Source organism: Pseudomonas sp. WC2401 (assembly GCF_041200115.1).
GTDB lineage: Bacteria > Pseudomonadota > Gammaproteobacteria > Pseudomonadales > Pseudomonadaceae > Aquipseudomonas > Aquipseudomonas fragi.
The window spans coordinates 4,655,747-4,881,134 of record NZ_CP165623.1 but is presented as its reverse complement, the minus strand read 5'-3'; the positions used below and the strand labels follow the sequence as shown (position 1 = coordinate 4,881,134).

Here is a 225,388-nt window from a genome sequence, read left to right as displayed (position 1 = left end):
TGGAAGATAAAAAACGTCAAGGTTATTTCTAAGGGGTTGTCATGTCGCACCAATCTGATTTGATCAGCGAGGACATCCTCGCCTACCTGGGCCAGCACGAACGCAAAGAAATGCTGCGCTTCCTGACCTGCGGCAACGTCGACGACGGCAAGAGCACCCTGATCGGGCGCCTGCTGCACGACTCCAAGATGATCTACGAAGACCATCTGGAAGCCATTACCCGCGACTCGAAAAAAAGCGGTACCACGGGCGACGATATCGACCTGGCGTTGCTGGTGGACGGTCTGCAAGCCGAGCGCGAGCAGGGCATCACCATCGACGTGGCGTATCGCTATTTTTCTACCGCCAAGCGCAAATTCATCATCGCCGATACCCCTGGCCATGAGCAGTACACCCGCAACATGGCCACCGGTGCGTCCACCTGTGACCTGGCGATCATTTTGGTGGATGCCCGTTACGGCGTGCAGACCCAGACCCGTCGCCACAGCTTTATTGCCTCGTTGCTGGGCATCAAGCATATCGTTGTGGCCATCAACAAGATGGACCTCAAGGGTTTCGACGAAGGTGTGTTCGAGTCGATCAAGGCCGACTACCTGAAGTTCGCCGAAGGCTTGAAAATGAAGCCTACCAGCCTGCATTTTGTGCCGATGTCCGCCCTTAAAGGCGACAACGTGGTGAACAAGTCCGAGCGCTCGCCGTGGTACACCGGCCAGTCGCTGATGGAAATCCTCGAAACCGTGGAAGTGGCGGCCGACCGCAACCTCACCGACTTGCGCTTCCCGGTGCAGTACGTGAACCGTCCGAACCTGAACTTCCGTGGTTTTGCCGGCACCCTGGCCAGCGGTATCGTGCACAAGGGCGATGAAATCGTCGTATTGCCGTCGGGCAAGAGCAGCCGGGTCAAATCCATCGTCACCTTTGAAGGTGAGCTGGAACACGCCGGCCCGGGCCAGGCGGTCACCCTGACCATGGAAGACGAGATCGACATCTCCCGTGGCGACCTGCTGGTGCATGCCGACAACGTGCCGCTGGTGACCGACAACTTCGAAGCCATGCTGGTGTGGATGGCGGAAGAGCCGATGCTGCCGGGCAAGAAGTACGACATCAAGCGCGCGACCAGCTATGTGCCGGGTTCGATTGCCAGCATCGTCAACAAGGTCGATGTGAACACCCTGGAAGAAGGCCCGGCCAGCGCCTTGCAACTGAACGAGATCGGCAAGGTCAAGATCAGCCTCGACGCACCGATCGCCCTGGACGGTTACGCCAGCAACCGCACCACCGGTTCGTTCATCATCATCGACCGCCTGACCAATGGCACCGTGGGTGCAGGCATGATCGTGGCCCAGCCGTTGAGTCATGGCAGTGCGACCCATCACGGCAAATTGGCCCATGTGACCGTCGAAGAGCGTGCCCAGCGCTTTGGCCAACAGCCGGCCACTGTGTTGTTCAGCGGCTTGTCTGGCGCCGGCAAGAGCACCCTGGCCTACGCGGTTGAGCGCAAGCTGTTCGATATGGGCCGTGCGGTATTCGTGCTGGATGGCCAGAACCTGCGCCATGACCTGAACAAGGGATTGCCGCAGGACCGTGCCGGGCGCACGGAAAACTGGCGCCGTGCTGCGCATGTGGCACGTCAGTTCAACGAAGCGGGCTTGCTGACATTGGCCGCGTTCGTGGCCCCGGATGCTGAAGGCCGTGAACAGGCCAAGGCACTGATTGGCAGCGATCGGCTGATCACCGTGTATGTGCAGGCATCCCCGGCCGTATGCGCCGAGCGTGATCCGCAAGGGCTTTACGCGGCGGGTGGCGACAACATCCCGGGTGAGTCTTTCCCGTATGACGTGCCGTTGGATGCCGACCTGGTGGTCGACACGCAAACGCTGTCACTGGAAGAAAGCGTCAAGCAAGTGCTGGACCTGTTGCGTCAACGCGGCGCAATTTAAGCCGCACTAAAAAGCCCGCCACCGAGTGATCGGTGGCGGGCTTTTTTGTGCATGACAAACGCCAAACATGCTCTTGTGGGAGCGGGCTTGCTCGCGATGCAGGCGCCCCGGTATGACGGTTTACCGAGTTGATATCATCGCGAGCAAGCCCGCTCCCACAGGATCAAGGGGAGCATCAAGTCTTGGGGTAGTCTCGATGCAATTGCTCCAGCAAGCGGTCCTTGTCTTCCCAGAGCTGGTTGATCCAGCTCTGGAACGCCAGGCGGTACTCTGGGTCCTGATCGTAGTTTTTACCCAGGAATTCCTCGGGTATCTGCAGTTCTTCAAACACCACGACCACGTCTTTCACATTGCCGCACAACAGGTCCCAGTAACCCGGACGCCCGCCGGGATAGTGGATGGTGACGTTGACAATCGACTTCAGCTGTTCGCCCATCGCGTCCAGCACAAAGGCGATACCACCGGCCTTGGGCTTGAGCAGGTAGCGAAACGGCGAGTTCTGTTGCGCATGCTTGGCCTCGGTAAAGCGCGTGCCTTCGACGAAGTTGAAGATGCCCACCGACTGGTTCTTGAACTTGGCGCAGGTCTTGCGCGTGGTTGCCAGGTCAGCGCCTTTTTTCTCCGGGTGTTTGGCCAGGTACGCCTTGGAGTAACGCTTCATGAACGGAAAGCCCAGCGCCCACCACGCCAGGCCGATCACTGGCACCCAGATCAGCTCTTGCTTGAGGAAGAATTTCAGCGGGCGGATGCGTTTGTTGAGCACATATTGCAGCACCATGATGTCAACCCAGCTCTGGTGGTTGCTGGTCACCAGGTAGGAGTGCTCATAGTCCAGGCCTTCAAGGCCCTTGATATGCCAGCGGGTCTTGCGCAGCAGATCCATCCAGCGATTGTTGTTGCCGACCCAGGCTTCGTGGATACGGCGCATCAATTCGTCGGTTACCCGCTGCGCCGCCGGGAAGGGCAGGCACAGTTTGAAAATCGCGACGATAAACAGCGGCGTGCAACACACGATGGTGTTGATCGCCAGTAGCAGTGAAGCGATGACGCCGCGTATCGGCGCAGGCAGGAAGTCCAGCATTTACACATCCATAGGTCGGTTGGCGGCTTGAATCGCCGTAAGGGCGATGGTGTAGACGATGTCGTCCACTTGCGCGCCGCGGGGCAGATCGTTTACCGGCTTGCGCAGGCCTTGCAGCATCGGCCCCAGGCTGACGCAATCGGCGCTGCGTTGCACGGCTTTGTGGGTGGTGTTGCCGGTGTTGAGGTCGGGGAAGACAAATACCGTGGCCCGTCCCGCCACCTGGCTATTGGGGGCCAGTTGCCTGGCTACGGCTTCGTTGGCAGCCGCGTCATATTGCAACGGGCCGTCGATCAGCAGCGCATGCTGCGCTTCATGGGCCAGCAGGGTGGCTTCGCGGACTTTTTCGACTTCTTCACCGCTGGCCGACTCGCCGCTGGAGTAGCTGATCATCGCCACCCGCGGGGTGATGCCGAACGCAGCGGCAGAGTCGGCGCTTTGCAGGGCGATTTCAGCCAGCTCGGTGGCGCTGGGGTGCGGGTTCATTACGCAGTCGCCGTACACCAGCACCTGCTCGGGGAACAGCATAAAGAACACCGACGACACCAGGGTGCAGCCCGGCGCGGTCTTGATCAGCTGCAGGGCAGGGCGGATGGTGTTGGCGGTGGAGTGGATCACTCCGGATACCAGACCGTCGACCTCGTCCAGTGCCAGCATCATGGTGCCGATCACCACCGGGTCTTCCAGTTGCTGCTCGGCCATCGGCGCGTTGAGGCTCTTGGTCTTGCGCAAGGCCACCATCGGCTCGACATAGCGACCGCGGATCAGGTCGGGGTCGAGGATTTCCAGGCCTTCGGGCAGTTCGAAGCCGTGGGCCTTGGCCACTGCCTGGACTTCTTCGGGCTTGGCCAGCAATACACAACGGGCGATACCGCGGGCCTGGCAAATGGCCGCAGCCTGTACGGTCAGGGGTTCGCTGCCTTCTGGCAGGACAATGCGCTTGTTGGCCTGCTGGGCGCGCTGGATTAGCTGATAGCGAAACACTGCAGGGGTGAGGCGCATTTCGCGGGGGGTACCGCAACGCTGGTGCAGCCAGTGGGCATCGAGGTGGCTGGCGACGAAATCAGTGATGATCTCTGCACGTTCGCGGTCATCGATGGGGATTTCCTTGTTCAGGCCATTGAGACGGTTGGCGGTGTCGTATGAACCAGTGCTCACCGACAGTACCGGCAACCCGGCTTGCAGGGCCCCCCGGCACAGTTCCATCAGGCGCGGGTCGGGCTGGGTGTCACTGGTCAGCAGCAGGCCCGCCAGCGGTACGCCGTTCATGGCCGCGAGGCTGACGGCGAGGATGATGTCGTCGCGATCCCCGGGGGTCACCACCAGCACGCCCGGCTTGAGCAACTGCAGGGTGTTGAGCACGGTGCGCGCACACAGGATGATTTTCGACATGCGCCGGGTTTCATAATCCCCGGCATTGAGCACCTGGGCCCCCAGCAATTCGGCCACGTCGCGGGTGCGTGGAGCGTTCAGTTCGGGCTGAAAGGGAATGCAGCCCAGCAACTTGAAATCACCACTGCGCAGCAACGGCGAATGCTCCTTGAGGCGTGCCGAGAACGCTTCCATGCTTTCGTCGGTGCGCACCTTGTTGAGGATCACGCCCAGCACTTTCGGGTCTTTTGGCCCGCCAAACAGCTGGGCCTGCAATTCGACCCGGCCCGACAGCTCGGTGAGCACTTCGTTTTCCGGGGCCGAGACCAGGATCACTTCGGCATCCAGGCTCTTGGCCAAGTGCAGGTTGACCCGTGCCGCGTAACTGGCGGTGCGGGTGGGCACCATGCCTTCGACAATCAGCACGTCCTTGCCGACGGCGGCCTGCTGGTAAAGGTTGATGATCTCTTCGAGCAATTCATCGAGCTGGCCGTCACCCAGCATGCGTTCGACATGGGCCAGGCCCAGCGGGGTGGGCGGCTTGAGGCCGTGGGTGCGGGCCACCAGTTCGGTGGAGCGCTCAGGGCCGAGGTCGCCGGGGTGCGGCTGGGCAATGGGCTTGAAAAAACCGACTTTCAACCCGGCGCGCTCCAGGGTGCGGACCAGGCCCAGGCTAATGGAGGTCAGCCCCACACCAAAATCGGTGGGTGCGATAAAGAAAGTTTGCATGCGAGCTTCCTGACGTGGCAGTGCAAGGGCACCCCCCTTCAAACGGGGCTTGTGCCTGAATCAATTGCCAAGATTAGCGCTATCCGCCTCTTGAGCACACCAGCCACAGGCAAAGGGCTGACCTATTTTTGCCTGGCGCTGATCGGGGTCAAGCACCCACGGCCTGGATTGCCATGGCGGTAGATGGCGCTGGTGCTGGGTGTGGCCGCAGGAGAGCACGGCAACCCAGTGCTGCTCCTCATCCTGACGCCAGGCAATGATCGTTGATGTTTTCAAATTTATCCGTTGGTCTTGGTTGTGTTCGCTTTCGAGCGATTGCTTGGTTAAACTTGCGCACTCATTATTTTTTGCAAAAGGTCTCGCCCCATGACGATCGCCGCCAACAAGGCTGTCTCCATCGACTATACCCTGACCAATGACGCTGGTGAGGTCATCGACAGCTCCGCCGGCGGCGCACCGCTGGTTTACCTGCAAGGCGCAGGTAACATCATCCCGGGTCTGGAAAAGGCTCTGGTTGGCAAGGCCGTTGGTGATGAGCTGGAAGTCTCCGTTGAGCCGGAAGACGCTTACGGCGAATACTCCGCCGAGCTGGTCAGCACTCTGAGCAGCAGCATGTTCGAAGGCGTTGACCAACTGGAAGTTGGCATGCAGTTCCACGCTTCGGCGCCGGACGGCCAAATGCAAATCGTGACCATCCGTGATCTGGACGGCGACGACGTGACTGTAGACGGTAACCACCCACTGGCTGGTCAGCGTCTGAACTTCAAGGTCAAGGTTGTTGCCATCCGTGACGCGAGCGAAGAAGAAATCGCTCACGGCCACGTACACGGCGAAGGCGGTCATCAGCACTGACAAGTGCTGCTACGCTCACAGGTGAGCTAGCCAGGAAAGGCGCCTTCGGGCGCCTTTTTGCATCCTGGGTTATGAGGGCAATCGCTGAACTGAACGATTGTTTGAATGTAGATACGGGAATTTTTGGAGTCCGTCATGAGTGCATTTCACGAACTTACCCTGGACGCGCTGGATGGCAAGCCGCTGCCGCTGGAGACCTTTAAAGGCAAAGTGGTACTGGTAGTGAACGTTGCCTCCAAGTGCGGTTTGACCCCTCAATACGCGGCACTGGAAAACCTGTACCAGCAGTTCAAGGGCAAGGGTTTCAGTGTTCTGGGCGTGCCATGCAATCAATTTGCCGGGCAAGAGCCGGGTAGCGAGCAGGACATTCAGGAGTTTTGCAGCCTCAATTACGGCGTTACTTTTCCTCTGAGCAGCAAGCTTGAGGTCAACGGGCCAGATCGTCATCAACTCTACCGGTTGCTGGCAGGCGAGGGCGCCGAATTTGAAGGGGACATCACCTGGAACTTCGAGAAGTTTCTGGTGGGCAAGGATGGTCGGGTATTGGCGCGTTTTTCACCGCGCACCGCGCCAGACGATGCCACGGTGATTCAGGCCATCGAGAAGTCCCTGGCTTAAGGCTTCTTTGCTGCGACCTGGACCGCAACCGGGGCTGCGCATGCGTGGCCCAGGCAAGCTCGCTGCAACAGGCTTTCGAACTGTTCGATAATGCCCGCCCAGCTTTGCCGGCTGGCATGGCGGCGGGCGTTGAGGCGCAAGGTGCGCAAGGTCTCGGGAGCCTCCAGCAGCCAGCAGGCGGCTTCAATCCAGGCGTATTCATCCCCCGGCATGGCCAGTACCCCGTTGTAGCCATGCCGAATGTGCAAACCGGCCGCGGCCTCGTCATAGGCCACCACCCCCAGACCCGAAGCCTGGGCTTCGAGTACCACATTGCCGAAGGTTTCGCTCAGGCTGGGAAACAAAAACACGTCACCGGATGCGTAATGGCATGCCAGGGCTTCGCCCGATTGCTCCCCGCAAAAAATCGCTTCCGGCAACGAGGCTTCCAGCGAGGCACGCTTTGAACCGTCGCCCACCACGATCAGCTTGAAGCGGCGCGCGGGATATCGCGCTTGCAGTTCATCGAAACAACGCTTGAGTGCATCCAGATTTTTTTCCGGTGCCAGCCGGCCAACATACAGCAGGGCAATATCCTGATCCCTTAGGCCCCAGCTCTGGCGCAATGCCTGCTGGCGCTTGGCGGGGCTGAACAATTGGCTGTCGACGCCGCGCGGGAGCAGCTCCAGGCGTTGGAAATGCCTGCGTTCAAGCTCTACACGCTGACTGGTGCTGGGCACCAGGGTCAGCGCCGAGCGGTTGTGGAACCCGCGCAGGTAGTGGGTCAGCGCACGGGCAAACAGGGTCAGGCCATGCTGGCGCAAGTACTGCTGGAAATTGGTATGAAAGCCGGTGACTGCGGTGATGCCCAGGCGACGGGCTACCCGTAATGCACACAAGCCCAGCGGGCCCTCTGTGGCGATATAGACCACATCCGGGGGTTGCTGGCGCCAGCGTCTGGTCAGGCGATGTGTGGAGGTCAGGCCCCATTGCAGGCCAGGGTAGCCGGGCAGCGGCCAGCCGCGGCAGAGCATCAGCTCGTCGCTGCTGCGCTGGTTGCCATCGGCGCTCTGGCGGGGGCGTATCAGTTGCACGCGGTGGTTGCGGGCGCGCAAACCATCGCACAGTTGGCCAAGGGTATTGGCCACTCCATTGATTTCAGGGGCGAAGGTTTCGGTAACAAGGGCGATATGAAGGGCTGTGGTCATGACCCCAGTGTGGGGTGGGGTCATGACGTCAATGTGTCACGGTGATGATGGATTTATGAAGTCAGCGGCTGCGATTGGCAGCGGCCAGCGCTTCATCGCCGCGCTCGCGCACCCAGAACAGGGTTGCGCCGGCAACGGCGGCGGGCATCATCAGGATATTGACCACCGGGATCAGCAGTACCAGGTAAACGATGCCGCCAAAGCTCATGCTCTGCCAGCGTTTCTCGCGCAGCCAGGCAAGCATCTCGTTCCAGCCCAGCTTGTGGTTGTCGGCCGGGTAGTCGATGTACTGGATGGCCATCATCCAGATCCCGAACAGCAGCCACAGCGGTGCCGCGATCAGGTTAAGCACCGGGATAAACGAGAGAATCAGCAGTGCAATGGCCCTTGGCAGAAAGTAGCCAAGCTTGCGCATTTCCCGGGCCAGGGTGCGCGGCACCATCGCCGCCAGTTCCCCCCAGCTGAAGGGTGGGGAGGTATCGACCCCGCGTGCCACGGCCTCGACCTTTTCCGAGAGAAAACCGTTAAAGGGCGCGGCAATGATATTGGCCAGCATGGTGAAGGTGAAAAACACCATCAATGCTACCAGCACCACGAACAGAGGCCACAGTACGTAGTTGAGGAAGCTCAGCCAGCCGGGCAGGGTCGGCATCAGCGTATCGACCCAGAGGCTGAACTGATGCCCGGCGAAATAAATCAATCCGACGAACAGCACCAGATTGATCAGCAAGGGCAGCAGCACAAACAGGCGCAAGCCAGGGCTTAAGACCAGCTTCAGGCCTTCGCGCAGGTACTGCGGGCCAGAGAGAACAGGGGCGGGCATAGCGTGCTCCGAACAGTGGAAAACCGGGCGACCTTAACGGCTTTGTCCGCAGGACGAAAGCCTTGTCGCAGTATCGACAATAACTGTAACAAAGCCGTCTAAAATCGACTTCGACTACATAGAGACCTGCTATGAGCTGGATTGTTAATGCGTATTTCCTTACTCTCTGCGGCCTCTATATGCTTCACCCATATTTTTCAGGATCTGCGCGTTGCAGGCATAGCCTGGGCAGGTTTACGGTTTCTTTTTTATTCCAGCCGGTAAAGCGGCGTTCCGACCCGGTTTCAATGCGGGCGGTCATAGGAGTGAGTCATGTCTGAAGTACGTCATTCGCGTGTGATTATTCTGGGTTCCGGCCCTGCCGGTTACAGCGCCGCTGTTTATGCGGCCCGCGCCAACCTCAAACCACTGCTGATCACGGGCATGCAGGCTGGCGGTCAACTGACCACCACCACCGAAGTCGACAACTGGCCCGGTGATGTTCACGGCCTGACCGGCCCGGCCTTGATGGAGCGCATGCGTGAGCATGCCGAGCGTTTCGAGACGGAAATCATTTTCGACCACATCAATGAAGTGGATCTGAAAAACCGTCCGTTCACCCTCAAGGGTGACAGCGGTACGTTCACCTGCGACGCCCTGATCATCGCGACCGGCGCCAGCGCCCGTTACCTGGGGCTGCCGTCGGAAGAAGCATTTATGGGCAAAGGCGTGTCTGCCTGCGCGACCTGTGACGGTTTCTTCTACCGCAACAAGCCTGTTGCCGTAGTGGGTGGTGGTAACACCGCGGTTGAAGAGGCGCTTTACCTGGCCAATATCGCCAGCAAAGTAACCCTGGTTCACCGTCGTGAAACCTTCCGCGCCGAGAAGATCCTGATCGACAAGCTGCACGCCCGTGTAGCGGAAGGCAAGATCGAGCTGAAGTTGAACGCGACCCTGGACGAAGTGCTGGGTGACAACATGGGCGTGACCGGTGCGCGCCTGAAAAACAACGACGGCAGCTTTGACGAGCTGAAAGTTGACGGCGTATTCATCGCCATCGGCCACACGCCGAACACCTCGTTGTTCGAAGGTCAGCTGGAGCTTAAAGACGGTTACATGGTTGTGCAGGGCGGCCGTGAAGGCAATGCCACTGCGACCAGCGTTGAAGGTGTGTTTGCTGCGGGCGACGTGGCGGACCACGTTTATCGTCAGGCCATCACCTCGGCTGGCGCCGGTTGCATGGCAGCGCTGGATACCGAGCGCTACCTGGACGGCCTGCAGAACGCCCAGTTCTGATAGCCCGCCCCAACAAAAAAACCGGCCTTGGCCGGTTTTTTTGTGTCTGCCCTGTGGGAGCGGGCTTGCCCGCGATGGGATCGCAGCGGTGTACCTGAATAAAAGCGGCGCCTGTATCGCGAGCAAGCCCGCTCCCACAATGAGTCGCAGTATTACGCCTTGCGGGTCAGCGGTTGCGCTTCGAATTTGACCCCGGCCAGGCCGTGGGCCATCAGTGCGCGAATGTTGCTGTGGTCTGTGCCTTCAGGCGTGGCCAGAACCGAGCGGTAGTGCTCGCCGAAAGCCAGCAGGGCCTCTTGATCGCTCAGGCCTTCCAGCAGCGCCAGGCCCAGGGTCTTGCACGAGCCTTCGTTCTGCCCGGCAGCGTTGGCCACGCCGCCATTGGTGAAGGCCTGGGGCTGGTAGTCATAATGCGCGGCAATAAACGCCAGGGTATCGGCAAAAACGTGCTCGCCGCTGTCGAGGCTGGCGCGCAGGGTGTTCAAGTCAGTCATGCTTTTTTCCTTGGGCGAACGCCGCAGTCTGCTCGGCGCTGGCTTCTTTCTGGTATTGGGCTTTCCACTCGGCATACGGCATGCCGTACACCACTTCGCGGGCGTCATCGAGGCTGATGTCGATCTGGCGCTCGTCCGCTGCGGCCTTGTACCACTTGGACAGGCAGTTGCGGCAAAAACCCGAGAGGTTCATCAGGTCAATATTTTGCACGTCCTTGCGGCTGTCCAGGTGCGCGACCAGGCGGCGAAAGGCGGCAGCTTCGAGTTCAAGTTGTTCTTGAGGTGTCATGGCGTTCACCGGAGGTTATGAGGTTGCAGTCTGGCGGCTTGCCGCCAGCGTGATCGATACCGATTCGGCAAAGCGCAGCGCGTGCGGCTTGTCGACTTCGACTTCGGCATACAGCACCGCGTCGTTGGCCATTACCAGGTCGAGCAGTTCCTGGGTCAGGCGCTCCAGCAGGGCGAAGCGGTTTTCTTCGACGTGCTGGATCACGGCCTTGGTGATGGTGCGGTAATTGAGCGCGTGGTCGATATCGTTATCGCGCACCGCCTCCTGCGCCGCGTAGAGGATGGTGAGGTTGATCAGCACATCCTGCTTGTTGAGGATTTCGTCCTCATTGATGCCGATAAACGTGCGCAGGCACAGGTCCTTGACGCGAATACGGGCCATTCCTGGCTGAAGTTGTGGCATTACGGCTTGCTCCGTCCAATCAGTTGCAAGAACTCCATGCGGGTGCTCGGTTCGCGAAATGCGCCGAGCATGACCGAGGTGTTCATGGTCGAATTCTGTTTTTCCACGCCGCGCATCATCATGCACATATGCTGGGCTTCGATCACCACGGCCACGCCGGCGGCCTGGGTGACACTCTCGATGGCGTCGGCGATTTCCCGGGTGAGGTTTTCCTGGATTTGCAGGCGCTGGGCGAACATGTCGACGATACGGGCGATCTTCGACAGCCCCAGTACCTTGCCCGTCGGGATATAGGCCACATGGGCCTTGCCGATAAAGGGCAGCAGGTGATGTTCGCACAACGAGTACAGCTCGATATTGGCCACGATCACCATTTCGTCGCTGTCCGAGGCAAACAGGGCACCGTTGACCAGGGTGTCCAGGCTCTGCTCATAGCCATGACACAGGTACTGCATGGCTTTGGCAGCACGCTTGGGGGTGTCTTGCAGGCCTTCGCGCTCAGGGTCTTCGCCTAAACCAATAAGAATCTCGCGGTAATGCTCAGGCAGTGATGCGCTCATCTAGGTACTTCCTCGCGGGGCGGCTTATTTTAAATGCCGGCCGCCGTTGACGGTCAGGGTAGTGCCGGTCACATAGGGGTTGTCCAGCAGGTAACGCAGGCCCTGGTAGATCACCTCGGCGCCGGGCTCGATGCCCAGCACGGATTTGGCCAGCGCTTTGGTGCGGTACGCCGCATCGTCGTCGGGGTTGAACATCAGCAAGGCCGGGGCGATGCCGTTGACTTTGATCTGTGGCGCCAGTTTAGCCGCGAATGACAGGGTCAGACTGTCGAGCCCGGCTTTGGTTGCGCAATAGGCAATGTGCTTGCTGCTGCCCTTGCGTGTCACATCATCGCTGATATGCACGATATCCGCCGGGCTCGAGCGTTCGAGCAGCTCGCTGCAGTGCAGGTTGATCAGGTAGGGCGCGAGCATGTGGACGCTGAACATGTGCATGAACGCGCTGGTTTCTGTCTGTGGGGTTTCTTCCAGCCAGGCCGAGGCGTTGTGCACGATTGCCCGCAGGCTGTGGGTGTGGGCCTTGAGGCGCTGGATAAAATCGAGGATGCCGGCCTCATTCGAGAAGTCGGCAAACAACGCCGTCGCGCCCAGGTCCAGCAGGGTCTGCACACCGGGTTTTTCGTTGCGATAGGTGAAGATCACCGCATAGCCCTCTGCCAGCAAGCGCTGCGCACAATGCAGGCCAACGCGCTGGCCTGCGCCAGTGATCAGAATCGGTGCAGAAGAAGTGGGCATGACGGGCTCGGTGCAAAAAAGCCGGAAACAGTCGCGGCGCAAGGGTAAAACTATACCAGCGTCCGCGACCTTGCGCCCAAGCCCGGCTTCAGTGCCGTTGTGGTGCGATGCTGCTGCGCAGGGGTTTGCCCGCCGAGCTGTGCAGCCAGCCCGCCAGCAGGTGCGTTGACAGCGGGATAAACAGATAAACCATCAGCGGCGTCAGGGCCAGGGTGCTGACCAGCACCCGCGGCACCAGGCTCAACTCACCGAGCAAGGGCGCGCAGGCAAAGTTGAACAGTAATGAGACGGGGAAAAAGGCCAGCCAGATGGCAACGGCTTGTTTCCAGCGCGGTGGTCGCTGGCCACTTGTGCCGAACCAGCCGTCGATGCCGCTGACCCTGTGCTCGGAAGGATGGGCGAACAAGTCACTGCCGCGCAGCAACCAGGCCTTGCGCGACACGGAGTGTTCCCAGGCGTGAAGGGTGGCTTCGTCGGCAAAGCGGAAGATGATTTGAAATTCGTCGTCGCCGGGTGGCGGGGCCAGAACGCCTGAGCCCAGGTAGCCGGCAAAGTCCGTGGCCAGTTGTTCGCCTTCGTGCAGCCAGGCGATCAGTTCCTGATAGCGGCCTTTGGCGACACGGCGAGCTACCATCAAGGTGACAGGGGAGGTAGACATTGTGTATCTCCATGAGGCTGATGCTGCCCGGGTAGGGCAGGCATAAAACACAGCGCCGGGGTGGTGGGCCGTGTTCGTAAAAACAAGCAAGGATTGTTCCTGAATGCCCGCAGCGCTGTTTGTGGCAGCGGGCTTGCCCGCGATGGCAGCACCGCGGTTCACCTGACAGACAGCGCGGCCTGTATCGCGGGCAAGCCCGCTCCCACAGGGGCTCGAATGGCAGGTAGAATCCAGTTATCCCTTTCTGATTGTTGCCCTCCCGATGCCTGTAATGACTGAACTTGAGCCCATTGCCCAGGCTGATGATTGCCAGGGCCTGTATCCGATCAGGGAAGTGGCCAGGCTCACGGGGATCAATCCGGTGACCCTGCGCGCCTGGGAGCGGCGCTATGGTTTGATTGAACCAAAACGCACCGAAAGTGGGCATCGCCTGTATTCCGTGAGCGATATTGGAACAATTCGTCAGGTCATGGACTGGCTTGAGCGTGGGGTTTCAGTCAGCAAGGTCGCGCAATTGCTTGCCAGCAGTCAGCCCGTGGATGACCCGCAACCGCTTGCCAGCGAATACAGCGACTGGCAAACCCGTATCGGTACAGCCCTGACGGCGTTCAACGAGCCTGAGCTGGAGCGCCTGTACGGCCAGATCTTTTCCAGTTACCCGGTTGAAGTTGTGTTCCAGGGGATTTTCCTGCCGCTGTGGCAACAACTGTTCAGAACCCGGGACGTGTTTGGTCGCACCAGCGAATGGTTGCTATTGGACGGGTTCCTGCGCGGGCGGGTGCAACATCGTTTGCAATTGCAGGCCCCGCAGGCCGGGCAGTGTGTGGTTGTGGTGGGCATGCCCGAGCTGTGCCTTGAACTTGAGCTGCTGGTCGCAGGCTTGCTGCTGAGCCGTAATGATCGGCTGGTCCGGGTGCTGGCTGTCGGCCAGCCATTGGAGGAGCTATCGCTGATTTGCCAGAAGCTTGAGCCGCAAGCCGTTGTGCTGTTTGCCAGCCACGCGCTGAGCACGGCGCAACAGCGCAGGCTGGTGCGGCTGGCGCAAACCTTGAACTGTTCGGTGTCGCTGGCCGGCGAGGCTGCGAATATGGCGCAAGAGGCGCTGACAGGGTCATCCATTGCTTGCCTGGGCAGCGAGGCGCGCTTGATCAATCAACGCCTTGATGCTGATCTCAAGGCCACCCTGGGCGGCTGAGCAATATCAGATGTGCAGCCCGGGGTGCGTCAGACGGTGTTGTTGCAGGATGTACTGGCGTAGCCGCTCGGCTTCACTCTTGTCGCGCTCGCTTAGCCGGTAGGCATAAAGGCCCGGCTCGGTCTTGCGCTCCAGCGTACCGCGCAGGGCAATGCGCTCATATCCGCCTGGGCGGAACCACTGGGCAAATTGGCGGGGCGGCTGGCTATCATGGCGCATTTCGACCAGAACCCCCTTGCACGACAGTTCGGTGATCCACAAGTGGCCGGCTTTGCCGCGGATGTTTTCCAGTGGCACCGGCTCGGCCAGCGTCAGGCGCCAGGGGCGCGCTTTGGGCCCGTCTTCGAAGATGCTCGGGGCACCCAGTTGCAGATGCTGGGCATGGAATTCGTCTTCAACCAGGCGCAGCGGAAAACTCATTTGCTGATTGGCGAATTGCGCCTGGATGGTCACCTGTTCATGAGCGGCAAGGCGTGTCAGCAAATCGCGGATTTGCGACATCCCGTTGACCATCAGGCTGGACGACGCATCCCGCACATTCAGCAGCGGGTTCTGGTGCATCGTTTGTATGAAATCCAGCTCGTCCTGAGTCAAAAGGGCATCGTGAGACATGGATGAGGCTCAAAAAATTGTCTGAAAAATCGTCATAGCGACTATCAGACCTCGATTTCTACGTTTTGTTTAATCCGCTCGTCGCCTTGAGCGCTTGCAGCTCGGCCTGTACCGCGGCCAGCTGGGCTTCGAGCTGGGCGACCCGCTGCTGCGCCTTGACCTGCTGGGTGACGTCTTTTTGCACGCCAATAAAGTACGTCAGCTTGTCGTTCTCATTGAATACCGGGGTGATCGACAGCTCATTCCAGAAGTGCGTGCCGTCCTTGCGGTAGTTGCGCAGCACCTGGCGGGTGGGCTGGCCGCTGGCAATCGCCTCGCGGATCAACTGCAGGCCCTGCTGGTCGCGGTCGCCGGCCTGCAGGAAGCGGCAATCCTGGTACAGGATATCGTCGCGGCTGTAGCCGGTGAGGGCTTCAAAGGCGGCGTTGGCATAGATCAGGATGTTGTCTTCACCCTCTTGTTCGGCAACCACAATGCCGTCCTGGGACGCGTCTACCATGCGTTGTAGCAAGCGGGCATTGATCATGGGGTTGCTCTCCTTGGGGTATGCGGATTGGCGCATGGTAAGGCATCGCTGCCAGACCTGTTAATATCCCGGGCTTTTAGTCAGTTACAGGATCAGATTGATGAAAGTCGCCATCCTTTCCGGCTCGGTGTACGGCACCGCTGAAGAAGTCGCCCGCAATGCGAAACAACTGCTGACCGATGCCGGTTTTGAGGTTTTGCTCAATACCCGCGCCACGTTGGCCGATGTCCAGGCGTTTGCTCCCCAGGCGCTGCTGGCCGTGACCTCGACCACGGGCATGGGCGAGCTGCCGGACAATCTGGTGCCGCTGTACAGCGCCATTCGTGACCAGTTGCCAGCTGCCTGGCGCGGGCTGCCCGGCGCAGTAATCGCCTTGGGTGACGAAAGCTACGGCGACACCTTCTGTGGCGGTGGCGAGCAAATGCGCGAGCTGTTTGCCGAGCTGGGCGTGCGCGAAGTGCTGCCGATGCTGCGCCTGGATTCCAGCGTCACGGTTACCCCTGAGGAAGACTCCGAGCCGTGGATCGCGGACTTGATCAAAGCACTGAAGCCGTAACCGGGCGCTCACGCAGCAGCTCAAGCCAGGCTTGGGCTGCCCGTGACAGGTACGCGCCATCGCGCCAGATAAACGCGATATCCCAGCGCAAGTCATCCGGTGCAGCCAGTTTGAGGCGTACCACCCCGGGGCGCACCAGGCCGCGGGCCACCACGCTGGGCAGCAATACCACGCCCTGGCCTGCGGCCACCAGCGCCACCAGAAAATCCGCCTGACCGCTGCGCCCGCCTTCCCTGGGGGTAAAGCCAGCCTGCTGGCAGGCCTTGAGCACCCGGTCGTTGAGCACAAAGCTGCGCTGGTAAAGCAAAAATGGCGTATCAGCCAATTGTTCAAGGCGCACGCCGGGCCCCTCGGCCAGCGGATGATCGGCCGGGAGCAAAACGTCCAGCGGCTCGTCACAAAACGGCTGATAAGCAAACGCGGGATTTTTCGGCGTCAGGCTGCCACCCAATTCCAGCTCGCCGCTCAGCACGGCCTGCTCAATATTCAAGCTGCCTTCTTCGAGCAACTGCACCTGAATATTCGGATAGCGTCGTCGGTATTCGGCAAACAACCCGGCAAACAGCGTGTTGCTGCCCAACAACGGCAGGCCTAGCCGCAGCTCCCCCCGGGTCATATGGCTCAGATCGTCCAGCTCGCTCAGCAATTCCCGGTGCAAGCGCAGCATGCCTTCGGCCCGTTGCAGCACTACATTCCCTGCCGCTGTGAGCCGCACCTGTGAGCCGGTACGGTCGAACAGCGGCGTGCCGAGGCTGTGTTCGAGCTGCGCCACTTGCTTGCTCACGGCCGACTGGCTGATGTGCAAACTGTGGGCGGCGGGGGTAAAGCCGCCCAGGCGGGCCACTTCGACAAAGGTACGCAGGTGTTTGAATTCCATTGGTGTAATTCCAGTTTGGAATGGCTGCAAGTCTGACAATTCGTTTTAGGGATGTTAGCAGGCTCTTTAAACTGAAGGCCTGTCTGGAATGGAAAAATCATGAAACGCTTCGATGTAAAACGCCTGGGTCGGTTGGTCAGTGAGCTGGCCGTGCTGTTGGCTTTGTACTTTTTGGGTTGCCAGCTGGCGGCCTGGTGGCACCTGCCGATCCCCGGCGGTGTAGTGGGCATGGTGCTGCTGTTGCTGGCGTTTGCCCTGGGCTGGGTCAAGCCTGCAACCCTGCAATTGGGCGCCGGTGTGTTGATGGCTGAAATGCTGCTGTTTTTTATCCCGGCGCTGATGAGCCTGCTCGATTACGGCGTGCTCGTGCGCGACGAGGGCTGGCGCATTCTGCTGGTAATCGGCGTCAGCACCCTGCTGGTGATGGTGGTTACGGCATTTACCGTGGAAGCCGTGTGCCGCTGGAGGCTGCGTCATGAAGTTTGAATTGATGCCCATGTTCTGGCTGCTGTTCACCCTGTTGACCTACGGCTTCAGCCGCTGGCTGTACCGGCGCACCGGGCGTTACCTGCTGTCGCCGCTGATTCTGGTACCGGCCTTGCTGCTTGCCGTGGCCGTGCCGCTGCACACCGCTTATGCCGAGTACTCAAGCAATACCCATTGGCTGATGCTGGTACTGGGGCCGGTGACCGTGGCCTTTGCCGTGCCGATCTGGCAGCAACGCAAGCTGCTGGCGCGACACTGGGTGGCGTTGCTGCTGGGGATGCTGGCGGGCAGCGCGGCGTCCATTGGCAGTTCGTTCTGGCTGGCCCGGGCGCTGGCGCTGGACACCTCATTGACCATGTCGCTGGTACCGCGCTCCATTACCACCCCGTTTGCCATGCCTCTGGCCCAGGACCTGGGCGGCGTGCCTGAACTGACAGCGGTGTTTGTGATGTTTACCGGCGTGTTTGGCGCGTTGCTCGGCGGGATTTTGCTCAAGTGGCTGCCGCTGCGCAGCAGCCTGGCGCGGGGCGCGCTGTTTGGTATTGGCGCTCACGGTGCCGGTGTAAGCCGCGCCCGCGAAGTGGGCAGTGAAGAAGGTTCGGTGGCGGGGCTGGTGATGGTACTCACTGGCATCCTCAACCTGTTCGCCGCGCCGTTGCTGGCGATGGTGTTCTAGTTACTCAGCACACCACAGACCCCGTGGGAGCGGGCTTGCTCGCGATTGACCCAATGCGGTCTTGCTGGAGAACCGTGTCGATGCCATCGCGGGCAAGCCCGCTCCCACAGTTTTTTACGCGCATAAAAAAGGCCGCTGTAAAACAGCGGCCAAGGAAGACGTTCATCAAGGAGCTACAAATCAACGTCAGGGTAAATCGGTGGGCAGAGTCGATGCGACTCGATGCGTTGGGCGTGTGCCCGTGCTGGAACGTTCGACAAGAATAAGGGCTGGTCGGCAGAGGAGTAAGCCCGCTTTGGGACAATCTGTTTTACATCTTCGGCAACAGTTGTGCGGCTAAAAAAGGCTTGTGGCTCAAGGACCTGGATACACGATAATTATGTATCGCAGGCCCCTGGCTCTGATCGTGTTGAATGGATTTTCACATGATTGCTCCCGGCAGCCTTTGTTGCAGCAAGACGCTGAACAGGCCGGGAGCACGGACAGGAGTTCATCATGAACACTCAGGATAACAACGCATTCATGACCGATAAATTCACCCTCAAACCCAGCCCGCAAGTGGTTGAGCGGGTGCGCGAATTTCTCAATGAGCAACTGCAGCACCAGGCACTGGACTGCGAAAATATTTATCTCAACACGGTCAACAATATTGTCGACATGACGGTTATCTACAGCCAGGACCTGCTGGGCCTGGGTATGGACACGCTGGAGTGGGGCACCGTGCAAGCACACAACGACTGGGAAACCGGGGTGTTCAGCAAGGGTGGCACGTTCCAGGATATCCATCGGCTCGACCACCTGCCCATCGAGCGCATCGAACAGATGATGAGCGAGCTGCTCGATCAGGCCAAATACAAGTGGATGGTGTGATGCCGTGGGCCATCAGCCCGGCTGATACCCCATCCGCCAACTGATGGCCTGGCTGGCGGCCAGCAAGCGTTTGGCCGCTGGCCCATTTTCATCGGCGTGAAACAGTGACGTTGGGCCGACCACGGTCAGTACAGCCGCCACCTGGCCGGTTGCATTGAATACCGGGGCCGACAAGGCATCGACACCAGGCATCAGCAAGCCATGCACGAAATGCAAACCGCGCTTGCGGATCTGGCTGCAAAGCGCCGTGTAGGCTTCAGGTGTTTGCAGCGGATGTACCTGATCGGTCTTGAACTCCAGTTCGCGCAAGTCGACGGTTTCGCGATCCGGCAAAAATGCGTTGAACACCAGCCCTGTCGATGAACTGAGAAGTGGCAAGACCGAACCCAGTTGGGTCACTACGGTGACTGCCCGCACGGCTGGCTCAATGTGCACCACAGTTGCCCCCTGATTACCCCACACCGCCAAAAAACAGGTTTCATTCAAGTCGTCGCGCAGCTCGGCCAAAGGCAGGCTGGCGACTTTCAGTACGTCCATGCTGTTGAGCGCGGCCAGCCCCACGCGCAATGCCTCGCGGCCTAAACCGTAATGGTTGGTGGCGACATTCTGTTCGGCGAAACCGCTGGCGATCAGTGCCTGCAGGTAGCGATGCACCTTGCTCGCGGGCATTTGTACGTGTTCGGCCAGGCGCGACAGCGATGTCGAGGGGGACAGCTCGGCCAACGCCTTGAGGATGTCCGTGCCGACTTCGGCCGAACGCACTTTCTGCTTGCCGGTGCTGTCGGTGCTGCTGCGGGGCTTTTCCATGGAAGTGCTTATATCTCGGGACGAATGGGCGTCTTTATAGCTTGACGCTGAATACCAATCAAATTACGTTATGCGTAATCGAATTACGATAAAAATAACGCAGCGACGCGCAAACGCTTCCAGCGCCGGGCGCAGTCCGCTGCCTTCTCCATGCTGGAGGCTCCATGAACGTCGATTCGCCTTCGTCAGGTCTTGGCTATCAGTCCGGGTTTGGCAACGAATTCAGCAGCGAAGCATTGCCCGGCGCCCTGCCGGTGGGTCAGAACTCCCCGCAAAAAGCCCCCTACGGTCTGTACGCCGAATTGTTCTCCGGTACGGCGTTCACCATGGTGCGCAGCGAGGCGCGGCGTACCTGGATGTACCGCATCCAGCCGTCCGCCAGGCACCCGGCGTTCGTCAAGCTCGAGCGGCAATTGGCGGGAGGCCCGCTGGGGCCGGTGACCCCCAATCGCTTGCGTTGGAACCCGTTGCCGATTCCAGATCAAGCAACAGATTTTATCGACGGCCTGGTGGGCATGGCGGCCAATAGCGGGTCGGAAAAACCTTCGGGCATCAGCATCTACCATTACCGCGCCAATACCTCGATGCAGCGGGTGTTTTTCAATGCTGATGGTGAGTTGCTGCTGGTGCCCGAACTGGGCCGCTTGCGCATTTGTACCGAGCTGGGGCGCCTGGATCTGGAACCACTGGAAATCGCGGTGATCCCCCGTGGCCTCAAGTTTCGCGTTGAGCTGCTCGATGCCCAGGCTCGCGGCTATGTTGCCGAGAACCACGGCGCGCCGCTGCGCCTGCCCGATCTGGGGCCGATTGGCAGCAATGGCCTGGCCAACCCCCGGGATTTCCTGACCCCGGTTGCCCATTACGAAGACACACGCCAGGGCACGCCCCTGGTGCAAAAATTCCTCGGTGAGCTGTGGGGCTGCGAGCTGGACCATTCGCCGCTTAACGTGGTGGCGTGGCATGGCAACAACGTGCCGTACAAATATGACCTGCGCCGCTTCAACACCATCGGCACGGTCAGCTTCGACCATCCCGACCCGTCGATCTTTACTGTCCTGACTTCGCCTACCAGCGTGCCGGGTCTGGCCAACCTCGACTTCGTGATCTTTCCTCCGCGCTGGATGGTGGCTGAAAATACCTTCAGGCCACCGTGGTTCCACCGCAACCTGATGAACGAATTCATGGGCCTGATCCAGGGCAGCTACGACGCCAAGGCCGAAGGCTTCCTGCCCGGCGGTGCGTCACTGCACAGCTGCATGAGCGCCCACGGCCCGGACGGCGAAACCTGTACCAAAGCGATTGCGGCCGAGCTGCAACCGAGCAAAATCGACAACACCATGGCCTTTATGTTCGAGACCAGCCAGGTGTTGCGCCCAAGCCGGTTCGCCCTTGAATGCCCGCAATTGCAATCGAACTACGACGCTTGCTGGGCCACGCTGCCCGTGACCTTCACCCCGAATCGGAGATAACCCATGACCCAGACCACTCTTGCCCGAAGCTGGATCAGCTCTGCCAACGGCCACCGCGATTTCCCGTTGCAGAACTTGCCGCTGGGCATTTTCAGCATTGGCGGGTCGGCACCGCGCAGCGGGGTTGCCATTGGCGATGCGATTTTCGATCTGGAGGCCGGGCTGGCGGCGGGCCTGTTTGAAGGCCCGGCCAAGGTGGCGGTTGAAGCCTCCCTGGGCGGCGCATTGAATGCCTTTTTCGCCCTGGGCCGCAGTGCCCGGGTCGCCCTGCGCGAGCGCTTGCTCGAACTGTTGAGCGAGGGCAGCACCCTGCGCGGCAAAATCGAAGCACTGGGCACGCGGCTGCTGCCACTGGCGGCGGATTGCCAATTGCATCTGCCGGCCAAGATCGGCGACTACACCGATTTTTATGTCGGCATCGAGCACGCCAAAAACGTCGGCAAGCTGTTTCGCCCCGACAATCCACTGCTGCCCAACTATAAATATGTGCCGATTGGCTACCACGGTCGCGCTTCGACCATTCGCCCCTCTGGTGTTGAAGTACGCCGCCCCAAAGGGCAAACCCTGCCTGCCGGGCAGACCGAGCCGACCTTTGGCCCGTGCTCACGGCTGGACTACGAGCTGGAATTGGGGATCTGGATTGGCCAGGGCAATGACATGGGCGACGCGATCCCGGTCAGCGAAGCAGGCGAGCATATTGCCGGTTTCTGCCTGCTCAACGACTGGTCGGCGCGGGATATCCAGGCCTGGGAATACCAGCCGCTGGGCCCGTTCCTGTCCAAGAGCTTTATTACCAGCATCTCGCCGTGGGTGGTGACCGCCGAAGCGCTGGAGCCGTTCCGCCGTGCGCAACCGACCCGCCCTGAAGGTGACCCGCAACCACTGGCTTACCTGCTCGATACCAGGGATCAGGCCAATGGTGCGCTGGATATCGAACTGGAAGTGCTGCTGCTGACCGAGGCGATGCGCGAACAGAACCTGCCAGCCCATCGCCTGGGCTTGAGCAACAGCCTGAACATGTATTGGACTGCGGCTCAACTGGTGGCTCATCACAGTGTCAACGGTTGCCAGTTGCAGTCCGGTGACCTGTTTGGCTCGGGGACCTTGTCGGGCCCCGACCGCTCGCAACTGGGCAGCCTGCTGGAAATCACCGAAGGCGGCAAACACCCGATCGAGCTGGCTTCGGGTGAAGTGCGCAAGTTCCTGGAAGATGGTGACGAAATCATCCTGCGTGCCCGCTGCACCCGTGAAGGTCATGCCTCCATCGGTTTTGGCGAGTGCCGGGGCAAGGTTGTTGCCGCGCGCTAAAGGAGCGGGCTATGGAACTCTTTACTTATTACCGCTCAACCTCGTCCTACCGGGTACGTATTGCGCTGGCACTCAAGGGGCTGGATTATCGGGCGCTACCGGTCAATCTGATCGCGCCGGCTGGCGGTGAGCACCGTCAGCCGGCGTACCTGGCGATCAACCCGCAAGGCCGCGTACCGGCCTTGCGCACGGACGAGGGCGATGTGCTGACCCAGTCACCGGCGATCATCGAATACCTCGAAGAGCGTTACCCGCAAGTGGCGCTGCTGTCTGCCGACCTGACAGTCCGTGCTCGGGAGCGGGCGGTGGCGGCGCTGGTGGCGTGTGATATTCACCCGTTGCACAACGTCAGCGTGCTTAACCGGCTGCGTCAATTGGGGCACGATGAAGCGCAGGTGGGGGAGTGGATCGTTCACTGGATCAGCCAGGGGCTGGGCGCCATTGAACAGTTGATCGATGACAGCGGTTATTGCTTCGGGCCACAGCCCGGACTGGCCGATGTATATTTGATCCCGCAGTTATATGCGGCGCAGCGGTTTAACGTGCCCCTGGCGGCGTACCCGCGCATTGCCCGGGTGGCGGCGCTGGCAGAACAACATCCGGCGTTTATCTCGGCGCACCCGGCCAATCAGCCCGACACCCCGGCCTGACCCCACTCTGTGTGTGGGAGCGGGCTTGCTCGCGATGGGAGCGACGCGGTCTATCTGTCAGACCACGGCGATCCCATCGCGGGCAAGCCCGCTCCCACAGGATGTGCTCCCTTGTGGATATGTCCGAAACCCTGAAAAGCGCACAGGCTTATGCCTGCGCACTTCAACGAGTTTTCTGGCGCCGCCTATACTGGCGAATACCCATAATCGTTCGAGGGCCTGATGATGTTTGCTCTCATGCAAAGCGCTCAGCTTGAGTCGCTGCACCTTAGTGTAGACCCCGTGACAGGCCTGAAAGCCGTAATTGCCATCCATAACACTCGCCTGGGGCCGGCATTGGGGGGTTGTCGCTATCTGGCTTACCCCAATGACGAAAGTGCGGTGGGTGATGCCGTCCGCCTGGCGCAGGACATGAGCTACAAGGCGGCGCTGGCCGGGCTGGCCGTGGGCGGGGGGCAAGCCGTGGTGGTGCGTGCGGCCCACGTCGATAGCCGCGCGGCGCTGTTCGAAGCCTTTGGTCGCTGTGTAGACCAACTGGACGGGCGCTATATCACGGCAATCGACAGCGGCACATCAACTGCAGACATGGACTGCATAGCGCAGCACACCCGGCATGTGACCAGCACCACTGCTGCCGGCGACCCTTCGCCCCATACGGCGATGGGGGTGTTTGCCGGAATCCGCAGCACTGCATCGTCGCGCCTGGGCAGTGACAACCTCGAAGGCTTGCGGGTGGCAGTGCAGGGCCTGGGCAAAGTGGGTTACGCCCTGGCCGAACAACTGCATGCTGCGGGTGCCGAATTGCTGGTGTGCGATACCGACCCCGGCAAAGTGCGCCTGGCCATGGAGCAACTGGGGGCGCACCCGATTGCCTGCGAAGCTTTGCTCAGCACCCCCTGCGATATCCTTGCACCGTGCGGTCTGGGCGGGGTGTTGAACTGGCACAGCGTGGCGCAACTGCGCTGCTCGGCGGTGGCCGGATGTGCGAATAACCAGCTGACCAATCTGCAAGTGGCCGATCAGTTGGAGCGGCGAGGCATTTTGTATGCGCCCGATTACGTCATCAATTCCGGTGGGCTGATCTATATGGCCCTGACCCATGAAAATGCAGCCCCCGAGGCCATCAACCAGCAGTTATTGCAGATCAGCCAGCGTTTGACCGGCATTTATGCCCATGCCCAGGCTGAAAAACGCTCACCGGCACGGGTTTCTGACGAGCTGGCACATCAATTGTTGTATCCCAAGGACTGAACACAGGCCAAGTCCAGCTCCGGGCCTCCCAGGGCAAAGCGAGCCTCAAACTCGACCAGCCCCGCATGCACCTGTTGCAACGCATCTATCTGACCCATTACGGCGTGTTTTTTCCGGGCGATGGCGTTGCTTACGACCTGCCACGGCAGCGTTTGGCCGCGATGCTGATCAAGAATGGCCTGCATTTCCTTGAGCTTGAAGCCCAACTGCTGCGCGCACTTGATAAACATCAGCAGTTCAACGCTTTGCTCGCTGTAGACGCGATAGGCGCCACGGCGTTGCGGCGCAGGTAGCAGACCGATGTCTTCGTAGTGGCGAATGCTTTTGACGGTGGTGCCGGACAACTGGGCGGCTTTGCCGATATACATGAAAAGTCCTTTTATCGCCGCCCGCTGGCTTAACGCGTGGCGAGCTGGTGTGCCGCCTGAAGCCAGGCCTCTCTTTGCCCGGGCGTGGCGTTCAGGATCGGGCCAAATGTCAGGGTAGCGGTGGGTTTTATGCCACAAAACGCCAGTGTGGTTTTGCGAACCTGATGCAGCCCCGGCATGCGGTACACCCATTGGTAGTACCACGGCGGGGTGTCCATCGTCACCAGCAGGTGTGCGCTGCGGCCTTTCAACAATTTTGCAGGGAAGGCCTTGCCCTCACGGTATTGAAAGGCAAAACCGGGCAGCAGAATGCGGTCGAAAAAACCCTTGAGCAATGCAGGGATCCCGCCCCACCAGATCGGGTAGACCAGCACCAGGTGTTCGGCCCAATGGATATTGGCCTGAGCCTGCAGCAGGTCAGGCTCCAGCGCCTGGACCTGCTGGTAGCCTTCGCGCAGCACCGGGTCGAAGCGCAGATCGCCCAGGCGCATGACGCGTACATCATGGCTGGCATCCTTGGCTGCAGCTATATAGCTGTCTGCCAGTGCGCTACAGAAACTGTGGGTGCCGGGGTGACCGAGAATGACCAGTACTCGCTTGCTCATCATGACGCCAACCTGAAAGGGGGCCTTTGAGGGTAGGGTCTGCCCCGTAGGGGAGAGTCAAGCGAGTACGCGGCAGTCTTACTCGCTGTCGACCAGCAACTCGGACAGGGCGTCCGGCTGGCTCTTGAAGGCCTTGGCAAACACATCGCGATTTTTCGCCATGTAGATACCGGCTTCTTCGACTTGTTGCTCGTTCAGGGACGGCACTGCTTTTTGCAGCACTTCGGCCAGCAACTCTGCCAGTTCCAGCATTTTGTCATGACGGTCAGCTTCGGCTTTATCCATGAACAAACGCTCCAGATCTCGGCTGCTGCGGTATACCACTTCGACGGCCATTTACCACCTCATATGCCTTCACGTAAATTATCTAGCGATTACTGTATTTATATACAGCGAAAAGGATAAGCCAATCGCCAGCATTTGAATAGCGGCTTTTTCAATGTAGCTGTAAATGGCATGCCCGATCGGGCCAGAGGTGCCTTATGGGCGGCGGTCACCATCTCAACAGCAGTGACTGGCCTTTTTTCTGCATGTAAAAAGCGTCATGTGCATCGCGGATGATCCGTTCGAGTCGATTCAAGGAGCTGCATCGTGAGAGTTAACAAAGCTGAGAAGCTACGTCGCCAGGTTCATGAACTGGCCGAGTCGATGGGCAATCTGTTCGTCGAAACCTTCCATTACCTGGCGCTGTTTGCCATTGGCGCGGTCACTGCCTGGGCGGCGGTGATGGAATTCCTTGGGATGGTGGAGAAGGGCAACATCACGATTGATGACATCCTGTTGCTGTTTATCTACCTCGAGCTGGGCGCGATGGTCGGGATTTATTTCAAGACCAATCATATGCCCGTGCGCTTTCTGATTTATGTGGCAATCACGGCGCTGACCCGTTTGCTGATTTCCAACGTGTCCCATCACAACCCGCCGGACATGGGCGTGGTGTACCTGACCGGGGCGATCCTGTTGCTGGCGTTTGCCATCCTGGTGGTGCGTTATGCGTCGTCGCAGTTCCCGTCGGTGAAGATCGAGAACCCCCATCGCAAGACCGGTGCCGGCTCCGGTGAGCACCCGGAAGTGGAGAAGGGCGAACTTTAACCGGTTTGCAGGCATGAAAAAGGCGGGCCCACCGAAGTGGGCCCGCCTTTTTTTGTGCGTCCAGGACGCCGAATCAGCTGATTTTATCGAGTTCTTTTTCTTTCTCTAAAAACTCTTCTTCGAGCAAGTCGTCAGCGGTCTGTTTTGGCTCTTTTGCCTCAAACCCTTCCGGGGCGAGGGTGGTTGTGCGTTTGCCACGCAGCTTGCCGAACAGGTGTTCCAGAGCGTGCTCCAGCTTCTGGGCGGCACCCTCCACAGCCTGGGTCAGCGAATCAGCATCGTGGGAAACAAGAATTGGCTGGTGTCCTTTAGGTCGAGCCTCCATTTTGCAGCGTTTGTCCTTGGGACCGGACTTGCCGCCATTTTCATCACTGAGATGGACCTCGACCCGGGTCAGATCTTCCAAATGGCGTTCGAGCGTGACTTCAACAGTTGCAGTAACCCAATCCTGGGTGCGTTTGTCACTGTCGATGTGTTTATCGGAAAAGACGTGAGTAAGCATAGTTCTTCCCTTATATAAGCGTGCTCGTGTGAGGTCTGACGGCCTTGAGTGTACAAAGGTTCATCGCCATCGCTCAGTTACAGTGTTTGGGCCGATGAGCAAATATTTCAAGCACTATTTTCAGGAAGTCTTGCAAGTCGTGACCGGTGTCAGTCTTTGCCTGTAGGAAAAGCCCGCGTGTGCGGGCTTTAGCCGATTTAAATCAAAATGCGACAGAAGTCTGCACATAGAGCGTGCGTGGCTCGCCCACGTATTTGCCCTTGTTGTTGTCGTCAAACGAGCGGGTGTAGTACTCGTGGTTGAGGATGTTTTTCACCCCGACCGCCACGTTCAGGTCGGACAGTTGATGGCCGAAGTCATACCCCACGCGGCTGTTGAACACCATGTAGCCCGGGATTAGACCGGTGCTGCCGTCGGCGCTTTCGGCGCGGGTGTTGGCGTTGTCGGCGAACTGGTTGCTCTGGAAAGTGCTGTCCAGGTTGGCTTTCCATGGCCCTTCGGTGTAGCCGACGCCGAGGCTGCCTTTGTTTTTTGAGGAGAACGGCACACGATTGCCCTTGTTCGGCCCATCTTCGCGGATGGTCGCGTCAACATAGGCGTAGGTCGCGTACACGTCGAACCCCGCCAGTACCGGGCTCAGGCCGTCGAGTGCGTAGTTGACGCTGGCCTCGATACCCTGATGACGGGTCTTGCCCCGTGCGATCACTGTATCGGTGGTCTGGTTGCTGTCGTACTGGTTGTTGAAATTGATCAAGAACGCGCCGATCTCCGCGCGCAGGTTGCCATTGTCGTAGCGTGTGCCGATTTCCCAGGTGCGCGCTTTCTCCGGTTTGACTTCACCGCCGGTCACGCGGTTGGGCATCTGGCTGTACTGCACGCTGCCGAAGGAACCTTCGGTGTTGGCGTACAGATTCCAGCTGTCGGTGACGTGGTACATCACGTTCAGCGCGGGCAGCGGGGTGTTGTAGTCGCCCTTGTATTTGACGTTGGTCAGCAGGTTGGTTTGCTGCTGTTCGATCATTTCGTAGCGAATGCCGGGGGTGAAGGTCCATTTGCCGATGTCGATCTTGTCATCGATAAAGAACGCATGGGCCTCGGTGGCGCCGCGGGTGTCGCGGTCATTGCGGCTGTTGGTGGTGGGCAGTTCGTTGGCGGCAATCGGTGTGCGGTAGCGCAGTTCATGGCCGGCTTCGTTGATATAGCGATAGCCCGCGCCTACTTCGTGGCTGCTGTTGCCCAGGTCAAAACCCTGGGCGATGCGGGTTTCGATACCGCGCACCCAGTATTCGCGGGGGGACAGCGAAAGGAAGCTGCCCTGGTCCAGATAACCGCTGCGCAGGGTCTTGGTAAAGAAGCTGTTGACCGTGAATTCACGGCGGTCTTGCTGGTAGCGATAGCCGAAGTTGACCAGGGTGCGACGGCCCCAGAACTTGTCGTTGGGGCGGGTCGACTGATAGGGGTCGGCCTTGTAGGCCGCGGTGCTCAGGCCGCCGGGCATATCGGCTTCGCCATCGTAGTACTGGGCCATTGCGTGCAGGCTGTTGGCTTCGTCGATCTGGTAGTTGCCCTTGAGGATCAAGTCGTCGATGCGCGTGTCGCTGTGCTGGCGCCAGTCGCCGCCGCGTACGCCGGAGTACAGCAGGGCGCCGCCCAGGCCGTTGTCGGCCGTGCCGCCGGCCAGCAGGTTGGCGGTTTTCTTGAAGCCGTCCTGGGTGGACGACGGGCTGGTTTCGGTTTGCAGGCCGACTTTTACCGTCGGCTCGTCAGGAATGGCACGGGTCACGAAGTTGACGATACCGCCGACGTTCTGCGGGCCATAACGCACGGCACCGCCGCCACGCACCACGTCTACCGCATCCATATTGCCCATGCTGATGGGGGCAAACGACAGCTGTGGTTGGCCGTAGGGGGCGAAGGGCACCGGAATGCCGTCCATCAACACGGTCGAACGGGTTGCCAGGCGCGGGTTGAGGCCGCGGATGCCGAAGTTCAGGGCCATGTCGTGGCTGCCGGTGCCGTTGTTTTCCGGAGCGTTGACGCCGGGGATACGATTGAGCACTTCACGCGCGCTGGTGGCACCCTGGCGTTCGAATTCCTCGCGGCGGATCACGTCACGGGCGCCGGGGTGCTCGAACACATCGGTCTGTGCTGCGTCACCGAGCCAGTCACCGACTACGCTGGAGGTGCCCAGCTCGATGCTGGCAGGGGCTGTGGCAGCCGTTGCCGGTTGCAGGCTGAATGCGCCCTGGCCTTCGGCGCGGGCTTGCAGGCCGGTGCCTTCGAGCAGGGCCTGCAGGCCTTGTTCAGGGTCATAGGTGCCTTCCAGGCCCTTGCTTTGAATGCCGCTGGCGGCGGCGGAGCTGAACGAGATCAGCACCCCGGCTTCGCGTCCAAACTGGTTGAGGGCATTTTCCAGCGTAGAAGGTGCGATGTGATAAGCCTTGGTGTCGGCAAACGCCATCGGCAAGACGCTGAAACTCAAACTGGCACCCAGTAGCAAACGGGCCAGGGACGTAAGGCGGAAGGGCTGAGCGGGCATGAAGGGATCCTGTGAGGATGAGAATCGAAGTGGCTTGCCTTCTCTGTCACGCCAGATCCGAAATCAGCTCACATTTTTTGAAATTAAACTCAGACCCTTTGTGGGAGCGGGCTTGCTCGCGATGGCAACCACGCGGTCTGTCTGGCACACCGCAGCGATCCCATCGCGAGCAAGCCCGCTCCCACAACAAGCCCGCTGCTACAACACGTCCGTTCACATAGAGCCGTTACACCCGCGCTTCCACCGTTACCCAATAGCGGGTAAAGCGCTTGATCCGCACCGGCAAGCTGACCGCCAGCAGGTCCAGCACGCGCTCGCTGTCGTCCACCGGGTAGGTGCCGGAGATCAGCAGGTCGGCAACCTTCGGATCGCAGTTGAGCTGGCCACGGCGATAGCGACCCAGTTCGGCGAGAAAGTCTGCCAGGCGCATATGCGCAGCAACCAGCATGCCGTCAGCCCACGCCCCGCTCCCGGCATCGAGCGGGCGTGGAGCATTCCAGGCCTGGCGGTTGAAGCTCAGTTGCTGGTGCGGTTCGACCCACAATGCACTGCCCGTATGCGCCGTTGGCATCAACGCAACCCGCCCCTCGAACACGGCGATTTCAGTACGGTCGCCAAATTGGCGCACATTCAGGCGCGCCGCCTGGGGTTGCAAGGTGCCGTGGGCGGTACGCACCAGCAGAGGGCGAGAATCCCGGGCGGCAGTCAGCAGCATTTCGCCTTCGAGCAGGCGGATCACCCGCTGCTGTTCATCAAACTGCACATCGACCGCGCTGGCGGTGTTGAGCCGGACCTGGCTGCCGTCTTGCAGTTGCACGTTGCGCCGCTGCCCCACCGGGCTGCTGAAGTCTGCCAGCAGCGGGGTCACGGGCAACTGCTCGCGCAGGCCCCAGGTCAGCGCCGAGCCAGCGCCTAAAAGCAGCAACAGCTTCAATGCCTGACGACGGCTGCTGCTTTTAGGCGCGTTCAGGGCTGCATGGGCCAGTGGCGATGATAAACCGCGCAAGCGCTGGTTGATGCGCTGGATATGCTCCCACGCCCGCTGATGTTCAGCATGGGCGTGCAGCCATTGCTCCCAGGCCTGCTGGCGCCTGGGGCTGAGTGCGCCGCCCTGCATTTCTACCAGCCAGCTGACTGCTTGTTCGGCCACCGCCGCGCCGATGTCGGGCGGTGCGTTGAATGCACCGTTCACAGGGCGAAGTAGCAGCGCAGGGCTGCCTTGCTCAAGTGACGTTTGACCGTGGCAATCGAGATGCCCAGTTGAGCGCCAATTTCGGCGTAGCTCAAACCATCGACCTGGGCCAGCAAAAAGGCCCGTTTGACCGGAGAGGGCAGGCCGTCGAGCAACTGGTCAAGCTCCATCAGGGTTTGCAGGATGATCGCGCGTTCTTCTTCACTGGGGGCGACCTGCTCGGGCATCCCGGCCAGGGCCTGCAGGTAAGCACGCTCCAGGTCCTGGCGACGGTAGTGGTTGAACAGTACGCGTTTGGCCACCACGGTCAAAAACGCCCGGGGTTCGTTCAGGGGTGGGGTTTCGCGCGCGGTCAGCAGGCGCATGAACGTGTCCTGGGCCAGGTCGGCGGCACTCTGCGGGCAACCGAGCTTGCGCCGCAACCAGCCCGTGAGCCAGCTGTGGTGGTCCTGATACAGAACCTCGACGGTGTTTGACTGCGACAACGACCACTCCGGCTGCGCTGAATAACGCTTTAGAGAACAAGAATTGTTCGCATTGTAGTGGTGGCTTATTACATTGAGCAATCACCACTTATCAATGGTCGTCACGCAGCCCGTCATCTGCTTTTGCATATGAGAATATTTATCATTAGTATCGCTTTCCTTTTGACCTACGCATCGATCTCCATGACCCCACCCGAACTCAAGGATGGCCCCCACAGTGAACCGCGCCAGGGACGAGCGCATTTTCTGCAGGTGTTTTTGACCCAGCGTGCGCAAATGGAAGCGCTGGTGAGCCGCCGCGTGGGTTGCCGGGCCACGGCTGCCGATCTGGTGCAGGATCTGTTTCTGCGTTTTTGGCGGCGGCCACTGGTGCAGGTTGAAGAGCTGAGCACCTATTTGCTGCGTTGTGCGGGCAACATTGCCATTGACCATTTGCGCAGCGAAGGCACGCGCGAGCGGGTCAGCCATCACTGGCAACCCGAACCCGACGCCAACAGCTGTGAGCCCCAGGCCGCCCTGGAAGCCGGTAATGACTTGCGCCAGGTCGAGGCGGCCCTGCGCAGCCTGCCCGAGCGCACGCGGCATATTTTTTTGCTCAACCGCATTCACGGTCGTACCTATGCCGAGATCGCCAAGGTCATGGGTGTGTCCCAAAGTGCCGTCGAAAAACATATGATGCGCGCCCTGGAGGCCTGCAAGGCCAGCCTGCGAGAGCCGTCATCAGGGACCGCGTTGTGATCAGTCGTTCAAGAGTTGCCGTTACTGCCGAGCAAGAGCGCGCCGCACTGGCATGGCTCAGTGTGCTGCATGATCAGCCGGACAGCGGCGATCAGGCCACTTTCAGTCGCTGGCTGCTGGCTGACCCGGCCCACGCCGAGGCCTATGCCCAGGCCCAGGTGGTGTGGGAGTTGAGCGAGGTGGCCGGTGCCACCCTGGCCGACGAAGAGTCGCTGGCCATGCAGCGTTACCTGTCGGCAATGGACAAGTCCCGGCGCGGCCGCCTGCGGCATTGGTCTGGCGGGTTGGCGGTTGCCGCGTGTTTGCTGCTGATGGTCGGTGTGTTTGCCGGCTGGCAGCCGGCGCGCTGGGTGGACGATCTGGGCGCGGACTATGTGAGTGTGCCGGGGCAAGTTCGCACTGTGGTGCTGGCCGATCAATCGCAGGTCACGCTGGATGCCGACAGCGCCATTGCGGTGAACTTCAGTGGCGGCGAGCGCCATGTGCAGTTGCGCCGCGGCGTGGCCTTTTTTCACGTCACCCACACCGGCGAGCCATTTGTGGTGGATGCCGACGGTGGTGAAGCCCGGGTACTGGGCACCGAGTTTGAAGTACGCCTGCAACCGGGAGGCGCGCAAGTCACGGTGTTGTCCGGGCGGGTAGGGGTCAAGGCCGGCAAGAATGCAGCGCAGCAGATCCTTACAGCCGATCAACAAATAGCCTACGACGCAGGTGTGACCGATACGGTGCATCACGTTGACAGCCAGGCCCGCCTGGGCTGGCGCTCGGGCTGGCTGAGCTATTACAAAACCCCGCTGGTTGATGTTGTCGCCGATCTCAAACGTTATTACCCCGGCCAGATTGTGCTGCTCAACCGTGAGTTGGGTGCAAGGAAGATCAGCGGCAGTTTTCCTAGCCAGGACCCGCAAGCGGTGCTCAATTCATTGCAGGGCGTGCTCGGCTTTGAACAACACAACGTGCTCGGGCTGATTGTGTTGCGTTGACGCGCCCTCCACATATCCCTGTGGGAGCGGGCTTGCTCGCGATTGAATCAACTCGGTCTAACTGGAAAACCGTATCGATGCTATCGCGAGCAAGCCCGCTCCCACCGTTTTCCCGCAGGCGGCCTGTGGTGGCATCCCGGATTTTTTTTCATTGCGTGGTGAGGTAAACCCCGGCCCCATCCGTGTAGTGCTTGAAAATGCGAAAAATTCGTATTCCGTATCAGGTCAACACACAGGTCATGAGCATGAAGTCCAGGGCAAGTTCGGTGAAACAGTGGTTGGGAGCTTCTGCATTCGTGATGGCCGGGCTGGCGCTCAACCCGCTTTACACGGCAATGGCTGCTGAGTCGCCGCAACAGCAGGTTGGTGCATTGTTTGATTTCAACCAACCAGCCAAACCGCTGCCCCAGGCGCTCAATGACTTTTCCCGGCTGACCGGCTTGAGCGTGGTCTACACCGACGAAGCCCCCTTTGGCCTGCAAGCGCCGGCGCTCAAGGGACGCATGAGCGCCGACCAGGCCTTGCAGCAGTTGCTCGCGCAGTCGGGCTTCAACGTGCGCCGCACCGACGCCAACACCTTTGCCCTGGAACCACAGCCCACGGCAGGCGCCCTGAACCTGGGGGCCACCAGTATTACCTCGCTGGCCTCAACCGACACCAGCTACCAGCCGCCCGCCACCACCTCGGTGATGCGCGGCACGGGCTCGTCCATGGAAGTGCCGCAAACCATCAACGTGGTCGCCGCCCAGGTGATCCGCGACCAGGCGCCGCGCAATCTGGATGATGCCCTGAACAATGTCAGCGGCATCACCCAGGGCAACACCCTGGGCAGCACCCAGGACTCGGTGATGAAGCGCGGCTTTGGCGACAACCGCGACGGCTCGATCATGCGCGACGGCATGCCGCTGGTGCAGGGCCGGGCCATGAACGCTGCTACTGAGCGGGTCGAGGTGCTCAAGGGCCCGGCCTCGTTGCTCTACGGCATTCAGGACCCGGGCGGTGTCGTCAACGTGGTCAGCAAAAAGCCGCAGCTGGAGCAGTACAACGCGGTGACGGTGCGCGGTTCAACCTACGGCGCCGGCAAAAACGGCGGCGGTGGCAGCCTCGACAGCACCGGGCCGCTGGGTGATTCGGGGCTGGCCTACCGGATGATCATCGACCATGAAGACGAAGATTACTGGCGTAATTTTGGTGTGCATCGCGAAACCCTGATCGCGCCGTCGCTGGCCTGGTATGGCGACAACACCCAGGTGCTGCTGGCGTACGAACATCGCGAATTCCTGACCCCGTTCGACCGTGGCACGGCCATCAACCCGGCGACCAACCATCCGCTGGACATTCCGGCCACCCGCCGCCTGGACGAGCCGTTCAACAATATGGAAGGGCGCTCGGACCTGTACCGCCTTGAAGTCGATCACGACCTCAACGACGACTGGAAAGCCCATTTCGGCTACAGCTGGAACCGCGAAACCTACGACGCCAGCCAGGTTCGCGTCACCAAGGTCAACTCCGACGGCACCCTGACGCGCAAAATGGACGGCACCAAAGGCGCGATCACCACCGACCGCTTCAGCACCTTCAGCTTGCAGGGCAAGGTTCAGGCCGCGGGCATGCAGCATGACCTGGTGTTTGGCGTGGACGACGAATACCGCAAGATCTACCGTGCCGAGCTGATCCGCCAGGACAGCCAGTCCACCTTCAACTACGAAAACCCGGTGTACGGCAATGAAGTCGCCGGTACCACCGTGAGCGCCAGCGACAGCAACCAGACCGATCTGCTGCGCAGCGACTCGCTGTTCGCCCAGGACTCGATCCACCTCACCGACCAATGGATTCTGGTGGCGGGTGCGCGCTTTCAGAAGTACGACCAACTGGCGGGCAAAAGCATTCCGTTCAAGGCCAGCACCGATACCAATGGGGTGAAATGGATCCCGCGGGCCGGGCTGGTGTACCGCTACACCGATGAACTGTCGTTCTACGGCAGCTATACCGAATCGTTCAAGCCCAACTCCTCGATCGCTCCGCTGACGGGCGGCGTGGTACTGGACTCCTCCATCGCGCCGGAGCAGTCGAAATCCTGGGAACTGGGGGCCAAGCTGGATATCCCGGGCCGCATCACCGGCACCCTGGCCTTGTACGACATCAAAAAGCGCAATGTGCTGGTGTCCTCCACGGTGGACGATGTCACTGCCTACTCGGCAGCGGGTGAAGTGCGTTCCCGGGGCCTGGAACTGGACGTCAGCGGTCAGTTGACCGACCAGTGGAGCCTGATCGGCAGCTACGCCTACACCGATGCCGAAGTGACCAAAGACACCACCTACCAGGGTATGCGCCTGCAGAACGTGGCCAAGAACAGCGGCTCGCTGTCGGCGGTGTACGACTTTGGCAACATCGTGGGCGGTGACAAGCTGCGCGTTGGCGCGGGCGCGCGCTATGTAGGCGAACGGGCGGGGGATGCCCTGAACGATTTCGACCTGCCGGGCTACACCGTGGCCGATGCCTTTGCCACCTACGACACAAAAATCGAAGGGCAAAAGGTCAAGTTCCAGGTCAACGTCAAAAACCTCTTCGACCGCACTTACTACACCTCGGCGGCCAGCCGCACGTTCGTCTCCATCGGCGATGCGCGGCAGTTCACGTTCTCCAGCACCCTGGAGTTCTAAGGCCGCTCCCACAATGAACCAGCACGCCGCAGTTAATGTGGCACAGCTATACCTGTGGGAGCTGGCTTGCCTGCGATGCAGGCGACGCGGTCTGTTCAGGTAAAGCGCGTCGATACCATCGCGAGCAAGCCCGCTCCCACAAAGAAGGTTGTGGGGTTACCTGAACACCGCCCGATATGCCCCCGGCGTGCCGCCCATGTTTTGTTTGAAGCGGTTAGCGAAGTGGCTGGCGCTGGCGAAGCCGCAGGCCAGTGCCACGTCACCCAGCGCCAGTGCGCTGTTGCGCAGCAGGTCGCGGGCGCGGGCCAGGCGGCGGGCCAGCAGGTATTGGTGGGGCGGTACGCCAAAGCTTTCGCGGAACATGCGCGCAAAGTGGTAAGGCGACAGCGCGCATTGCGCGGCCAGTTGGCCGATGTTCAGCGGTTCGGCCAGCCGGTGTTCGATGTATTCAACCAACTGGCGCCGCTGGTACGCCGCCAGCCCGCCCTTGAATTGCAGGCCGTCGCGCAGGCCGACCTGGGTCAGCACGGCATGGTCGAGCAGGGCGCTGGCCAGGCTACTGGTAAGCAGGCGTTCACCGGGTTCGTCCCAGTTGGTCTGGATCAGTTGATGAAAGCGGCGGGTTTGCTGTTCGTCATCCTGGAAGGTCAGTTCCCGCAGTTGCATCTCTCGCGGTTCGCGGTCGAGCAGGGCGATGCAGCCCAGAGCAAATTGCTCCTGGCTGACATACACATGGGCCAGGCGTATTTCGCCATTGATCACCCACGCCGATTGATGATCGGCGGGCAGCACGCAGAGCTTGCCCGGTGAGCCCTTGGCGCCCGGTTGTTCGCGCCTGAAAGTACCGGTGCCGCCGGAGATATAGCACGACAAGGTGTGGTGCGTCGGCGCTTCATATTCACGCGCATCGTGGTGGTTGGTCCACAAAGCAGCGGCCATGCCTTCACCCAGTTCGGCACTGTGCTCCAGACGGGCATTGGGCGAGCTGTTCATGGACTGGAAGACTTGCAGGGTATCGAATGCGGGCATGTTCGCATCCTACTCCGTCGCACTGCGGCTGCCAGCCCCGGGCCAACAAAAGCGCAAGAATCTGCAAGTGCGCGCACCGCCGCAGGCCCAGACTGAAAGCCATTGTCTGGAGTGCGCCATGAACCTGTTCTTGTATGTGATGACTGTCTTGATCTGGGGCACCACCTGGATTGCCCTGAAGCTGCAATTGGGAGTGGTGGCGATTCCTGTGTCCATCGTTTACCGCTTTGGCCTGGCGGCGCTGGTGCTGTTTGCCGTGCTGTTGCTCAGCCGCAAGCTGCAGGTGATGAATCGACGCGGGCACATGATTTGCCTGGCCCAGGGGCTGTGCCTGTTTTGCGTCAACTTTATGTGCTTTTTGACCGCCAGCCAGTGGGTCACCACGGGGCTGATCGCGGTGGTGTTTTCGACTGCCACGTTGTGGAACGCGCTGAATGCGCGGATTTTCTTCAAGCAGAAAATCGCCCGCAACGTGATTGCGGGTGGTGCCTTGGGGATGTTCGGGTTAGGCCTGTTGTTCTGGCCGGAATTGAGCGGGCATGCCGCCACGCCGCATATTGCCCTCGGGCTGGGGCTGGCGTTGATCGGCACCCTGTGTTTTTCGGCGGGCAACATGCTGTCGAGCCTGCAACAGAAAGCCGGGCTCAAGCCGCTGACCACCAACGCCTGGGGCATGCTTTATGGGGCTGGCATGCTGGCGGTGTACTGCGCACTAAGGGGTATCCCGTTCGATATGGAATGGAACACGCGCTATATCGGTTCGCTGCTGTACCTGGTGATACCGGGCTCGGTGATCGGTTTTACCGCGTACCTGACCCTGGTCGGGCGCATGGGGCCGGAACGCGCTGCCTATTGCACGGTGTTGTTCCCATTGGTGGCGCTGAATGTGTCGGCGTTTGCCGAAGGCTACCAGTGGACCCCCCCGGCGCTGGCCGGGTTGGTGCTGGTGATGCTGGGCAATGTGCTGGTGTTTCGCAAACCCAAGCCGGTGGCATTGAGCGCCAAGCTGGCATGAGTCTGTAACCCCCTGTGGGAGCGGGCTTGCTCGCGATGGCAGCGACGCGGTGTATCAGTCGCACCTCGGCGATCCAATCGCGAGCAAGCCCGCTCCCACAACAGACCTTGCGTCAGCCCTTGAACACCTGCGGGTTGACCAGGTCTTGCGGGCGTTCGCCGAGCAGGGCGCTGCGCAGGTTGGCCAGGGCGCGGTTGGCCATCGCTTCGCGGGTTTCGTGGGTGGCCGAGCCGATATGGGGCAGGGTCACGGCGTTTTTCAACGCGAAGAGTGGTGACTCGCTTAGCGGTTCTTTCTCGTAAACATCCAGGCCGGCGCCGCGAATGGTGCCGTTTTGCAGGGCTTCGATCAGTGCCGGTTCGTCGACCACCGGGCCACGGGAGATATTCACCAGAATGGCGCTCGGCTTCATCAGCTTGAGTTCGCGCTGGCTGATCAGATGCCGGGTTTTCTCGCTCAATGGCACCACCAGGCACACGAAATCAGCTTCGGCCAGCAACTGGTCGAGGCTGCGAAACTGTGCGCCCAATTCTTGCTCCAGTGCGGTCTTGCGGCTGTTGCCGCTGTACAGGATGGGCATGTTGAAACCCAGGCGACCACGACGGGCAACGGCTGCGCCGATATTACCCATGCCGACAATGCCCAGGGTCTTGCCGTACACATCGCTGCCAAACAGGGCCGGCGGCACGCTGGCTTGCCACTGGCCTGCCTTGGTCCAGGCGTCCAGCTCGGCGACCCGACGTGCGCTGCTCATGATCAGGGTAAAACCCAGGTCGGCGGTGCTTTCAGTCAGCACGTCCGGGGTATTGGTGAGCATGATGCCGCGTTCGTTGAAGTAGTCGACATCGTAGTTGTCGTAACCCACCGAGACGCTGGACACCACTTCCAGCTGACGGGCATTTTCCAGCTGCTTACGCCCCAGTTTGCGGCCGACGCCGATCAGACCGTGGGCGTGGGGCAGTGCCTCTTCGAACTGGGCGTTGATATCGCCCAGCTTGGGGTTGGGCGCGATGACGTTGAAATCCTGTTGCAGGCGCTCGATCATCTCGGGGGTGACGCGGCTGAAGGCAAGTACGGTTTTCTTGGTGCTGGAAAGGCTCATCTGAACAAGACTCATCGGCTGTCGGGAATGTAAGCACGCTAACATTCATTGCCGAATATTGCAGCGTTCGGCTGCCGCCTGGGCTCTTCTGTGCCGGTTTTTCATAACGTTAAGGTTACTGGGCTATAGCAACAAGGCGCTACCCGGCCGTGCAGGGGAGGTCGATACTCGTCGGCTTGCAAGGCATCCCGCCTCGCATCTTGGGAGTCATTTATGAGTACCAATAGCCTTCAGGGTAAAGTTGCGCTGGTTCAAGGCGGTTCGCGGGGGATCGGGGCAGCCATCGTCAAGCGGCTGGCCGCCGGGGGCGCGGCGGTTGCGTTCACCTACGTCAGTTCATCGGCCAAGGCCCAGGAGCTGCAGAACAGCCTGATTGCCAGCGGCAGCAAGGCCTTGGCCATACATGCGGACAGTGCCGATGCCCAGGCGATTCGTGCTGCGGTCGACAGCACCGTCAAAGCCTTCGGTCGCCTCGATATTCTGGTCAACAACGCGGGCGTGCTGGCGGTGGGGCCGCTGGAAGACTTCAGCCTGGAAGATTTCGACCGCACCCTGGCCATCAATGTGCGCAGTGTTTTTGTCGCAACCCAGGCGGCGGCCAGCTACATGACCGAAGGCGGGCGCATCATCAATATCGGCAGCACCAATGCCGAACGCATGCCGTTCGCGGGTGGTGGGCCATATGCCATGAGCAAATCCGCACTGGTGGGCCTGACCAAGGGGCTGGCGCGAGATCTTGGGCCACGGGGCATTACCATCAACACCGTACAGCCGGGGCCGGTGGACACCGACATGAATCCGGCCACGGGTGATTTTGCCGAAAGCCTGATCCCGTTGATGGCCATTGGTCGTTATGGCAAGGCGGATGAAATTGCCAGTTTTGTGGCCTATCTTGCAGGCCCGGAGAGTGGCTACATCACCGGTGCGAGCCTGACTGCGGATGGCGGGTTCAGCGCCTGAAATTTTGCCGGTTGTCGCCAATGACCCTGTACCCGGTTATTCAAAAAACGAGTTCATGGCCATTGGCGTAGCCCGGTAGCGGCCAGATAGCGCAATCAGCTATAGGTGGCCAGCTCGGTCTGATGCGCCGCCAGAATTTCCGGCAACGAGCTTTTCAGGTACTCGACCCAGGTCTTGATCTTGGCATCCAGGTACTGGCGCGACGGGTAGATGGCGTACAGGTTCAATTCCTGGGAGCGGTACTTGGGCAGCATGCGCACCAGCGTGCCGTTGCGCAGGCCTTCGATGGCGGCGTACACCGGCAGCACGCCGACGCCCATGCCGCTGGTGATCGCAGTTTTCATCGCGTCGGCCGAGTTGACCAGAAACGGCGAAGAATTGATCAGCACCATTTCCTGACCTTCCGGGCCTTCGAACACCCATTTGTCCAGGGCAATCACCGGGCTGACCAGGCGCAGGCAGGAATGGTTGAGCAGGTCACTGGGCTTGGTGGCGGTGCCGTTGGCTTTTACATAGGCAGGCGATGCACAGACGATGCTGTAGGTGATGCCCAGGCGCTGGGACACAAAACCCGAGTCCGGCAGTTCGCTGGCCAGCACGATGGACACGTCGTAGCCTTCGTTGAGCAGGTCCGGCACGCGGTTGGCCAGGGTCAGGTCGAAGGTCACATCCGGGTGGGCCTTGCGGTAGCGGGCAATGGCGTCGATCACGAAGTGCTGGCCGATGCCGGTCATGGTGTGCACTTTCAGTTGCCCGGCGGGGCGCGAGTGGGCGTCGCTGGCCTCGGCTTCGGCTTCTTCGACATAGGCCAGGATTTGCTCGCAGCGCAGCAAATAGCGTTTGCCGGCTTCGGTCAGGGCAATGCGGCGAGTGGTGCGGTTCAGCAGGCGTGTTTGCAGGTGGGCCTCAAGGTTGGAGACCGCGCGCGAGACGTTGGCCGTGGTGGTGTCCAGCATGGCGGCAGCAGCCGTGAAACTTCCGGCTTCGGCCACACAACTGAAGGCGCGCATGTTTTGCAAAGTGTCCATGAAGTGCTCTCAAGGGGCGATAGAGGGGACAGCAACCAATTACACAGCAACAAATTGTGACATGAAGTTTCAGGCTTTACAGGACGCTTTTCATTCGACCAACGGATTACGCCAAAAACGGTAATAAAGATTCACATTTATGCCCGCTTATCGTTGTGCCTGCCAAGTCATAGACTTCTCTATCTCAAGCCTCATCCTCCCTCCTTTCAGGAATTTGCAGCAGTGCAGCGTCGCATCAGCAGAGAGCTCAAAGCCCTCAGTGTTCTGGCTTTATCGTTAGCATTAAACGGCTGCATCGGTTTTGGTGGCATTGCGCCCAAGGGCAGCATGCTTCCCGCCAATGCCCTGGCCACCGACGAGGCGATTCAAAGCGCCGCGAAAGACGCAAACTGGCCCAAAGCCCAATGGTGGCACGCTTATGGCGACCCGCAACTGGATGAGTGGATCAGCCTTGCCGTACAGGGTAGCCCAACGATGGCAATGGCTGCAGCCCGTGTGCGTCAGGCCAGAGCCATGGCCGGGGTTGCCGAGTCGGCCGAGTCGCTGCAAATCAATGCTGATTCGACCCTCAAGCGCCATAAGTGGCCTTCGGACCAACTCTATGGCCCGGGGGCCCTGGACAGCGCTACCACTTTCGACAACGCCGCGGCCCTGGGCTTCAGCTTTAACCTCGACCTGTGGGGTCGCGAAAGCAATGCCAGCGAGCAGGCCGTGGACATGGCGCACATGAGTGCGGCCGAGGCCCGCCAGGCCCAGCTCGAACTGCAGAACAACGTAATTCGTGCCTACATCCAGCTGTCGTTGCATTACGCCCAGCTCGATATCGTCGAATCGACCCTGCACCAGCAAGAACAGATTCTCGATCTGGCGCAAAAGCGCCTGGACGGCGGTATCGGCACCCATTTTGAAGTCAGTCAGGCGCAAGCGCCGCTGCCCGAGATTCATCGACAGATCGATGCCCAGGAAGAAGAAATCGCCCTGACCCGCAACCAGTTGGCTGCGCTGGCCGGCAAAGGTCCGGGGGAGGGCGCACGCCTCAAGCGTCCGACCCTGGCGCTGGCCACTGCGTTGAAACTGCCGTCGAGCCTTCCTGCAGAACTGCTGGGACAGCGCCCTGACGTGGTCGCCAGTCGCTGGGAAGTGGCAGCGCAGGCCCGTGGTATCGATGTGGCACACGCCGGTTTCTACCCCAACGTCGACCTGACGGCCAGCCTGGGCTTTATCGCCACGGGTGGCGGCGCGCTGGAGTTTTTGACCTCCAAAAAGCTCACTTACAGCGTCGGCCCGGCGATTTCCCTGCCGATCTTCGATGGCGGTCGCCTGCGCTCGGAGCTGGGCGTGGCCTCCGGTGGCTATGACATGGCCGTGGCCAAGTACAACCAGACCCTGGTGACTGCGCTCAAGGGCATTTCTGATCAGTTGATCAAGCGCGAGTCGATGGAAAAACAGCAGGTCTTCGCCGCCGAATCGGTGCAGGCCGCGCAAAAAACCTATGACATCGCCGTGGTCGCCTTCCAGCGCGGCCTGACCGACTACCTCAATGTGCTCAATGCACAAACCCTGCTGTTCAAGCAGCAGCAGATCCAGCAACAGGTCCAGGCCGCCCGCCTGAGCGCCCACGCCGAGCTGGTAACGGCGCTGGGCGGTGGCCTGGGCGCTGGCAACGATGTGCCCAAAGACGATCGCTATGTGCCCGACAAACCGCCGGCCGTCATGGCGCTGTTCAACCACTAAACCCCCGATGGCTAATTTTGAGAGCCTGTAGATGAACCACTTGCCCGCCCCGGTACGCTGGCTGTATTCCCTGGAATGGCGCCGTGGCTTTTTTGACTGGGCACGCAGTGATGGCGTGACCTGGGTACATATTTTTAAGGTGCTGGTCGCCGCCTTTCTGACCCTGTGGCTGGCCATGCGTCTTGAGCTGCCGCAACCGCGCACGGCGATGATCACCGTGTTTATCGTGATGCAGCCGCAAAGCGGCCAGGTGTTCGCCAAAAGCTTTTACCGGTTTTTGGGCACCCTGACCGGCTCGGCGGTGATGGTGGCGCTGATCGCCCTGTTCGCGCAGAACACCGTGCTGTTTCTCGGTGCGATGGCGATCTGGGTGGGCATCTGCTCCGCCGGTGCAGCCCGCTGCCGCAACTTCCGTGCTTATGGTTTTGTGCTGGCCGGTTACACCGCTGCAATGGTCGGCCTGCCTGCCCTGGCCCACCCCGATGGTGCTTTTATGGCCGCGGTGTGGCGGGTGCTGGAGATCTCGCTGGGCATTCTCTGCTCCACCGTGGTCAGCGCTGCGATCCTGCCGAAAACCGCTGGCGCGGCGATGCATGACGCGCTGTACAAACGCTTTGGCGTATTTGCCGGTTTTGTTGCCGAAGGCCTGCGTGGCCAGTCCTCCCAGGAGGCCTATGAGGCCAGCAATGTGCGCTTTATCGGTGAAAGCGTAGGCCTGGAAGGCATGCGCAGCGTGACCGTGTTCGAAGACCCGCACATGCGTCGTCGCAGCGGCCGCCTGAGCCGCCTGAACAGCGAATTCATGGCCATCACCACGCGCTTCAATGCCTTGCACCAGTTGCTTGCCCGTTTGCGCAGCCGTGGTGTGGTTGATGTGGTGTCGGCCATCGAGCCGGAGCTGGAAATACTCGCGCAGTTGCTCGACACCTATGCCGGTCGCTCGTTGACCGATAAAGACGCGGCCTTGCTCGCCGAGCAACTGGATGCCTTCAAGGCCAGCCTGCCGGGCCATGTGCGTGCGTTGCGGGTCAAGTTTCTGGAAAGCGAGCCCAGCCCGTCGGACTTCCTCGACTTCAACACCGCCTACGAGCTGCTGTTCCGCTTTGTTGACGACCTGCACAACTACGCGCTGACCCACGCCTCGCTGGCCGATCACACCCACGAACGGGAGCGTTGGGATCAACCGTTTATTTCCCAGACCAACTGGTGGTCGGCGGCCGCTTCCGGGATTCGGGCAGCGTTTATTCTGGCCGTGCTCGGCACCTACTGGGTGATGACCGCCTGGCCCAGCGGCGCGATGATGACCCTGATCGCTGCAGCCACTGTCGGTTTGTCGGCGGCCACGCCCAACCCCAAGCGCATGGCGTTCCAGATGGCCTGCGGCACATTCCTCGGTGCGTTGATCGGCTTTGTCGAAATGTTCTTCGTGCTGCCCCATATCGACGGTTTCCCGCTGTTGTGTCTGGTGCTGGCGCCGGTGATCGTGCTCGGTTCGTTCCTGACCTCGCGGGCCAACTACGCCGGTGTCGGCCTGGGCTTGCTGATCTTTTTCAGCACCGGCTCGGTCCCCGACAACCTGACCATCTACAACCCGTACCAGTTCATCAACGACTACATCGCTATGGTCATGGGCATGCTGGTGTGTGCCGCTGCCGGTGCGATTATCCTGCCGCCCAACAGCCGCTGGTTGTGGAGCCGTTTGGAGCAGGATCTGCGTGAGCAAGTGGTGTATGCCATCAGCGGCAAATTGCGCGGCCTGAGCTCCAGCCTGGAAAGCCGCACCCGCGACCTGATGCACCAGGCTTATGGCCTGGCGGCAGGCAAGCCGCAGGTTCAACGCCAATTGCTGCGCTGGATGTTTGTGGTGCTGGAAGTCGGTCACGCCATTATCGAGCTGCGCAAGGAGCAGGCGATTTTGCCGGTGCACCCCGCGTACGCCGAAGCCCAGCCGTGGCGCCAGGCCATCCGGGTCATGGGCAGGGCGCTGGTGCGGTTGTTTATCGCTCCCAGCGAAAGCAACCTGGAGCGCGCGTTGATTGCCGTGGACCACGCCATCAGCCGCGTGCAGTCCACCGACGAACCCTTTGCCCGCAACTTCGACACCTCGGCGCTGGTCCGGGTGCAAAGCTACCTGCATTTTATCCGTACATCACTGCTTGACCCGCAATCGCCGCTGGCCGCTTATGCCCAGCCGCAAGGACTTGAACATGCCTCGTGAAATCGCCTTCCACGGCGTCTACATGCCCACCATGACCCTGATGTTCTTTATCGCGGCGGGGTTGGCATGGGGCTTTGACCGACTGTTTTCCGGCTACGACCTGTATCGCTTCTTCTGGCACCCGGCGCTGTTGCGCCTGAGCCTGTTTGCTTGTCTTTTTGGCGCCATGGCGCTCACTGTTTACCGTTGAGACCGATCCGATGAAAAAGTTCTTCAGCCTGCTTGCCACCTTGCTGGTTTTGGCCCTTGCGATATGGATCGGCCGAACCCTGTGGGAACATTACATGAACACCCCGTGGACCCGTGATGGACGGGTGCGGGCCGATATCATCAACGTGGCTGCCGACGTCAACGGCTATGTGGTCGGGGTGCCGGTCAAGGATAACCAGTTGGTGAAAAAGGGCGATGTGCTGCTGGAAATCGACCCTGAACACTACGAAATCATGGTCAAGCAAGCCCAGTCGCTGGTGGCTTCCCGCAAGGCGACCTGGGAAATGCGCAAGGTCAACGCCCATCGCCGGGCCGATATGGACAGCCTGGTGATCTCGCGCGAGAACCGTGACGACGCCAGCAACATTGCCGACTCGGCCCTGGCCGACTATCAGCACGCGCTGGCGCAACTGGACGCGGCGCAGCTTAATCTCAAACGCACCAAAGTCCTGGCCACGGTCGATGGCTACGTGACCAACCTCAATGTGCATCGCGGCGACTATGCGCGGGTGGGCGATCCGAAAATGGCCGTGATCGACCAGGATTCGTTCTGGGTCTATGGCTTCTTTGAGGAAACCAAACTGCCGCATATCCGCGTGGGCGACAAAGCCGACCTGCAAATGATGAGCGGTGAAGTACTGAAGGGCCATGTGGAAAGCATCTCGCGGGGTATCTACGACCGCGATAACCCCGAAAGCCGTGAGCTGGTGGCTGACGTTAACCCGACGTTCAACTGGGTGCGTCTGGCCCAGCGGGTGCCGGTGCGTATCCACATCGACGAAATCCCCGATGGCTTCCTGCTGGCAGCGGGTACGACCTGTACGGTGATCGTGGATCAGGGCAAGGCCGAGTAAAGTTAATGTGGGAGCGGGCTTGCTCGCGATTGACTCAGCTCGGTCTTGCTGGAAAACCGTGTCGATGCGATCGCGAGCAAGCCCGCTCCCACAAGAGCGAGGCTGGGGTTCACGCCACGCAAAACGTCTCATGCAAATGACGCCACAGCACCTTGCCGCTGGCGTCTTTTTCAAACACCACGGTAGCGCGCCGATCAGTGCGGTTGCCGTTATGCTCTTCCTGTAGCTCGCGGTAGCTGACCACGGCACCGCCTGCGTGCAGGGCAATGCCCTTGAACTCGCTGAGGGTGATGTTCAAGCCCGGGCGCGCACCGCGCAGTTGTTCAAACAGTGCTTCTACGCCATCGATATCCAGTACTGTGCCGCTGGGTGCAATCATCGAAAACTGCGGCGAAAAACGTCCCAGTAAAACGGGTAGTACGCCGGGTTCCAGGCCGGAAAACCAGCCTTCAATCTCGACGTGGGTTTCGTTTACCAGGTCGAAGTAGCTCTTGTAATCACTCATCACAATCTCCAGGTCAGGGTGCGAGCAAGGCCAGCACGCGGGATGTATCAAGGCGTAGAACGGGAACCAGCGGCACCAGCGTCAACGCACAACCGATGGCAAAGCATAGGGCAAAGGCGTGGGGCGTCGAGGTGATTGCGGTCAATGCGCCATATAGGGCCATCATCAGGGCCGGACCGAGCAGAAAACTCAACTGCCGGTTAATGTTCCATAGCGCGCTGGCATGGCCCATATGCTCGGGTGTGATATTGATAAAGGCGGTGTTTTGCGCAGTGCTGCTGCACAGGCTGCCACCAAAGCCCATCAGCCCATACAGGGCAATTGGCAGCCATGTGTCTGGAGCATCGATCCGGGTCAGTAAACCGATGCCAAGGGCTTGGGCTGTCATGCCCAGTACCAGCAGCGGCTTTGGCCCCAGACGGTTGAATTGGTAACGGCTCAAACTGATGCCCAGTGCTGATGCCAGCGCCCAGGGCAGCATCAGTGCGCCCGTTTGCGCAGGGCTCAAACCCAGTTGATGCAGATACAGAATGCTCACCAGTTGGGTGCCGATAAAAATTCCGGGAATAAACAGATAGGTCAGCATGGCGACGCGCAGCAGCGGGCTTTTGAGCAAACGCGCCATATTCAGGGCGCCCACCGCCACGCTTTGATAGCTCAGCGCAGGGCGCGAAGCAGGGCGGGGTTGCGAGGCAAGCCAGCAGGTGGCCAGCAACAGGGCAAGCAGGGCCAGCGGCAGATTGGCGTAAAACAGCCAGCGCCACGACCCTGCCTGGACCACCCAACCGCCTACGGCTGGCGACAATGCGGGCACCAGCAGCGCGACCAGCAAGATCACCGAAGTCAGGCGTGCCCGTTCCCGCACGGGAAAGTGTCGATACACCAGGGCTTGCCCCACCGGAATCAACAAACCACCCGCCAGCCCCTGCAGCAGACGCCAGCCAATCAGGGCTTCAATGGTCGCCGACTGCGCCACGCACCATGACGCCACGCTGAACATCAGCAGCGAGGCCAGGATCAGGCGTTTTGCGCCAAACACGTCCGCCAGCCATACGCTGGGTAAAATGATCAGGGTCAGGCCGAGCATATAGGCATTGCCGACCCAGGCCAGCTGCGTAACCGAAGCCTGTAGCTCCTGGCTGATAGCGGGGTAGGCAATGGCGGCGGCGAACATGTTCACCAGATCCAGGGCAAAGCCCAGCAAATACACCAGTGCGATCTTGTTGCGATAGGCCATGATTGGCTCCCAGTCAGGAGAGCGCACAGTAAGCAGCTTTTGCCTGTGGTGGAACCGTCCACCGGCTGCTAGATTGTCAAAAATATTTTGACAATCTACGGGTTTATTCATGGTCAGCCTCGATCGATTCGACACCTTCAAGGCCGTGGTCGAAGCCGGTTCCCTTACCGCAGCGGCTGATTTACTGGGGCAAACCCGTGCCGTGGTCAGCTTCAATATCAAGCGCCTCGAGGCTGAGCTGGGCGTGACCCTGCTCACGCGTAACACCCGGCGGCTGGCGCTGACTGAAGCGGGGGAGCGTTTTTACGTGCATTGCCTGGGCATGCTGGAAGCGGCTCGCCTGGCGATTGACGAAGCGCGCAGCGAGCACACCGAACTCAAGGGCACGTTACGCATCACCACTACGGTGGAATATGCGCTGGCCAAAGTGGTGCCGGCGCTGGAACTGTTCCGCGCCTTGCACCCTGACCTGAATGTCCAGCTGTCGACCTCTTCGACCCACGCTGATCTGATCTCCGAGCGTTTTGACGTAGCCTTGAGGCTCGGCCGGGTGCTCGACTCCAGCCATCGTGCCGTGCAGTTGAGTACCTTCGAGATTCTGCCGGTGGCCTCACCAGCGTTCGTTGCCCGTGTGGCGCCGATCAACAGCGTGCAAGCCCTTGAGCAAACACCGTGGCTGGAGCATGGGCGGGTGGGGGAATTGAGCATTACCGAGGTGTGTAGCGGTGTAAACAGGCCCTACCAGCCCAACCCTGCGCTGGCGCGGATCAAGGCGGACAACTCATCGGTCTTGCAGGCGTTTGCGCTGACGGGGCAGGGTGTGGCGATCTTGCCGGACTGGTTGATCGAGGATGACTTGCAGGCCGGGCGACTGGTGCGGCTGTTGCCCGAGTGGCAACTGACCCGCCAGGGGGTGTACGCGCTATACCCCGATACACGGCATTTGCCACTGAAGGTGCGGGTGTTTATCGATTTTATGAAAAGTCATGCCTGAGCAGACCTTGTGGGAGCGGGCTTGCTCGCGATGGCATCGACGCGGTTTAACTGGAACACCGCGCCGCCGGTATCGCGAGCAAGCCCGCTCCCACAGGTGATTGGAGGCCTCAGATTCGGGTATTGAGGCCAAACCGTTTCATCAGGATTTTTTCCAGCAGTGCGCCGGGCACCAGCGCAGCCAGCAGCGGCAGGGCGCGGCTGCCATTGCCGTAGCGCAGCAGCCTCGGTGGTTTGGGTTTGACCACGGCTTTGAGCACCGCATCTGCAAAGGCAGTTGCTGATGTGGGGTTGTCCTGCGAGGCCCTGGCCCTGGCGCGAATACCGTCGCGCATGGGCCACCATGCAGAGCCCTCGTCGATCAGTTGCTCGGCCTGGGCGCTGGCATTTTTCGCGAAGCTGGTATCTATGGCGCCTGGCTGCACCTCCAGCACGCCAATGGCAAAAGGCGCCAGCTCCATGCGCAGGGCATCGCTCAAGGCATGTACTGCAGCTTTGGAGGCACAGTAGGCACCGGCAAATGGGGTGACCAGCACGCCGGAAACACTGCCGATATTGACCACCAGCCCCTTGTTGCGACGCAGCGCCGGGAACAGCGCGCGGGTAACGCCGACGATGGAAAATACATTGGTTTCAAACTGCTGGTGCATACCCTCGACGCCGCCATCGAGCAACGGCCCCATCGCGCCGTAACCGGCGTTATTGATCAGCACGTCCAGCCCGCCGCCTGCGTGCTCCAGTTGCCCGGCCAGATGCGTCAATGCCTGCGGGTCGTTCACGTCCAGTTGTACGGCGTTGAACCCTGCCGTCGCCAATCGCGTCACATCCTCAGGTTTGCGGGCGCAGGCCCACACGTCATGCCCGGCCGCCTTGAAGGCATCGGCCAGGGCGCGGCCAATACCGCTGGAACAACCGCTGATCAAAACACGCATGGGAACATCCTTAATTGGAAAAACTGCCTTGCAGGCGTTCGGCGCGAAACTCGAGGGTTTGCGGGCGATAACCGGCGCGCAGCGGCGGCATTGGCAGGCAGTCCTGCCAGCTGGCCCCGGCTTGCAGTTCGCCGGGGCCGCGGTAGCGCGGGGCGGTGTAGAGGTTATCGGCCAGGTTGACCGTGTCGCCGGGTGCATAGGCGGCGACGCGCCAGCCAAGCTCGAGCAGAGGTACGTCATTGTGGTTTTGCAGGGTCAGTTGCAGCGGGCGGTCTGCCGGGCACTGCGCGGGGTCATAGACGATGCGCAGCTCCAGGCGTGCCAGCTGCGCCGCTTCTCGACTGTCCAGCCACGCCACTGACGCTGCCACGATTGCCAGCCCCAGCACGGCGGCCAGCGAAACCGGCAAGGCTTTGGCCGGGTAGCGCAGCAACAGAACAAGCCAGGTGATGACAAGCAGGACGCCGATAAACATGGCAGGACCTCGGGCCGATAAGACCTCAACCTTACCTGAACCCGTGCCATGCCGTTAGTCGCGACTGTCAATGTTGACAGTCGTGGCGCCTTTGCCTTGGGTATTAACTGACGATAAATACCTGTCAGAGAGTACCTGTGATGCCAGCTCATGATCGCCATACCCCCGCATTAAGTGCTGTGGACCCCCGTGGCCTGGCAGTCCGTCTGATCGCTTATTGCCGCACCGATGGCAGCGCCACTGCCCAAACCCGCATCCATCGAGTCGGGTTTGATGCCACGGGCAAAGCCTGCGCGCAGTGGGACCCACGGCTGTGGGCGCTGCGCTCGCAAGAGGCTGGCGTGCCGAGCAATCTTGAGAATGTATTTTCCCTTTCCGGAGTGCTGTTGCGTTCTCTGAGCGTCGATGCGGGACTGCGGGTCAATTTACTCGGTGAGCTTGGCCAGGTCCTGCACAGCTGGGACGGGCGAGGCAGCCAGCAACAGCTCGAGTACGACGGGCTGTTACGCCCGGTGGCTGTATTTGAGCAGGCGCTCAATGCCAGCCAGATCTGTATTGCGCGTTATCTTTATGGTGCTGCAGATCAAGCCTCGGCTGTTTATAACCGCTATGGGCAGTTGATTCGTCGCGATGACCCGGCAGGCACCTGCCACTTCAAGAACTTCAGCATCCAGGGCGAGCGGCTGGAACAGTGCCAGCATTTTGTGCAGGCGCTGGAGCCGCCGCACTGGCCGCAAGCGCTGAGCGAGCGCGATGGCTTGCTTGAGCCGCAAGCGGGAGCCACCACGCAGATGCGTTTCAATGCCCAGGGAGACGTTGTGGCCCTGATTGATGGCCAGGGCAACGAACGGCAGTTTGACTACACCGTGGACGGGCTGTTGGGTAGCGCTCGGTTGCGTCTCAATGGGGCTGGATATCAAGTGCTGGTGCACAGCATGGATTACGACGCCCAAGGCCAGATCGCGGAGGAAACCGCAGGCAACGGTGTGGTCAGCCGATTCGAATACAACCCCGCAGATGGCCGGTTGATGCGCCTGTACGCCAGCCTGACTGAGCCGCAAGCCTTGCAGGACTTGAATTATGTCTACGACCCCAGAGGCAATATCCTGAGTGTCGAGGACAAGGCGCTGCCGGTCCGCTTCTTTGCCAACCAGCGTATTGAACCGGTCAGCCATTATGTCTACGACAGCCTCTACCAACTGGTCAGTGCCACGGGATGGGAAGCCGGGAGTGCCAATCAGGGGCCGGGCCAGATTACAGATCCGCAAGCAGTGGCAACATACCATCAAACCTATGCCTACGATGCTGGAGGCAACCTGCTGCAACTGATTCACCATGGGCCGCAAAGTCATGGGCGCTTGCTGATAGCCGGGCAATACAGCAATCGGTGCCTGCCCGATCGTAATGGGCAGGTCCCGACACAAGCGGATATTGCCGCGGGTTTTGATGGGTGCGGCAACCTGCGCTTACTGGAAAATACCCGCGTAATGAATTGGAATTTGCGTAATCAGTTGAGCGAGGTTCGACCGGTGGTACGCGAGTCGGGCCTCGACGATAGCGAGTACTACATCTACGACAGTGACGGCCTGCGCCTGCGTAAAATCCGTTCAGTGCAAACTAATGTTCGTACAGTAACCAGCGAAACTCGCTACTTGCCGGGACTTGAAGTGCGTATGAACAAAGCCAGCGGCGAAACCTTGTATGTCATCAACACTGAGGCCGGGCGCAATGGTGTGCAGGTGTTGTGCTGGAAAGATTCGCCGCCCTCAGGGGTGGTCAATCGTCAGTATCGCTACACCCTTGGTGATCACTTGGGTTCCAGCACCCTGGAACTGGACAGCCAGGCCAAGGTTATCCGCCGTGAAACCTACCACCCGTTTGGCACCTTGGCGATCAGCGAGGCGGGGGATTCGAGCGAGAGCAGTTATCGCACGCTGTGGTATTCGGGCAAGGAACGGGATGCGACGGGGCTTTATTATTACGGGTTGCGTTATTACATGCCGTGGCTACAGCGATGGGTCAACCCTGATCCTGGCGGGTATGGGGACGGGCCTGACCTTTATGCGTTTGTTGGTAATAATCCAATCACCTTTGTGGATACCGACGGTGCCGTGCGCATTGATGTCAGCAATTTGACCAAAGAGCAAAGAAAAGCCATTGGCGTTGATGAACCTCAGTTACAACCAGCATCGAAGGTGTATGACGCCGGTCGGGGCGAGGTAAAGCCAAGCAGTAAAGTGCGGGAGTTGAACTCGGAAATGTACAAATCCTTCAAGCAGGCGCATGTGACGAATCTGGTCACTAAAACCTTGTTGATTGAAGGCTCACCCAATCAGTATGTTGATTTGTGGCGCTCAAGCAAGGAGCCCATGGATTTTATCCAGCAGCGTCGATATAACCAGGGTACTAGTGCTTATATTCAATGTCGTACCGGCAATTGCGGTGAGCATTCTGAAATAGCCTTCAGCCTGCTGGCCAGTACTAAAACGGAACAACCTGTGTTTCAGGTCGCTGCGAAGGGTATTGATCATAATTTTGTTGTGATTGGTGATCGCCGTCAAATGAGCGATGAAAAACTGGTGATTGTAGATCCTTGGGTCAACTTTCCGATGGTGCACACCGCTGATGTTGGGGCGTTTGAGATCGGGGGCACGCTACAACAAGCGGGCAGGGATGCCATGCCTCAATACCGGTTGGATGATGCTACGTTGAAAGTTAATAGCGAGATGGTCTTCCCGGTAATAGGCATTGTGGGCGGCGTGAGTGACAAGCGAAAAAGATCGATTAAAGCGTTCGATGTAATGCTAACGGCTCAGAGTCCAACCGGGAAATCGCCACTGTTTGAGCAACTGTTTTCAATGGAAGATAAATACCGCGGCATGCTGTATACGAAGCCGGGTAAAGAGAAAAAATTCAATGCCCTGCCCGCCACCTTTGTGCAGGGCCGCATGCAGAACTATTCCAATTACATGACGGTCCATTACGGTCTTCAGAGGCCCTGAAGGTACGGTGCAGCTCGTATTGATTGCACCGTGGGCTTGTTACGCCTGCTCTGTCATGGGGCTGTGTCACTGCGGGGCGTGGTCGCGCAAAAACACCAGCAAATCCGGTTTGGACTGTTCGGCGCTGAAGCGATAACCCTGCTCATCGAACTGTTTGAGGTGCTCCGGGTTGTTGATGCGCTCCTTGATCACAAACCGGCTCATCATGCCGCGGGCTTTTTTCGCATAGAAGCTGATGATCTTGTGCTGGCCGTTTTTCAGGTCCTTGAATTCGGTATTGATGATGCGCGCGTTCAGGGCCGTTTTTTTCACCGCCGAGAAGTATTCGTTGGACGCCAGGTTGAGCAAGACGTCATCGCCTTGCTCGGCCAGCGCCTGATTGAGCCATTCACTGATTTGCGTGCCCCAGAACGCATACAGGTCCTTGCCCCGGGCATTGGCCAGCTTGGTGCCCATCTCCAGGCGATAGGGCATCATCAGGTCCAACGGGCGCAGCAGGCCGTACAGGCCCGAGAGCATGCGCAGATGGTTTTGCGCGTAGTCGAAATCCGCTTCGTTGAAGTCCACGGCGTTGAGACCGGTGTACACATCGCCCTTGAAGGCCAACAGTGCCTGCTTGGCATTTTCAGGGGTGAACGCGGGCGTCCAGCTGCCGAAACGCGCTGCGTTAAGGCCCGACAGCTTGTCGGACAAATGCATCAGCTCGCCAATCTGTTGCGGGCTCAGTTCGCGCAATTGCTCGATCAGTTCCTGGGAATGGTCCAGGTACTGCGGCTGGGTGAAACGCGCAGTGGCCGGCGGCGTTTCGTAATCGAGGGTTTTGGCGGGTGAAATCACCATCAGCATGGGTCGTCTCCTTTTAGCGTCGGGGGATTCTAGGGGGTTGGGCGGTTTGACTCCACCTATGACGCCAATAGATGCGCGCACCACGACGTGTGGGAGCGGGGTTATAGTGCAGCCAGTTTTCACAGGGAGATGAATCTGTGCGTATTGCTGTTTTTTTTTCGGCCTGGCTGATGTGCCTGGGGGCAACTGCGGCGCCCAATGAAGCGGCGACGCTGGATCGCGGCACCTGGCCCGAGCAACTCACCAGCCCGGCCCTGTTCGATGTGGCCTCACGCGCCGAAATCCTGGCCTTTGCCCATGCCTTGCTGGCCAGCGAAGCTCTGGATGAAAGCGCACTCAAGCAGCGCCTGGGCCTGAAGACCATCAATCCGGATGCCATCGATACCGTGCGCAAGCGGATGTGGCAGCAGCTGTTGAGCAACTACAACGTTGCCCAGCAGAGCTGCGACCAGGACGCTTCGTTTTGCTATTACGTCGACAGCATGGACAGTTTGCGTGAACAGGCGGGCAAGTTCGCCATCGCCGACGATTCGTTTTATGTCGCCTGGGCCCAACCCAGCGGCGAATTTCATCAGCGCTATCTGGATGAGCAACTGCGCAAGGCCGCACTGTTCCCGCAAATCAGCAGCGAAGTCGAGCTGTTCGGCGAGCAGGAGCGTAACGGCGAGGGCATGCATGACCGGCTGTTTCTGTTGACCTTCGACAGCGGCCCCAGCCAGGTGCCGGGCACCACCGACTGGCTGACCGACTATTTGCGCAAACAGTCCATCAGCGGCCAGTTCTTTGTGCTGGGCAACAGTGTGCAGGTGCGTCTGGACAAGGGCGGCGAGCGGGCGCTGCAAGCGCTGTACAAGGGCCAGTGCGTGGGCGTGCAGGGCTGGGAATATCGCTCCCACAGCCACTGGCAAGCCTGGCAGGACTCGATCCTGCGCAGCGTGGCCTTGGTCAAACAGGTTTTGCCGCACAACTACCTGGCCCAGTTCCGCCCGCCCTATGGGCAACGTCGGGCAGATAGCGGCGTTTTTTTCCAGGGCCAGGGCATGCAGGTGTCGCTGTGGGATATCGATGCCCAGGACATGGCGGCCAACCTGAGTGCCGAACAGTCAGCCCAGCGGGTGCTGACCCTGATGCTGTTGTGGCGCCACGGGGTGATCAAGTTTCATGATACCCAGGACAAGGTGCGCGGCGCATTGCCCTGGTTGCTCAAGGCGACGGCGCAAAGTGGCCTGGGTTGGGAAGACTGCGAAGTTCTGTAGAAACATGGGGTTAATACCTGACTCTAGCTGTGCTTTGGTCATCCGCCAAGGCTATTCGTCACTCAAAAAAATAAAGTCGCCAAACGCCAAAAAAGCTTTTTTTTGTCACACGTTTAGGAGTATTACGAAGACAGACGGCCGAAACCTGCGACACAGGTGGCGTCTTCCAGGACCCCATCGGGCAGGGCATACGGCAGTCACTTCGAGGCGCAGCACTGTTGCGGTATTGCGTCGAATGGCTCCCACAAAGGTGACCGAGTATGGATGATCACGGACGCACTCCTTCTTCCAACCAGCCAATCCTTTATGTACTCGATACCAATGTTCTGATTCACGATCCAAACGCAATGCTTAACTTCGAGGAACACCACGTCGCGATCCCCATGACGGTGCTCGAAGAGCTCGACAAGCTCAAAACCGGCAAACTGCTGGTGGCAGCCGAGTGCCGCCAGGCCATTCGCCTGATTGACCAGTTGCTGGGGGTTGCCACCCCCGATGACGTCGAAAAGGGTGTGCCGATCCAGCGCGGTAAAGGTGCGCCAAAGGGCTACCTGTCGATCATGATGAGCAAGCGTCGCGAACCCAACGCGCTGCTGCCCGAAAACCTCAACGACAACATCATCATCAACCAGTTGATCGACTTGCACGCGCGTGAGCCGAAGTTGCGCGTGGTGCTGGTGACCAAAGACATCAACATGCGCCTCAAGGCCCGGGCCTGCGGGATCGAGTCCGAGGACTACAGCACCGACCAGCTGGTGGATGACGTGTCGATGCTGTCGCGTGGCTATCACACCATGACCGGTTCGTTCTGGGATCGCGTCAACAAGGTCGAGACCCGCCAGGGGCACGGGCGTACCTGGCACCAGGTGCAAATGAACGAAAACCTGCCGGCGGTGCATATCAATGAATTCATCATTGATGAGCAGGGCTTTGTCGGCTGGATCAAGGAGGTGCGCAAGGACCAGTTGCTGATCCTCGACATGCACCAGGAACCGCTCCTGCATCAGGAAGCCTGGGGGCTCAAACCCCGGGATATTTACCAGGGCCTGGCGCTGTTTGCCTTGCTCGACCCGGACATTCACCTGGTCAACCTGTCGGGTGCTGCGGGTTCGGGCAAAACCATCCTGGCGCTGGCGGCGGCAATCGAACAGACCATGGTCAGCAAGCGCTACCGGCGGATTATCTGTACCCGCAGCGTGCAGGGCCTGGACCAGGAAATCGGCTTTTTGCCGGGCACCGAAGCCGAGAAAATGGAGCCTTGGCTGGGGGCCATCACCGATAACCTTGAAGCCCTGCATATGGATGACGAAAACACCCACGGCAGCGTCGACTACATCCTGAGCAAGGTGCCGTTGCAGTTCAAATCCCTGAACTACATCCGCGGTCGCAGCTTCCAGCAGAGCCTGATCCTGATCGATGAGTGTCAAAACCTCACACCGCACCAGATGAAAACCATCATCACCCGTGCCGGTGCCGGTTCCAAAGTGGTATGCCTGGGCAACCTGGCACAGATCGATACCCCTTACCTGTCAGCCACCAGCTCGGGGTTGACCTACCTGACGGAGCGTTTCAAAGACTTCCCCAACGGCGTGCATATCGCGCTGCAAGGGGTGCCTCGCTCGATTCTGGCCGAATACGCCGAATCGCATTTGTAACCCATTGACTGTGGGAGCGGGCTTGCTCGCGATGAACGTGGCGCGGTGCCTCCGGGATACCGCGTCGGCTTCATCGCGAGCAAGCCCGCTCCCACGGCTGTTTTGGCTTCAGGTAAGCTGTCGGCGGTGGCGCGCCGGGCAATGCAGCGCTGCCCTGGAGTGGGTCAAGACAGGAGCGTCAGGTGTTACTGCGTAATATCGATTTGAATCTGCTGGTGGTGCTCGATGCGCTGCTGACGGAAAAACACGTAACCCGCACCGGTGTCCGCTTGCACTTGAGCCAGCCGGCCATCAGCCACTCACTGAACAAGCTCAGGTTGCTGCTGGACGATCCGTTGCTGATTCGCCACGGCAACGAGGTGGTGCTCAGCGCCCTGGCGCAAAATCTCCAGGCACCACTCAAAGCCATTCTGGGGCAGGTCGAAACGCTGTTCGGCCAGTCCATCGACTTTGTGCCGGCAAACTCACAGCGCACCTTTCGCCTGGCCATGTCCGATTACGGCGCGGCCATTGTGTTGCCAAAATTGTTGGTGCAACTGCGCAAACTGGCCCCGGACACCTCGCTGGTCGTCACCCAGGACAGCCGTTTGGGCATGCTGGAGCAGGTCGAGCAGGGCAAGATCGATCTGGCCGTGGGCGTTTTCCCCACGCTGCCTGCGGATATCTGCAGCGATGTGCTGTTTGAAGAAACCTTCACCTGCCTGCTCAATCGTCATTCGCTGCCGGACAATGGCGTGCTTGACCTGGACAGCTACCTGGCCCGTCCGCACCTGTTGGTGTCGACGGATGGCAACACCCAGGGCGAAGTGGACAACGTGTTGCGCGCTCAAGGGTTGCAGCGCCGGGTTGCGGTCAATGTCCCGCACTGGGGCACGGCTCCGGGGATGATTGCCGGTACTGACCTGATCCTCACCGTGGCTACCCGTACCCTGGACAACCTGTCATTCGGTGATTCGCTGATCGCGCTGGCGCCACCCATGAGCGTGGCGCCGTTCAACTATGTGCAGGTCTGGCATCCGCGGTTCAACGAAGATCCGGCCCATCGCTGGCTGCGTGATCGGGTGCGCCAGGTGAGTGCGCCATTAGCCCCGTGAGGCAATCACAAAACCCGCCAGCACCACGCTGACCCCCAGCAGTTTTTGCAGGCTGGGCGTGTTTTTTGGTAAGCCCAGCAAGCCGAAGTAGTCGATCAGCAGCGAGATAACCAACTGGCCCACCACCACCGCCATGATGAAATTCAGCGCGCCCAGGCGTGGCACGCTGATCAGCGCCACCGTGATGTAAAACACCCCGGCCAGCCCACCGAGCCAGATCCACCAGGGACCGCTGAGCAGGGCCGCAAGGTTGGGGCGGGGCACTTTGACGATCAGCATCACCAGCGCAATTGCCAGGCTGCTGATCAGCAGTGAGACCACGGTGGCCCAAAAGGGGTGGCCCAGCACGACACCGAGGCGGGCGTTGCTGCCCGCCTGCAGAGGCACTGCGGCGCCCGCCAGCAGGCTGAGGGCAATGGCAATAAAAAATGGCATAAGCACGTCTCCAGAGTTTCGACCTTTGTACGGCGATAGCCTGCAGGCGGCCAATTCCATATCCTGATGCCCGGTATTCGCGGGGTCGATGGCCTTGTGCCGAGCCTCGGGTTTACAATCGGTGCTCCTGTCTGGAGTACCTTCCTGTGCTGACACACTTAGATTCCCAAGGCCGCGCCAATATGGTCGATGTCACCGAAAAAGCGGTGACCTCCCGTGAAGCTGTGGCACAAGCTGTGGTGCGCATGCGCCCAGAAACCCTCGACATGATCATCAGTGGTGGCCATCCCAAGGGCGATGTGTTCGCCGTGGCGCGGATCGCCGGGATCCAGGCGGCGAAAAAAACCTCGGACCTGATCCCGCTGTGTCATCCGTTGATGCTCACCAGCGTCAAGGTTGAACTCGCCGCCCAGGGCAACGATGCCGTGCTGATCGTGGCGCGCTGCAAATTGTCCGGGCAGACCGGCGTCGAGATGGAAGCCCTGACTGCCGCCAGCGTGGCGGCCCTGACGATTTATGACATGTGCAAGGCGGTTGACCGCGGCATGACCATCGACAGCGTGCGCGTGCTGGAAAAACTCGGTGGCAAGAGTGGGCACTTTCAGGCGGATCCGGCATGAAGCTCAACGTAATGTTCTTTGCCCGCTATCGCGAGGCCCTGGGGCTGGATGGCGAAGCGGTGGAGGGCGAGTTTGCCTCCATTGAGCAGTTGCGCGCGTACCTGGCGCAACGCGGTGGTGCCTGGCAGGTGCTGGCCGAGCCCAACCTGATGTGTGCGCGCAATGAAGAGCTGTGCAAGCTCGACGAAGCGTTGGCAGACGGCGACGAAGTCGCGTTTTTCCCGCCCGTGACCGGAGGCTGATCATGGCCATTCGGGTGCAAACGGCGGCCTTTGACCCAGGCGCTGAAGTCAACGCATTGCACGCCGCGAATCTGGGCGTGGGGGCGGTGGTGAGCTTTGTCGGTTATGTGCGCGATTTCAATGATGGTCGTGACGTGGCGGGGATGTTTCTGGAGCATTATCCGGGCATGACCGAAAAGGCCCTGGGCAAGATCGTGGACGAAGCGGGGCAGCGTTGGCCATTGCTCGGGCTTGAAGTGCTGCACCGTGTGGGTGCACTGGAACCGGGTGAGCCGATCGTGTTTGTGGGAGTGGCCAGTGCCCATCGCCAGGCGGCGTTCGATGCCTGTGCGTTTGTGATGGACTACCTGAAAACCCGCGCGCCGTTCTGGAAGAAAGAACAGACCGCTGACGGCCCGCGCTGGGTGGAGGGGCGGGTGAGCGATGAAGTGGCAGCGCAGCGCTGGAAGTAGGGCTGCGAACGGCTGTGGGAGCGGGCTTGCTCGCGATGAATGCAGCGCGGTCTACCAGGCAAACGGGGAGCTGGCATCGCGAGCAAGCCCGCTCCCACAGGGGATCAGGCCGTTGCAGTCGGCTCCTGCGGCTTGCGCACAACCCGCACCACAGGGCGCAGCAACTCGGTCGGTGGCGTTTCGCAGCTGATCTTGCGGCCCAGCAGGGCTTCGATCGAGGGCAACTGATACGAGTCGTCCTCACCGGCAAAGCTGATCGACACACCGCTGGCCCCCGCACGGCCGGTACGGCCAATGCGGTGTACATAGTCATCCGGCACTTCAGGCAGGGTGAAGTTGATCACATGGCTGATACCGTCGATGTGAATCCCTCGACCGGCCACGTCCGTGGCCACCAGCACGCGAATCTTGCCTTCACGAAAACCTTCGAGCGTCTTGATGCGCTTGTGCTGTGGCACGTCACCCGACAACTGGGCGGCGTTGATGCCATCACGCACCAGGCGCTCTTCGATGCGGCGCACTTCGTCCTTGCGGTTGGCGAACACGATCACCCGTTCCCAACCGTTGTCATTGACCAGGTTGAACAGCAACTTGTACTTGTCGGCACCGGCAACGGCATAAACGTGCTGCTCGACCATGTCGCTGGCGACGTTGACCGATTCGATCTCGACGATGGCCGGGTCGGTGGTCCATTGCTTGGCCAGGTTCATCACATCCTCGGTAAAGGTCGCGGAGAACAACAGCGTTTGGCGTTCGGCCTTTGGCGGTGTTTGACGAATGATCTGACGTACTTGCGGGATAAAACCCATGTCCAGCATGCGGTCGGCTTCGTCGAGCACCATCACTTCGACCATGTCCAGATGCACTTCGCCGCGCTGGTTGAAGTCCAGCAAGCGGCCCGGTGTGGCCACCAGGATGTCGCAATGCCGGGCTTCCAGCTGCTTGAGCTGCTTGTCGAAGTCCATGCCGCCCACGAACGTCATGACGTTGAGGTCGGTGTACTTGGTCAGGTCGGCTGCGTCCTTGGCAATCTGCACCACCAGTTCACGGGTCGGGGCGATGATCAGCGCACGCGGTTCGCCCATGTAACGCTCTTTGGGCGGTGGGGTCTGGGTCAGCTGGCTGATGATCGATATCAGGAACGCAGCGGTTTTGCCCGTACCGGTCTGGGCGCGGCCAATGGCGTCACGACCGCCCAGGGTGTAGCCCAGCACACCCGCCTGGATCGGTGTGCAGTATGGGAACCCCAGGTCCTGGATGGCGTGCATCAGCTCGGGGGCGAGCTTGAAGTCATGAAAGCGGACCTTGCCTTCTTGCGGCTCGACGGCGAAGTCTTCGAGTTTCCAGGGAATAACGGGTGGCTTGGGGGCCGCCGCACGCCGAGGCTTGGCAATTTTTGGTTTTTCGACAGGCGGTTGTTCGGCAGCGGGCTGTGCGTCAGGGGTGTTCACCGGCGCAGGAGCGGGAGCTGGAACGTGAGCAGGACGGCCAGGCTGTTGCGCGTCGGTTCGCGCCCTGGCGTTGCTCGAAGGTGTAATGGATGCTGGCGCGAGCGGCTCAGCCTCGCTTTTACCGAATATTTTTTTGAGTGCTTTGAGCACGGTCATCTCATCAGTTGGTTAAGGAGTGTACGCCGGGCAGTGTAATGCAAGTCGCGTGCTCGGCGTGTAGTGAACGACAGGATGTTACGGTTTTAGCTCAGGCGTTTCGCCAGCCAGGTGCCGATATCGTGAATTTCTTCTGGTAACACTTCATGGCCCATTGGGTACTCCTGCCATGTAACCGAAACACCTGCAGCCTTTAAACGCTCATAAGCCGTACGGCCCATAGCGTTTTGTACTACATCGTCGTGCTGCCCGTGCAGGCACAAGGCAGGGATTCGTTGCTGGCTGGCCGACAAGGGCAGGGTGTCGCTGAACGTCGGTGCATAGGTGGATAGGGCTATAACGCCACCCAGCGGGCCCTGCCATTTCAGGTAAGCGGTATGGAACACCACGGCGCCGCCCTGGGAAAAACCGGCAAGGAAAATCCGGTTGGCGTCGATGCCGCTCTGGCGCTGGGCTTCGATCAAGCCAATGACCATGTCGGCCGACTCTTCGAGTTCTTCTTCGCTGATCGAGCGGGCCGGGCTCATGGCCTTGATGTCATACCAGCTGGGCATGGCATAACCGCCATTGATGGTCACGGCGCGGGTCGGCGCCTGGGGCAGGACAAAGCGGGTGGTCAGCAACGATTGTTGCAGGATCTCGGCGACCGGCATGAAGTCATAGCGGTCGGCACCCAGGCCGTGGAGCCAGATAACACAGCTGTCGGCGGTCTTTTGGGGGTGGATGATCAGTGGTTGGGTCATGGCTGCTCCATCATTGTGCGTGTGCGCAAACCGGGTGCGCTACAAGTGTGCTTGATCGGCTAAAAGTTACAGATTATGTCGCGTGCTTGAACGTTTTTTCCTGCATTTCCTACTGAACTTACTTAAGCCGCAGGAGTGGTACGCGCTTTGCTATGTGGACAGGGACGTGAATGCAATCCCCTTGGGCGGTAACACTAACAGGCTACTGCCGAAGGGGGGACTGCAAAAATCCCGAGGTTGAAGTTAGACAAGGAATTCAACAGCTCAAGTGAGCGCTTCAGTTTGACGGTTCGTGCGATGCACCCATCGCTCAAGGCTTATGCCGCTTGACCCAAAAAAAAGCCGACATGGGTCAACAGTGCCTCACAAGGGGGCGGCGGGCCTTGTTCAAACACAAAAAAAGCAGCACTGGAGGTTTGAATGAAGCAGTTGAAATCCACCCTGGCCCTGGCCACCGCAGCCATTGTGTTACTCAGTGCCAGTGGTTTTGCCCACGCCGGCGCAACCCTGGACAGCGTTAAAAAGAAAGGCTTTGTGCAATGTGGCGTGAGCGACGGCTTGCCGGGTTTTTCGGTACCTGACAAGGACGGCAAGATCATGGGCATCGATGCCGATGTGTGCCGTGCAGTGGCCGCGGCCGTATTTGGCGATGCCACCAAGGTCAAGTTCAGCCAGTTGAACGCCAAGGAGCGTTTCACCGCGCTGCAATCGGGCGAAGTGGACGTGCTGTCGCGCAACACCACCTGGACCAGTTCCCGTGATGCGGGCATGGGCATGGTGTTTGCGGGCGTGACCTACTACGACGGCATCGGCTTTCTGGTCAACAACAAGCTGGGCGTAAAAAGTGCCAAGGAGCTGGATGGTGCAACCATCTGCATCCAGGCCGGTACGACTACCGAGTTGAACGTATCGGACTACTTCCGCGGCAATAATCTCAAGTACACCCCGATCACCTTCGATACGTCCGACGAAAGCGCCAAGTCGCTGGAAAGCGGCCGTTGTGATGTGTTGACCTCCGACAAGTCGCAGCTTTACGCACAGCGCAGCAAGCTGGCTAACCCGAGCGAGTATGTCGTATTGCCCGAGACCATTTCCAAGGAGCCCCTGGGCCCGGTGGTGCGCAAGGGCGATGAAGACTGGTTCAGCATTGTGAAGTGGACCCTGTTCGCCATGCTCAACGCTGAAGAAGCCGGCATCACCTCGAAAAACGTCCTGGCTGAAGCCAAGTCGACCAAAAACCCGGACGTAGCCCGCTTGCTGGGTGCTGACGGCGAATACGGCAAAGACCTGAAACTGCCAAAAGACTGGGTGGTGCAGATCGTCAGCCAGGTGGGCAACTACGGCGAAGTCTTTGAGAAAAACCTCGGCAAAAGCACTCCTCTGGCCATCGACCGCGGGCTGAACGCTTTGTGGAATAACGGCGGCATTCAATACGCACCTCCAGTGCGCTGATAGCCCTTTCACCCGGCAGGCCAACTGCCGGGTGATGTAGTCTGATCCATTGTTAGGGGCACCTCATGCATATTAAAGTCGGCGCACCCAAGCCCAGGCTCAGCCTTGGCGATCCCCGCGTGCGTGCGTGGTTGTTTCAGATCGTCACCGTCGCGCTGGTGGTCTTCCTGGGCTGGTACCTGTTCAACAATACCCAGACCAACTTGCAGCATCGCGGCATTACTTCGGGTTTTGACTTTCTTGAGCGCAGTGCCGGGTTTGGCATTGCGCAACATCTGATTGATTACACCGAGTCTGACAGTTACGCCCGGGTCTTTTTGATCGGTTTGCTCAACACCTTGCTGGTGTCTGTGATCGGTATTGTCCTGGCCACGATCCTGGGTTTTATCATCGGTGTGGCGCGTTTGTCGTCGAACTGGATGATCAGCAAGCTGGCTACGGTGTATGTCGAGGTCTTTCGCAATATCCCGCCCTTGCTGCAAATCCTGTTCTGGTACTTCGCGGTCTTCCTGACCATGCCGGGGCCACGCAACAGCCACAACTTCGCGGACACCTTCTATATGAGCAGCCGGGGCCTGAACATGCCGGCAGCTGTAGGTACAGAGGCCTTCTGGCCGTTTGTGGCCAGTGTGGTGCTGGCGATCGTGGCCGTGGTGCTGATGGTCCGCCGGGCCAACAAGCGTTTCGAAGATACCGGCGAGCCGTTCCACAAGTTCTGGGTCGGGCTGTTCCTGCTGCTGGCGATCCCGGGCCTGTGCGTATTGCTGTTCGGCACCCCGGTGCATTGGGAAATGCCACAGCTCAAGGGTTTCAACTTTGTCGGTGGCTGGGTGCTGATCCCGGAACTGCTGGCGTTGACCATTGCGTTGACGGTCTACACCGCAGCCTTTATTGCTGAAATCGTGCGATCGGGGATCAAGTCGGTCAGCCACGGCCAGACCGAAGCCGCCCGTTCGCTGGGCCTGCGCCCGGGGCCGACGTTGCGCAAGGTGATCATCCCGCAGGCGTTGCGGGTAATCATTCCGCCGTTGACCAGCCAATACCTGAACCTGGTTAAAAACTCGTCCCTGGCGGCGGGTATCGGGTACCCAGAAATGGTTTCACTGTTTGCCGGTACGGTACTCAACCAGACCGGGCAAGCGATTGAAGTCATTGCCATCACCATGAGCGTGTACCTGGCCATCAGCATCAGCATTTCGCTGCTGATGAATTGGTACAACACGCGTATTGCGCTGATCGAGCGATGAGGACGGGACTATGACCACTCATGTTTTCAAACCCGACATGCCGCCGCCGGGCAACCGCATCGGCATTGTCGCCTGGGCACGGGCCAATCTGTTCTCCAGTTGGCTCAACACCCTGCTGACCCTGTTTGCCTTTTACCTGGTCTGGCTGATCGTGCCGCCGCTGCTGAGCTGGACGATTTTCGATGCCAACTGGGTGGGTAGCACCCAGGCTGATTGCACCAAAGAGGGCGCCTGCTGGGTGTTTATCCAGCAGCGTTTTGGCCAGTTCATGTATGGCTATTACCCGCCCGAACTGCGCTGGCGCGTTGACCTGACCGTGTGGCTGGCGGTGGTGGGCGCAGCGCCGTTGTTTATCTCGCGCTTCAAGCACAAGGCAATCTATGGCCTGGGCTTTCTGGTGCTGTACCCGATCCTGGCGTACACCTTGCTGCACGGCGGTTACTGGGGCCTGGCCAACGTAGCCACCAGCCAGTGGGGCGGCCTGATGCTGACCCTGGTCATTGCCACGGTGGGTATTGCCGGTGCCTTGCCATTGGGGATCTTGCTGGCGTTGGGCCGACGTTCGGACATGCCGGCCATTCGTGTGGTGTGCGTGACCTTTATCGAGTTCTGGCGCGGTGTGCCGCTGATTACCGTGCTGTTCATGTCCTCGGTGATGTTGCCGCTGTTTCTGCCCGAGGGCATGAACTTCGACAAACTGCTGCGGGCCTTGATCGGCGTGATCCTGTTTCAGTCGGCGTATGTGGCTGAAGTGGTGCGCGGTGGTCTGCAAGCCATCCCCAAGGGGCAGTACGAGGCGGCTGCGGCAATGGGCCTGGGCTACTGGCGCAGCATGGGCCTGGTGATTTTGCCGCAGGCCCTGAAGCTGGTGATCCCCGGCATCGTCAACACCTTTATTGCCCTGTTCAAGGACACCAGCCTGGTGATCATCATCGGCTTGTTCGACCTGCTCAACAGCGTCAAGCAGGCCGCCGCCGACCCGAAATGGTTGGGCATGGCCACTGAAGGCTATGTGTTTGCAGCATTGGTGTTCTGGATTTTCTGTTTTGGTATGTCCCGCTACTCCATGCATCTGGAGCACAAGCTGGACACTGGCCACAAGCGTTAGGAGTAGTGCGACATGAGTGAAGCAATCAAAAAACCTGCAAGCGCTGAAGGCATTATCCAGATGCAGGGCGTCAACAAGTGGTACGGCCAGTTCCATGTGCTCAAGGACATCAACCTTAACGTGCAGCCGGGCGAGCGCATTGTATTGTGCGGGCCTTCGGGGTCGGGCAAGTCGACCACCATCCGCTGCATCAACCGTCTGGAAGAACACCAGCAGGGCCGCATCGTGGTGGATGGCGTGGAGTTGACCAACGACATCAAGCAGATCGAGACGGTGCGCCGTGAAGTGGGCATGGTGTTCCAGCACTTCAACCTGTTCCCGCACCTGACCATCCTGCAGAACTGCACCCTGGCACCGATGTGGGTGCGCAAGATGCCCCGGCGCAAGGCTGAAGAAATTGCCATGCATTATCTGGAGCGTGTACGGATTCCGGAGCAGGCGCACAAGTTTCCGGGGCAGTTGTCAGGTGGCCAGCAGCAGCGTGTGGCGATTGCCCGGGCGTTGTGCATGAAGCCGAAAATCATGCTGTTCGATGAACCGACATCAGCACTTGACCCGGAGATGGTCAAGGAGGTGCTGGACACCATGATCGGCCTGGCTGAAGACGGCATGACCATGCTCTGCGTGACCCACGAAATGGGCTTTGCCCGCACCGTGGCCAACCGGGTGATCTTTATGGACAAGGGTGAAATCGTCGAGGAGGCCGCCCCTAATGACTTCTTCGATAACCCGCAAAATGACCGGACCAAACTGTTCCTCAATCAGATTTTGCATTGATCGGGGTTTGTAGCCGCTGAGGAGCGAAGCGAGGCTGCGATCGACTGCGCAGCAGTCGTAAAATCAGCCATTTAAACCCGGATCACAGGTTTACGGCCGCTGCCCGCCCGATCGCAGCTTCGCTGCGCTCGTCAGCGGCTACAAAGCAAAGGTGTCAGCTTTCGCGCTGCTGTTGTTTTTGCACCAGCAGCGCGTTGATGTCTGCGCACTCGTTGATGGCTTGCAGCTCCCGGACCAGTTCAGGATGACGGTCAAGCAGACGCATCAGCACAAACAAGGGCTTAGGGGGTTCTACCTCAGCCCGCTCATAACGGCTGAAGGCATTGTGGCCGCCCCCCGAGAGCAACTGCACGGCACTTTTTTGGGTGAAGTGCAGCTTGCGTCTAATCCGTTTCATCTCTTCTGCCATCACTCGCTTGGCATCTTCGATCAGTTCGTCACCTGCCTGGGCATAGCGTTCTGCGCTGGGGGCATCGAATTCGATCTCTGCACACGCGGAGCATTCGCGCCCGGCCAGGCTATGGACCATGCGGTTCAATTGCTTGAAGTTCACATTGAAACTGCGGCCCTTGAAGGCTTGCATCGCATTGGCGGCCCCGCAGCTGTAGCAGTCATGTTTGCTCATAAGTCTTTCTCCTTGAAGGCGATGACTGGTGGCCCTCCACTGGGGCGATAGGTCACCTTGATATAAATGGCCAGACCGCATGCGTGTGCGTGGTAGACGTCCTGCCAGACCTTGTGGTCGGCGTGGGTCGACATCGATTTATACAACGCCCTGCGCTCAAGGGAGGCAATGACCCGCTGCATTTGTGCGAGGGTCAGGCCCATTGTCCGTCCGCTATCCAGTGCGCTTTTGGTGAACGCTACCGCGCCCAGCCGCTGTACATCGGCTTGAATGCACTGGAGGTTGTAGTGAGGTGTTTTCTTTTCCATAAGAGGTCGCCTCGATATGCCTTAAATTACCCTTTAAGGGTTTTTCATTCAATGATTAATAAACGTTTTTTGGGGGTTCTAAATCTGTAGTTGATTGCCTGCTTAGAGGTGTCTGGATAACATGTAGGAAAATTCATCCTATGATTGGATGAAAAGGCGGATTCAATGACAGACGCTTCTCCCATCATCAAACGCTCGTTGGTCGACCAGGCCCTTGAGCAGTTGCGCGCGCGAATAAACAACGGCACCTGGGAGGTTGGGCAGCGTTTGCCGACCGAGCCCGAGCTGGCCACGCAACTGAACATCAGCCGCAACACTGTGCGTGAGGCCATGCGCGTACTGGCATTCGCCGGGCTGATCGAGATTCGCCAGGGCGATGGCAGTTACCTGCGTGGCCGCGTCGACCCGATGGACACCCTGCGTGCGTTGTCATCCTGTTCTCTGGAGCAGGGGCGGGAGATGCGTCACATCATCGAGGTCGAAGCCGTTGGCCTGGCGGCCTTGCGCCGCACCGACGAAGACCTGCGCCTGTTGCATCAGGCGCTCGATGCCAGTGGCCAGCACTATCACGGTGAGCTCGATGCCTATATTTGCTGCGACCTGGTGTTTCACCAGCGGCTGATCGATGCCGCCCACAATCCGGCCTTGAGCGAGCTGTATCGCTACACCGCAAGCGTTGTGACTAATCATTTGCGCAAGACGATGGATGTTCACCCGCGTCGCCAAAAGGTGTTCGACCTGCACGTCGAGCTGCTGCAAGCCGTAGAACAACAAAACCCGCAACGGGCCATGGCGCTGTGCCGGACGTTGATCAATGAACCTTGAGCCGGAGCACGCCATGAGCCACCCCTCGTCAATTGCCAATGCCAGCGTCGAGCCCGTTCGTCATCTTGATGAGCTGGAAGAGTTGCTGATCGACGCCGAAGCCGACGACGAGCAAGTGCAGCACACACCACCCGTGGTGTTGCGCCCGTGGCTGCTGCTGTTGGGGCTGGTGCTGGTGGCGCTGAACTTGCGCCCGGCATTGTCGAGCATGGCGCCGTTGCTGGGTGAGGTCTCGGACAAGCTGGGCCTGTCGGCGGCGCAGGCGGGGCTGCTGACCACTTTGCCGGTACTGTGCCTGGGGTTGTTCGCACCGCTGGCGCCAATCCTGGCGCGGCGTTTCGGTACAGAGCGGGTGGTGCTGGGGATTTTGCTGACGCTGGGCGGCGGCATTGTTCTGCGCAGTTGTCTGGGTGAGGTGGGGCTGTTCGCCGGGAGCATTCTGGCGGGGGCCAGTATTGGCGTTATCGGTGTGTTGTTGCCGGGTATCATCAAGCGTGACTTCGCCGGGCATGCGGGAACCATGACCGGGGTCTACACAATGGCCTTGTGCCTGGGAGCGGCGCTGGCAGCGGGGGCCACGGTGCCACTTAGCGAGTCGCTTGGGCAGAGCTGGGCAATGGGGTTGGGGTTCTGGGCCTTGCCCGCATTGCTGGCGATGATGTTCTGGCTGCCGCAAGTGGGCAAGCGCCAGGGCACACACAATGTGGCTTATCGCGTGCGCGGCTTGTTGCGCGATCCGCTGGCCTGGCAAGTGACGCTGTATATGGGTCTGCAATCCTCGTTGTCCTACATTGTGTTTGGCTGGTTGCCTTCAATTCTTATTGGTCGTGGCCTGACACCGACCCAGGCAGGGCTGGTGATGTCGGGTTCGGTGATCGTGCAATTGATCACGGCGTTGACGGCGCCCTGGCTGGCTACGCGGGGCAAGGATCAACGGCTGGCCATTGTGCTGGTCATGGGCATGACCCTGGCCGGGCTGTTTGGCTGCCTTTATGCACCCATCGACGGCTTGTGGGGCTGGGCGATCGTGCTGGGCCTGGGGCAGGGCGGCACGTTCAGCCTGGCCTTGACCTTGATCGTGCTGCGTTCGCGTGATGCCCATGTTGCGGCCAACCTGTCAGGCATGGCCCAGGGCATTGGTTATACCGTGGCGTCGATGGGCCCGCTGGCCGTAGGGGTGGTGCATGAAGTGACCGGTGGCTGGAGTGCATTGGGCTGGATTTTTGCCGTTATCGGCCTGGGCGCGATCATCGCCGGGCTGGGTGCCGGGCGCTCGTTGTATGTGAATGTGCAAAGCGAGAAAGTCTGAGGCCATAGTGTTTCTGCTCATGGCAGATTATCGTGCTCGCATTACTGACCCGCACGGAGCCTGCCATGAGCCAGGACCATCAAGCATTGATCACTCGTTTCTACCAGGCCTTCCAGCGGCTTGATGCCCAGGCAATGGCTGATTGCTACACCACCGACGTGGTGTTCAGCGACCCGGTGTTTGGCGAACTGCGTGGCCAAAACGCTGCCGATATGTGGCGCATGCTGACCTCGCGGGCCAAGGACTTCAGCCTCACCTTCGATCAGGTTCAGGCCGACAGCCAGCGCGGCAGCGCGCACTGGGTGGCCACCTATGTGTTTGGCCAGACCGGGGCCACGGTGGTCAATGATATCCAGGCGCGCTTTGTATTTCGTGATGGCAAGATTTGCGAGCATCACGATCACTTCGACCTGTGGCGCTGGTCGCGTCAGGCGCTGGGCCTCAAGGGTTTGCTGCTGGGGTGGACACCGCTGGTGCAGAACGCCATCCGGGCACAGGCCCAAAAAGGGCTCAAGGCCTTTCAGGGCAGCCGCTGAAAGTGAGCGGGAAACCTTGGTTTGTGTATCTTGTGCGGGCCGCCAATGGCTCTTTGTATTGCGGTATCAGCGATGACCCGGTGCGCCGTTTTGCCAAGCATCAAACCGGCAAGGGCGCGCGTTTTTTTGCTTCAAGCCCGGCAGTGGCGCTGGTGTATGTGGAGTCCTGGCCGGACAAGGGTGAAGCCCTGCGCCAGGAGCGCCTGATCAAGAAGCTCAGGAAGAGTGCCAAGGAGTGTCTGGTGCAGAGCCAGGCTGGAGATTTTTTGCCCTCACCCCAACCCTCTCCCTGAGGGAGAGGGAGCTGACTGCACGCGGCCTTGAGAACAGGGACAATCAGTTCCCTCTCCCTGAGGGAGAGGGAGCTGACTGCACGCGGCCTTGAGAACACCGAAAATCAGTTCCCTCTCCCTTTGGGAGAGGGCTAGGGTGAGGGGCTCTTGAGCTCTACTTCAACGCCGCCAATATCGCATCGGGCTTGAAATCGCGAATCAGCGTGCCGTTCACATCCAGTATCGGAATGCCACGCCCGCCCAACGCCTCGTAGGCCTGACGGGCGCTGGCGTCCTTGTCGATATCGAATTCCTTGAACGGAATGCCTTTTTCATCCAGAAACCGCCGCGTCGCCTTGCAGTAGCCACACCACTCGGTGGAGTACAGCACCACCCGGGCACTGGCCCGGGTTTGCTCGGACACGACCCCTGAAGGGTTGAGCACGCGCTCGATCTTGCCCCAGTTCTGGAAAATGACCACGACCACCAGAACAAACAGGACTTTCTTCAGGATCCCGTTGAACATTACTTGCTGCGCTTGAGCTGGTCGAGCAGTTGGGTCGGCAGGCCCTTGATCACCAGCGTGCCGGCTTCTTCGTCGAATTCCACCTTGGAGCCCAGCAGGTGGGCTTCAAAGCTGATAGACAGCCCCTCAGCACGCCCGGTGAAGCGACGGAACTGGTTGAGGGTGCGTTTGTCCGCCGGAATCTCCGGCGACAGGCCGTAGTCCTTGTTGCGGATATGGTCGTAGAAGGCCTTGGGGCGTTCTTCGTCGATCAGCTCGGACAACTCTTCGAGGCCCATCGGTTCGCCGATTTTTGCCTGGCTGCTGGCATAGTCGACCAGGGTCTTGGTTTTTTCCCGGGCGGACTCTTCCGGCAGGTCTTCGCTCTCTACGAAGTCGCTGAAGGCCTTGAGCAGGGTGCGGGTTTCGCCCGGGCCGTCGACGCCTTCCTGGCAGCCGATAAAGTCGCGGAAGTATTCCGAAACTTTTTTGCCGTTCTTGCCTTTGATAAACGAAATGTACTGCTTGGACTGCTTGTTGTTCTGCCACTCGGAGATATTGATCCGCGCAGCCAGGTGCAGCTGGCCAAGGTCCAGGTGGCGCGACGGGGTCACGTCCAGCTCCGAGGTCACCGCCACGCCTTCGCTGTGGTGCAGCAGGGCGATGGCCAGGTAGTCGGTCATGCCTTGCTGGTAATGAGCAAACAGCACATGACCGCCGGCCGAGAGGTTGGACTCTTCCATCAGCTTTTGCAGATGCTCGACGGCCACGCGGCTGAAGGCGGTGAAGTCTTTACCGCCATCGAGGTATTCCTTGAGCCAGCCGCTGAACGGGTGCGCACCGGACTCGGCATGGAAAAACCCCCAGGCTTTGCCTTGCTTGGCGTTATAGCTTTCGTTCAGGTCTGCGAGCATGTTCTCGATGGCTTGGGACTCGGCCAGTTCGGAGTCACGGGCATGGAGAACAGCGGGCGTACCGTCGGGTTTTTTGTCAATCAAATGGACGATGCAATGACGGATCGGCATGGGCTTCTCGGTGTGTAATGAGAGGGCAGGGCACTCACCCCGCAAAGGCGCCAAGTGTACCGCACCTGAGCCCCGGGTCGCAGTTTGGGGGGCTGGAGGGCGCCCTGGAGCGGTTTTTTACGGTTTTAAGGCGATAAAGCTGACCAAAAGCCCAGGTAGAGGCGGATATTTACCCGTCTCTGTGCTAGTTTTGCCCGGTCTTGCGCTCGGAAACGGCGCAAAGCGTGCATTCAGCATGTGTCAGGTCGAACCAAACCCCGTTTTAGCTATCTACATCCGCGATTCGTCGTGAAAGCTGGCGGGTGTGCCAGACCCTTGAGATCTGGCTCGATGGCTGACATTGCACTCTGCAAACCAAATGAATTTGATAGGGAAGGAACATCTCAATGGCTATTACTAAAGACCAACTGATCGCCGATATCGCTGAAGCTATCGACGCGCCGAAAACTACCGCGCGTAACGCTCTGGACCAACTGGCCCAGATCGTTGCTGATCAATTGGAAAATGGCGGCGAAATCACTCTGCCAGGTATTGGCAAACTGAAAGTGACTGAGCGTCCTGCCCGTACTGGCCGTAACCCTTCGACTGGCGCAGCCATCGAAATCGCAGCCAAAAAAGTTATCAAGCTCGTTGTGGCCAAAGGCCTGACTGACGCTGTTAACAAGTAAGACTGCTGTAAAAAAGCCGCGCTTGGGATCACTCCGAAGCGCGGCTTTTTTATGGGCGCTATTCCTGTAGCAGCTGCCGCAGGAACGAGGCTGCGTTCGGCGGCGAAGCCGTCGTAGATCCGGGCCCCCCGGTTTTCCTGAAAAACGGGGGCAGCTGAATCTACGACGGCTTCGCCGCCGAACGCAGCCTCGCGCAGCTCGACAGCTGCTACGAGGTTTTGCGTATTTACACGCTTACTTCCAGTTCTTCTCGCGCCACAGCTGTTGCTGCTCTTTGTCATGGAATGTCCAGGCGACAAAGCGGCTTTGCTTGTTGCCTTGTGACATGTCGACCACCTGGCTTTCGCGCACGCCGGCTTTTTTCAGTGCAGTCTGGATCGCCGGCAAGTTGGACGCCTTGGACACCAGCACGCTGAACCACAGCACCTGACGGCCCACTTGCACGCTTTCACGAATCAGTTGGGTCACAAAGCGCTGCTCGCCACCTTCGCACCACAATTCAGCAGCCTGACCGCCAAAGTTCAGTACCGGCAGTTTGCGCTTGGGATCAGCCTTGCCCAGTGCACGCCATTTACGCTCGCTGCCGCGCGTGGCTTCGTCGATAGACGCATGAAACGGCGGGTTGCACATGCTCAGGTCAAAACGCTCGGCGCTGTCCAGCACGTCCAGCAGGATCTTCTTCTGATCGGGTTGCAGGCGCAGGCTGATGGCTTTGTTCAGGCCGTTGGACTGCACGATCGCCTTGGCCGCTTTAACGGCAGTAGGGTCAACTTCGGTGCCCAGGAACTGCCAGCGGTATTCGCTGTGACCAATCAGCGGGTACACGCAGTTTGCACCCATGCCGATGTCCAGCACGCGCACGCTCGGGCCACGCGGGATGACGCCATCGTTCATGGTTGCCAGCAGGTCGGCCAGAAAGTGCACATAGTCAGCGCGACCGGGCACAGGCGGGCACAGGTAGTCAGCCGGAATGTCCCAGTGGGCGATACCGTAGAACGCCTTGAGCAACGCGCGGTTGAACACGCGCACGGCATCCGGGTTGGCGAAGTCGATGCTCTCTTTGCCATACGGGTTGATGATGACGAACTCGGCCAGCTCCGGGCACACCGAAATCAGCTGCGGGAAGTCATAGCGGCCCTGGTGGCGGTTGCGCGGGTGCAGGCTGGGCTTGACGCGCGGCTCGACCGGTTTGGCATCGCTGGCAGCCTTGGGCTTGTGGCGTGTGGCTTTGGAAGTGCGAGGGGTAGTCATGTTCAATTCATTCCACAAAAGCAATCGCGGGCAAGCCCGCTCCTGCAGAGTTAAAACCCTGCGGGAGCGGCCTTGCCCGCGATCAGGTGCGCAGCGTTTTTACAGGCTGGAAATCCGCGCGTGCTGGTCTGCCAGTTTGCTCAAGGCCTGTTCGGCTTCGGCCAACTTGGCACGTTCTTTCTCGATGACTTCGGCCGGAGCCTTGTCAACGAACGCGGCATTCGACAATTTGCCGCCTACTCGCGCCACTTCGCCGTTCAGGCGCTGGATTTCCTTGTCCAGACGCGCCAGCTCTGCATCTTTGTCGATCAGGCCGGCCATCGGCACCAGCACTTCCATCTCGCCAACCAGAGCGGTGGCAGACAGAGGGGCTTCGGCACCGTCTTGCAGCACGGTGATCGATTCGAGTTTAGCCAGCTTTTTGAGCAAAGCATCGTTCTCGGTCAAACGGCGCTGGTCTTCGCTGCTGACGTTTTTCAGGTACAGCTGCAACGGCTTGCCCGGGCCTATGTTCATTTCGCCACGGATGTTGCGCGTGCCGAGCATCAGGCCCTTGAGCCATTCGATATCGTCTTCGGCGGCCTGGTCGATGCGCGCTTCGTTCGGTACCGGCCACGGCTGCAGCATGATGGTCTTGCCTTCAACGCCGGCCAGCGGCGCGATGCGCTGCCAGATTTCTTCGGTGATGAACGGCATGAACGGATGCGCCAGGCGCAGGGCCACTTCCAGTACACGCACCAGCGTGCGGCGGGTGCCGCGCTGACGCTCTACCGGGGCGTTTTCGTCCCACAACACAGGCTTGGACAGCTCCAGGTACCAGTCGCAGTACTGGTTCCAGATGAACTCGTACAGCGCTTGTGCCGCCAGGTCAAAACGGAACTGGTCGAGGTGACGGGTCACTTCGGCTTCGGTGCGTTGCAACTGCGAGATGATCCAGCGGTCAGCCAGGGACAGTTCGTAGGCTTCGCCGTTCTGGCCGCAGTCTTCGCCCTTGTCCAGCACATAGCGTGCGGCGTTCCAGATCTTGTTGCAGAAGTTGCGATAGCCTTCGACGCGGCCCATGTCGAACTTGATGTCACGACCGGTGGACGCCAGCGAGCAGAACGTGAAGCGCAGGGCGTCGGTGCCGTAGCTGGCGATGCCGTCGGCGAATTCGTCGCGGGTCTGCTTCTCGATTTTCTTCAGCAGTTTTGGCTGCATCAGGCCGGTGGTGCGTTTGGCCACCAGGTCTTCGAGTTCGATACCGTCGATGATGTCCAGCGGGTCCAGGACGTTGCCCTTGGACTTGGACATCTTCTGGCCCTGACCGTCACGTACCAGACCGTGTACATACACGGTCTTGAACGGAACTTGCGGGGTGCCGTCTTCGTTTTTCACCAGATGCATGGTGAGCATGATCATCCGGGCAACCCAGAAGAAAATGATGTCGAAGCCGGTAACCAGCACGTCAGTGGAGTGGAAGGTTTTCAGTGCTTCGGTTTTTTCCGGCCAGCCCAGGGTGGAGAACGTCCACAGACCCGAACTGAACCAGGTGTCGAGCACGTCGTTGTCCTGTTGCAGCGCAACGTCCGGGCCCAGGTTGTGCTTGGCGCGGACTTCGGCTTCGTCGCGGCCTACATAGACCTTGCCCGATTCGTCGTACCAGGCCGGAATGCGGTGGCCCCACCACAGCTGACGGCTGATGCACCAGTCCTGGATGTCGCGCATCCACGAGAAGTACATGTTTTCGTACTGTTTAGGCACGAACGCGATGCGGCCGTCTTCAACCGCAGCAATGGCAGGTTCTGCCAGAGGCTTGGTCGATACATACCACTGGTCGGTCAGCCACGGCTCGATCACGGTGCCGGAACGGTCGCCTTTAGGTACTTTCAGGGCGTGATCGTCAACGCTGACCAGCAGGCCGGCTTCGTCGAAATCAGCAACGATTTGCTTGCGCGCCTCGAAGCGGTCCAGGCCTGCGTACTTGGCTGGCAGGGTGCCGTCGATGGACTCGTTCAACGTGCCGTCGAGGTTGAACACCTGGGCTGCAGGCAGCACCGCGGCGTTTTTGTCGAAGATGTTGAGCAGCGGCAGGTTGTGGCGCTTGCCGACTTCGTAGTCGTTGAAATCGTGGGCCGGGGTGATTTTCACGCAGCCGGTGCCGAATTCAGGGTCGCAGTAGTCGTCCGCGATGATCGGGATGCGGCGGCCCACCAGTGGCAGCTCGACGAATTTGCCGATCAGGGCCTTGTAGCGCTCGTCTTCCGGGTTAACGGCTACGGCGGCGTCACCGAGCATGGTTTCCGGACGAGTGGTGGCAACCACCAGGTAGTCCAGGCCTTCGGCGGTTTTGGCGCCGTCTGCCAGCGGGTAGCGCAGGTTCCACAGGAAACCTTTCTCGTCGTGGTTTTCCACTTCAAGGTCGGAAATTGCGGTGTGCAGCTTGGTGTCCCAGTTGACCAGGCGCTTGCCACGGTAGATCAGGCCGTCTTCGTGCAGGCGCACAAAAGCTTCTTTCACGGCTTCGGACAGGCCATCGTCCATGGTGAAGCGCTCGCGGCTCCAGTCTACGGACGAGCCAAGGCGACGGATCTGACGGCTGATATTGCCACCGGACTGGTCTTTCCACTCCCAGATCTTGTCGAGGAATTTTTCGCGACCCAGGTCGTGGCGGTTCAGACCCTGTGCTTCGATCTGACGCTCAACCAGCATCTGGGTGGCGATACCGGCGTGGTCGGTACCCGGCTGCCACAGGGTGTTGCGACCCTGCATGCGGCGGAAACGGATCAGGGCGTCCATGATCGCGTTGTTGAAACCGTGCCCCATGTGCAGGCTGCCGGTGACGTTCGGCGGCGGGATCATGATGGTGTACGGGTCGCCCGCGCCTTGCGGGGCAAAATAATTCTCTTCTTCCCAGGTTTTGTACCAGGAAGTTTCAATGGCGTGCGGCTGGTAGGTCTTATCCATGCGCGGCGGGACCCTATTGGCATTAATTCAGGAAAGCCGACAAGTATAGCGGGGTGGGACTGCGCGGGGAACCTATTGCTGTTGTGGGAGCGGGCTTGCTCGCGATACGGGCAACGCGGTGCATCTGGTTCATCAAGGCGCTGCAATCGCGAGCAAGCCCGCTCCCGCAGGGTCAGCTTTGATGCTGTGCGAGCAACCGCTCCATATGGGCATCGAGGCGGCGCTTGATCTCGGTTTCAATATGCGGGGCGAAGTCGTTGATCACGTCCTGCATGATGGCCTGGGCCGCGGTGCGCAGCTCTCTGTCCAGATGTACCAGCAGGGCGTCGGGAGCTTTTTCTGCCACGGGTGCAGGGGCGATGCCGACCAGCGGTATTTGCGCAGGCTCGGGTTCTTCGCTGATGACTTCGGACAACAGCGGTATCTGCGTGTCTTCGCCGCCCACCATCTCCGTCAGCAGCGGCGGTTGCAGGCCCTCATCGCCAAGCAGCTTGCGAATGGACTCAAGGTCATCAAGCAGGTGTGCAGCTTTTTGCGGCGAATTGGAAGTGTCCATCGTGGGCTCAGAGTCGTTGCAGCTTGTGGTCTTGCAGAGGATAGCCCTGTTCGCGGTAGAAGCGGAAACTCTCCCGCGCGGCCAGCCGCACGGCAGGGTCTTCGACCACGACTTCGGCCACACGGGCGAAGCGTTTGAAAAATTCGGGGACCTTGAGGTCCAGGTTGATCAGCAAGTCCTGATGGCTTGCGGGTGCATCGGTACAGCCCATGACGACGACGCCATCGGGTTGGTCTTCAGTGTTGCTGTGGGGCACGAAACTTTCGCCCTTGAAGCGCCACAGGCGTTCATCCAGGTCCTGGCGCTGGGCGTTGTCAGTGCAGTGCAGGTACACGCGATGGCCCAGGCGCCAGGCCTTTTCGGTGAGCTTGCAGGCAAAATCCAGCCGCGCAGACGGCTCGGCGCTGGGCAGGATATAAAAGTCGATCTTGGTGAGCTCTGTATCGGGTGCTGGGGTCATTGCGGTTCCTGAATCGGGACTGCGCCGCCGTCAGACGGCGCAGCCTTCGATTGTCAGTTTCAAGCGTTGGCGCGATCGAGCAGGTACTGGGTCAGCAGGGGCACAGGGCGGCCACTGGCGCCCTTGTCCTTGCCGCCGCTGACCCATGCGGTGCCGGCGATGTCCAGATGCGCCCAGTGGTAGGCCTTGGCGAAACGCGACAGGAAGCAGCCAGCAGTGATGGCGCCGCCTTTAGGCCCGCCAATGTTGGCCATGTCGGCGAACGGGCTGTCCAGTTGCTCCTGGTATTCGTCGAACAATGGCAGCTGCCAGGCGCGGTCGTCGGCTTGCTTGCCGGCTTCCAGCAACTGGTTGATCAACTCGTCGTTGTTACCCATCAGGCCCGAGGTGTGGGCACCCAGGGCAACCATGCAGGCACCGGTCAGGGTGGCGATGTCGATTACGGCCTGAGGCTTGAAGCGCTCGGCGTAGGTCAGGGCATCGCACAGCACCAGGCGACCTTCGGCGTCGGTGTTGAGGATTTCGACCGTCTGGCCGCTCATGGTGGTGACGATATCGCCCGGACGGGCCGCGCCGCCGCTTGGCATGTTTTCGGCGCAGGCCAGGATGCACACCAGGTTGATCGGCAGTTTCAGCTCGAGTACGGCGCGCAGGGTGCCGAACACGCTGGCCGCACCGCCCATGTCGTACTTCATTTCATCCATGCCGGCGCCCGGCTTGAGGCTGATGCCACCAGTGTCGAAGGTGATGCCCTTGCCGACCAGCACGAACGGTTTTTCGGATTTCTTGCCGCCGGCGTAGTTCATCACGATCAGGCGTGGCGGCTGGTCGCTGCCCTGGCCCACGGCGTAGAACGCGCCCATGCCCAGATCCTTGATTTTCTTCTCGTCAAGAATCTCGACCTTCAGGCCCTTGAATTCCTTGCCCAGGTCCTTGGCCTGCTCGGCCAGGAAGACCGGGTGGCAGATGTTCGGCGGCAGGTTGCCCAGGTCACGGGTGAATGCCATGCCCGCAGCGATGGCCTGGGCGTGGGTCACTGCGCGTTGAACTTCAGCCTGGGCGGCCTTGATGGTCAGCAGGGTGATTTTTTTCAGGGCGCGAGGTTCGGCTTTCTGGCTTTTGAAGCGGTCGAAGCTGTATTCGCCGTCGATCAGGGTTTCGGCCAGCAGGCGGGTCTTGCTGTAGCTGTCGCGACCCTTGACCACCAGTTCGTCCAGTGCCAGCACGGCATCGCTGCCGCCCAGGCCCTTGAGCACGCTCAGGGCGGCGCTGATGATTTTACGGAACGGGCGGTCACCCAGTTCTTCATCCTTGCCGGTGCCCAGCAGCAGCACGCGTTCGGCCTTGAGGTTGGGCAGGCTGTGCAGCAGCAGGCTCTGGCCGGTCTTGCCGGCAAGATCGCCGCGCTTGAGTACAGCGCTGATGGCGCCGCCCGTCAGCTCATCGATGGCTTTGGCGCTGGCGCCCAACTTGCGGCCTTCGCCGATGGCGACCACCAGGGTGGCGGTTTTCAACGTTTCCGGGCTAACGCTTTTTACAACCAGTTCCATGTCGGGGTCCCTGAATCAAATGGTCAACATGCGCACAAACAGTACTGTTCGTTTGCCAGATAGAAGAAGCGCTTCACCTGTGTTCAAGGCGGGCGTCAAGGCGGGCAGTTTGAACCCCGTCGCAGGAGCCTGACAACCCCGCTATAACTACAACTTGGCACTTTCGAGACTGCGCAGTGACAGGGGCGGCCATTCACAGGATAATGCGCCATCTTTTTAGACGGCCCGTCTCATCTATGATGAGGTATTGGCCGACTCGTTATGCTGCTTGTTTGGCCGCCTTAGCCTGACGACCCTGGAGTGTCTGGTTTGATCGTCTTCCGTTATCTGTCCCGCGAAGTCCTGCTTACATTGAGCGCTGTCAGCGCTGTGCTGCTGGTCATCATCATGAGCGGTCGTTTCATCAAATACCTGGCCCAGGCCGCCTCTGGCGCCCTGGATCCGGGCTCCTTGTTCCTGATCATGGGCTTTCGCCTGCCGGGCTTCATGCAGCTGATCCTGCCGCTGGGGCTGTTCCTGGGCATTCTGCTGTCCTATGGGCGGCTGTACCTTGAAAGCGAGATGACCGTGCTGTCGGCCACCGGCATGAGTCGCCAGCGCCTGCTGGCCATTACCATGGCACCGGCTGCGCTGGTGGCGCTTATCGTGGCGTGGCTCAGCCTGAGCCTGGCCCCGCAGGGCAACAATGAGTTTCAGCTGCTGCTCAACAAGCAGGATGCCCTGACCGAGTTCGATACCCTGGAAGCCGGGCGTTTCCAGTCGTTGAGTGACGGTACGCGGGTGACCTACACCGAGGAGCTGAGCAATGACCGCTCGCTCTTGTCCGGGGTGTTCATCACCCAGAAAAAACTCGGTGAGGAAGCCAAGGACCGCAGCATTTCCGTGCTGCTGGCCGAGAAGGGCCGCCAGGAGGTGCGTCCTGACGGCAGCCGCTGGCTGGTGCTGGACAATGGCTATCGTTATGACGGCAACCCGGGGCAGGCCGACTATCGGGCGATCAAGTACGAAACCTACGGTGTGTTGCTGCCCAAGCCCGAAGTCAGCAATGAAGTAACAGACCGCGATGCAATACCTACCGTGGACCTCCTCGGCAGCTCGGACCCTCGTGTGGTCGCCGAATTGCATTGGCGCATTGCCTTCCCTGTGCTGGTGTTTATCGTGACCTTGATCGCGGTGCCGTTGTCGCGAGTCAACCCGCGTCAGGGGCGTTTCCTCAAGTTGTTGCCGGCCATTCTGCTTTATATGAGCTACCTGAGCATGCTGACCTGGGGCAAGGGGCTTCTTCAGGATGGCAAGATCCCGCTGGGGCTGGGCCTGTGGTGGGTGCATGGGTTGTTCCTGGTCATTGGCCTGGGGCTGATGTACTGGGAGCCGCTGCGCTTGAAGCTGGCTAGTCGCCGTAGTGCCGAGGAGATGGCCCGTGGTTAAGCTCGATCGCTACATTGGTAGCAGTGTGTTGTTGGCGATTCTGGCTGTGCTGGGGATCATTCTCGGCCTGGCCCTGCTGTTTGCCGTGATCGATGAGATGCGCAGCCTCAGCAGCAGCTACACGGTTCTGGATGTGTTCAGTTTTGTCATGCTGACCGCGCCGCGGCGCATGTATGAAATGTTGCCGATGGCGGCGCTGATTGGTTGTCTTATCGGTTTGGGTGGTCTGGCCAGCAACAGCGAGCTGACCATCATGCGTGCCGCCGGTGTGTCCCTGGGGCGTATCGTCTGGGCCGTGATGAAGCCGATGCTGGTGCTGATGGTGGTGGGGGTGCTGATTGGCGAGTATGTGGTGCCTGCCACTGAAAGCATGGCCCAGGCCAACCGTGCGCTGGCGCAGGGCAGTGGTGATTCGCAGAGCTCCAAGCATGGCTTGTGGCATCGCCAGGGCGACGAGTTCATTCATATCAACGCGGTTCAGCCCGGCGGGCTGCTCTATGGCGTCACCCGTTATCGCTTCGACAAAGACCACCAGATGCAGTCGGCAAGCTTTGCCAAAAAGGCCCAGTACGACCAGGGCAACTGGCAGTTGAGCGATGTGAGCACCACCCTTTTTCACGGCGACAGCACCGAAGTGGTCAAGGCGCCTGAAGAAAAATGGGACGTGTCTTTGAGCCCGCAATTGCTCAATACCGTGGTCATGGCCCCCGAGTCGCTGTCGATTGCCGGGTTGTGGAGCTATATCCACTACCTCAAGGACCAGGGCCTGAATAACGGCCGTTACTGGCTGGCTTTTTGGGTCAAGGTGTTGCAGCCACTGGTCACCGCTGCGCTGGTGTTGATGGCCATATCTTTCATCTTCGGCCCGTTGCGCTCTGTTACCCTTGGTCAGCGGGTGTTTACCGGGGTTCTGGTGGGGTTTACCTTCAAGATCGCCCAGGACCTGCTGGGGCCATTGAGCCTGGTGTTCGGCTTCTCGCCGTTGTTTGCGGTGCTGCTGCCGGCTTCCATCTGTGCCGTGGCCGGCATCTGGTTGTTGCGCCGGGCGGGTTGAGTAGCGGTCATTGAGTCAATCAAGAGCCTCTATCTCGCGATAGGGGCTTTTTTGTGGGTGCCCATTGGCCTGTGAACGTGACGCTTGGCGCGATGTTCAGGTACAATTCCCGGCTATTTTTCGGCGGGCAGTCTGCCTGCGACTTTTTTGAGTGTTGACCCGTGAGTGATCTGAGTCATATCCGCAATTTCTCCATCATCGCCCACATTGACCATGGCAAGTCGACGCTGGCCGATCGTTTTATCCAGATGTGCGGTGGCCTGACTGCCCGCGAAATGGAAGCCCAGGTACTGGACTCCATGGACCTCGAGCGTGAGCGCGGGATCACCATCAAGGCCCACAGCGTCACCTTGTATTACACGGCCAAAGACGGCAAAACCTACCAGTTGAACTTCATTGACACCCCGGGCCACGTTGACTTCACCTACGAAGTCAGTCGCTCCCTGGCGGCCTGTGAAGGTGCCTTGCTGGTGGTCGATGCGGGGCAGGGCGTAGAAGCCCAGTCCGTAGCCAACTGCTACACCGCGATCGAGCAGGGCCTGGAAGTGATGCCGGTGCTGAACAAGATCGACCTGCCACAGGCCGATCCTGATCGTGTTAAAGAAGAGATCGAAAAAATCATTGGCATCGACGCCACTGATGCCGTGACCTGCAGCGCCAAGACCGGCCTGGGCGTGGACGAGGTGCTTGAGCGCCTGGTACATACCATTCCTGCGCCGACCGGCAATATCGAAGACCCGCTGCAAGCGTTGATCATCGACTCCTGGTTCGACAATTACCTGGGCGTTGTGTCCCTGGTTCGCGTGCGCCACGGCCGCGTGAAAAAGGGCGACAAGATTCTGGTCAAGTCCACCGGCAAGATCCACCTGGTGGACAGCGTCGGTGTATTCAACCCGAAACACACCGCCACTGCCGATCTGAAAGCCGGTGAAGTAGGTTTCATCATCGCCGGTATCAAGGACATTCACGGTGCGCCAGTGGGCGATACCCTGACCTTGAGCACGACGCCGGATGTTGATGTACTGCCCGGTTTCAAGCGTATTCAGCCTCAGGTGTATGCGGGTCTGTTCCCGGTCAGCTCCGATGACTTCGAAGACTTCCGTGACGCGCTGCAAAAGCTGACACTGAACGACTCTTCGCTGCAATACACGCCAGAAAGCTCTGACGCACTGGGCTTCGGCTTCCGTTGCGGCTTCCTCGGCATGTTGCACATGGAGATCATTCAGGAGCGCCTGGAGCGCGAGTACAACCTGGACCTGATCACCACCGCGCCAACCGTAATTTTTGAGTTGCTGCTCAAGACCGGTGAAACGATTTACGTCGACAACCCGTCCAAGCTGCCAGATCTTTCCATGATTGAAGACATGCGCGAGCCAATCGTGCGTGCCAACATTCTTGTGCCTCAGGAGCACCTGGGTAACGTCATTACCCTGTGCATTGAAAAACGTGGCGTGCAGCACGACATGTTGTTCCTGGGCAGCCAGGTGCAAGTGACCTACGATTTGCCGATGAACGAAGTGGTTCTGGACTTCTTCGACCGTCTCAAATCCACCAGTCGCGGCTATGCTTCGCTCGATTACCACTTCGATCGTTACCAGTCAGCTAATCTGGTCAAGCTCGATGTGTTGATCAACGGTGACAAGGTAGATGCGCTGGCCCTGATCGTGCACAAGGAAAACGCGCACTACAAAGGTCGCCAGTTGACCGAGAAGATGAAAGAACTGATTCCGCGCCAGATGTTCGACGTCGCGATCCAGGCCGCCATTGGCGGGCAGATCATTGCACGGACCTCCGTCAAGGCTCTCAGAAAGAACGTACTGGCCAAATGCTACGGTGGTGACGTTAGCCGTAAGCGCAAGCTGTTGGAAAAGCAGAAAGCCGGTAAAAAACGCATGAAGCAAGTGGGCAACGTGGAAATTCCACAAGAAGCCTTCCTTGCAGTGCTCCGTTTGGATAGCTAGGTCCTATGTCACTAAATTTCCCGCTGTTGCTGGTCATTGCTGTTGCCGTGTGCGGTTTGCTGGCGCTGCTCGATGTGGTCTTCCTGGCTCCGCGCCGGCGCAAGGCCATTGCCAACTATCAAGCCAGCGTTACGCCGGTTGATATGCAGGTCGTCGAAAAGCTCAACAAGGAACCGCTGCTGGTTGAATACGGCAAGTCGTTCTTTCCGGTGTTGTTTATCGTGCTGGTGTTGCGTTCGTTTCTGGTTGAGCCGTTCCAGATTCCGTCCGGCTCGATGAAACCGACCCTGGATGTGGGCGACTTCATTTTGGTGAACAAATTTTCGTACGGGATCCGCTTGCCGGTACTCGACACGAAAATCATCGAAGTGGGTGATCCGAAGCGGGGCGATGTGATGGTGTTTCGCTACCCAAGCGATCCGACAGTCAACTACATCAAGCGTGTAGTTGGCCTGCCGGGCGACAAGATCCGCTACACCAGCGACAAGCATCTGTATGTCAACGACCAACTGGTTGCCGAGCAACTGGTCAAGGCCGAGCCTGGAACCCTGGGCAGTGCCGAGTTGTACAAAGAGAAGCTGGGCGAAGTCGAGCACATGATCCGCAAGGAAATGAGCCGCTATCGTGCGCCGCCTGACAAGGAGTGGACGGTTCCGGCCGGGCATTACTTCATGATGGGCGACAACCGCGACAATTCGAACGACAGCCGTTACTGGGATGATCCGAACATTCCCAAAGACGAGCTGGGCATGGTTCCCGACAAGAACATTGTCGGCAAGGCCTTCGCTGTTTGGATGAGCTGGCCGGAACCCAAGGCGAGCAACCTGCCGAACTTCTCGCGGGTTGGTCTGATCAAGTAGCCAAAACGGCGCTGTTTATAACAGCGCCGATTGCTTTTCAGGTGTGCGAAACAAGTCGCGCGCCTGAGTATTCAGGATGTGGATTTGAACAAAGCGTTAAGTGTGACGGCGGCGAACAGCCTGTTCCCTGTCCATTTGCTATGCGATAAACGAGCATCACTGATCCCTAATATCGGTCCGGTGGTGACATTCGGCCACGAACTCAGCGTGGGTAAATCGTGAGTTTTTCTTTAGAACGTTTAGAGCGTCAGCTCGGCTACACCTTCAAAGACCAGGAACTGATGGTTCTGGCCCTGACACACCGCAGTTTCGCGGGGCGCAATAACGAGCGCCTTGAGTTCCTGGGTGATGCCATTCTCAATTTTGTTGCCGGCGAAGCCTTGTTTGACCGCTTCCCACTGGCGCGTGAAGGCCAGTTGTCACGCTTGCGTGCCCGCCTGGTCAAAGGCGAAACCCTGGCAGTACTGGCGCGAGGCTTTGAGCTGGGCGAGTACTTGCGTCTGGGTTCGGGCGAGCTGAAAAGCGGTGGTTTTCGCCGCGAATCGATCCTGGCAGACGCCCTTGAAGCGCTGATCGGCGCCATTTACCTGGACGCCGGCATGGAAGTCGCCCGCGACCGCGTACTGGCCTGGCTGGCCAGCGAGTTCGAGACGCTGACCCTGGTCGATACCAACAAAGATCCAAAGACCCGCCTGCAGGAGTTCCTGCAGTCGCGTGCCTGCGACCTGCCACGTTATGAAGTGGTGGATATCCAGGGCGAACCGCATTGCCGCACCTTCTTTGTCGAGTGCGAGATTGCCTTATTGAATGAAAAAAGCCGGGGACAGGGCGTGAGCCGTCGCATTGCCGAACAGGTAGCGGCCGCCGCAGCACTGATTGCCCTTGGCGTGGAGAATGGCCATGACTGATACAACCGCAACTCGCTGTGGCTACGTTGCCATTGTTGGTCGTCCAAACGTGGGTAAATCCACGCTGCTGAACCATATCCTGGGTCAAAAACTGGCGATCACCTCGCGCAAGCCCCAGACCACCCGCCACAACATGCTGGGCATCAAGACCGAAGGCAACGTGCAAGCGGTCTACGTCGATACCCCGGGCATGCACAAGGGCGGCGAAAAGGCCCTGAACCGCTACATGAACAAAACCGCTTCGGCGGCGTTGAAAGACGTCGACGTGGTGATCTTCGTTGTTGACCGCACCAAGTGGACCGACGAAGACCAGATGGTGCTGGAGCGCGTGCAGTACGTAACCGGCCCGCTGATCGTGGCGCTGAACAAGACCGATCGCATCGAAGACAAGGCCGAGCTGATGCCGCACCTGAGCTGGCTTCAGGAGCAACTGCCGAACGCCCAGATCATCCCGATCTCTGCCCAGCATGGTCATAACCTTGAAGCGCTGGAGCGCGTGATCGCCGATCACCTGCCGGAAAACGAGCACTTCTTCCCGGAAGACCAGATTACCGACCGCAGCAGCCGCTTCCTGGCCGCCGAACTGGTTCGCGAAAAGATCATGCGCCAGATGGGTGCGGAGCTGCCGTACCAGATCACCGTCGAGATCGAAGAGTTCAAGCAGCAGGGCAAGACCCTGCATATCCACGCTTTGATCCTGGTTGAACGTGACGGTCAGAAAAAAATCATCATTGGCGACAAGGGCGAGCGTATCAAGCGCATCGGCACCGAAGCGCGCAAGGATATGGAGCTGCTGTTCGACTCCAAGATCATGCTTAACCTGTGGGTTAAAGTGAAAGGCGGCTGGTCCGACGACGAGCGTGCCCTGCGTTCGCTGGGCTACGGCGACCTGTAAACATCGTAGTACCCCTGTGGGAGCGGGCTTGCTCGCGATAGCATCAACTCGGTCTGTCTGAAGTTCCGGGTTGCCTGCATCGCGAGCAAGCCCGCTCCCACATTAGCCTTTGGTACACCAGACTCATGTCCAGCAACCCACCCGTCGCGCAACTCGCCTACGTCCTGCACAGTCGCCCCTATCGTGAAACCAGCGCGCTGGTGGACTTCATCACGCCTCAAGGGCGCCTGCGGGCGGTGCTGCGCAGTGCGCGGGGCAAGGCGGGGACGTTGGCACGGCCTTTCGTACCCCTGGAAATCGAATTTCGCGGCCGTGGCGAGCTGAAAAACGTCGGGCGCATGGAAAGTGCCGGGATTGCCACCTGGCTCAATGGCGAAGCGCTGTTCAGCGGTCTCTATCTCAATGAATTACTGATTCGGCTACTGCCTGCTGAAGACCCCCATCCTGCAGTGTTTGACCACTATGCCGCGACACTGGTGGCGCTGGCTGAAGGGCGTCCACTGGAACCGCTGCTGCGCGCATTCGAGTGGCGCCTGCTTGACGATCTGGGTTATGGCTTTTCACTGACGCAGGATATTCATGGCGAGCCGGTAGCGGGTGATGGCATGTATCGCCTGCAGGTGGATGCCGGGCTTGAGCGCATTTACCTGGTACAGCCCGGACTGTTTCATGGCGCCGAGTTGCAGGCGATGGCCGAGGCTGACTGGACCGTTCCGGGCGCCTTGTCGGCAGCCAAGCGCCTGATGCGTCAGGCATTGGCCGTTCATTTGGCTGGCAAGCCGCTGGCCAGTCGTGAGTTGTTTCGCAAGCCCTGAATAGACCGGTATGCTGTGCGCCGAATCGTCAACTCTTCAGGAGAGCCCCCGTGACCCAAAGCAATCGCATTCTTCTCGGCGTGAACATCGACCACGTAGCCACACTGCGTCAGGCGCGCGGCACGCGCTACCCTGATCCGGTCAAGGCGGCGCTGGATGCAGAAGAGGCGGGCGCCGACGGCATTACCGTGCACCTGCGCGAAGACCGCCGGCATATCCAGGAGCGTGATGTGTTGCTGCTCAAGGACGTGCTGCAAACGCGCATGAACTTCGAAATGGGCGTTACCGAAGAGATGATGGTGTTTGCCGAGCGTATTCGCCCGGCGCATATCTGCCTGGTGCCTGAAACCCGTCAGGAACTGACCACAGAAGGCGGTCTGGATGTAGCCGGGCAAGAAGCGCGGATCAAGGCGGCGGTCGAGCGGCTGAGCAGGATTGGCTGTGAAGTGTCGCTGTTTATCGATGCCGATGAGCGTCAGATCGAAGCTTCAAAACGCGTTGGCGCGCCAGCGATCGAGCTGCACACGGGCCGTTATGCCGATGCACAGACTCCGACCGAAGTCGCCGAAGAATTGCAGCGTGTCGCCGATGGCGTAGCGTTTGGCCTGGCTCAAGGGCTGATCGTCAATGCCGGCCACGGTTTGCATTACCACAACGTGGAAGCGGTAGCGGCCATCAAGGGGATTAACGAGTTGAACATTGGCCATGCGCTGGTGGCGCATGCGTTGTTCGTGGGCTTCAAGTCGGCTGTTGCCGAGATGAAGGCGCTGATCGTGGCGGCCGCGAAAGACTAAAACCTGAGGGCCGGATCCTGGACCCCTGTGGGAGCGGGCTTGCTCGCGATGCGGGCGGCAGGTTTTACTTGTAAGACCATGCTGGGGCAATCGCGAGCAAGCCCGCTCCCACAACAGGCTCGCTCCCTCAGCTAAAGCTGCGGCTCTTCCTTGGGCTTGGTCTTGTCGATGCCGGGGATGTGCAGTTTGCTGTCCGCCGCCTGGTCGCCTTCAAGCTGCGGCTGCGTAGCCCAGGTCAGGATGTCGTAGTAACGACGGATGTTGGCCACAAAGTGCACCGGCTCGCCGCCGCGGGCGTAGCCATAGCGGGTTTTGCTGTACCACTGCTTCTGCGCAAGGCGAGGCAGCATTTTCTTTACGTCCAGCCACTTGTTCGGGTTCAGGCCTTCCTTCTTGGCCAGCTTGCGCGCGTCTTCAAGGTGACCGCCACCAACGTTGTAGGCCGCCAGTGCAAACCAGGTGCGATCCGGCTCTTGAATATCATCGTCCAGTTCGCTCTTGATCAGCGCCAGGTACTTGGCACCGCCCATGATGCTCTGCTTGGCATCCAGGCGGTTGGACACGCCCATCGCCTGTGCTGTGTTCTGGGTCAGCATCATCAGGCCGCGAACGCCGGTTTTTGACGTTACTGCAGGTTGCCACAGGGACTCCTGATAGCCCATTGCCGCCAGCAGGCGCCAGTCGATCTGCTCTTTCTTGGCCGCGTCCTTGAAGAACTTTTCGTACTTGGGCAAGCGTTGCTGCAGATGTTGGGCGAAGGTGTAGGCGCCGACGTAGCCAAGTACGTCGACATGCCCGTAATAACGGTCCTTGAGACGTTGCAGGGTGCCGTTCTTTTCAACCTTGTCCAGGTAGGCGTTGATCTCGTTAAGCAGGCTGTTGTCTTCACCTGCCGCCACCGCCCAGCGCTGGCTGCGCGCATCGCCCAGGTCAAAGGCCACGCGCACGTTGGGGAAGTACACCTGGTTCATCGCCACTTCGTTGGAGTCGACCAGCGTGAGGTCAATCTGGCCTTCATCGACCATGCGCAGCAAGTCGACCACTTCAACGGCGTCGGATTCGTCGTACTCGATCCCGGGATACTGCTTTTTCAGCTCGGCCAGTTGCTCGGCATGGGAGCTGCCCTTGAGCACGGTGATGCGCTTGCCCACCAGGTCAGCGGCAGAGGTCGGCCGCGACTGGCCATTGCGATAGATGATCTGCGGCGTGACTTCGAGGTAGGGGTGGGAAAATCGGGCTTGTTGCAGGCGCTTCTCGCTGCTGACCAGGCCGGCAGCAGCCAGAACCGGGCCGTCAGGCTGGCCCAGCTGGTTGAACATGTCGTCCAGGTTGTCGGCGGTTTCGATCTTGAGCTCGACCCCCAGATCATCGGCAAAGCGTTTCACCAACTCGTATTCGAAGCCGGTTTCACCGTTGCGATCCTCGAAGTAGGTCGCGGGGCTGTTACGGGTAATCACCCGCAGTACCCCATCCTCCTTTACGCGCTCCAGGGTGCTGGGTTTTTCAACGCAGGCACTGAGCATCAGGAAGAGTCCGGTTGCGAGCAGCCATTTGGCGCAGCGCGGGCGGATATCAGTTAGAGAAAACATCCGCGCAGTATACGCAAAGCAGCGCGGGTGCCATATCTCGACAATTTTCAGTCATTCTGATATTGACCGCGAAAATCGCTGAAACCCTTGTGGAATGGGGGGTGGATCGCTCTTTAAAGATCATAAACAACCATGCGCCAAGCGGCTGATAGCCATAAAGAATAAGGCTTTGGTCGATTAGTCGCGTTTGGTATGCGTCTGGTGTGCCGTTTCGGGTGCCGTTGGCGATGGTTTACGCTAGAATGCCGGGCCTCAAAGCATACCCCTCCCGAGGCTGTCCCGAAGATGTTGATCCTGCGCGGCGCTCCTGCCCTTTCTGCCTTTCGCCACAGCAAACTCCTTGCACAACTGAGCCTCAAGGTTCCGTCTGTCACGGGTTTGTATGCTGAATTCGCCCACTTTGCCGATACTACCGGCGAGCTGACCAGCGATGAACAGCAGGTACTGGCTCGTCTCCTGAAGTACGGCCCAAGCGTGCCGGTGCAAGAGCCGAGTGGCCGACTGTTCCTGGTGTTGCCGCGGTTTGGCACCATTTCTCCCTGGTCGAGCAAGGCCAGCGATATTGCCCGTAACTGTGGCCTGGCGAAAATCCAGCGCCTGGAACGCGGCATTGCATTCTATGTGGCTGGCCAGTTCAGCGACGCGGATGCCGAGCTGATCGCTGCTGCATTGCATGACCGCATGACGCAAATCGTGCTGGGTACCCTGGAGCAGGCTGCCGGTTTGTTCAGCCACGCCGAACCAAAGCCGCTGACAGCCATTGACGTACTGGGTGGCGGTCGCGCCGCGCTGGAAAAAGCCAACGTCGAGCTGGGCCTGGCCCTGGCCGAAGACGAAATCGACTATCTGGTCAATGCTTTCAACGGTCTGGGTCGCAACCCGCACGACATCGAACTGATGATGTTTGCCCAGGCCAACTCCGAGCATTGCCGCCACAAGATCTTCAACGCCAGTTGGGACATTGACGGCCAAAGCCAGGACAAGAGCCTGTTTGGCATGATCAAGAACACCTACGTGATGCACAGCGAAGGCGTTCTGTCTGCTTATAAGGACAATGCCTCGGTCATCGTCGGCAGTGTTGCCGGGCGTTTCTTCCCGGACCCTGAAACCCGCCAGTACGGTGCGGTGCAGGAGCCGGTGCACATCCTGATGAAGGTTGAAACCCATAACCACCCGACCGCCATTGCCCCGTTCCCGGGTGCGGCGACCGGTTCCGGTGGTGAGATCCGCGACGAAGGTGCAACCGGTCGTGGTGCCAAGCCAAAGGCCGGCCTGACCGGTTTCACCGTGTCCAACCTGCAGATTCCGGGCTTTGAACAGCCGTGGGAAGTGCCATACGGCAAGCCCGAGCGCATTGTGACCGCGCTGGATATCATGATCGAAGGCCCGTTGGGTGGTGCTGCATTCAACAACGAATTCGGTCGTCCGGCCCTGACCGGCTACTTCCGTACGTTCGAGCAGTCCATCACCACCCCCCGTGGCGAAGAAGTGCGTGGTTACCACAAGCCGATCATGTTGGCCGGCGGCATGGGCAACATCCGCGCCGAACACGTACAGAAAGCCGAAATCACCGTGGGCTCCAAGCTCATCGTGCTGGGCGGCCCGGCCATGCTGATCGGCCTGGGTGGCGGTGCAGCATCCTCGATGGCCACCGGCGCAAGCTCGGCTGACCTGGACTTCGCTTCGGTACAGCGCGAAAACCCGGAAATGGAACGCCGTTGCCAGGAAGTGATCGACCGTTGCTGGCAGCTGGGTGACAAGAACCCGATCAGCTTTATCCACGACGTGGGTGCCGGTGGCCTGTCCAACGCCTTCCCTGAGCTGGTGAACGACGGCGACCGTGGTGGCCGTTTCGAACTGCGCAACATTCCAAACGACGAGCCGGGCATGGCCCCGCACGAAATCTGGAGCAACGAATCCCAGGAACGTTATGTTCTGGCCGTGGGCGTCGAAGATTTCGAGCGCTTCCAGGCGATCTGCGAGCGTGAGCGCTGCCCGTTTGCCGTTGTCGGTGAAGCCACTGCCGAACCGCAACTGACCGTGACCGACAGCCATTTCGGCAACAGCCCGGTGGACATGCCACTGGAAGTGCTGCTGGGCAAGGCCCCGCGCATGCACCGTTCGGCCGTTCGCGAAGAAGAGCTGGGCGATGACTTCGACCCTGCTGCGCTGAGCATCGGCGAGTGCGTCGAGCGCGTCCTGCATCACCCGGCCGTGGCCAGCAAAAGCTTCCTGATCACCATCGGCGACCGCACCATCACCGGTCTGGTTGCCCGCGACCAGATGGTTGGCCCGTGGCAGGTGCCTGTGGCTGACGTGGCCGTCACCGCAACCAGCTTCGACGTCTACACCGGCGAAGCCATGGCCATGGGCGAGCGTACCCCGCTGGCACTGCTGGATGCTCCGGCATCGGGCCGTATGGCCATTGGTGAAACCTTGACCAACATCGCCGCTTCGCGCATTGGCAAGATCAGCGATATCAAGCTGTCCGCCAACTGGATGTCCGCTGCCGGCCACCCGGGTGAAGACGCTCGTCTGTACGACACGGTCAAAGCTGTCGGCATGGAACTGTGCCCGGAGCTGGGCATCACCATCCCGGTGGGCAAGGACTCGATGTCGATGCAAACCCGCTGGAGCGAAGAGGGTACGGACAAAACCGTGACCTCGCCGCTGTCGCTGGTAGTGACCGGTTTTGCCCCGGTGCTCGACATTCGCCAGACCCTGACCCCGGTACTGCGCATGGACAAGGGCCTGACCGATCTGATCCTGATCGACCTGGGCCGTGGCCAGAACCGCATGGGCGCCTCGATCCTGGCCCAGACCTACGGCAAGCTAGGCAAGCAGGCGCCTGACGTCGACGACGCAGAAGACCTCAAGGCCTTCTTCGCCGTGATCCAGGGCCTGAATGCTGATGGCCACCTGCTGGCTTACCACGACCGTTCCGACGGTGGTTTGCTCACCAGCGTGATGGAAATGGCGTTTGCCGGTCACTGCGGCCTGAACCTGACCCTCGACTGCCTCGCAGACAGCGCCAGCCAGCTTCCGGCCATCCTGTTCAACGAAGAACTGGGTGCCGTGATTCAGGTGCGTCAGGACGCGACCGCTGATGTGCTTGCACAGTTCAGCGCCGCAGGCCTGGGTGAGTGTGTCGACGTGATCGGCCAGCCGCTGAACAACAGCGAAGTCACCATCACCTTCAACGGTGAAAAAGTGTTTGCCGGTCAGCGTGGCGAGTTGCAGCGCCAGTGGGCTGAAACCAGCTTCCAGATCCAGCGCATGCGTGACAACGCGGACTGCGCGCAGCAAGAGTTCGATGTACTGCTCGAAGAAGACAACCCGGGCCTGACCGCCCAGTTGAGCTTTGACGTGAACGCCAATATCAGCGCGCCGTACATCAAGAAAGGCATTCGCCCGCAAGTGGCAGTTCTGCGTGAGCAGGGCGTCAACGGTCAGGTTGAAATGGCCGCGGCGTTTGACCGTGCCGGTTTCAATGCTATCGACGTACACATGAGCGACATTCTGGCCGGCCGTGTCGACCTGAACGAGTTCAAGGGTCTGGTTGCCTGCGGTGGTTTCTCCTACGGCGACGTGCTGGGTGCCGGTGAAGGCTGGGCCAAGTCGGCTCTGTTCAATACCCGTGCCCGCGATGCGTTCCAGAGCTTCTTCGAGCGCACTGACAGCTTCTCCCTGGGTGTGTGCAACGGTTGCCAGATGATGTCCAACCTGAGCGAACTGATCCCTGGCAGCGAGTTGTGGCCGCACTTTGTGCGTAACCGTTCCGAGCAGTTCGAAGCCCGCGTGGCAATGGTGCAGGTGCAGGAGTCGAACTCGATCTTCCTGCAGGGCATGGCCGGTTCGCGCATGCCGATCGCCATCGCTCACGGTGAAGGCCATGCCGAGTTCGCCAGCGAAGAAGCCATGTTGCAGGCGGACCTGTCCGGTGCAGTGGCACTGCGCTTCGTCGACAACCACGGCAAGGTCACGGAAAACTACCCGGCCAACCCGAACGGCTCGCCGCGCGGGATCACCGGCCTGACCAGCCGTGACGGCCGTGTGACCATCATGATGCCGCACCCGGAGCGGGTATTCCGCGCCGTGCAGAACTCGTGGCGCCCGGAAGAGTGGAGCGAAGACGCGCCGTGGTTGCGCATGTTCCGTAACGCTCGTGTGTGGGTCGATTAAGCGCATGTACAAGCTCAGCTTTTTCGTTCCCCCAAGCCATGTGGATGGGGTCAAGGATGCCGTATTCGCCGCCGGTGGCGGACGAATCGGCAGCTATGACCACTGCGCGTGGCAAACCATGGGTCAGGGCCAGTTTCGTGCGCTGGACGGCAGCCAGCCGTTTATCGGGCAAACCGGTCAGGTCGAGTATGTGGGGGAATGGAAGGTTGAACTGGTCGTTGCCGATGATCTGATTCAGGCCGTGGTGGCTGCGCTCAAGCTCAGCCACCCGTATGAAACGCCCGCGTACGAAGTGTGGCAACTGGCTGATATCTAGCCACAAGGCACATAAAAAACCCGCTGAACCGGTAACGGTCAGCGGGTTTTTTGTTGTTTGCGTGGTGGCTGGTTACGGGCGGATTTCAACCATGGTGCCGTCAGGAACCAGGTTCCAGACTTCGCGCATCTCGTGGTTTTTCATGGCGATGCAACCATCTGTCCAGTCCAGGGTATGGAACAGCTCTTCGGGGTTGTCTTCGCTGTCGGGCGTGCCGTGGATCATGATCATCGAGCCCGGGTTCAAGCCTTCACGTCGCGCCGTGGCCGCGTCGCTGATATTGGGGTAGTTGATATGCATGGCCAGGTTGAACTTGTCGCTTTTCTTGCGCCAGTCGACCCAGTAGATGCCCTCGGGGGTGCGCTTGTCGCCCTCGCGCATTTTCGGGCCCTTGGGCTGTTTGCCCAACGAAATGCGGTAGGTCTTGATGGGCTTGCCATTGCTGATCAGTTCCAGCTTGCGCGCCGACTTGATGACCAGCACCTTGTCGATGCTCTGCCCGGCACGAACCGGTTGTGACGACGGGGCTGGCTTGAGGACCTGATTTTTATCAACGGGCTTGCCGTTTACGGTAATGACAACAGAGGCCTGGCAGGTAACGGCAAATGACAGACAGAGGGCAGCGAGCAACCAACGCATTAGAGGGGTATTCCTGAGGTACTAGGCAATCAGCATTATTGTTGGGGTTTGTTGAGGCTGGCCAGGGGTGGTACAGCCTCGCTGCGCACGGGGTAGATGGCGCCCGGGCGGTCAGCGAAAAAGCATTCTAAGGTACGGCTGACCGTGCGGAAAGCCAGCTCTGACCAAGGGATGTCGGCTTCTTCAAACAGGCGCACTTCAAGGCTCTCTTCACCGGCTGCGAAGTCCGGGCCCAGCAGGTCGGCGCGGTAGAAAATATGCACCTGATTGATATGCGGCACATCGATCAAGGTGTAGATGGCCAGGTTCTCAACCACGGCACAGGCTTCTTCAAGGGTTTCGCGCCGGGCCGCGTTTTCGACGGTCTCGCCGTTCTCCATAAAGCCTGCGGGCAGGGTCCAGTAGCCTTTGCGCGGCTCGATGGCGCGGCGGCACAACAGCACCTGGGTACCCCACACGGGCACGCAACCAGCGACGATATTGGGGTTTTGATAATGAACGGTCTGGCAATGGTCGCAGACATACCGCAGGCGTGAATCGCCCAAGGGGACAAGCTGGCTGACGGTATGGCCGCACTGGCTGCAAAATTTCATGCTGGGGTCTCTGGCTCTGGTGCCTATCTTGGGGGGTGAAGCGGCCTGGCGGCAAGTGCGGCATGGCGGCCTGCGACACTGTAGGACTTGGGTGCCCGGTACGATTTGGTGCATGATGCCCGATAAGTGACGGATCGAGATGACCTATGCTGGACGAGCTGCTTGGCCGTGTGAGCCGCTATACCCCACGGACGTTGGAAACAGAACGGAATTTCCCGGAAGCTGCGGTGTTGTTGCCGGTGACCCGCAGTTCTGAGCCTGAACTGATTCTGACCCTGCGTGCCAGCGGGTTGTCGACCCACGGTGGTGAAGTGGCTTTTCCGGGCGGGCGCCGCGACCCGGAAGACCCCGATCTGGTGTTCACCGCCTTGCGTGAGGCCGAAGAAGAGATCGGCTTGCCGCCGGGGCTGGTCGAGGTGATCGGGCCGCTAAGCCCCTTGATCTCGTTGCACGGTATTCGCGTCACTCCTTATGTCGGTCTGGTCCCTGACTACGTTGAGTATCTGGCCAATGATGCCGAAATCGCCGCCGTGTTCAGCGTGCCGCTGGAGTTTTTCCGCCAGGACCCGCGCGAGCATACCCATCGCATCGACTACCAGGGCCGCAGCTGGTATGTGCCGAGCTACCGTTTTGGCGTTTACAAAATCTGGGGGCTGACGGCTATCATGATCGTGGAGCTGATGAATCTGCTCTATGACGACGTCAATATCAACCTGCACACCCCGCCTGAACGTTCCATTCCAATCTAGAGCCGTCTGCAGACGGCCACGCCTGCCTTGAGGACATCCCATGAAATACCGTCTGGGCGACTCGCTCGTCGAAACCCACCCCGAAAGCTGGACCGCACCCACAGCCACCCTGATTGGCAAGGTGCGACTGGAGGAGGGCGCCAGTGTCTGGTTCAACGCCGTGTTGCGCGGTGACAACGAGCTGATCCTGATCGGCAAGCACAGCAATGTGCAGGATGGCGCGGTAATGCATACCGACATGGGCTACCCGCTGACCCTCGGCACCGGCGTGACCATCGGCCATAACGCCATGCTGCATGGCTGTACGGTGGGCGACTACAGCCTGATCGGGATCAATGCGGTGATCCTCAATGGCGCCAAAATCGGCAAGCACTGCATCATTGGCGCCAACTCGCTGATTGGCGAGGGCAAGGAAATCCCGGACGGTTCGCTGGTCATGGGCTCGCCGGGCAAGGTGGTGCGCGACCTCACGGATGAACAGAAAAAACTGCTGGAGGCCAGCGCGGCCCATTACGTCAAGAACGGCCAGCGTTATGCCCGTGAGCTTGAGGTGCAGGAGCAATGACAGAAGCAGAGCGCCCGGTCGCCTCGCCCTGTGTGAACATTTGCGCGCTGGACGACGATGACGTGTGCAGCGGTTGCCAGCGCACCGTGGCAGAAATTACCCGCTGGAGCCGCATGACCAACCCGGAACGTCGCGAAGTGCTGGTGTTGTGCCATGAGCGGGCCAAGGCCAGTGGCGTGGTGTGGATGCTGGGTTCCGGTAGCTGACAACTCTTCTTTTTGGTGGGAGCGGGCTTGCCCGCGATGCAGGCGCCGCGGCCTGTCAGGCAAACTGCGCTGATGCCATCGCGAGCAAGCCCACTCCCACAGGGGAATGTCGCGGGTACAAAATCGACTGTGACTCAAGTACCCTGTGCGCCTTATTCAGAGGTGTCGCCCGCTGCCATGCTGTTTCTTCTCGCTTATATCGCCAGCGTCGTGCTGATTAACTTCGCGTTTTCCACGGCGCCGCACCTGGACATTATCTGGTCGGCCTGGGGTGGCCTGGTCTTTGTATTGCGCGACATGGTGCAAACCCGCTTCGGCCACGGCGCCCTGCTGGCCATGCTGGCGGCGCTGGTGCTGTCATACATCACCTCCGATCCTTCCATAGCCCTGGCCAGCGCGACGGCTTTCGCCGTTTCCGAGTGCATCGACTGGCTGGTGTTCAGCATCACCAAGCGACCACTGCATGACCGCCTGTGGATCAGCTCCGCGCTGAGCATCCCGATCGATACCTTTATCTTCTTCGGCATGATCGATGCGTTCACCCCTGGCGTCATCATTATCGCCATGGCGTCGAAATTCGCCGGTGTTACCTGTGTATGGCTGGCGATGGCCTGGCGTTTACGCAAAGCCGCGGTCTAGTCATGTAAAATGCCGGCCTTTGTATCCCCCTGCAGGCGCTGGCGTGGTCAGTGCCTTCGATGATTTGTTTCCTTGAGGACCTGAAATGACCCGTATCGGAACTCCACTGTCGCCCACTGCGACCCGCGTCATGTTGTGTGGCTGCGGTGAGCTGGGCAAAGAAGTTGTCATCGAATTGCAGCGCCTGGGGGTCGAAGTGATCGCTGTCGATCGCTATGCCAATGCACCCGCCATGCAGGTTGCCCACCGCAGCCATGTGATCAACATGCTCGATGGTGCCGCCCTGCGTGCCGTGATCGAAGCTGAAAAACCGCACTTTATCGTCCCGGAAATCGAAGCCATCGCCACCGCGACCCTGGTCGAGCTGGAAGCTGAAGGTTTTACCGTCATCCCGACTGCCCGCGCCACCTCGCTGACCATGAACCGCGAAGGCATTCGCCGTCTGGCCGCTGAAGAGCTGGACCTGCCGACTTCGCCGTACCACTTTGCCGACACCTTCGAAGATTACAGCGCTGCCGTGCTGGACCTGGGCTTCCCGTGTGTGGTCAAGCCGGTAATGAGTTCGTCGGGCAAGGGCCAGAGCCTGCTGCGCAGCGCCGATGATGTAAAAGCTGCGTGGGATTACGCGCAGGAAGGCGGCCGGGCGGGTAAAGGACGGGTCATCGTTGAAGGCTTTATCGACTTTGACTACGAAATTACTCTGCTGACCGTGCGCCATGTGGGCGGCACCACGTTCTGCGCACCGGTCGGTCACCGTCAGGAGAAGGGCGACTATCAGGAGTCCTGGCAGCCACAGGCCATGAGCCCGATTGCGCTGGCCGAGTCCGAGCGTGTGGCCAGGGCGGTTACCGAGGCGCTGGGTGGTCGCGGCCTGTTTGGTGTAGAGCTGTTTATCAAGGGCGATCAGGTGTGGTTCAGCGAAGTCTCGCCGCGCCCCCACGATACCGGCCTGGTGACCCTGATTTCCCAGGACTTGTCGCAGTTTGCACTGCATGCGCGGGCGATTCTGGGTTTGCCGATTCCGTTGATCCGCCAGTTCGGGCCATCGGCCTCGGCGGTAATTCTGGTGGAAGGGCAGTCGACCCAGACCGCGTTCGCCAACCTGGGTGCAGCCCTGAGCGAGCCGGATACGGCCTTGCGCCTGTTCGGCAAGCCAGAGGTGAACGGCCAGCGCCGCATGGGCGTGGCCCTGGCGCGTGACGAGTCGATCGAAGCCGCCCGCGCCAAAGCCGCCCGTGCGGCCAAAGCGGTAGTTGTAGAACTGTAAAAACCCTTGTGGGAGCGGGCTTGCCCGCGATTCAAGCGACTGGGTACATCTGATGTACCGAGGCGTTGCAATCGCGGGCAAGCCCGCTCCCACAGGTTGAGTGTTTCTTTACGCGACCTTGTTCAGGTCCGCCTCTCTGGTTTCCTTCAGGCACAGCACGGCTATCAGGCTGAGAATCGCTGCGCCCGACACATACCCGCCGACCCAGCTCAAACCGCCCATGCTCACCAGTTTCTGGGCAAAGAACGGTGCCGCCGAGGCGCCGACAATCCCGCCCAGGTTGTAAGCCGCCGACGCACCGGTGTAGCGCACGCGGGTCGGGAACAGTTCCGGCAACAGGGCGCCCATCGGGGCGAATGTCACCCCCATCAGAAACAGCTCAATGCACAGAAACAGCGCCACACCCCAGGTGGTGCCGTGGGTGAGCAGGGGTTCCATCAAAAAGCCGGACAAAATCGCCAGCACGCCGCCAACCACCAGCACCGGCTTGCGCCCATAATGGTCGCTGGCCCAGGCCGACAGCGGGGTGGCCGCCGCCATAAACAGCACGGCAAAACACAGCAGGCCGAGGAAGGTTTCGCGGGTATAGCCCAGCGTGGCAACGCCATAACTCAGGGAAAATACCGTCGAGATATAGAACAGCGCATAACACACCACCATCGATGCCGCGCCCAGCAGCATCGGCGCCCAGTACTGGCTGAACAACTCGACAATCGGCATTTTCACCCGTTCGTGTTGCGCCACGGCCTTGGCGAAGACCGGGGTCTCTTCCAGCTTCAAGCGTACATACAGGCCCACCATCACCAGTGCAGCGCTGAGCAGGAACGGAATGCGCCAGCCCCAGGAACGGAACTGCTCATCGCTCAGGCTCATGGCCAGAATCAGAAACAGCCCGTTGGCCGCCAGAAAGCCGATCGAAGGCCCCAGTTGCGGAAACATGCCATACCAGGCGCGCTTGCCCTTGGGGGCGTTCTCGGTGGCCAGCAATGCCGCGCCGCCCCATTCCCCGCCAAGGCCAAGGCCCTGGCCGAAGCGCAGCACGCACAGCAGGATCGGGGCCCAGGCGCCGATGGTGGCATAGCCCGGCAGCACGCCGATCAGCGTGGTACACACGCCCATCAATAGCAGGGAGGCCACCAGGGTGGATTTGCGCCCGATGCGGTCACCGAAGTGGCCGAACAGGAAGGAACCCAGGGGGCGGGCGAGAAAGGCGATACCGAAGGTCAGAAACGCCGACAGCATTTGTGCGGTGCCGGAGGTCTGCGGGAAAAATACCGGGCCGATGACCAGTGCTGCGGCGGTGGCATACACATAGAAGTCATAGAACTCGATGGCCGTGCCGATAAAGCTGGCCGTGGCTACGCGGGTCGCGGAGTTGACCGGTTTGTCGGGCGTAGCTTCGCTGTAGGTGGTGCTGGAGGTCATGCGTATATCCCTGACAGTTATGAGCTGTGGCCGATGCCTGCCCTTGCGGCGTGACATGGCGAGCAATTTTTATGGTCGTTGGCCCTGAGGGATAACAGGGTGCAAGCGCAGTTCAGGATGGGAACGTACGCAGGTACTGCGTAAAGCAACGCGCCGACAGCGCAGGGTGTGGGTAACACGCGGGTCGGCGAGGCTTGGGTAAGCGAGGAAGATTATAGGGAGGCCCGTTCAAATGTAACAAGACCTTGCGCGGCGATTAAACCGCGGGCTTGACGCTGTTGTGCCAGATCAGCACGCGGCTGACGCGGTTTTCTTCGGTCTGGAGGATCTCCAGGCGATAGCCGCCGATTTTCAGGCATACAGTGGTTTCGGGGATGGTTTCCAGCGCTTCGGTGACCAGGCCGTTGAGGGTTTTGGGGCCGTCGCAGGGCAGGTGCCAGCCGAGGGCCTTGTTCAACTCGCGAATGGAGGCGGCACCATCGACCACATAACGGCCGTCGGGCAGGGGGTCGATATGCGGGTTGTCGATGTTTTGCTCGTCTTCGAACTCGCCGACGATCTCTTCGAGGATGTCCTCAAGCGTCACGATGCCGAGTACTTCGCCGTATTCATCGACCACCACGCCCAGCCGGCGCTGCTGCTTGTGGAAGTTCAGCAGTTGCAATTGCAGCGGGGTGCTTTCGGGGATGAAGTAGGGTTCGTGACAAACGGCCAGCAATGCCTCTTTGGTCAGGCTGGCGTCGGGCAGCATGTGTTGGATGTGGCGGGTGTTGAGGATGGCTTCGACCTGGTTGATGTCGTTGTGAAACACCGGCAGGCGGGTACGCGTGGTCTGGCGCAGCTGTTCGATCAGCTCGTCGATCGGGTCGTCGAGGTTCAGGCCCTCGACTTCGCTACGCGGGATCAGGATGTCATTGACCGTGATGTTGTCCAGCGCATGGATGCCGGACAGCAATGGCGGGCGGCTGCTGGATTGCTCGTCCTGCTGCTGGGGCAGTTCTTCGCGTGGCTGCAGGGCTTGCGCGCGCCTTGCGGCCGCGCCGCGCTTGCCCAGTACATAGCCGACAAGGATGCCGGCTCCAGCAATCAACAGTGCCGAGGCCGCCAGAATCGGCCCGGGGGGCAAGCTATCCATAATTATCGCCCGTCAGATATGCAGTATGTATTCACGAACCAGCTTGCTGCCAAAGTAGGCCAGCATCAGCAGGCAAAAACCGGCAAACGTCCAGCGGATGGCTTTGTGGCCGCGCCAGCCGAGGTGGTGACGGCCCCACAGCAACACGCTGAATACGATCCATGCCAGGCAGGCCAGCAGGGTTTTGTGCACCAGGTGCTGGGCGAACAGATTGCCCAGGAACAGCCAGCCGGAAATCAGCGACAGCGAAAGCAGCGACCAGCCAGCCCAGAGGAAGCCGAACAGCAGGCTTTCCATGGTTTGCAGCGGCGGGAAGTTCTTGATCAGGCCCTTGGGGTGCTTGTGCTTGAGCTGATAGTTCTGCAGCGACAGCAGCAGCGCCTGGAACACCGCAATGGTGAACATGCCATAGGCCAGGATCGACAGCAGGATATGCGCGAGAATGCCCGGCTCTTCATTAATGACCTGAACCGTGCCGGGTGGAGCGAATTCGGACATTAATACCGTCAACATGCCCAGCGGATATAAAAGCAGCAGCAGGTTCTCGACCGGGATGCGTGCGCAAGCAACCAGGGTCACGCTGATAACGGCCACGGCAATCAGGCTGGCCGCACTGAAAAAGTCCAGTTCGAGGCCGGCAGGCGTCATCAGGTGGGTAAACAGGCTGGCGGCGTGGGCGAGCACGGCAAGAATGCCGAGCGTCACCAACAGGCGTTTGTTTGCCTTTGCGCCTTGGCGCAGACAAGAGCCCTGATAGAAGGTCGCAGCGGCATACAAGCAGGCGGCGGCGAGGCTGGGTAGCAAGCTGGGTGACAAGGGGAGCATAAATCCTGTTAGACAAGCCCGAAAGGACTGAGTTTGGCATACAACCGCCTGTACACGAAAGACCACATAAGCCGACGGCATGGTGTCGGAGGCGGCCAGTCTTCGCTATAATCCGCGACCTGCCCACGCCGCAGGCTCGCCGAGCATCAGTTTTACACGGGCTGGGCCGCAATAACCCCGGTCTACTTTGGGCCTGAAAGGATCGCGCATGTTTGAAAATTTAACCGATCGTCTCTCGCAGACGCTGCGCCATGTCACCGGCAAGGCCAAGCTGACCGAGGACAATATCAAAGACACCCTGCGTGAAGTACGCATGGCGTTGCTGGAAGCCGACGTGGCGTTGCCGGTCGTCAAGGACTTCGTCAACGCGGTCAAAGAGCGCGCTGTAGGCACTGAAGTGTCCCGCAGCCTGACGCCGGGCCAGGCGTTTGTGAAGATCGTCCAGGCCGAGCTGGAAAGCCTGATGGGCGCTGCCAACGAGGACCTGGTCCTTAATGTCACGCCGCCAGCCGTTGTATTGATGGCCGGTTTGCAGGGTGCGGGTAAAACCACCACCGCTGGCAAGCTGGCGCGCTTCCTTAAAGAGCGCAAAAAGAAAACCGTGATGGTGGTCTCGGCCGACGTTTATCGTCCGGCAGCGATCAAGCAGCTGGAAACCCTGGCCAATGAGGTCGGGGTTACCTTCTTCCCGTCCGACCTGAGCCAGAAGCCGGTAGACATCGCTCGCGCAGCCATTGCTGAAGCGAAGCTGAAGTTCATCGACGTGGTTATCCTCGATACCGCAGGTCGCCTGCATATCGATGCCGAGATGATGGCCGAGATCCAGGAACTGCATGCGGCCGTCAAGCCTGCAGAAACCCTGTTTGTCGTGGATGCCATGACCGGCCAGGATGCGGCCAACACCGCCAAGGCTTTCGGTGATGCCCTGCCGCTGACCGGCGTGATCCTGACCAAGGTCGATGGTGATGCCCGTGGCGGTGCCGCGTTGTCCGTGCGTGCCATTACCGGCAAGCCGATCAAGTTCATCGGTATGGGCGAGAAGAGCGATGCGCTCGAGCCGTTCCACCCGGACCGTATCGCCTCGCGCATCCTCGGCATGGGCGACGTGCTCAGCCTGATCGAGCAGGCCGAACAGACCCTCGATAAAGACAAAGCCGACAAACTGGCGAAAAAGCTTAAAAAAGGCAAAGGCTTCGACCTCGAAGACTTCCGCGACCAGCTGCAACAGATGAAGAACATGGGCGGCCTTGGCGGCCTCATGGACAAACTGCCGAACATGGGCGGGGTCAATCTGGCGCAAATGGGCAATGCCCAGGGCGCAGCTGAAAAGCAGTTCAAGCAGATGGAAGCCATCATCAATTCCATGACCCCGGCCGAGCGCCGCGACCCTGAGCTGATCAGCGGTTCGCGCAAACGCCGGATTGCCATGGGTTCCGGCACTCAGGTGCAGGACATCGGTCGCTTGATCAAGCAGCACAAGCAGATGCAAAAGATGATGAAAAAGTTCTCCACCAAGGGTGGGATGGCCAAAATGATGCGCGGCATGGGCTCGATGATGCCCGGCGGCGGCATGCCAAAAATGTAATTTACCCGCCCGCACGCTTGCGTGCGGGCAACTCGCAGCAATGCGAGACACCCGGCAAACCCGCACTGTGCGGGAGCTGACCTGTCACCATTCGTGGTGACCTAGTTGCAAGTCTGTACGGCATGCCGATAGGCGCCAGAAAAAGACATTTGCAAAAGTCCGGATATTCCTTAGAATATGCGGCCTTTCGGGCACCTATGCCCGCTGTGCCTTTAGATTTGCAGCACCGACTACAGGAACGATGTTCACATGCTAACAATCCGTCTTGCCCTTGGCGGCTCCAAAAAGCGCCCGTTTTACCACTTGACCGTTACCGACAGCCGTAACCCACGTGACGGTTCCCACAAGGAACAAATTGGTTTCTTCAACCCGGTTGCCCGTGGTCAGGAAATCCGTTTCTCCGTTAAAGAAGACCGCCTCGCCTACTGGCTGAGCGTTGGTGCTCAACTGTCTGAGCGTGTTGCTCAGCTGGTTAAAGAGAACGAAAAAGCTAAGGTTGCGGCCTGAGCAATATGAGCGTGACGCCTGAAACTGCTGATGATTTGATCGTTATCGGCAAAATCTACTCAATTCACGGCGTGCGCGGCGAAGTGAAGGTTTATTCCTTTACGGATCCAATTGATAACCTGTTGGACTACAAAAAACTGACGCTTCGGCGCGGTAATGATGTACGACAGGCAGAGCTGGTCAGTGGCCGTTCTCATAACGGCAAGTTTCTGGTTGTAAAGCTCAAGGGTCTCGATGACCGTGATGAAGCTGGTCTTCTTCGTGAATTCGAAATCTGCGTGCCGCGTAACCTGTTTCCTGAACTGACCGACGGCGAGTACTACTGGTACCAGCTGCAGGGACTGAAGGTGACCAACCTTGAAGGGCAATTGCTCGGCAAGATTGTTGACCTGATGGAAACTGGCTCGAACGATGTCATGGAAGTCAAACCTTGCCCAGGTAGCCTGGATGATCGCGATCGCTTGTTGCCCTATACAGAGCAATGCGTGCTGAGCGTCGACCTTGCCGCTGGCGAGATGAAGGTGGATTGGGATGCGGACTTCTAAGCGTGGCTAAATTGCGCGTAGAAGTGATCAGTTTGTTTCCCGAAATGTTTTCCGCCATCAGCGACTACGGCATCACTAGTCGTGCGGTGAAACAAGGGCTCTTGCAGCTGACTTGTTGGAACCCGCGAGACTACACAACGGATCGACATCACACTGTGGATGATCGCCCATTTGGCGGTGGTCCGGGCATGGTGATGAAGATCAAGCCTCTGGAAGATGCACTGGTTCAGGCCAGAGAAGCAGCCGGAGAGGCGGCGAAGGTGATTTACCTGTCGCCCCAAGGCCGTCAACTGAATCAGTCGGCGGTACGCGAGCTGGCGAATGAGGAAGCATTAATCCTTATTGCAGGTCGTTATGAAGGCATTGACGAGCGTTTTATAGACGCTTATGTCGATGAAGAGTGGTCGATTGGTGACTATGTTCTCTCTGGTGGCGAGCTGCCGGCGATGGTTCTGATTGATGCGGTTACACGACTGCTGCCTGGAGCTTTAGGGCATGCGGACTCCGCGGAGGAAGATTCCTTCACGGATGGTTTGCTGGATTGCCCGCACTACACCCGACCGGAGGTGTATGCGGATCAGCGTGTTCCCGACGTATTGCTTAGTGGCAATCATGCACACATCCGGCGTTGGCGTTTACAGCAGTCCCTTGGGCGGACCTTTGAACGACGCGCCGATCTTCTGGAAAGCCGCTCGCTTTCTGGAGAAGAGAAGAAGCTGCTCGAGGAATACATCCGCGAGCGGGACGATAGTTAACAACGTATCGATGGTAGATCAGTTGATCTACCTTAGGAGCACAGCATGACTAACAAAATCATCCTTGCACTCGAAGCAGAGCAGATGACTAAAGAGATCCCTCCTTTTGCCCCGGGCGACACCATTGTCGTTCAGGTGAAAGTGAAGGAAGGCGATCGTTCGCGTCTGCAAGCTTTCGAAGGTGTAGTGATTGCCAAGCGTAACCGTGGCGTGAACAGTGCTTTCACTGTTCGTAAAATCTCCAACGGTGTTGGCGTAGAGCGTACTTTCCAGACCTACAGCCCGCAAATCGACAGCATGGCTGTTAAGCGTCGCGGTGACGTGCGTAAAGCCAAGCTGTACTACCTGCGCGACCTGTCGGGTAAAGCAGCTCGCATCAAGGAAAAACTGGCTTAAGTCCAGCTTCCCGATGCAGAAAAAAGCAGCCTTCGGGCTGCTTTTTTGTTGCCTGAGATTTGTCAGACCTTTGTCCAGTTGTAGGTAGTTAGTAAGCATGAATTCGCGTGAGCAAGAGATTCAACGCCGTACAGATCTGTCCGTTACACGCATCACCAAAGCGGTATTTCCTTCGACCACCAATCACCACAACACCTTGTTTGGCGGTACTGCGCTGGCGTGGATGGACGAAGTGTCGTTTATTGCCGCAACGCGTTTTTGCCGTCTGCCGTTGGTGACGGTGTCCACGGACCGTATTGATTTCAACCACCCGATTGCCGCTGGCTGCATTGTTGAACTGGTGGGGCGTGTGGTTAAAGTTGGCAACACCAGCCTCAAGGTTGAAGTTGAGGTGTATGTCGAAAGCATGAGTTGCGACAGCCGTGAGCTGGCGATCCAGGGCGTGTTCAGCTTTGTCGCCATCGACGAAGACAAGCGCCCGGTGCCGGTGTTGCCGGGCTTTGCCCCGTAAAGCGGCATTGCGCAGTTTTGTGAGCAGCCCGTTACTTGTGGGAGCCGGCTTGCCTGCGATGCAAGCGCTGCGGTCTGGCTGGCACACCGCAGGGATGCCATCGCGAGCAAGCCCGCTCCCACGAGGAAGGTGAAACTTCAGCCCTGCTGCCTGATCAACGCCAGCAACGTCCACCCGCTGCCTGGTTTCAAATCGCTGTCAGGTGTCACCACATGCACCCAGCCATTGTTGTCGCGGGCGAACAGCAGGGTGAGGCGTTTACCGTGCAGGGCCAGGTAGTCTTCCCAGGTGAAGTTGTCGGTCAGGTTGGTGCTGTACAGCTCGGCTCCCTGGCTCAATTCACTGGCCAGTTGGCCGTAAGTCAGCGCCGGGTTGCCCAGTGCCTGCCCGCGGTATTCATGGCTGGCACGGTGCTTGTCGGTGCGGCGGATCTCCTGGCCATTGGTCAAGGCAAACAGGCGCTGTGGCCCGAACTCATGATGAAAGCGTGCCGCCGCCAGGGTGTTCAGCTCGCCAGAAGGTGACAGCGCGAGCAAGTACCCCAGGCCCACCAGATCAAGATGGCTTTCGGCGTGCTCCGAGGCCGGATTGCCAAAGTAAGTGGGCAGGTTTTCCATACGCGCTGCGCGAATATTCTCCCAGTTGGAGTCCGTCAGCAGCACACGGCTGCCGAGTTGTTGCAGGGCTTTGCCAATGAGCCGGGCAGGGCCATTGGCGCCGACGATCAAAAAGCCGCTGGGCGCGGGCTCTGCCACCTTGAGCAAGCGTGCCAGGGGGCGTGCCGTAGCGCTTTGCAATACCACGGTGCCAATGATCACCGCAAAGGTCAGGGGTACCAGCAGCAGGGCGCCCTGATGGCCCGCTTCATCCAGGCGGATCGCGAAAATTGCTGAAACGGCTGCCGCGACGATCCCGCGCGGGGCAATCCAGGCCAGCAAGGCCCGCTCGCGCCAGTTCAGTTTCGAGCCAAAGGTCGAGAGCACCACGTTCAGCGGCCGGGCAATGAACTGAATGACCAGCAGCAACACCAGCACCACGGGGCCTAGGCCGATCATCGCGTTCAGGTCCAGGCGCGCTGCGAGGAGGATAAACAGCCCCGAGATCAGGAAGATGCTCAGGTTTTCCTTGAAGTGCAGGATGTTGCGCACATCCACGCCTTTCATATTGGCCATCCACATGCCCATCAGCGTGACCGCCAGCAGGCCGGACTCATGCATCACCGTATTGGCGCCGATAAACACGGCCAGCACCGCCGCCAGCGTGGCCAGGCTGTGCAGGTACTCTGGCAGCCACTGGTGGCGTACGATCTGCCCCATGATCCAGCCGCCCACGATGCCAAACAGGCTGCCGCATACAATCACCCCGGCGAAGGTCAGCAGGCTGTGGCTCAGGCCCTCGCCGGTGGCGCTGGCGATAATAAAGCTGTAGACCACCACCGCGAGCAGCGCGCCAATCGGGTCGATCACGATGCCTTCCCAGCGCAGGATATTGGCAATCGACGCCTTGGGCCGCACCACGCGCAGCATCGGCACAATCACCGTAGGCCCGGTGACCAGGGTCAGGGTGCCGAACAGCAGCGCCAGCAGCCAGTCAAAACCCAGCAGCCAATGGGTGGCGAGGGTGATCACCGCCCAGGTCGAAAGAGCACCGATGGTCACCAGGCGATGCACCACAGTGCCGATTTCGCGCCACTCCGACAGGTGCAGGGTCAGGCTGCCTTCAAACAGAATCAATGCCACCGCCAGGGAAACCAGCGGCATCAGCAGGGGGCCGAACAGCTCCTGCGGGTCCAGCCAGCCCAGCACGGGGCCGACCAGGATCCCGCTCAACAGCAAAAACAGGATGGCCGGCAGCTTCAGGCGCCAGGCCAGCCATTGGGAACCCAGGGCTGCGATGCCGATGCCGCCGAAAGACAGCAGAATCTGTTGTTCGGTCATAAGGTCATCCTGTTAAAACTTGGGGTTTATGGCATCCGCCAGCCATGAAAGACTAGCGCTCACTTTTGCAGTTCACTTTTTATTTGTGCGCAGCCTTCGGCCTGTGCGTTTCGAGAGCCAATGCCCGCTATAGACGACCCACTTATCGACCGTTTCCTGGATGCCCTGTGGCTGGAAAAGGGCCTGTCGGACAACACCCGCAACGCGTATCGCAGTGACCTGGCCTTGTTCAATGGCTGGTTGCAGGAGCGCGATATCCCCCTGGCCAGTGCCGGGCGCGAGTTGATCCTCGATCATCTGGCCTGGCGTCTGGAGCAGGGCTACAAGCCACGCTCAACGGCGCGTTTTCTCTCCGGTGCGCGTGGCTTCTACCGCTATCTGCTGCGAGAAAAGCTGATTGCCATCGACCCTACCTTGCAGGTAGATATGCCGCAGTTGGGCAGGCCATTGCCTAAGTCCCTGTCGGAAGCGGACGTTGAGGCATTGCTCGCTGCACCCGACTTGAGTGAGGCCATCGGCCAGCGTGATCGGGCCATGCTCGAAGTGCTGTATGCCTGCGGCCTGCGGGTAACCGAGCTGATCAGCCTGACCCTGGAACAGGTCAACCTGCGCCAGGGCGTTTTGCGGGTGATGGGCAAGGGCAGCAAGGAGCGTCTGGTGCCGATGGGGGAGGAGGCCATCGTGCGGGTTGAACGCTACATGCGCGATGCCCGTCATGAGCTGCTCGGCGGTCGCCCCAGTGATGTGCTGTTCCCCAGCCTGCGCGGGGAGCAAATGACCCGCCAGACCTTCTGGCACCGCATCAAGCATCAGGCCAGGGTGGCCGGGATCGACAAGTCGCTGTCGCCACACACCCTGCGCCATGCCTTCGCCACCCATTTGCTCAATCACGGCGCCGATTTGCGTGTGGTGCAAATGCTGCTGGGGCACAGCGACCTGTCGACGACGCAGATTTACACCCACGTTGCCCGTGCCCGCCTGCAGGACCTGCATGCCCTCCATCACCCGCGTGGCTAGGTGTCTTGCGTCAGTCAGGGTCGGCCATGCAGGCCATCTGTGGTAGGCTTTGCCGGTTTAGAAAGCGCGCCGCCCAAACCCGCTGTTTCAGGACGGGTATCGGGGTTGGCCGCTTTGCCCGTCTTCAGGAGTTCCCATGCGTGTGATCCAGATTTTTGCCGCCGCAGCCATTGCGTTGGTCAGCACCTTCTCGTTCGCCGATACCGGCGCCGAACAAGCCATCCGCAAGAGCCTCGAAACCCTGCAGCTGGATGTGCCGGTCGAGAGCATCAGTGCCAGCCCGTTGGCCGGCCTGTATGAAGTCAAGCTCAAGGGCAGCCGCGTGCTGTACGCCAGTGCTGACGGTCAGTTCATCGTCCAGGGCTATATGTTCCAGCTCAAGGACGGCAAGCCGGTCAACCTGACCGAGCAGGCCGAGCGCGTTGGCGTGGCCAAGTTGATCAATGGTATCCCGGTGGCAGAAACCGTCGTTTACCCTGCCATCGGCGAAACTAAGTCGCATATCACGGTCTTTACCGATACAACGTGCCCGTATTGCCACAAGCTGCACGCCGAAGTCCCGCAACTGAACAAAATGGGCATTGAAGTGCGCTATGTAGCGTTCCCGCGTCAGGGCCTCGGTTCGCCGGGTGACCAGCAGTTGCAGGCGGTGTGGTGCTCCAAGGACAAAAAAGCGGCGATGGACAAGATGACTGATGGCAAAACGGTCGAGGCGCCAAAATGCGCCAACCCGGTTGCCAAGCAGTTCGCCATGGGCCAGTCCATCGGCGTCAATGGCACGCCAGCCATCGTTTTGGCTGACGGTCAGGTGATTCCGGGTTATCAGCCTGCTGCGCAGGTTGGCAAGCTGGCACTGAGTGTTAAATAATCCAGCGTCGTCACGCTAAGCCTGTGACGATCATGGCGGGGCGCTTCAGCTGCCCGGCCATTCATTAGAGAACCGTGGCAATCCACGGTTGTTTTCCACGGCCGACCTTGAGTCGGCCGTTTTATGGGGAGTTCAGCGTGAATCCGGTCAAAGTAGGTATCTGTGGGCTCGGGACCGTCGGTGGCGGCACCTTTAACGTACTAAAGCGTAACGCCGAGGAAATTGCCCGCCGTGCCGGGCGTGGTATCCAGGTTGCGCAAATTGCAATGCGTACGCAAAACCCTCAGTGCGACATTACCGGTACCCCCATTACCAACGATGTATTCGCTGTTGCGACCAACCCTGAAATCGACATCGTTATCGAGCTGATCGGCGGTTACACCATCGCCCGCGAACTGGTGCTCAAAGCCATCGAAAACGGCAAGCACGTCGTGACCGCGAACAAGGCACTGATTGCCGTTCACGGTAACGAAATCTTCGCCAAGGCCCAGGAAAAGGGCGTGATCGTTGCGTTCGAAGCGGCCGTTGCAGGCGGCATCCCGGTGATCAAGGCGATCCGTGAAGGCCTCTCGGCCAATCGCATCAACTGGGTGGCGGGCATTATCAACGGCACCGGTAACTTCATCCTCACCGAAATGCGCGAAAAAGGCCGCACGTTCGAAGACGTGCTGGCTGAAGCGCAAGCGCTGGGCTATGCCGAAGCCGACCCGACCTTCGACGTCGAAGGTATCGATGCCGCGCACAAACTGACCATTCTGGCGTCGATTGCCTTTGGTATCCCGCTGCAATTCGACAAGGCCTACACCGAAGGCATCACCAAGCTGACAACCGCTGACGTGAATTACGCAGAAGCGCTGGGCTATCGCATCAAGCATCTGGGTGTTGCACGCAGCACGGCCAACGGCATCGAGCTACGGGTCCACCCGACGCTGATCCCGGCTGACCGCCTGATTGCCAACGTCAATGGCGTGATGAACGCCGTGATGGTCAACGGCGATGCTGCCGGTTCGACCCTGTTCTACGGCGCCGGCGCCGGCATGGAGCCAACGGCTTCGTCAGTGGTTGCCGACCTGGTGGACGTGGTGCGTGCCATGACCAGCGACCCGGAAAACCGCGTACCGCACCTGGCTTTCCAGCCGGATCTGCTGTCCGATCACCCTATCCTGCCGATCGAAGCGTGCGAAAGTGCCTACTACCTGCGTATCCAGGCCAAGGACCACCCGGGTGTGCTGGCACAAGTGGCGAGCATCCTGTCCGAGCGCGGCATCAATATCGAATCGATCATGCAGAAAGAAGTCGAAGAGCATGACGGCCTGGTGCCGATGATCCTGCTGACCCACCGCGTGATCGAGCAGCACATCAACGATGCCATCGCCGCGCTTGAGGCGCTGCAAGGCGTTGTGGGCCCGGTTGTTCGCATCCGCGTTGAGCATCTTAATTAATCAAGAGCTGCAAGCTACAAGCTACAAGCGGCAAGCAAGAGCCAGATTGCATTTTTCTTGCCGCTGTAGCTAAACCGCTTGCCGCTCGAACCGAAGGTTTGAACCCATGCGCTATATCAGTACCCGTGGCCAGGCACCGGCCCTGAATTTTGAAGATGTGTTGCTGGCCGGTCTGGCCAGTGATGGCGGTTTGTATGTGCCGGAAAACCTGCCGCGCTTTACCCAGGAAGAAATCGCTTCCTGGGCCGGTTTGCCTTACCACGAGCTGGCCTTCCGGGTGATGCGTCCGTTCGTGACCGGCAGCATTCCGGATGCTGACTTCAAAAAGATTCTCGAAGAAACCTACGGCGCGTTTTCCCACGCCGCTGTAGCGCCGCTGCGTCAGCTCAACGGCAACGAGTGGGTGCTGGAGCTGTTCCACGGCCCGACCCTGGCGTTCAAGGACTTTGCCCTGCAACTGCTCGGCCGCTTGCTCGACTATGTACTGGCAAAACGCGGCGAGCGTGTAGTGATCGTCGGCGCCACCTCCGGGGATACTGGTTCGGCGGCGATCGAAGGTTGCAAGCACTGCGAAAACGTCGATATTTTCATCCTGCACCCCAACAACCGGGTGTCGGAAGTACAGCGTCGGCAGATGACCACGCTGTTCGGTGACAACATCCATAACATCGCCATCGAAGGCAACTTCGATGACTGCCAGGAAATGGTCAAGGCCAGCTTCGCTGACCAGGGTTTCCTCAAGGGCACCCGCCTGGTGGCCGTGAACTCGATCAACTGGGCGCGGATCATGGCCCAGATCGTTTACTACTTCCACGCCTCCCTGCAACTGGGCGGGCCGCACCGTTCCGTGTCGTTCTCGGTGCCTACCGGCAACTTCGGCGATATCTTCGCCGGTTACCTGGCGCGCAACATGGGCCTGCCGATCAATCAATTGATCGTGGCCACCAACCGCAATGACATCCTGCACCGCTTCATGAGCGGCAACCAGTATGCCAAGGACACCCTGCACGCGACCCTGTCGCCGTCGATGGACATCATGGTGTCGTCCAACTTTGAACGCCTGCTGTTCGACCTGCACGGTCGCAATGGCGCCGCTGTTGCGGGCCTGATGGATGCCTTCAAGCAAACCGGCAACTTCAGCGTTGAAGAAGACCGCTGGACCGAAGCACGCCGTCTGTTTGACTCGCTGGCAGTGGATGACGAACAAACCTGCGAAACCATCGCCCAGGTGTTTGCTGAAACCGGCGAAGTCCTCGATCCGCATACGGCCATCGGTGTGCATGCAGCGCGTGAATGCCGTCGCAGCCTGGATATTCCGATGGTGATCCTGGGCACGGCGCACCCGGTGAAGTTCCCGGATGCGGTTGAAAAAGCTGGCGTAGGTAAAGCGCTGGAGCTGCCGTCACACCTTTCTGACTTGTTTGAGCGAGAAGAGCGCTACACCGTGTTGGCCAATGACCTCAAGGCTGTACAAGCCTTTGTCAGCCAGCATGGCAACCGTGGCAAGCCGCTCTGAAGGCATTTGTCTTACGCGTTTTGAAGCCCGTCATCTGACGGGCTTTTTTATTGGTGCATGGCAAACTTGCCTGGTTTTCGCCCCTCGTATGCTGGCGAATACCCGGTCAAGGATGCTGTCATGTCATGTATTCACCAGGCATTTCAAACATGGATGCGCATAGTGCTGGCTATGGGCATGTTCAGTCTTGCCCAGCCGGTCATCGGCGAACCGGGCATACCCTTCAGGCTTTCGAGCAGCGCTGTCGAGCCCGTGCCAATGCAGCTGGACGCCGCCGACCGGCAATGGCTGGCCAGCCAGGGCACCTTGCGGATCGGTATCGCCACCGTTGATTACGAACCTGTCGACATCATCACCGACCGCAACAACTACCAAGGCCTCAGTGCCGATTACTTGAGCATCCTGCGCGACAAGCTGGGGGTGCCCGTTGAGGTCCTGGGCTACAGGACGCGGGAGCAGGCGGTTGCCCGGCTACTGGCCGGCGAAGTCGATATCCTGACCAGCGCCAGCGGATTCGAGCGTGGTATCGAAGGCGTTGTTCTGTCCCAGGAGTACATGGCCGACCGCCTGGTTGTGGTTTGCCGGACCGATGATGAAGGGCCGGTCGGCAACTGGGCCGGCAAAAAAATCGGCTTTATGGCCGGATACGTCGATTTTCATACAGCCCAGGCGTTTTACCCGAGCAGTGAGATCGTCATCATTTCCGATCTGCACAATGCAATGGACGCGCTGACCGAGGGCGATATCGATGCCTTTATCGGCAATGAACTGATCGTGCAGTCATTCAAAAGCTTTCGTCCGCACTCGGGGCTGCGCATTGTCGGTGACAGTGCCTTGCCCGCATTCGGCTTTGCTTTTGCCACGCGTCATTCCAGCTCCAGGCTGGCGTCACTGATCGATCGCGCACTTGAAAGCCTCGATGAGCGTGCAACGCGCATGGTGCTTTCGCGCTGGACCAGCGGGCTGGAAGGCAGCATTGCGCAGCAGCGCATCGATCTGCTGCCCACCGAACGGGAGTGGATCCAGCGCAATCCGGTTGTAACCCTGGCCACCCAGCAGTTTCCCCTTTACGGCTTCAGGACCGGCGACGGCCGCTGGGCGGGCCTGAGCATTGACATTCTGGCGCGCATTTCTCGCATGACCGGCCTGCAATTTGTTCATAAAGAGGCGTTTTCAACCGTGCAAATCCTCGACATGCTCAAAAGCGGCGAGGCGCAAATGAACTCAAGCCTCTCCAGAAGCCGTGAGCGCAAGGCCTTCCTGAACTTCACCCACTCATACGGCGGGGCACCCTGGGTGTTTGTAGTGCGCGTCAATGATTCCCGGCTGGGCTCGCTGAGCCAGCTTGCCGGCAAGGTCCTGGTGCTGCCGGCCAGGCATGCCCTTGAAGACTACATTCGGCGTGAATACCCCGCAGTCACCCTGCGTCTGGTTGAGACCTATGCCCAGGCCCGTCACGCGGTGGCCAATGGCGATGCGGATGCGACGATCCAGACCGAGACGCAGGCCTATCTGTATCCGCCGGGGCGGTTGAAAGTCGGGCGCAGTGTTGAAGGGCAATGGGCGGCCGCCACTTTTTCGGTACCAGCCCGCTACCCGGAGCTGTTCAGCATCATGAACAAGGCCCTGGAGGCCATCCCAGTGGCCGATATCCGCGCGCTGCGCACCACATGGCTGGGTGGGGCTGGCCAGCCGCTGATTATCGAGGGTGGCCTGTACCACTCACCGGGGCTGTGGTGGGCGATTGCGGGCTTGTGCTCGGTCGGGCTTATGTCACTTTTCTACAACGGTTTTTTGCGCAGGCAACTGGGGGCCGGGCGCGAGTACGAACTGAGCCTCATAGAACAATTGAAGCTCAGCCACCGCTTTCTGGATGGCATCCCCAGCCCGATTTTTGTGGTTGGCCTGGAGGGCCAGTTGATTACCTGTAATCAAAGCTATGAGGAACGCTTGTCGGTCCGCCTGGGGCAAATTTGCGGGTTGAAGGTGACTGAAGTGGATTTGTTTTCCCAGGAGCTGGCCGAAAAGTTTCAGCGCGAAATCCTGAACATGATTCAAAGCCGTAAACCGTGCTACCAGAAGCGTTGGGTGGAGTTTAAAACCGGCGGGATGGAAATCTATCAGTGGGCCGCGCCGTTCTACTCGGAAACCGGCCGTATGGAGGGGCTGGTAGGGGGCTGGTTTGACAAGTCAGAAGCCAGGAAATGGGAGTCACGGGGCATTTTAGGCGGTGAAAATCGCTTGTAGCGCATTCCCACGCCAATTGCGGAATTGTCCTATGTTATGCGGCTGTTGAGCCTACTAAGGTTTACCACCTCTGTAACATCAGGTTTATGCCCTGAAGGCCCATGATGCGACCGTTGAAAGTATTGATTCTTGAAGACAACCCATTTCAATTGATGGTGTTGCATCAAATGTTGAATGCATTCCGTATTTTTGACGTGTTGACCGCCGAAAGCGTGGATTCTGCCCGCCATTCGCTGCTCAATCGCGGGGCTATTGATGTGGCTATTTGCGATCTGTACATGGAGGGGCCTTCAGGGCTGCAGCTTATCCGCGAGCTGGCGCTCAAGCGTGATGCCACGGCGTTGATCATCTCGAGTGCGGCTGCGCCCCATGTGATCGAAATGGCGGCCCGCATGGCCCGTCGGCACGGGCTTGAGGTGCTGGGGTGCCTGCCCAAACCGGTGACCGTGGCCGGGTTGGGGCAGTTGCTGGATCTTTATCGGCAGTCACACCGGTGTACAGGGGAGAGCGGCACAAATTAATTGCCCGCACGGGGGAACTTCCGCCAGCCCAGGCATGTCAGATTTATTATCAACAGGGGCAAGTTTATTGCTCCGATGCTTGTAGCCTGTTGAGCAGGTCATCATGACCTTGTTAGACCCCGGGCAGCCTCCCCACTGTTCGGGGTTTTTTTATGGCTTTTTTTTGTCAATGCACATCCAGGCTGGACGGGGGCGCTGGCCCCAGTTTGAGCAAAATCGAATTGACGTGGCTGATCACCTCGCGGCCTTCAGGCGTGTCCGTGCATCCGACGTAAATGGGCTGAAACTCGGGCGCGCCCTGGATCGGGTAAAACATCAGCGCCTCGGGCGACAAGCCTTGCTGGCTGGCCTTGGCCTGGATTTCCGGCCAATAGCCCAGCAGTGCCGGCATGCGGCCGGCTTGTTGCATCTGCAACAGGCTGGCCAGCGGGTCGCTGCCGTAATGCATGACAATCTGGCTCGCCGGGCCCCGCGCCAGCTGGTTATCAATCCATACCCCGTAACTGCGTTTGGCAATGACCCCAAGCTTGAGGGTCTGTGCCTTGAGCAGGCCCGGCAGGTCGACCTTGTCATCATGAATAAAGGGCTGCAGCCGTTGCCGGTCCTCACGCAGAATCGCCATGCCATTGCTGTGCAGCTCGGTAACGGGGTCGGAATAGACAATCGACAGGGCGCGAGCCGGGTTCCAGACCAATGCCGGGTCGCAGGCCAGCGATTGCTCTTCAAGCATCTGCAGGGCCCGTGCGCGGTTTACCTGCATCACGATGTGCTGGTACTGCGGCATGTTGGCGATCAGGTCGGGCATCATTTTGTCGATCACCCCCTGACCCTTTTGCGGGCCATGAAACACGGTCAAGGGCGGCAGGTCGCGCAGCAGCCAGATCAGCGTTGGCGCCGCCTGGCTTGCAGGAGCCCAACCCAGCATCAGCGAGGCGATCAGGCCAGCCCAAAGGCTCCGCCGCATCGAGGGACAAGTCATCGTGCTGATCTCCTTCGCTTGCCAGCAAAAATGGCCAGCATGCCTAGATGGCGCCTGACTGCTTGAGGCTGGCAATTGCCGCGGCGTCGTAACCCAGGCCGCTCAATACCTCGTGATTGTGCTCGCCCAGCTGCGGGCCGACCCAATCCGCCGAGCCCGGGGTATCGGACAGCCTGGGCACGATACCCGGCATCTTGAAGTCCTTGCCGTCCGGCAGTTTGGCCTGCAGAAACATCTCTCGGGCCAGAAATTGCGGGTCGCTGAACATATCTTCTGCCGAAAAAATACGGCTGGCCGGCACCTGTGCCGCAGCCAGTTGTTCAAGCACCGTTGCCAGCGGCAGTGAACCGACCCAGCGGTCAATCACGCCATACAGCTCGTCGCGTCGCGCGTCGCGGCCATCGTTGCTCGCCAGCGCCGGGTCATTGGCCAGGTCGTCACGGCCGATAATCTGCATAAAGCGCTTGAAGATGGCGTCACCGTTGGCGCCGATCTGCACATGCTTGCCGTCCTGGCTGGTGTGGATCGAGGAGGGGGTAATACCCGGCATGATATTGCCGGTACGCTCACGGATAAAACCGAATACATCGAACTCTGGCACCATGCTTTCCATCATGGCAAAAATGGCCTCGTACAGCGCCACGTCTACCACCTGGCCCTGGCCGCCGTTGACCTCGCGATGACGCAAGGCCATCAGTGCGCCAATCACGCCCCACAGCGCGGCAATCGAGTCGCCGATCGAAATGCCCGTGCGCACCGGCGGGCGGTCCTCAAAACCGGTGATATAACGCAGCCCGCCCATGGATTCGCCGACCGCGCCAAACCCCGGCTGGTCTTTCATCGGCCCGGTCTGGCCAAAGCCGGACAGGCGCACCATCACCAGTTTGGGGTTCAGCGCATGCAGCACCTCCCAGCCCAGGCCGAGTTTTTCCAGTACGCCGGGGCGAAAGTTTTCGATGAGGATATCGGCGTCTGCCAGCAGCGCCTTGAGGATGCCCAGGCCATCCGGGTGCTTGAGGTTCAGGGTCAGGGATTTCTTGTTGCGTGCCTGGACAAACCACCACAGCGATGTGCCCTCATACAGCTTGCGCCATTTTCGCAGCGGGTCGCCGCCGTCCGGGGATTCGACCTTGATCACCTGGGCGCCGAATTCGGCGCAAATCCGCGATGCAAAAGGCCCGGCGATCAGGGTGCCCAATTCGACGACTTTAAGGCCCGAAAGGGGTTTGGTGGCGAGCGGCATGTGGAATCCTTGTCCAGGGGGCGAGCGAGTACAGCCTTTTAACATAGCTGGCGGCTGGCAAGAAGCTGGCCGATTCGTTCAATCACGGTGTATCGGTTAGACTTGCCGCCTTTCTCCGTATCAAGAAGCCCGTTCATGGCACAGCCGTCCACGACCTACAAGTTTGAACTCAACCTTACCGATCTCGATCGCGGGGTCTATGAAAGCGTCAAGCAGACCATCGCCCGTCACCCTTCGGAAACTGAAGAACGCATGACCGTGCGCCTTCTGGCCTACGCCTTTTGGTACAACGAGCAGCTGTCTTTTGGTCGTGGTCTGTCTGATGTAGACGAACCAGCCCTGTGGGAAAAAAGCCTGGACGACCGTGTCCTGCACTGGATCGAAGTTGGCCAGCCCGATGCCGACCGCCTGACCTGGTGCTCGCGCCGTACCGAACGCACCAGCCTGCTGGCCTATGGCAGCTTGCGCGTGTGGGAAGGCAAGGTCATTCCGGCGATCAAGAACCTGAAGAACGTCAACATTGCTGCCGTGCCACAAGAGATTCTTGAAGTCCTGGCCAAGGACATGCCCCGGGTTATCAAGTGGGACGTAATGATCAGCGAAGGCACGATTTTCGTGACTGACGACCGCGGCCAGCACGAAGTGCAACTGCAGTGGCTGCAAGGCGAACGCGGCTAAGTTACAACTTTTTTCTACGCTCAGAGACTCTCCACCTGCTTATGCGCATCGAACCTCGTCCATTGCCTGAAACCCTGCCTTTTCTGGGCGAAATGCCAACCCTGCTGACCCGCCTGTACGCCGCACGCGGTGTGCAGTCCCAAGCTGAACTGGACAAGAGCCTGGCGCGGCTGATTCCGTATCAGCAGCTCAAGGGCATCGATGCTGCAGTGGACTTGCTGGTGGTCGCGCTTGAGCAGCGCCAGCACATCCTGATCGTCGGCGACTTTGACGCCGACGGCGCTACGGCCAGCACCGTGGGCATGCTCGGTTTGCGTTTGCTGGGGGCGGCCCATGTCGATTACCTGGTGCCCAACCGGTTTGAATACGGCTATGGCCTGACCCCGGAAATCGTCGAAGTCGCGCTGACCCGCACGCCGCAGTTGCTGATTACGGTCGATAACGGGATTTCCAGTATTGAAGGCGTTGCTGCGGCGAAAAAGGCCGGTCTGAGCGTGCTGGTCACCGACCACCACTTGCCAGGCAGCGAGTTGCCGGCCGCGGATGCCATCGTCAACCCCAACCAGCCCGGCTGCGAGTTCCCGAGCAAGGCGCTGGCGGGGGTCGGGGTGATTTTCTATGTGCTGATCGCCTTGCGGGCGCGCTTGAACAGCCTGGGCTGGTACCAGAACAGCAAGGCGCCAAATATCGCCGAGCTGCTGGACCTGGTGGCCCTGGGCAGCGTGGCGGACGTGGTGCCGCTGGATGCCAACAACCGCATCCTCGTTCATCAAGGGCTTGAGCGCATTCGTGCCGGGCGTGCGCGGCCGGGGCTCAAGGCAATTCTGGAGGTGGCCAAGCGTGACCACTCGAAAATCACCTCCACCGACCTGGGTTTTATCCTCGGGCCGCGCCTGAACGCTGCCGGGCGCCTGGACGACATGAGCCTGGGCATCGAATGCCTGCTTACCGATGACGCCAACGCGGCGCGGGAAATGGCTGCGCAACTGGACGAGATGAACCAGGACCGCAAATCCATCGAGCAGGGCATGCAACGTGAAGCGCTGGCCCAGCTAAAGGACCTGACGATCGACAGCATGCCGTTTGGCCTGTGCCTGTTCGATCCCGAGTGGCACCAGGGGGTGATCGGGATTCTGGCTTCGCGACTCAAGGAGCGTTACTTCCGACCGACCTTCGCTTTTGCCGATGCCGGTGATGGCATGCTCAAGGGCTCCGGGCGCTCGGTGCCGGGCTTTCATATTCGTGATGCGTTGAGTGTGGTGGCAGCACAGCATCCGGACTTGATCAGCAAATACGGTGGCCATGCGATGGCGGCTGGCCTGACTTTGCCCGAGGCCAACTTTCCGCTGTTCTGTGAGGCTTTTGATGCCGAAGTGCGACGTCAATTGCGTGAAGAAGACCTGACCGGGCGCATGCTGTCGGATGGCAGCCTGGCGGTTGAAGAGTTTCATCTGGAGCTGGCGCGGGCCCTGCGCAATGCCGGGCCTTGGGGCCAGCACTTTCCCGAGCCGTTGTTTCACGGGGTGTTCCAGCTGGTGGAGCAGCGCATCGTGGGCGAGCGGCATTTGAAAGTGGTGCTCAAGACCGAATGTGGCAGCGTCAAACTCGATGGCATTGCTTTCGGGATCGACCGCGAAGTGTGGCCGAACCCGACCATTCGCTGGGTTGAACTGGCCTACAAACTCGACCTCAACGAGTTTCGCGGCAACGAAACCGTACAGTTGATGATTGCCCATATCGAACCGCGTTAACGTCAGCACGAGCTTAAGAAACGCCGTAGCAGCTGACGAGCGAAGCGAGGCTGCGTCCGGCGGCGCAGCCGTCGTAAACCCTGATAGCCAGCTTCTACTGGCACAGCGCAGAGTCTGATTCTACGACGGCTGCGCCGCCGGACGCAGCCTCGCTCCGCTCGTCAGCTGCTACGAGGGGGCACCTGAATCTGACTCACCTCACATTTGGCCCGCTTCAGCTCGCAGCATTTGAACCCTCCCTCATCCAGTGTTGTCGACTAGGCTCTTCAGAAGTACTTGGAGCCTGCCCACTGGAATTAGAGGTGACCCATGAGTCTGCTGCTCGAACCCTATACCCTGCGCCAACTGACCCTTCTTAACCGCATTGCGGTCTCGCCAATGTGCCAGTACTCCAGCGTCGACGGGCTGGCCAATGACTGGCACCTGGTCCATCTAGGCAGCCGTGCCGTTGGCGGTGCCGGGCTGATTTTTACCGAAGCTACTGCTGTCACCCCCGAAGGCCGGATTACTGCCCAGGATCTGGGCCTGTGGAACGACGAACAGATTGAACCCCTGCAACGCATCACCCGCTTTATCCGCGCCCAGGGCGCTGTGGCCGGCATCCAGCTGGCCCATGCTGGGCGCAAGGCCAGCACCCACCGCCCCTGGCTGGGCAAGCATGGCAGCGTCAAGGTGGAGGAGGGCGGCTGGGTGCCGGTCGGGCCGTCACCGATAGCCTTCGACCCGCAACACACACCGCCCGCGCAACTGGATGAAAGCCAGATCAAGGACGTTGTCCAGGCTTTCGTGGCGGCTGCCAGGCGGGCACTGGAAGCCGGGTTCTCGGTGGTCGAGGTTCACGCCGCTCACGGTTACTTGCTGCATCAATTTCTTTCGCCGTTGAGCAACCAGCGACGTGACCAATACGGTGGTTCGTTCGAGAATCGAATTCGTCTGGTCCTGGAGGTGACCGAGGCCGTGCGCGGGGTATGGCCGCAGGAGCTGCCGCTGTTTGTGCGGGTGTCGGCCACCGATTGGGTGGAAGACGGCTGGAACCCTGACGAAACCGTCGAGCTGGCGCGCCGTCTCAAGGCATTGGGGGTGGACCTGATCGACGTGTCTTCGGGCGGTACTGCAGCCAATGCCGAGATCCCGGTCGGGCCGGGTTACCAGACCCGCTTTGCCGAGCGCGTGCGCAAGGAGGCCTGCATCGCCACCGGTACAGTGGGCATGATCACCGAACCCGCACAGGCTGAGCATATCCTGCGCACCGGGCAGGCCAATTTGATCCTGCTGGCCCGCGAGCTGTTGCGTGACCCGTACTGGCCGCTGCACGCAGACGATGACCTGGGCGGCAAAAAGGCGACCTGGCCAGCCCAGTATCAGCGTGCAACCCATCGCGACCAACCGATTCATGAGTCCGACCTGCGAGACTGATCCCCTTGCTCTTTACGATAAGCCCGCCTGCTGGCGGGCTTTCTGGCTCCCCCTGACCCTGTTACGAGAGGATGCTTATGAGTTTGCTCGACCAACTGCTTAAATCCGGCCAACAGATGCTGGAGAAAAAAACCGGTACCCAAGGTGGCGCCTCCACTGGTGGCAAAGGTGGCCTGGGAGACCTGCTTGGCTCCGGGGGGCTGGGCGGCATGCTTTCCGGTGCGGGCGGCGGTGCCCTGGCAGCCAGTGCCCTGGGCCTGCTGCTGGGCAACAAAAGTGCCCGAAAATATGGTGGCCAGGCGCTGACCTATGGTGGCCTGGCGGCCTTGGGCGTGCTGGCCTATAAAGCCTACGGCAACTGGCAGGCCAATCAGGGCACGGCACCGCAGACCGAACCGCAGACCATTGACCGCGTCCCGGCACCGCAAGTGGAGCAACACAGCCAGGCAATCCTCAAGGCGCTGGTGGCTGCCGCCAAGGCTGATGGCCATGTGGATGAGCGCGAGCGCCAATTGATCGATGGCGAACTGAACAAGCTCAATGGTGACCCTGCGCTGCGCCAATGGTTGCAAGCAGAGCTGAACAAGCCGCTGGACCCCGCCGAAGTGGCCCGTGCTGCAACTACCCCGGAAATCGCGGCCGAAATGTATATCGCCAGCCTTGTTCTGGTGGACGAAGAGCATTTTATGGAGCGCGCCTATCTGGAAGAGCTGGCCAAACAGCTCAAGCTCGACCCGGGCCTGAAGACCGAGCTGGAGGCCCAGGTAAAACAGGCACACGGCTAACCCACTCTGCGGGCGATGTTCCGCGATATAGCTGTTTTAGACGCCCCGAACCGCTACGGTCCGGGGCGTTTTTTATGCTCCCCGGCTTCGATCTACTGCAACTTCCCCGTCATAATCCCCTGCTAGTCTGCCCGCCAGAAATAATTTGTTACGCCTCAACAGGGATTTGCAATGAGCGACAAGAAAGACCCGGACACCCAGCTCCTGGCTGACAGCAGCCGCCGTCGCTTCCTCGCCGGTGCTGCCGCACTGGGCGTCGGGGCCGCTACCCTGAGCGCTTGCGGTGCCAGCGAGCAGGGCCGGCCTGTCCAGTCGCAGCCGTTGACACCTGCTGATCTGGACAAAAAACTCCACGAGCAGGTCAAGACCATCGTGGTGATCTATGCCGAGAACCGCAGCTTCAATAATCTGTTTGCCAACTTTCCCGGTGTCGAAAAACCCTTGTCAGCCCTCAAGCCTGCCGATTATCAGCAGCGCGACCGTGATGGCAGCTTGTTACAAACCTTGCCACCCGCCTGGGGCGGGGTCGTGCAAGTCGGGCCTCAGACGGTCGATGGGGTGACCTATGCCCCGGGCGAGCAGTACCAGCAGAACCTGCCCAACGCCCCCTTTGCCCTCAAAGGGCCCAATCAGGAAGACTTGCCGCTGAACCTGGTAACCCGCGACCTGTGGCACGTGTTCTATCAGAACCAGATGCAGATCAACGATGGCAAAAATGACCAGTTCGTCGCCTGGGGTGACTCGGGTGGCCTGCCGATGGGTTACTACGGCCAGTCGCAGTACTCGCTGCGCCTGTGGGACGTGGCCCGGGAATTCGTGTTGTGTGACAACTTCTTCCAGGGCGCTTTCGGCGGTTCGTTCCTTAACCACCAGTACCTGGTCAGCGCGGCGGTGCCGTTTTATCCGAATGCGGGCACCTCCGTGGCGGAGGGGCAGATTGCCGTGCTGCAAGGGGACGACCCCACCGGTACGCGCCTCCAGCCCCTGGCCAAGTCCCCGGCCAGCGCCATGACCGGCGCCCCGCAGTTCGGCCCCAGCGCGCTCACACCCGACGGTTTTGCCGTCAATACCATGGCCCCACCGTACTGGCCGACCTGGATCCGCGACCCCGAGCGCCCGGACTACGCCAAACCCGACCTGCCGAGCGTACTGGTGCCACAAAGCCATGAGCATATTGGCGACAAACTGAGCAAAAAGAACATCGACTGGGCCTGGTACGCGGGCGCCTGGCAGGCCACGCTGGAGCAGTACAAGGGCTCGGACGGCATCCCCAAGATCCCCAACTTCCAGTACCACCACCAGCCGTTCAATTACTTTGTGCAACAAGGCCCGGAGAACCCGCAGGAGCGCAGCAAGCGCCTGCGTGATGGGGGGCTGGGCGACGAAGTGGCTACCAACCGTTTTCTGGCCGACGCCGAGGCTGGCAAGCTGCCGGCCGTGAGCTTCTACAAGCCCCAGGGCAACCTCAACCTGCACGCCGGGTATGCCGATGTGGCTGCCGGTGACCGTCACCTTGATCGCGTGCTCAAGGTGCTGCGCAACAGCCCGCAGTGGCAGAACATGGTGATCGTGCTCACTGTCGATGAAAACGGCGGTTGGTGGGACCACGTTGCACCGCCCAAGGGCGATCGCTGGGGGCCCGGTACACGGATTCCGGCACTGGTGGTGTCACCTTTCGCCCGCAAGGGCACGGTGGATCACACGGTGTATGACACTGCCTCGATCCTGCGCCTGATTACCCGGGTGCATCAGCTGGAAGTGCTGGATGGCCTCAAGCAGCGCGACGACGCCATGAAGGCGCGCGGGCAGGTGCCGATGGGCGACCTGAGCAATGCACTGATGTTCTGATAACCGGCCACCTTTTGTGGAAGCGGGCTTGCTCGCGATGGCTTCGACACGGTCAGCCCGGCAGACCGCGGCGCCTGCATCGCGAGCAAGCCCGCTCCCACAGGATTGAAGTTTTATATGTAGGAATATTTGTCTATTGCTGTGAGATCTGTCTCAACGCCTGTACGAATCATTGCGCGCCCTCGGCTATACTCACCATCATTTTAATGGCACCCCGAGGATCGACTGTGAAGAACTGGACGTTACGCCAACGCATCTTGGCGAGCTTTGCTGTAATCATCGCCATTATGCTGCTGATGGTTGTTGCGTCTTACTCGCGCCTGCTGTCGATTGAAAGCAGCGAGGAAACAGTGCGCACCGATGCGATTCCCGGGGTCTATTACAGTTCGATGATCCGCAGTGCCTGGGTGGACAGTTATGTCCTGACCCTGCAATTGATCGGCGCAGACAACCGCCGTGACCTGACCAACGAAGACCGCAAACTTTACGCCAGCTATGAGGACCGTCTCAATCAAGAGCTGGAGCACTACCGCGGGACTATTTTCGACGGTGATGACCGCGCCAATTTCGATGAGTTCGAGGTGCTGCACAAGCAGTACTCTGAAGACTTGGCCAAGGTGATTGCGCTGTACGAAAGCAAGCAGTTCGACCAGGCCCAGCGTCTGGTCAGCGAGGAGTTGGCCCCGGCCTGGATGGCCGGGCGTAAACAACTCAACTTCCTGATCGATACCAACCGTCAGTCTGCAGCCCAGGCAAGTGACACGATTGCCCAGGCCGTCGTTACCGCGAAGGTCAGCATGATCATTTCGCTGGTGATTGCCGTACTTGCCGCTGCGCTTTGCGGCTTCCTGCTGCTGCGGGCAATCATGTCGCCGATGCAGCGCATCGTATCGATTCTGGAAGTGATGCGTTCCGGTGACCTGAGCTCGCGCTTGAACCTGGAACGCAAGGACGAGTTTGGCGCCGTGGAAACCGGCTTCAACGACATGATGGCCGAGCTGACGACGCTGGTTTCCCAGGCTCAGCGCTCTTCGGTGCAGGTCACTACCTCGGTTACGGAAATTGCCGCCACCTCCAAGCAACAACAGGCTACCGCCACTGAAACCGCAGCCACCACCACAGAGATCGGCGCTACGTCCCGGGAAATCGCCGCCACGTCCCGTGATCTGGTGCGCACCATGACCGAAGTGACCTCGGCTGCCGATCAGGCTTCGATCCTGGCCGGTTCCGGGCAGCAAGGCCTGGCGCGCATGGAAGAAACCATGCATTCGGTGATGGGCGCGGCCGATCTGGTCAACGCCAAGCTGGCGATCCTCAATGAGAAAGCCGGCAACATCAATCAGGTGGTGGTGACCATCGTCAAAGTGGCCGACCAGACCAATTTGCTGTCGCTTAACGCTGCTATCGAAGCTGAAAAAGCCGGTGAATATGGCCGCGGTTTTGCCGTGGTGGCCACTGAAGTGCGCCGTTTGGCCGACCAGACTGCCGTGGCCACCTACGATATCGAGCAGATGGTGCGCGAGATTCAGTCGGCGGTTTCCGCGGGCGTGATGGGCATGGACAAGTTCTCCGAAGAAGTGCGCCGCGGCATGTCCGAGGTGCAGCAAGTGGGCGAGCAACTGTCGCAGATCATCCATCAGGTCCAGGCCCTGGCGCCGCGCGTGCTGATGGTCAATGAGGGCATGCAGGCTCAGGCCACGGGTGCCGAGCAGATCAACCTTGCGCTGGTGCAGCTGGGCGATGCCAGCAGCCAGACCGTCGAGTCCCTGCGTCAGGCCAGCTTCGCGATCGACGAATTGAGTCAGGTTGCCGTTGGGCTGCGCAGCGGCGTTTCGCGTTTCAAAGTCTGATGAACGAGCTTGCAACCAAACAGGCGGGCGCAAAGGTGTCGTCAAGGCGCCTGTTCCTGGTGTTTTTTATCGACAATGAGCGTTATGCCCTGGCCGCCACTGATGTAGTCGAGGTGTTGCCGCGCTTGCCGCTCAAACCGATCGCCCATGCTCCGGCGTGGGTCGCGGGGGTGTTTGCCCATCGTGAGCACATGGTGCCGGTGATCGATATCAGCGCCATGACCTTTGGCAGCCCCGCCGTGGCCCGCACCAGCACCCGGCTGGTGCTGGTCAACTACCGCGCACGATTGCTCGGCCTGCTGCTTGAGCAGGCCAGTGACACGTTGCGCTGTGATCCGGCGGACTTTCAACCCTATGGCGTTGATAACCGTGATGCGCCGTATCTGGGGCCGGTGCGCAAGGACGAGGCCGGGCTGTTGCAATGGTTGAGTGTCGATGACCTGCTCAGCCCGGCAGTGTCTGCACTGTTGTTTGCCGAGGGTGAAGAAGACACCTGTGCCCAGGTGGCGCCATGAGCCTTGACCAACGGTTTTTCGATTATTTGAAGCAACGCATCGGCCTGGATGTGGCTTCAGTCGGCCCGGCGATTATCGAGCGTGCCGTTCGCCAGCGCTGCATGGCATTGGACATGCCCGACAACGATCGCTACTGGCAGCGTTTGCTCAGCTCCCAGGACGAACAGCAAGCGCTGATCGAATCGGTGATCGTGCCCGAGACCTGGTTTTTCCGTTACCCCGAATCCTTTGCCACGCTGGGCCGCCTGGCCAGGCAGCGCCTGGCAGAAATCGGCAGCCGTCGCACATTGCGCATCCTCAGCCTGCCGTGCTCGACCGGTGAAGAGCCGTATTCGATTGCGATGGCGCTTTTTGATGCCGGTTTTGCTGCGCATCAATTCAAGGTCGAGGCCCTGGATGTCAGCCCGCTGTCGGTGCAACGCGCGCAAAACGCGTTGTATGGCAAAAACTCTTTTCGTGGCCAGCCCACGGATTTTCGTGAGCGCTACTTCAGTATCGACAACGACGGTTATCAATTGTCGGAGCGCGTCTGCGGGCAGGTCAGCTTCACCGTCGGCAACCTGTTGGACCCGATCCTGCTCGCCAGCCACGAACCGTATGACTTTGTATTTTGCCGCAACCTGTTGATTTACTTTGATCTTAAAACCCAGCAGCAGGCGCTGGATGTGCTCAAGCGTCTGACTCGTGATGACGGGGTTTTATTTATCGGCCCGGCCGAAGGCAGCTTGCTCAGCCGACTGGGCATGCGCTCGATCGGTGCCCCGCAGTCATTCGCTTTTTGCCACAGTCATGAGCCAGTGCCTGCGGCGCGCCAGGCGCCTGCCGAACCCAAGCCACTGGCCCGGCCCAAAGCGCCAGCGCCCATGCCTGTAGCGCCACTGGCCAGCCGGCCTTTTGCCCCGCGTTCACACGCTCCGGCGGCAACAACCGCATCGTCAGCCGACGCGCCGGGCATGCTGCTTGAGCAGATTGCCACCTTGGCCAATGAGGGCAAAAGCCGCGAGGCGCAGGCAGCGTGCGAGCAGTTCCTGCAGCGGCACGACCCGCAGGCCGAGGTCTTCTACTGGCTGGGCCTGCTCAGTGATGTGCAGGGCCAGACCGCGCAGGCCCAGGGTTTCTACCGCAAGGCGTTGTACCTGCAACCCCAGCATTCAGAAGCACTGGCCCATCTGGCGGCGCTGCTGGCTTCACAAGGCGATGAAGCAGGCGCGCGGCGCCTGCACGAGCGCGCAGCCCGGAACGGGCGTTCCACCCAAAGTGAGCGTAAACAATGAGCGCTTTAGCAGCACAGAGCTTGATTCACTCCGAAGCGCAGGCCATTGATGACTGCTGGAACCGTATTGGCATTTACGGTGACAAAAGCTGCCCGTTGCTGCCCCAGCATATCCATTGCCGCAACTGCGGCACCTACGCCGCCGCCGCGACCCGTTTGCTGGACCGTTATTCGTTTGAGCAGCAGGGCCAGGAGCTGTATGCCCCGCAGGCCCATGAACAAAAGGTGGCTACCTGCTCACTGGTGGTTTTCCGCCTGGGTGAAGAGTGGCTGGGGCTGCCCACCCGCTGCCTGGATGAAGTGGCGCCGATACAGACCATTCATTCTCTGCCGCACCAGCGTTCCCGGGCCTTGCGCGGTGTGGCCAATGTGCGCGGCACTTTGGTGCCCTGCCTGTCGCTGGTTGAACTGCTGGGCCTCGACCCTGCCGAGCCGGGTGCCTCATCGTTGCGGGTGATGCCGCGCATGCTGATTGTGGCGGCCCACGGCGGGGCAGTGGTACTGCCGGTGGATGAAGTGGATGGCATTCATAATATCGCCGAGGGCGACCTCAATGCCGCGTCGCTGTCTGGCGAGCATGCCAGCGCCAAATACACCCGGGGTGTGCTGCAGTGGAAAACCCGCAGCCTGCGTTTACTGGATGAAGAGCAACTGCTGAGCGCAATCACCCGGAGCCTGACATGACCCCCGAGCAAATGCGCGACGCCTCGCTGCTTGAGTTGTTCAGCCTGGAGGCCGAGGCCCAAACCCAGGTGCTCAACGAAGGCCTGCTGGCGCTGGAGCGCAACCCGACCCAGGCCGACCAGCTGGAAGCCTGCATGCGTGCGGCCCATTCCCTGAAGGGGGCGGCGCGGATTGTCGGCGTGGATGCCGGCGTGAGCGTGTCCCATGTCATGGAAGACTGCCTGGTCAGTGCCCAGGAAGGCCGCCTGTACCTGCAACGCGAGCATATTGACGCGCTGTTGCAGGGCACCGATCTGTTGATGCGCATCGCCACCCCCGGCAATACCGTCACGCCTCAGGACATTGACGGCTATGTGGCACACATGAATGAGCTGCTGGACCCGTCTGCGCCCAGTGCGCGGGTGGCGCCGCCCGAGTTTGATGTGTCGCAGCTGCTGCTGATGCCCGCGCCAGCTGTGCCCGAGCGGGCCCCTGAGCCGGTGGTTGAGCAACAGGTTGAGGTCCCTGTCGAGGCAGCAGCGGAGCCTGCGCGGCGTCCCCAGCGCCTGACCGAAAGCGGCGAGCGGGTCTTGCGGGTCACGGCCCAGCGCCTGAACAGCCTGCTCGACCTGTCGAGTAAATCCCTGGTCGAAACCCAGCGCCTCAAGCCCTTTCTGGTGACCTTGCAACGCCTTAAACGCATGCAAAGCACCAACTTGCGGGCTATGGATACGCTCAATGAGCACCTCAAGGTCGCGGGTATCAGCCATGAAGCCGAGCAGGCCCTGGTCGATGCCCGGCAGATGCTGGCCGAGTCCCAGCACCTGCTCGGCGAACAGACCGCCGAACTCGACGAGTTTTGCTGGCAGGCAGGCCAGCGCGCGCAATTGCTCTACGACACTGCCCTGGCTTGTCGCATGCGGCCTTTCGCCGATGTCCTGGTGGGGCAGGAGCGCATGGTGCGTGATCTGGGGCGTGCCCTGGGCAAGCAGATCCGCCTGGAAATCGAAGGCGAAAAAACCCAGGTTGACCGCGACGTGCTGGAAAAGCTCGAAGCGCCCTTGATCCATTTGCTGCGCAATGCCGTCGATCACGGTATCGAAACCCCGGAGCAGCGCTTGCTGGCGGGCAAGCCAGCCGAAGGGCTGATCCGCCTGCGTATCTCCCACCAGGCCGGGTTGCTGGTGCTGGAATTGAGCGATGACGGTGCCGGAGTCGATCTGGAGCGTTTGCGCCGCACAATCGTCGAGCGTCAGCTGTCCACCGAGGAGACAGTGGCGCAACTGAGCGAAGAAGAACTGCTGACCTTCCTGTTTCTACCCGGCTTCAGCCTGCGCGACACCGTGACCGAAGTCTCGGGGCGCGGTGTGGGGCTGGATGCCGTACAGCATATGGTGCGCCTGTTGCGCGGTGCCATTGTGCTGGAGCACACCCCGCAGCATGGCAGCCGCTTCCACCTTGAGGTGCCGTTGACTCTGTCCGTGGTGCGCAGCCTGGTGGTTGAAGTGGCAGACGAGGCGTATGCCTTCCCGCTGGCCCATATCGAGCGCATGCGTGACCTGCAGCCCGAAGACATCGTGCAGCTTGAAGGCCGTCAGCACTTCTGGCACGAAGGCCGGCATGTGGGCCTGGTTGCCGCCAGCCAGCTGCTGCAGCGCCAGCCCGGTCAGAGCGATGACGAAACCCTCAAGGTGGTGGTGATTCGCGAGCGCGATGCGGTGTATGGCGTGGCCGTGGAGCGTTTTATCGGCGAGCGCACCCTGGTGGTACTGCCCCTGGATCCGCGCCTGGGCAAGGTCCAGGATATTTCCGCCGGGGCCTTGCTGGATGATGGCTCGCCGGTGCTGATCGTGGATGTTGAAGATATGCTGCGCTCGGTCGACAAATTGCTCAATACCGGGCGGCTAGAGCGTATCGACCGGCGTAACCGGCATACCGCCGAACTGACCCGCAAACGTATTCTGGTGGTGGATGACTCACTGACGGTGCGTGAACTGCAGCGCAAACTGCTGCTCAACCGCGGTTATGAAGTGGCCGTGGCGGTTGACGGCATGGACGGCTGGAACGCCTTGCGTGCCGAACACTTCGATCTGTTGATTACTGACATCGATATGCCGCGCATGGATGGCATTGAACTGGTTACCTTGTTGCGTCGCGATAACCGCTTGCAATCGATGCCGGTGATGGTGGTGTCGTACAAGGATCGTGAAGAAGACCGTCGGCGCGGCCTGGATGCAGGAGCCGACTATTATCTAGCCAAAGCCAGTTTCCATGACGATGCCCTGCTCGATGCAGTGGTTGAGCTCATTGGAGGAGCCCAGACATGAGAATCGCCATCGTCAACGATATGCCCCTGGCGGTTGAGGCCTTGCGCCGGGCGCTGGCATTCGAGCCCGCCCATCAGGTGATCTGGGTTGCCGGCGACGGCCTGGAGGCAGTGCGCCTGTGCGCCGAGGACACCCCGGACCTGATCTTGATGGACCTGATCATGCCGGTCATGGATGGCGTCGAAGCCACACGCCGGATCATGGCCGAAAGCCCGTGCGCCATCGTGATTGTGACCATAGATCGGGAGCAGAACGTACACCGCGTATTCGAAGCGATGGGCTTTGGTGCCCTGGATGTGGTGGATACCCCTGTACTGGGCGGCAGCAACCCCAGGGAAGCGGCGGCGCCTCTGTTGCGCAAGATCCTCAATGTCGGCTGGCTGATGGGCCAGACTGAAAAGCGCGTCAGGCAGGTAGCGGCCCAGCCGCGAGTGCAGGGTGGCCGGGGTGCCCTGGTGGCCATCGGCTCATCGGCTGGCGGCCCGGCAGCGTTGGAAACCCTGCTCAAGGGCTTGCCGAGAAACTTCGGGGCCGCCATCGTACTGGTCCAGCATGTGGATCAGGTGTTTGCCGCCGGCATGGCCGAATGGCTGAGCAGTTCGTGCGGGCTTGACGTGCGTCTGGCCCGGGACGGTGAAGCGCCGCAGGTGGGGACCGTGCTGCTGGCGGGCACCAACCACCATATCCGCTTGTTGAAAAACGGTACGCTGGCATACACCGCGGAACCGGTTAACGAAATCTATCGACCATCGATAGATGTTTTTTTTGAAAGTGTTGCCCGCTACTGGAGTGGCGATGCGGTGGGAGTGCTGTTGACCGGCATGGGGCGTGACGGGGCCCAGGGCCTCAAACTCATGCGCGAACAAGGTTTCCTAACCATCGCCCAGGACCAACAGAGCAGCTCGGTGTACGGTATGCCCAAAGCGGCGGCCGCCATTGATGCTGCGGTTGAGATCCGCCCGTTGGACAAGATTGCGCCACGCTTGCTGGAGAAATTTGCCAAATGACTGGTAAAACCCCGCAGGACTGGCTTGAAGGCAGTAATTCAGGTGAACGCGCATGAGCGACTTGCAGTTGGACGACGTTAAAACTGATGAAAACGCGGCCATGGTGTTGCTGGTAGACGATCAGGCAATGATCGGCGAAGCCGTGCGCCGAGGGTTGGCCCTTGAACAGAACATTGATTTTCACTTTTGTGCGGACCCGCACCAGGCCATTGCCCAGGCCATCCGCATCAAGCCGACGGTGATTTTGCAGGATCTGGTGATGCCGGGGCTGGATGGCTTGAGCCTGGTGCGCGAATACCGCAACCACCCGGCGACGCAAAATATCCCGATTATCGTGTTGTCCACCAAAGAAGACCCGCTGATCAAAAGCGCGGCGTTTTCGGCCGGGGCCAATGATTACCTGGTGAAACTGCCGGACAACATCGAACTGGTGGCGCGCATCCGCTATCACTCGCGCTCCTACATGACGCTGTTGCAGCGTGATGCGGCCTACCGTGCGCTGCGGGTCAGCCAGCAGCAGTTGCTGGATACCAATCTGGTGCTGCAACGGCTGATGAACTCCGATGGCCTGACCGGGCTGTCCAATCGTCGTCACTTCGATGAATACCTCGAACTGGAATGGCGTCGTGCCATGCGTGAGCAGACCCAGTTGTCGTTGTTGATGATCGATGTCGATTACTTCAAATCCTACAATGACTCCTTCGGTCATCTGGACGGTGATGAAGCGTTGCGCAAGGTGGCTGCAGCCATCCGGGATGCCAGCAGCCGGCCATCGGACTTGCCGGCCCGTTATGGTGGTGAGGAGTTTGCCATCGTGCTGCCCAATACCTCTCAGGGTGGCTCCCGGCTGGTGGCAGAAAAGCTGCGCATGGCGGTAGAAGCGATGAAGATCCCGCATATTTCGCCGACAGCGGGTTCCAGCCTGACCATCAGCATTGGCCTGTCGACCATGACCCCGCAGCAGGGCAGTAACTGCCGCGAGCTGATTTCGGCGGCGGACAAGGGGCTTTACCTGGCCAAGAAAAACGGCCGTAACCAGGTGGGGATCGAGTAGGGGCAGCAATGCACAAAACCTGTAGCCGCTGAGGAGCGCAGCTCGTCAGCGGCTACAGAATTCACACCTGGATCACGCTGCACCTGTAGCAGTTGACGAGTAGAACGAGGCTACGTCCCGCAGCCTCGCTGCGCTCGTCAGCTGCTACGAATAGCCCTTGGCCGGCCGCGCTGGCGAGCCAGCGTTCGTTGCAGGGTATCCACCAACGTTCGCGTAGTCTGGTCTATTTCAACATTGACCCGGTCACCCACCTGCAAGCCGCTCAAGTTCGTCAGGGCCAGGGTTTGCGGGATCAGGTTGACCGTGACCGTGTGCCGCTCTTCATCCAGGCGGTCAACAGTCAGGCTACAGCCATGCAGGCCGATAAACCCTTTCTCGAACACATAAGCCGAGGTCGCCGGTTCCAGCCGCAAAACGGCGCTCACGGTTTCGCCCAGTGGCTGCCACGACACCACCTGCGCGGTGCTTTCAATGTGGCCGTAGAGCGCGTGCCCGCCGTTTTCTTCACCTGCTCGGTGGGAGCGTTCGATATTGACCTGGTCATTCACCCGCAGGTGCTCAAGCGTGGTGATTTCCGCTGTCCGATTGGAGATATCGAAGGTGGCGCTGTCAGACGAGTAAGCGGTCACTGTCAGGCATGTGCCGTTGACCGACACGCTGGCGCCAATATCAATGTTATCGAACAGGGGCGACCCCTGGACCAGTACCACCCTCTGGTGCCCTGTCTCCTTGTGCAGGGAGAGAACGCGGGCAGTGCCTTGCACAATGCCGGTATACATCAGGCTTTCCTCCTTTCAAGCAGCATAAGGCCAGTGGAATACGCGGTTTTATAAGTGCCGGCACAATAGTGTTCATACAGTTTCTGGTAGTAATCGGTAATTGCCCGTTCGCGGAATCGTTCATCGAACTGAGCGTAAATCACCGAGCCGCTGCCCAGGTGCCAATCTCTGAAGTCTTCGAAGTTCTCAAACTGCACGGGTTCTTCGATACGGTGCGAGCGAATGATTTCAAAGTCGTGCAGTGCGTCGATCAGGGAGCTTCTGTTGAAACGAAAGTCATCGAATACCACCGGGTCGGCAATACAGGGGTATTGCCGGCGGATATCCATCAGCACCTGTTCCTGGATCGCGCGCTCGCCCAAGACATAATCGAAGTCAAAGGCGCAGGACAAATACAGATAACCGCCCGGCTTTATAGCGTCGGCCAACTTGTCGATAACGGTTTGTTCGTGGGGGATAAACCAGTGCAAACAGGCGGCACAAATGGCGGCATCAAACAGCGGTAATTGCTCAAGGGGGTAATCGAGAAAGTCACTGACCATAAACCTGACATGGGGGGCTGCGTGGGCCCGGTTGGCATACGCAATCATGTCCTGGGAAATATCAATGCCCACATACTGTTCAATGTGTTCCTTGTCCGCAAACAGCAATGTATTGCCGGTTCCACAGCCGACATCCAGCAGGGTGCCCCGGGGCGGGGCGAAGGACAGCAGCAGCTGCAAACAGCGTCTTTGCAGGTTCCGCGACGTGCGTTGATAGCCCTCGGGCGTAAACCAGACATTATCCATGGGCGGCTTCCCTGTATTGGTCAGCAACAGGGACCAGGCCATAGCGACCTTGCCCGGGCTGCAAGCCCAGGCGCTCCCGGACCTGCATCGGGGTGGCGGGGGTCAATTGCTGAAGGTTGGCAATGGCCGTGATGCGCTCCAGCAAACTGCGGTTGCTCGCCAGGGTGGTGCGTTCGTGGTCGAACCAGATATTGTCCTCAAGGCCGACGCGGATGCCGTGACCTGCGGCCAGGGCCAGGGCGTTGCTGCGCAGTTGATAACTGCCCAGCCCGGCAAAGGAACTCACGACATTGCCAGGCAACGAACTGGTAATGGCGGCGATATGGGCGAAACTTGGTTGGGCACCAAACAAATTACCCAGCAAAATATTGGCGTAGACAGTGGGCGGCATTAACGATTTTTTGATCAGGCTGTTCAGGCAGCTCGACATGCCGCTGTCGAATATCTCAACTTCGGGTGAGATGCCCTTGAGCGCCATTTGCCCGGCGAGGTAGTTGATCGTGCCCGGGGCATTGATGCTCGCTTGAGTGGCAAAGTTCATGGACGATAACGTCAATGAACCCATATCGGGTTTGGCCTCGCCATCCAGCGAAAGGGGCAGGGCCCTGAGTGCCGGATCGGAAACATTGCGACCGCTGAGCGAAACGCACAAGATCAGTTGCTTGTTGTATTTGCGGATGCCTTCGATGATTGCGGCGAAGGTATTGAGGTCGCCTGTGGGTTCGCCGGTTTTTTGATCCCGGGCGTGCAAGTGGGCGATGGAGGCCCCCAGTTCGGAGGCCATCAATACATCTTCAATGATTTCCGACGTGCTCACCGGCGTATGCGGGTTCATGTGCTTGGTGGGCACCATGCCGGTGGGGCAAAAGTTCAGGATATAAGCGTTCATGGCAATCACCTGTTTTTATTCAAGTTGATCGTGTGCTGTTTTTTATTGATTTTGCTGCGCAGGTAGCGCTCGTTTTCAACGGTTAAAAACACACCGGATGGCAGGGTTCTGTTGATGGTGATATTGCAACCTTGCAGCGCCAGGACTTTTGCCGGGTTATTGGTAATAAGGTCTATATGGCGAATGTCCAGGGCCTTGAGCATGGCGCCCGCGCTTTCAAACTCTCTTGAATCATCGGCATAGCCGAGCATCTCATTGGCGGTGAAGGTATCAATGCCCTGGGTTTGCAACACATAGGCATCGAACTTGGAGTACAAGCCAATACCGCGACCTTCCTGGCGCAGATAAATCAATACACCACCACCGCGTTCGGACATGTGGGACAGCGCTTCTTTCAACTGGGCGCCGCAATCACAGCGTCTGGACCCGAATACATCGCCGGTCAGGCATTCGGAATGAATACGGGTCAGCACGGGCAGGGTGTGGCAGTCGCCAATCAGCAACGCGAAGTGTTCTTTGTCTACACCTTCAAATGATACAAATCGAGTGTGCAGGGGGATGCCCTCTATGGGGATTTCAACGGTGGTTTTCAGCTTCACGGCTTTCATCTTCAGCTCCTTGCGTAACAACGCTTGAGTGCGTGTGATTTCCAGCTTTTACGTTTGTGGGGCTTGCAGTGCTCGGGGGGGATCCTTGTCTGCTCGAATTGGGCATGCGCAGCGCGCTCACCACGGCCATCAATGACAGGACGGTTACGGTGGCCATGCCCAGGTTGAAGAACCCGTCGCTGGATTCGCCGGGCAGGCGGGAGGGGATCAGGAACGCTGCCAGTAGGGCGGGCACCGCCTGCGCGATCAATGCGTTGTGTTGCATGACCGCGCCGAGAAGGATGTTGGCGTGATGCATGCGCGACGGTTGGATATCGCGCAGGCTGCTGGAGGAGTAGCCGAGAAATTGAAAAGAGCGCGCGCAGCCGTGCAGGGCGCAGGCCAGCCACAGCACAGGAAGTGGGTCAGACAGGCGCGGATAAAAGAACACGCTCAATGTGATGGACGTTGCCAGCGCCGAGTACAAGAAGTAGCGTTTTATCGAGTGGCTGTTCGCCAATATCCTGGCCGCCACGGGTTTTGCAAGAAGATTGCCGGCAAAGATAAACAACAGGCAGTGGCCAATTGAACTGGGCGGGTAATCCGATGTTTTCAGCAGGTGGATGATCAGCACGGTTGGAAAGGCATAAATGCTGATACGGAAAAAGCTGCCTGAAACGATGTTGAACTTGAACAACGGGTTGTTGAGCAACGACAGGTCGAACAGTTGTTTATCAGTGGCCTGGCATAGTCGTTGGTACAACCGCACGCCGGCATACAGCATCACGATGGCGGCCAACAGGGTATAGAGGGGGCGACTGTTCGAGCCGGCAACGAACATCGTGAACAACGCCGACGAAGACAGCGCCCACAACCCGTAGGCATAAACGTCAAAGGGATGCTGGCGGGCTGCGGGGGCAGGCAGTGCGAACAGCGTCGCCCGGCATATGGCAATCAGCCCTGCCGCGCAAAATGCGATAAAACCAAAGATCAGCCGCCAATTGCCCAGGCTCAGCAGTACGTTGGCGATGGACGGGGCCACAATCGGGGCGACCAGCGCAGGGGCAATCAGCCAGGCCATGATCCTGGGTATTTGGTCTTTGTCGGTATTGGCCAGGATCAGGGTGCGTCCGGCGGGCACGATCAGCGCACTGCCAAAGCCTTGGGCCAGACGGGCAATGCACAGCATGTAAAGGTTCTGGCTACTGGCGCAGGCCAGTGATGCCAGGCAAAGAATCAGCAGGCCGCACTGGAAGCGTTGCGCAAGCCCGAGCGTTTTGAACAGATGCCCGCTCGCAGGGGTGAACACCACCAGGGCCAGCAGGTAAGCGGCCAATGCCAGGGTGACGCCACTGATACTCGCGCCCAGATCGTCGGCCAGGGGGATGATGGCTACGATCATGATGGTCGCATCCAGCACCTCCAGAAAAAAAGCGCTGGCGACGGTCAGGAGGGCGGCATGGTGCGAGCCGCTGCCGTGAATGTTCATACCGCCAGAGCCACGCCACTACCGCGGGGGTCGGCTGCAGCGAACACCTGGCCGTTGAGGGTGTTGATGCCGGCCAGTTGCACCACCCCCAGTTTGTCGGACAGGCCGTTGGTCCAGGTAAAGACCGGGTCTGCCTGTGGCGCCTCACTTAAATAAGTGATGCCGCCGGTCTTGGGGTGACGGCCCAGATTGGCACAGCGCGGGCTGGCGAGGGCGGTCTGGATCGGGCAGTTCTGCGCGACAATCTTGTAGATGATGAACGCCAGGGTTTGCGACTGCACCGGCCCCCCCGATGTGCCCAGGATAAACTCCAGGTGGTCGGTGCTGACATGGACGCAGTTGGTGGTGTGGCTGGCGGCGGTCCTGCCCTTGAAGGTCGAGCACGCATGGGGGCCATTGAATGAGAAGGCCCGGTTGCTCAGGATAATGCCGCTGTTATCGATTTCGAACAGTGAGCCCAGGGGGGTGAAGATCGAGTTGGTGATGCCGGTCAGGGTGCCGTCAGCCGCGGCGCACGCCATAAAGATGGTGTGCGAGGTTTTGCACGATTGGGGCACAGGTTCAGGGTTGTCCTGTTTGAGCTGCTGATGGATCAGTGCTGCCTGTTGGTCGAGGGTGCGCTCATCGCCTGTATCTGAAGCAGGCTGTGAGGCCAGCCAGGTGTCGATCAGTCCGGCGGCGGTACAAAGCTGAGCGGGCGTCAGCAAGTTGGTGTCCTGGGCACTCAATTGATAGATTTTCAGCAGCAGGAACAGCTCTTTCCACGGGCTATTGCTGCCATGTGCCGTCACCGTGGCGTGCATGAAGCGCGTGCTTCTGACCTGCGAGGGATTGGGCACAAAATCGGCAAAGTCACCAGCCGTATACAGGTGCGGGTCGCATCTGGACAACAGGTCGAACACCTGCTCGGCCAGCAACCCCTGGTACATCGACGAAAAGCCCTCCCGTGCCAAAGTGGCCAGGGTGTGGCGATAGAAGGGTTCAGGGTCTTTTCGTTGAATGAAACAGTGCGTCCATTGAGTAAAGCGGGTGTGTATCTGGGGTTCTTTGGTGCTGCTGTAGAATGCCTGCAATAAATTTTCAGTTGTTATCAGTCCATGTTTTAAATCATGTTCGTGCAGATGTTTAAATACCCTGTTCAAATCAATGTCGTGCAACTGTGTATACCGCTCATAGGCACTGGGGCAGCCATACACCATGGTGCTGTAAATGCCTCGTCGCGGGATTGATTCAAGGCCTTTATATAAATAGTTGTCGTGGTGCTGGTGCGTGCCTGTTACGCCCGTGCCGTTGAATACCTCCAGGTTGCCGGGGCTTGCCTGCATGATGATGGCATCCCCTCCCAGGCCGCACAGGTGCGGGAGGTTATAGGTTAATGAGAGTGCCGCGCTTATGGCGGCGCCCGGCCCTGCGCCTGTTAACAGATAGTCTTGCATGCCCATCATGGATGACTTGAAGTGGGGCGTCGCAATACCGAATACATGACCGCTGGCTAAGTTGGACATGGTGGCTGCCATTGAATAATGGGTTATTGGAATATGGCGTACGGGTATCAAGCAGTAGGTGTTTGCTCAGGCGTATTGAGGTATAGCGTTGTCTGTTTTCAAGTGCAATTAATTGGCTCGTAGTCTGTTTCTTTTAAAGTTAGTAACTTTTCCTACGCAATATATTCGTTTGTCACACATCGTTTGCGGTCAGACTTTAAGTTCACCCTGTTCTTCTTGTCGGGAAGGGCCAATTGCCTGTCAGGCCGAGTGCACGCGGCCTGTCGTCACAGGCGACATAACCCCGCCAGGCGGGCTGCTGATACGCTTCGTTTACGGTATACTCCCCGGCTTTGTAAAAATCGCCTACGAGTGCCGCCAGCCATGGAAATCAACCCGATCCTTAACAGCATCAAGGACCTGTCAGAGCGCTCCGAAACCATTCGGAGGTATCTTTGACTACGATCAAAAGCATGAGCGTCTGACCGAAGTCAATCGCGAGCTTGAAGATCCGAGTGTCTGGAACAACCCTTCGTACGCCCAGGAGCTGGGGCGCGAGCGCTCCCTGCTGGCGCAGATCGTTGAAACCCTCGATGAGATGCACACAGGCCTGGCCGATGCCAAGGACCTGCTGCTGATGGCCGCCGAGGAAGAAGACCAGGGCGCCGTCGATGACGTGGCCGCTGAAGTCGAACGCCTGCGCGAAGCCCTTGAAAAACTCGAATTCCGCCGCATGTTCAGCGGTGAGATGGATGCCAACAACGCTTACCTGGACATCCAGGCCGGCTCCGGTGGCACCGAAGCGCAAGACTGGGCCAATATCCTGTTGCGGATGTATTTGCGCTGGGCCGACAAGCGCGGCTTCGATGCCACCATCATGGAACTGTCCGCCGGTGAAGTTGCCGGTATCAAGGGCGCAACCGTGCATATCAAGGGCGAATACGCATTTGGCTGGTTGCGCACCGAGATTGGCGTCCATCGTCTGGTTCGCAAAAGCCCGTACGACTCGGGCAACCGTCGTCATACCTCGTTCTCGGCTGTATTCGTTTCGCCGGAAATCGACGACAACATCGAAATCGACATCAACCCGTCGGACCTGCGGATCGATACCTATCGCTCCTCCGGTGCCGGTGGTCAGCACGTAAACACCACTGACTCGGCCGTTCGTATCACGCACGTTCCGACCAACACCGTGGTGAGCTGCCAGAACGAACGTTCCCAGCATGCGAACAAAGACACCGCGATGAAAATGCTGCGGGCACGTCTTTACGAGCAGGAAATCCAGAAGCGCAATGCCGCTTCCCAGGCCCTGGAAGACACCAAGTCGGACATCGGCTGGGGTCATCAGATCCGCTCGTACGTTCTCGACGCCTCGCGGATCAAGGATTTGCGTACCAACATCGAGCGCAGCGACTGCGACAAGGTGCTCGACGGCGATATCGACGAATACCTGGTAGCCAGCCTGAAACAAGGGCTGTAAGTCGGCAACAAAACGTGTGCGAAGCCGCAGCGATGCCCAGAGGGCGCGCCAAAGCCCGCTTCCCCCTGCCGCAAGGCGGGGGCAACGAACCTGTGATGGAATTTTTAAAGACATGAGCGACCAACAACTCGACCCGCAAGACCTGCAACAGGAAGAAAACGCCCTGATCGCCCTGCGCAAGGAAAAACTTGCAGCCGAGCGCGCCAAGGGCAATGCCTTCCCGAATGACTTCCGCCGTGACAGCCTCTGCGCCGACCTGCAGAAGAAGTACGCGCAAGCGACCAAGGAAGAGCTGGCTGAAGCCGCCATCCCGGTCAAGGTTGCTGGTCGCATCATGCTTAACCGTGGCTCGTTCATGGTGATCCAGGACATGACCGGTCGCATCCAGGTCTACGTCAACCGCAAGACCCTGCCGGAAGAAACCCTGGCCGCCGTGAAAACCTGGGACCTGGGCGACATCATTGCCGCCGAAGGCACCCTGGCCCGTTCCGGCAAGGGCGACCTGTACGTTGAAATGACCAGCGTGCGCCTGCTGACCAAATCCCTGCGCCCGCTGCCGGACAAGCACCACGGCCTGACCGACACCGAGCAGCGCTATCGCCAGCGTTACGTTGACCTGATCGTCAACGAAGACGTGCGCCACACCTTCCGTGTGCGTTCGCAAGTGATTGCGCACATCCGCAGCTTCCTGATGGCTCGCGACTTCCTGGAAGTTGAAACGCCGATGTTGCAAACCATCCCGGGCGGCGCTGCGGCCAAGCCTTTTGAAACACACCACAATGCCCTGGACATGGACATGTACCTGCGCATCGCGCCGGAACTGTTCCTCAAGCGCCTGGTAGTAGGTGGTTTTGAAAAAGTGTTCGAGATCAACCGCAACTTCCGTAACGAAGGCGTTTCGACTCGTCACAACCCTGAATTCACCATGTTGGAGTTCTACCAGGCTTACGCCGACTACGAAGACAACATGGACCTGACCGAAGAGCTGTTCCGTGAACTGGCTCAACTGGTTCTGGGCACTACCGACGTGCCGTACGGCGACAAGGTGTTCCACTTTGGCGAACCGTTTGTGCGTCTGTCGGTCTTCGACTCGATCCTCAAGTACAACCCCGAGCTGACTGCCGACGACCTCAACGACATCGACAAGGCTCGCGCCATCGCCAAGAAAGCCGGTGCCAAGGTGCTGGGCTTCGAAGGTCTGGGCAAGCTGCAGGTGATGATTTTCGAAGAGCTGGTCGAGCACAAGCTGGAACAGCCGCACTTCATTACCCAGTACCCGTTCGAAGTGTCGCCGCTGGCCCGTCGCAACGACGAGAACCCGAACGTAACTGACCGTTTCGAGCTGTTTATCGGTGGCCGTGAAATCGCCAACGCCTACTCCGAGCTTAACGATGCCGAAGACCAGGCCGAGCGCTTTATGGCGCAGGTTGCGGACAAGGACGCAGGCGACGACGAAGCGATGCACTACGACGCAGACTTCGTGCGTGCCCTGGAATACGGCATGCCGCCGACTGCCGGTGAAGGTATCGGCATCGACCGTCTGGTGATGTTGTTGACCAACTCGCCGTCGATTCGCGACGTGATCCTGTTCCCGCACATGCGCCCACAAGCGTAACGATGCAGAATAAGAAGCCGCCTTGTAAGGCGGCTTTTTATTGCCTGGCATGCCCGTGCGTAGCAGCTGCCGAAGGCTGCGTTCGATGGCGAAGCCATCGCAAATACAGGTTGCGCGGTGCATCAGGTAAACCGTGCATTGCTGTTTTACGACTGCTGCGCAGCCGGACGCAGCCTGCGGCAGCTGCTACAAGATCACTATCAACATTAAAAGGATTTTTCCGTGAGCCTCGTCAGGTCTTCCCAAGGTGCAGCCAATGTCGCGGTCGCGCTTGCGCAAAGTGTTGAATACCAAGGCCGCAAGGCCAGCCGGCATGGCAGCGAGCAGCGTCGCCAGCTGATCCTCGATGCTGCCATGCGCATCGTCATCCGCGATGGCGTGCGCGGTGTGCGCCATCGGGCGGTGGCTGCCGAAGCGGGGGTGCCGCTGTCGGCAACCACTTACTACTTCAAGGATATCGATGACCTGATCAACGACACCTTCGCCCAGTATGTGGAGCACAGTGCGGCCTTTATGGCCAAATTATGGCAGGGCACCGAAGGCAAATTGCGTGAAATGATGGCGCAAGGGGATGGCAGTGCGCAGGCGCGAGCGGTGCTTGCCGATGACATTGCCAGGATGACCGCCGCTTATCTTCAGCATCAAATGCTCACCCGTCGCGACCAGTTGATGGCCGAGCAAGCCTTTCATCAGGCTGCACTGATCAACCCCCGGCTGGCGGTGCTGGTGCGTGCCCATCAACAGATATTCCTGCAGGGGGCCGGGCAGATTTTCGAAGTGCTAGGCTCCACACAACCTCAGCAGGATGCCAAAGTCTTGACGGCGATTATCGGTCGGATGGAATATCAGGCCCTACTTGATGGCGCGCAGCCCGAGGCGGATGACGACCGGCTGGCTATTCTTACGCGTTACATGCACTTGGTGTTGGCCGCTCTATAGAAGGATGCAGGCATGAAAGCTTGGCGCGTGATGCTTCTGGCAGTGTCATTTTTGATGTTGAATGGCTGTCTGGTGACCTTTAGCCAGGCACCGATCGAGGCACAGCCTGCGCCCAAACAGCTGCTGGGCAAATGGGTGAGCAAGGATGCCTGGGGTCAGGCGCGCACGCTTGAAATCAGTGCCATCGACAAAACCCGTTATCAGGCCGTGGTCTACCCCAAGGGCGAACCCAAGGCGCGTGAACGTTATATCTTTATCGTTGCCCGCCACGGCAGCCGCTGGTATGCCTCGGCTGCGATACCGGCCAAACTGGGCGGCAACCATACCCTTAGCGGTTTTGAGCTGACCGACAACGGTGAACTGGTGATCTATGATCTGGATCTTGACCAGGTCAAGCAGGCCATCGGCCAGTCCGTGTTGCAGGGGGACCCGGTGGAAACCGCCGAAGGCACCGGTACCCTGATCAAAAGCCCGTCGGCTGAGGTCTTTGCCTACCTGGACGACCCGGCCAATTCCGACGTATTTGTCGAAGCGGCCCGCTATAAACGTGTGGCCAAGTAACGCTCTTAATTAAAGGAAGCTGCCGGTGGACGACTACCAGCGCACGATACGCACCTTGTCTGACCGCATCGTGCTGGCACAAACCCCGATCCGCGTGCTGGATGCGGTGAAGTGGGACGACAGCATCCGCCAGGGCTTTTTAAAGGCCAAGGGCAAGGCCATGCCGGCGGTCGACCGCGACTATTACCTGGGCCGGCCGCTGACCTTCGATTCAGCGGCGGTGAAGTCCGAATTCCAGAGTATCGAGCGGGATATCACCCGCCAACTGGGGCAGTTCAACCCGGTCGGGCAGATCATGCGGCGCATGTGCAAGGAGTACCGCATGGTCGTGCGCATGCTCGAAGCCCGCGGCACCGAAGATTTCGGGCTGATCTCCCAGGAGCTGTACGGCGCCGCTTCCGATGCGTTCCATGCCGGTGACCCGACCCTGGCCGACCTGGGCCTGATGATGTCCGACTACCTGGACAATATCGACGGGCGCGGCGCGCTCAAGGACGAAGCCAAGACCCTCACCGCCAAGGATGCCGTGCATTTGCTGCAAAGCCGTTTGAACAAGGTGTTTGGCGAGGCCGAAGAAACCATCCGCGTGTTCGAGTCAGACGGTATTGTTGCGGATGCGGCGGCGGGCGCCGACTACATCAAGATCCGTAGCGATGCGATGTTCAACGAACGTGATGTGCGTGCGCTGGAGGTCCACGAAGGGCTGGTGCATGTGGGCACCACGCTCAATGGCCTGAACCAGCCGATCTGCACCTTCCTGTCCAAGGGGCCGCCATCGTCCACCGTGACCCAGGAAGGCCTGGCGATCTTGATGGAGATCATCACCTTTGCCTCCTACCCAAGTCGCCTGCGCAAACTGACCAACCGTACCCGGGCCATTCACATGGTGGAGGAGGGCGCGGACTTTATGCAGGTGTACGAATTCTTCCGTGAGCAAGGCTTCGAGATGCCAGAAAGCTACGGCAACGCGAGTCGGGTTTTCCGTGGATCGGTGCCTAATGGCCTGCCATTCACCAAAGACTTGTCCTACCTCAAGGGCTTCATCATGGTTTACAACTACATTCAGTTGGCCGTGCGTAAAGGCAAGCTGGAACAGGTGCCGTTGTTGTTCTGTGGCAAGACCACCCTGGAAGACATGCGAACCCTGCGCCAGTTGGTGGATGAAGGCCTGGTGGTAGCGCCCAAGTACCTGCCGGACCAGTTCCGCGACATGAATGCGCTCTCGGCCTGGATGTGCTTCAGCAACTTCCTCAACCATTTGAGCCTTGACCGTATCGAAGCGGATTACTCCAACATTTTGTGAACCCTGTGGGAGCGGGCTTGCTCGCGATGCAGGCGCTGCGGTGTTTCATTTGAACCGCGCCGATGTCATCGCGAGCAAGCCCGCTCCCACACTCACCCGTTCAGGCGAATCGTTCTGATGAAAACCCTGGCTGCACTCTGCCTGCTGCTGACCCTCAGCGGATGCAGCTCCCTGCTGTTCTATCCCGAGCCCGGCCAGCCGATCACCCCGACGGCCGCGGGCCTGGACTACCGTGATGTCACCCTGACAGCCGCCGATGGCACCCGCCTGCACGGTTGGTGGCTGCCGGCCAAAAAAGGCGTGCCACTCAAGGGCACGGTGCTGCATCTGCACGGCAATGGCGGCAACCTGGCTTACCATCTCGGCGCCACGGCCTGGTTGCCGGAGCAGGGCTATCAAGTGCTGATGCTCGACTATCGCGGTTATGGCCTGTCCCAGGGTTCGCCGGGGCTGCCGGCGGTGTATCAGGACATCGACGCCGCCTTCGACTGGTTGCAGCACCAGCCGCAAGCCCGGGGCCTGCCGCTGATTGTGCTGGGGCAAAGCCTGGGCGGCGCGATGGGTATTCATTATTTGAGTGAGCACCCGCAGCAGCGGGAGCGCATCACGGCCCTGGTGCTCGATGGCGTGCCGGCCAGTTACCGCGAAGTGGGGCAATTTGCCCTGAGCACCTCCTGGCTGACCTGGCCGCTGCAGGTGCCGCTGTCCTGGCTGGTACCGGATGCCGACAGTGCGCTTTACGCGATGCCGAACATGGGCGACACGCCGATGCTGATCTTCCACAGCCTGGATGATCCCGTCGTGCCGCTTTCCAATGGTCTGCGCCTGTACCAGGCTGCGCCACCGCCCAAGGTGCTGCAACTGACCCGTGGCGGCCATGTACAGACGTTTGCCGACCCGACCTGGCGCCAGGTAATGCTGCGATACCTGGATGACCCGCAACACTTCAATGGCGTGCGGCGCCTGGGCGAAATCGCCAACTACCCCGCCTCAACGAACACCGAACTTGAACCCGAGAGCCAACAATGAGTGAAGAACGTAACGCCATTCCCCTGATCATTACCGGTATCTGCAGCATCATCGGCACCGTGGGCGCCCTGTGGTACTACGGTTACCTGCATTTTGCCAAACCCGAAGACGCCTTGCTGCTCAGCGACTTCACCATGCTCAAGACTATCCCGGGGGAGGATTATAAGGTTTCGCTCACGCCGGCCAACCAGGTGGCGCAGTGCATCGACGGCATCATCGTCTTGTTCGACACCGAACAAAAAGGCCTGACCGGGGTATTGGTCAACAACAAGAAACAGGCGGTACGCTGCCTGGGCCAGGAAACGCCGAAGCTGGAGCAGTAACGTTCTGTTGTGGGAGCGGGCTTGCTCGCGATGGAATCGCTTAGGTTTGCCTGACGAACCGTGCTGTCTGCATCGCGAGCAAGCCCGCTCCCACAGTTGTGGATATATTTGCGCCAAAAAAAGCCCCGCCTGATCACTCAGGCGGGGCTTTTTCATGACCACTTAGCGCATTGAGGTACGCGGTGCTACCGGTTGGTTGTCGTTGGAGATGGTCACTTCAACGCGGCGGTTCTGGGCACGGCCCGAGTCGCTGTTGTTGCTGGCCACCGGGTATTCCTTGCCATAGCCCTGGGCCACGATGCGGGTCGGGTCTACGCCTTTGCGCACCAGTGCATTACGCACCGATTCGGCACGGCGCTCAGACAGGGTCTGGTTGAAAGCCGCCGAGCCGACGCTGTCGGTGTAACCCTCGACAATCACCTTGCGATCCGGGTTCTGCAGCAGGTACTCGGCCAGGGTGTTGATATTGCGCATGCCGTTGGGTTGCAGATCAGCCTTGCCGAACTGGAACAGCACATCACCGAAGGTCACCAGCGTGCCGCGCTCGGTCTGCTTGGCGTTCATGCCCTTGAGTTGCTGGATTTGCGCATCACGCGCATCGAGCAATGCCTGGTTACGCGCGGCACCGGCGTTTTTCAGGTTGTTTTCAGCGGTACGCAGCGCGATGGTCTGCTTGGCCACTTCAACACGCTGGTTGGTCAGGTAGGCCAGTTGGTCAACCTTGGATTCGTCTTCCTTGTTCAGGTAAGCCTTCTCAGCCTTGTCCAGCCATTCGCTGGCGTCCTTGGTTTCCAGGGCTGCAACCTTGGTCGCTTCAGGGTTGGTCTGCAGGGCCGAGAAGTTGGTCTTGGCGTTTTCCAGGTTGACGTTCGGCTGGTGCGAGCACGCCGCCAGGCCAACGCTCAGGGCCAACAGGGCAGGGATCAGTACTGTATTGCGCATGATATTTAGTCCTTTCTATCGATTTGGAATGCTGTGTCGCCAGATGCAGTCAAAAAAGGGCCGCGTTTACTTAACGCTGCGCATGCCTTCCTGACGCAATTGCTGAACGGCATTCTGAGCATCCTGAACAGCCTTCTCGGCCTTCGCCGCCTGGGCCTTGCGCTCTGCTACGCGAGCATCCCACTCCGCTTGTTCGGACAGACGACGGGCTTCGTCGTATTTTTTGTCATGCATGGCCAGCTCGGCCTGCTTGAGTTTGTCCTGGGCCGATTTCATTTCCACCGGTGCATATTCAGTAGCGCCTGCGCTCACGGCGTTATTCACCGCCGATTGGGTCACGGCGTACTGCTCTGAAGGTGGATTGCCAGCGCAACCGGCCAGAACGAAGCTGGTGCCGATTGCCAGCGCAGCCAGTTTTAGCCCGCGCAGGCGAGGTGAGGTGGTTTTGACAGTGCGGGTCATCATGGTCTTCAACTCCATTGGGAAGCTCCTTAAAAACAGCAAATTCCATCACGACTGGTAAGGTCACCCGGAGTGTTGGAACACGAGTTCCAGCGGTGATGGTTAATGGCTGTGACCGAAGCGTTTTTTGAATAGTTCAATAAAAGATGGCATTTGGCCTAAAAGATTTTTTGACCGATTGGTCAGCACATTTTTTTAAATCTGCGAGCCCCGTGGCTTGCCACAGGCAGCGATTGCAACGCACTCTTGGGTTACGAGCTGTCCCCGGATCCTGCTGGAGAAACTGCTGATGACCGATATTGATGCACGCTTGCGCGATGATGTTCACCTGCTGGGTGAGCTGTTGGGTAATACGATTCGTGACCAATACGGCGACGCTTTTCTCGCCAAGATCGAGCTGATTCGCAAGGGCGCAAAGGCCGACCGGCGCGGCACTACGGGCGAGGAATTGAGTGCGATTCTGGATGCCCTGGGCGATGACGAAGTGCTGCCTGTGGCGCGGGCGTTCAATCAGTTTTTGAACCTGGCCAACATTGCCGAGCAGTACGAATTGATCCACCGGCGTGAAGAAGGCCAGCCCCAACCCTTCGAAGCGCTGGTCTTGCCGCAACTGCTGGAACGTCTGCTGGCCGAAGGGCATGACCCGGAGTCGCTGGCGCGTCAGGTCAGCCGCCTTGAAATCGAACTGGTGCTTACCGCGCACCCTACTGAGGTGACCCGCCGTACCCTGATTCAAAAGTACGATGCCATCGCCGAACAGCTGGCAGCCCAGGACCACCGTGACCTGACCCTGGCGGAAAAATCCGAGATCCAGCAGCGCTTGCAGCGCCTGATTGCCGAGGCCTGGCATACCGAAGAAATCCGCCGCACCCGGCCCACGCCTGTCGATGAGGCCAAGTGGGGTTTTGCGGTTATCGAGCATTCGTTGTGGCACGCCGTGCCGCATATGTTGCGCAAGGCCGACAAGGCCCTGCATGCGGCCACTGGCCTGCATTTGCCTCTGGAAGCGGCGCCGATCCGCTTTGCATCCTGGATGGGCGGCGACCGTGACGGCAACCCCAATGTCACTGCCAGCGTGACCCGTGAAGTACTGCTGCTGGCGCGGTGGATGGCCGCGGATCTGTACCTGCGCGATCTCGACAAACTGGCAGCCGATCTGTCGATGCAACACGCCAGCGCCGAGCTGCTGGCCGCCGCAGGCGACAGTGCCGAACCGTATCGGGCCGTGCTCAAGCAACTGCGCGAACGCCTGCGAGCGACGCGCAGCTGGGCCCATAGCGCCTTGCACAGCACCCAGGCGCCACCGCCCGAAGTGCTGCAGGACAACCGCGAGCTGCTGGCGCCGTTGCAGCTTTGCTATCAGTCCTTGCATGCCTGTGGCATGGGCGTGATTGCCGATGGCCCGTTGTTGGACTTTCTGCGCCGGGCGGTGACCTTCGGCCTGTTCCTGGTGCGCCTCGATGTGCGCCAGGACGCCGCCCGCCATGCCTCGGCCATGACCGAAATCACCGATTACCTGGGCCTGGGCCGCTATGAAGACTGGGACGAAGATGCGCGCCTGATCTTTCTGATGCGTGAATTGAACAACCGTCGACCGCTCTTGCCCGGTTATTTCAAGCCGGGTGCCGACACCGCCGAAGTGCTGGCGACCTGCCGCGAAGTGGCTGCCGCGCCTGGCGCCTCGCTGGGTTCCTATGTGATTTCGATGGCAGGTGCCGCTTCCGATGTACTGGCGGTGCAACTGTTACTCAAGGAGGCCGGGCTGGTGCGGCCGATGCGGGTTGTACCGCTGTTTGAAACCCTGGCTGACCTGGACAATGCCGGGCCGGTGGTCGAGCGCCTGCTGTTGCTGCCGGGCTATCGTGCCCATCTGCAGGGGCCGCAGGAAGTGATGATCGGTTATTCCGACTCGGCCAAGGATGCTGGCACCACGGCAGCCGCCTGGGCGCAATACCGGGCGCAGGAAGCCCTGGTCAATATCTGCCGTGAGCAAGGTGTCGAGCTGCTGTTGTTTCATGGTCGCGGCGGTACCGTGGGGCGCGGCGGTGGCCCGGCTCACGCGGCCATCCTGTCGCAGCCGCCGGGCTCGGTGGCGGGGCGTTTCCGCACTACTGAACAGGGCGAGATGATCCGCTTTAAATTCGGCCTGCCGGACATTGCCGAACAAAACCTCAACCTGTATCTGGCCGCAGTCCTGGAAGCCACCTTACTGCCGCCGCCCTTGCCGGAGCCGGGCTGGCGGGTGTTGATGGATGAGCTGGCGGCGGATGGCGTCGCTGCCTACCGTGGCGTGGTACGGGACAATCCGCAGTTCGTCGAGTACTTCCGCCAGTCCACCCCGGAGCAGGAACTGGGCCGCTTGCCTCTGGGCAGCCGGCCGGCCAAGCGCCGGGCAGGGGGGATTGAAAGCCTGCGGGCCATCCCGTGGATTTTCGGTTGGACCCAGACCCGCCTGATGCTGCCCGCCTGGCTGGGCTGGGAGACCGCCCTGAGCCAGGCACTGGCACGGGGCGAAGGGGAGCAGTTGGCACAAATGCGCGAGCAGTGGCCGTTTTTCCGCACCCGCATCGACATGCTGGAGATGGTGCTGGCCAAGGCCGATGCCGATATCGCCCGGCTCTACGACGAGCGTCTGGTGAGCCCGGAACTGCTGCCATTGGGTGCGCACTTACGCGACTTATTGTCGCAGGCGTGTTCGGTGGTGCTGGGTTTGACCGGCCAGGCGCAGTTGATGGCACATAGCCCGGAGACGCTTGAGTTCATCCGTTTGCGCAACACTTACCTGGACCCTCTTCATCTATTGCAGGCCGAGCTGCTGGCGCGGTCGCGACGCCAGCAAGCGGCGCAGGATAGCCCTCTGGAACAAGCGTTGCTGGTGACTGTGGCCGGGATCGCGGCCGGCTTGCGCAACACCGGCTAGGGCAAAACGGCGGCAAATGTCGCGCCAGAGCAGGCAGGCACAGGGCAGGCCTGGTGCCGACCCCTGTGCGGGCGCGACACTTTATTGTGGGGTTGCGACCTGTGACACCCGGCCGCACAGGCCCGTTTGGCTGTAATTTTTCCTACTTTGGGCGGCTTGTGTGGGCCGGGCCTGCTGTGTATCTTGATCAGCCCTTGGCCGTTTTGATGGCCAGAACCCGATTTTGAGATTGGCCCAAAGAGGCGAATCTGTTGTCATTTAAATAAAAAATTTGAGGAGCACATCGATGCGCGTAATTCTGCTGGGAGCTCCCGGGGCCGGTAAAGGTACTCAGGCAAAGTTCATCACTGAAAAATTTGGCATCCCGCAAATCTCCACTGGCGACATGTTGCGTGCAGCCGTTAAAGCCGGCACCGAACTGGGCCTGATCGCCAAAGGCGTGATGGACAGCGGCGGTCTGGTTTCCGATGACCTGATCATCAACCTGGTGAAAGAGCGCATTGCTCAGCCGGATTGCGTCAACGGTTTTCTGTTCGACGGTTTCCCGCGCACCATCCCGCAAGCTGAAGCGCTGGTCAAAGCCGGTGTCGAGCTGGATCACGTGCTGGAAATCGCCGTTGAAGACGAAGAGATTGTCCAGCGTATTGCTGGCCGTCGCGTACACGAAGCCTCGGGCCGCGTGTACCACACCGTCTACAATCCGCCAAAGGTTGCAGGCAAGGACGATGTGACCGGCGAAGACCTGGTACAGCGCAAGGACGACACCGAAGAAACCGTTCGTCACCGCCTGTCTGTTTACCATTCGCAAACCAAGCCGCTGGTGGACTTCTACCAGAAGCTGGCTGCTGCCCAGGGCAAGCCCAAGTACAGCCACGTTGAAGGCGTTGGCTCGGTAGAATCGATCACCGCCAAGGTGCTTGAAGCACTGAGCTGAGAAGTCGATTTTGCCTCATGACAACAGCCCGCTTGCGGGCTGTTGTTGTTTATACTGCTGCACTTTTTTCAATTCTGATTCTGACGGGAACACCGATGACCACCTTGCTGGCCCTGGATACCGCGACTGAAGCTTGCTCAGTTGCCTTGTTGCACGATGGCAAGGTTACGAGCCACTACGAGGTGATCCCGCGCCTGCATGCGCAAAAGCTGTTACCGATGATCAAGGACCTGCTGGCGGCGGCCGGTGTCGAGCTGTCGGCGGTCGAGGCCATTGCCTTCGGTCGCGGGCCGGGTGCCTTTACCGGTGTGCGTATCGCCATCGGCGTGGTGCAGGGCCTGGCCTTTGCGCTGGAGCGCCCGGTGTTGCCGATTTCCAACCTGGCGGTCCTGGCCCAGCGCGCCCATCGCGAGCACGGCGCCACCCAGGTGGTAGCGGCCATTGATGCGCGCATGGACGAGGTGTACTGGGGTTGCTATCGCGAAGAGGCCGGTGAGATGCGTCTGCAAGGCGCCGAAGCGGTATTGGCGCCTGAAGCTGCGGCCTTGCCTGATGGCGCCACAGGCGACTGGTATGGCGCGGGCACGGGCTGGGGTTATGCCGAGCGCTTGAACGTCAAGCCTTACGCGATGGATGCGGGCATGTTGCCCCACTCCGAAGACCTGCTGACCCTGGCCCGCTTTGCCTGGGCCCGTGGCGAAGCCATCCGCGCCGATGACGCCCAGCCGGTGTACCTGCGTGACAAGGTGGCGGCAACAAAAGCCGAACGTGGCGTCTGATCCGCTTTTGTAGCCGCTGACGAGCGGAGCGAGGTTGCGTTCGGCGGCGAAGCCGTCGTAAACCCTGATAACGGGTTTCGACTGGCACACCGCAGTGCCTGATTTCGCGACGGCTTCGCCGCCGAACGCAGCCTCGTTCCTTCGGCAGCGGCTACAAAATAACCGGCCTATTTGCTTAGTCTGGCCTGCGCCGCTAAATTGTAACTATCCCCCCTGAGCATGCAGCCATGCGCATTGACGGCTTTTCTTCCCAGTCCTACCCCATCAAGCGCAAACCGCGTAAAGGTCAGGCGGTGGTTGATGAGTCGGTTGAAGACACGCAAGCCGCGCCCGAGCACACCCCCCGTACATCCTCCGGCGAGCGCATCAGCCAGTTGCCGGTGCGTTCGCAAGACATGATCTTCCAGCGAGCCATGAGCAAAAGCGCGGCCAGTGCCCTTGCCAGCTACCTGAGCACCGCAGGCTTTGTTGACTGGGAGCAGGAAGTGCTGGGGCTGGATCTGTATATCTGAGCCAATGATTGAGCTTCCTTACTACCTCGGTTGCCCGTCCTGGAGTGAAAACGCCTGGCGCGAAGGCCTGTATCCGCAAAACGCCCGCCCGGCGGATTTTCTGAGCCTGTATGCGCAGGTCTTCAATGCCGTCGAAGGCAATACCACTTTCTATGCCCGCCCGGCGCCAACCACGGTGCAGCGCTGGGCGCACAGCCTGCCCGAACACTTTCGCCTGACAGCCAAGTTTCCGCGGGATATCAGCCACGGCGGTGATTTGCGCGAACAGTTGCATGCAGCTGAAGACTTCCTGCAGCTGCTGCAGCCCCTTGGCATGCGTGTGGCGCCGTTTTGGCTACAACTGCCGGCAAGCTTCGGGCCACAGCGCCTGGCTGAGCTGGTGAGCTTTATGGACGCCTTGCAGCGGCCGCTGGCGGTTGAAGTGCGTCACCCGGAGTTCTTTGCCAAAGGCGATGCCGAGCGCTTGCTCAACCGCTTGCTGATGGATCGCGGGGTCGAGCGTATCTGTCTTGATCCGCGGGCACTGTTCAGCTGCGATTCGAGCGACCCTGCGGTGCGCCACGCCCAATCGAAAAAACCGCGAGTGCCACCGCGCCCGGCGGCCTTTACGCAGTGGCCGCAGGTGCGCTTTATTGGCCGCCCGGAGCTTGAAGCCAACGACCCTTACTTGTTGCCCTGGGTTGAAAAAGTCGCGGGCTGGATCGAGGAAGGGCGCACGCCGTATGTGTTTTTACACACGCCGGACAATCACCGCGCACCGGAACTGGCGCGGCGCTTTCATCAGCAATTGAGTGAAAGGTTACCGGGGCTGCCGGCACTGCCCGAGCTGCATCCGCCGCAGAGCCGCGAACAACTGGGCCTGCTTTAGGCTGCCAGGCGCAGGTTATTGACCAGCAGCGGTCGCGCCCAGCCCAGGTCGAAGTCCATCGCCCGTTGTTGCTCGATCAGGGTCATGGCATCGAAGGGTTCGGCGGGCGGTGGCAGCAGGTCCGTCTCGAACTCGGCAATTGGCAGATGTAGAGGGCGGGGTTCAGGTCCCGGTCCCGGATCAGGCAGCGGATGGCCCTGAGCCATGACCAACGGCCGCACCCAGGTCGCGGTGAAATCCTGCTGATGCTGTTGAGCGATGATTTCTTCCGGCGGGTAGGGCACTGCAGGCGGCGGCAGCAAGTCCAGTTCGAATTCGGCAATAGGCAGAAACAGGGATTGCGGCGGGCGCAGTTCAGTGTCCTGAACTTCGCAATGGCGCTGGGTGACGATAGTGCCCAGCACCTCGCTACCGCCGCGAGGCTCGGATTTTTCATCCTTGGCGGCGGGTGCGATATCGAGCGCCGCAAAATCGTCAGTACCGGACTGTTCTGCCAACGCCTGGGCGTAGAAGTCCTTCCACAGGTGATTGACGCTGCCTGTGATCTGCGAATTGTGTCGGCCAAAGTCGCCAATGGGCGCAATAAAGCCGATAGATGCGGAATGAATGTCTGACATGGCTCTCGGTTGACGCCCGGCTCTGGCAAAATGTCGGATATTTCATTTATCGGCAGCCTTTGCCGATCATTAAATTTTTGAGCGTGTTTTTAGATGACTGAGCAAGCAGCGGGCTGTCGTATCAAAGTCGAGGCCCTGGACGAGGCCTATCAGGCCCTGGCCGAACAATGGGCCGAGCGCCTGGGGTTGCCCCTGGACGAACCGGACGCCGAGTTCGCCTTGCAGTTGAGCGCCCAGGGTTTGCAGTTGCAGCAGTTGGGCCCGGATGCGCCCGGCCCGGTGCGGGTCGATTTTGTCGAAGGCGGTGCGGCCCATCGCCGTTTGTTTGGCGGCGGTACGGGGCAGATGATCGCCAAGGCCGTGGGCATCCAGCAGGGCGTGCGCCCGCGAGTGCTGGATGCCACGGCAGGGTTGGGCAAGGATGCGTTCGTGCTGGCGAGCCTGGGCTGCGAAATGAGCCTGATCGAGCGCCAGCCGCTGATCGGTGCCTTGTTAGAAGACGGGCTGGCCCGTGGCCTGGATGATTTTGAGGTGGCGCCGATCGTGTCGCGCATGCACCTGCTCAAGGGCAATTCGATCGAAGTGATGCGCAATTGGGAAGGCGAACCGCCGCAGGTGATCTACCTGGACCCGATGTTCCCCCATCGTGAGAAAACCGCCCTGGTGAAAAAGGAAATGCGCCTGTTCCGGCCATTGGTGGGCGACGACAACGATGCCCCGGCGTTGCTTGAGGCGGCGTTGGCATTGGCCAGCCACCGGGTGGTGGTCAAGCGCCCGCGCAAGGCGCCGTGTATTGCCGGGCCCAAGCCGAGCCATGCGCTGGATGGCAAATCGAGCCGGTACGATATTTATCCGAAGAAGGCGTTGAAGCCTTAAACACTACACCCTCACCTTCTGTGGGAGCGGGCTTGCTCGCGATGCAGGCGCCGCGGTCTGTCAGGCAAAACGCGGTGAAGCCATCGCGGGCAAGCCCGACTCCCACAGGAGTTGCTTCAAACTGGCTGATAAGCCCGCATAAATATCCCCACCACTTCCTGCACATGGGCCTCGCTGTCCTCAGGCCCCGGCGGCTCACCACCGGCAAACAGCAGGCGAAAGTTCGGCGCGCCCTTGAGCATGCAGAAGAAGTGCTCCGCCGCATAATGGGGGTTGTCGATGCGCAGCGCGCCGCTTTGATCCATCTTGCGCAGCAAGCCCTCCATCTCGTGGACCACCCGCTCAGGCCCGGCCTCCAGGAAGATCTGCGACAGTTTCGGGTCCTGGCTGCCCAGGGCGACCATCAGGCGATGCAGGTTCAGCGACTCTTCGCTGTTGATCAGCACCTGAAAGCCACGCGCAATGTTCAGCAACACATCCTTGATCGGCTTGCCTGCAGGCAATTCAAAAAACAGCAGCGGCAACTGCTCGGTGCATTTGGACATGATGGCCGAGGAAAACAGCGTCTCCTTGTCCGTAAAGTGGCTGTAGACCGTCAGTTTTGACACACCGGCCAGGCCCGCAACCGCATCCATGCTGGTGTTGGCATAGCCCTTGGTCAAAAACAGGCTTTTGGCGGCGTCGAGGATCGACTGGCGTTTTGCCAGGTCCTTGGGGCGCCCGAGGGCATTGGGGGGTAAAGGATTGTCAGACATATCCGTTTATTACTGGACTGGTGAGTTTAGTATTAATAACATGCGGCCAGTATAAATATTCCAAGCCCCATTAGCGAAAGGTCATCACCATGTTGCGCCATGCCTTGCCCCGCGCTGTGCCTGTGTGTCTGCTGTTTTTATTGTCTGGGTGTGGGCAGCAGGAGCCCGCGAAAATCAGCATCAGCCCGGCGATGGTGGTGCAACCGCAGCCTTCGGCACTGGCCAGCCAGAGCTACCCGGGCGAAGTGCGGGCGCGGTTTGACCCGCAACTGGCGTTTCGCATTGGCGGCAAGGTAACCCGGCGTCTGGTGGATGAGGGCGAGCGGGTCAAGGCCAACCAGCCGCTGGCCGAACTGGACCCGCAAGATGTGCGCCTGCAATTGGACGCAACCCGCGCGCAGGTCGCCGCCGGGCAGGCCAACCTGAACCTGGTGCGTGCCGAGCGCGACCGCTACAAGACCCTGCTGGACCGGCAGATGGTCAGCCGCTCGCAGTTTGATAATGCCGAAAACCTTTATCGCTCAGGCGAAGCCAAGCTGCAGCAGCTCAAGGCCGAGCAGGACGTGGCCAGCAATCAGGCGAGCTATGCGGTATTGCGTGCTCCGCAGGATGGCGTGATTGCTCAGCGTCAGGTCGAGGTGGGGCAAGTGGTCAGTGCCGGGCAAACGGTGTTCACCCTGGCTGCCGATGGCGAGCGCGAAGTGCTGATCAGCTTGCCGGAACAGGATTTTAGCCGTTTCAAGATCGGTCTGCCGGTGGCCGTCGAGTTGTGGTCGCAACCCGGCCAGCGCTTCAGCGGTCGCATCCGCGAACTGTCGCCTTCAGCCGATCCTAAATCGCGCACCTTTGCTGCCCGTATCGCTTTCACTGCAGGCAAAGTACCTGCAGAGCTTGGCCAAAGTGCCCGTGTGTTTATCCAGAGCGAAGGCGCCAGCTCTCTGTCCGTGCCGCTGTCTGCACTGACCGCCGAAAACGGTGCGGCTTATGTGTGGCGCGTGGGCCAGGACAACAAGCTTGAACAAGTACCCGTGCGGGTAGGGCCGTTTGGCGAAAACAGTGTGCCGGTGCTTGAAGGTCTCAAGGCCGATGACTGGATCGTCGCCGCCGGTGTGCATGTGTTGCATCCAGGCCAGGAGGTGCGGCCGATTGATCGCTCCAACCGGGCGATCAATGTTGCGGCCAAGGAGTAATCCCCATGGGTTTCAACCTTTCCGCATGGGCGTTGCGCAATCGCCAGATCGTCCTGTTCCTGATGCTGTTGCTGGCAATTGTCGGCGGGCTTTCCTACACAAAACTGGGGCAGAGCGAAGACCCGCCGTTTACCTTCAAGGCGATGGTGATCCGTACCCTGTGGCCGGGCGCCACGGCTGAAGAAGTCTCGCGTCAGGTCACCGAACGAATCGAAAAGAAACTGATGGAAACCGGCGAGTACGAGCGCATTGTCTCGTTCTCGCGTCCGGGCGAGTCGCAAGTGACCTTTATGGCCCGCGACTCGATGCATTCCGATCAGATACCCGAGCTGTGGTATCAGGTGCGCAAAAAGATCAGTGATATACGTCACACGTTGCCGCCGGATGCTCAGGGGCCGTTTTACAACGATGAATTCGGCACCACTTTCGGCAATATCTACAGCCTGAGCGGGGAAGGTTACGACTACGCAGTGCTCAAGGACTACGCTGACCGTATCCAGATCCAGCTGCAGCGGGTCAAGGATGTGGGCAAGGTCGAGTTGCTGGGCCTGCAGGACGAAAAAATCTGGATCGAGCTGTCCAACCTCAAGCTGGCGACTCTGGGTTTGCCGCTGGCGGCCGTGCAAAAAGCCCTTGAAGAGCAGAACGCGGTATCGACGGCAGGTTTTTTTGAAACGCCCACCGAGCGCGTGCAACTGCGCGTGAGCGGTAATTTCAAAACGGTCGAAGAGATCGAGCGTTTCCCCATTCGCGTCGGCGGGCGCACTTTACGCATCAGCGATGTGGCTGATGTGCGTCGCGGATTCAATGATCCGCCGGCGCCGCGCATGCGCTTTATGGGTCAGGACGCAATTGGTCTGGCCGTGGCAATGAAGGACGGCGGCGATATTCTGGTGCTGGGCAAGGCACTGGATGCCGAGTTTGAACGCATCCAGAAAAACCTGCCGGCGGGTATGCAACTGGGCAAGGTGTCTGATCAACCCGCGGCGGTGAAAACCAGCGTTGGTGAGTTCGTACAGGTGCTGGTCGAAGCGCTGGTCATCGTTCTGCTGGTGAGTTTTTTCTCATTGGGCGTGCGTACCGGCATGGTGGTGGCGCTGACCATTCCGCTGGTGCTGGCCATGACCTTTGCCGCCATGCATTACTTCGGCATCGGCCTGCACAAGATCTCGCTGGGGGCGCTGGTACTGGCGCTGGGCCTGCTGGTCGATGACGCGATTATCGCTGTGGAAATGATGGCGATCAAAATGGAGCAGGGCTACGACCGGCTCAAGGCCGCAAGTTTTGCCTGGACCAGCACCGCGTTCCCGATGCTTACCGGTACGTTGATTACAGCTGCGGGCTTTTTGCCGATTGCGATGGCGCAGTCGAGCACCGGCGAATACACCCGCTCGATTTTTCAGGTGGTAACCATTGCCCTGCTGGCGTCGTGGGTGGCTGCAGTGGTGTTTGTGCCCTATCTGGGCGCGCTGTTGTTGCCGGACCTGGCGAAGATTCATGCGGCCAAACACGGCACCGGGGCTGGCGTGCCTGACCCCTACGCGACGCCGTTTTACCAGCGTGTACGGCGGTTGGTGGAGTGGTGCGTCACCCGGCGCAAAACCGTGATTGCCCTGACCGCGCTGGTGTTTGTCGGCTCAGTGGTGCTGTTCAAGTTTGTACCGCAGCAGTTCTTCCCGGCGTCCAGCCGGCTGGAGCTGATGGTCGACATGAAGCTGGCCGAAGGCGCTTCGTTGAGCAATACCACCGATCAGGTCAAGCAGCTCGAAGCACTGCTCAAGGATCACCCGGGCATCGAGAACTATGTGGCTTACGCGGGCACCGGTTCGCCACGCTATTACCTGCCTCTGGACCAGCAACTGCCAGCGGCAAGCTTTGCCCAGTTCGTGGTATTGGCCAAAACCATCGAAGACCGGGAAAGCCTGCGCACCTGGTTGATCGACACCCTTAATGAGCAGTTCCCGACCATCCGTTCGCGGGTGACGCGCCTGGAAAACGGCCCGCCTGTGGGCTATCCGGTGCAGTTCCGGGTGACCGGCGAGCATATCGAAGAGGTACGGGCGCTGGCGCGCAAGGTTGCGGCCCAGGTGCGGGGCAACCCCCATGTGGTCAACGTGCACCTGGACTGGGAAGAGCCGAGCAAGGTGGTCAACCTCAATATCGATCAGGACCGCGCGCGTGCCCTGGGAGTCAGCACGGCCAACCTGTCGCGCTTCTTGCAAAGCACCCTGCTGGGCTCGACGGTCAGCCAGTACCGCGAAGACAACGAGTTGATCGAAATTCTCCTACGCGGCACACCGCAGGAACGCACTGAACTTGCTCTGCTGCCGAGTCTGGCGGTGCCCACCGACAATGGCCAGAGCGTTGCCCTGTCGCAGATCGCGACCCTGGAATATGGCTTTGAAGAAGGCATTATCTGGCACCGCAATCGCCTGCCGACCGTGACCGTGCGGGCGGATATCTACGGCAAGGAGCAACCGGCGACCCTGGTGCAGCAGATCCTGCCGACCCTGGAGGGCGTGCGTGCCGAACTGCCGGATGGCTATTTGCTGGAAGTGGGCGGCACCGTCGAAGACTCCACCCGTGGCCAGGACTCGGTGAAAGCCGGTGTGCCGCTGTTTATCGTGGTGGTGCTGACATTGCTGATGGTGCAGCTGCGCAGTTTCTCACGCATGGTCATGGTATTCCTGACGGCGCCTTTGGGTCTGATCGGGGTGACATTGTTCCTGCTGTTGTTTGGCAAGCCGTTTGGTTTTGTGGCAATGCTGGGCACCATTGCATTGTCGGGGATGATCATGCGCAACTCGGTGATCCTGGTGGATCAGATCGAGCAGGACAAGGCGGCGGGGCTGGACCCGTGGCGGGCGGTGATTGAAGCGACGGTGCGGCGTTTCCGGCCGATTGTGCTGACCGCGCTGGCGGCGGTGCTGGCGATGATTCCGCTGTCACGCAGCGTGTTCTTCGGGCCTATGGCGGTGGCCATTATGGGCGGGCTGATCGTGGCGACTGTGCTGACGCTGCTGTTCTTGCCGGCGCTGTATGCGGCGTGGTTCAAGGTGAAGAAGGTCTAATTCGAAAGCCCCTCACCCTAACCCTCTCCCGGAGGGAGAGGGTACTTGACCGCGTTGCTGCGGGATTCAACTCAAAAACTTTCGGCTGCCGAGATTCTCCGTTATTCCCCAATCAGCCCCCTCTCCCTCCGGGAGAGGGTTGGGGTGAGGGTAAGCCTGCGAATTAGCGAATCTGATCCACGCGCACACGGATCGGCTGCTGGGTCTTGGCCGTCAGGTCGACGCTATTGCGCTCGGTGTTGATAAACAGCAACTGGCCGTTTTCTTCAATCCGCGCGCTGATAGCGTAGGTGTGGCCGGGCTTGATCTGCGCCGGGTCGTAGGTCAGGTGGAAAGGCAGTGGCACCTGGCCCTTGATCTGGCCGCTTTGCTTGGCAAGCGTTACCGCTGGTGCGTCGGCCAGCGAAACGTCCTGCAGGCTCACTTCCAGTGTCGCCGTCGGCGGCAAGGCAATGCGTTGCAGGTAAAACACTTCGCCATCGAGGCTGGCATGCTGGGTAGGGGTCATGGAACTACAGGCTCCCAGCAGGGCGGTCAGGCTCAGTAAAAGGAACTTTTTCATAGGGCAGTCTCCGTTTCTTTTCCTGTGTAAGACATTTCACACTGGAGAATGAAGGGGATTCTAGCAATGAACTTGCCCTTGAAGCGGCAAACATGTGCCCGACAACCGCTGCTGTTTCAGTGGGTTATTCAGTCAGAGGTTCATCCTGGGAGTCGTCAGCGGGGGTGTCGTGGCTGCCGGGCTGGATGCCATTACCGCCGTGGACGCTGCCATCGGGGTTCTTGACATGCCAGGGCGTGCCAGCAGTGCGCGTGGTTTCCGAAGGAGGCTGTTCGTGTAGCTTTTCGTTGTCCTGGGTCATTTTCAGACTTCCTTATCGTTGGTTTGCATTAGGTGTGTGCCGAAAAACTCGGCACACACCCAAGGCTAGTTGCAGATTGGAAGGCTGAAATCGGTCGAGACGTTTCAACTCGACTTTGCAGGATTATCCGACGCTCTCGGAAATATCCGCTGCATCTTCACTGCGATGCAGTGCCACCTGACGAATCGACAGGCGGATCTCGGCAGGCAGGACGCGCTTGGCAGCCCCTTCGGCCAGTTCACCGAGCAGTTCGTGGTAGCTCAATTTGCCGTTGGCATCGCGGCGCAATACGTCTTCTTCGAGCAAGGTCTGGATAAAGTGGCGGAACAGGCTCTTGTCGAAGAACTCAGGGGCATTGAGCCCATGCAGGATCGACAGGCGCTGGGCCATCATGGTGCACAGGTCTTCCAGCTCTTCAGCGCTCAAGGTGTTCTGGCCGCTGTTGAGCAGCAAGGAGATGGCCATGTAAAAGCGCTGCAGGGTTTGCGCAATGCTCTTTGACAGCAGGGTCAGCAACACAAAGTGTCGCGAGCTGGGCGCAGGGCGCAGGTACACGTCTTTTTCGAAGCGCAGCAAGCCTTGCTCGACAAAGGCTTCAAGCCATTGGTCGACGACACCGTCGAGTTCCTCTGCGGACCAGCGGATAAACAGTTCCGATTGCAGATACGGGTACAGCGCATGGGTGTAGCGCAGGATCTGTTCGCGGCTCATGCGCGAGGTGCTCTGGAAGAAGCTGGCCAACAACGATGGCAAGGCAAAGATATGCATCACGTTGTTGCGGTAATAGGTCATCAGAACCGCGTTCTGCTCATCCAGATAGAGGATCTTGCCCAGCGCATCGCTTTGCTCGGCCAGCAGATTCATGTCTTTGACATGCTGGATCAGTGCCGGCCCGTCACCCTCGGGCAAGGTGGTGTACGGCGAGTAGGGAACCCGGCGCAGCAGGGCCAGATACAGGTCCAGCACCCGGGCCATGGCCTGTTCATCCAGGGCCAGGCGGGTAGTGGACAGCAGGGCCAGGGCCACCAGGTTGACCGGGTTGATGGCCGCAGCCTCATTCAGATGCCGGGCAACTTTTTCCCCCAGACGGTTGGTGGTCTGGCTCAGCCAATCAGGCCGGTAGGCCGGCGCAAGCTCCTGCTGGCGCCAGCCCGGCTGCTCCTGCTCGAGAAACTCGGCAAGCTTGATCGGCTCGCCGAAGTTGACCGCGACCTGACCGAACTTCTGCTTTTTAAGGGCGCCGATCACTTTGAAAATATCGAAAATCGATTCTTTCTTCTTGCTTGCACCGCGCAGTTCGCCCAGGTAGGTACGGCCTTCTAGTACGCGCTCGTAACCGATGTACACCGGTACAAAGACGATAGGCGTACGTGATGAGCGCAAGAAACTGCGCACGGTGATGGCCAGCATCCCGGTTTTTGGTTGCAGCATGCGTCCGGTGCGCGAGCGGCCGCCTTCGACGAAGTACTCCACCGGGAAACCCTTGGTGAACAGGGTGTGCATGTATTCGTTGAACACCGAGGTGTACAACGGGTTGCCCTTGAAGGTGCGGCGCATGAAAAACGCCCCGCCACGCCGCAGCAGCGGGCCCAGCACCGGCATGTTGAGGTTGATCCCGGCGGCAATGTGCGGCGGGGTCAGGCCGTTGCGAAACAGCAGATAGGACAGCAACAGGTAGTCGATATGGCTGCGGTGGCACGGTACATAAATGATCTCGTGGCCCTGGGCGACCTTTTGCACGCTCTCGATCTGGTTGACCTTGACCCCGTCGTAGATCTTGTTCCAGAACCAGCTCAGCAATACTTCAAAAAAACGGATCGCGGTGTAGGTGTAGTCCGAGGCGATTTCATTGGCGTAGCGCAGCGCCAGGGCACGGGCCTTGTCTGGCGAAATATTTTCGCGCCCGGCTTCATCGAGGATCGCCTGACGCACGGCAGGCTCGTTGACCAGCCCTTTGACCAGTGTGCGTCGGTGCGACAGATCGGGGCCAATGGTCGAAATTTTCAGGTTGCGAAAGTGCACCCGCAAAATGCGCTGGGCCATGCGCACGGTGCGTTCGTGGCCCTTGTTGAGGTCGACCAGCTCGCGCATATGGATAGGGGCCGAGAATTGCACGCGGGTTTTGCGGCCCAGAATCAGGATCCGCAGCAGACGCCGCAAGCGTCCGGTCACGGCCCAGCTATCGGCAAACAGCAGTTTCCAGGGGCTGGACTCGCTGTCGGGAGACTGGCCCCAGAACACGCTGACCGGGATGATTTGCGCATCTTCGCCCGGGTGCTGGCTCAGGCTGTCGACCAGACGGGTCAATACCGGCGGCGCCCCACGCTTGTCCTGACGGCCCAGCCAGTCGGGCTCGGGGGTCAGGTAAAAGAAAGCGGCGGGCTCGATCATCTCGCCCACGGCAACCGGCAGCACCGGGCGCGGCAGGCCGGCCTTGGAGCATTCTGCGTCGACCACGGCCAGTTCGGTCAGCGAGGGCGATTGCAGTACATAGAACACCGGGCGGCTGCGATCCAGGTTCAGGGTCAGCGAAGACTGATTGATGGTCTCCGAGCGCACCCACAGGTACAGCAAGCGACGCAGGGCGCCAAATACAAGGCGGCGGAATGGGGAGGGGGTCATACGGCTTCTGCGTTAGTGAATTAAACGAGCGTTTACTCGGTCGGGTAGTTTGCAGTATCAGCGCAAAATCGGCAAAAAAGCGGCGAACTAATATTGATTGAGTGTTTTTTTGCCTGACTTATACTCGATGGTCTTTCGCTGTCTTGTGTAAGACGCAATCGGTGGAAGTCTAGTTCAAGCGAAAACTCTTAAAGGGCCAATAACGAGCCCGCTCAATAATAAAAAGGGGGGAAGGTTCCATGACGACACGTGTAACAGGCAATGTGAAGTGGTTCAACGATGCCAAGGGCTACGGCTTTATCCAGTGCGAGAACGGGGCCGATGTGTTTGTGCACTACCGCGCCATTCGCGGTGAAGGCCATCGCAGCCTGGCCGAAGGCCAGCAGGTCGAATACACCCAGGTCACAGGCGCCAAGGGCCTGCAGGCCGAGGATGTAGTGGGGTTGTAAGGCTCTGCGGCCCCTCCCTGTGGGAGCGGGCTTGCTCGCGATATGGGCGGCGCGGTGCATTTGGCTGACCGCAGCGATACCATCGCGAGCAAGCCCGCTCCCACAAGGGATTTGTAGCGGGTTTTACTCAGGAACCGGTTTTCCAGGTGATTTCTTCCTGGCCGTCTTCGCTGATGCGGATCCAGCGGTCGGCGTCTGCCTCGCCCTGTTCTTCAACCCAGCTGCCCGGTGCGCAACGCACTTCGATGTGCAGGGCCTCAAAAGCGGCCTTGGCGCAGGCAATATCGTCTTCCCACGGGGTTTTATCACTGTCCAGGTACAGGCTGTTCCATTTGCCCACGGCCTTTGGCATCCAGGTCACCGGTACTTCGCCAGCGGTGCACTTCCAGGTTTCGCCTTTCTTTTTCCATTCCGTGCACGGCCCCAGCACGTTTGCCAGCCAGGCTTCGACGTCTTTGTAAGTGACGGCTTCTTTCAGGTAAATCTCGATATCGGGTTGGCGCATGGATGTCCTCACTGCGGGTCTGAAAAATCCACTCGCGGATTAATCGGGCCAGAGGCATGTGCCCCTGGCCGTAAAGTTGGTTATTGAAGCACGAAGTAATCGTAGCGCATCGACACCGTCACCACTAAAGGCTCGGGGTGCTCGATGACCTCGGCGCGGCGCTCGGCACTGGCACGCCAGCCGTGAGGGGTCATGGCCAGCAGGTTGGCGCGATCCTGGGGTTCGCTCAGGCTGAGGGTGAACTCCAGTGTTTCGCTGTGTTGCAGCGCCATGCCTTCGGGCACCAGGGCCAAATGCTTGTCGTCAGCGTAATCCCGTACTTCGTCGTACAGCCGCTCGCGCAGTTCCATCAAGTGCCCGCGTGTTGGGCCTACACGCATCAGGCCACCACCCGGGGTCAGCAGGCGCTTGGCTTCAAGCCAGTCCAGCGGGCTGAATACACTGGCCAAAAACTGGCAGCTGGCATCGGCCAGTGGTACGCGGGCCATGCTGGCGATCAACCAGGTCAGCTGCGGGTTGCGCTTGCAGGCGCGCTTGACCGCCTCGCGGGAGATATCCAGGGCGTAGCCATCGGCGTCGGGCAACGCCTGGGCAATTTGCGCGGTGTAATAACCCTCGCCACAGCCGATGTCGAGCCAGCGTTGCGGCGCGCGTTCGGCGGCCAGCTCGGCCAGGCGTTTGGCCACGGGGGCGTAGTGCCCGGCGTTGAGAAAGTCACGGCGGGCTTCAACCATTGCCTGGTTGTCGCCAGGGTCGCGGCTGTTCTTGTGTTGCACCGGCAACAGGTTCAAATAGCCCTGGCGGGCACGGTCAAAACGGTGCCCGGCGGGGCACACGACACCATTGTCCACTGCATTGAGTGGTTCGGAGCAGATCGGGCAGGCGAGCATCAGGCGAGCAACTTGATCAGGGTCTGGTAGTAGATTTCGGTCAGCACATCCAGATCGCTGGCCAGAACCCGTTCGTTGACCTGGTGGATAGTCGCGTTGACCGGCCCCAGCTCTACCACTTGCGTGCCCAGGGTGGCGATAAAGCGCCCGTCGGACGTACCACCGCTGGTCGAGGCCTTGGTCTCACGCCCCGTCACCTGCTTGATGCTCGACGAAACCGCGTCAAGCAAAGCGCCCGGCTCGGTCAGGAATGGCAGGCCGGACAATGCCCAGTCGATGTGCCAGTCCAGGCCATGCTTGTCGAGGATGTCGGCCACGCGCTTTTGCAGGCCTTCAACGGTGGACTCGGTGGAGAAACGGAAGTTGAACACCGCCACCAGGTCACCGGGGATCACGTTGGTCGCGCCCGTGCCGGAGTTGAGGTTGGAAATCTGGAAGCTGGTCGGCGGGAAGAAGGCGTTGCCGTTGTCCCAGTGCTCGGCGGCCAGCTCGGCCAGCGCCGGAGCTGCCAGATGAATCGGATTCTTGGCCAGGTGCGGGTAGGCCACATGGCCTTGCTTGCCACGCACGGTGAGCTTGGCGCCCAGGGAGCCGCGACGACCGTTTTTGACCACGTCGCCGACCAGGGTGGTACTCGACGGTTCGCCGACGATGCACCAGTCCAGGCGCTCGTTACGGGCCTTGAAGCGTTCGATCACGGCCTTGGTACCGTGATGGGCCGGGCCTTCTTCGTCACTGGTGATCAGAAACGCGACCTTGCCTTTGTGGTCCGGGTAGTCGGCGACAAAGCGCTCGGCGGCCACCAGCATGGCTGCCAGGCTGCCTTTCATGTCGGCCGCGCCACGGCCGCAAAGCATGCCGTGTTCATCGATCAGTGCGTCGAACGGGTCGTTCTGCCAGGCCTGGACCGGGCCGGTGGGCACCACGTCGGTGTGGCCGGCGAAGCACAGCACCGGGCCTTCGTGTTTGCCGTGGGTGGCCCAAAAGTTGTCGACGTCCTCGATGCGCATCGGCTCAAGCATGAAGCCGGCATCGCCCAGGCGCTGCATCATCAGCTTCTGGCAATCGGCATCGATCGGCGTCACGGAAGGGCGACGGATCAGATCGCAGGCAAGTTGCAGGGTCGGCGAAAGGTCGGCGTGGGCCGTCATGGTAGGGACTCCGAAGCGGGACACAAGGCACAAAAGGGCGGTTATCTTAAAGCAAAACGGCGGCCAGAGGCCGCCGTTTAGTGGTTGCAGTCAATTTATGCAGCCGGTTGCTCTTGGGCTTCTTCTACCGGTTTGGGCAGCGAAGACATAAAGGCCATGATCAGCGCCGCCAGGTACGGCAGCGATTGCACCAGCAGCATCACCACCCAGAAACGCATATCGTTGCTCGGCAGGCCCTGGACGAAGAAGATCCCCAGTGCCGCGCCCCAGAGCAACAGCATGATGAACACTTCTTCGCGGGCTTCCGAGATGGCGACCCAAAAGCCGTGGTTATCGGCGTTTTTCGGGGTGCGGAAGAACGGAATGCTGGTGGTGAAGAACCCGTACAGCACGGCTTTGGCGATGGTGTGGGACAACGCCAGCCCCGCCAGGGCCGCGGCGAAGGCGTCCTTGAGGTTGACCCCCATCGCACGGCGGTACAGGAAGATGATCTTGCCCACCTTGAACACAAACAGCGCCAATGGCGGGATGGCGAAAATCAGCAGCGGCGGATCGACCCGCGTCGGCACGATAATCATCGCCGCCGACCACAACAGGGCGCCCACGGTGAAGAAGATATTCATGCCATCGGCCACCCACGGCAGCCAACCCGCCAGGAAGTGATAGCGCTGGCCGCGGGTCAGCTCAGTGTCCTTGCCGCGCAGCAGGCTTGAAGAGTGACGCTTGATAATCTGAATCGCACCGTAGGCCCAGCGGAAGCGCTGTTTCTTGAAGTCGATAAAGGTATCGGGCATCAGGCCCTTGCCGTAGCTATTGTGGGAATAGGCTGCTGAGTAGCCTTTCTCGAACACGCGCAGGCCCAGTTCGGCGTCTTCGCAGATGCACCAGTCGGCCCAGCCGAGCTCTTCGAGCACGGAGCGGCGGGTCATGGTCATGGTGCCGTGTTGGATGATTGCGTCGCGGTCGTTGCGGGTGACCATGCCGATATGGAAGAAGCCTTTGTATTCCGAATAGCAGAGCTTCTTGAATTTGCTTTCGTTTTGGTCGCGGTAGTCCTGCGGCGATTGCACGATGGCGATTTTCGGGTCGGCAAAGTGCGGCACCATGTGCTTGAGCCAGTTGCGGTCCACGCAGTAATCGGAGTCGATCACGGCGATCACTTCGGCGTCCGGCGCGGTATGCGGGATCAGGAAGTTCAGTGCGCCGCCCTTGAAGCCGGCCAGGGGCGCGACGTGGAAGAACTTGAAGCGCGGGCCGAGGGTGGCGCAGTAGTCGCGCACCGGCTCCCATACCGCCGGGTCCTTGGTGTTGTTGTCGATGATCAACACTTCGAAATCGGGGTAGTCGAGGTTGGCCAGGGCGTCGAGGGTCTGTTTGACCATCTCTGGCGGCTCGTTGTAGCACGGCACATGGATCGAGACTTTCGGGCGGTAGGCATCGTCGGCTTCGACCGGTAAAAACTCCCGCCGGCGTTTGCGAATCCATACCGCCTCGGCCAGTTCATGGGCCTCGGTGAGCAACACAATAAACACCCCGAGGGCACCCAGCCCGAGCAGGAAACCCACGGTCAGGCTGAACCAGGTGCTGTATTGCTGGCTGTAGTCGTAGGCGATCCACACCAGTACCGACCCGCACAGGAACGCTGTGAAGGTCAGGAAGGTGCGGCCACGCTGGCGCAGGGCAGAGCCGTCGATCAGCAGCAACGCCAGCGACAGCAGGCCCATGACCACCGAGCCGATGGCCAGTACGCGCCACTGTGGAATGGCTACTACCGGGCCTTCAAAGTTGAATTTTTGCTGGCGGGCCGCGTTGTACACGCCCCAGTACGCACCTACCGAACCTTCGTCGCTGGCTTTCCACGGCTGGTCGAAGGCTTCGATCACAAAGTAGTTGTAGCCGCGACGGTTGAGGGTGTTGACCAGCGTACGCAGATAAATGGCCTGGTCGGCCGGGGTGGCGTCAGCGCCACCGCGCATGCGGCCGTTGCTCGGCCAGCCCACCTCGGACAGCAGCAGCGGTTTTTTCGGGAACATTTTTTTCAGGTCGCGGGCACGGTCCAGGACGAACTCACCGGCCTTGTCCACCGGGATAAATTCCCAGTAGGGCAGGATGTGCGCGGCGATCAGGTCAACGTGCTTGGCCAGTTGCGGGTATTTCTCCCAGATGTGCCATTGCTCGGACGTGGTGACCGGCACCTTGACCGCAGCGCGCACCCGGTCCAGCAGCACGATCAGGTCTTCAGGGGTGATCTCTTCGCGGAACAGGGCTTCGTTGCCCACCACAACCCGCACCACGCTGCGCGAATTGTTGGCCAGTTCGATGGCTTTCTGGATTTCCCGTTCGTTGCGCTCCAGGTCCGGGCTGATCCAGATCCCGATGGTCACGCGCAGGCCGAATTCTTCCGCCAGCTTGGGAATATCGCCCAGGGTGCCATCAACCGAATAAGTCCGGATGTTGTCGGTGAGCTTGCTGATGATCTCCAGGTCGCGACGCATTTCGTCGTCGGTCGGGTACTGGTCTTTCTGCGGGTACTGGCCTTGCTGGAACGGCGAGTACGAAAAGCCGGAGATTTGCTCGGGCCAGTTGGGTGCAGAGACCGGGCGATTGATCAGCGCCCAGAAGCCTGTGAAGAGCGCGGCGATGGCCAGGACCACCACCAGATTGAGTCCAAATTTACGCGATGACATAACTATTTCGGGTTCCAAAAGGAGTGGAACGAAGATCGGTCGGCGGGTGCCAAACGGCGCGCATCCTACACTGTGCTCCGACCCATCGTATAGCTGACGGAATTGGATCCGGCGTTGGGCAGTTGTTACCGTCTTAAGTTCTTTCTTTATTATTTGTAGCTCTTATCTTCTTACTCAGTAGGCTATTAAAGCAGGCTTGGTCGCATAGCCTGTAGGAAAGATACTCAATGCAATGTAAGCCCCCTATAATGCGCGCCGGTTTTTGGGGTGTTGGTGATGAGTACAGAAGATCCACGTTTTGCCGGTGTAGCCCGGTTATATGGGCTGGAAGGCCTTGAACGGCTGAAGGCAGCCCATGTGGCGATCGTCGGTGTGGGCGGTGTCGGGTCGTGGGCGGCAGAAGCCATTGCGCGCTGCGGCGTCGGCGAGATTTCGTTGTTTGACCTGGATGACGTGTGCGTCAGCAACAGCAACCGCCAGTTGCACGCCTTGAGCACGACCATTGGTCGGGACAAGGTCGAAGTAATGGCCGAGCGCCTGCGCCAGATCAACCCGGACTGTGTGGTTCACGAAGTGGCGGATTTCGTCACCCGCGAAACCATGGCCGAGTACATCACCCCGAATATTGACTGCGTGATCGACTGCATCGACAGCGTAAATGCCAAGGCGGCGCTGATTGCCTGGTGCAAGCGGCGCAAGATCCAGATCATCACCACCGGTGGTGCGGGCGGGCAAATTGACCCGACACTGATCCAGGTGTGTGACTTGAACCGTACGTTCAATGATCCGCTGGCCTCCAAGGTGCGTTCGACCTTGCGCCGCGACTATGGCTTTTCGCGCACCATGACCCGCCATTACAGCGTGCCGTGTGTGTTCTCTACCGAACAGCTGCGTTATCCCAAGCCGGACGGCAGCATTTGCCTGCAGAAGAGCTTTGTCGGCGACGGGGTGAAGCTGGACTGCGCCGGCGGCTTTGGCGCGGTGATGATGGTGACCGCCACCTTTGGTATGGTCGCGGCGACCAAGGCGGTGGACAAGATTGTTGCGGGCGTGCGGCGGCCTTCGGAGAAGGTAAAGCCTGCACCGCAGGAATAAAGCTCGCCCCGGACCTGACCTGTGGGAGCGGGCTTGCTCGCGATAGGATCGCTGCGGCTTTTCAGATGAACCGAATCGCCAGCATCGCGGGCAAGCCCGCTCCCACAGTTATTTTGCGCAAGCCCGGGTTTTGAGGGCCGCACAACATCTGTGGAAGCGGCAAGGGTTAGCCTGCCAATTCCCGCATCCGCACCAGCACGGCATTCAGCCCGTTGCTGCGCGATGGCGACAGTTGCCGGCTCAGGCCCAACTGCTCGAACCAGCCCGGCAAATCGACCTGTTGCAGCTCTTCAGTGGTCAAGCCATTGACCCGCGCCAGCAGCAACGCCACCAGCCCGCGAATCAACCGCGCCTCACTGCTGGCCGCAAACTGCCAGCGACCATCGACCTGCTTGCCCACCAGCCACATAAGGCTTTCACAGCCATGTACGCGGTTGGCCTCGGTTTTGTCGGTCTCGCTCAGCTCTGGCAAACGCTGACCCCATTGCATCAACAGGCGTGCACGCTGTTCCCAGCCGCTGCAATGCTCAAAGCTGTCGAGCGCCGCCTGCGCCTGGGCGGGCAGAGTCATTGCAGCAGCTCCAGCGCCTGGTCGAGTGCGTCGAAAAAACGCTCCAGATCGTCTGAATCGTTGTACAGCGCCAGCGAAACGCGGATGGCTCCGGCCAACCCCAGGCCTTTGAGCAGCGGCATGGCGCAATGATGCCCGGCGCGCACGGCTATTCCCTGTTCGGTCAGCAAGTGGGCCAGGTCGGCGTTGTGTACGCCATCCACGACAAAACTGACCAAGGCCAGTTGCGGGGTGCCCAGCAGGCGGATGCCCTGACGCTGCTGCAAACCCTCGACGAGCAACCCGTGCAGCGCTGCTTCGTGGGCTTGCACGGCGGCCTGGTCGAGGTTGGCCAGATAGTTGAGCGTCGCGCCCAGGCCGATCACGCTGGCTATCGCCGGGGTTCCGGCCTCAAAGCCCAGCGGCGCGGGGCGGAAGGTGGCGTGCTGGTAGTCGGCGTCCTGGACCATTTCGCCGCCAAACTGCCAGTGTTGCAAAAGGCTCAGCGCTTCATGGCGGCCAAACAGCACGCCCAGCCCGTCCGGGCCATAGAGCTTGTGGCTGGAAAATACATAGAAGTCGCAGCCTAGCGCCTGCACGTCATGACGACCGTGGACCACACCTTGTGCGCCATCGACTACGGTCAGGGCCTGATGGGCCTTGGCCAGTGCCAGCAGCTCAGTCAGCGGCTGCCAGACGCCGAGTACGTTGGACAACTGGCTTACGGCCAGCAGGCGGGTGCGCGGGGTGATCAGGCGTGCGGCTGCATCGAGATCGATCACGCCGTCGGCATCCAGCGGCAACACCACCAGATTCAACCCTTTACGCTGCGCCAGTTGCTGCCACGGCAGCAGGTTGGCGTGGTGTTCCAGGGCGCTGATAACAATGTCATCGCCCGTCTTGAATTGGTGCTCCAGGCCATAGGCCAGAAGGTTCAGCGCCGACGTGGCGCCGTGGGTGAAAACGATTTGCCCGCACTCGCCAGCATTGAGCCATTGCGTCACTTTGTGGCGGGTGTTTTCGAAGGCCTGGGTCGCGTGGGCGCCCGGCAGGTGCTGGGCCCGGTGCACATTGGCTGCGCCATTGGCGTAGTAGTGCGTCAGTGCGTCGAGCAGGGCTTGGGGTTTTTGCGTGGTTGCAGCGCTGTCCAGATAGGTCTGGGCCTGACGTTGCAAGGCGGCGATGGCGGGGAAGTCAGCGCGCCAGGGAGAAGGCAAAAGCATGGTGTTCGGCTCTGTTGACGAGACCGGAAGCCGGCCCCGTCAGTTTCAGACAGACGCTTAGTTGTGCGCGTGCAGTGCTTCGTTCAGCTCGATGGCCGACTTGTGGGTCTTGCATTCCACAGCGCCGGTTTCCGAGTTGCGACGGAACAACAGGTCAGGCTGGCCAGCCAGGTCACGGGCCTTGACCACTTTGACCAGTTGGTTGTTTTCGTCCAGCAGGGCCACTTTGGTACCCGCGGTCACGTACAGGCCGGACTCAACGGTGTTGCGGTCACCCAACGGGATGCCGATACCGGCGTTGGCGCCGATCAGGCAGCCTTCGCCAACCTTGATCACGATGTTGCCGCCGCCCGACAGGGTGCCCATGGTCGAGCAGCCGCCGCCCAGGTCCGAACCCTTGCCGACAAACACGCCAGCCGAAACACGGCCTTCGATCATGCCCGGGCCTTCGGTGCCGGCGTTGAAGTTGACGAAGCCTTCGTGCATCACGGTGGTGCCTTCGCCCACATAAGCACCCAGGCGGATACGCGCCGCATCAGCGATGCGCACGCCGGCAGGGACAACGTAGTCGGTCATTTTCGGGAACTTGTCGACCGAGAATACTTCCAGCAGATCGCCACGCAGGCGCGCTTCAAGTTGACGCTCGGCCAGTTCGCCCAGATCGATGGCGCCCTGGCTGGTCCATGCCACGTTCGGCAGCAGCGGGAACACACCCGCCAGGCTCAGGCCGTGGGGCTTGACCAGGCGATGGGACAGCAGGTGCAACTTGAGGTAGGCCTCAGGCGTGGAGGTCAGCGTGGCGTCTTCGGCCAGCAGGGTGGCAACCAGCGGCTTGTGGCTTTCGGCCAGGCGGGTCAGCAGGGCCGCTTGAGCAGCGTCCACAGGCTTGACGGCTTCTGCCATTTGAGCGGCTTGTGCGGTGGTAAAGGTGATTGCCTGATTGCCACCGGTGTAGCCCAGAATCGGTGCGATGGCTGCAATCAGCTCGGCCGATGGATTGATCAGGGGTTGTGCGTAGAACACTTCCAGCCATGCGCCTTGACGGTTTTGGGTGCCGACGCCGAAGGCTGCGCTGAACAGGGTAGTAGACATGCAATTACCTCTTACAAAAAATAAATGGGCGGGCGCTTACAGAAGGGCCGCCGCATAAAGATCTGGCTTGAAGCCAATCAGGGTTTTGTCACCGAGATCGAGCACCGGGCGCTTGATCATCGAGGGTTGGGCGAGCATCAGTTCAATGGCCTTCGCTTGGTCGAGATCGGCTTTGCGTTCGTCGTCGAGCTTGCGAAAGGTTGTACCGGCGCGGTTGAGCACCACTTGCCAGCCGTGCTCGTTACACCATTGGGTCAGGTGTTCACGGTCAATGCCGCTGCTTTTATAGTCATGAAAGTCGTAGCGCACTGCATGTTCATCGAGCCAGGTGCGAGCCTTTTTCATGGTGTCGCAGGCCTTGATGCCGAAAAGGTGCAACGTCTTGCTTGAGTCGGTCACGGAAATTGCCCCTCCTTTGGAGATGCGGTAAATGAGCGGTCGCGGATTATGCCATGTGCAGCGCCCTTGGGCGTGAATGGCTGCGAGCTTGGCACAGACTTGTGACATGTCGTCGCACTGCTACTTTTGTTCAGGCTCGGCTTTTACGGTTAGACGCTACTATGGAGCGCAATGGGAAATTGTTGCTATTTATTTAGTTTAAAACTGATCGTTCGGGAACTCTGCTGATATGCAAACCGCCTATACCGTCCTTATCCTGCTGATGCTGGTGGGGGTTTCGCGTCTGTTGGGGCGTGTCATACCGTTGCCTTTGCCGCTGGTGCAGATTGCTGCCGGCGCCGTACTGGCCTGGCCGACACTGGGCCTGCATGTGGCGCTGGAACCTGAGCTGTTCCTGTTTCTGTTCTTGCCGCCGCTGCTGTTCTCGGATGGCTGGCGCATGCCCAAGCGTGAGTTCTGGCGCCTGCGTGGGCCGATTCTGACCCTGGCTGTGGGGCTGGTGCTGTTTACGGTGGTGGGGGCGGGTTATTTCATCCACTGGTTGCTGCCGAGCATTCCCTTGCCGGTGGCATTTGCCCTGGCCGCGGTGTTGTCACCCACCGATGCGGTGGCAGTCTCGGCCATTGCCCAAAACCGTCTGCCGGCGCCCTTGATGCATATGCTGCAAGGCGAGGCGTTGATGAATGACGCTACGGGCCTGGTGACATTCAAGTTCGCCCTGGCAGCGGCCATTACCGGGGTGTTCTCGCTGGCCAACGCCAGCCTTACTTTTGTCCTGGTGGCCTGCGGTGGGCTGGCTATCGGCGTGGCATTGAGCTGGCTGGTCGGGCGTTTGCGGGCATGGATGATCGCTCGCGGCTGGGATGACCCAGCGACCCATGTGGTGTTCATGTTGCTGCTGCCTTTTGCCGCCTATGTACTGGCCGAGCGACTGGGCGCATCGGGCATCCTGTCGGCGGTTGCTGCGGGGATGATGCAGAGCTGGCTGGACCTGTTGCCGCGTCAGACCAGCACCCGCCTGCTTAACCGCAGTGTGTGGTCGCTGCTGGAATTTGCCTTCAATGGCCTGATCTTTTTGCTGTTGGGGCTGCAACTGCCGGACATCATCAAGGCGGTGGTCAGCCACGAAACCACCTTGTGGCCAACCCTGATGTACCGCTGCCTGGATGTGGTGGCGATTTTTCTGGTGTTGTTGGCGCTGCGCTTTATCTGGGTGCAGAGCATCTGGCGGCTGTCGGGTCTGCTGCGCCGCTGGCGTGGCAAGGGCGAGCTGACAATGGTGCCGACGGCGCGCTCCTGCTGGCTGTTGACCGTGGGCGGGGTGCGTGGAGCTGTCACGCTGGCGGGTGTGATGTCGGTGCCGTTACTGGTCAGTGAGGGTTTGAATTTCCCTGAGCGTGATTTGCTGATCTTTATTGCTGCCGGGGTGATATTGCTGTCGCTGGTGGCGGCTTGTATCGCCTTGCCCGTGTTGTTGCGCGGTATCCCGAAAAGCCCGGACGATGCCATGCGCAAGGAAGTGCGCGAAGCCTGGCGGCGCACAGCAGAAGCGGCGATTCACGCGCTGGAGGCAGAAGAGGTGGTGGAGGCCGATGGTCAGCAGGATGCGGCCCAGGCAGCTCTGGCGGCTGAGCTGAAGGCGCGGATCATGTCCGAGTACCGTCATCAGTTGGAGGTGTACAACGACTCGGCAGAAGCCCAGGCACTGGCTTCGCAAATGGACCAGCTGGAGAGCCGTTTACGGCTCAAGGCACTGCGGGCGCAGCGGCTGGAGCTGTACAGCTTGCGCCGTCACCATGAAATCGGCGATGACGCCCTCAGCGAGATCCTCAAGGACCTGGACTTGAGCGAAGCGAATCTGGGCACGGTGAAATAATCCCGCTTTATGTTGGAGCGGGCTTGCTCGCGATGCAAGCGATGAGGTGTCTCAGCCAAATCGCAGTGATGCCATCGCGAGCAAGCCCGCTCCCACGGGAGCGGATTAGCGGCGACGCTGGATAAAATCGCGGATGCGCCCGGCGGCTTCCACGCACTCAGCCAGTGGCGCAACCAGAGCCATGCGCACGCGCCCAGCCCCCGGGTTGAAGCCGTCTACCTCACGGGACAGGTACGAACCCGGCACTACGGTAACGTGCTCTTCGACAAACAGGTCGCGACAGAACTCGGCATCGTCACCTTCAACCTTGGGCCACAGGTAAAAACCGCCATCCGGGCGTTGTACGTCCAGCACCGGGGTCAAAATCTCCAGCACCGCATCGAACTTCTCGCGATACAGGTCACGGTTGGTGCGTACGTGCTCTTCGTCGTTCCAGGCCGCAATGCTGGCCAGCTGGGTTTGCACCGGCATGGCGCAGCCGTGGTAGGTGCGGTACAGCAGGAACGCCTTGAGGATGTCGGCATCTCCCGCCACAAAACCCGAACGCAAACCCGGCAGGTTCGAGCGCTTGGACAGGCTGTGGAACACCACGCAACGCTTGAAGTCTTCGCGGCCCAGGGCCACGCAGGCGCTGAGCAGGCCGACCGGCGGGGTTTGCTCGTCGAAATACAGCTCGCTGTAGCACTCGTCCGCAGCGATCACGAAGTCGTGTTCGTCGGCCAGGGCGATCAATTTTTTCAGGGTGTTGAGCGGGATCAGCGCGCCGGTCGGGTTGCCTGGCGAGCACAGGAACAGGATCTGGCAGCGCTTCCAGGTGTCGACGGACACCGCATCGAAATCCGGGTTGAAACCATGCTCGGCCAGGCACGGCAGGTAGTGCGGCTGGGCGCCGGCGAGGAAGGCTGCGCCTTCGTAGATCTGATAGAACGGGTTCGGGCTGACGACCAGGGCGTCGTCGCCACGGTTAACCACGGTCTGGGTGAAAGCAAACAGGGCTTCACGGGTGCCATTGACCGGCAGGATGTTGCGCGCCGGGTCGAGCCAGCCCTTGGGTACATTGAAGCGCCGCTCGGCCCAGCCGGCGATGGCTTCGCGCAGCGCCGGGATACCCAGGGTGGTCGGGTACACCGCCATCTGGTCGAGGTTGTCAGCCAGCGCCTTGGCCACGAAGTCCGGGGAGCGGTGTTTCGGTTCGCCAATCGACAGGGCAATCGCACGCTTGTCGGCGTTGGGCTGCACGCTACCAAGCAGGGCGCGCAGTTTTTCGAACGGGTAAGGCTGCAGCTGGTTCAAAGCGTTGTTCATGGGGGGCGGGTCTCACTCGGCGGCGGTTAAATGCTCAGGCGCCACGGTTCTGGGGTTGAATCCTGATTGACCGTCAGTTGCTCGACGATCGCTTCCTGCAAACGCATGCACAGCTGCGGGTCGGACAGCGGCTGGTTGTTTGCATCGGTGATGAAAAATACGTCTTCTACGCGCTCGCCAAGGGTGGCGATCTTGGCGTTTTGCAGCGACAGGTCGAACTCCAGGAAGATCATCCCGATGCGGGCCAGCAGGCCCGGGCGGTCGGGGGCGCTGAGCTCCAGCACGGTCACCGGGCGCTGGGCATCGTTATGGATCGTCACCTGGGGTGCAAAGGCAAAGTGCTTGAGCTGGCGCGGTACCCGGCGCTGGATGATGGTCGGGTAGTCATCCGGATTGCGCAGGGCTTCGGTCAGGCCCTTGCGGATTTTTTCAATCCGCGCCGGGTTGTTGCCGATCGAACCGCCGTCGTTGTCGAGCACGATATAGGTGTCGAGGGTGAACTGGCTGCTGGAGGTGATGATGCGCGCGTCATGGATGTTGAGGTTGAGCTGGTCCATCGCGGCCACGGTCACGGCGAAGAAATCGTGCTGGTCGGGGGCGTAGATAAAGATCTGCGTGCCGCCCTCGAACTCGCGCTGGGTGGTTTCCTTGATCAGCACCAGCGGGCCGCCATCGGCTGGTTGCTGCAGGATCGCCTCGGTGTGCAGGGCCACGTCGGCCGAAGAGTGGCGCAGGAAATAGTCGTCGCCCAGTTGCGACCAGAGTTGCTCGACGTCGTCCTGGTCGGTGCCGCCGCGCACCAGAATGTCCAGCGCTGCACTTTGCGTCTGGCGGATCTGTTCTTCACGGTCCACCGGGTTTTCCAGGCCACGGCGCAGGGCGCGCTTGGTCTCGGTGTAGAGCTGGCGCAACAGGCTGGCGCGCCAGGAGTTCCATAGCGTCGGGTTGGTGGCGTTGATATCGGCGACAGTCAGCACATAGAGGTAGTCGAGGTGGGTTTCGTCGACGACGGTCTGGGCAAAATCATGGATGACTTGCGGGTCCGACAGGTCCTTGCGCTGGGCGGTGGTGGACATCACCAGGTGGTTTTGTACCAGCCACACGATCAGGCGTGTGTCCCACTGCGGCAACTGGTGGCGGATGCAGAACGCTTCGGCATCCACGGCACCGATTTCGGAGTGGTCGCCGTGGCGGCCCTTGCCGATGTCGTGGTACAGGCCCGCCAGGTAAATCAGCTCGGGCTTGGGCAACTTGGCCATCAGCTTACTGGCCAGCGGGAATTTCTCTGACACCTGGGTGTACTGCAACTTACGCAGGTGCTTGATCAGGTTCAGGGTGTGGGCGTCGACCGTATAGATGTGGAACAGGTCGTGCTGCATTTGCCCGACGATAAAGCCGAATTCGGGCAGGTAACGGCCGAGAATGCCGTAGCGGTTCATTCGGCGCAGGTTGCGGTGGATGCCAATCTTGCACTTGAACAGTTCGATAAACAGGCTGGTATTGCGGATGTCCTTGCGGAAATCGTCGTCGATCAGGTAGCGATGTTCACGCAGCAGGCGGATGGTGTCGGCCCGCACGCCCTTGATCTCGGGGTGCTGGGCCATCAGCAGGAAGATTTCCAGCATGGCGAAGGGCGTGCGCTTGAATACGTGGTCGCTGGTGGCTTCGATATAGCCATCGTGCAACTGGAAGCGCGAGTTCAACGGGGTTGGTGGCGCTTCGTCCTCGGGGGCGAGGATCACTTCTTCGAAGTGCTGGATGATCAGGTCGCTGAGCTGGGCAATGCTCATGACCACCCGATAGTACTGTTGCATGAAATTTTCGATGGTCTGCTTGGCGTCTTCGCCGGCAAAACCCAGCAGCTCGCCGATGCTGCGCTGATGGTCGAACAGCAGACGGTCTTCGGCGCGGCCGGCGAGCATGTGCAGGGCATAGCGCACCTTCCACAAAAACTCCTGGGACGAGGCGAGCAGGGCATGCTCGCTCTCGACCAGAAAGCCTTCGCCGGCCAGGGCGCGCAGGTTCAGGGTGCCGTACTGGCGACGGGCTACCCACAAAATGGTCTGGATATCGCGCAGGCCGCCGGGCGAGCCTTTGACGTTGGGTTCCAGGTTGTATTCGGTGTCGTTGTACTTGTGGTGGCGGGCCTTTTGCTCGGCGCGCTTGGCCAGGAAAAACTCTTTGCTGGGCCACATATGGGCAGTGCTGGTGACATCCAGCATGCGCTGGCGCAGACGCTCGGGGCCGGCCACGGTGCGGCTTTCCATCAGGTTGGTGATGATGGTCAGGTCGGCGCGGGCCTGCTCGGCGCATTCATCTACCGAGCGAACGCTCTGGCCTACTTCCAGGCCAATGTCCCACAGTAAAGTCAGAAAGCGCTCGATAGAGTCTCGGAACACTTCGTGGTCAGCGTTATCCAGCAGGATCAGCAGATCGATATCGGAGTAGGGGTGCAATTCGCCCCGGCCATAGCCGCCGACGGCAACCAGCGCGATATCGGCCTGATCGCTCCAGCTGAACTGGTCCCAGGCCTGTTGCAGGATGTTATCGACGAACCATGCACGATCTTCGATCAGGCGGCGAATATCACGCCCCTTTTTGAAGCGTTCGTCGAGTACCTCCCGTGCCTGGCGGATCGCCTTTTTGAAAGCGGCAATGGGGCTTGCCTTCAATGCCAGTTCGGCCTGGAACTGGCCGCGGTCAAAAAGTTCTGGATCCACCTGCGGCATCGATTGGCATTCCTGTCGTGGGTTTTACGGGTTAAACGATGAAAACACGCAAGGATCAGGCCGAAACGCGGGGGATGGTGTCATCGCTGCGCAGGGTGAAGATCTCGTAGCCGGTGTCGGTGACCAGCAGGGTGTGTTCCCACTGGGCAGACAGCTTGCGGTCCTTGGTGATGGCGGTCCAACCGTCGCCCAGCACCTTGGTGTCGGCCTTGCCCTGGTTGATCATCGGCTCGATGGTGAAGGTCATGCCGGCCTTCAGTTCCATGCCGGTGCCAGCGCGGCCGTAGTGCAGGATCTGCGGCTCTTCGTGGAACACCTTGCCGATACCGTGGCCGCAGAACTCGCGTACTACAGAAAAACCGTTCTTTTCAGCGTGCTTCTGGATCACTTCACCGATATCGCCCAGGCGGCAGCCCGGCTTGACGATTTCGATAGCCTTGTACATGCATTCCTGGGTCACCTGGGACAGGCGCTCGGCCCATACCGGTACCTTGCCGACGTGGAACATACGGCTGGTATCGCCGTGATAGCCGTCCTTGATCACGGTGACGTCGATGTTCAGGGTGTCGCCGTCCTTCAGGACCTTGTCGCCCGGGATGCCGTGGCATACCACATGGTTGATCGAGGTACAGATCGACTTGGGGAAGCCTTTATAGTTGAGCGGGGCAGGGATAGCCTTTTGCACATTGACGATATAGTCATGGCAAATGCGGTCCAGCTCTTCGGTGGTAACGCCGGGCTTGACGTATTCGGCGATCATTTCCAGGACTTCGGCGGCCAGTTTGCCGGCGATACGCATTTTTGCGATGTCCTCGGGGGTTTTGAGGGTGACGGTCATTCGGGCTCTCTTCGCGCGTTGGCGCTCATCATCAGGATTGCGGGCGTGCTGTGAATCGTGGCACGCCGTCATAAAAGAGCGATTCTAACAGACGGTCGGCGTTAGTCGTGGGCCTGTAGCCATCGCTTCTCTTAATAGATAGGAGCATTCTGGTTCTATTCCAAGGCCAGGGCAAAAAAGCCGGGCGACCAAAGCACCTGTTTTTAATCTGCTTTTAATCTGCTTTGGATCTGCTTTGGATCTGGCTTTTGATTTTGATCTACCTGCCCCATCGGGAGGCCGAGAGGAGGTTCTGTGTAGTGGGTTGACCGGCATGGATGCCGGGAGAGCCGCGATGGGCCATGGATGGCCCGTGGCGGCGTGCCCACGGAGCGGGACCGGAGCGAGGGAACCTGAGCGCAGCGAAGGCCGTACGCTAGGGGCAAGGCCTTTTTGGTTCCTTTTGTGGCTGTTTGACAAAAGGGACTCGCCGTAAGGGCGAAACCATAATTTCAGTTAGGCGCAAATGCCGGATATGTACTCAAAGTTCAAGTTAGAACCACCGAGTACATATCCATTCGATGTGTCACGGCGTTCTACGGGTTCCGCCCTTACGGCGGGTCACTTTTGGCAAACGCCCCAAAAGTAACCAAAAGGTCTTGGCCCTACCATACGGCCGCCTCGCCAAGGCTCGCCGGTGCCCTCACTCCGGCACTGTTATGGGGGCACGCCGCGACGGGCCATCCATGGCCCATCGCGGCTGGCGCGGCGTCCTGCCGCGCCACCCCCATAACAGCACCTGCGTTCGGCCTTCTGTGATGGGCCCCAGCGGTGTTTGGAATATTTCGGTGGCGGCAGTAGGATTGAGCTACAAGCTACAAACAAGACGTAAACCCTTGCCAGATAAGGGCTTAGCAATAAAGTCTGAATTCACGCTTCGTTTTTTACGCATCTTGTGGTATAAAATGCGCCGCTTTGCGGGTATAGCCCGCAGAGCACAAACCCACACACGTGTCGACACGATGACCTGGGTGCCTTCAGCTTTGAAGCTGCTGGTTGGTCGTTGGGATACGTGGAGGCCTAACCCGACTTATTAAGGAACTATCATGTCCCAAGTCAACATGCGCGATATGCTGAAGGCCGGTGTGCACTTCGGTCACCAAACCCGTTACTGGAACCCGAAGATGGGTAAATACATCTTTGGCGCGCGTAACAAGATCCACATCATCAACCTTGAAAAAACCCTGCCAATGTTCAACGAAGCTCTGACTTTCGTAGAGCGTCTGGCCCAGGGCAAAAACAAGATTCTGTTCGTCGGCACCAAGCGTTCCGCTGGCAAGATCGTTGCTGAAGAAGCAGCACGTTGCGGTTCGCCGTACGTCGATCACCGCTGGTTGGGCGGCATGCTCACCAACTTCAAAACCATTCGTGCTTCGATCAAGCGTCTGCGTGACCTTGAAATCCAGGCAGAAGACGGTACTTTCGCCAAGCTGACCAAGAAAGAGGCGCTGATGCGCACTCGCGATCTGCAGAAGCTGGATCGTAGCCTGGGTGGTATCAAGGACATGGGCGGTCTGCCAGACGCTCTGTTCGTTATCGACGTTGACCACGAGCGTATCGCGATCACCGAAGCTAACAAGTTGGGTATCCCGGTAATCGGCGTTGTCGATACCAACAGCAGCCCAGAAGGTGTTGACTACATCATCCCGGGTAACGATGACGCAATCCGCGCTATCCAGCTGTACATGGGTGCGATGGCTGATGCTGTGATCAAAGGCCGTAACCACGTTGCTGGCGGCACCGACGTTTTCGTCGAAGAAGCTCCAGCTGCAGCGGTAGTTGAAGGCTGAGTAATTAACGCCTAGCGTTTACTCAGTACGCAAAAAGGGGGCTTGGCCCCCTTTTTGCCACCTCGAAATCCATTTGTTGTAACCCTGCTTGTTGTATCTGTATCAGATGGCGACCTGCACGGTTGATTCGGGGTGCGCTTCAAACGAATTGAACGCCCGTTCGGTCGGGTGGAATGGTTGAAAACCTATCCAAGAGGAATTTTGAAATGGCAGAGATTACTGCAGCGTTGGTTAAAGAACTGCGTGAGCGTACTGGCGAAGGCATGATGGACTGCAAGAAAGCCTTGACCAAGGCTGGCGGCGACATCGAAAAAGCCATTGATGACATGCGTGCTTCGGGCGCCATCAAGGCAGCCAAAAAAGCAGGTAACGTTGCTGCTGAAGGCGCTATCGCAGTTAAAGTTGCAGACGACAACAAGTCGGCTGTAATTCTGGAAGTCAACTCGCAAACCGACTTCCTGGCTCTGCAAGAAGACTTCAAAATCTTCGTTAACGACAGCGTTGAAAAAGCGTTCGCTGACAAGCTGACCGACGTTGCTCCGCTGATCGCCGCTCAAGAAGAAGCTCGTCTGATTCTGGTTGGTAAAGTAGGCGAGAACGTAAACATTCGTCGTCTGGCGCGCATCGAAGGCGACGTGGTTGACGCTTACCTGCACGGCAACAAGATCGGTGTTGTGGTAGCTCTGAAAGGCGGCAACGCCGAGCTGGCTCGTGACATCGCCATGCACGTCGCTGCAAGCAATCCTGAGTTCCTGCTGCCATCGCAAGTTTCCGCTGATGCCATCGAACGCGAAAAAACCGTGTTCATGAGCCTCAACGAAGACAAGATCAAAGGCAAGCCAGCCGAAATCGTTGAAAAAATGGTTGCCGGTCGTATCAGCAAGTTCCTGGCTGAAGCCAGCCTGGTTGAGCAAGCTTTCGTCAAGAACCCGGAAATCAAAGTCGGTGACCTGGCCAAGAAAGCCGGCGCTGAAATCGTTTCCTTCACTTACTTCAAAGTAGGTGATGGCATCGAGAAGCCAGTTGACGACTTCGCTGCTGAAGTTGCTGCTCAAGTGGCTGCCAGCAAGCAATAAGACGGTTTTAAACTGTCGACCCGAAGAGGCTGCCCGCTCACGCGCGCAGCCTCTTTTCAAATGGGAGGGGATTTTTCCTTCTCGGCGGAACCGGTTTGCAAATTCGTGTTCCGATGGTGCTGCTGTGCAGTGCCACAGTTAGAACAAGCGCGGGTTGAAAAATGACCTCGCACAGATTATCTATAAAACGCGGCAGGAGAGATTCGCAATGGCTCAGCAGGGCAGTGGTTATCAAGCTCGCTATAAACGCATTCTACTCAAGCTAAGCGGCGAAGCCCTGATGGGCTCTGAAGAGTTCGGGATCGACCCCAAGGTACTCGACCGCATGGCGCTGGAAGTGGGCCAGTTGGTCGGCATCGGCGTTCAGGTAGGATTGGTAATTGGTGGTGGCAACCTGTTCCGTGGTGCCGCATTGAGCGCCGCCGGTATGGATCGTGTGACTGGCGACCATATGGGCATGCTGGCTACCGTGATGAACGCCCTGGCCATGCGCGATGCGCTGGAACGTGCGAATATCTCCGCCATCGTTATGTCGGCCATTTCCATGGTGGGTGTGACCGATCATTACGATCGTCGTAAGGCCATGCGCCATCTGAATGCCAAAGATGTGGTGATTTTCGCTGCAGGCACCGGTAATCCTTTCTTTACAACGGATTCGGCAGCTTGCTTGCGTGCTATCGAAATCGACGCTGATGTCGTGCTCAAGGCAACCAAGGTTGACGGCGTGTACACCGCAGATCCATTCAAAGACCCGCATGCCGAGAAGTTCGATCATCTGACTTACGATGAAGTGCTGGATCGCAAACTGGGTGTTATGGACCTGACGGCCATCTGTCTGTGCCGCGACCACAAAATGCCATTGCGTGTATTTAATATGAACAAGCCCGGCGCCCTGCTCAATATTGTCCACGGTGGCGCTGAAGGTACTCTGATCGAGGAAGGTCAACAATGATCAACGAAATCAAGAAAGACGCTCAAACGCGCATGCAGAAGTCGCTGGAATCCCTGGCTCATGCATTTGGCCAGATCCGTACCGGCAAGGCTCACCCAAGCATTCTGGGTAGCGTGATGGTGCCTTACTATGGCTCGGATACTCCGATCAGCCAGGTAGCCAACATCACCGTTAAAGACTCCCGCACCCTGCAAGTTGTAGCGTTCGAGCGCAACATGCTGGGCGCAGTCGACAAGGCTATCCAGAGCGCCGGTCTGAACCTCAACCCGACCAACCTGGGTGAGTTGCTGCTGATCTCCATGCCGGCTCTGACTGAAGAAACCCGTAAGGTTTTCGCCAAGCAGGCGCGTGATGCTGCTGAAGACGCCCGTATTGCCGTGCGCAATATCCGTCGTGACGCGTTGAGCCAGTTGAAAGATCTGGTCAAGGAGAAGGAAATCAGCGAAGACGAAGAGCGTCGTGCTGCTGATGACATCCAGAAGCTGACCGACAAGGCCGTGGCAGATATCGAAGTTGCCACCAAGCAGAAAGAAGCGGACCTGATGGCCGTATAAGGGTCAGGGCGTTTTATGGAAAAGACGAAGCAGGCTGACCCGTCATCTGTTCCGCGACATGTCGCGATCATCATGGACGGTAATAATCGCTGGGCGAAAAAACGCTTTCTGCCGGGCGTTGCCGGGCATAAAGCGGGTGTGGATGCGGTTCGTGCGGTCATTGAAGTATGTGCCGAGGCCGGGGTCGAGGTACTGACCCTGTTCGCGTTTTCCAGTGAAAACTGGCAGCGGCCTGCCGCTGAAGTCAGTGCCTTGATGGATCTGTTTTTCAGGGCGCTGCGTCGTGAGGCCAAGCGCCTCAACGAAAACGAGATCAGCCTGCGGATCATTGGCGACCGCTCGCGCTTTCATCCCGATTTGCAAAAGGCGATGCGTGAAGCGGAAGCAATGACAGTGGGCGAAGGCCGCTTTGTCTTGCAGATTGCCGCCAACTACGGTGGCCAGTGGGATATCGCACAGGCCGCACAGCAGTTGGCACGTCAGGTCCAGGCAGGGCACTTGCAACCGGAGGATATCACTGCGGGCTTGCTGCAAACCTGTCTGGTAACGGGCGATCTGCCATTGCCCGATCTGTGTATTCGCACCGGTGGCGAGCACCGCATCAGCAATTTCCTGCTGTGGCAGCTGGCCTATTCCGAGTTGTACTTCTCCGACCTGTTCTGGCCGGACTTCAAACACGAGGCCATGCAGTACGCATTGGCTGATTTCGCTTCTCGCCAGCGCCGCTTCGGTAAAACGAGCGAGCAGGTTGAGGCTGGAGCCCGGGTTTAATGCTTAAACAACGAATCATCACTGCACTTATCTTGCTGCCCATTGCCTTGTGCGGCTTTTTCCTGCTCGAGGGCAGCGGCTTTGCGCTGTTTATTGGCCTGGTCGTGACCCTGGGTGCCTGGGAATGGGCGCGTCTTGCCGGTTTTGAGGCGCAAGGTGCGCGGGTGCTGTTTGCTGCGATAGTGGCCGTGCTGCTGTTTGGCCTGCACCTCTTTCCTGATCTGGCACCCTGGGTGCTGGGGGCGGCGGTATTGTGGTGGGCGGCAGCGACCTATTTTGTGCTGACCTTTCCGCAATCGGCCGTTCACTGGTCGAGCATTGCCAGCAAGCTGGTCATTGGCCTGTTGATCCTGTTGCCGGCCTGGCAAGGTCTGGTCCTGATCAAGGCGATGCCGCTTGGCAACTGGCTGATCATGGCAGTGATGGTTCTGGTGTGGGGCGCAGATATCGGCGCTTATTTTTCCGGACGCAAATTCGGCAAGCGCAAGCTCGCCCCTAAAGTCAGCCCGGGCAAAAGCTGGGAAGGCGTTTTTGGCGGCTTGTTGCTGAGCCTGCTGATCACCGCCGTTGTCGGGGTGGTGCGTGGCTGGAGCGCTTCGCAGATGTTTGCCGCGTTGGTGGGCGCTGCCGTAATCGTATTGATATCGGTAGTCGGCGACCTTACGGAAAGCATGTTCAAGCGCCAGGCCGGGATCAAGGACAGCAGCAACCTGCTGCCGGGTCACGGTGGTGTTCTGGATCGCATCGACAGCCTGACGGCGGCGATCCCTGTATTTGCTGTATTGCTGTGGATGGCGGCTTCATGAGTCGTCCACAACAGATTACTGTTCTGGGTGCTACGGGCTCTATCGGCCTGAGCACCCTGGATGTTATTGCTCGTCATCCCGAGCGCTATCAGGCGTTCGCGTTGAGCGGCTATAGCCGTCTCGACGAGCTGCTGGCCTTGTGTGTCAAGCATCGGCCGCAAGTTGCCGTGGTCCCCCATGAACAGGCTGCCAGCCAGTTGCAGGCTGGCCTGCGCGCGGCCGGGCTGAACACTGAAGTGCTGGTGGGTGAAGAGGGCTTGTGCCAGATTGCCTCGGCGCCTGAAGTCGATGCGGTCATGGCGGCCATTGTCGGTGCCGCAGGCCTGCGCCCGACACTGGCGGCGGTGAATGCTGGCAAAAAGATACTGCTGGCCAATAAAGAAGCGCTGGTGATGACCGGCGACCTGTTTATGCAGGCCGTGCGTCGCAGCGGTTCGGTCTTGCTGCCCATCGACAGCGAGCACAATGCGATCTTCCAGTGCTTGCCTCAGGATTTTGCCCGCGGCCTGGGTAATGTCGGTGTTCGTCGGATTTTGCTCACTGCCTCTGGCGGACCGTTCCGTGAGACGCCGTTGGCCGAGCTTGAGCACGTCACGCCGGATCAAGCCTGCGCTCATCCCAACTGGTCGATGGGGCGCAAGATTTCGGTGGACTCGGCGAGCATGATGAACAAGGGCCTGGAGCTGATCGAGGCCTGCTGGTTGTTCGATGCGCGTCCGGACCAGGTCGAGGTGGTGATCCATCCGCAAAGCGTGATCCACTCGCTGGTCGATTATGTAGATGGCTCGGTGCTGGCCCAGTTGGGCAACCCTGATATGCGCACGCCGATTGCCAATGCCCTGGCCTGGCCTGAGCGGATTGACTCGGGTGTAGCGCCGCTGGACCTGTTTGCGGTGGCGCGGCTGGACTTTCAGCGCCCTGACGAGCAACGTTTCCCGTGTTTGCGCCTGGCGCGCGAGGCCGCGATGGCGGGCAATAGTGCGCCGGCCATGCTCAATGCGGCGAACGAGGTTGCCGTGGCCGCCTTTTTGGACGGGCGAATCCGTTATCCGCAGATCGCGCGTATTATCGAAGACGTATTGAATAGCGAGCCAGTTGTGGCTGTCGACGAATTGGACGCGGTATTTGCCGCCGATAGCAAAGCCCGGATGCTGGCTGAACAGTGGTTGAGTCGTAACGGCTGAAAGTGGTGTTTGCCGGAACCGGACAGAATCGCGGAGAAAGTAGATGAGTGCGCTCTATATGATTGTTGGCACCCTGGTGGCATTGGGGGTGCTGGTCACTTTTCATGAATTCGGTCACTTTTGGGTGGCACGCCGTTGTGGCGTCAAGGTTCTGCGCTTCTCCGTGGGCTTCGGTACGCCCTTGCTGCGCTGGCATGATCGTCAGGGCACCGAGTTTGTCGTGGCAGCCATCCCGTTGGGTGGCTACGTCAAGATGCTCGATGAGCGTGAAGGCGAAGTGCCTGCTGACCAGCTCGATCAGTCGTTCAACCGCAAGACCGTAGGTCAGCGCATTGCCATTGTTGCGGCCGGGCCGATTGCCAACTTCATGCTGGCGATGGCGTTCTTCTGGGTGCTGGCAATGATGGGCAGCCAGCAAGTGCGGCCGGTTATCGGTGCGGTAGAGGGCGGCAGCCTGGCGGCGCAGGCCGGTCTGGTTGCAGGCCAGGAAATTGTATCTATTGATGGCGAACCAACCACAGGCTGGTCCAACGTCAATCTGCAACTGGTTCGCCGTCTGGGTGAAAGCGGCTCCTTGCAGGTTGTGGTGCGTGAGCCGGGTACTACCGCCGAGGCGTCCCATCAGTTGGTGTTGAAAGACTGGCTCAAGGGCGCTGATGAGCCTGACCCTATCAAATCTCTGGGTATTCGCCCGTGGCGGCCCGAGTTGCCGGCCGTTCTGGCTGAGCTCGATCCGAAAGGTCCGGCCCAGGCTGCCGGGCTTAAAACCGGTGACAAGCTGTTGGCCCTCAACGATCAGGCCGTCAAGGACTGGCAGCAGGTCGTGGACTGGGTTCGCGTACACCCTGAAGCCCGTATTGTCGTGCATGTCGAGCGCGACGGGGTGCAACTGGACATTCCACTTACCCTGGCCGCTCGCGGTGAAGGCAAGGCGGCAACCGGTTATCTGGGGGCCGGGGTCAAAGGTGTCGACTGGCCACCAGCGATGATCCGCGAGGTCAGCTATGGGCCGCTCGCAGCAATCGGGGAGGGGGCCAAACGCACCTGGACCATGAGCATTTTGACGCTCGACTCCCTGAAGAAAATGTTGTTCGGCGAGCTCTCGGTAAAAAACTTGAGTGGACCGATAACCATTGCTAAAGTGGCGGGCGCTTCTGCCCAGTCGGGTGTTGCTGATTTCCTGAATTTCCTGGCTTATCTGAGTATCAGTCTAGGGGTTCTGAATTTGTTGCCCATACCTGTACTGGATGGGGGACATTTGTTGTTTTATCTGATCGAGTGGGCGCGTGGTCGTCCCTTGTCGGATCGGGTGCAGGGTTGGGGAATGCAGATCGGTATCAGTTTGGTGGTCGGGGTGATGTTGCTTGCCTTGATCAACGATCTGGGCCGTCTGTAAACGCTTCGCTGAATTGCGAATCTGCCGCATTTTGCGGCAGTTTGTTTATTGCCAGTTGGAATAAGAAAGGACTTCATGAAACGTCTGCTGCTAACTGCGGTTCTCACCGTACTGATGATCGCCGAAGTTCACGCCGAGTCCTTCACTATCTCTGATATCCGTGTCAACGGCCTCCAGCGGGTTTCCGCCGGTAGCGTGTTTGGCGCGTTGCCTCTGAACGTGGGTGAAGTAGCGGATGACCGCCGTCTGGTGGATTCCACTCGTGCGTTGTTCAAAACCGGTTTCTTTCAGGATATCCAGCTGGGTCGTGATGGCAATGTGCTTGTTATCACGGTTGTCGAACGCCCCTCCGTCTCCAGCATCACCATTGACGGCAACAAGGCGATCTCTACTGATGACCTGATGAAAGGTCTGAAGCAGTCGGGCCTGGCCGAAGGTGAAATCTTCCAGCGTGCCACCCTTGAAGGCGTGCGTAACGAACTGCAACGCCAGTATGTTGCCCAGGGCCGCTATTCGGCGACGGTAGACACCGAAGTGGTGCCCGAGCCGCGTAACCGCGTTGCCTTGAAGGTCAACATCAACGAAGGCACGGTTGCCGCGATTCAGCACATCAACGTGGTGGGCAACACGGTATTCCCTGAGGCCGACCTGGTTGACCTGTTCGAACTCAAAACCACGAACTGGCTGTCGTTCTTCAAGAACGACGACAAGTACGCGCGTGAAAAACTGTCGGGTGACCTCGAGCGTCTGCGCTCCTACTACCTCGATCGCGGCTATATCAACATGGATATCGCCTCGACCCAGGTATCGATCACGCCTGACAAGAAAAGCGTCTACATCACCGTCAACGTGAATGAAGGCGAAAAATACAATGTCGGCGAAGTGAAGCTGAGCGGTGACCTCAAGGTCCCGGAAGATCAGATCAAGTCGCTGCTGCTGGTTCAGCCGGGCCAGGTGTTCTCGCGCAAGCTGATGACCACCACCTCCGAGCTGATCACCCGTCGTCTGGGTAACGAAGGCTACACCTTCGCCAACGTCAACGGCGTGCCTCAACCAAACCCTGAAGACCACACCGTGGCCATCACCTTTGTGGTCGATCCGGGCAAGCGTGCTTACGTGAACCGCATCAACTACCGCGGCAACACCAAGTCTGAAGACGAAGTGCTGCGTCGCGAAATGCGCCAGATGGAAGGTGGCTGGGCTTCGACTTACCTGATTGACCAGTCCAAGGTCCGCCTTGAGCGCCTGGGCTTCTTCAAGGAAGTCAACGTCGAAACTCCGGCAGTGCCGGGTACTGACGATATGGTGGACGTGAACTACGCAGTGGAAGAACAGGCGTCGGGTTCCATTACCGCCAGCGTCGGTTTTGCCCAGAGCGCCGGTTTGATCCTGGGCGGTTCGATTACCCAGAACAACTTCCTGGGTACGGGCAACAAGGTCAGCATTGGCCTGACCCGCAGCGAATACCAGAGCCGCTACAACTTCAGCTATGTCGATCCGTACTGGACAGCTGATGGCGTGAGCCTGGGTTACAACGCGTTCTACCGCACTACCGACTACAAAGATCTGGACGTTGACGTAGCAAACTACTCCGTGGACAGCCTGGGTGCTGGCATCACCATGGGCTACCCGATCAGCGACACATCGCGCCTGACCTACGGCCTGACCGTACAGCAGGATGAAATCAGCACCGGCCAGTACACCGTTGACGAGATTTTCGACTTCGTAAACCGTGAAGGCGACAAGTACCTCAACTTCAAGGCGTCGGTTGGCTGGTCTGAATCGACCCTGAACAAAGGCGTATTGCCGACTCGCGGCAGCTCGCAGAGCTTGGTGTTTGAAACCACCATTCCTGGCAGCGACCTGCAGTTCTACAAACTGGACTACCGTGCTCAGCTGTTCCAGCCGTTGACCGACACCTACACCATGCGTCTGCACACAGAGTTGGGCTATGGTGATGGCTATGGTTCGACCGAAGGCTTGCCGTTTTATGAAAACTACTATGCCGGTGGCTTCAACTCGGTACGTGGCTTCAAGGACAGCGCTTTGGGCCCACGCAGTACCCCAAGCCGTGGTGCGGGTGTAACTGGTAACGTAGGCACCATCGCCGACCCGGACCAGGATCCGCTGCCATTCGGTGGTAACGTGCTGATCCAGGGTGGTGTAGAAGTTCTGTTCCCGATGCCGTTCGTGAAAGACCAGCGTTCCCTGCGCACCTCCGTATTCTGGGATGTGGGTAACGTGTTCGACACCAACTGCAAGGGCGACACCAAGGATTGCGATATTGGTTTCAGCAACCTGGCCAGCTCTGTGGGTGTTGGTGTGACCTGGGTGACTGCGCTTGGCCCGTTGAGCTTCAGCTTGGCCATGCCGATCAAGAAACCGGATGACGCAGACACTCAAGTGTTCCAATTCTCCCTCGGCCAGACTTTCTAAAGCCTGACCTTAGATACAGACAACGGATTTTTTAGGAGTGCATCGTGCGTAAGTTGACTCAATTGGTTCTCCTGGCTTCGGTACTGGTAGCTGGCCCGGCTTTCGCCGACATGAAAATTGCCGTACTGAACTATCAGATGGCATTGCTTGAGTCGGATGCTGCCAAGCGTTACGCCGTGGATGCCGAGAAGAAATTTGGCCCGCAACTGACCAAGCTCAAAAGCCTGGAAAGCAGCGCCAAGGGTATTCAGGACCGTCTGGTAAAAGGCGGCGACAAAATGCAGCAGGGCGAGCGTGAGCGTCTGGAGCTTGAATTCAAGCAAAAGGCCCGTGACTTCCAGTTCCAGTCCAAGGAACTGAACGAAGCCAAAGCCGTCGCTGACCGTGAAATGCTGAAACAGCTGAAGCCGAAACTGGACAGCGCTGTTGAAGAAGTCATCAAAAAAGGCGCCTATGACCTGGTGTTCGAGCGTGGTGCTGTGATTGATGTTAAACCTCAGTACGACATCACTCGCCAAGTTATCGAGCGCATGAATCAGCTGAAGTAATTATGACTGCGACTATAAAACTCGGCCAATTGGCCGAGTTCCTGGGGGCCACCTTGCGTGGCTCCGCGGAGAAAGAAATCACTGGGCTAGCCACTTTACAAGAGGCTGGCCCAGCTCAGTTGAGCTTTCTGGCCAACCCGCAATACCGCAAATTCCTCGTTGATTGCCACGCCGGAGCCGTATTGCTCAAGGCTGCAGACGCCGAAGAGTATGCCGGTGATGCCCTGGTTGTACCCGATCCTTACCTGGCTTATGCCCGAATTTCCCACCTGTTCGATCCCAAGCCCAAAGCGGCTGCCGGTGTTCACCCCTCGGCGGTGATTGCTGCCGACGCGGTGGTTGATCCGGCGGCGAGCATCGGTGCGTTTGCAGTAATTGAAAGCGGTGCACGCATTGCTGCCGGTGTCACGGTGGGCCCGCATTGCTTTATCGGGGCCCGCTGCGAAATTGGCGAAGGCGGCTGGCTGGCTCCACGGGTGACGCTGTATCACGATGTTCGCATCGGCAAGCGCGTGGTCATTCAGTCGGGTGCAGTGCTGGGCGGTGAAGGCTTCGGCTTTGCCAACGAAAAAGGCGTGTGGCAAAAAATCGCGCAAATCGGTGGTGTGACCATTGGTGATGATGTCGAAATCGGCGTCAATACCGCCATCGACCGTGGTGCCCTGGCCGATACGATTATCGGTAATGGCGTCAAGCTGGATAACCAGATCCAGATCGCGCACAACGTTCAGGTCGGTGACCATACGGCCATGGCCGCGTGTTGCGGGATCTCGGGCAGCACTAAAATTGGCAAGCACTGCATGTTGGCGGGTGGTGTCGGTTTGGTGGGGCATATCGAAATTTGTGACAATGTGTTCTTGACTGGCATGACGATGGTGACCCACTCGATTACCGAGCCTGGTGCCTACTCTTCCGGTACTGCAATGCAGCCCGCTGCTGAGTGGCGAAAAAGTGCCGCACGCATTCGTCAGCTGGACGATATCGCCCGACGGTTGAAACAACTGGAAAAGCGCGTCGACAAGTGACCCCCGGCGGTAAAGCTTCTTCAAAAGGCTAATACAATTTCCATATCAAGCGTGCAGAACCATTGGTTTGCTTCCTTGATTTGCTAGAGGAGCGCGCCTTAGTCGCGCGCGCCCAATCTTTATTACAGGCTTCCCCACGAAATGATGGACATCAACGAGATTCGCGAATATCTGCCCCACCGTTACCCGTTCCTGCTGGTGGACCGAGTGGTGGATCTGGATGTCGAGAACAAGCGCATTCGTGCCTACAAGAATGTCAGCATCAATGAGCCTTTTTTCAATGGCCACTTTCCGGCGCATCCGATCATGCCGGGTGTGTTGATCATTGAAGCCATGGCCCAGGCTGCGGGCATCCTTGGCTTCAAGATGATGGACCTCAAGCCGGCTGACGGCACGCTCTACTACTTTGTAGGCTCGGACAAGCTACGCTTTCGTCAGCCCGTGCTGCCGGGTGATCAACTGATCCTCGAGGCCAAGTTCCTGAGCTGCAAGCGTTCGATCTGGAAATTCGAGTGCCAGGCCACGGTAGACGGCAAGCCGGTATGCTCGGCTGAAATCATTTGTGCGGAACGCAAACTATGAGTTTGATTGACCCTCGCGCAATCATCGATCCGACGGCCATCTTGGCCGACGACGTCGAGGTCGGCCCTTGGTCGATCATCGGCGCAGGTGTGGAAATCGGCGAGGGGACAGTGATTGGGCCGCATGTGATTCTCAAGGGCCCAACCAGGATCGGTAAGCACAATCGCATCTACCAGTTCTCATCGGTAGGCGAGGACACCCCTGATCTGAAGTACAAGGGCGAAGAAACTCGCCTGGTGATCGGTGACCACAACGTTATTCGTGAAGGCGTCACCATTCATCGCGGAACCATTCAGGACCGCTCCGAAACCACACTGGGTGATCACAACCTGGTGATGGCCTATGCCCATATCGGTCATGACAGCGTCATTGGCAACCATTGCATCCTGGTCAACAACTCTGCGTTGGCGGGCCATGTGCATATGGGCGATTGGGCGATCCTGTCGGGTTTTACCCTGGTTCATCAGTTCTGCCATATCGGTGCCCACAGCTTTTCGGGCATGGGTACTGCCATCGGCAAGGACGTTCCGGCATTTGTCACCGTATTCGGCAGCCCTGCCGAAGCCCGCAGCATGAACTTTGAAGGCATGCGCCGTCGCGGCTTCAGCGACGATGCCATCCATGCCTTGCGTCGTGCCTACAAGGTGGTTTACCGCCAGGGGCTGACGGTTGATCAGGCGCTTGCCGAGCTGGCCGAGCCTGCCGCGCAGTTCCCGGAAGTTGCCATGTTTGTAGAGTCCATCCGCACATCCACTCGCGGCATTACGCGCTAGTCATGGCCAGATTGCGTATTGCGCTGGTGGCGGGTGAAGCCTCGGGCGACATTCTGGGCTCGGGGTTGATGCGGGCGCTAAAGGCGCAGCATGGCGACATCGAATTTATCGGCGTTGGCGGTCCGTTGATGGAAGCAGAGGGCATGAGTTCCTACTTCCCGATGGAACGCCTGTCGGTCATGGGCCTGGTTGAAGTGCTGGGGCGCCTGCGTGAACTGCTCAAGCGCCGCAAGCTGCTGGTGCAGACCCTGATTGCCGAAAAACCCGATGTGTTTATCGGTATCGATGCGCCGGATTTCACCCTCAATATCGAACTTCAATTGCGTCGTGCCGGGATCAAGACCGTGCATTACGTAAGCCCGTCCGTGTGGGCGTGGCGGCAGAAGCGCGTGCTGAAAATCCGCGAAGGCTGCGATTTGATGCTCACGCTGTTGCCCTTTGAAGCCAAATTCTATGAAGAGCACGGCGTTCCCGTGCGTTTCGTCGGGCATACCTTGGCCGATACCATCCCGCTTGAAGCCGACAAGGCCGCTGCTCGCGCCGAACTTGGGTTGCCAGACGGGCCGTTGGTGGCCTTGATGCCCGGCAGTCGCGGCGGCGAAGTGGGCAAGCTGGGCGGGCTGTTTCTTGATGCCGCGCAAAAGATCCGTGAAGCGCGGCCCGAAGTGCGTTTTGTCCTGCCCTGTGCCAATGCCGCCCGTCGCGAGCAGATCGAGCAGTTGCTGGTGGGGCGCGACCTGCCGTTGACCTTGCTGGACGGGCAATCCCATCTGGCCCTGGCGGCCTGTGATGCAGTGTTGATCGCATCCGGCACGGCAACCCTCGAAGCCTTGCTGTACAAGCGGCCGATGGTGGTGGCTTATCGCCTTGCGCGCCTGACGTTCTGGATTCTCAAGCGTCTGGTCAAAAGCCCGTATGTGTCGCTGCCCAACTTGCTGGCCCAGCGCATGCTGGTGCCCGAGCTGTTGCAGGATGCGGCGACCCCGGAAGCTCTGGCCCGCACCTTGCTGCCCTTGCTCGACGGTGGCGAAGAACAGACCCGCGGTTTTGACGAAATCCATCGCACCTTGCGCCTCGACGCTTCCAATCAGGCCGCCCAAGCGGTGCTGGACCTGATTGCACAATCCAAATGAGTAAAGTAACCATGCAAATCGGCTTGGACTTCAATCTGGTCGAAGATCTCGTGGCCGGTGTCGATGAAGTGGGGCGTGGCCCCTTGTGCGGAGCTGTGGTAACGGCAGCCGTGATTCTCGACCCCAATCGGCCTATCGCCGGGCTCAACGATTCGAAAAAACTCACCGAAGCCCGTCGCGAAAAGCTGTTCGACGAAATCCGTGAAAAAGCCCTGAGCTGGTGCATTGCCCGGGCTGAAGTCGAAGAAATCGACGAACTGAACATTTTGCACGCCACCATGCTGGCCATGCAGCGCGCTGTGGAGGGGCTGAGTATTACCCCTAAACTGGCGATGATCGACGGTAATCGCTGCCCCAAGCTGGCAATGCCGGCCGAGGCCGTGGTCAAGGGTGATAGCAAGGTACCGGCAATTGCTGCGGCATCGATCCTGGCCAAGGTCAGCCGTGATCGCGAGATGGCGGCGTTCGAGCTGCAATACCCGGGTTATGGCATTGGCGGGCACAAGGGTTATCCAACCGCCGTTCACCTTGAAGCACTTGAGCGCTTGGGCCCTACACCGATTCACCGGCGCTCGTTTGGCCCGGTGCGTCGTGCTTACGAGGCCCTTGAAGGCCTTTAGCCATAAGGCTGATGTTTTTGCCAAGGCCCGGTACAATCCGGGCCTTGTTGTTTCTCAAAGCTTATAGACAGGATCACCATGCCGGCTTCATTCGTTCACCTGCGCCTGCACACTGAATACTCCCTGGTCGATGGCCTGGTGCGGATCAAACCGCTGATCAAGACCCTGGCCGGCATGAATATGCCTGCCGTCGCGGTGACTGATCAAAACAACATGTGCTCCCTGGTCAAGTTCTATAAGGCGGCGATGGGCGGCGGGATCAAGCCGATCAGTGGCGCAGACCTGTGGCTGTCGAACAAAGACCCGGAAAACCCCCTCAGCCGTATCAGCCTGCTGGCGATGAACCCATTGGGTTATCGCAACCTCACTGAGCTGATTTCCCGTGGTTACATCGATGGCCAGCGCAATGGCCAGGTGATCATTGAGCGCGAATGGGTCGCCGAGGCCGCAGATGGCCTGATCATGCTGTCGGCAGCCAAGGAGGGCGAGATCGGTGTCGCGCTGATCAGTGGCAACATTGAAGAAGCCGAGGCCCTGGCCCGCGAATGGATGGCGGTATTCCCTGACCGCTTCTATCTCGAAGTGCAGCGCACCAAGCGTCCCAATGACGAAGAGCACCTGCATGCGGCTGTGGCCCTTGCAGACAAGATTGGCGCGCCGCTGGTGGCGACCAACGATGTGCGCTTTATCAAGCAGCAGGACTTTGAGGCTCACGAAACCCGCGTTTGCATTGGTGAAGGCCGCGCGCTGGATGACCCGCGCCGCTCCAAGAATTACAGCGATCAGCAATATCTGAAAAGCGCCGAGGAAATGGCCGAGCTGTTCAGTGACTTGCCCGAGGCGCTGGCAAACACGGTCGAAATTGCCAAGCGCTGCAATATCGAAGTGAAGCTGGGTACGCACTTTTTGCCCAACTTCCCGATCCCCGATGGCATGACCATCGATGAGTATTTCCGCAAGGTGTCGTTTGATGGCCTGGAAGAGCGCCTGAGCGTTCTGCTGCCCAGGGACACCACCGAGGATTACGACACCAAGCGTCAGGTGTATGTCGACCGGCTGAATTTCGAGCTGGATATCATCATCCAGATGGGCTTCCCCGGTTACTTCCTGATCGTGATGGACTTTATCCAGTGGGCCAAGAGCAACGGCGTACCGGTAGGGCCGGGCCGTGGGTCGGGTGCCGGATCGCTGGTGGCCTATGTGCAGAAGATTACCGACCTGGATCCGCTGGAATACGACCTGCTGTTCGAACGTTTCCTTAACCCGGAACGGGTATCGATGCCCGACTTCGACGTCGACTTCTGCATGGATGGTCGCGACCGGGTAATTGAATATGTGGCCGAAAAATACGGCCGCAACGCAGTAAGCCAGATCATCACCTTCGGTTCGATGGCCGCGAAGGCGGTTATCCGTGACGTGGCGCGGGTGCAGGGCAAGTCCTACGGCCTGGCGGACCGTCTGTCGAAGATGATTCCGTTTGAAGTGGGCATGACCCTGGAAAAAGCCTTCGAGCAGGAAGAAATCCTGCGCGACTTTATCAAGGTCGATGAAGAGGCTGCGGAAATCTGGGAAATGGCCCGCAAGCTTGAAGGCGTTGTGCGTAACGTCGGCAAGCACGCCGGTGGTGTGGTTATCGCGCCGACCAAACTGACCGACTTCTCGCCGATTTATTGCGACGAAGAGGGCGGTGGCCTGGTAACCCAGTTCGACAAGGATGACGTTGAGTCGGCTGGCCTGGTGAAGTTCGACTTCCTCGGTCTGCGAACCCTGACGGTGATCGACTGGGCGCTGAAAACCATCAACCGCGATCGTGCCAAGGTCGATGAGCCGCCGCTGGATATCGCCTTTATCCCGCTGGACGACAAACCGACCTACCAGTTGCTGCAAAAGGCCGAGACCACCGCGGTGTTCCAGCTTGAGTCGCGCGGCATGAAAGAGCTGATCAAAAAGCTCAAGCCCGACTGCCTGGAAGACTTGATCGCACTGGTGGCCCTGTTCCGTCCGGGCCCGCTGCAGTCAGGCATGGTTGATGACTTTATCAACCGTAAGCACGGCCGCGCCGAACTGGCGTACCCGCACTCGGACTATCAGTACGAAGGCCTCAAGCCCGTATTGGCCCCGACCTACGGCATCATCCTGTATCAGGAACAGGTGATGCAGATTGCCCAGGTCATGGCCGGTTATACCCTTGGCGGCGCAGACATGCTGCGTCGGGCCATGGGCAAGAAAAAACCCGAAGAAATGGCCAAGCAACGTGGCGGTTTCATCGAAGGTTGCGCCAATAACAATATTGACGCGGACCTGGCGGGTAACATTTTTGACCTGGTGGAAAAATTCGCCGGTTATGGCTTTAACAAATCCCACTCCGCAGCCTACGGTCTGGTGTCGTACCAGACGGCCTGGCTGAAAACCCATTACCCGGCGCCATTTATGGCCGCGGTACTGTCGGCGGATATGCACAACACCGACAAGGTGGTGATCCTGATCGAAGAGATTCGCAGCATGAAGCTGCGTCTCGATGCGCCGGACGTGAATGCCTCCGAGTTCAAGTTCACGGTAAACGATGAAGGCCGGATCATTTATGGTCTTGGGGCGATCAAGGGGGTGGGCGAGGGGCCGGTCGAGGCAATTACCGAGGCGCGTCAGGACGGCCCGTTCAAGGATTTGTTCGATTTCTGCGCCCGGGTTGATCTCAAGCGTATCAACAAGCGTACTCTTGATGGCCTGATCCGTAGCGGTGCCCTTGACCGCCTGGGGCCGTTTTTCCATGACGAGCCCAAGGCCTGGCAAGCCAACATCGATCAGAACCGTGCGGTGTTGCTGTCGGCGCTGGAAGAAGCGATCAAGGCAGCTGAACAAACTGCGCGCACCCATGACAGCGGCCACGCCGACCTGTTTGGCGGCTTGTTCGTCGAGGCCGATGCGGACGTCTATGCCAACCACCGCAAGGCCAGGGAACTGACGCTCAAGGAGCGACTCAAAGGCGAGAAGGACACGCTGGGCCTGTACCTGACCGGTCATCCGATTGACGAGTACGAAGGTGAAATCCGCCGCTTTGCCCGTCAGCGCATTATTGATCTCAAGCCTGCCCGTGATACCCAGACCGTTGCCGGGATGATTATTGCGTTGCGGGTGATGAAGAACAAAAAAGGCGACAAGATGGGCTTTATCACCCTCGACGACCGCTCGGCGCGCATTGAGGCTTCGTTGTTTGCCGAGGCGTTCCATTCGGCGCAGTCGCTGTTGCAGACCGACGCGATGGTGGTGGTCGAAGGCGAGGTCAGTAATGACGACTTCTCCGGTGGTCTGCGCCTGCGGGTCAAGCGCGTGATGAGCATGGAAGATGCGCGTACCAGCCTGGCCGAGAGCTTGCGCCTGAAAGTCAGTCGCGATGTGCTCAAGGGTGAGCAACTGCGCAATCTGGGCGAGCTGCTGAAGAAACATCGCGGTGCCTGCCCCATCACGATGGAGTACACCGGCGAAGAGGCCAAGGCCATGCTGCAGTTTGGCGAGACCTGGCGGATCGATCCGGCGGACAGCTTGATTCAAGCCCTGCGTGACCAGTTCGGGCGAGACAACGTCTTCCTCCAATACCGTTGACGGTCAGGTGCCCTAGCTGCGCCCTGACCTCGACCTGAATTTTTAATCTCGACCTGAGAGCGCCTGTCCCTTAAGGTAGGCGCGATACAGATCAACCGGCTGCCCCAGTTCGGTACGAAACGCCAGCAAATGCTGGGCTTTTGACCTTCTGGCATGCTTTGCCGCCGACCCAAGACGGATGCTTATGAACCCGAATTTTCTTGATTTCGAACAGCCGATTGCTGACCTGCAAGCCAAAATCGAAGAGTTGCGCTTGGTTGGTAATGACAATTCGCTGAATATCAGCGATGAAATCTCTCGTCTGCAAGACAAAAGCAAAACGCTGACTGAAGATATTTTCGGCAAGCTGACCAGCTGGCAGATTGCCCGTTTGGCCCGTCACCCGCGTCGTCCCTACACGCTGGACTACATCGATCACATCTTCACCGAGTTCGATGAGCTGCATGGCGACCGCCACTTTGCCGATGATGCTGCCATCGTTGGCGGTATTGCCCGTCTGGACGATCAGCCTGTGATGGTGATTGGTCACCAGAAAGGCCGTGAAGTGCGTGAGAAGGTGCGCCGCAACTTCGGTATGCCGCGCCCTGAAGGCTATCGCAAGGCCTGCCGTTTGATGGAAATGGCCGAGCGCTTCAAAATGCCGATCCTGACCTTTATCGACACGCCGGGTGCTTACCCGGGTATCGACGCTGAAGAGCGCAACCAGAGCGAAGCCATCGCCTGGAACCTGCGTGTCATGTCGCGCCTGAAAACCCCGATCATCGCTACTGTTATCGGCGAAGGCGGTTCGGGCGGTGCATTGGCCATTGGCGTATGCGACCAGTTGAACATGCTGCAGTACTCGACCTACGCGGTGATCTCGCCGGAAGGTTGTGCCTCGATTCTGTGGAAAACCGCCGAAAAAGCGCCGGATGCTGCTGAAGCGATGGGCATCACCGCCGAGCGTCTCAAAGGCCTGGGCATCGTCGACAAGGTGATTGGCGAGCCATTGGGCGGCGCGCACCGTGACCCGGCAGCGGCTTCTGCGAGCATTCGTGCCGATCTGATTTCCCAGCTCGACATGCTCAAGAAGCTGGATCACGAAGCCCTGCTCAAGCGTCGTTATGATCGTTTGATGAGCTACGGTCTCTGATTAAAAGCTGACCCTCACCCCAACCCTCTCCCGGAGGGAGAGGGGGCTGATTGGGTGTTCTCTCGCAATCGCGTGCGGTCAGTCCCCTCTCCCTTTGGGAGAGGGCCAGGGTGAGGGGCTTTTAATGGCTGACATGCCAATTCTACTTCTGCAAGCCCTCAGCCCCTGGCGCAACGCCAAGGCCTGGCATGTCGCGCTCTCCGGCGGTCTCGATTCGACTGTACTGCTGCACCTTCTAGTTCAATTGCGTCAAACCCATTCAATACCGCCCATTACCGCTGTCCATGTCCATCATGGTCTCCAGGCGGAGGCTGATGCGTGGCCGGCCCATTGCCAGGCACTGTGTGACGGGCTGGGGGTGTCCTTGCAGGTGATTCGCGTGCAGGTGCAGGCGGGTGCAAGCGTCGAGCGTGCCGCCCGGGATGCGCGTTATCAGGCCTTTGCTGCGCTCACTGGCGATCTGGATGTGCTGCTGGTGGGGCAGCACCGCGATGATCAGGCCGAAACGCTACTGTTTCGACTGTTGCGCGGGGCAGGGGTCAGTGGTCTGGCGGCCATGCCGCGCCAGCGTCGCCTGGGGGCAGGGCAACTGTGTCGGCCCTTGCTGGACGTGTCCCGCGCCCAGCTTGAGGCCTACGCCCGAGAGCAAGGGCTGAGCTGGATTGAAGACCCTTCCAATGCTCAGACAGATTTTTCCCGCAACTTCCTGCGCCATGAAGTCTTTCCGGGCCTGCTTCGACGCTGGCCCCAGGCCGCCGCCAGCATGGCCCGCAGCGCGGCGCATTGTGCCGAGGCGCAGGGTCTGCTGGACGAACTGGCTCGCCAGGATCTGCACGCTGCGGGCTCTGCCGGCGAGTTTGCCTGGCTTGGCTTGCCCTCCCTGGAACTGGCCACCCTCGCCAGCCTGTCACCTGCCCGGCAGCGCAATGCCTTGCGTCACTGGCTGGCGACGTTTACCTCGCTGCCGGACACCGACCATTGGGCGGGCTGGGAAGCGCTGCGCGATGCCCGCAACGATGCCCGGCCGGTCTGGAAACTCGCCGAGGGTGAGCTGCATCGCGCGGCAGGGCGCATCTGGTGGTTGTCCGGCGACTGGCTGCGCCAGCCGGTTGCGCCCGTGCCCTGGGATCAGCCCGAGCAGGCGCTGGTACTGCCGGGTAATGGCCGGGTGCGCTTTGTCGGGGATATTCCGGATGGCGCCCTGCAGGTGAGCTATCGTCAAGGAGGCGAAGTGATGACGCTGCCCTCGCGTGGCCATCGCGACCTCAAGCGTCTGCTCAATGAGAGTGGCGTGCCGTTGTTCGCCCGTGGCAGATTGCCGCTTGTGTACCGAAACGGGCAGTTATTGGCCGTGGCAAACCTCCAGGGACTGGACTCAAGCCCCTGTGGACGCTGGCAATTGCAGTGGCTGCCAACTTCGAGCGATCAAGGTTTGAGCTGAAAGGGGGTTTCCGGTAGACTACGCTCCCTTCTTGATACAACTTCTGTGGATTCACCAGAATTACAGACGTTGCCGATTACCAAGCAGTCTTTGCTGGGCGATTTTAAAAAAATGTATGGCTTGTATCGAACCGGTGGTTGCCATCGGTCTGTTCCAACGCAGCAGTTTTTCAAAAGGTGCACTGTGACTAATGCTGGTGATTGGGGGCTTCGGCCTTCCTTCGCTTTCCCCGGCGGCTCTGACCGCTTTAACGCAGACTTCTAGGGTTTTTCATGACGCGCTACATCTTCGTCACGGGCGGTGTTGTTTCTTCATTGGGGAAAGGCATTGCCTCGGCTTCATTGGCAGCCATCCTGGAGGCGCGGGGACTTAAGGTCACCATGCTGAAGCTGGACCCCTACATCAACGTTGATCCGGGCACCATGAGCCCGTTCCAGCACGGTGAAGTGTTCGTCACACACGACGGCGCCGAAACCGACCTGGACTTGGGCCATTACGAGCGGTTTATCCGCACGACCATGACCCAGAACAACAACTTCACCACGGGCCGTGTTTACGAACACGTCCTGCGCAAGGAGCGCCGTGGTGATTACCTGGGTGCAACCATCCAGGTGATTCCGCACATCACCGACGAAATCAAACGTCGAATCATCAAGGGCGCCGGCGATGCCGACGTAGCGATGGTTGAGATTGGCGGCACTGTGGGTGACATTGAGTCGCAACCGTTCCTCGAAGCTATCCGTCAGCTGCGCATCGAAGTGGGCGCCAAGCGCGCCATGCTGATGCACCTGACTCTGGTTCCGTACATCGCCACCGCTGGCGAAACGAAAACCAAACCTACACAGCACTCGGTTAAAGAGCTGCGTTCCATCGGCCTGCAGCCAGACGTCCTGATCTGCCGTTCCGATCACCACGTTGATGTGTCCTCGCGTCGCAAGATCGCGCTGTTCACCAACGTTGAAGAGCGCGCCGTGATTTCGCTGGAAGACGCCGACACCATCTACAAGATCCCGGGCATGCTGCACGCTCAGGGTCTGGATGATTTCGTGGTTGAGCGCTTCGGCCTGGAATGCAACAGCGCCGACCTGTCCGAGTGGGACAAGGTGGTCGACGCCAAGCTCAATCCAGAGCACGAAGTCACCATCGCGATGGTCGGCAAGTACATGGAATTGCTGGACGCGTACAAGTCGCTGATCGAAGCGATGAGCCACGCCGGTATTTCCAACCGTACCAAGGTCAACCTGCGTTATATCGACTCCGAAGATATCGAAAACAAAGGCACCGAACTGCTTGAAGGCTGTGATGCCATTCTGGTTCCGGGCGGCTTCGGTCTGCGCGGCGTCGAAGGCAAGATCACGGCGGTTCAGTATGCACGTGAGAACAAGGTGCCATACCTGGGTATCTGCCTGGGCATGCAAGTAGCGGTGATCGAGTTCGCACGTAACGTGCTGGGCTGGAAAGACGCCAACTCCACCGAATTCGATCGCAGCAGCGGCCACCCGGTCGTGGGTCTGATCACCGAGTGGGAAGACGCCACCGGTGCCGTCGAAACCCGTACCGAAACCTCCGATCTGGGCGGCACCATGCGTCTGGGTGCGCAGGATTGCCAGCTGCAAGCCGGTTCCCTGGTTCACGACTGCTATGCCAAGGACGTGATTGTTGAACGTCATCGTCATCGCTATGAAGTGAACAACAACCTGTTGCCGCAACTGACCGAAGCAGGCCTGAAAGTGACCGGTCGCTCCGGTGACGGCGCGCTGGTAGAAGTGGTTGAAGCACCGGATCATCCTTGGTTCGTCGCTTGCCAGTTCCACCCGGAGTTCACCTCCACGCCACGTGATGGCCATCCACTGTTCACCGGTTTCGTCAAGGCTGCACTGGCGCAACACGAGAAGAAGGCGTAACCAGAATGGCGCAAAAGATTATCCGTGTAGGCAATATCGAAATTGCCAACGACAAGCCAATGGTCTTGTTCGGTGGCATGAACGTGCTGGAAAGCCGTGATATGGCCATGCAGGTGTGCGAAGAGTACGTACGGGTTACCGAAAAGCTTGGTATCCCTTACGTGTTCAAGGCCAGTTTCGACAAGGCCAACCGCTCATCTGTCAGCTCTTACCGTGGCCCTGGCCTCGAAGAAGGCATGCGGATTTTTCAGGACATCAAGGCTGCTTTCGGTGTGCCGCTGATCACCGACGTCCACGAGCCTGCGCAAGCAGCCGTGGTCGCCGAAGTCTGCGACATCATCCAGTTGCCGGCATTCCTGTCGCGTCAGACTGACCTGGTCGTGGCCATGGCCAAGACCGGCGCCGTGATCAACATCAAGAAGGCCCAGTTCCTTGCACCCCAGGAGATGAAACACATCCTGAGCAAGTGCGAAGAAGCGGGCAATGACCAGTTGATCCTCTGCGAACGTGGCTCCAGCTTTGGCTACAACAACCTTGTTGTCGACATGCTGGGCTTCGGCATCATGAAGCAGTTCGAATACCCGGTCTTTTTCGACGTGACCCACGCGCTGCAAATGCCGGGTGGTCGCTCGGACTCTGCCGGTGGTCGTCGTGCCCAGGTAACCGACCTGGCCAAGGCTGGCATCAGCCAGAGCCTGGCAGGTCTGTTCCTGGAAGCACACCCGGATCCTGACAACGCCAAATGCGACGGACCTTGCGCCTTGCGTCTGGACAAGCTGGAGCCATTCCTGGCCCAGCTGAAGTCGCTGGATGAGTTGGTTAAAAGTTTTCCGACAATAGAAACCGCGTAATCCTCGTTTCTCCGGTAAAGTACCGCACGATTTCTCGGGCCTCAGGGCCCGAGCCTTATCGCCCGCAAGGCTGCCCGCTTTTTGACCCTTGCCGCCGATAACAATATTTCCCTCAGCTGCGTCGTTTTCGTCAACTTTGGAGTATTTACAACAATGGCAAAGATCGTCGACATCAAAGGTCGTGAAGTTCTCGACTCCCGTGGCAATCCCACTGTGGAAGCGGACGTGCTTCTCGACAACGGCATCATCGGCAGCGCTTGCGCGCCGTCCGGTGCTTCCACCGGTTCCCGTGAAGCGCTGGAACTGCGTGATGGCGACAAAAGCCGTTACCTGGGCAAAGGCGTGTTGAAAGCCGTTGCCAACATCAACGGCCCGATTCGTGATTTGCTGCTGGGTAAAGACCCGGTTGACCAAAAGGCGCTGGACCACGCGATGATCGCGCTGGACGGCACTGAGAACAAAGGCTCCCTGGGCGCCAACGCCATCCTGGCCGTGTCTTTGGCTGCGGCCAAGGCTGCTGCCCAGGACCAGGACCTTCCGCTGTACGCCCACATCGCCAACCTGAACGGCACTCCGGGTGTTTACTCGATGCCGGTGCCGATGATGAACATCATCAACGGTGGCGAGCACGCTGATAACAACGTCGATATTCAAGAGTTCATGGTGCAGCCGGTTGGCGCCAAGACCTTCTCCGACGCGCTGCGCATGGGCACCGAAATCTTCCATCACCTCAAGGCTGTGCTCAAGGCTCGTGGCCTGAACACCGCAGTGGGCGATGAAGGTGGTTTCGCACCTAACCTGGCGTCCAACGAAGATGCACTTAAAGTGATCTCCGAAGCTATCGCCAACGCCGGTTACACCCTGGGCACCGACGTGACCCTGGCACTGGACTGCGCGGCCAGCGAATTCTACGAAGACGGCAAGTACAACCTGTCGGGTGAAGGCCAGGTCTTCAGTTCCGAAGGTTTCGCCGAGTACCTGAAAGGTTTGACCCAGCGCTACCCGATCATCTCGATCGAAGACGGCCTGGACGAGTCTGACTGGGATGGCTGGAAAATCCTGACCGACAAAATCGGTGAGAAAGTTCAGCTGGTGGGCGACGACCTGTTCGTGACCAACACCAAGATCCTGAAAGAAGGCATCGATAAAAAGATCGCCAACTCGATCCTGATCAAGTTCAACCAGATCGGCACCCTGACCGAAACCCTGGAAGCCATCCAGATGGCCAAGGCGGCTGGTTACACCGCTGTGATCTCGCACCGCTCCGGCGAAACCGAAGATTCCACCATTGCCGATCTGGCTGTGGGTACTGCGGCTGGCCAGATCAAGACCGGTTCGCTGTGCCGTTCGGATCGCGTTTCCAAGTACAACCAATTGCTGCGCATCGAAGAGCAATTGGGCGCAAAAGCCAAGTACAACGGTCGTGGCGAGTTTCGCGGCTGAGTACTTAATGGTAAAAAGTCAGCAGGCAGTGTCGGAAAATTCGCCAAGTCGGGTCTTTTGACACTAGTCTGATGCTTCTGTATACAAGCCTGGTTCGTCCAGGCTTTGTACTATTCGTTGTTTACGTTTGTCGGCATGGCTGTCTTTTCACTGGATACCTGATATTCGATGCGCAGTCCCAATTGGTTGTTTCTTATCTTGCTCTTGCTGCTGGCAGGCCTGCAGTATCGCCTGTGGGTGGGTAATGGCAGTTTGGCGCAGGTGACTGACCTGACCCAGCAAATAGCCGATCAGCGTGCTGAAAACGAAATCCTGCTTGAGCGCAACCGCGTGCTGGATGCGGAAGTACTCGAGTTGAAAAAAGGCATGGAGACCGTTGAAGAACGTGCTCGCCATGAGTTGGGCATGATCAAAGAGGGTGAAACCCTCTATCAGTTGGCCCAATGAGTTTTTCGTCACCGGCCTTTTGGGCCGTGATTCCTGCCGCGGGTGTGGGTGCCCGTATGGCCGCGGACCGTCCCAAGCAATATTTGCAGTTGGGCGGGCGCAGTATTCTGGAACACAGCATCAGCTGTTTCCTCGACCACCCGGGCCTCAAGGGGCTGGTGGTCAGTGTCGCGTTTGATGACCCTTTCTGGCCGTCCCTGCCGTGTTCTGGCGACCCTCGTGTGGTGCGGGTCGATGGCGGGCGCGAGCGTGCCGATTCAGTACTCAATGCGTTGTTGCACCTGCATGCCCAAGGCGCGGCAGATGACGACTGGGTGCTGGTCCATGATGCCGCGCGACCGAACCTGTCTCAGGAAGACCTCAACAAACTGCTGAGTGAGTTGGCTGACGACCCCGTAGGTGGTTTGTTGGCCGTTCCGGCACGAGACACGCTCAAGCGCGTGGACAAAAACGGTCGTGCGGTTGAAACCATTGATCGCAGCCTGATCTGGCAGGCGTATACGCCGCAGATGTTCCGCCTGGGAGCTTTGCACCGTGCCTTGGCAGACAGCCTGGTAGCCGATGCGACCATCACCGACGAGTCCTCGGCGATGGAGTGGGCAGGGCTGGCGCCACGCCTGATTGAAGGGCGCTCGGACAATATCAAGGTCACCCGCCCGGAAGACCTCGAATGGCTGCGGTTGCGTTGGGCGAACCGCTGATCAGAACCTGCTGAGGTTCTTGTGGGAGCGGGCTTGCTCGCGATGGTGTCACCTCGGTTTGCCTGACAGACCGAGTCGTCTGCATCGCGAGCAAGCCCGCTCCCACTGTTAAAAACTACTGCACCCTCTCCTGATATTCCTCCCGTTTGGCCAAGCCTTCCTTCAAATAATCCACCAATTTTCTGACCTTGGGCGACAAGTGCCGCTGTTGCGGGTAAAGCGCCCACACGGCCGTGTTGGGCGGCTGGTGGGTGTCGAGCAAGGACACCAGCGCTCCGCTCTTCAAATGCTCCAGCACGTAATAGTCCGGTAACTGACACAGCCCTACACCCTGCAACGCAGCATCCAGCACCGCCTGCCCACTGTTGCAGCGCCAGTTCCCCTGTACCCGCTGCGAAAATTCGCGACCATCCTGCTGCAATTGCCACAGGTCTGAACTGCCAATCAGACAGTTGTGCCGGCTCAGTTCCGACAGGCTATGGGGCCGACCATAGCGTTCCAGATACGAAGGCGAGGCGCACATATACATGCGTCTGGGGGCAAGCCGCGTGGCCACCAGCCTTGAGTCCTGCAAGCGGCCCAGGCGAATCGCCAGATCAAGGCTTTCATGCACCAGATCCAGCGGGCGGTTGCTCAGCTCGATATCGACCCGTAACTGCGGATACAACCCCATAAAACGCGTCACCAGCGGCACGATAAAACGCTCGCCATAGGCCACAGCGCAGGTCATGCGCAGCATGCCTTTGGGCTCGCTGGCCAGGTCACCAATGGCCCGCAGCGCTTCTTCGCGGCCATCTTGCAGGCGCTGGCAGTGCTGCAAAAAGGTTTGCCCGGCTTCGGTCAGCGTGACCTTGCGGGTACTGCGATAAAACAGGCGGGTTTGCAACCGTTCTTCCAGGCGCGCCACCTGACGGCTGATATGGGATGAAGAGACGCCCAGGCGCTCGGCCGCCGCAGTGAATTGGCCGCATTCGGCCACGGCGACAAATTCGTCTATACCTTCCCAGCGGTTCTCATTCATGGTTGATTATCCCTGAATAGCAATAATGTTTTGCTTTTGCCCGGATTATTAATCACTCAGCGCTGATTTACACTCGGCGTCTTGTTTTTACTTTGCTGGAGACCATCGATGATCAAGTCACGTGCTGCCGTAGCGTTCGAGGCCAAAAAGCCGCTGGAAATCGTGGAAGTAGACGTTGCCATGCCCAAGGCTGGCGAAGTGCTGCTGCGGGTTGTGGCCTCGGGTGTTTGCCATACCGATGCCTACACGCTGTCGGGCGCAGACCCGGAAGGCATCTTCCCGTCGATCCTGGGCCACGAAGGCGGTGCGATCGTTGAAGCGATCGGCGAAGGCGTGACTTCGGTTGCGGTCGGTGATCATGTGATCCCGCTGTACACGCCTGAGTGCGGCAAGTGCAAATTCTGCCTGTCGGGCAAGACCAACCTGTGTCAGGCCATTCGCGCCACCCAGGGCAAGGGCTTGATGCCGGATGGCACTACGCGCTTCTCCTACAAAGGCCAGCCGATTTTCCACTACATGGGTACTTCGACCTTTTCGGAGTACACCGTGCTGCCGGAAATCTCGGTCGCGAAAATCCAGAAAGATGCACCGCTGGAGAAGGTGTGCCTGCTGGGTTGCGGCGTGACCACCGGGATCGGTGCGGTGCTCAACACCGCCAAGGTCAAGCCGGGTGACACCGTGGCCATCTTCGGCCTGGGCGGCATTGGCCTGTCGGCGGTGATTGGTGCAGTGAAAGCCAAGGCTGCACGGATCATCGCCATCGATATCAACCCGGCCAAGTTTGAAATTGCCCGGCAGTTGGGTGCTACCGATTGCGTGAACCCGAAAGACTTCGATCGTCCAATCCAGGAAGTGATCGTCGACATGACCGATGGCGGTGTCGACTTTTCCTTCGAGTGCATCGGCAATGTGCAGTTGATGCGTGCGGCATTGGAATGCTGCCACAAGGGCTGGGGCGAATCGGTGATCATCGGCGTCGCCGGTGCCGGCCAGGAAATTTCCACCCGTCCATTCCAGCTGGTGACCGGTCGCGTCTGGCGCGGTTCGGCCTTTGGCGGCGTGCGCGGTCGTAGCGAATTGCCAAGCTACGTCGATATGGCGCAAAGCGGCGAGATCCCGCTGGATACCTTTATCACCCACACCATGGGCCTGGAAGATATCAATAAGGCTTTTGACCTGATGCATGAAGGCAAAAGCATTCGTACCGTCATCCATTTCTAATTAACAGCGGTAAGTCTAAACACCGCTCCCACAGGAGTGGTGTTTTTCTTGCAGTCTGGAGCTGCCCATGACATTGGAAAATATCTCCTGCCAGAAGAGCTTTGGCGGATGGCACAAGCGTTACAAGCATCGCTCGCACGTGCTGGGTTGTGACATGGTGTTTGCCGTGTACCTGCCGCCACAAGCGGAGCAGGGCGCAAAGTTGCCGGTGCTGTACTGGCTGTCGGGTTTGACCTGCACCGACGAGAACTTCATGCACAAGGCCGGCGCGATGAAGATGGCCGCCGAGCTGGGGCTGATCATTGTGGCGCCGGACACCAGCCCCCGTGGCGACGGTGTACCTGATGACCCGCAGGGCGCCTGGGACTTTGGCCTTGGCGCCGGTTTTTACCTGAACGCAACCCAGGAGCCTTGGGCTCAGCATTATCGGATGCATGATTATGTCGTTCAGGAATTGCCCGACCTGGTCGAGGCGCATTTCCCGGCTTCACAAAAACGCGGTATCAGCGGGCACTCGATGGGCGGGCACGGTGCGCTGGTGTGTGCGTTGCGCAATCCCGGACGTTATCAGTCCGTGTCGGCCTTTGCCCCGATCAGCAATCCGATGGATTGCCCCTGGGGGCAAAAGGCATTCAGCCATTACCTGGGTGAAGAGCGTGCGCGCTGGCGTGAGTGGGATGCCAGTGTGCTGATTGGCGAAGCCAGTGAAAAACTGCCTTTGCTGGTCGATCAGGGCGATCGCGATGACTTCCTGGCCGTTCAGCTCAAGCCTGAATTGCTGCAACAGGCTGCCAAACTGGCCGATTACCCGCTGACCTTGCGTCTGCAACCGGGCTACGACCATAGCTATTTCTTCATCGCCAGTTTCATCGATGACCACTTGCGTCATCACGCAAAAGCGCTAAGTGCCTAATAGCGCCCAATGTTGGTCAAAGTAGGTAGAATCACGCCCTGACTTAATCGGGGCGTTTTTTTATGCGTATTGGCCACGGCTATGATGTGCACTGTTTCGCTGAAGGCGATTTCATTACGTTGGGCGGCGTGCGGATCTCCCACAAATTCGGGCTGTTGGCCCACTCTGATGGCGATGTGCTTTTGCACGCGCTCAGCGATGCCTTGCTGGGTGCTGCGGCACTGGGCGATATCGGCAAGCATTTTCCGGACACCGATCCGACCTTCAAGGGCGCTGACAGCCGCGTCCTGTTGCGTCATGTCGTGGGTCTGATCCATGCCAAGGGCTGGAAAGTCGGCAACGTCGACAACACCATCATTGCCCAGGCGCCGAAAATGGCGCCGCATATTGAAACGATGCGCGCGCTGATTGCCGCGGATCTAGAGGTTGATTTGGACCAGGTAAACGTAAAGGCCACGACCACTGAAAAACTCGGTTTTGTCGGTCGTGAAGAAGGGATCGCGGTGCACTCCATTGCCTTGTTGGTTCGCCCATGAACGAGTCTGATCTGCTCGGCCCGCGGGCCTACGGTGAAGCACTGGGCACGGCTGTGCTCAAGGCCACTGCTGAAGACTTCCAGGTCGACGAAGTCCTGGACATCCCTTTGTCCGGAGACGGCGAGCACCTGTGGTTGTGGGTCGAAAAGCGCGGCCTGAACACCGAGGAGGCTGCCCGGCGCATTGCCAAGGCGGCGGGTGTGCCCTTGCGCACTGTCAGCTATGCCGGTCTCAAGGACCGTCAGGCACTGACTCGTCAGTGGTTCAGCGTGCAGTTGCCGGGCAAGGCAGATCCTGATTTGTCGGGCGCTGAAAACGACACGCTGAAGATTCTCAAGACCTCGCGGCACAAGCGCAAATTGCAGCGCGGTGCCCATGCGGCCAACGGTTTTACACTGCGCCTGACGCAACTGAACGCCGACAAGGACGCGCTGGAGCAACGCCTGCAACAGATCACCAGGCAAGGTGTGCCGAACTACTTCGGCACCCAGCGTTTTGGCTGGCAGGGCGGAAACCTCGGCGAGGCCCGTGATTATGCTGCGCGCAAAGCTCTGCCCGAGCAGCGCAACGTGCGCTCCCGGCTGCTGTCCACCGCCCGCAGCTACCTGTTCAATCAGGTGCTCGCGGCGCGGGTGGCCGACGGCAGCTGGCAGCGGGCACAGGTCGGTGATTTGCTGGCGTTTACCGACAGCCGCAGTTTTTTCCCGGCGGGTGAGGCTGAGTGCAGCGACCCGCGCCTGGCCATTCTCGACCTTCACCCCACCGGCCCGCAGTGGGGCGAAGGCGAATCACCGACCACTGGCGGCACCCATGCGCTGGAGCAGTCGATCGCCGAGCGCGAAGCCGAGTTGCGTGACTGGCTGGTGCGCGCGGGCATGAGCCACGAGCGACGTATCCTGCGACTGCCCATTGGCCGGTTGACGTGGCATTATCCGCAGCCTGACATTCTGCAACTGGAATTTGTTCTGCCGGCCGGATGCTTCGCCACTGTTCTGGTGCGTGAGCTTGTTGATCTGGTGACGTTGGATCAAGCGGATAGCTTATGCGTATTCTGATTTCAAACGATGATGGGGTCACGGCACCGGGTCTGGCTGCGCTTTACACAGCGCTGGCCGACTACGCCGATTGCGTGGTGATCGCCCCTGAGCAGGACAAAAGCGGCGCCAGCAGTTCGCTGACGCTGGACCGGCCCCTTCACCCTCATACCCTGGCCAATGGCTTTATCAGTATCAACGGTACGCCCGCCGATTGTGTGCATCTGGGGATTCACGGCTTGCTGGAACAGCAGCCGGACATGGTGGTGTCGGGCATCAACCTGGGGGCCAACCTGGGTGACGATGTACTGTATTCGGGCACTGTGGCGGCGGCACTTGAAGGGCGTTTTCTGGATCGGCCTTCTTTTGCCTTTTCGTTGGTCTCCCGCCAGGTGGACAACCTGCCGACGGCGGCGTTTTTTGCCCGCAAGCTGCTTGAAGCCCACGCATCGCTGGACTTGCCGCCGCGTACGGTCCTCAATGTCAATATTCCCAATCTGCCATTGGACAAGATCCGTGGCATCCAGCTGACCCGTCTCGGGCATCGGGCCCGTGCGGCTGCGCCGGTGCGTGTAGTTGATCCGCGAGGCAAGGCCGGTTACTGGATTGCTGCGGCAGGTGATGTCGAAGACGGCGGCCCGGGCACGGACTTTCATGCGGTGATGCAGGGCTATGTGTCGATAACGCCGTTGCAGCTGGATCGCACCTTTGGCGATGGATTCAAACACCTCAATGGCTGGCTGGAGGGCATGGGCTGATGGCGCGCGAGCAGGATGGCATGATGCACCGCGGTATTGGCATGACCTCGGAGCGTACCCGCGAGCGGCTGATCCAGCGCCTGCGTGAAGAAGGCATCGTTAACCAGAACGTGCTTGAGGTCATCCGCCGCACACCCCGACATCTGTTTGTGGATGAGGCGTTGGCCCATCGGGCCTATGAAGACACCGCGCTGCCGATCGGCAATAACCAGACCATCTCCCAGCCTTACATGGTGGCCCGCATGAGCGAGCTGCTGCTGGAAGACGGGCCGCTGGACAAGGTCATGGAGATCGGTACCGGTTCGGGCTATCAAACCGCCGTGCTGTCGCAATTGGTCGAGCGGATTTTTTCGGTCGAGCGCATCAAGGTGCTGCAGGACCGGGCCAAGGAACGACTGCTGGAGCTCAACCTGCGCAACGTGGTGTTCCGCTGGGGCGATGGCTGGGAGGGTTGGCCTGCGCTGGCGCCTTACAACGGTATTATCGTTACGGCGGTGGCCACCGATGTCCCCCAGGCATTGCTCGATCAACTGGCCCCTGGCGGGCGCTTGGTGATTCCGGTGGGGGCGGGGGAGGTGCAGCAACTGATGCTGATCGTGCGCGAAGAGCACGGATTCGCCCGCCGGGTGATCGGCAATGTGCGCTTTGTGCCACTGCTTAACGGGCCACTGGCCTGAGTCTTTGTTGGCGCCAGGTGAATTATGGGCTGGGCCACGGGTCATAAAGCCCGTCACCCGGCCCTGCCTAGTGCGTGTTTATGTTTTATACAGTGTGTTTATCAATCGGCTTTGCAGTCTGTAAAAGCCCTATAGCCAGTTATACTTGCGCCTAATGAGGCCAGTACTGGCGTTCTAATTTTCAGCCATCTTCAAAGGGAGCGGCGGGTGAGTCTCACAGTCATTGCGCAGCGTATGAGCAGCAAAAGCTTTCAGAGACTGGCGGCCGGTCTGTTGCTGAGTACCACACTGGCTTTGTTGGCGGCGTGCTCCAGCACCCCCAAGAATGGCGTCAATGTCGTTGACCGTAACGGTGTGGCCCAGCGCCCGGCCGTGACCACGGGGCAGTATGCCGTGCGTCGCGGCGATACCCTGTTTTCGATTGCCTTTCGCTACGGTTGGGACTGGAAAGCGCTGGCTGCACGCAACAATATCGCGGCGCCGTTCACCATTGTTCCGGGGCAGGTGATCCGCTTCGACGGGCGCTCCGGCAGCCAGCCCGCAGGTGGTACCAGCACCACGGTGGTCTCGTCTTCCTCGGGCAGCAAGACCACGGTAATCAAGCGTCCAGGCACTGTGGCCAGCACTCCTGCGCCCGCGCCAGCCCTGCCGGCAGGCCCTGCACCCAAGGGTTGGGGGTGGCCTTCCAATGGTATTTTGATCGGTAAATTCTCTTCAAACGGTAGTTTGAATAAAGGTATTGATATCGCCGGCGATTTGGGACAGCCTGTTTTAGCTGCGTCTGATGGTTCGGTTGTATACGCTGGCAGTGGATTGAGGGGCTACGGCGAACTGATCATCATCAAACACAGTGATACCTACGTCAGTGCCTACGGTCACAACCGCAGGCTTTTGGTTCGGGAGGGGCAGCAGGTCAAGGTCGGACAGACAATTGCCGAAATGGGGTCAACTGGTACAGACCGGGTGAAACTTCACTTTGAGATTCGCCGCCAAGGTAAACCTGTAGATCCATTGCAATTCCTTCCTCGCCGTTGATCGGTTACCAGCCTGTTCCTGATGTGGATAAGGAACAGGCTCCAGCGTTGCCAAGGACTAAGGCGATGCTCGAGCTTGAGGTCGAACTCAACAAAGGACTACTACAATGGCTCTCAACAAAGAAGCGCCGGGGTTTGACATCGACGATGAGGTGCTCCTTATGGACTCCAGCATCGATAGCGACTTGATGTCAGAAGAAGACGATTCAGCCCCTACAGCTCGAACCAAGTCCAAAAAAGCACCCGCGACGAAACAGCACAAGTACATTGACTACACCCGGGCGCTAGACGCGACGCAGCTGTACCTCAATGAAATTGGCTTCTCCCCGTTACTCTCTCCTGCCGAAGAAGTTCATTTTGCGCGGCTGTCGCAAAGTGGCGACCCGGCCGGGCGCAAACGCATGATTGAAAGCAACTTGCGGCTGGTGGTGAAAATTGCCCGGCGCTATGTCAATCGTGGCTTGTCGCTGCTGGACCTGATTGAAGAGGGCAACCTGGGCCTGATCCGGGCTGTCGAGAAGTTCGACCCCGAACGCGGCTTCCGCTTCTCGACCTACGCCACCTGGTGGATCCGCCAAACGATTGAACGGGCGATCATGAACCAGACCCGCACCATTCGCTTGCCGATCCACGTCGTTAAAGAGCTCAATGTCTACCTGCGAGCCGCCCGCGAACTCACGCAAAAGCTGGACCACGAACCCTCCCCTGAAGAAATCGCCAACCTGCTGGAAAAACCTGTCGCAGAGGTCAAGCGCATGCTTGGGCTCAACGAACGGGTGTCATCGGTAGACGTTTCCCTGGGGCCGGATTCGGACAAAACCCTGCTCGATACCCTGACCGACGACCGCCCCACCGATCCATGTGAGCTGCTGCAGGACGATGATCTGTCGCAAAGCATTGACCAGTGGCTGTCTGAACTCACAGACAAGCAGCGTGAGGTGGTGATTCGCCGTTTCGGCCTGCGCGGCCATGAGAGCAGCACCCTTGAAGATGTAGGGCTGGAAATCGGCCTGACCCGTGAACGTGTACGCCAGATCCAGGTAGAAGGGCTCAAGCGTCTGCGAGAAATCCTTGAACGCAATGGTTTGTCTAGCGAGTCGCTGTTTCAGTAACGCGCCACAGGCTGACTTGAAACCCCGAGCTATTCGGGGTTTTTTGTGGGCGAAAGATTAATCAGGGCTGCCTGGCAGGTATTTATCTGCCGTTATAGTTAAACGCAACGTGTTGTTTTTTTAATGTTTTGTTTATTGGGTGAGTGTTGAAACGCAATGTCACGGGCAGGATTGATTATTCTCTGTAGGGTGTTGTAAGCCTTTACTTACATTTTGCGTAAGCAAAGGGCTTGGCAGAGATGGGTAAGTGCCTTTTTCTTACCTGGTGTATTTGCTAAGTGGCTGAAATTAAAAGCATTTAATTTAAAATATGAACTTTTTATGTAATAAAAATCTATAACTGTCGCGGTTGCAGCAATTCCACAAGACTCTAGTATTTGAACTGTGTTGACGGATCGACACAGCGCTCAAGGAAGAACGCAAACGGACATCGCGGGATGCGATTCATCAGGATGATGAGAAGGAACAAAAGGGACTAGGGAAAAAATGTGGGCGGGTCAAACCGCCCCTTTTTTTTGCCCAAAATAAAGTGTCTTTGAACACACTCCGCGCTGTACCGTAACCCGGTTTTTTAACGCAAAACGCCCAAGGCCATTAGCCTCGGGCGTTTTGCGTTTTACGGCTTCAAAGCCTGGTCAAGGCTTATAGCGCCGGGTAGTCGATGTAACCCACCGGGCCTTTGGAGTAAAAGCTTTCCGGATGCGCTTCATTGAGCGGTGCATCGGCCTTCAGGCGTGCTGGCAGGTCGGGGTTGGCGATAAAAGGCACGCCAAAGGCGACGGCATCGGCTTTGCCCGCCGCCAGCCAGGCATTGGCGCTGTCCTTGGTGAAGCTCTCGTTGACGATGTACGCGCCGCCGAAGGCTTGCTTGAGCTGTGGGCCCAGGCTGTCTGCAGCTTCATGCTCGCGTGCGCAGATGTAGGCAATACCGCGTTTGCCCAGCTCGCGGGCGACATAACCGAAGGTTTCAGCCAGATTCTCATCACCCATGTCATGCAGGTCGGCCCGTGGCGACAAATGCACGCCAACCCGGCCAGCGCCCCAGACTTCAATCGCGGCATCGGTCACTTCGAGCAACAGGCGCGCGCGGTTTTCGACGCTGCCACCGTACTGGTCGGTACGTTTGTTGGTGCTGCTTTGCAGGAACTGGTCGAGCAGGTAACCATTTGCGCCATGTATCTCGACGCCGTCAAAACCGGCGGCCTTGGCGTTCTCGGCGCCCGTGCGGTAGGCCTCGACAATATCGGCGATCTCGGCAGTCTCCAGTGCGCGTGGTACCGGGAAATCAACCTTGGGGCGTACCAGGCTGACATGGCCCTTGGCGGCGATGGCGCTAGGGGCAACCGGCGTTTCGCCATTCAGGTACATCGGGTGCGAGATGCGGCCTACATGCCACAACTGCAATGCAATCCGGCCACCGGCCGCGTGTACGGCCTTGGTGATGTTGGTCCAGCCGCGTACCTGATCGTCAGCCCAGATGCCCGGGGTGTCAGGGTAGCCGACGCCCATTGGCGTGACCGACGTGGCCTCGCTCAGGATCAGGCCAGCTGACGCGCGCTGAACATAGTATTCGGCCATCAGTGCATTGGGTACACGGCCTTCATCGGCACGGCAGCGGGTCAACGGCGCCATGATGATGCGGTTGGGCAGTTCGAGGTCGCCCAGCTTGATCGGATCAAAAATCGTGGTCATTTATGCAGCCCTCTCAAGGATCAGTTAGTAGCAGTAGCCAGCTCGGAGTTACCGTTCTGGCGGAAAGTAATCAGGGTCACCAGCAGGGCCAGTATTGCCAGCGCGGCTGCAGCCAGCGGCACGCTGGTAAGGCCAAAGCCGTGGGCGATGACACTGCCGCCAACCCAGGCGCCGAGCGCATTGCCGACGTTGAAGGCACCGATGTTCAGGGTCGACACCAGGTTGGGGGCAGCCTTGCCGAAGGTCACGACGTTGATTTGCAGCGCCGGTACGGCGGCAAACGAGGCGGCGGCCCAGAGGAACAGGGTGATTTCGGTAGGGATCACCGCGACGCTGGTCCAGGTCAGCACGGTGGACATCACCGCCATCGCGATAAATACCCCGATCAGTGTTGCGGCCAGGCGTTTGTCGGCCAGCTTGCCGCCGATGATATTACCCACCGTCAGGCCAAGGCCGATCAGCAGCAGGGTCCAGGTCACGCCGCTAGGCGATACGCCGGTGACATCACCGAGCAGAGGCGCCACATAGGTAAACAGGGTGAACATCGACGCGGAAAACAGTGCCGTCATGCTCAGCGACAGCCAGATGCCAGCACCCTTGAGGGCTGCCAGCTCGGCGCGCATGTCGAGTTTTTCTTCGTCACGTTTGGCGGGCAGAAAACGAATCAGGCCGATCAGTGCCACCACACCGATCACGGTCACGGCAAAAAACGTCGAGCGCCAGCCTGCGGCCTGGCCCAGCGCGGTACCCAGGGGAACGCCCAGCACGTTGGCCAGGGTCAGGCCGGTAAACATCAGGGCCACGGCAGATGCGCGCTTGTTGGCAGGCACCAGGCCTGCAGCCACCACCGAGCCAATGCCGAAAAACGCGCCGTGACACAGGGCGGTGACAACACGGGCAAACATCAGCACGTTGTAATCACTGGCCAGGGCACAGAGCAGGTTGCCAATGATGAAAATCACCATCAACGCTACCAGGGCCGCTTTGCGCGGCAACTTGGCCGTGGCCAGTGCCATGAACGGCGCACCGATGGCCACGCCCAGCGCGTAACCGGTGACCAGCCAGCCGGCACCGGGGATGGACACGCCAAGGTCGGTCGCGACATCGGGCAGCAAGCCCATGATCACGAACTCGGTGGTCCCGATGGCGAAAGCGCTGAGCGCCAGAATGAGTAGCGAGAGGGGCATGGAAGTCCTTTTAAAGCTCTTGGCTGATTTTTTCGAGGAACGCCTTGATGGTGTCCTCATTGCGTTTGAAGAAGTGCCACTGGCCATGTTTCTGGCTGGTAATCAGGCCTGCCCGTTGCAGGGTGGCCAGGTGCGCAGAGACCGTGGACTGCGACAGGCCGCAGAGTTGGTCGAACTGCCCGGCGCATACACCATGCTCCGTGGAATGGACCTGGCCCGGGAACGAGGCATCAGGGTCTTTAAGAGCGTTGAGAATTTCTCGGCGTACTGGGTGTGCCAGGGCTTTTATTATTTCGTCGAGGTCGATCGTCATGGTTGCAGTGCTCATTGGGTACAACGTTATATCGCGATGAGGCGAACTTTAAATCGTAATATCGCGATATACAAATATGAATTTGATCTTAGACCAGCTCAAATCGGTATATCGGGTTATAACGATACAGGTGTGGCAGTGCTAAACTGCGCCGATGAATTATCTCGCACATCTGCACCTGGGCGGACAGCGCCCGGAAGAAATGCTCGGCAGCTTGTATGGCGATTTCGTCAAAGGGCGGCTGCACGGCCAATACAGCCCTGATATTGAACACGGTATTGCGCTGCACCGCAGCATTGATGTTTTTACAGACAATCACCCGCTGGTTGATCAGTCGTTGTCGCGCTTTGCCCATACGCGCCGGCGCTATGCGGGGATTGTCCTCGATGTGTTTTTCGACCATTGCCTGGCGCGGGACTGGGGGCTGTATGCCGAAGGGCCGCTGGAGCGTTTTACTGCGGATTTTTACCGTGTGCTGGTGGCAGAGCAGCAGTTGCCGCGGCGCCTGGCGACTATCGCGCCGCATATGGCGGCCCATGACTGGCTGGGTTCATACCGGGATTTTGCGGTGCTGGAGCAGGTGTTCAACGGTATCGCCCGGCGCTTGTCGCGGCCCGAGGAACTGGCCGGGGCGATGCAGGATCTGAAGGTATTGTACGAACCGCTGAGTGAGGATTTTCGGGCGTTTTATCCGCAGTTGCAGGTGTATGCGGCGGGTTGTTACCGCAAGGGATGTCCGTAGCAGCTGCCGAGGAACGAAGGCTGCGTTCGGCGACGAAGTCGTCGCAAAAACCAAGCAAGGCGTTGTGTCTGATACACCAGGTTTTCAGGGTTTTTCCCAATTGCTGCGTAACGGGGCGATCTGATGGATGTGCCCGGCTGGCGGTTGCGGACTGCTTGATCTTGTTGGTTTAACTGGTGCGTTGGGTACATATCCGGCCTTTGTGTCTAACCGGGATATGGGTTTCGCTCTTACAGCGAGTCACTTTGCAAAAGCGGCAAAGTAACCAAAGCGCTTTCGCCCCATCGTACGGCCTTCGCTGCGCTCAGGTTCCCTCGCTCCGGTCCTGCTCCGTGGGCCCGCCGCCACGGGCCATCCATGGCCCATCGCGGCTCTCCCGGCATCCATGCCGGTCGACCCACTCCACAGAACCTCCTCTCGGCCTCCCGGGAGGGCAGGCAGATCAAAAGCACTGCGCCACGCGGCGGCCGACCGGCCGGCCTGTTCGGTTCGCGTGTACTGCGCAATCTCTGTAGCCGCTGCCGAGGAACGAAGGCTGCGATCGGCGACGAAGTCGTCGCATAAACCAAGCAAGGCGTTGTGTCTGATACACCAGGTTTTCAGGGTTTTTCCCAATTGCTGCGTAACGGGGCGATCTGATGGATGTGCCCGGCTGGTGGTTGCGGACTGCTTGATCTTGTTGGTTTAACTGGTGTGTTGGGTACATATCCGGCATTTGTGTCTAACCGGGATATGGGTTTCGCTCTTACAGCGAGTCACTTTGCAAAAGCGGCAAAGTAACCAAAGCGCTTTCGCCCCATCGTACGGCCTTCGCTGCGCTCAGGTTCCCTCGCTCCGGTCCTGCTCCGTGGGCCCGCCGCCACGGGCCATCCATGGCCCATCGCGGCTCTCCCGGCATCCATGCCGGTCGACCCACTCCACAGAACCTCCTCTCGGCCTCCCGGGAGGGCTTGCAGATCAAAAAACACTGCGCCCCGAGGCGGCCGACCGGCCGGCCTGTTCGGTTCGCGTGTACTGCACAATCTCTGTAGCCGCTGCCGAGGAACGAAGGCTGCGTTCGGCGACGAAGTCGTCGCAAAATCAGACAAAGTGTTGTGTTAGTTGAATCAGGTTCTCAGGGTTTACGACTGCTGCGTCGCAGTGGCGCACCAAACCGATCGCAGCCTTCGTTCCTCGGCAGCGGCTACAGAAACTACAAGCTCACGTTTTTTCAGGATTTTTCGCACAAGTTTGTCAATTGCTGGGGCGAGGGGACGACGCTTATAGTCGGTGTTCGCCGATAAGGCGGCCGGGTTTGGCGACTTGGAACATTTTCAGAAATATGTGCAATTGCTATATAAAACAGAGCGTGTATTTATACGCGCTGTGCTTTATGGCAGCTGTGCGTGGGAGATCTTCGGGTCTGCCGGGTTCTGGGAATGACCGGTTCGCCAACCCGCGTACAGCGGCCACTTGTTTTTGTTTGGCGACGAATACGGCTGGCTAAAACATATAGCATCTGAGGTTTATTCATGACTCATTCCACGTTCATCCCTCTTACCGCCATAGATTGCACCATCCCTGCTTTATTGATCGACCGCAACGCGCCCTTCGACGTCCTTCATGCCAACGCTGCCGCACGGGTACTGGCCGTAACCCAACTGATGGAATCGTTCTCCAGTCGGGAAGTGCAAGAGGCTGATTCTGTAGATCTTAAGTATATGGCTACTGTTTCAGCGTAATTGCTGCGTGATGGGTGTGATTTGCTGGATGTGCTGGGCTGGCGGTTGAGGCCTGCTTGATAGCGTTTTTATAACTGATGCATTGAGTACATATCCGATATTCGCGTTAAAAATCGCAGCCTCGTTCCTTCGGCAGCGACTACAGAGATTGTGCAGCACACACTTACGCCAAACAGGCCGGCCGGTCGGCCGCCTCGGCGTAGTGCTGTTGATCTGCCTGCCCTCCCGGGAGGCCGAGTGGAGGTTCTGCGCAGTGGGTCGACCGGCATGGATGCCGGGAGAGCCGCGATGGGCCATGGATGGCCCGTGGCGGCGTGCCCACGGAGCAGAGCCTGCGCGAGGGAACCTGAGCGCAGCGAAGGCCGTACGATGGGGTGAGGACTTTTTGGTTCCTTTTTGGTCCTTCAAAAAGGGACTCGCTGTAAGAGCGAAACCAATATTTCAGTTAGACACAAATGCCGGATATGTACGCGGTGGGTCAGTTGTTTAACGACGCTCCCGGCTCAAATCATCGCCCCCACTCTCTCCGGCAGCGGATCTATTGGCGTGACCGGCGCCGTCACCACCCGCCGGATCGCTTCCTGTGCTCTGAACGCCAGCACAGCCCGCTCTTGTGCGTGGCTGGCCAGGGGCTCCAGCAGATGGATCTCGACTTCGCCCTGTTCATGGCTAAACAACCGCAGCAAATGCGACAGCAAATCGTCATCACCTACAAAGGGTGCTATCGCATCGACCTCGCCATTACGCAAATAGCGAATAGCCACCGGTTGCAGCGACACACGGCTGTCGATCGCCGCCGACAGCAACCGCCCATGAAAGGTACGCACCGAGCTCCCATCAGTGGTGGTGCCTTCAGGAAACATCAGCAGCGGCAGCGGTTGCTGCAAGTGGCGGGTCATTTGCTCGCGGATCAATTGGCTATCGCCCGCACCCCGGCGGATAAACAAACTGCCTGCCTTGGCTGCCAACCAGCCGGCCACTGGCCAGCCGCGTACTTCGGACTTGGACAAAAACGACAGCGGGGTTAATTGCCCCAGCAGTGCAATGTCGGTCCAGGACACATGATTGCTCACCCACAGCATCGGCGTTGCCGGGAGTTCCCCGACCACTCTGACGCGAAAGGGCAGGGCATTGCTCAGGCGTGTCATGAAAAACTGCGACCAGCGCTGGCGCCTGTCCATCGTGCTGTTCAGGCCCAGGCGCTCAAGCAGCCCGAACATTCCTGCCATGCCCAACCCCAGGCTGACCACCCCGAGCACCCGTGCCACCCGTGCATACCGGCGCACGCGGCTCATTACATGGCCGCCTTGAAGTGGCGGGCATAACGCGGGCACAGTTCATCGCGCTTGAGCAGGATAAATACGTCGGCCACCTGGAAATCTTCATCCCAGCAGGGCTCGCCGCAAATTTTCGCGCCCAGGCGCATATAGGCCTTGAGCAGGGGCGGCATTTCAGTGATGACGTTGGCGGGCACGTCCTGTGCCGGCAACGGCTTTTTCGGCTCGGCGCGCAAATGCTGCGTGCACAAATAACGCTCGCGCAGACGCTGCATGATCGCCCGGGCCTGAATGCCGCCGTCTTGCATCGGGATACTGGCACAGCCCATCAGGTAGCGGTAATTGCCCTGGTTGAGCACGTCTGCCAGCTCGCTCCACAGCACGGTAATGGTGCCACCGTTGCGGTAGGCCGGGTCGACGCAGGTGCGGCCGATTTCCAGCACCGGGCCTTGCAGGTTCGCCAGGCCGTGCAGGTTGAATTCTTCTTCGCTGTAAAAGTGGCCGATGTTTTTTGCCGCGCTGTGATCCAGCAGGCGGGTGGTGGCTACCAGTTGACCGCTATTGAGATCGCGTACCCCGATATGTTCGCACCAAGGGTCATAACTGTCCTCGTCGAGCCCGTGCTCAGTACTTTTGAGCTTGGCCTTCAACTCGCCGCTGAATACACGAAAACGCAGGGCCTGAGCTTCACGCAGGGCGACGGGGCCAAGCAGGCGCTCGGCTTGCAGGCGACGTTCTGGAGCGGTGTCGCGGATACGGGCGATCTGGGACATTGCGAATCTCCGTGCAGGCACTGTGCCCGCTCTGGGTTTCTGCCAATCGACTGAGGTGTGCAACTTCAGGCTAGGCAAGTGCAATGTCACCCCTGTGACGTTTGGGTGATGCTTGTATGACAGCCCAGGGAGGAACTTTGTGTGGGAATCGACAGCCAGACACTGTGTAAAAAAGACCTGCCAAAACCGCTCGCCGGGTTTAATGTTCACCCACGTTGATTTGTTGATGAGTTTTTATGCTTAAAGCGCTGTTTTCTTCTGCCTGCGCCCTGGTGCTGACCCTTGGCGTAAGCCTGTCCGCCCAGGCCAACTGGTACCTGGATGGTGAGTCGTCTCGGCTTTCGTTTATCACCACACAAAATGCCAATATCGCTGATGTGCATCGCTTTCTGGTCCTGCATGGCAAGGTCGACCGCAAGGGCCTGGCGCAATTGCGCATCGAGATGGACTCGGTCAACAGCGCGGTGCCCCTGCGCGATGAGCGCATGCGTGACGTGCTGTTTGATTTCAAGCACTTCCCTGAAGCGCAAATCAGCGCGCAGATCGACCTGCAACCGATCAACGATCTGGCGAGCGGCGCGCAACTGGAATTGCACTTGCCGGTCACCGTCAGCTTGCGCGGCAAGCAGCACACCTATGAGGCTGAACTGTTGGCTACCCGTCTGGATGAGCGACGCTTCCAGGTTGTGACCCTGGAGCCGCTGATGCTGCAGGCCGAAGATTTTGGCCTGCAACCCGAGCTTGAAACCTTGCGCAAAATGGCCGGGCTGTCGGCCATCAGTTTTTCAGTACCGGTGAATGCGGTGCTGATTTTCACGGCCCGTTAAGATGGCCGGCGCGGTGTTCGGCTGGCGCAGCGACAATCAGTTCGAACTGCTGATCGACGGCCCGCAGTTTTTCCCACGAATCCTGGCCGCCATTGAGCAGGCACAGGAGCAGATTGATCTGGAACTGTATCTGGTTGAGGCCGGTGACTGTGCCGAAACCATCGTCCAGGCGCTGGAGCAGGCCGCCTGGCGCGAGGTGCGGGTGCGATGCCTGTTTGATGCCTACGGCAGCCTGGGATTGGGGCCGGGTTTGCGCCGCAGGCTGATCGAGGCCGGGGTGGAACTGCGGCATTACAACCCGCTGAGCTGGCGCCGTGGCCTGAACAACCTTTATCGCGACCATCGCAAGCTGTTGCTGGTTGACCAGCAACTGGCCGTGGTGGGTGGCACCGGCGTCACCGATGAATTCTGGCGCCCGGCTGAAAACACCTGCGACTGGCATGAGGTGATGGTGCACATGCAAGGGCCGCTGGTGCAGGACTGGCAAATGCTGTTCGATCGCCAGTGGCGTGCCAATATCAGCCGCAAGGCGTGGAAGCCAGCGACCCACTTCGGCCTGGCGCGCCTGCCCGGCGTGCCCGCTGAGGCTGAGGGCATGGGCCGCGTGGCCTACGCCGATGCCCACCAGCATCGTGACATCCTGCAGTCGCTGGTGCGGGCGATCAACAGTG

General features: G+C 59.5%; 212 protein-coding genes and 4 pseudogenes (2 of these 216 cut by a window edge). 133 read left to right on the top strand and 83 right to left on the bottom strand.

Annotated features, from left to right (window positions below):
• Together cysD and cysN are read left to right on the top strand one after the other, a co-directional pair.
• On the top strand, positions 1–32 hold the 3' portion of the coding sequence (cysD, locus tag AB3G35_RS22455; protein ID WP_003439932.1) for a sulfate adenylyltransferase subunit CysD. Its footprint begins 886 nt before the window's first position; 32 of the gene's 918 nt are visible here — the last part of the coding sequence; its start codon lies beyond the left edge, outside the window; the stop codon is at positions 30–32.
• A 9-nt stretch (positions 33–41) separates the two neighbouring features.
• The gene (cysN, locus tag AB3G35_RS22450; protein ID WP_083369626.1) at positions 42–1,940 is read left to right on the top strand and encodes a sulfate adenylyltransferase subunit CysN; all 1,899 of its coding nucleotides are present in this window, start codon (positions 42–44) and stop codon (positions 1,938–1,940) included.
• 175 nt (positions 1,941–2,115) lie between these two features.
• Here the strand turns inward: cysN and AB3G35_RS22445 are convergent, their stop codons facing one another.
• The 3 genes and pseudogenes from AB3G35_RS22445 to AB3G35_RS22435 all read right to left on the bottom strand — a co-directional run bounded on the left by AB3G35_RS22445 (position 2,116) and on the right by AB3G35_RS22435 (position 5,519).
• A complete protein-coding gene (locus AB3G35_RS22445) occupies positions 2,116–3,021 on the bottom strand; it encodes an acyltransferase (protein WP_088378110.1) in 906 nt (301 codons plus the stop codon).
• Positions 3,022–5,121: a phosphate acetyltransferase gene (gene pta / locus AB3G35_RS22440; protein ID WP_016781815.1), complete on the bottom strand. Its 2,100-nt coding sequence runs from the start codon at positions 5,119–5,121 to the stop codon at positions 3,022–3,024.
• Between the two features lie 60 nt (positions 5,122–5,181).
• Positions 5,182–5,519, bottom strand: a pseudogene (locus tag AB3G35_RS22435) (DUF3565 domain-containing protein).
• Here AB3G35_RS22435 and AB3G35_RS22430 point away from each other — a divergent pair.
• Together AB3G35_RS22430 and AB3G35_RS22425 are read left to right on the top strand one after the other, a co-directional pair.
• Positions 5,488–5,973 (top strand): peptidylprolyl isomerase, encoded by a 486-nt coding sequence (locus AB3G35_RS22430; protein WP_016781816.1) that lies wholly within the window; start codon positions 5,488–5,490, stop codon positions 5,971–5,973. The pseudogene AB3G35_RS22435 and the gene AB3G35_RS22430 sit on opposite strands and share 32 nt — an antisense overlap.
• 135 nt (positions 5,974–6,108) lie before the next feature.
• Positions 6,109–6,591 (top strand): glutathione peroxidase, encoded by a 483-nt coding sequence (locus AB3G35_RS22425; protein WP_016781817.1) that lies wholly within the window; start codon positions 6,109–6,111, stop codon positions 6,589–6,591.
• On the opposite strand, the gene AB3G35_RS22420 is transcribed toward AB3G35_RS22425, so the two are convergent.
• Positions 6,588–7,778 carry a glycosyltransferase family 4 protein gene (locus AB3G35_RS22420; RefSeq protein WP_369782150.1) on the bottom strand — a complete coding sequence of 397 codons (1,191 nt, stop codon included), beginning with the start codon at positions 7,776–7,778 and terminating at the stop codon, positions 6,588–6,590. The two genes, AB3G35_RS22425 and AB3G35_RS22420, sit on opposite strands and share 4 nt — an antisense overlap.
• A gap of 61 nt (positions 7,779–7,839) precedes the next feature.
• Positions 7,840–8,601, bottom strand: a complete 762-nt coding sequence (cysZ, locus tag AB3G35_RS22415; protein WP_016781819.1) for a sulfate transporter CysZ — start codon at positions 8,599–8,601, stop codon at positions 7,840–7,842.
• A gap of 312 nt (positions 8,602–8,913) precedes the next feature.
• Here cysZ and trxB point away from each other — a divergent pair, with 312 nt between their 5' ends.
• Positions 8,914–9,876 (top strand): thioredoxin-disulfide reductase, encoded by a 963-nt coding sequence (gene trxB / locus AB3G35_RS22410; protein WP_016781820.1) that lies wholly within the window; start codon positions 8,914–8,916, stop codon positions 9,874–9,876.
• Positions 9,877–10,028: 152 nt separating this feature from the next.
• On the opposite strand, the gene AB3G35_RS22405 is transcribed toward trxB, so the two are convergent.
• From AB3G35_RS22405 to AB3G35_RS22380, 6 genes are all read right to left on the bottom strand, one after another.
• A complete protein-coding gene (locus AB3G35_RS22405) occupies positions 10,029–10,370 on the bottom strand; it encodes a HopJ type III effector protein (protein WP_369782149.1) in 342 nt (113 codons plus the stop codon).
• Positions 10,363–10,659: a DUF1244 domain-containing protein gene (locus AB3G35_RS22400; RefSeq protein WP_016781822.1), complete on the bottom strand. Its 297-nt coding sequence runs from the start codon at positions 10,657–10,659 to the stop codon at positions 10,363–10,365. Before AB3G35_RS22400 ends, AB3G35_RS22405 begins: the two co-directional genes overlap by 8 nt.
• A 15-nt stretch (positions 10,660–10,674) precedes the next feature.
• Positions 10,675–11,061 (bottom strand): dihydroneopterin triphosphate 2'-epimerase, encoded by a 387-nt coding sequence (gene folX / locus AB3G35_RS22395; RefSeq protein ID WP_029611535.1) that lies wholly within the window; start codon positions 11,059–11,061, stop codon positions 10,675–10,677.
• Positions 11,061–11,621 carry a GTP cyclohydrolase I FolE gene (folE, locus tag AB3G35_RS22390; protein ID WP_369782148.1) on the bottom strand — a complete coding sequence of 187 codons (561 nt, stop codon included), beginning with the start codon at positions 11,619–11,621 and terminating at the stop codon, positions 11,061–11,063. The genes folX and folE overlap by 1 nt, the downstream gene beginning before the upstream one ends.
• Before the next feature lie 24 nt (positions 11,622–11,645).
• Positions 11,646–12,356, bottom strand: a complete 711-nt coding sequence (gene folM, locus AB3G35_RS22385; protein ID WP_369782147.1) for a dihydromonapterin reductase — start codon at positions 12,354–12,356, stop codon at positions 11,646–11,648.
• 88 nt (positions 12,357–12,444) lie between these two features.
• Complete coding sequence (locus tag AB3G35_RS22380) at positions 12,445–13,014, bottom strand: antibiotic biosynthesis monooxygenase (RefSeq protein ID WP_106115782.1); 570 nt, start codon at positions 13,012–13,014, stop codon at positions 12,445–12,447.
• 262 nt (positions 13,015–13,276) lie between these two features.
• On the opposite strand from AB3G35_RS22380, the gene AB3G35_RS22375 reads away from it, so the two are divergent.
• Complete coding sequence (locus tag AB3G35_RS22375) at positions 13,277–14,209, top strand: MerR family transcriptional regulator (RefSeq protein ID WP_369782146.1); 933 nt, start codon at positions 13,277–13,279, stop codon at positions 14,207–14,209.
• Between the two features lie 6 nt (positions 14,210–14,215).
• Here the strand turns inward: AB3G35_RS22375 and AB3G35_RS22370 are convergent, their stop codons facing one another.
• Both AB3G35_RS22370 and AB3G35_RS22365 read right to left on the bottom strand, forming a co-directional pair.
• A complete protein-coding gene (locus AB3G35_RS22370) occupies positions 14,216–14,821 on the bottom strand; it encodes a hypothetical protein (protein ID WP_016781828.1) in 606 nt (201 codons plus the stop codon).
• Between the two features lie 58 nt (positions 14,822–14,879).
• On the bottom strand, positions 14,880–15,347 hold the full coding sequence (locus AB3G35_RS22365; protein ID WP_016781829.1) for a PAS domain-containing protein: 468 nt from the start codon (positions 15,345–15,347) through the stop codon (positions 14,880–14,882).
• 100 nt (positions 15,348–15,447) lie between these two features.
• Here AB3G35_RS22365 and AB3G35_RS22360 point away from each other — a divergent pair, with 100 nt between their 5' ends.
• Positions 15,448–15,903 (top strand): flavodoxin, encoded by a 456-nt coding sequence (locus AB3G35_RS22360; protein WP_016781830.1) that lies wholly within the window; start codon positions 15,448–15,450, stop codon positions 15,901–15,903.
• Here the strand turns inward: AB3G35_RS22360 and AB3G35_RS22355 are convergent.
• A complete protein-coding gene (locus AB3G35_RS22355; RefSeq protein WP_016781831.1) occupies positions 15,884–16,780 on the bottom strand; it encodes a LysR family transcriptional regulator in 897 nt (298 codons plus the stop codon). The two genes, AB3G35_RS22360 and AB3G35_RS22355, sit on opposite strands and share 20 nt — an antisense overlap.
• Before the next feature lie 99 nt (positions 16,781–16,879).
• Between AB3G35_RS22355 and AB3G35_RS22350 the strand changes: the two genes are divergently transcribed.
• From AB3G35_RS22350 to AB3G35_RS22340, 3 genes are all read left to right on the top strand, one after another.
• Complete coding sequence (locus AB3G35_RS22350; protein WP_134049656.1) at positions 16,880–17,266, top strand: CidA/LrgA family protein; 387 nt, start codon at positions 16,880–16,882, stop codon at positions 17,264–17,266.
• Positions 17,256–17,942: an LrgB family protein gene (locus AB3G35_RS22345; RefSeq protein ID WP_016781833.1), complete on the top strand. Its 687-nt coding sequence runs from the start codon at positions 17,256–17,258 to the stop codon at positions 17,940–17,942. The genes AB3G35_RS22350 and AB3G35_RS22345 overlap by 11 nt, the downstream gene beginning before the upstream one ends.
• Before the next feature lie 495 nt (positions 17,943–18,437).
• Entirely contained in the window at positions 18,438–18,812 is a 375-nt protein-coding gene (locus AB3G35_RS22340) for a hypothetical protein (RefSeq protein ID WP_369782145.1), read from the top strand.
• Between the two features lie 12 nt (positions 18,813–18,824).
• Here AB3G35_RS22340 and AB3G35_RS22335 read toward each other — a convergent pair whose 3' ends face one another.
• On the bottom strand, positions 18,825–19,619 hold the full coding sequence (locus AB3G35_RS22335) for an IclR family transcriptional regulator (protein ID WP_088378103.1): 795 nt from the start codon (positions 19,617–19,619) through the stop codon (positions 18,825–18,827).
• A gap of 164 nt (positions 19,620–19,783) precedes the next feature.
• On the opposite strand from AB3G35_RS22335, the gene hmgA reads away from it, so the two are divergent.
• From hmgA to AB3G35_RS22315, 4 genes are all read left to right on the top strand, one after another.
• Positions 19,784–21,088 carry a homogentisate 1,2-dioxygenase gene (hmgA, locus tag AB3G35_RS22330; protein WP_095041512.1) on the top strand — a complete coding sequence of 435 codons (1,305 nt, stop codon included), beginning with the start codon at positions 19,784–19,786 and terminating at the stop codon, positions 21,086–21,088.
• A gap of 3 nt (positions 21,089–21,091) precedes the next feature.
• Entirely contained in the window at positions 21,092–22,396 is a 1,305-nt protein-coding gene (gene fahA / locus AB3G35_RS22325) for a fumarylacetoacetase (protein WP_369782144.1), read from the top strand.
• Between the two features lie 11 nt (positions 22,397–22,407).
• Complete coding sequence (gene maiA / locus AB3G35_RS22320; protein ID WP_369782143.1) at positions 22,408–23,046, top strand: maleylacetoacetate isomerase; 639 nt, start codon at positions 22,408–22,410, stop codon at positions 23,044–23,046.
• A gap of 225 nt (positions 23,047–23,271) precedes the next feature.
• Positions 23,272–24,297, top strand: a complete 1,026-nt coding sequence (locus tag AB3G35_RS22315; RefSeq protein ID WP_086799673.1) for a Glu/Leu/Phe/Val dehydrogenase dimerization domain-containing protein — start codon at positions 23,272–23,274, stop codon at positions 24,295–24,297.
• Here AB3G35_RS22315 and AB3G35_RS22310 read toward each other — a convergent pair.
• The 3 genes from AB3G35_RS22310 to AB3G35_RS22300 all read right to left on the bottom strand — a co-directional run bounded on the left by AB3G35_RS22310 (position 24,273) and on the right by AB3G35_RS22300 (position 25,606).
• The gene (locus AB3G35_RS22310) at positions 24,273–24,665 is read right to left on the bottom strand and encodes a MerR family transcriptional regulator (RefSeq protein ID WP_016781840.1); all 393 of its coding nucleotides are present in this window, start codon (positions 24,663–24,665) and stop codon (positions 24,273–24,275) included. The two genes, AB3G35_RS22315 and AB3G35_RS22310, sit on opposite strands and share 25 nt — an antisense overlap.
• A gap of 29 nt (positions 24,666–24,694) precedes the next feature.
• Entirely contained in the window at positions 24,695–25,270 is a 576-nt protein-coding gene (locus AB3G35_RS22305) for an NAD(P)H-dependent oxidoreductase (RefSeq protein ID WP_086799671.1), read from the bottom strand.
• Positions 25,271–25,348: 78 nt separating this feature from the next.
• Positions 25,349–25,606: a YebG family protein gene (locus AB3G35_RS22300; RefSeq protein ID WP_016781842.1), complete on the bottom strand. Its 258-nt coding sequence runs from the start codon at positions 25,604–25,606 to the stop codon at positions 25,349–25,351.
• 255 nt (positions 25,607–25,861) lie between these two features.
• Here AB3G35_RS22300 and AB3G35_RS22295 point away from each other — a divergent pair, with 255 nt between their 5' ends.
• Positions 25,862–26,362 (top strand): phosphate-starvation-inducible protein PsiE, encoded by a 501-nt coding sequence (locus tag AB3G35_RS22295; RefSeq protein WP_016781843.1) that lies wholly within the window; start codon positions 25,862–25,864, stop codon positions 26,360–26,362.
• A gap of 73 nt (positions 26,363–26,435) precedes the next feature.
• On the opposite strand, the gene AB3G35_RS22290 is transcribed toward AB3G35_RS22295, so the two are convergent.
• From AB3G35_RS22290 to AB3G35_RS22275, 4 genes are all read right to left on the bottom strand, one after another.
• Complete coding sequence (locus AB3G35_RS22290; protein ID WP_016781844.1) at positions 26,436–26,864, bottom strand: HPF/RaiA family ribosome-associated protein; 429 nt, start codon at positions 26,862–26,864, stop codon at positions 26,436–26,438.
• Between the two features lie 202 nt (positions 26,865–27,066).
• Positions 27,067–29,403 carry a TonB-dependent Fe(3+) dicitrate receptor FecA gene (gene fecA, locus AB3G35_RS22285; RefSeq protein WP_106115777.1) on the bottom strand — a complete coding sequence of 779 codons (2,337 nt, stop codon included), beginning with the start codon at positions 29,401–29,403 and terminating at the stop codon, positions 27,067–27,069.
• A gap of 226 nt (positions 29,404–29,629) precedes the next feature.
• Entirely contained in the window at positions 29,630–30,595 is a 966-nt protein-coding gene (locus AB3G35_RS22280; RefSeq protein ID WP_169905771.1) for a FecR family protein, read from the bottom strand.
• Complete coding sequence (locus AB3G35_RS22275) at positions 30,592–31,080, bottom strand: sigma-70 family RNA polymerase sigma factor (protein WP_016781847.1); 489 nt, start codon at positions 31,078–31,080, stop codon at positions 30,592–30,594. The genes AB3G35_RS22280 and AB3G35_RS22275 overlap by 4 nt, the downstream gene beginning before the upstream one ends.
• A gap of 183 nt (positions 31,081–31,263) precedes the next feature.
• Here AB3G35_RS22275 and AB3G35_RS22270 point away from each other — a divergent pair, with 183 nt between their 5' ends.
• The 3 genes from AB3G35_RS22270 to AB3G35_RS22260 all read left to right on the top strand — a co-directional run bounded on the left by AB3G35_RS22270 (position 31,264) and on the right by AB3G35_RS22260 (position 35,464).
• Positions 31,264–31,818: an RNA polymerase sigma factor gene (locus AB3G35_RS22270; protein ID WP_016781848.1), complete on the top strand. Its 555-nt coding sequence runs from the start codon at positions 31,264–31,266 to the stop codon at positions 31,816–31,818.
• A complete protein-coding gene (locus tag AB3G35_RS22265; protein WP_095040685.1) occupies positions 31,815–32,801 on the top strand; it encodes a FecR family protein in 987 nt (328 codons plus the stop codon). The genes AB3G35_RS22270 and AB3G35_RS22265 overlap by 4 nt, the downstream gene beginning before the upstream one ends.
• 245 nt (positions 32,802–33,046) lie before the next feature.
• Positions 33,047–35,464 (top strand): TonB-dependent siderophore receptor, encoded by a 2,418-nt coding sequence (locus AB3G35_RS22260; RefSeq protein WP_086798628.1) that lies wholly within the window; start codon positions 33,047–33,049, stop codon positions 35,462–35,464.
• A gap of 156 nt (positions 35,465–35,620) precedes the next feature.
• Here AB3G35_RS22260 and AB3G35_RS22255 read toward each other — a convergent pair whose 3' ends face one another.
• Positions 35,621–36,493: a helix-turn-helix domain-containing protein gene (locus AB3G35_RS22255; RefSeq protein ID WP_106115774.1), complete on the bottom strand. Its 873-nt coding sequence runs from the start codon at positions 36,491–36,493 to the stop codon at positions 35,621–35,623.
• Positions 36,494–36,611: 118 nt separating this feature from the next.
• On the opposite strand from AB3G35_RS22255, the gene AB3G35_RS22250 reads away from it, so the two are divergent.
• Positions 36,612–37,508, top strand: coding sequence for a DMT family transporter (locus tag AB3G35_RS22250; RefSeq protein ID WP_169846286.1), 897 nt, complete (start codon positions 36,612–36,614; stop codon positions 37,506–37,508).
• A gap of 112 nt (positions 37,509–37,620) precedes the next feature.
• Here the strand turns inward: AB3G35_RS22250 and AB3G35_RS22245 are convergent, their stop codons facing one another.
• Positions 37,621–38,610, bottom strand: coding sequence for a D-glycerate dehydrogenase (locus AB3G35_RS22245; protein ID WP_083369623.1), 990 nt, complete (start codon positions 38,608–38,610; stop codon positions 37,621–37,623).
• Between the two features lie 213 nt (positions 38,611–38,823).
• Between AB3G35_RS22245 and AB3G35_RS22240 the strand changes: the two genes are divergently transcribed.
• Positions 38,824–39,570, top strand: coding sequence for a 3-oxoacyl-ACP reductase family protein (locus AB3G35_RS22240; protein ID WP_016781855.1), 747 nt, complete (start codon positions 38,824–38,826; stop codon positions 39,568–39,570).
• A gap of 95 nt (positions 39,571–39,665) precedes the next feature.
• On the opposite strand, the gene AB3G35_RS22235 is transcribed toward AB3G35_RS22240, so the two are convergent.
• Positions 39,666–40,598, bottom strand: a complete 933-nt coding sequence (locus tag AB3G35_RS22235; protein ID WP_016781856.1) for a LysR family transcriptional regulator — start codon at positions 40,596–40,598, stop codon at positions 39,666–39,668.
• A 222-nt stretch (positions 40,599–40,820) separates the two neighbouring features.
• Here AB3G35_RS22235 and AB3G35_RS22230 point away from each other — a divergent pair, with 222 nt between their 5' ends.
• From AB3G35_RS22230 to AB3G35_RS22215, 4 genes are read left to right on the top strand one after another with little or no spacing between them, the layout of a single operon-like run.
• Positions 40,821–42,332 carry an efflux transporter outer membrane subunit gene (locus tag AB3G35_RS22230; RefSeq protein WP_095040680.1) on the top strand — a complete coding sequence of 504 codons (1,512 nt, stop codon included), beginning with the start codon at positions 40,821–40,823 and terminating at the stop codon, positions 42,330–42,332.
• A 31-nt stretch (positions 42,333–42,363) separates the two neighbouring features.
• The gene (locus AB3G35_RS22225) at positions 42,364–44,550 is read left to right on the top strand and encodes an FUSC family protein (RefSeq protein ID WP_016781858.1); all 2,187 of its coding nucleotides are present in this window, start codon (positions 42,364–42,366) and stop codon (positions 44,548–44,550) included.
• Complete coding sequence (locus tag AB3G35_RS22220) at positions 44,540–44,740, top strand: DUF1656 domain-containing protein (RefSeq protein ID WP_016781859.1); 201 nt, start codon at positions 44,540–44,542, stop codon at positions 44,738–44,740. The genes AB3G35_RS22225 and AB3G35_RS22220 overlap by 11 nt, the downstream gene beginning before the upstream one ends.
• Before the next feature lie 10 nt (positions 44,741–44,750).
• Positions 44,751–45,614 (top strand): HlyD family secretion protein, encoded by an 864-nt coding sequence (locus tag AB3G35_RS22215; RefSeq protein WP_016781860.1) that lies wholly within the window; start codon positions 44,751–44,753, stop codon positions 45,612–45,614.
• A 109-nt stretch (positions 45,615–45,723) separates the two neighbouring features.
• Here the strand turns inward: AB3G35_RS22215 and AB3G35_RS22210 are convergent, their stop codons facing one another.
• The gene (locus AB3G35_RS22210) at positions 45,724–46,119 is read right to left on the bottom strand and encodes a hypothetical protein (protein ID WP_016781861.1); all 396 of its coding nucleotides are present in this window, start codon (positions 46,117–46,119) and stop codon (positions 45,724–45,726) included.
• 13 nt (positions 46,120–46,132) lie between these two features.
• Positions 46,133–47,356 (bottom strand): MFS transporter, encoded by a 1,224-nt coding sequence (locus tag AB3G35_RS22205; RefSeq protein ID WP_369782142.1) that lies wholly within the window; start codon positions 47,354–47,356, stop codon positions 46,133–46,135.
• A gap of 109 nt (positions 47,357–47,465) precedes the next feature.
• Here AB3G35_RS22205 and AB3G35_RS22200 point away from each other — a divergent pair, with 109 nt between their 5' ends.
• A complete protein-coding gene (locus AB3G35_RS22200) occupies positions 47,466–48,350 on the top strand; it encodes a LysR family transcriptional regulator (RefSeq protein WP_169869832.1) in 885 nt (294 codons plus the stop codon).
• A gap of 109 nt (positions 48,351–48,459) precedes the next feature.
• On the opposite strand, the gene AB3G35_RS22195 is transcribed toward AB3G35_RS22200, so the two are convergent.
• Complete coding sequence (locus AB3G35_RS22195; protein ID WP_340079660.1) at positions 48,460–49,281, bottom strand: SDR family oxidoreductase; 822 nt, start codon at positions 49,279–49,281, stop codon at positions 48,460–48,462.
• Positions 49,282–49,291: 10 nt separating this feature from the next.
• Positions 49,292–49,756: a multidrug transporter gene (locus AB3G35_RS22190; RefSeq protein WP_095040675.1), complete on the bottom strand. Its 465-nt coding sequence runs from the start codon at positions 49,754–49,756 to the stop codon at positions 49,292–49,294.
• A 140-nt stretch (positions 49,757–49,896) separates the two neighbouring features.
• Between AB3G35_RS22190 and AB3G35_RS22185 the strand changes: the two genes are divergently transcribed.
• Positions 49,897–52,758, top strand: coding sequence for an RHS repeat-associated core domain-containing protein (locus tag AB3G35_RS22185; protein ID WP_095040674.1), 2,862 nt, complete (start codon positions 49,897–49,899; stop codon positions 52,756–52,758).
• Positions 52,759–52,824: 66 nt separating this feature from the next.
• Here AB3G35_RS22185 and yaaA read toward each other — a convergent pair whose 3' ends face one another.
• The 3 genes and pseudogenes from yaaA to AB3G35_RS22170 form a co-directional block, all read right to left on the bottom strand.
• Positions 52,825–53,604 (bottom strand): peroxide stress protein YaaA, encoded by a 780-nt coding sequence (gene yaaA / locus AB3G35_RS22180; protein ID WP_106115769.1) that lies wholly within the window; start codon positions 53,602–53,604, stop codon positions 52,825–52,827.
• 269 nt (positions 53,605–53,873) lie between these two features.
• Positions 53,874–54,446, bottom strand: a complete 573-nt coding sequence (locus AB3G35_RS22175) for a hypothetical protein (RefSeq protein WP_169909301.1) — start codon at positions 54,444–54,446, stop codon at positions 53,874–53,876.
• A gap of 60 nt (positions 54,447–54,506) precedes the next feature.
• Positions 54,507–54,578, bottom strand: a pseudogene (locus AB3G35_RS22170).
• A 66-nt stretch (positions 54,579–54,644) separates the two neighbouring features.
• On the opposite strand from AB3G35_RS22170, the gene AB3G35_RS22165 reads away from it, so the two are divergent.
• The 3 genes from AB3G35_RS22165 to AB3G35_RS22155 all read left to right on the top strand — a co-directional run bounded on the left by AB3G35_RS22165 (position 54,645) and on the right by AB3G35_RS22155 (position 57,609).
• Positions 54,645–54,860 (top strand): hypothetical protein, encoded by a 216-nt coding sequence (locus AB3G35_RS22165; RefSeq protein ID WP_156883331.1) that lies wholly within the window; start codon positions 54,645–54,647, stop codon positions 54,858–54,860.
• A 260-nt stretch (positions 54,861–55,120) separates the two neighbouring features.
• Entirely contained in the window at positions 55,121–56,515 is a 1,395-nt protein-coding gene (locus tag AB3G35_RS22160; protein ID WP_029611542.1) for a PhoH family protein, read from the top strand.
• Positions 56,516–56,697: 182 nt separating this feature from the next.
• The gene (locus tag AB3G35_RS22155; protein ID WP_086798607.1) at positions 56,698–57,609 is read left to right on the top strand and encodes a LysR substrate-binding domain-containing protein; all 912 of its coding nucleotides are present in this window, start codon (positions 56,698–56,700) and stop codon (positions 57,607–57,609) included.
• On the opposite strand, the gene AB3G35_RS22150 is transcribed toward AB3G35_RS22155, so the two are convergent.
• Positions 57,598–58,044, bottom strand: coding sequence for a DMT family transporter (locus AB3G35_RS22150; protein ID WP_086798605.1), 447 nt, complete (start codon positions 58,042–58,044; stop codon positions 57,598–57,600). The two genes, AB3G35_RS22155 and AB3G35_RS22150, sit on opposite strands and share 12 nt — an antisense overlap.
• A 146-nt stretch (positions 58,045–58,190) precedes the next feature.
• On the opposite strand from AB3G35_RS22150, the gene moaC reads away from it, so the two are divergent.
• The 3 genes from moaC to moaE are packed head-to-tail and all read left to right on the top strand — an operon-like array spanning position 58,191 to position 59,358.
• Complete coding sequence (gene moaC, locus AB3G35_RS22145) at positions 58,191–58,664, top strand: cyclic pyranopterin monophosphate synthase MoaC (RefSeq protein WP_095040672.1); 474 nt, start codon at positions 58,191–58,193, stop codon at positions 58,662–58,664.
• Entirely contained in the window at positions 58,661–58,906 is a 246-nt protein-coding gene (moaD, locus tag AB3G35_RS22140) for a molybdopterin converting factor subunit 1 (RefSeq protein ID WP_016781872.1), read from the top strand. Before moaC ends, moaD begins: the two co-directional genes overlap by 4 nt.
• A gap of 2 nt (positions 58,907–58,908) precedes the next feature.
• A complete protein-coding gene (gene moaE / locus AB3G35_RS22135; protein ID WP_086798601.1) occupies positions 58,909–59,358 on the top strand; it encodes a molybdopterin synthase catalytic subunit MoaE in 450 nt (149 codons plus the stop codon).
• 104 nt (positions 59,359–59,462) lie between these two features.
• Here the strand turns inward: moaE and rhlB are convergent, their stop codons facing one another.
• Both rhlB and AB3G35_RS22125 read right to left on the bottom strand, forming a co-directional pair.
• Entirely contained in the window at positions 59,463–60,965 is a 1,503-nt protein-coding gene (gene rhlB, locus AB3G35_RS22130; RefSeq protein WP_086798599.1) for an ATP-dependent RNA helicase RhlB, read from the bottom strand.
• Positions 60,966–61,051: 86 nt separating this feature from the next.
• Positions 61,052–61,708 carry an alpha/beta hydrolase gene (locus tag AB3G35_RS22125; RefSeq protein WP_016781875.1) on the bottom strand — a complete coding sequence of 219 codons (657 nt, stop codon included), beginning with the start codon at positions 61,706–61,708 and terminating at the stop codon, positions 61,052–61,054.
• A 420-nt stretch (positions 61,709–62,128) separates the two neighbouring features.
• Between AB3G35_RS22125 and AB3G35_RS22120 the strand changes: the two genes are divergently transcribed.
• The 4 genes from AB3G35_RS22120 (at position 62,129) to AB3G35_RS22105 (ending at position 66,292) form a co-directional block, all read left to right on the top strand.
• Positions 62,129–63,160 carry an amino acid ABC transporter substrate-binding protein gene (locus AB3G35_RS22120; RefSeq protein WP_095028931.1) on the top strand — a complete coding sequence of 344 codons (1,032 nt, stop codon included), beginning with the start codon at positions 62,129–62,131 and terminating at the stop codon, positions 63,158–63,160.
• Positions 63,161–63,225: 65 nt separating this feature from the next.
• Positions 63,226–64,407 carry an amino acid ABC transporter permease gene (locus AB3G35_RS22115; RefSeq protein ID WP_016781877.1) on the top strand — a complete coding sequence of 394 codons (1,182 nt, stop codon included), beginning with the start codon at positions 63,226–63,228 and terminating at the stop codon, positions 64,405–64,407.
• A 10-nt stretch (positions 64,408–64,417) separates the two neighbouring features.
• A complete protein-coding gene (locus AB3G35_RS22110) occupies positions 64,418–65,515 on the top strand; it encodes an amino acid ABC transporter permease (RefSeq protein WP_016781878.1) in 1,098 nt (365 codons plus the stop codon).
• A gap of 12 nt (positions 65,516–65,527) precedes the next feature.
• Entirely contained in the window at positions 65,528–66,292 is a 765-nt protein-coding gene (locus tag AB3G35_RS22105) for an amino acid ABC transporter ATP-binding protein (RefSeq protein WP_016781879.1), read from the top strand.
• Between the two features lie 154 nt (positions 66,293–66,446).
• Here the strand turns inward: AB3G35_RS22105 and AB3G35_RS22100 are convergent, their stop codons facing one another.
• Both AB3G35_RS22100 and AB3G35_RS22095 read right to left on the bottom strand, forming a co-directional pair.
• Positions 66,447–66,917, bottom strand: coding sequence for a type II toxin-antitoxin system MqsA family antitoxin (locus AB3G35_RS22100; RefSeq protein WP_106115765.1), 471 nt, complete (start codon positions 66,915–66,917; stop codon positions 66,447–66,449).
• A complete protein-coding gene (locus tag AB3G35_RS22095; RefSeq protein ID WP_086798595.1) occupies positions 66,914–67,225 on the bottom strand; it encodes a type II toxin-antitoxin system MqsR family toxin in 312 nt (103 codons plus the stop codon). The genes AB3G35_RS22100 and AB3G35_RS22095 overlap by 4 nt, the downstream gene beginning before the upstream one ends.
• A gap of 165 nt (positions 67,226–67,390) precedes the next feature.
• Here AB3G35_RS22095 and AB3G35_RS22090 point away from each other — a divergent pair, with 165 nt between their 5' ends.
• The 4 genes from AB3G35_RS22090 (at position 67,391) to AB3G35_RS22075 (ending at position 70,188) form a co-directional block, all read left to right on the top strand.
• Positions 67,391–68,050, top strand: coding sequence for a FadR/GntR family transcriptional regulator (locus tag AB3G35_RS22090; RefSeq protein WP_016781882.1), 660 nt, complete (start codon positions 67,391–67,393; stop codon positions 68,048–68,050).
• Complete coding sequence (locus AB3G35_RS22085) at positions 68,040–69,359, top strand: CynX/NimT family MFS transporter (protein WP_134049674.1); 1,320 nt, start codon at positions 68,040–68,042, stop codon at positions 69,357–69,359. The genes AB3G35_RS22090 and AB3G35_RS22085 overlap by 11 nt, the downstream gene beginning before the upstream one ends.
• Before the next feature lie 65 nt (positions 69,360–69,424).
• On the top strand, positions 69,425–69,895 hold the full coding sequence (locus AB3G35_RS22080; RefSeq protein WP_169909309.1) for a nuclear transport factor 2 family protein: 471 nt from the start codon (positions 69,425–69,427) through the stop codon (positions 69,893–69,895).
• Positions 69,892–70,188 (top strand): GIY-YIG nuclease family protein, encoded by a 297-nt coding sequence (locus tag AB3G35_RS22075; protein ID WP_369782766.1) that lies wholly within the window; start codon positions 69,892–69,894, stop codon positions 70,186–70,188. The genes AB3G35_RS22080 and AB3G35_RS22075 overlap by 4 nt, the downstream gene beginning before the upstream one ends.
• A gap of 154 nt (positions 70,189–70,342) precedes the next feature.
• Here AB3G35_RS22075 and AB3G35_RS22070 read toward each other — a convergent pair whose 3' ends face one another.
• Together AB3G35_RS22070 and yejK are read right to left on the bottom strand one after the other, a co-directional pair.
• Positions 70,343–70,693: a glutaredoxin family protein gene (locus AB3G35_RS22070; protein WP_106115762.1), complete on the bottom strand. Its 351-nt coding sequence runs from the start codon at positions 70,691–70,693 to the stop codon at positions 70,343–70,345.
• The gene (gene yejK, locus AB3G35_RS22065; RefSeq protein ID WP_016781887.1) at positions 70,693–71,697 is read right to left on the bottom strand and encodes a nucleoid-associated protein YejK; all 1,005 of its coding nucleotides are present in this window, start codon (positions 71,695–71,697) and stop codon (positions 70,693–70,695) included. The genes AB3G35_RS22070 and yejK overlap by 1 nt, the downstream gene beginning before the upstream one ends.
• Before the next feature lie 386 nt (positions 71,698–72,083).
• Between yejK and AB3G35_RS22060 the strand changes: the two genes are divergently transcribed.
• Positions 72,084–72,365 carry an HU family DNA-binding protein gene (locus AB3G35_RS22060; protein WP_003440137.1) on the top strand — a complete coding sequence of 94 codons (282 nt, stop codon included), beginning with the start codon at positions 72,084–72,086 and terminating at the stop codon, positions 72,363–72,365.
• A gap of 234 nt (positions 72,366–72,599) precedes the next feature.
• On the opposite strand, the gene rlmF is transcribed toward AB3G35_RS22060, so the two are convergent.
• The 5 genes from rlmF to AB3G35_RS22035 all read right to left on the bottom strand — a co-directional run bounded on the left by rlmF (position 72,600) and on the right by AB3G35_RS22035 (position 79,128).
• Positions 72,600–73,616 (bottom strand): 23S rRNA (adenine(1618)-N(6))-methyltransferase RlmF, encoded by a 1,017-nt coding sequence (gene rlmF / locus AB3G35_RS22055; protein WP_369782141.1) that lies wholly within the window; start codon positions 73,614–73,616, stop codon positions 72,600–72,602.
• A 99-nt stretch (positions 73,617–73,715) separates the two neighbouring features.
• Positions 73,716–76,562 (bottom strand): valine--tRNA ligase, encoded by a 2,847-nt coding sequence (locus AB3G35_RS22050; protein ID WP_016781889.1) that lies wholly within the window; start codon positions 76,560–76,562, stop codon positions 73,716–73,718.
• Between the two features lie 172 nt (positions 76,563–76,734).
• Positions 76,735–77,118: a hypothetical protein gene (locus AB3G35_RS22045; RefSeq protein ID WP_016781890.1), complete on the bottom strand. Its 384-nt coding sequence runs from the start codon at positions 77,116–77,118 to the stop codon at positions 76,735–76,737.
• Between the two features lie 7 nt (positions 77,119–77,125).
• Positions 77,126–77,578, bottom strand: a complete 453-nt coding sequence (locus tag AB3G35_RS22040) for a DNA polymerase III subunit chi (protein WP_016781891.1) — start codon at positions 77,576–77,578, stop codon at positions 77,126–77,128.
• Positions 77,579–77,637: 59 nt separating this feature from the next.
• Complete coding sequence (locus AB3G35_RS22035; RefSeq protein ID WP_016781892.1) at positions 77,638–79,128, bottom strand: leucyl aminopeptidase; 1,491 nt, start codon at positions 79,126–79,128, stop codon at positions 77,638–77,640.
• 309 nt (positions 79,129–79,437) lie between these two features.
• Between AB3G35_RS22035 and lptF the strand changes: the two genes are divergently transcribed.
• The 8 genes from lptF (at position 79,438) to pdxJ (ending at position 87,843) form a co-directional block, all read left to right on the top strand.
• The gene (gene lptF / locus AB3G35_RS22030) at positions 79,438–80,556 is read left to right on the top strand and encodes an LPS export ABC transporter permease LptF (RefSeq protein WP_016781893.1); all 1,119 of its coding nucleotides are present in this window, start codon (positions 79,438–79,440) and stop codon (positions 80,554–80,556) included.
• Positions 80,549–81,610 carry an LPS export ABC transporter permease LptG gene (gene lptG / locus AB3G35_RS22025; RefSeq protein WP_016781894.1) on the top strand — a complete coding sequence of 354 codons (1,062 nt, stop codon included), beginning with the start codon at positions 80,549–80,551 and terminating at the stop codon, positions 81,608–81,610. The genes lptF and lptG overlap by 8 nt, the downstream gene beginning before the upstream one ends.
• Positions 81,611–81,771: 161 nt before the next feature.
• Entirely contained in the window at positions 81,772–83,571 is a 1,800-nt protein-coding gene (gene lepA / locus AB3G35_RS22020; RefSeq protein WP_016781895.1) for a translation elongation factor 4, read from the top strand.
• Positions 83,572–83,576: 5 nt separating this feature from the next.
• On the top strand, positions 83,577–84,431 hold the full coding sequence (lepB, locus tag AB3G35_RS22015; RefSeq protein WP_016781896.1) for a signal peptidase I: 855 nt from the start codon (positions 83,577–83,579) through the stop codon (positions 84,429–84,431).
• Positions 84,432–84,649: 218 nt separating this feature from the next.
• Positions 84,650–85,339 (top strand): ribonuclease III, encoded by a 690-nt coding sequence (rnc, locus tag AB3G35_RS22010; protein WP_029611545.1) that lies wholly within the window; start codon positions 84,650–84,652, stop codon positions 85,337–85,339.
• Entirely contained in the window at positions 85,332–86,234 is a 903-nt protein-coding gene (gene era / locus AB3G35_RS22005; protein WP_016781898.1) for a GTPase Era, read from the top strand. The genes rnc and era overlap by 8 nt, the downstream gene beginning before the upstream one ends.
• A gap of 125 nt (positions 86,235–86,359) precedes the next feature.
• Complete coding sequence (gene recO / locus AB3G35_RS22000) at positions 86,360–87,049, top strand: DNA repair protein RecO (protein ID WP_203304292.1); 690 nt, start codon at positions 86,360–86,362, stop codon at positions 87,047–87,049.
• 50 nt (positions 87,050–87,099) lie between these two features.
• Positions 87,100–87,843, top strand: a complete 744-nt coding sequence (gene pdxJ / locus AB3G35_RS21995; RefSeq protein ID WP_086798585.1) for a pyridoxine 5'-phosphate synthase — start codon at positions 87,100–87,102, stop codon at positions 87,841–87,843.
• A 131-nt stretch (positions 87,844–87,974) separates the two neighbouring features.
• Here pdxJ and mltF read toward each other — a convergent pair whose 3' ends face one another.
• Positions 87,975–89,432: a membrane-bound lytic murein transglycosylase MltF gene (mltF, locus tag AB3G35_RS21990; protein ID WP_029611546.1), complete on the bottom strand. Its 1,458-nt coding sequence runs from the start codon at positions 89,430–89,432 to the stop codon at positions 87,975–87,977.
• 285 nt (positions 89,433–89,717) lie between these two features.
• Here mltF and purL point away from each other — a divergent pair, with 285 nt between their 5' ends.
• Both purL and AB3G35_RS21980 read left to right on the top strand, forming a co-directional pair.
• Positions 89,718–93,614, top strand: a complete 3,897-nt coding sequence (purL, locus tag AB3G35_RS21985) for a phosphoribosylformylglycinamidine synthase (protein ID WP_324708578.1) — start codon at positions 89,718–89,720, stop codon at positions 93,612–93,614.
• Positions 93,615–93,618: 4 nt separating this feature from the next.
• A complete protein-coding gene (locus AB3G35_RS21980; RefSeq protein WP_016781903.1) occupies positions 93,619–93,930 on the top strand; it encodes a YqfO family protein in 312 nt (103 codons plus the stop codon).
• Positions 93,931–94,002: 72 nt separating this feature from the next.
• Here AB3G35_RS21980 and AB3G35_RS21975 read toward each other — a convergent pair whose 3' ends face one another.
• The gene (locus AB3G35_RS21975) at positions 94,003–94,569 is read right to left on the bottom strand and encodes a murein L,D-transpeptidase family protein (protein WP_016781904.1); all 567 of its coding nucleotides are present in this window, start codon (positions 94,567–94,569) and stop codon (positions 94,003–94,005) included.
• A gap of 35 nt (positions 94,570–94,604) precedes the next feature.
• Positions 94,605–95,162, bottom strand: a complete 558-nt coding sequence (locus AB3G35_RS21970) for an NUDIX hydrolase (RefSeq protein ID WP_016781905.1) — start codon at positions 95,160–95,162, stop codon at positions 94,605–94,607.
• Between the two features lie 146 nt (positions 95,163–95,308).
• Between AB3G35_RS21970 and AB3G35_RS21965 the strand changes: the two genes are divergently transcribed.
• The 5 genes from AB3G35_RS21965 (at position 95,309) to purT (ending at position 98,588) form a co-directional block, all read left to right on the top strand.
• A complete protein-coding gene (locus AB3G35_RS21965; protein ID WP_016781906.1) occupies positions 95,309–95,911 on the top strand; it encodes a CoA pyrophosphatase in 603 nt (200 codons plus the stop codon).
• 40 nt (positions 95,912–95,951) lie between these two features.
• Positions 95,952–96,476, top strand: a complete 525-nt coding sequence (locus AB3G35_RS21960) for a gamma carbonic anhydrase family protein (protein ID WP_016781907.1) — start codon at positions 95,952–95,954, stop codon at positions 96,474–96,476.
• Entirely contained in the window at positions 96,473–96,682 is a 210-nt protein-coding gene (locus AB3G35_RS21955) for a DUF1289 domain-containing protein (RefSeq protein ID WP_016781908.1), read from the top strand. Before AB3G35_RS21960 ends, AB3G35_RS21955 begins: the two co-directional genes overlap by 4 nt.
• A 177-nt stretch (positions 96,683–96,859) precedes the next feature.
• Positions 96,860–97,321 carry a VUT family protein gene (locus tag AB3G35_RS21950; protein WP_016781909.1) on the top strand — a complete coding sequence of 154 codons (462 nt, stop codon included), beginning with the start codon at positions 96,860–96,862 and terminating at the stop codon, positions 97,319–97,321.
• An 85-nt stretch (positions 97,322–97,406) separates the two neighbouring features.
• Positions 97,407–98,588, top strand: coding sequence for a formate-dependent phosphoribosylglycinamide formyltransferase (gene purT / locus AB3G35_RS21945; RefSeq protein ID WP_203304290.1), 1,182 nt, complete (start codon positions 97,407–97,409; stop codon positions 98,586–98,588).
• Positions 98,589–98,696: 108 nt separating this feature from the next.
• On the opposite strand, the gene AB3G35_RS21940 is transcribed toward purT, so the two are convergent.
• The 3 genes and pseudogenes from AB3G35_RS21940 to AB3G35_RS21930 form a co-directional block, all read right to left on the bottom strand.
• Complete coding sequence (locus AB3G35_RS21940; protein WP_369782140.1) at positions 98,697–100,013, bottom strand: MFS transporter; 1,317 nt, start codon at positions 100,011–100,013, stop codon at positions 98,697–98,699.
• A gap of 256 nt (positions 100,014–100,269) precedes the next feature.
• Positions 100,270–100,971, bottom strand: a pseudogene (locus AB3G35_RS21935) (transporter associated domain-containing protein); the annotation flags it as partial.
• A gap of 189 nt (positions 100,972–101,160) precedes the next feature.
• The gene (locus AB3G35_RS21930) at positions 101,161–101,973 is read right to left on the bottom strand and encodes an inner membrane protein YpjD (RefSeq protein ID WP_016781913.1); all 813 of its coding nucleotides are present in this window, start codon (positions 101,971–101,973) and stop codon (positions 101,161–101,163) included.
• A 208-nt stretch (positions 101,974–102,181) separates the two neighbouring features.
• On the opposite strand from AB3G35_RS21930, the gene ffh reads away from it, so the two are divergent.
• From ffh to AB3G35_RS21900, 6 genes are all read left to right on the top strand, one after another.
• Positions 102,182–103,558, top strand: a complete 1,377-nt coding sequence (gene ffh, locus AB3G35_RS21925; RefSeq protein ID WP_016781914.1) for a signal recognition particle protein — start codon at positions 102,182–102,184, stop codon at positions 103,556–103,558.
• 249 nt (positions 103,559–103,807) lie between these two features.
• On the top strand, positions 103,808–104,065 hold the full coding sequence (gene rpsP, locus AB3G35_RS21920; protein ID WP_016781915.1) for a 30S ribosomal protein S16: 258 nt from the start codon (positions 103,808–103,810) through the stop codon (positions 104,063–104,065).
• Positions 104,066–104,070: 5 nt separating this feature from the next.
• The gene (gene rimM, locus AB3G35_RS21915; protein ID WP_048363294.1) at positions 104,071–104,610 is read left to right on the top strand and encodes a ribosome maturation factor RimM; all 540 of its coding nucleotides are present in this window, start codon (positions 104,071–104,073) and stop codon (positions 104,608–104,610) included.
• A gap of 2 nt (positions 104,611–104,612) precedes the next feature.
• Positions 104,613–105,365 carry a tRNA (guanosine(37)-N1)-methyltransferase TrmD gene (trmD, locus tag AB3G35_RS21910; RefSeq protein WP_003440270.1) on the top strand — a complete coding sequence of 251 codons (753 nt, stop codon included), beginning with the start codon at positions 104,613–104,615 and terminating at the stop codon, positions 105,363–105,365.
• A gap of 45 nt (positions 105,366–105,410) precedes the next feature.
• Positions 105,411–105,761 (top strand): 50S ribosomal protein L19, encoded by a 351-nt coding sequence (gene rplS, locus AB3G35_RS21905; protein ID WP_003440273.1) that lies wholly within the window; start codon positions 105,411–105,413, stop codon positions 105,759–105,761.
• Positions 105,762–105,858: 97 nt separating this feature from the next.
• Positions 105,859–106,272, top strand: coding sequence for an acyl-CoA thioesterase (locus AB3G35_RS21900; protein WP_016781918.1), 414 nt, complete (start codon positions 105,859–105,861; stop codon positions 106,270–106,272).
• Positions 106,273–106,409: 137 nt separating this feature from the next.
• Here AB3G35_RS21900 and AB3G35_RS21895 read toward each other — a convergent pair whose 3' ends face one another.
• Entirely contained in the window at positions 106,410–108,209 is a 1,800-nt protein-coding gene (locus AB3G35_RS21895; RefSeq protein WP_196883990.1) for a sodium:proton antiporter, read from the bottom strand.
• A 120-nt stretch (positions 108,210–108,329) separates the two neighbouring features.
• Here AB3G35_RS21895 and xerD point away from each other — a divergent pair, with 120 nt between their 5' ends.
• From xerD to AB3G35_RS21865, 6 genes are all read left to right on the top strand, one after another.
• Positions 108,330–109,226 carry a site-specific tyrosine recombinase XerD gene (gene xerD / locus AB3G35_RS21890; RefSeq protein WP_106115756.1) on the top strand — a complete coding sequence of 299 codons (897 nt, stop codon included), beginning with the start codon at positions 108,330–108,332 and terminating at the stop codon, positions 109,224–109,226.
• A 136-nt stretch (positions 109,227–109,362) separates the two neighbouring features.
• Complete coding sequence (locus tag AB3G35_RS21885; RefSeq protein WP_016781921.1) at positions 109,363–110,094, top strand: DsbC family protein; 732 nt, start codon at positions 109,363–109,365, stop codon at positions 110,092–110,094.
• A 137-nt stretch (positions 110,095–110,231) separates the two neighbouring features.
• Positions 110,232–111,536 carry a homoserine dehydrogenase gene (locus tag AB3G35_RS21880; RefSeq protein ID WP_369782139.1) on the top strand — a complete coding sequence of 435 codons (1,305 nt, stop codon included), beginning with the start codon at positions 110,232–110,234 and terminating at the stop codon, positions 111,534–111,536.
• Between the two features lie 106 nt (positions 111,537–111,642).
• Positions 111,643–113,052 (top strand): threonine synthase, encoded by a 1,410-nt coding sequence (thrC, locus tag AB3G35_RS21875; RefSeq protein ID WP_016781923.1) that lies wholly within the window; start codon positions 111,643–111,645, stop codon positions 113,050–113,052.
• 120 nt (positions 113,053–113,172) lie between these two features.
• A complete protein-coding gene (locus AB3G35_RS21870; RefSeq protein ID WP_369782138.1) occupies positions 113,173–115,299 on the top strand; it encodes a transporter substrate-binding domain-containing protein in 2,127 nt (708 codons plus the stop codon).
• A 101-nt stretch (positions 115,300–115,400) separates the two neighbouring features.
• Positions 115,401–115,820, top strand: coding sequence for a response regulator (locus AB3G35_RS21865; RefSeq protein ID WP_016781925.1), 420 nt, complete (start codon positions 115,401–115,403; stop codon positions 115,818–115,820).
• Between the two features lie 166 nt (positions 115,821–115,986).
• Here the strand turns inward: AB3G35_RS21865 and AB3G35_RS21860 are convergent, their stop codons facing one another.
• Both AB3G35_RS21860 and AB3G35_RS21855 read right to left on the bottom strand, forming a co-directional pair.
• Positions 115,987–116,799: a TIGR02285 family protein gene (locus AB3G35_RS21860; RefSeq protein ID WP_369782137.1), complete on the bottom strand. Its 813-nt coding sequence runs from the start codon at positions 116,797–116,799 to the stop codon at positions 115,987–115,989.
• 43 nt (positions 116,800–116,842) lie between these two features.
• Positions 116,843–118,042, bottom strand: a complete 1,200-nt coding sequence (locus tag AB3G35_RS21855) for a CaiB/BaiF CoA-transferase family protein (RefSeq protein ID WP_016781927.1) — start codon at positions 118,040–118,042, stop codon at positions 116,843–116,845.
• A gap of 135 nt (positions 118,043–118,177) precedes the next feature.
• Here AB3G35_RS21855 and AB3G35_RS21850 point away from each other — a divergent pair, with 135 nt between their 5' ends.
• The 12 genes from AB3G35_RS21850 (at position 118,178) to AB3G35_RS21795 (ending at position 133,209) form a co-directional block, all read left to right on the top strand.
• Positions 118,178–118,720, top strand: a complete 543-nt coding sequence (locus AB3G35_RS21850) for a YaeQ family protein (protein ID WP_016781928.1) — start codon at positions 118,178–118,180, stop codon at positions 118,718–118,720.
• 41 nt (positions 118,721–118,761) lie between these two features.
• Positions 118,762–120,471 (top strand): single-stranded-DNA-specific exonuclease RecJ, encoded by a 1,710-nt coding sequence (gene recJ / locus AB3G35_RS21845; RefSeq protein WP_369782136.1) that lies wholly within the window; start codon positions 118,762–118,764, stop codon positions 120,469–120,471.
• Positions 120,472–120,780: 309 nt separating this feature from the next.
• Positions 120,781–121,887 carry an NADH:flavin oxidoreductase/NADH oxidase gene (locus AB3G35_RS21840; protein WP_016781930.1) on the top strand — a complete coding sequence of 369 codons (1,107 nt, stop codon included), beginning with the start codon at positions 120,781–120,783 and terminating at the stop codon, positions 121,885–121,887.
• A 77-nt stretch (positions 121,888–121,964) separates the two neighbouring features.
• Positions 121,965–122,672, top strand: a complete 708-nt coding sequence (locus AB3G35_RS21835) for a tellurite resistance TerB family protein (protein ID WP_016781931.1) — start codon at positions 121,965–121,967, stop codon at positions 122,670–122,672.
• Positions 122,673–122,843: 171 nt separating this feature from the next.
• Positions 122,844–124,520 (top strand): acid phosphatase, encoded by a 1,677-nt coding sequence (locus tag AB3G35_RS21830; RefSeq protein ID WP_369782135.1) that lies wholly within the window; start codon positions 122,844–122,846, stop codon positions 124,518–124,520.
• Between the two features lie 206 nt (positions 124,521–124,726).
• Positions 124,727–126,370 carry a methyl-accepting chemotaxis protein gene (locus AB3G35_RS21825; protein WP_186349549.1) on the top strand — a complete coding sequence of 548 codons (1,644 nt, stop codon included), beginning with the start codon at positions 124,727–124,729 and terminating at the stop codon, positions 126,368–126,370.
• Positions 126,370–126,885, top strand: a complete 516-nt coding sequence (locus tag AB3G35_RS21820) for a chemotaxis protein CheW (protein WP_016781934.1) — start codon at positions 126,370–126,372, stop codon at positions 126,883–126,885. The genes AB3G35_RS21825 and AB3G35_RS21820 overlap by 1 nt, the downstream gene beginning before the upstream one ends.
• On the top strand, positions 126,882–128,159 hold the full coding sequence (locus AB3G35_RS21815; protein ID WP_016781935.1) for a protein-glutamate O-methyltransferase CheR: 1,278 nt from the start codon (positions 126,882–126,884) through the stop codon (positions 128,157–128,159). Before AB3G35_RS21820 ends, AB3G35_RS21815 begins: the two co-directional genes overlap by 4 nt.
• The gene (locus AB3G35_RS21810; protein WP_016781936.1) at positions 128,156–128,842 is read left to right on the top strand and encodes a chemotaxis protein CheW; all 687 of its coding nucleotides are present in this window, start codon (positions 128,156–128,158) and stop codon (positions 128,840–128,842) included. Before AB3G35_RS21815 ends, AB3G35_RS21810 begins: the two co-directional genes overlap by 4 nt.
• Complete coding sequence (locus tag AB3G35_RS21805) at positions 128,839–131,148, top strand: hybrid sensor histidine kinase/response regulator (protein WP_134049694.1); 2,310 nt, start codon at positions 128,839–128,841, stop codon at positions 131,146–131,148. The genes AB3G35_RS21810 and AB3G35_RS21805 overlap by 4 nt, the downstream gene beginning before the upstream one ends.
• Positions 131,145–132,155 carry a chemotaxis response regulator protein-glutamate methylesterase gene (locus tag AB3G35_RS21800; protein WP_083369617.1) on the top strand — a complete coding sequence of 337 codons (1,011 nt, stop codon included), beginning with the start codon at positions 131,145–131,147 and terminating at the stop codon, positions 132,153–132,155. Before AB3G35_RS21805 ends, AB3G35_RS21800 begins: the two co-directional genes overlap by 4 nt.
• 52 nt (positions 132,156–132,207) lie before the next feature.
• The gene (locus AB3G35_RS21795; RefSeq protein ID WP_016781939.1) at positions 132,208–133,209 is read left to right on the top strand and encodes a diguanylate cyclase; all 1,002 of its coding nucleotides are present in this window, start codon (positions 132,208–132,210) and stop codon (positions 133,207–133,209) included.
• Between the two features lie 137 nt (positions 133,210–133,346).
• Here AB3G35_RS21795 and AB3G35_RS21790 read toward each other — a convergent pair whose 3' ends face one another.
• The 6 genes from AB3G35_RS21790 to AB3G35_RS21765 are packed head-to-tail and all read right to left on the bottom strand — an operon-like array spanning position 133,347 to position 139,246.
• Complete coding sequence (locus AB3G35_RS21790) at positions 133,347–133,988, bottom strand: riboflavin synthase subunit alpha (protein ID WP_369782134.1); 642 nt, start codon at positions 133,986–133,988, stop codon at positions 133,347–133,349.
• On the bottom strand, positions 133,988–134,776 hold the full coding sequence (locus tag AB3G35_RS21785) for a trans-aconitate 2-methyltransferase (RefSeq protein WP_016781941.1): 789 nt from the start codon (positions 134,774–134,776) through the stop codon (positions 133,988–133,990). The genes AB3G35_RS21790 and AB3G35_RS21785 overlap by 1 nt, the downstream gene beginning before the upstream one ends.
• The gene (locus AB3G35_RS21780; protein WP_169845181.1) at positions 134,769–135,665 is read right to left on the bottom strand and encodes a 3-keto-5-aminohexanoate cleavage protein; all 897 of its coding nucleotides are present in this window, start codon (positions 135,663–135,665) and stop codon (positions 134,769–134,771) included. Before AB3G35_RS21780 ends, AB3G35_RS21785 begins: the two co-directional genes overlap by 8 nt.
• Positions 135,666–135,670: 5 nt before the next feature.
• The gene (gene ribA / locus AB3G35_RS21775; RefSeq protein WP_086798556.1) at positions 135,671–136,273 is read right to left on the bottom strand and encodes a GTP cyclohydrolase II RibA; all 603 of its coding nucleotides are present in this window, start codon (positions 136,271–136,273) and stop codon (positions 135,671–135,673) included.
• The gene (locus AB3G35_RS21770) at positions 136,242–137,741 is read right to left on the bottom strand and encodes an MFS transporter (protein ID WP_324708582.1); all 1,500 of its coding nucleotides are present in this window, start codon (positions 137,739–137,741) and stop codon (positions 136,242–136,244) included. The genes ribA and AB3G35_RS21770 overlap by 32 nt, the downstream gene beginning before the upstream one ends.
• On the bottom strand, positions 137,738–139,246 hold the full coding sequence (locus tag AB3G35_RS21765; RefSeq protein WP_369782133.1) for a gamma-glutamyltransferase: 1,509 nt from the start codon (positions 139,244–139,246) through the stop codon (positions 137,738–137,740). Before AB3G35_RS21765 ends, AB3G35_RS21770 begins: the two co-directional genes overlap by 4 nt.
• Positions 139,247–139,609: 363 nt before the next feature.
• Between AB3G35_RS21765 and prfB the strand changes: the two genes are divergently transcribed.
• The 7 genes from prfB (at position 139,610) to AB3G35_RS21730 (ending at position 146,475) form a co-directional block, all read left to right on the top strand.
• Positions 139,610–140,705, top strand: a protein-coding gene (prfB, locus tag AB3G35_RS21760; RefSeq protein WP_106115744.1) for a peptide chain release factor 2 whose coding sequence is annotated in 2 segments (ribosomal slippage) — positions 139,610–139,681 and positions 139,683–140,705 — 1,095 coding nt in all. Because the reading frame shifts where the segments join, the coding sequence is not laid out codon by codon here.
• Positions 140,706–140,817: 112 nt separating this feature from the next.
• On the top strand, positions 140,818–142,320 hold the full coding sequence (gene lysS, locus AB3G35_RS21755; protein ID WP_016781948.1) for a lysine--tRNA ligase: 1,503 nt from the start codon (positions 140,818–140,820) through the stop codon (positions 142,318–142,320).
• A 222-nt stretch (positions 142,321–142,542) separates the two neighbouring features.
• Positions 142,543–143,259, top strand: coding sequence for a TetR family transcriptional regulator (locus AB3G35_RS21750; protein WP_169909329.1), 717 nt, complete (start codon positions 142,543–142,545; stop codon positions 143,257–143,259).
• A gap of 12 nt (positions 143,260–143,271) precedes the next feature.
• On the top strand, positions 143,272–143,820 hold the full coding sequence (locus AB3G35_RS21745; RefSeq protein WP_169909331.1) for a hypothetical protein: 549 nt from the start codon (positions 143,272–143,274) through the stop codon (positions 143,818–143,820).
• A 25-nt stretch (positions 143,821–143,845) separates the two neighbouring features.
• A complete protein-coding gene (locus AB3G35_RS21740; protein WP_016781951.1) occupies positions 143,846–145,123 on the top strand; it encodes a flavohemoglobin expression-modulating QEGLA motif protein in 1,278 nt (425 codons plus the stop codon).
• 117 nt (positions 145,124–145,240) lie between these two features.
• Complete coding sequence (locus AB3G35_RS21735; protein WP_169846255.1) at positions 145,241–146,152, top strand: alpha/beta hydrolase; 912 nt, start codon at positions 145,241–145,243, stop codon at positions 146,150–146,152.
• Positions 146,149–146,475: a hypothetical protein gene (locus AB3G35_RS21730; protein WP_029611547.1), complete on the top strand. Its 327-nt coding sequence runs from the start codon at positions 146,149–146,151 to the stop codon at positions 146,473–146,475. Before AB3G35_RS21735 ends, AB3G35_RS21730 begins: the two co-directional genes overlap by 4 nt.
• A gap of 162 nt (positions 146,476–146,637) precedes the next feature.
• Here the strand turns inward: AB3G35_RS21730 and AB3G35_RS21725 are convergent, their stop codons facing one another.
• Both AB3G35_RS21725 and AB3G35_RS21720 read right to left on the bottom strand, forming a co-directional pair.
• Complete coding sequence (locus AB3G35_RS21725) at positions 146,638–147,417, bottom strand: OmpA family protein (protein ID WP_083369614.1); 780 nt, start codon at positions 147,415–147,417, stop codon at positions 146,638–146,640.
• 66 nt (positions 147,418–147,483) lie between these two features.
• Positions 147,484–147,897 carry a DUF4398 domain-containing protein gene (locus AB3G35_RS21720; protein ID WP_016781954.1) on the bottom strand — a complete coding sequence of 138 codons (414 nt, stop codon included), beginning with the start codon at positions 147,895–147,897 and terminating at the stop codon, positions 147,484–147,486.
• A gap of 271 nt (positions 147,898–148,168) precedes the next feature.
• Here AB3G35_RS21720 and ppc point away from each other — a divergent pair, with 271 nt between their 5' ends.
• The 5 genes from ppc (at position 148,169) to AB3G35_RS21695 (ending at position 153,892) form a co-directional block, all read left to right on the top strand.
• Positions 148,169–150,799 (top strand): phosphoenolpyruvate carboxylase, encoded by a 2,631-nt coding sequence (gene ppc, locus AB3G35_RS21715; RefSeq protein ID WP_086798535.1) that lies wholly within the window; start codon positions 148,169–148,171, stop codon positions 150,797–150,799.
• A 286-nt stretch (positions 150,800–151,085) separates the two neighbouring features.
• Positions 151,086–151,733: an adenylate kinase gene (gene adk, locus AB3G35_RS21710; protein WP_016781956.1), complete on the top strand. Its 648-nt coding sequence runs from the start codon at positions 151,086–151,088 to the stop codon at positions 151,731–151,733.
• A gap of 95 nt (positions 151,734–151,828) precedes the next feature.
• Positions 151,829–152,512 (top strand): tRNA (adenosine(37)-N6)-threonylcarbamoyltransferase complex dimerization subunit type 1 TsaB, encoded by a 684-nt coding sequence (tsaB, locus tag AB3G35_RS21705; protein WP_340079644.1) that lies wholly within the window; start codon positions 151,829–151,831, stop codon positions 152,510–152,512.
• Positions 152,513–152,739: 227 nt separating this feature from the next.
• Complete coding sequence (locus tag AB3G35_RS21700; protein ID WP_016781958.1) at positions 152,740–153,024, top strand: hypothetical protein; 285 nt, start codon at positions 152,740–152,742, stop codon at positions 153,022–153,024.
• Between the two features lie 7 nt (positions 153,025–153,031).
• Positions 153,032–153,892: a DUF72 domain-containing protein gene (locus AB3G35_RS21695; RefSeq protein WP_169846288.1), complete on the top strand. Its 861-nt coding sequence runs from the start codon at positions 153,032–153,034 to the stop codon at positions 153,890–153,892.
• Here AB3G35_RS21695 and AB3G35_RS21690 read toward each other — a convergent pair.
• Positions 153,889–154,509, bottom strand: coding sequence for an energy transducer TonB (locus AB3G35_RS21690; RefSeq protein ID WP_369782131.1), 621 nt, complete (start codon positions 154,507–154,509; stop codon positions 153,889–153,891). The two genes, AB3G35_RS21695 and AB3G35_RS21690, sit on opposite strands and share 4 nt — an antisense overlap.
• 93 nt (positions 154,510–154,602) lie before the next feature.
• Between AB3G35_RS21690 and AB3G35_RS21685 the strand changes: the two genes are divergently transcribed.
• The gene (locus tag AB3G35_RS21685) at positions 154,603–155,385 is read left to right on the top strand and encodes a class I SAM-dependent methyltransferase (RefSeq protein ID WP_086798525.1); all 783 of its coding nucleotides are present in this window, start codon (positions 154,603–154,605) and stop codon (positions 155,383–155,385) included.
• 116 nt (positions 155,386–155,501) lie between these two features.
• Here the strand turns inward: AB3G35_RS21685 and AB3G35_RS21680 are convergent, their stop codons facing one another.
• On the bottom strand, positions 155,502–156,140 hold the full coding sequence (locus AB3G35_RS21680; RefSeq protein WP_016781962.1) for a TetR/AcrR family transcriptional regulator: 639 nt from the start codon (positions 156,138–156,140) through the stop codon (positions 155,502–155,504).
• Between the two features lie 89 nt (positions 156,141–156,229).
• On the opposite strand from AB3G35_RS21680, the gene AB3G35_RS21675 reads away from it, so the two are divergent.
• Entirely contained in the window at positions 156,230–157,330 is a 1,101-nt protein-coding gene (locus AB3G35_RS21675) for an efflux RND transporter periplasmic adaptor subunit (RefSeq protein WP_369782130.1), read from the top strand.
• A gap of 5 nt (positions 157,331–157,335) precedes the next feature.
• Positions 157,336–160,401: an efflux RND transporter permease subunit gene (locus AB3G35_RS21670; protein ID WP_369782128.1), complete on the top strand. Its 3,066-nt coding sequence runs from the start codon at positions 157,336–157,338 to the stop codon at positions 160,399–160,401.
• 163 nt (positions 160,402–160,564) lie between these two features.
• Here AB3G35_RS21670 and AB3G35_RS21665 read toward each other — a convergent pair whose 3' ends face one another.
• From AB3G35_RS21665 to plsB, 3 genes are all read right to left on the bottom strand, one after another.
• Complete coding sequence (locus AB3G35_RS21665; protein ID WP_095004643.1) at positions 160,565–160,963, bottom strand: YbaY family lipoprotein; 399 nt, start codon at positions 160,961–160,963, stop codon at positions 160,565–160,567.
• A 124-nt stretch (positions 160,964–161,087) separates the two neighbouring features.
• Entirely contained in the window at positions 161,088–161,264 is a 177-nt protein-coding gene (locus AB3G35_RS21660; protein WP_162939325.1) for a hypothetical protein, read from the bottom strand.
• A gap of 123 nt (positions 161,265–161,387) precedes the next feature.
• Positions 161,388–163,886 carry a glycerol-3-phosphate 1-O-acyltransferase PlsB gene (gene plsB / locus AB3G35_RS21655; RefSeq protein WP_369782127.1) on the bottom strand — a complete coding sequence of 833 codons (2,499 nt, stop codon included), beginning with the start codon at positions 163,884–163,886 and terminating at the stop codon, positions 161,388–161,390.
• Between the two features lie 239 nt (positions 163,887–164,125).
• On the opposite strand from plsB, the gene AB3G35_RS21650 reads away from it, so the two are divergent.
• On the top strand, positions 164,126–164,335 hold the full coding sequence (locus AB3G35_RS21650; RefSeq protein ID WP_016781967.1) for a cold-shock protein: 210 nt from the start codon (positions 164,126–164,128) through the stop codon (positions 164,333–164,335).
• Positions 164,336–164,462: 127 nt separating this feature from the next.
• Here the strand turns inward: AB3G35_RS21650 and AB3G35_RS21645 are convergent, their stop codons facing one another.
• The 4 genes from AB3G35_RS21645 to AB3G35_RS21630 all read right to left on the bottom strand — a co-directional run bounded on the left by AB3G35_RS21645 (position 164,463) and on the right by AB3G35_RS21630 (position 169,568).
• On the bottom strand, positions 164,463–164,840 hold the full coding sequence (locus AB3G35_RS21645) for a hypothetical protein (protein ID WP_016781968.1): 378 nt from the start codon (positions 164,838–164,840) through the stop codon (positions 164,463–164,465).
• An 80-nt stretch (positions 164,841–164,920) separates the two neighbouring features.
• Entirely contained in the window at positions 164,921–165,730 is an 810-nt protein-coding gene (locus AB3G35_RS21640) for a putative RNA methyltransferase (protein ID WP_016781969.1), read from the bottom strand.
• Positions 165,730–166,881, bottom strand: coding sequence for a succinyl-diaminopimelate desuccinylase (gene dapE, locus AB3G35_RS21635; RefSeq protein ID WP_016781970.1), 1,152 nt, complete (start codon positions 166,879–166,881; stop codon positions 165,730–165,732). Before dapE ends, AB3G35_RS21640 begins: the two co-directional genes overlap by 1 nt.
• 95 nt (positions 166,882–166,976) lie before the next feature.
• Positions 166,977–169,568 carry a glycosyltransferase gene (locus AB3G35_RS21630; RefSeq protein ID WP_083369610.1) on the bottom strand — a complete coding sequence of 864 codons (2,592 nt, stop codon included), beginning with the start codon at positions 169,566–169,568 and terminating at the stop codon, positions 166,977–166,979.
• Between the two features lie 276 nt (positions 169,569–169,844).
• On the opposite strand from AB3G35_RS21630, the gene tcdA reads away from it, so the two are divergent.
• Positions 169,845–170,663, top strand: a complete 819-nt coding sequence (tcdA, locus tag AB3G35_RS21625) for a tRNA cyclic N6-threonylcarbamoyladenosine(37) synthase TcdA (protein WP_086798516.1) — start codon at positions 169,845–169,847, stop codon at positions 170,661–170,663.
• A 166-nt stretch (positions 170,664–170,829) separates the two neighbouring features.
• Here tcdA and AB3G35_RS21620 read toward each other — a convergent pair whose 3' ends face one another.
• Genes AB3G35_RS21620 through AB3G35_RS21605 form a run of 4 tightly spaced genes read right to left on the bottom strand, consistent with a single transcriptional unit; the run spans position 170,830 to position 173,927 of the window.
• Entirely contained in the window at positions 170,830–171,234 is a 405-nt protein-coding gene (locus AB3G35_RS21620; protein ID WP_016781973.1) for a SufE family protein, read from the bottom strand.
• Positions 171,231–172,436, bottom strand: coding sequence for a cysteine desulfurase (locus tag AB3G35_RS21615; protein WP_315249002.1), 1,206 nt, complete (start codon positions 172,434–172,436; stop codon positions 171,231–171,233). The genes AB3G35_RS21620 and AB3G35_RS21615 overlap by 4 nt, the downstream gene beginning before the upstream one ends.
• Before the next feature lie 57 nt (positions 172,437–172,493).
• The gene (gene dapD / locus AB3G35_RS21610) at positions 172,494–173,528 is read right to left on the bottom strand and encodes a 2,3,4,5-tetrahydropyridine-2,6-dicarboxylate N-succinyltransferase (protein ID WP_016781975.1); all 1,035 of its coding nucleotides are present in this window, start codon (positions 173,526–173,528) and stop codon (positions 172,494–172,496) included.
• 36 nt (positions 173,529–173,564) lie between these two features.
• Positions 173,565–173,927, bottom strand: coding sequence for an ArsC family reductase (locus AB3G35_RS21605; RefSeq protein WP_016781976.1), 363 nt, complete (start codon positions 173,925–173,927; stop codon positions 173,565–173,567).
• Positions 173,928–174,156: 229 nt separating this feature from the next.
• Between AB3G35_RS21605 and AB3G35_RS21600 the strand changes: the two genes are divergently transcribed.
• Positions 174,157–175,803, top strand: a complete 1,647-nt coding sequence (locus AB3G35_RS21600) for a Na+/H+ antiporter (protein ID WP_083369608.1) — start codon at positions 174,157–174,159, stop codon at positions 175,801–175,803.
• 105 nt (positions 175,804–175,908) lie between these two features.
• Here the strand turns inward: AB3G35_RS21600 and dapC are convergent, their stop codons facing one another.
• Genes dapC through map form a run of 3 tightly spaced genes read right to left on the bottom strand, consistent with a single transcriptional unit; the run spans position 175,909 to position 180,747 of the window.
• A complete protein-coding gene (gene dapC, locus AB3G35_RS21595) occupies positions 175,909–177,108 on the bottom strand; it encodes a succinyldiaminopimelate transaminase (protein ID WP_134049720.1) in 1,200 nt (399 codons plus the stop codon).
• 26 nt (positions 177,109–177,134) lie between these two features.
• Entirely contained in the window at positions 177,135–179,837 is a 2,703-nt protein-coding gene (locus AB3G35_RS21590) for a [protein-PII] uridylyltransferase (protein WP_016781979.1), read from the bottom strand.
• Positions 179,838–179,892: 55 nt separating this feature from the next.
• Positions 179,893–180,747, bottom strand: a complete 855-nt coding sequence (gene map / locus AB3G35_RS21585; protein ID WP_081481070.1) for a type I methionyl aminopeptidase — start codon at positions 180,745–180,747, stop codon at positions 179,893–179,895.
• A 1,013-nt stretch (positions 180,748–181,760) separates the two neighbouring features.
• On the opposite strand from map, the gene rpsB reads away from it, so the two are divergent.
• The 23 genes and pseudogenes from rpsB to ispD all read left to right on the top strand — a co-directional run bounded on the left by rpsB (position 181,761) and on the right by ispD (position 207,879).
• Positions 181,761–182,504, top strand: coding sequence for a 30S ribosomal protein S2 (gene rpsB, locus AB3G35_RS21580; RefSeq protein ID WP_016781981.1), 744 nt, complete (start codon positions 181,761–181,763; stop codon positions 182,502–182,504).
• A gap of 206 nt (positions 182,505–182,710) precedes the next feature.
• Positions 182,711–183,580, top strand: a complete 870-nt coding sequence (gene tsf / locus AB3G35_RS21575; protein ID WP_083369607.1) for a translation elongation factor Ts — start codon at positions 182,711–182,713, stop codon at positions 183,578–183,580.
• 208 nt (positions 183,581–183,788) lie between these two features.
• The gene (pyrH, locus tag AB3G35_RS21570) at positions 183,789–184,532 is read left to right on the top strand and encodes a UMP kinase (RefSeq protein WP_003440426.1); all 744 of its coding nucleotides are present in this window, start codon (positions 183,789–183,791) and stop codon (positions 184,530–184,532) included.
• Entirely contained in the window at positions 184,529–185,086 is a 558-nt protein-coding gene (gene frr / locus AB3G35_RS21565; RefSeq protein WP_016781983.1) for a ribosome recycling factor, read from the top strand. The genes pyrH and frr overlap by 4 nt, the downstream gene beginning before the upstream one ends.
• Positions 185,087–185,101: 15 nt before the next feature.
• On the top strand, positions 185,102–185,857 hold the full coding sequence (gene uppS, locus AB3G35_RS21560; RefSeq protein WP_016781984.1) for a polyprenyl diphosphate synthase: 756 nt from the start codon (positions 185,102–185,104) through the stop codon (positions 185,855–185,857).
• Positions 185,857–186,663 (top strand): phosphatidate cytidylyltransferase, encoded by an 807-nt coding sequence (locus AB3G35_RS21555; RefSeq protein WP_016781985.1) that lies wholly within the window; start codon positions 185,857–185,859, stop codon positions 186,661–186,663. The genes uppS and AB3G35_RS21555 overlap by 1 nt, the downstream gene beginning before the upstream one ends.
• Entirely contained in the window at positions 186,660–187,847 is a 1,188-nt protein-coding gene (gene ispC / locus AB3G35_RS21550) for a 1-deoxy-D-xylulose-5-phosphate reductoisomerase (RefSeq protein ID WP_083369606.1), read from the top strand. Before AB3G35_RS21555 ends, ispC begins: the two co-directional genes overlap by 4 nt.
• 43 nt (positions 187,848–187,890) lie before the next feature.
• Complete coding sequence (rseP, locus tag AB3G35_RS21545; RefSeq protein WP_134049722.1) at positions 187,891–189,243, top strand: RIP metalloprotease RseP; 1,353 nt, start codon at positions 187,891–187,893, stop codon at positions 189,241–189,243.
• A 75-nt stretch (positions 189,244–189,318) separates the two neighbouring features.
• Positions 189,319–191,679, top strand: a complete 2,361-nt coding sequence (gene bamA / locus AB3G35_RS21540; RefSeq protein ID WP_086798506.1) for an outer membrane protein assembly factor BamA — start codon at positions 189,319–189,321, stop codon at positions 191,677–191,679.
• Between the two features lie 44 nt (positions 191,680–191,723).
• The gene (locus AB3G35_RS21535; RefSeq protein ID WP_016781988.1) at positions 191,724–192,227 is read left to right on the top strand and encodes an OmpH family outer membrane protein; all 504 of its coding nucleotides are present in this window, start codon (positions 191,724–191,726) and stop codon (positions 192,225–192,227) included.
• 2 nt (positions 192,228–192,229) lie between these two features.
• Positions 192,230–193,284: pseudogene (lpxD, locus tag AB3G35_RS21530) on the top strand (UDP-3-O-(3-hydroxymyristoyl)glucosamine N-acyltransferase).
• Positions 193,285–193,393: 109 nt separating this feature from the next.
• A complete protein-coding gene (fabZ, locus tag AB3G35_RS21525; RefSeq protein ID WP_016781990.1) occupies positions 193,394–193,834 on the top strand; it encodes a 3-hydroxyacyl-ACP dehydratase FabZ in 441 nt (146 codons plus the stop codon).
• Complete coding sequence (lpxA, locus tag AB3G35_RS21520; RefSeq protein WP_016781991.1) at positions 193,831–194,607, top strand: acyl-ACP--UDP-N-acetylglucosamine O-acyltransferase; 777 nt, start codon at positions 193,831–193,833, stop codon at positions 194,605–194,607. The genes fabZ and lpxA overlap by 4 nt, the downstream gene beginning before the upstream one ends.
• 2 nt (positions 194,608–194,609) lie before the next feature.
• The gene (gene lpxB, locus AB3G35_RS21515; RefSeq protein ID WP_106115720.1) at positions 194,610–195,740 is read left to right on the top strand and encodes a lipid-A-disaccharide synthase; all 1,131 of its coding nucleotides are present in this window, start codon (positions 194,610–194,612) and stop codon (positions 195,738–195,740) included.
• 11 nt (positions 195,741–195,751) lie between these two features.
• Positions 195,752–196,360, top strand: coding sequence for a ribonuclease HII (gene rnhB / locus AB3G35_RS21510; RefSeq protein ID WP_016781993.1), 609 nt, complete (start codon positions 195,752–195,754; stop codon positions 196,358–196,360).
• 78 nt (positions 196,361–196,438) lie between these two features.
• On the top strand, positions 196,439–199,960 hold the full coding sequence (dnaE, locus tag AB3G35_RS21505; protein ID WP_369782121.1) for a DNA polymerase III subunit alpha: 3,522 nt from the start codon (positions 196,439–196,441) through the stop codon (positions 199,958–199,960).
• A 184-nt stretch (positions 199,961–200,144) separates the two neighbouring features.
• The gene (locus AB3G35_RS21500) at positions 200,145–201,092 is read left to right on the top strand and encodes an acetyl-CoA carboxylase carboxyltransferase subunit alpha (RefSeq protein ID WP_016781995.1); all 948 of its coding nucleotides are present in this window, start codon (positions 200,145–200,147) and stop codon (positions 201,090–201,092) included.
• A gap of 124 nt (positions 201,093–201,216) precedes the next feature.
• Positions 201,217–202,533 (top strand): tRNA lysidine(34) synthetase TilS, encoded by a 1,317-nt coding sequence (tilS, locus tag AB3G35_RS21495; RefSeq protein ID WP_369782120.1) that lies wholly within the window; start codon positions 201,217–201,219, stop codon positions 202,531–202,533.
• Positions 202,534–202,805: 272 nt separating this feature from the next.
• The gene (locus AB3G35_RS21490; RefSeq protein WP_029611550.1) at positions 202,806–204,437 is read left to right on the top strand and encodes a CTP synthase; all 1,632 of its coding nucleotides are present in this window, start codon (positions 202,806–202,808) and stop codon (positions 204,435–204,437) included.
• 5 nt (positions 204,438–204,442) lie between these two features.
• Entirely contained in the window at positions 204,443–205,288 is an 846-nt protein-coding gene (gene kdsA / locus AB3G35_RS21485; RefSeq protein ID WP_016781998.1) for a 3-deoxy-8-phosphooctulonate synthase, read from the top strand.
• 153 nt (positions 205,289–205,441) lie between these two features.
• Positions 205,442–206,731: a phosphopyruvate hydratase gene (gene eno / locus AB3G35_RS21480; protein ID WP_016781999.1), complete on the top strand. Its 1,290-nt coding sequence runs from the start codon at positions 205,442–205,444 to the stop codon at positions 206,729–206,731.
• 168 nt (positions 206,732–206,899) lie between these two features.
• Positions 206,900–207,178, top strand: coding sequence for a cell division protein FtsB (gene ftsB / locus AB3G35_RS21475; protein ID WP_016782000.1), 279 nt, complete (start codon positions 206,900–206,902; stop codon positions 207,176–207,178).
• Positions 207,175–207,879: a 2-C-methyl-D-erythritol 4-phosphate cytidylyltransferase gene (ispD, locus tag AB3G35_RS21470; protein WP_340078877.1), complete on the top strand. Its 705-nt coding sequence runs from the start codon at positions 207,175–207,177 to the stop codon at positions 207,877–207,879. Before ftsB ends, ispD begins: the two co-directional genes overlap by 4 nt.
• 115 nt (positions 207,880–207,994) lie before the next feature.
• On the opposite strand, the gene AB3G35_RS21465 is transcribed toward ispD, so the two are convergent.
• Positions 207,995–208,900 carry a LysR substrate-binding domain-containing protein gene (locus tag AB3G35_RS21465; protein ID WP_016782002.1) on the bottom strand — a complete coding sequence of 302 codons (906 nt, stop codon included), beginning with the start codon at positions 208,898–208,900 and terminating at the stop codon, positions 207,995–207,997.
• A gap of 108 nt (positions 208,901–209,008) precedes the next feature.
• Between AB3G35_RS21465 and AB3G35_RS21460 the strand changes: the two genes are divergently transcribed.
• The 8 genes from AB3G35_RS21460 to rpoS all read left to right on the top strand — a co-directional run bounded on the left by AB3G35_RS21460 (position 209,009) and on the right by rpoS (position 216,185).
• The gene (locus tag AB3G35_RS21460) at positions 209,009–210,121 is read left to right on the top strand and encodes an S-(hydroxymethyl)glutathione dehydrogenase/class III alcohol dehydrogenase (RefSeq protein WP_016782003.1); all 1,113 of its coding nucleotides are present in this window, start codon (positions 209,009–209,011) and stop codon (positions 210,119–210,121) included.
• Between the two features lie 67 nt (positions 210,122–210,188).
• Positions 210,189–211,034, top strand: a complete 846-nt coding sequence (gene fghA / locus AB3G35_RS21455) for an S-formylglutathione hydrolase (protein ID WP_369782116.1) — start codon at positions 210,189–210,191, stop codon at positions 211,032–211,034.
• Between the two features lie 62 nt (positions 211,035–211,096).
• The gene (gene ispF / locus AB3G35_RS21450; protein ID WP_016782005.1) at positions 211,097–211,570 is read left to right on the top strand and encodes a 2-C-methyl-D-erythritol 2,4-cyclodiphosphate synthase; all 474 of its coding nucleotides are present in this window, start codon (positions 211,097–211,099) and stop codon (positions 211,568–211,570) included.
• The gene (truD, locus tag AB3G35_RS21445) at positions 211,567–212,625 is read left to right on the top strand and encodes a tRNA pseudouridine(13) synthase TruD (RefSeq protein WP_369782114.1); all 1,059 of its coding nucleotides are present in this window, start codon (positions 211,567–211,569) and stop codon (positions 212,623–212,625) included. The genes ispF and truD overlap by 4 nt, the downstream gene beginning before the upstream one ends.
• Positions 212,613–213,362, top strand: coding sequence for a 5'/3'-nucleotidase SurE (surE, locus tag AB3G35_RS21440; protein WP_369782113.1), 750 nt, complete (start codon positions 212,613–212,615; stop codon positions 213,360–213,362). Before truD ends, surE begins: the two co-directional genes overlap by 13 nt.
• 41 nt (positions 213,363–213,403) lie before the next feature.
• Complete coding sequence (locus tag AB3G35_RS21435; RefSeq protein WP_169845246.1) at positions 213,404–214,039, top strand: protein-L-isoaspartate(D-aspartate) O-methyltransferase; 636 nt, start codon at positions 213,404–213,406, stop codon at positions 214,037–214,039.
• A gap of 207 nt (positions 214,040–214,246) precedes the next feature.
• Entirely contained in the window at positions 214,247–215,074 is an 828-nt protein-coding gene (locus AB3G35_RS21430) for a peptidoglycan DD-metalloendopeptidase family protein (protein ID WP_095040432.1), read from the top strand.
• Between the two features lie 106 nt (positions 215,075–215,180).
• Complete coding sequence (gene rpoS, locus AB3G35_RS21425) at positions 215,181–216,185, top strand: RNA polymerase sigma factor RpoS (RefSeq protein ID WP_016782010.1); 1,005 nt, start codon at positions 215,181–215,183, stop codon at positions 216,183–216,185.
• A gap of 642 nt (positions 216,186–216,827) precedes the next feature.
• On the opposite strand, the gene AB3G35_RS21420 is transcribed toward rpoS, so the two are convergent.
• Genes AB3G35_RS21420 through AB3G35_RS21410 form a run of 3 tightly spaced genes read right to left on the bottom strand, consistent with a single transcriptional unit; the run spans position 216,828 to position 219,377 of the window.
• Positions 216,828–217,877 (bottom strand): alkene reductase, encoded by a 1,050-nt coding sequence (locus tag AB3G35_RS21420; protein WP_016782011.1) that lies wholly within the window; start codon positions 217,875–217,877, stop codon positions 216,828–216,830.
• Positions 217,878–217,897: 20 nt separating this feature from the next.
• Positions 217,898–219,064: an MFS transporter gene (locus AB3G35_RS21415; protein WP_016782012.1), complete on the bottom strand. Its 1,167-nt coding sequence runs from the start codon at positions 219,062–219,064 to the stop codon at positions 217,898–217,900.
• 10 nt (positions 219,065–219,074) lie between these two features.
• Positions 219,075–219,377: a helix-turn-helix transcriptional regulator gene (locus tag AB3G35_RS21410; protein ID WP_016782013.1), complete on the bottom strand. Its 303-nt coding sequence runs from the start codon at positions 219,375–219,377 to the stop codon at positions 219,075–219,077.
• Positions 219,378–219,531: 154 nt separating this feature from the next.
• Between AB3G35_RS21410 and AB3G35_RS21405 the strand changes: the two genes are divergently transcribed.
• Together AB3G35_RS21405 and AB3G35_RS21400 are read left to right on the top strand one after the other, a co-directional pair.
• Positions 219,532–220,119, top strand: a complete 588-nt coding sequence (locus AB3G35_RS21405) for an ACP phosphodiesterase (RefSeq protein WP_086798487.1) — start codon at positions 219,532–219,534, stop codon at positions 220,117–220,119.
• Positions 220,120–221,630: 1,511 nt separating this feature from the next.
• Positions 221,631–221,840 carry a short-chain dehydrogenase gene (locus tag AB3G35_RS21400; protein ID WP_369782110.1) on the top strand — a complete coding sequence of 70 codons (210 nt, stop codon included), beginning with the start codon at positions 221,631–221,633 and terminating at the stop codon, positions 221,838–221,840.
• A gap of 503 nt (positions 221,841–222,343) precedes the next feature.
• On the opposite strand, the gene AB3G35_RS21395 is transcribed toward AB3G35_RS21400, so the two are convergent.
• A complete protein-coding gene (locus AB3G35_RS21395) occupies positions 222,344–223,135 on the bottom strand; it encodes a lysophospholipid acyltransferase family protein (protein WP_369782109.1) in 792 nt (263 codons plus the stop codon).
• Positions 223,135–223,890 carry an L-ornithine N(alpha)-acyltransferase gene (gene olsB, locus AB3G35_RS21390; protein ID WP_369782107.1) on the bottom strand — a complete coding sequence of 252 codons (756 nt, stop codon included), beginning with the start codon at positions 223,888–223,890 and terminating at the stop codon, positions 223,135–223,137. Before olsB ends, AB3G35_RS21395 begins: the two co-directional genes overlap by 1 nt.
• A 236-nt stretch (positions 223,891–224,126) precedes the next feature.
• On the opposite strand from olsB, the gene AB3G35_RS21385 reads away from it, so the two are divergent.
• Positions 224,127–224,717 (top strand): YceI family protein, encoded by a 591-nt coding sequence (locus tag AB3G35_RS21385; protein ID WP_095004619.1) that lies wholly within the window; start codon positions 224,127–224,129, stop codon positions 224,715–224,717.
• A gap of 1 nt (position 224,718) precedes the next feature.
• A protein-coding gene (locus AB3G35_RS21380) for a phosphatidylserine/phosphatidylglycerophosphate/cardiolipin synthase family protein (RefSeq protein WP_369782105.1) crosses the window boundary here: on the top strand, positions 224,719–225,388 show its 5' portion. It continues 488 nt past the right edge of the window; 670 of the gene's 1,158 nt are visible here — the first part of the coding sequence; the start codon lies at positions 224,719–224,721; its stop codon lies beyond the right edge, outside the window.

What these genes read in the sequence shown, in the direction of transcription:
- AB3G35_RS21780 (WP_169845181.1), bottom strand. Translation starts at nt 135,665, where the DNA reads ATGAACGCTTATATCCTGAACTTTTGCCCCACCGGCATGGTGCCCACC.
- AB3G35_RS22260 (WP_086798628.1), top strand. Translation starts at nt 33,047, where the DNA reads ATGAAGTCCAGGGCAAGTTCGGTGAAACAGTGGTTGGGAGCTTCTGCA.
- AB3G35_RS21405 (WP_086798487.1), top strand. Translation starts at nt 219,532, where the DNA reads ATGAATTATCTCGCACATCTGCACCTGGGCGGACAGCGCCCGGAAGAA.
- AB3G35_RS21850 (WP_016781928.1), top strand. Translation starts at nt 118,178, where the DNA reads ATGGCACAGCCGTCCACGACCTACAAGTTTGAACTCAACCTTACCGAT.
- rimM (WP_048363294.1), top strand. Translation starts at nt 104,071, where the DNA reads ATGAGCGTGACGCCTGAAACTGCTGATGATTTGATCGTTATCGGCAAA.
- kdsA (WP_016781998.1), top strand. Translation starts at nt 204,443, where the DNA reads ATGGCGCAAAAGATTATCCGTGTAGGCAATATCGAAATTGCCAACGAC.
- AB3G35_RS22090 (WP_016781882.1), top strand. Translation starts at nt 67,391, where the DNA reads ATGACAGACGCTTCTCCCATCATCAAACGCTCGTTGGTCGACCAGGCC.
- AB3G35_RS21770 (WP_324708582.1), bottom strand. Translation starts at nt 137,741, where the DNA reads ATGAACATTCACGGCAGCGGCTCGCACCATGCCGCCCTCCTGACCGTC.
- AB3G35_RS22165 (WP_156883331.1), top strand. Translation starts at nt 54,645, where the DNA reads ATGCAGGTGTCGCTGTGGGATATCGATGCCCAGGACATGGCGGCCAAC.
- AB3G35_RS21465 (WP_016782002.1), bottom strand. Translation starts at nt 208,900, where the DNA reads ATGAATGAGAACCGCTGGGAAGGTATAGACGAATTTGTCGCCGTGGCC.
- AB3G35_RS22335 (WP_088378103.1), bottom strand. Translation starts at nt 19,619, where the DNA reads ATGGAAAAGCCCCGCAGCAGCACCGACAGCACCGGCAAGCAGAAAGTG.
- AB3G35_RS21940 (WP_369782140.1), bottom strand. Translation starts at nt 100,013, where the DNA reads ATGACCTCCAGCACCACCTACAGCGAAGCTACGCCCGACAAACCGGTC.
- AB3G35_RS22035 (WP_016781892.1), bottom strand. Translation starts at nt 79,128, where the DNA reads ATGGAACTGGTTGTAAAAAGCGTTAGCCCGGAAACGTTGAAAACCGCC.
- AB3G35_RS21955 (WP_016781908.1), top strand. Translation starts at nt 96,473, where the DNA reads ATGACAGAAGCAGAGCGCCCGGTCGCCTCGCCCTGTGTGAACATTTGC.
- rlmF (WP_369782141.1), bottom strand. Translation starts at nt 73,616, where the DNA reads ATGACTACCCCTCGCACTTCCAAAGCCACACGCCACAAGCCCAAGGCT.
- AB3G35_RS22270 (WP_016781848.1), top strand. Translation starts at nt 31,264, where the DNA reads ATGACCCCACCCGAACTCAAGGATGGCCCCCACAGTGAACCGCGCCAG.
- AB3G35_RS22040 (WP_016781891.1), bottom strand. Translation starts at nt 77,578, where the DNA reads ATGACCCCAGCACCCGATACAGAGCTCACCAAGATCGACTTTTATATC.
- AB3G35_RS21815 (WP_016781935.1), top strand. Translation starts at nt 126,882, where the DNA reads ATGAGCCTTGACCAACGGTTTTTCGATTATTTGAAGCAACGCATCGGC.
- AB3G35_RS22185 (WP_095040674.1), top strand. Translation starts at nt 49,897, where the DNA reads ATGCCAGCTCATGATCGCCATACCCCCGCATTAAGTGCTGTGGACCCC.
- AB3G35_RS21700 (WP_016781958.1), top strand. Translation starts at nt 152,740, where the DNA reads ATGCGCATTGACGGCTTTTCTTCCCAGTCCTACCCCATCAAGCGCAAA.
- pta (WP_016781815.1), bottom strand. Translation starts at nt 5,121, where the DNA reads ATGCAAACTTTCTTTATCGCACCCACCGATTTTGGTGTGGGGCTGACC.
- AB3G35_RS21680 (WP_016781962.1), bottom strand. Translation starts at nt 156,140, where the DNA reads ATGTCTGACAATCCTTTACCCCCCAATGCCCTCGGGCGCCCCAAGGAC.
- AB3G35_RS21975 (WP_016781904.1), bottom strand. Translation starts at nt 94,569, where the DNA reads ATGCGTTGGTTGCTCGCTGCCCTCTGTCTGTCATTTGCCGTTACCTGC.
- AB3G35_RS22250 (WP_169846286.1), top strand. Translation starts at nt 36,612, where the DNA reads ATGAACCTGTTCTTGTATGTGATGACTGTCTTGATCTGGGGCACCACC.
- AB3G35_RS21420 (WP_016782011.1), bottom strand. Translation starts at nt 217,877, where the DNA reads ATGACCACGATTTTTGATCCGATCAAGCTGGGCGACCTCGAACTGCCC.
- AB3G35_RS22200 (WP_169869832.1), top strand. Translation starts at nt 47,466, where the DNA reads ATGGTCAGCCTCGATCGATTCGACACCTTCAAGGCCGTGGTCGAAGCC.
- AB3G35_RS22345 (WP_016781833.1), top strand. Translation starts at nt 17,256, where the DNA reads ATGAAGTTTGAATTGATGCCCATGTTCTGGCTGCTGTTCACCCTGTTG.
- AB3G35_RS21825 (WP_186349549.1), top strand. Translation starts at nt 124,727, where the DNA reads ATGGCACCCCGAGGATCGACTGTGAAGAACTGGACGTTACGCCAACGC.
- AB3G35_RS21980 (WP_016781903.1), top strand. Translation starts at nt 93,619, where the DNA reads ATGTACAAGCTCAGCTTTTTCGTTCCCCCAAGCCATGTGGATGGGGTC.
- rplS (WP_003440273.1), top strand. Translation starts at nt 105,411, where the DNA reads ATGACTAACAAAATCATCCTTGCACTCGAAGCAGAGCAGATGACTAAA.
- AB3G35_RS22425 (WP_016781817.1), top strand. Translation starts at nt 6,109, where the DNA reads ATGAGTGCATTTCACGAACTTACCCTGGACGCGCTGGATGGCAAGCCG.
- olsB (WP_369782107.1), bottom strand. Translation starts at nt 223,890, where the DNA reads ATGTCCCAGATCGCCCGTATCCGCGACACCGCTCCAGAACGTCGCCTG.
- adk (WP_016781956.1), top strand. Translation starts at nt 151,086, where the DNA reads ATGCGCGTAATTCTGCTGGGAGCTCCCGGGGCCGGTAAAGGTACTCAG.
- AB3G35_RS21410 (WP_016782013.1), bottom strand. Translation starts at nt 219,377, where the DNA reads ATGACGATCGACCTCGACGAAATAATAAAAGCCCTGGCACACCCAGTA.
- rpoS (WP_016782010.1), top strand. Translation starts at nt 215,181, where the DNA reads ATGGCTCTCAACAAAGAAGCGCCGGGGTTTGACATCGACGATGAGGTG.
- AB3G35_RS21395 (WP_369782109.1), bottom strand. Translation starts at nt 223,135, where the DNA reads ATGAGCCGCGTGCGCCGGTATGCACGGGTGGCACGGGTGCTCGGGGTG.
- AB3G35_RS22215 (WP_016781860.1), top strand. Translation starts at nt 44,751, where the DNA reads ATGAAAAAGTTCTTCAGCCTGCTTGCCACCTTGCTGGTTTTGGCCCTT.
- yejK (WP_016781887.1), bottom strand. Translation starts at nt 71,697, where the DNA reads ATGCCGATCCGTCATTGCATCGTCCATTTGATTGACAAAAAACCCGAC.
- AB3G35_RS22105 (WP_016781879.1), top strand. Translation starts at nt 65,528, where the DNA reads ATGAGTGAAGCAATCAAAAAACCTGCAAGCGCTGAAGGCATTATCCAG.
- AB3G35_RS21745 (WP_169909331.1), top strand. Translation starts at nt 143,272, where the DNA reads ATGAAAGCTTGGCGCGTGATGCTTCTGGCAGTGTCATTTTTGATGTTG.
- AB3G35_RS22225 (WP_016781858.1), top strand. Translation starts at nt 42,364, where the DNA reads ATGAACCACTTGCCCGCCCCGGTACGCTGGCTGTATTCCCTGGAATGG.
- ftsB (WP_016782000.1), top strand. Translation starts at nt 206,900, where the DNA reads ATGCGCAGTCCCAATTGGTTGTTTCTTATCTTGCTCTTGCTGCTGGCA.
- AB3G35_RS21820 (WP_016781934.1), top strand. Translation starts at nt 126,370, where the DNA reads ATGAACGAGCTTGCAACCAAACAGGCGGGCGCAAAGGTGTCGTCAAGG.
- lpxB (WP_106115720.1), top strand. Translation starts at nt 194,610, where the DNA reads ATGGCCAGATTGCGTATTGCGCTGGTGGCGGGTGAAGCCTCGGGCGAC.
- folE (WP_369782148.1), bottom strand. Translation starts at nt 11,621, where the DNA reads ATGAGCGCATCACTGCCTGAGCATTACCGCGAGATTCTTATTGGTTTA.
- fecA (WP_106115777.1), bottom strand. Translation starts at nt 29,403, where the DNA reads ATGCCCGCTCAGCCCTTCCGCCTTACGTCCCTGGCCCGTTTGCTACTG.
- AB3G35_RS21725 (WP_083369614.1), bottom strand. Translation starts at nt 147,417, where the DNA reads ATGCGCAATACAGTACTGATCCCTGCCCTGTTGGCCCTGAGCGTTGGC.
- AB3G35_RS22060 (WP_003440137.1), top strand. Translation starts at nt 72,084, where the DNA reads ATGGCTATTACTAAAGACCAACTGATCGCCGATATCGCTGAAGCTATC.
- cysN (WP_083369626.1), top strand. Translation starts at nt 42, where the DNA reads ATGTCGCACCAATCTGATTTGATCAGCGAGGACATCCTCGCCTACCTG.
- AB3G35_RS22160 (WP_029611542.1), top strand. Translation starts at nt 55,121, where the DNA reads ATGGATGATCACGGACGCACTCCTTCTTCCAACCAGCCAATCCTTTAT.
- AB3G35_RS22195 (WP_340079660.1), bottom strand. Translation starts at nt 49,281, where the DNA reads ATGCGTGTTTTGATCAGCGGTTGTTCCAGCGGTATTGGCCGCGCCCTG.
- AB3G35_RS22240 (WP_016781855.1), top strand. Translation starts at nt 38,824, where the DNA reads ATGAGTACCAATAGCCTTCAGGGTAAAGTTGCGCTGGTTCAAGGCGGT.
- AB3G35_RS22150 (WP_086798605.1), bottom strand. Translation starts at nt 58,044, where the DNA reads ATGCCATTTTTTATTGCCATTGCCCTCAGCCTGCTGGCGGGCGCCGCA.
- AB3G35_RS21660 (WP_162939325.1), bottom strand. Translation starts at nt 161,264, where the DNA reads ATGACCCAGGACAACGAAAAGCTACACGAACAGCCTCCTTCGGAAACC.
- AB3G35_RS22340 (WP_369782145.1), top strand. Translation starts at nt 18,438, where the DNA reads ATGAACACTCAGGATAACAACGCATTCATGACCGATAAATTCACCCTC.
- AB3G35_RS22115 (WP_016781877.1), top strand. Translation starts at nt 63,226, where the DNA reads ATGCATATTAAAGTCGGCGCACCCAAGCCCAGGCTCAGCCTTGGCGAT.
- recO (WP_203304292.1), top strand. Translation starts at nt 86,360, where the DNA reads ATGTCCAGCAACCCACCCGTCGCGCAACTCGCCTACGTCCTGCACAGT.
- AB3G35_RS22375 (WP_369782146.1), top strand. Translation starts at nt 13,277, where the DNA reads ATGCCTGTAATGACTGAACTTGAGCCCATTGCCCAGGCTGATGATTGC.
- AB3G35_RS22125 (WP_016781875.1), bottom strand. Translation starts at nt 61,708, where the DNA reads ATGACCCAACCACTGATCATCCACCCCCAAAAGACCGCCGACAGCTGT.
- thrC (WP_016781923.1), top strand. Translation starts at nt 111,643, where the DNA reads ATGCGCTATATCAGTACCCGTGGCCAGGCACCGGCCCTGAATTTTGAA.
- AB3G35_RS22380 (WP_106115782.1), bottom strand. Translation starts at nt 13,014, where the DNA reads ATGTCTACCTCCCCTGTCACCTTGATGGTAGCTCGCCGTGTCGCCAAA.
- AB3G35_RS21615 (WP_315249002.1), bottom strand. Translation starts at nt 172,436, where the DNA reads ATGCTTTTGCCTTCTCCCTGGCGCGCTGACTTCCCCGCCATCGCCGCC.
- AB3G35_RS21765 (WP_369782133.1), bottom strand. Translation starts at nt 139,246, where the DNA reads ATGTCCAACTTAGCCAGCGGTCATGTATTCGGTATTGCGACGCCCCAC.
- lepB (WP_016781896.1), top strand. Translation starts at nt 83,577, where the DNA reads ATGTCACTAAATTTCCCGCTGTTGCTGGTCATTGCTGTTGCCGTGTGC.
- AB3G35_RS21895 (WP_196883990.1), bottom strand. Translation starts at nt 108,209, where the DNA reads ATGACCGAACAACAGATTCTGCTGTCTTTCGGCGGCATCGGCATCGCA.
- cysZ (WP_016781819.1), bottom strand. Translation starts at nt 8,601, where the DNA reads ATGCCCGCCCCTGTTCTCTCTGGCCCGCAGTACCTGCGCGAAGGCCTG.
- AB3G35_RS21810 (WP_016781936.1), top strand. Translation starts at nt 128,156, where the DNA reads ATGAGCGCTTTAGCAGCACAGAGCTTGATTCACTCCGAAGCGCAGGCC.
- AB3G35_RS21805 (WP_134049694.1), top strand. Translation starts at nt 128,839, where the DNA reads ATGACCCCCGAGCAAATGCGCGACGCCTCGCTGCTTGAGTTGTTCAGC.
- folX (WP_029611535.1), bottom strand. Translation starts at nt 11,061, where the DNA reads ATGCCACAACTTCAGCCAGGAATGGCCCGTATTCGCGTCAAGGACCTG.
- AB3G35_RS22205 (WP_369782142.1), bottom strand. Translation starts at nt 47,356, where the DNA reads ATGGCCTATCGCAACAAGATCGCACTGGTGTATTTGCTGGGCTTTGCC.
- AB3G35_RS21500 (WP_016781995.1), top strand. Translation starts at nt 200,145, where the DNA reads ATGAACCCGAATTTTCTTGATTTCGAACAGCCGATTGCTGACCTGCAA.
- tcdA (WP_086798516.1), top strand. Translation starts at nt 169,845, where the DNA reads ATGAGTACAGAAGATCCACGTTTTGCCGGTGTAGCCCGGTTATATGGG.
- lysS (WP_016781948.1), top strand. Translation starts at nt 140,818, where the DNA reads ATGAGCGACCAACAACTCGACCCGCAAGACCTGCAACAGGAAGAAAAC.
- AB3G35_RS21785 (WP_016781941.1), bottom strand. Translation starts at nt 134,776, where the DNA reads ATGGATAATGTCTGGTTTACGCCCGAGGGCTATCAACGCACGTCGCGG.
- AB3G35_RS21865 (WP_016781925.1), top strand. Translation starts at nt 115,401, where the DNA reads ATGATGCGACCGTTGAAAGTATTGATTCTTGAAGACAACCCATTTCAA.
- AB3G35_RS21650 (WP_016781967.1), top strand. Translation starts at nt 164,126, where the DNA reads ATGACGACACGTGTAACAGGCAATGTGAAGTGGTTCAACGATGCCAAG.
- AB3G35_RS22445 (WP_088378110.1), bottom strand. Translation starts at nt 3,021, where the DNA reads ATGCTGGACTTCCTGCCTGCGCCGATACGCGGCGTCATCGCTTCACTG.
- AB3G35_RS22405 (WP_369782149.1), bottom strand. Translation starts at nt 10,370, where the DNA reads ATGACTGACTTGAACACCCTGCGCGCCAGCCTCGACAGCGGCGAGCAC.
- AB3G35_RS21435 (WP_169845246.1), top strand. Translation starts at nt 213,404, where the DNA reads ATGACCTCGGAGCGTACCCGCGAGCGGCTGATCCAGCGCCTGCGTGAA.
- lpxA (WP_016781991.1), top strand. Translation starts at nt 193,831, where the DNA reads ATGAGTTTGATTGACCCTCGCGCAATCATCGATCCGACGGCCATCTTG.
- ispC (WP_083369606.1), top strand. Translation starts at nt 186,660, where the DNA reads ATGAGTCGTCCACAACAGATTACTGTTCTGGGTGCTACGGGCTCTATC.
- AB3G35_RS22365 (WP_016781829.1), bottom strand. Translation starts at nt 15,347, where the DNA reads ATGATCAATGCCCGCTTGCTACAACGCATGGTAGACGCGTCCCAGGAC.
- dapD (WP_016781975.1), bottom strand. Translation starts at nt 173,528, where the DNA reads ATGTCTACTACCCTGTTCAGCGCAGCCTTCGGCGTCGGCACCCAAAAC.
- tsf (WP_083369607.1), top strand. Translation starts at nt 182,711, where the DNA reads ATGGCAGAGATTACTGCAGCGTTGGTTAAAGAACTGCGTGAGCGTACT.
- AB3G35_RS21590 (WP_016781979.1), bottom strand. Translation starts at nt 179,837, where the DNA reads ATGCCGCAGGTGGATCCAGAACTTTTTGACCGCGGCCAGTTCCAGGCC.
- AB3G35_RS21630 (WP_083369610.1), bottom strand. Translation starts at nt 169,568, where the DNA reads ATGTCATCGCGTAAATTTGGACTCAATCTGGTGGTGGTCCTGGCCATC.
- rpsB (WP_016781981.1), top strand. Translation starts at nt 181,761, where the DNA reads ATGTCCCAAGTCAACATGCGCGATATGCTGAAGGCCGGTGTGCACTTC.
- AB3G35_RS21840 (WP_016781930.1), top strand. Translation starts at nt 120,781, where the DNA reads ATGAGTCTGCTGCTCGAACCCTATACCCTGCGCCAACTGACCCTTCTT.
- fghA (WP_369782116.1), top strand. Translation starts at nt 210,189, where the DNA reads ATGACATTGGAAAATATCTCCTGCCAGAAGAGCTTTGGCGGATGGCAC.
- ffh (WP_016781914.1), top strand. Translation starts at nt 102,182, where the DNA reads ATGTTTGAAAATTTAACCGATCGTCTCTCGCAGACGCTGCGCCATGTC.
- moaD (WP_016781872.1), top strand. Translation starts at nt 58,661, where the DNA reads ATGAAGCTCAACGTAATGTTCTTTGCCCGCTATCGCGAGGCCCTGGGG.
- AB3G35_RS22235 (WP_016781856.1), bottom strand. Translation starts at nt 40,598, where the DNA reads ATGGACACTTTGCAAAACATGCGCGCCTTCAGTTGTGTGGCCGAAGCC.
- AB3G35_RS21385 (WP_095004619.1), top strand. Translation starts at nt 224,127, where the DNA reads ATGCTTAAAGCGCTGTTTTCTTCTGCCTGCGCCCTGGTGCTGACCCTT.
- AB3G35_RS21860 (WP_369782137.1), bottom strand. Translation starts at nt 116,799, where the DNA reads ATGACTTGTCCCTCGATGCGGCGGAGCCTTTGGGCTGGCCTGATCGCC.
- AB3G35_RS22110 (WP_016781878.1), top strand. Translation starts at nt 64,418, where the DNA reads ATGACCACTCATGTTTTCAAACCCGACATGCCGCCGCCGGGCAACCGC.
- AB3G35_RS21970 (WP_016781905.1), bottom strand. Translation starts at nt 95,162, where the DNA reads ATGAAATTTTGCAGCCAGTGCGGCCATACCGTCAGCCAGCTTGTCCCC.
- map (WP_081481070.1), bottom strand. Translation starts at nt 180,747, where the DNA reads ATGACGGCGTGCCACGATTCACAGCACGCCCGCAATCCTGATGATGAG.
- AB3G35_RS21950 (WP_016781909.1), top strand. Translation starts at nt 96,860, where the DNA reads ATGCTGTTTCTTCTCGCTTATATCGCCAGCGTCGTGCTGATTAACTTC.
- AB3G35_RS21645 (WP_016781968.1), bottom strand. Translation starts at nt 164,840, where the DNA reads ATGCGCCAACCCGATATCGAGATTTACCTGAAAGAAGCCGTCACTTAC.
- pyrH (WP_003440426.1), top strand. Translation starts at nt 183,789, where the DNA reads ATGGCTCAGCAGGGCAGTGGTTATCAAGCTCGCTATAAACGCATTCTA.
- AB3G35_RS22315 (WP_086799673.1), top strand. Translation starts at nt 23,272, where the DNA reads ATGTTTGCTCTCATGCAAAGCGCTCAGCTTGAGTCGCTGCACCTTAGT.
- AB3G35_RS21885 (WP_016781921.1), top strand. Translation starts at nt 109,363, where the DNA reads ATGCGTGTGATCCAGATTTTTGCCGCCGCAGCCATTGCGTTGGTCAGC.
- AB3G35_RS22430 (WP_016781816.1), top strand. Translation starts at nt 5,488, where the DNA reads ATGACGATCGCCGCCAACAAGGCTGTCTCCATCGACTATACCCTGACC.
- ribA (WP_086798556.1), bottom strand. Translation starts at nt 136,273, where the DNA reads ATGAAAGCCGTGAAGCTGAAAACCACCGTTGAAATCCCCATAGAGGGC.
- fabZ (WP_016781990.1), top strand. Translation starts at nt 193,394, where the DNA reads ATGATGGACATCAACGAGATTCGCGAATATCTGCCCCACCGTTACCCG.
- AB3G35_RS22210 (WP_016781861.1), bottom strand. Translation starts at nt 46,119, where the DNA reads ATGAGTGATTACAAGAGCTACTTCGACCTGGTAAACGAAACCCACGTC.
- AB3G35_RS21930 (WP_016781913.1), bottom strand. Translation starts at nt 101,973, where the DNA reads ATGCTCCCCTTGTCACCCAGCTTGCTACCCAGCCTCGCCGCCGCCTGC.
- AB3G35_RS22095 (WP_086798595.1), bottom strand. Translation starts at nt 67,225, where the DNA reads ATGGAAAAGAAAACACCTCACTACAACCTCCAGTGCATTCAAGCCGAT.
- tsaB (WP_340079644.1), top strand. Translation starts at nt 151,829, where the DNA reads ATGACCACCTTGCTGGCCCTGGATACCGCGACTGAAGCTTGCTCAGTT.
- AB3G35_RS22350 (WP_134049656.1), top strand. Translation starts at nt 16,880, where the DNA reads ATGAAACGCTTCGATGTAAAACGCCTGGGTCGGTTGGTCAGTGAGCTG.
- mltF (WP_029611546.1), bottom strand. Translation starts at nt 89,432, where the DNA reads ATGTTTTCTCTAACTGATATCCGCCCGCGCTGCGCCAAATGGCTGCTC.
- AB3G35_RS21490 (WP_029611550.1), top strand. Translation starts at nt 202,806, where the DNA reads ATGACGCGCTACATCTTCGTCACGGGCGGTGTTGTTTCTTCATTGGGG.
- AB3G35_RS22370 (WP_016781828.1), bottom strand. Translation starts at nt 14,821, where the DNA reads ATGTCTCACGATGCCCTTTTGACTCAGGACGAGCTGGATTTCATACAA.
- AB3G35_RS22300 (WP_016781842.1), bottom strand. Translation starts at nt 25,606, where the DNA reads ATGGCCGTCGAAGTGGTATACCGCAGCAGCCGAGATCTGGAGCGTTTG.
- AB3G35_RS22290 (WP_016781844.1), bottom strand. Translation starts at nt 26,864, where the DNA reads ATGCTTACTCACGTCTTTTCCGATAAACACATCGACAGTGACAAACGC.
- AB3G35_RS21965 (WP_016781906.1), top strand. Translation starts at nt 95,309, where the DNA reads ATGCTGGACGAGCTGCTTGGCCGTGTGAGCCGCTATACCCCACGGACG.
- AB3G35_RS21690 (WP_369782131.1), bottom strand. Translation starts at nt 154,509, where the DNA reads ATGTCAGACATTCATTCCGCATCTATCGGCTTTATTGCGCCCATTGGC.
- era (WP_016781898.1), top strand. Translation starts at nt 85,332, where the DNA reads ATGACTGATACAACCGCAACTCGCTGTGGCTACGTTGCCATTGTTGGT.
- frr (WP_016781983.1), top strand. Translation starts at nt 184,529, where the DNA reads ATGATCAACGAAATCAAGAAAGACGCTCAAACGCGCATGCAGAAGTCG.
- AB3G35_RS21870 (WP_369782138.1), top strand. Translation starts at nt 113,173, where the DNA reads ATGTCATGTATTCACCAGGCATTTCAAACATGGATGCGCATAGTGCTG.
- AB3G35_RS22400 (WP_016781822.1), bottom strand. Translation starts at nt 10,659, where the DNA reads ATGACACCTCAAGAACAACTTGAACTCGAAGCTGCCGCCTTTCGCCGC.
- rhlB (WP_086798599.1), bottom strand. Translation starts at nt 60,965, where the DNA reads ATGACCGTGCTCAAAGCACTCAAAAAAATATTCGGTAAAAGCGAGGCT.
- yaaA (WP_106115769.1), bottom strand. Translation starts at nt 53,604, where the DNA reads ATGCTGATGGTGATTTCACCCGCCAAAACCCTCGATTACGAAACGCCG.
- folM (WP_369782147.1), bottom strand. Translation starts at nt 12,356, where the DNA reads ATGCCCACTTCTTCTGCACCGATTCTGATCACTGGCGCAGGCCAGCGC.
- AB3G35_RS22355 (WP_016781831.1), bottom strand. Translation starts at nt 16,780, where the DNA reads ATGGAATTCAAACACCTGCGTACCTTTGTCGAAGTGGCCCGCCTGGGC.
- AB3G35_RS22190 (WP_095040675.1), bottom strand. Translation starts at nt 49,756, where the DNA reads ATGTTTATCGGCGTCCTGCTTGTCATCACCTGGCTTGTTCTGTTGCTG.
- AB3G35_RS21640 (WP_016781969.1), bottom strand. Translation starts at nt 165,730, where the DNA reads ATGCTCGCCTGCCCGATCTGCTCCGAACCACTCAATGCAGTGGACAAT.
- AB3G35_RS22360 (WP_016781830.1), top strand. Translation starts at nt 15,448, where the DNA reads ATGAAAGTCGCCATCCTTTCCGGCTCGGTGTACGGCACCGCTGAAGAA.
- ispD (WP_340078877.1), top strand. Translation starts at nt 207,175, where the DNA reads ATGAGTTTTTCGTCACCGGCCTTTTGGGCCGTGATTCCTGCCGCGGGT.
- AB3G35_RS22050 (WP_016781889.1), bottom strand. Translation starts at nt 76,562, where the DNA reads ATGGATAAGACCTACCAGCCGCACGCCATTGAAACTTCCTGGTACAAA.
- hmgA (WP_095041512.1), top strand. Translation starts at nt 19,784, where the DNA reads ATGAACGTCGATTCGCCTTCGTCAGGTCTTGGCTATCAGTCCGGGTTT.
- tilS (WP_369782120.1), top strand. Translation starts at nt 201,217, where the DNA reads ATGGCTGACATGCCAATTCTACTTCTGCAAGCCCTCAGCCCCTGGCGC.
- AB3G35_RS21400 (WP_369782110.1), top strand. Translation starts at nt 221,631, where the DNA reads ATGACTCATTCCACGTTCATCCCTCTTACCGCCATAGATTGCACCATC.
- bamA (WP_086798506.1), top strand. Translation starts at nt 189,319, where the DNA reads ATGAAACGTCTGCTGCTAACTGCGGTTCTCACCGTACTGATGATCGCC.
- AB3G35_RS21685 (WP_086798525.1), top strand. Translation starts at nt 154,603, where the DNA reads ATGACTGAGCAAGCAGCGGGCTGTCGTATCAAAGTCGAGGCCCTGGAC.
- AB3G35_RS22085 (WP_134049674.1), top strand. Translation starts at nt 68,040, where the DNA reads ATGAACCTTGAGCCGGAGCACGCCATGAGCCACCCCTCGTCAATTGCC.
- AB3G35_RS22420 (WP_369782150.1), bottom strand. Translation starts at nt 7,778, where the DNA reads ATGACCACAGCCCTTCATATCGCCCTTGTTACCGAAACCTTCGCCCCT.
- AB3G35_RS21415 (WP_016782012.1), bottom strand. Translation starts at nt 219,064, where the DNA reads ATGCCCCTCTCGCTACTCATTCTGGCGCTCAGCGCTTTCGCCATCGGG.
- AB3G35_RS21835 (WP_016781931.1), top strand. Translation starts at nt 121,965, where the DNA reads ATGAGTTTGCTCGACCAACTGCTTAAATCCGGCCAACAGATGCTGGAG.
- AB3G35_RS22305 (WP_086799671.1), bottom strand. Translation starts at nt 25,270, where the DNA reads ATGAGCAAGCGAGTACTGGTCATTCTCGGTCACCCCGGCACCCACAGT.
- purT (WP_203304290.1), top strand. Translation starts at nt 97,407, where the DNA reads ATGACCCGTATCGGAACTCCACTGTCGCCCACTGCGACCCGCGTCATG.
- AB3G35_RS22080 (WP_169909309.1), top strand. Translation starts at nt 69,425, where the DNA reads ATGAGCCAGGACCATCAAGCATTGATCACTCGTTTCTACCAGGCCTTC.
- AB3G35_RS21675 (WP_369782130.1), top strand. Translation starts at nt 156,230, where the DNA reads ATGTTGCGCCATGCCTTGCCCCGCGCTGTGCCTGTGTGTCTGCTGTTT.
- AB3G35_RS22120 (WP_095028931.1), top strand. Translation starts at nt 62,129, where the DNA reads ATGAAGCAGTTGAAATCCACCCTGGCCCTGGCCACCGCAGCCATTGTG.
- plsB (WP_369782127.1), bottom strand. Translation starts at nt 163,886, where the DNA reads ATGACCCCCTCCCCATTCCGCCGCCTTGTATTTGGCGCCCTGCGTCGC.
- AB3G35_RS22045 (WP_016781890.1), bottom strand. Translation starts at nt 77,118, where the DNA reads ATGGACACTTCCAATTCGCCGCAAAAAGCTGCACACCTGCTTGATGAC.
- AB3G35_RS21670 (WP_369782128.1), top strand. Translation starts at nt 157,336, where the DNA reads ATGGGTTTCAACCTTTCCGCATGGGCGTTGCGCAATCGCCAGATCGTC.
- AB3G35_RS21620 (WP_016781973.1), bottom strand. Translation starts at nt 171,234, where the DNA reads ATGACTCTGCCCGCCCAGGCGCAGGCGGCGCTCGACAGCTTTGAGCAT.
- AB3G35_RS21830 (WP_369782135.1), top strand. Translation starts at nt 122,844, where the DNA reads ATGAGCGACAAGAAAGACCCGGACACCCAGCTCCTGGCTGACAGCAGC.
- dapC (WP_134049720.1), bottom strand. Translation starts at nt 177,108, where the DNA reads ATGAACAACGCTTTGAACCAGCTGCAGCCTTACCCGTTCGAAAAACTG.
- AB3G35_RS21900 (WP_016781918.1), top strand. Translation starts at nt 105,859, where the DNA reads ATGAATTCGCGTGAGCAAGAGATTCAACGCCGTACAGATCTGTCCGTT.
- AB3G35_RS21795 (WP_016781939.1), top strand. Translation starts at nt 132,208, where the DNA reads ATGAGCGACTTGCAGTTGGACGACGTTAAAACTGATGAAAACGCGGCC.
- AB3G35_RS22245 (WP_083369623.1), bottom strand. Translation starts at nt 38,610, where the DNA reads ATGAGCCTTTCCAGCACCAAGAAAACCGTACTTGCCTTCAGCCGCGTC.
- AB3G35_RS22220 (WP_016781859.1), top strand. Translation starts at nt 44,540, where the DNA reads ATGCCTCGTGAAATCGCCTTCCACGGCGTCTACATGCCCACCATGACC.
- truD (WP_369782114.1), top strand. Translation starts at nt 211,567, where the DNA reads ATGAACGAGTCTGATCTGCTCGGCCCGCGGGCCTACGGTGAAGCACTG.
- maiA (WP_369782143.1), top strand. Translation starts at nt 22,408, where the DNA reads ATGGAACTCTTTACTTATTACCGCTCAACCTCGTCCTACCGGGTACGT.
- surE (WP_369782113.1), top strand. Translation starts at nt 212,613, where the DNA reads ATGCGTATTCTGATTTCAAACGATGATGGGGTCACGGCACCGGGTCTG.
- ispF (WP_016782005.1), top strand. Translation starts at nt 211,097, where the DNA reads ATGCGTATTGGCCACGGCTATGATGTGCACTGTTTCGCTGAAGGCGAT.
- rseP (WP_134049722.1), top strand. Translation starts at nt 187,891, where the DNA reads ATGAGTGCGCTCTATATGATTGTTGGCACCCTGGTGGCATTGGGGGTG.
- ppc (WP_086798535.1), top strand. Translation starts at nt 148,169, where the DNA reads ATGACCGATATTGATGCACGCTTGCGCGATGATGTTCACCTGCTGGGT.
- AB3G35_RS21555 (WP_016781985.1), top strand. Translation starts at nt 185,857, where the DNA reads ATGCTTAAACAACGAATCATCACTGCACTTATCTTGCTGCCCATTGCC.
- eno (WP_016781999.1), top strand. Translation starts at nt 205,442, where the DNA reads ATGGCAAAGATCGTCGACATCAAAGGTCGTGAAGTTCTCGACTCCCGT.
- AB3G35_RS22100 (WP_106115765.1), bottom strand. Translation starts at nt 66,917, where the DNA reads ATGAGCAAACATGACTGCTACAGCTGCGGGGCCGCCAATGCGATGCAA.
- AB3G35_RS21460 (WP_016782003.1), top strand. Translation starts at nt 209,009, where the DNA reads ATGATCAAGTCACGTGCTGCCGTAGCGTTCGAGGCCAAAAAGCCGCTG.
- AB3G35_RS22310 (WP_016781840.1), bottom strand. Translation starts at nt 24,665, where the DNA reads ATGTATATCGGCAAAGCCGCCCAGTTGTCCGGCACCACCGTCAAAAGC.
- AB3G35_RS21600 (WP_083369608.1), top strand. Translation starts at nt 174,157, where the DNA reads ATGCAAACCGCCTATACCGTCCTTATCCTGCTGATGCTGGTGGGGGTT.
- moaE (WP_086798601.1), top strand. Translation starts at nt 58,909, where the DNA reads ATGGCCATTCGGGTGCAAACGGCGGCCTTTGACCCAGGCGCTGAAGTC.
- dapE (WP_016781970.1), bottom strand. Translation starts at nt 166,881, where the DNA reads ATGACGGCCCACGCCGACCTTTCGCCGACCCTGCAACTTGCCTGCGAT.
- purL (WP_324708578.1), top strand. Translation starts at nt 89,718, where the DNA reads ATGTTGATCCTGCGCGGCGCTCCTGCCCTTTCTGCCTTTCGCCACAGC.
- recJ (WP_369782136.1), top strand. Translation starts at nt 118,762, where the DNA reads ATGCGCATCGAACCTCGTCCATTGCCTGAAACCCTGCCTTTTCTGGGC.
- AB3G35_RS21735 (WP_169846255.1), top strand. Translation starts at nt 145,241, where the DNA reads ATGAAAACCCTGGCTGCACTCTGCCTGCTGCTGACCCTCAGCGGATGC.
- AB3G35_RS21855 (WP_016781927.1), bottom strand. Translation starts at nt 118,042, where the DNA reads ATGCCGCTCGCCACCAAACCCCTTTCGGGCCTTAAAGTCGTCGAATTG.
- AB3G35_RS21800 (WP_083369617.1), top strand. Translation starts at nt 131,145, where the DNA reads ATGAGAATCGCCATCGTCAACGATATGCCCCTGGCGGTTGAGGCCTTG.
- AB3G35_RS21730 (WP_029611547.1), top strand. Translation starts at nt 146,149, where the DNA reads ATGAGTGAAGAACGTAACGCCATTCCCCTGATCATTACCGGTATCTGC.
- xerD (WP_106115756.1), top strand. Translation starts at nt 108,330, where the DNA reads ATGCCCGCTATAGACGACCCACTTATCGACCGTTTCCTGGATGCCCTG.
- AB3G35_RS21665 (WP_095004643.1), bottom strand. Translation starts at nt 160,963, where the DNA reads ATGAAAAAGTTCCTTTTACTGAGCCTGACCGCCCTGCTGGGAGCCTGT.
- AB3G35_RS21720 (WP_016781954.1), bottom strand. Translation starts at nt 147,897, where the DNA reads ATGGAGTTGAAGACCATGATGACCCGCACTGTCAAAACCACCTCACCT.
- AB3G35_RS22255 (WP_106115774.1), bottom strand. Translation starts at nt 36,493, where the DNA reads ATGCCCGCATTCGATACCCTGCAAGTCTTCCAGTCCATGAACAGCTCG.
- fahA (WP_369782144.1), top strand. Translation starts at nt 21,092, where the DNA reads ATGACCCAGACCACTCTTGCCCGAAGCTGGATCAGCTCTGCCAACGGC.
- rnhB (WP_016781993.1), top strand. Translation starts at nt 195,752, where the DNA reads ATGCAAATCGGCTTGGACTTCAATCTGGTCGAAGATCTCGTGGCCGGT.
- uppS (WP_016781984.1), top strand. Translation starts at nt 185,102, where the DNA reads ATGGAAAAGACGAAGCAGGCTGACCCGTCATCTGTTCCGCGACATGTC.
- AB3G35_RS22070 (WP_106115762.1), bottom strand. Translation starts at nt 70,693, where the DNA reads ATGTTCAACGGGATCCTGAAGAAAGTCCTGTTTGTTCTGGTGGTCGTG.
- rpsP (WP_016781915.1), top strand. Translation starts at nt 103,808, where the DNA reads ATGCTAACAATCCGTCTTGCCCTTGGCGGCTCCAAAAAGCGCCCGTTT.
- AB3G35_RS21960 (WP_016781907.1), top strand. Translation starts at nt 95,952, where the DNA reads ATGAAATACCGTCTGGGCGACTCGCTCGTCGAAACCCACCCCGAAAGC.
- AB3G35_RS21790 (WP_369782134.1), bottom strand. Translation starts at nt 133,988, where the DNA reads ATGTATACCGGCATTGTGCAAGGCACTGCCCGCGTTCTCTCCCTGCAC.
- dnaE (WP_369782121.1), top strand. Translation starts at nt 196,439, where the DNA reads ATGCCGGCTTCATTCGTTCACCTGCGCCTGCACACTGAATACTCCCTG.
- trxB (WP_016781820.1), top strand. Translation starts at nt 8,914, where the DNA reads ATGTCTGAAGTACGTCATTCGCGTGTGATTATTCTGGGTTCCGGCCCT.